194 protein-coding genes, 1 tRNA gene and 2 pseudogenes (1 of these 197 only partly in view) are annotated in these 230,686 nt (G+C 60.7%); 95 read left to right on the top strand and 102 right to left on the bottom strand.

Features of this window, described 5'->3' with window-relative positions; genetic code table 11:
• Positions 1-318: the end of a DUF1800 domain-containing protein gene (locus NFI08_RS21785; protein ID WP_348826869.1), read on the top strand. 1,101 nt of this gene lie to the left of the window's left edge; only the last 318 of its 1,419 coding nucleotides appear in the window; its start codon lies off the left edge, out of view; the stop codon is at positions 316-318.
• 33 nt (positions 319-351) lie between these two features.
• On the top strand, positions 352-1,491 hold the full coding sequence (locus tag NFI08_RS21790) for a DUF1501 domain-containing protein (RefSeq protein ID WP_349591462.1): 1,140 nt from the start codon (positions 352-354) through the stop codon (positions 1,489-1,491).
• 87 nt (positions 1,492-1,578) lie between these two features.
• Here NFI08_RS21790 and zigA read toward each other — a convergent pair whose 3' ends face one another.
• Positions 1,579-2,802 carry a zinc metallochaperone GTPase ZigA gene (gene zigA, locus NFI08_RS21795; RefSeq protein ID WP_213231499.1) on the bottom strand — a complete coding sequence of 408 codons (1,224 nt, stop codon included), beginning with the start codon at positions 2,800-2,802 and terminating at the stop codon, positions 1,579-1,581.
• A gap of 115 nt (positions 2,803-2,917) precedes the next feature.
• Between zigA and NFI08_RS21800 the strand changes: the two genes are divergently transcribed.
• Complete coding sequence (locus NFI08_RS21800; RefSeq protein WP_083970379.1) at positions 2,918-3,607, top strand: DUF1826 domain-containing protein; 690 nt, start codon at positions 2,918-2,920, stop codon at positions 3,605-3,607.
• Positions 3,608-3,668: 61 nt separating this feature from the next.
• On the opposite strand, the gene NFI08_RS21805 is transcribed toward NFI08_RS21800, so the two are convergent.
• Positions 3,669-4,940, bottom strand: a complete 1,272-nt coding sequence (locus NFI08_RS21805; protein ID WP_349591463.1) for an NAD(P)/FAD-dependent oxidoreductase — start codon at positions 4,938-4,940, stop codon at positions 3,669-3,671.
• 153 nt (positions 4,941-5,093) lie between these two features.
• Here NFI08_RS21805 and NFI08_RS21810 point away from each other — a divergent pair, with 153 nt between their 5' ends.
• The 11 genes from NFI08_RS21810 to nhaC all read left to right on the top strand — a co-directional run bounded on the left by NFI08_RS21810 (position 5,094) and on the right by nhaC (position 19,445).
• Positions 5,094-6,545 carry an NAD-dependent succinate-semialdehyde dehydrogenase gene (locus tag NFI08_RS21810; protein ID WP_349591464.1) on the top strand — a complete coding sequence of 484 codons (1,452 nt, stop codon included), beginning with the start codon at positions 5,094-5,096 and terminating at the stop codon, positions 6,543-6,545.
• A gap of 264 nt (positions 6,546-6,809) precedes the next feature.
• Positions 6,810-8,993, top strand: a complete 2,184-nt coding sequence (locus NFI08_RS21815; protein WP_349591465.1) for a putative bifunctional diguanylate cyclase/phosphodiesterase — start codon at positions 6,810-6,812, stop codon at positions 8,991-8,993.
• A 106-nt stretch (positions 8,994-9,099) separates the two neighbouring features.
• On the top strand, positions 9,100-9,696 hold the full coding sequence (locus tag NFI08_RS21820; protein ID WP_045992553.1) for a sigma-70 family RNA polymerase sigma factor: 597 nt from the start codon (positions 9,100-9,102) through the stop codon (positions 9,694-9,696).
• Positions 9,693-10,451, top strand: coding sequence for an anti-sigma factor (locus tag NFI08_RS21825; protein ID WP_045992552.1), 759 nt, complete (start codon positions 9,693-9,695; stop codon positions 10,449-10,451). The genes NFI08_RS21820 and NFI08_RS21825 overlap by 4 nt, the downstream gene beginning before the upstream one ends.
• A gap of 335 nt (positions 10,452-10,786) precedes the next feature.
• Positions 10,787-11,242, top strand: a complete 456-nt coding sequence (locus NFI08_RS21830) for a DUF7282 domain-containing protein (RefSeq protein ID WP_045992551.1) — start codon at positions 10,787-10,789, stop codon at positions 11,240-11,242.
• 272 nt (positions 11,243-11,514) lie between these two features.
• Entirely contained in the window at positions 11,515-12,447 is a 933-nt protein-coding gene (locus NFI08_RS21835) for a 4-hydroxyproline epimerase (RefSeq protein ID WP_348814623.1), read from the top strand.
• Positions 12,448-12,569: 122 nt separating this feature from the next.
• A complete protein-coding gene (locus NFI08_RS21840) occupies positions 12,570-13,517 on the top strand; it encodes a dihydrodipicolinate synthase family protein (protein ID WP_045992549.1) in 948 nt (315 codons plus the stop codon).
• Between the two features lie 143 nt (positions 13,518-13,660).
• A complete protein-coding gene (locus tag NFI08_RS21845) occupies positions 13,661-15,238 on the top strand; it encodes an aldehyde dehydrogenase (NADP(+)) (RefSeq protein ID WP_349591466.1) in 1,578 nt (525 codons plus the stop codon).
• A 108-nt stretch (positions 15,239-15,346) separates the two neighbouring features.
• Positions 15,347-16,018 carry a GntR family transcriptional regulator gene (locus NFI08_RS21850; protein ID WP_045992547.1) on the top strand — a complete coding sequence of 224 codons (672 nt, stop codon included), beginning with the start codon at positions 15,347-15,349 and terminating at the stop codon, positions 16,016-16,018.
• 614 nt (positions 16,019-16,632) lie between these two features.
• Positions 16,633-17,952 (top strand): NAD(P)/FAD-dependent oxidoreductase, encoded by a 1,320-nt coding sequence (locus tag NFI08_RS21855; protein ID WP_306169302.1) that lies wholly within the window; start codon positions 16,633-16,635, stop codon positions 17,950-17,952.
• 56 nt (positions 17,953-18,008) lie between these two features.
• Positions 18,009-19,445 (top strand): Na+/H+ antiporter NhaC, encoded by a 1,437-nt coding sequence (gene nhaC, locus NFI08_RS21860; protein ID WP_349591467.1) that lies wholly within the window; start codon positions 18,009-18,011, stop codon positions 19,443-19,445.
• Positions 19,446-19,684: 239 nt separating this feature from the next.
• Here the strand turns inward: nhaC and NFI08_RS21865 are convergent, their stop codons facing one another.
• Positions 19,685-20,392 (bottom strand): FadR/GntR family transcriptional regulator, encoded by a 708-nt coding sequence (locus NFI08_RS21865; protein ID WP_349591468.1) that lies wholly within the window; start codon positions 20,390-20,392, stop codon positions 19,685-19,687.
• A 245-nt stretch (positions 20,393-20,637) separates the two neighbouring features.
• Between NFI08_RS21865 and NFI08_RS21870 the strand changes: the two genes are divergently transcribed.
• The 5 genes from NFI08_RS21870 (at position 20,638) to NFI08_RS21890 (ending at position 25,845) form a co-directional block, all read left to right on the top strand.
• Positions 20,638-21,630 carry an asparaginase gene (locus tag NFI08_RS21870; protein ID WP_349591469.1) on the top strand — a complete coding sequence of 331 codons (993 nt, stop codon included), beginning with the start codon at positions 20,638-20,640 and terminating at the stop codon, positions 21,628-21,630.
• A 103-nt stretch (positions 21,631-21,733) separates the two neighbouring features.
• Complete coding sequence (locus NFI08_RS21875; protein ID WP_197037161.1) at positions 21,734-22,729, top strand: DctP family TRAP transporter solute-binding subunit; 996 nt, start codon at positions 21,734-21,736, stop codon at positions 22,727-22,729.
• A 12-nt stretch (positions 22,730-22,741) separates the two neighbouring features.
• Positions 22,742-23,263, top strand: coding sequence for a TRAP transporter small permease (locus NFI08_RS21880; protein ID WP_045992541.1), 522 nt, complete (start codon positions 22,742-22,744; stop codon positions 23,261-23,263).
• 13 nt (positions 23,264-23,276) lie between these two features.
• Positions 23,277-24,551: a TRAP transporter large permease gene (locus NFI08_RS21885; protein WP_045992540.1), complete on the top strand. Its 1,275-nt coding sequence runs from the start codon at positions 23,277-23,279 to the stop codon at positions 24,549-24,551.
• A 10-nt stretch (positions 24,552-24,561) separates the two neighbouring features.
• Positions 24,562-25,845 (top strand): M20 family metallo-hydrolase, encoded by a 1,284-nt coding sequence (locus NFI08_RS21890; RefSeq protein ID WP_349591470.1) that lies wholly within the window; start codon positions 24,562-24,564, stop codon positions 25,843-25,845.
• Between the two features lie 6 nt (positions 25,846-25,851).
• Here NFI08_RS21890 and NFI08_RS21895 read toward each other — a convergent pair whose 3' ends face one another.
• The 8 genes from NFI08_RS21895 to hutC form a co-directional block, all read right to left on the bottom strand.
• A complete protein-coding gene (locus NFI08_RS21895) occupies positions 25,852-26,406 on the bottom strand; it encodes a hypothetical protein (RefSeq protein WP_349591471.1) in 555 nt (184 codons plus the stop codon).
• Positions 26,407-26,548: 142 nt separating this feature from the next.
• Positions 26,549-27,355, bottom strand: coding sequence for an SDR family NAD(P)-dependent oxidoreductase (locus NFI08_RS21900; protein ID WP_349591472.1), 807 nt, complete (start codon positions 27,353-27,355; stop codon positions 26,549-26,551).
• A 278-nt stretch (positions 27,356-27,633) separates the two neighbouring features.
• On the bottom strand, positions 27,634-29,001 hold the full coding sequence (locus tag NFI08_RS21905; RefSeq protein WP_349591473.1) for a YjiH family protein: 1,368 nt from the start codon (positions 28,999-29,001) through the stop codon (positions 27,634-27,636).
• A 147-nt stretch (positions 29,002-29,148) separates the two neighbouring features.
• Positions 29,149-30,111 carry an electron transfer flavoprotein subunit alpha/FixB family protein gene (locus NFI08_RS21910; RefSeq protein ID WP_349591474.1) on the bottom strand — a complete coding sequence of 321 codons (963 nt, stop codon included), beginning with the start codon at positions 30,109-30,111 and terminating at the stop codon, positions 29,149-29,151.
• Positions 30,108-30,860, bottom strand: a complete 753-nt coding sequence (locus NFI08_RS21915) for an electron transfer flavoprotein subunit beta/FixA family protein (RefSeq protein ID WP_349591475.1) — start codon at positions 30,858-30,860, stop codon at positions 30,108-30,110. Before NFI08_RS21915 ends, NFI08_RS21910 begins: the two co-directional genes overlap by 4 nt.
• Before the next feature lie 23 nt (positions 30,861-30,883).
• Positions 30,884-32,017 (bottom strand): acyl-CoA dehydrogenase family protein, encoded by a 1,134-nt coding sequence (locus tag NFI08_RS21920; protein WP_349591476.1) that lies wholly within the window; start codon positions 32,015-32,017, stop codon positions 30,884-30,886.
• Positions 32,014-33,156 (bottom strand): CaiB/BaiF CoA transferase family protein, encoded by a 1,143-nt coding sequence (locus NFI08_RS21925; protein WP_349591477.1) that lies wholly within the window; start codon positions 33,154-33,156, stop codon positions 32,014-32,016. The genes NFI08_RS21920 and NFI08_RS21925 overlap by 4 nt, the downstream gene beginning before the upstream one ends.
• Before the next feature lie 575 nt (positions 33,157-33,731).
• On the bottom strand, positions 33,732-34,439 hold the full coding sequence (gene hutC, locus NFI08_RS21930) for a histidine utilization transcriptional repressor HutC (RefSeq protein WP_108133693.1): 708 nt from the start codon (positions 34,437-34,439) through the stop codon (positions 33,732-33,734).
• A gap of 192 nt (positions 34,440-34,631) precedes the next feature.
• Between hutC and NFI08_RS21935 the strand changes: the two genes are divergently transcribed.
• Positions 34,632-35,645, top strand: coding sequence for a zinc-binding alcohol dehydrogenase family protein (locus tag NFI08_RS21935; protein WP_349591478.1), 1,014 nt, complete (start codon positions 34,632-34,634; stop codon positions 35,643-35,645).
• Between the two features lie 158 nt (positions 35,646-35,803).
• On the opposite strand, the gene nspC is transcribed toward NFI08_RS21935, so the two are convergent.
• Entirely contained in the window at positions 35,804-36,979 is a 1,176-nt protein-coding gene (nspC, locus tag NFI08_RS21940) for a carboxynorspermidine decarboxylase (RefSeq protein WP_349591479.1), read from the bottom strand.
• Between the two features lie 3 nt (positions 36,980-36,982).
• Positions 36,983-38,203: a saccharopine dehydrogenase family protein gene (locus NFI08_RS21945; protein WP_045992530.1), complete on the bottom strand. Its 1,221-nt coding sequence runs from the start codon at positions 38,201-38,203 to the stop codon at positions 36,983-36,985.
• A 661-nt stretch (positions 38,204-38,864) separates the two neighbouring features.
• Here NFI08_RS21945 and NFI08_RS21950 point away from each other — a divergent pair.
• From NFI08_RS21950 to NFI08_RS21985, 8 genes are all read left to right on the top strand, one after another.
• Positions 38,865-39,863 (top strand): TRAP transporter substrate-binding protein, encoded by a 999-nt coding sequence (locus tag NFI08_RS21950; protein ID WP_108448358.1) that lies wholly within the window; start codon positions 38,865-38,867, stop codon positions 39,861-39,863.
• Between the two features lie 62 nt (positions 39,864-39,925).
• Positions 39,926-40,438: a TRAP transporter small permease gene (locus tag NFI08_RS21955; protein WP_045992527.1), complete on the top strand. Its 513-nt coding sequence runs from the start codon at positions 39,926-39,928 to the stop codon at positions 40,436-40,438.
• 2 nt (positions 40,439-40,440) lie between these two features.
• Complete coding sequence (locus NFI08_RS21960) at positions 40,441-41,709, top strand: TRAP transporter large permease (RefSeq protein WP_045992526.1); 1,269 nt, start codon at positions 40,441-40,443, stop codon at positions 41,707-41,709.
• A gap of 20 nt (positions 41,710-41,729) precedes the next feature.
• Positions 41,730-42,503 carry an SDR family oxidoreductase gene (locus NFI08_RS21965; RefSeq protein ID WP_108133687.1) on the top strand — a complete coding sequence of 258 codons (774 nt, stop codon included), beginning with the start codon at positions 41,730-41,732 and terminating at the stop codon, positions 42,501-42,503.
• Between the two features lie 16 nt (positions 42,504-42,519).
• Complete coding sequence (locus tag NFI08_RS21970; protein ID WP_286985852.1) at positions 42,520-43,455, top strand: 3-hydroxyacyl-CoA dehydrogenase; 936 nt, start codon at positions 42,520-42,522, stop codon at positions 43,453-43,455.
• Between the two features lie 74 nt (positions 43,456-43,529).
• Entirely contained in the window at positions 43,530-44,462 is a 933-nt protein-coding gene (gene kce, locus NFI08_RS21975) for a 3,5-dioxohexanoate:acetyl-CoA acetone transferase (protein WP_045992523.1), read from the top strand.
• 11 nt (positions 44,463-44,473) lie between these two features.
• On the top strand, positions 44,474-45,001 hold the full coding sequence (locus tag NFI08_RS21980; protein WP_286985851.1) for a gamma carbonic anhydrase family protein: 528 nt from the start codon (positions 44,474-44,476) through the stop codon (positions 44,999-45,001).
• A gap of 38 nt (positions 45,002-45,039) precedes the next feature.
• The gene (locus tag NFI08_RS21985) at positions 45,040-46,065 is read left to right on the top strand and encodes a LacI family DNA-binding transcriptional regulator (protein WP_045992521.1); all 1,026 of its coding nucleotides are present in this window, start codon (positions 45,040-45,042) and stop codon (positions 46,063-46,065) included.
• A gap of 64 nt (positions 46,066-46,129) precedes the next feature.
• Here NFI08_RS21985 and NFI08_RS21990 read toward each other — a convergent pair whose 3' ends face one another.
• The 3 genes from NFI08_RS21990 to NFI08_RS22000 all read right to left on the bottom strand — a co-directional run bounded on the left by NFI08_RS21990 (position 46,130) and on the right by NFI08_RS22000 (position 60,663).
• Entirely contained in the window at positions 46,130-48,469 is a 2,340-nt protein-coding gene (locus NFI08_RS21990; protein ID WP_108448355.1) for a type I secretion C-terminal target domain-containing protein, read from the bottom strand.
• A 624-nt stretch (positions 48,470-49,093) separates the two neighbouring features.
• Positions 49,094-51,889: an Ig-like domain-containing protein gene (locus NFI08_RS21995; RefSeq protein WP_349591480.1), complete on the bottom strand. Its 2,796-nt coding sequence runs from the start codon at positions 51,887-51,889 to the stop codon at positions 49,094-49,096.
• Positions 51,890-52,572: 683 nt separating this feature from the next.
• Positions 52,573-60,663 (bottom strand): Ig-like domain-containing protein, encoded by an 8,091-nt coding sequence (locus NFI08_RS22000; protein WP_349591481.1) that lies wholly within the window; start codon positions 60,661-60,663, stop codon positions 52,573-52,575.
• A gap of 1,293 nt (positions 60,664-61,956) precedes the next feature.
• On the opposite strand from NFI08_RS22000, the gene NFI08_RS22005 reads away from it, so the two are divergent.
• A complete protein-coding gene (locus NFI08_RS22005; RefSeq protein ID WP_349591482.1) occupies positions 61,957-63,552 on the top strand; it encodes an arylsulfatase in 1,596 nt (531 codons plus the stop codon).
• 113 nt (positions 63,553-63,665) lie between these two features.
• Here the strand turns inward: NFI08_RS22005 and NFI08_RS22010 are convergent, their stop codons facing one another.
• From NFI08_RS22010 to NFI08_RS22030, 5 genes are all read right to left on the bottom strand, one after another.
• Complete coding sequence (locus tag NFI08_RS22010; protein ID WP_261392059.1) at positions 63,666-64,559, bottom strand: DMT family transporter; 894 nt, start codon at positions 64,557-64,559, stop codon at positions 63,666-63,668.
• A gap of 172 nt (positions 64,560-64,731) precedes the next feature.
• Positions 64,732-65,769, bottom strand: coding sequence for an Ldh family oxidoreductase (locus NFI08_RS22015; RefSeq protein ID WP_253552834.1), 1,038 nt, complete (start codon positions 65,767-65,769; stop codon positions 64,732-64,734).
• A gap of 29 nt (positions 65,770-65,798) precedes the next feature.
• On the bottom strand, positions 65,799-67,130 hold the full coding sequence (locus NFI08_RS22020; RefSeq protein WP_045992516.1) for a TRAP transporter large permease: 1,332 nt from the start codon (positions 67,128-67,130) through the stop codon (positions 65,799-65,801).
• The gene (locus NFI08_RS22025) at positions 67,127-67,642 is read right to left on the bottom strand and encodes a TRAP transporter small permease subunit (RefSeq protein WP_108133679.1); all 516 of its coding nucleotides are present in this window, start codon (positions 67,640-67,642) and stop codon (positions 67,127-67,129) included. Before NFI08_RS22025 ends, NFI08_RS22020 begins: the two co-directional genes overlap by 4 nt.
• Before the next feature lie 93 nt (positions 67,643-67,735).
• Positions 67,736-68,800 carry a type 2 periplasmic-binding domain-containing protein gene (locus NFI08_RS22030; RefSeq protein ID WP_349591483.1) on the bottom strand — a complete coding sequence of 355 codons (1,065 nt, stop codon included), beginning with the start codon at positions 68,798-68,800 and terminating at the stop codon, positions 67,736-67,738.
• Positions 68,801-69,033: 233 nt separating this feature from the next.
• On the opposite strand from NFI08_RS22030, the gene NFI08_RS22035 reads away from it, so the two are divergent.
• A complete protein-coding gene (locus tag NFI08_RS22035; RefSeq protein ID WP_052704543.1) occupies positions 69,034-69,636 on the top strand; it encodes a helix-turn-helix domain-containing protein in 603 nt (200 codons plus the stop codon).
• 168 nt (positions 69,637-69,804) lie between these two features.
• On the opposite strand, the gene NFI08_RS22040 is transcribed toward NFI08_RS22035, so the two are convergent.
• The 7 genes from NFI08_RS22040 to NFI08_RS22070 form a co-directional block, all read right to left on the bottom strand.
• On the bottom strand, positions 69,805-71,109 hold the full coding sequence (locus NFI08_RS22040; RefSeq protein WP_349591484.1) for an amidase: 1,305 nt from the start codon (positions 71,107-71,109) through the stop codon (positions 69,805-69,807).
• Between the two features lie 41 nt (positions 71,110-71,150).
• On the bottom strand, positions 71,151-71,939 hold the full coding sequence (locus NFI08_RS22045) for a sulfite exporter TauE/SafE family protein (RefSeq protein ID WP_349591485.1): 789 nt from the start codon (positions 71,937-71,939) through the stop codon (positions 71,151-71,153).
• Between the two features lie 113 nt (positions 71,940-72,052).
• Positions 72,053-73,033 carry an ABC transporter substrate-binding protein gene (locus NFI08_RS22050; RefSeq protein ID WP_349591486.1) on the bottom strand — a complete coding sequence of 327 codons (981 nt, stop codon included), beginning with the start codon at positions 73,031-73,033 and terminating at the stop codon, positions 72,053-72,055.
• Between the two features lie 230 nt (positions 73,034-73,263).
• On the bottom strand, positions 73,264-74,094 hold the full coding sequence (locus NFI08_RS22055) for an ABC transporter permease (protein WP_349591487.1): 831 nt from the start codon (positions 74,092-74,094) through the stop codon (positions 73,264-73,266).
• Positions 74,091-74,933 (bottom strand): ABC transporter ATP-binding protein, encoded by an 843-nt coding sequence (locus tag NFI08_RS22060; protein ID WP_349591488.1) that lies wholly within the window; start codon positions 74,931-74,933, stop codon positions 74,091-74,093. The genes NFI08_RS22055 and NFI08_RS22060 overlap by 4 nt, the downstream gene beginning before the upstream one ends.
• Before the next feature lie 331 nt (positions 74,934-75,264).
• Positions 75,265-76,089, bottom strand: a complete 825-nt coding sequence (locus NFI08_RS22065) for a metal ABC transporter permease (protein ID WP_349591489.1) — start codon at positions 76,087-76,089, stop codon at positions 75,265-75,267.
• A 170-nt stretch (positions 76,090-76,259) separates the two neighbouring features.
• Positions 76,260-76,856, bottom strand: a complete 597-nt coding sequence (locus NFI08_RS22070) for a metal ABC transporter ATP-binding protein (protein WP_349591490.1) — start codon at positions 76,854-76,856, stop codon at positions 76,260-76,262.
• Between the two features lie 222 nt (positions 76,857-77,078).
• Between NFI08_RS22070 and NFI08_RS22075 the strand changes: the two genes are divergently transcribed.
• Together NFI08_RS22075 and NFI08_RS22080 are read left to right on the top strand one after the other, a co-directional pair.
• Positions 77,079-78,002, top strand: a complete 924-nt coding sequence (locus tag NFI08_RS22075; protein WP_502881146.1) for a zinc ABC transporter substrate-binding protein — start codon at positions 77,079-77,081, stop codon at positions 78,000-78,002.
• Positions 78,003-78,076: 74 nt separating this feature from the next.
• A complete protein-coding gene (locus tag NFI08_RS22080; protein WP_349591491.1) occupies positions 78,077-78,808 on the top strand; it encodes a ZinT family metal-binding protein in 732 nt (243 codons plus the stop codon).
• 54 nt (positions 78,809-78,862) lie between these two features.
• Here NFI08_RS22080 and NFI08_RS22085 read toward each other — a convergent pair whose 3' ends face one another.
• A complete protein-coding gene (locus NFI08_RS22085; protein WP_349591492.1) occupies positions 78,863-79,354 on the bottom strand; it encodes a GAF domain-containing protein in 492 nt (163 codons plus the stop codon).
• Positions 79,351-81,090: a gamma-glutamyltransferase family protein gene (locus NFI08_RS22090; protein WP_349591493.1), complete on the bottom strand. Its 1,740-nt coding sequence runs from the start codon at positions 81,088-81,090 to the stop codon at positions 79,351-79,353. Before NFI08_RS22090 ends, NFI08_RS22085 begins: the two co-directional genes overlap by 4 nt.
• 94 nt (positions 81,091-81,184) lie before the next feature.
• Here NFI08_RS22090 and NFI08_RS22095 point away from each other — a divergent pair, with 94 nt between their 5' ends.
• The 4 genes from NFI08_RS22095 to NFI08_RS22110 all read left to right on the top strand — a co-directional run bounded on the left by NFI08_RS22095 (position 81,185) and on the right by NFI08_RS22110 (position 85,218).
• Positions 81,185-81,964, top strand: a complete 780-nt coding sequence (locus tag NFI08_RS22095; protein ID WP_349591494.1) for a GntR family transcriptional regulator — start codon at positions 81,185-81,187, stop codon at positions 81,962-81,964.
• A gap of 69 nt (positions 81,965-82,033) precedes the next feature.
• Positions 82,034-82,972, top strand: a complete 939-nt coding sequence (locus NFI08_RS22100; protein ID WP_349591495.1) for a tripartite tricarboxylate transporter substrate binding protein — start codon at positions 82,034-82,036, stop codon at positions 82,970-82,972.
• The gene (locus NFI08_RS22105) at positions 82,969-83,601 is read left to right on the top strand and encodes a hypothetical protein (protein WP_349591496.1); all 633 of its coding nucleotides are present in this window, start codon (positions 82,969-82,971) and stop codon (positions 83,599-83,601) included. The genes NFI08_RS22100 and NFI08_RS22105 overlap by 4 nt, the downstream gene beginning before the upstream one ends.
• 9 nt (positions 83,602-83,610) lie before the next feature.
• Positions 83,611-85,218: a tripartite tricarboxylate transporter permease gene (locus NFI08_RS22110; protein WP_348814658.1), complete on the top strand. Its 1,608-nt coding sequence runs from the start codon at positions 83,611-83,613 to the stop codon at positions 85,216-85,218.
• 228 nt (positions 85,219-85,446) lie between these two features.
• On the opposite strand, the gene NFI08_RS22115 is transcribed toward NFI08_RS22110, so the two are convergent.
• From NFI08_RS22115 to NFI08_RS22130, 4 genes are all read right to left on the bottom strand, one after another.
• Complete coding sequence (locus NFI08_RS22115; protein WP_349591497.1) at positions 85,447-86,676, bottom strand: type II toxin-antitoxin system HipA family toxin; 1,230 nt, start codon at positions 86,674-86,676, stop codon at positions 85,447-85,449.
• On the bottom strand, positions 86,669-87,253 hold the full coding sequence (locus NFI08_RS22120) for a helix-turn-helix domain-containing protein (RefSeq protein WP_349591498.1): 585 nt from the start codon (positions 87,251-87,253) through the stop codon (positions 86,669-86,671). The genes NFI08_RS22115 and NFI08_RS22120 overlap by 8 nt, the downstream gene beginning before the upstream one ends.
• Positions 87,254-87,893: 640 nt before the next feature.
• Positions 87,894-88,097: a cold-shock protein gene (locus tag NFI08_RS22125; RefSeq protein ID WP_045993826.1), complete on the bottom strand. Its 204-nt coding sequence runs from the start codon at positions 88,095-88,097 to the stop codon at positions 87,894-87,896.
• A gap of 358 nt (positions 88,098-88,455) precedes the next feature.
• Positions 88,456-89,253, bottom strand: a complete 798-nt coding sequence (locus NFI08_RS22130) for an OBAP family protein (protein WP_349591499.1) — start codon at positions 89,251-89,253, stop codon at positions 88,456-88,458.
• Between the two features lie 439 nt (positions 89,254-89,692).
• On the opposite strand from NFI08_RS22130, the gene NFI08_RS22135 reads away from it, so the two are divergent.
• Both NFI08_RS22135 and NFI08_RS22140 read left to right on the top strand, forming a co-directional pair.
• Entirely contained in the window at positions 89,693-90,481 is a 789-nt protein-coding gene (locus tag NFI08_RS22135) for a CmcJ/NvfI family oxidoreductase (protein WP_349591500.1), read from the top strand.
• Positions 90,482-90,673: 192 nt separating this feature from the next.
• Positions 90,674-91,423, top strand: coding sequence for a 2OG-Fe(II) oxygenase family protein (locus NFI08_RS22140; RefSeq protein ID WP_349591501.1), 750 nt, complete (start codon positions 90,674-90,676; stop codon positions 91,421-91,423).
• Positions 91,424-91,561: 138 nt separating this feature from the next.
• On the opposite strand, the gene NFI08_RS22145 is transcribed toward NFI08_RS22140, so the two are convergent.
• Positions 91,562-92,476: a LysR family transcriptional regulator gene (locus NFI08_RS22145; RefSeq protein WP_349591502.1), complete on the bottom strand. Its 915-nt coding sequence runs from the start codon at positions 92,474-92,476 to the stop codon at positions 91,562-91,564.
• 183 nt (positions 92,477-92,659) lie between these two features.
• On the opposite strand from NFI08_RS22145, the gene NFI08_RS22150 reads away from it, so the two are divergent.
• Both NFI08_RS22150 and NFI08_RS22155 read left to right on the top strand, forming a co-directional pair.
• Positions 92,660-93,118 (top strand): YeeE/YedE family protein, encoded by a 459-nt coding sequence (locus tag NFI08_RS22150; protein WP_349591503.1) that lies wholly within the window; start codon positions 92,660-92,662, stop codon positions 93,116-93,118.
• Positions 93,115-93,528 (top strand): DUF6691 family protein, encoded by a 414-nt coding sequence (locus NFI08_RS22155; RefSeq protein ID WP_349591504.1) that lies wholly within the window; start codon positions 93,115-93,117, stop codon positions 93,526-93,528. The genes NFI08_RS22150 and NFI08_RS22155 overlap by 4 nt, the downstream gene beginning before the upstream one ends.
• Positions 93,529-93,777: 249 nt before the next feature.
• Here NFI08_RS22155 and NFI08_RS22160 read toward each other — a convergent pair whose 3' ends face one another.
• Positions 93,778-94,134 (bottom strand): nucleotide pyrophosphohydrolase, encoded by a 357-nt coding sequence (locus NFI08_RS22160; RefSeq protein WP_108448333.1) that lies wholly within the window; start codon positions 94,132-94,134, stop codon positions 93,778-93,780.
• A gap of 489 nt (positions 94,135-94,623) precedes the next feature.
• On the opposite strand from NFI08_RS22160, the gene NFI08_RS22165 reads away from it, so the two are divergent.
• Positions 94,624-94,911 (top strand): CopG family ribbon-helix-helix protein, encoded by a 288-nt coding sequence (locus tag NFI08_RS22165; protein ID WP_045993814.1) that lies wholly within the window; start codon positions 94,624-94,626, stop codon positions 94,909-94,911.
• A gap of 195 nt (positions 94,912-95,106) precedes the next feature.
• Here NFI08_RS22165 and NFI08_RS22170 read toward each other — a convergent pair whose 3' ends face one another.
• A complete protein-coding gene (locus NFI08_RS22170) occupies positions 95,107-95,709 on the bottom strand; it encodes a hypothetical protein (RefSeq protein WP_157033090.1) in 603 nt (200 codons plus the stop codon).
• 654 nt (positions 95,710-96,363) lie between these two features.
• On the opposite strand from NFI08_RS22170, the gene NFI08_RS22175 reads away from it, so the two are divergent.
• From NFI08_RS22175 to NFI08_RS22195, 5 genes are all read left to right on the top strand, one after another.
• Positions 96,364-96,621, top strand: a complete 258-nt coding sequence (locus tag NFI08_RS22175) for a type II toxin-antitoxin system Phd/YefM family antitoxin (RefSeq protein ID WP_045993813.1) — start codon at positions 96,364-96,366, stop codon at positions 96,619-96,621.
• 122 nt (positions 96,622-96,743) lie between these two features.
• Entirely contained in the window at positions 96,744-97,040 is a 297-nt protein-coding gene (locus NFI08_RS22180) for a type II toxin-antitoxin system VapC family toxin (protein WP_204248971.1), read from the top strand.
• Between the two features lie 526 nt (positions 97,041-97,566).
• Positions 97,567-98,550: a DUF1852 domain-containing protein gene (locus tag NFI08_RS22185; RefSeq protein WP_045993812.1), complete on the top strand. Its 984-nt coding sequence runs from the start codon at positions 97,567-97,569 to the stop codon at positions 98,548-98,550.
• A 25-nt stretch (positions 98,551-98,575) separates the two neighbouring features.
• Positions 98,576-99,604 (top strand): methionine synthase, encoded by a 1,029-nt coding sequence (locus tag NFI08_RS22190; protein ID WP_349591505.1) that lies wholly within the window; start codon positions 98,576-98,578, stop codon positions 99,602-99,604.
• Between the two features lie 110 nt (positions 99,605-99,714).
• Positions 99,715-100,221, top strand: a complete 507-nt coding sequence (locus NFI08_RS22195) for a flavin reductase family protein (RefSeq protein ID WP_349591506.1) — start codon at positions 99,715-99,717, stop codon at positions 100,219-100,221.
• 132 nt (positions 100,222-100,353) lie between these two features.
• Here NFI08_RS22195 and NFI08_RS22200 read toward each other — a convergent pair whose 3' ends face one another.
• A complete protein-coding gene (locus tag NFI08_RS22200) occupies positions 100,354-100,536 on the bottom strand; it encodes a hypothetical protein (protein WP_349591508.1) in 183 nt (60 codons plus the stop codon).
• 339 nt (positions 100,537-100,875) lie between these two features.
• Here NFI08_RS22200 and NFI08_RS22205 point away from each other — a divergent pair, with 339 nt between their 5' ends.
• Positions 100,876-101,049, top strand: coding sequence for a hypothetical protein (locus tag NFI08_RS22205; protein WP_349591510.1), 174 nt, complete (start codon positions 100,876-100,878; stop codon positions 101,047-101,049).
• A 283-nt stretch (positions 101,050-101,332) separates the two neighbouring features.
• On the opposite strand, the gene NFI08_RS22210 is transcribed toward NFI08_RS22205, so the two are convergent.
• The gene (locus NFI08_RS22210; RefSeq protein WP_349591512.1) at positions 101,333-102,268 is read right to left on the bottom strand and encodes a LysR family transcriptional regulator; all 936 of its coding nucleotides are present in this window, start codon (positions 102,266-102,268) and stop codon (positions 101,333-101,335) included.
• A gap of 181 nt (positions 102,269-102,449) precedes the next feature.
• Between NFI08_RS22210 and NFI08_RS22215 the strand changes: the two genes are divergently transcribed.
• From NFI08_RS22215 to NFI08_RS22225, 3 genes are all read left to right on the top strand, one after another.
• Positions 102,450-103,133, top strand: coding sequence for a type 1 glutamine amidotransferase domain-containing protein (locus NFI08_RS22215; protein WP_349591514.1), 684 nt, complete (start codon positions 102,450-102,452; stop codon positions 103,131-103,133).
• Between the two features lie 75 nt (positions 103,134-103,208).
• A protein-coding gene (locus NFI08_RS22220; RefSeq protein WP_502881147.1) for an IS3 family transposase occupies positions 103,209-104,359 on the top strand; the annotation gives its coding sequence in 2 pieces (ribosomal slippage) (positions 103,209-103,452 and positions 103,452-104,359; 1,152 coding nt in all).
• 69 nt (positions 104,360-104,428) lie between these two features.
• Entirely contained in the window at positions 104,429-104,602 is a 174-nt protein-coding gene (locus NFI08_RS22225) for a hypothetical protein (protein WP_349591517.1), read from the top strand.
• Here the strand turns inward: NFI08_RS22225 and NFI08_RS22230 are convergent.
• Both NFI08_RS22230 and NFI08_RS22235 read right to left on the bottom strand, forming a co-directional pair.
• Positions 104,591-105,442, bottom strand: coding sequence for an IS3 family transposase (locus tag NFI08_RS22230; RefSeq protein WP_349591655.1), 852 nt, complete (start codon positions 105,440-105,442; stop codon positions 104,591-104,593). The two genes, NFI08_RS22225 and NFI08_RS22230, sit on opposite strands and share 12 nt — an antisense overlap.
• Entirely contained in the window at positions 105,406-105,717 is a 312-nt protein-coding gene (locus NFI08_RS22235; protein WP_108133890.1) for a DUF1153 domain-containing protein, read from the bottom strand. The genes NFI08_RS22230 and NFI08_RS22235 overlap by 37 nt, the downstream gene beginning before the upstream one ends.
• 88 nt (positions 105,718-105,805) lie before the next feature.
• Here NFI08_RS22235 and NFI08_RS22930 point away from each other — a divergent pair, with 88 nt between their 5' ends.
• A complete protein-coding gene (locus NFI08_RS22930; protein WP_502881151.1) occupies positions 105,806-106,114 on the top strand; it encodes a tyrosine-type recombinase/integrase in 309 nt (102 codons plus the stop codon).
• A gap of 487 nt (positions 106,115-106,601) precedes the next feature.
• On the opposite strand, the gene NFI08_RS22240 is transcribed toward NFI08_RS22930, so the two are convergent.
• The 33 genes from NFI08_RS22240 to NFI08_RS22395 all read right to left on the bottom strand — a co-directional run bounded on the left by NFI08_RS22240 (position 106,602) and on the right by NFI08_RS22395 (position 148,564).
• The gene (locus NFI08_RS22240) at positions 106,602-108,725 is read right to left on the bottom strand and encodes a CHAT domain-containing protein (protein ID WP_349591519.1); all 2,124 of its coding nucleotides are present in this window, start codon (positions 108,723-108,725) and stop codon (positions 106,602-106,604) included.
• 388 nt (positions 108,726-109,113) lie between these two features.
• The gene (locus NFI08_RS22245) at positions 109,114-112,128 is read right to left on the bottom strand and encodes a TrlF family AAA-like ATPase (RefSeq protein WP_349591521.1); all 3,015 of its coding nucleotides are present in this window, start codon (positions 112,126-112,128) and stop codon (positions 109,114-109,116) included.
• A 117-nt stretch (positions 112,129-112,245) separates the two neighbouring features.
• The gene (locus NFI08_RS22250; protein WP_349591523.1) at positions 112,246-115,455 is read right to left on the bottom strand and encodes a type I restriction endonuclease subunit R; all 3,210 of its coding nucleotides are present in this window, start codon (positions 115,453-115,455) and stop codon (positions 112,246-112,248) included.
• Positions 115,456-115,740: 285 nt separating this feature from the next.
• Complete coding sequence (locus NFI08_RS22255; RefSeq protein WP_295040074.1) at positions 115,741-116,682, bottom strand: GIY-YIG nuclease family protein; 942 nt, start codon at positions 116,680-116,682, stop codon at positions 115,741-115,743.
• On the bottom strand, positions 116,679-118,088 hold the full coding sequence (locus NFI08_RS22260) for a restriction endonuclease subunit S (RefSeq protein ID WP_349591526.1): 1,410 nt from the start codon (positions 118,086-118,088) through the stop codon (positions 116,679-116,681). Before NFI08_RS22260 ends, NFI08_RS22255 begins: the two co-directional genes overlap by 4 nt.
• Complete coding sequence (locus tag NFI08_RS22265; protein ID WP_295040070.1) at positions 118,085-119,065, bottom strand: Abi family protein; 981 nt, start codon at positions 119,063-119,065, stop codon at positions 118,085-118,087. The genes NFI08_RS22260 and NFI08_RS22265 overlap by 4 nt, the downstream gene beginning before the upstream one ends.
• A 136-nt stretch (positions 119,066-119,201) precedes the next feature.
• Entirely contained in the window at positions 119,202-121,178 is a 1,977-nt protein-coding gene (locus NFI08_RS22270; RefSeq protein ID WP_349591528.1) for a type I restriction-modification system subunit M, read from the bottom strand.
• A 439-nt stretch (positions 121,179-121,617) separates the two neighbouring features.
• Positions 121,618-122,214, bottom strand: coding sequence for a plasmid fertility inhibition factor family protein (locus tag NFI08_RS22935; protein ID WP_502881152.1), 597 nt, complete (start codon positions 122,212-122,214; stop codon positions 121,618-121,620).
• Between the two features lie 31 nt (positions 122,215-122,245).
• Positions 122,246-122,476 (bottom strand): hypothetical protein, encoded by a 231-nt coding sequence (locus tag NFI08_RS22275; protein ID WP_349591530.1) that lies wholly within the window; start codon positions 122,474-122,476, stop codon positions 122,246-122,248.
• Positions 122,477-122,547: 71 nt separating this feature from the next.
• The gene (locus tag NFI08_RS22280; RefSeq protein ID WP_349591532.1) at positions 122,548-122,814 is read right to left on the bottom strand and encodes a hypothetical protein; all 267 of its coding nucleotides are present in this window, start codon (positions 122,812-122,814) and stop codon (positions 122,548-122,550) included.
• A 12-nt stretch (positions 122,815-122,826) separates the two neighbouring features.
• A complete protein-coding gene (gene trbL / locus NFI08_RS22285) occupies positions 122,827-124,323 on the bottom strand; it encodes a P-type conjugative transfer protein TrbL (protein ID WP_349591534.1) in 1,497 nt (498 codons plus the stop codon).
• A gap of 13 nt (positions 124,324-124,336) precedes the next feature.
• Positions 124,337-124,567: an entry exclusion lipoprotein TrbK gene (gene trbK / locus NFI08_RS22290; protein ID WP_349591536.1), complete on the bottom strand. Its 231-nt coding sequence runs from the start codon at positions 124,565-124,567 to the stop codon at positions 124,337-124,339.
• A gap of 10 nt (positions 124,568-124,577) precedes the next feature.
• Complete coding sequence (trbJ, locus tag NFI08_RS22295; RefSeq protein ID WP_349591538.1) at positions 124,578-125,345, bottom strand: P-type conjugative transfer protein TrbJ; 768 nt, start codon at positions 125,343-125,345, stop codon at positions 124,578-124,580.
• 286 nt (positions 125,346-125,631) lie between these two features.
• Entirely contained in the window at positions 125,632-126,174 is a 543-nt protein-coding gene (locus tag NFI08_RS22300) for an LPD7 domain-containing protein (RefSeq protein WP_349591656.1), read from the bottom strand.
• Positions 126,175-126,177: 3 nt separating this feature from the next.
• Positions 126,178-127,728 (bottom strand): IS66 family transposase, encoded by a 1,551-nt coding sequence (tnpC, locus tag NFI08_RS22305; protein WP_124805330.1) that lies wholly within the window; start codon positions 127,726-127,728, stop codon positions 126,178-126,180.
• Positions 127,729-127,811: 83 nt separating this feature from the next.
• Entirely contained in the window at positions 127,812-128,147 is a 336-nt protein-coding gene (gene tnpB, locus NFI08_RS22310; RefSeq protein ID WP_185696498.1) for an IS66 family insertion sequence element accessory protein TnpB, read from the bottom strand.
• Positions 128,144-128,512 carry an IS66-like element accessory protein TnpA gene (tnpA, locus tag NFI08_RS22315; RefSeq protein ID WP_124805332.1) on the bottom strand — a complete coding sequence of 123 codons (369 nt, stop codon included), beginning with the start codon at positions 128,510-128,512 and terminating at the stop codon, positions 128,144-128,146. Before tnpA ends, tnpB begins: the two co-directional genes overlap by 4 nt.
• Positions 128,513-128,549: 37 nt before the next feature.
• Positions 128,550-129,872, bottom strand: a complete 1,323-nt coding sequence (gene traI, locus NFI08_RS22320; RefSeq protein WP_502881148.1) for a TraI/MobA(P) family conjugative relaxase — start codon at positions 129,870-129,872, stop codon at positions 128,550-128,552.
• 34 nt (positions 129,873-129,906) lie between these two features.
• Positions 129,907-130,278, bottom strand: a complete 372-nt coding sequence (gene traJ, locus NFI08_RS22325) for a conjugal transfer transcriptional regulator TraJ (protein ID WP_349591539.1) — start codon at positions 130,276-130,278, stop codon at positions 129,907-129,909.
• A gap of 607 nt (positions 130,279-130,885) precedes the next feature.
• The gene (locus tag NFI08_RS22330; RefSeq protein ID WP_349591541.1) at positions 130,886-131,263 is read right to left on the bottom strand and encodes a hypothetical protein; all 378 of its coding nucleotides are present in this window, start codon (positions 131,261-131,263) and stop codon (positions 130,886-130,888) included.
• A gap of 9 nt (positions 131,264-131,272) precedes the next feature.
• Positions 131,273-131,485, bottom strand: coding sequence for a DNA-binding protein (locus NFI08_RS22335; protein ID WP_349591543.1), 213 nt, complete (start codon positions 131,483-131,485; stop codon positions 131,273-131,275).
• 651 nt (positions 131,486-132,136) lie between these two features.
• Positions 132,137-133,036 (bottom strand): hypothetical protein, encoded by a 900-nt coding sequence (locus NFI08_RS22340; RefSeq protein WP_349591545.1) that lies wholly within the window; start codon positions 133,034-133,036, stop codon positions 132,137-132,139.
• 330 nt (positions 133,037-133,366) lie between these two features.
• Complete coding sequence (locus NFI08_RS22345) at positions 133,367-134,047, bottom strand: hypothetical protein (RefSeq protein ID WP_349591547.1); 681 nt, start codon at positions 134,045-134,047, stop codon at positions 133,367-133,369.
• A gap of 263 nt (positions 134,048-134,310) precedes the next feature.
• A complete protein-coding gene (locus NFI08_RS22350; RefSeq protein WP_349591549.1) occupies positions 134,311-135,372 on the bottom strand; it encodes a tyrosine-type recombinase/integrase in 1,062 nt (353 codons plus the stop codon).
• Between the two features lie 724 nt (positions 135,373-136,096).
• Entirely contained in the window at positions 136,097-136,225 is a 129-nt protein-coding gene (locus NFI08_RS22355) for a hypothetical protein (RefSeq protein WP_258183972.1), read from the bottom strand.
• Between the two features lie 3 nt (positions 136,226-136,228).
• Entirely contained in the window at positions 136,229-137,914 is a 1,686-nt protein-coding gene (locus tag NFI08_RS22360) for a DUF262 domain-containing protein (protein WP_108133650.1), read from the bottom strand.
• Between the two features lie 139 nt (positions 137,915-138,053).
• The gene (locus NFI08_RS22365; RefSeq protein WP_108133649.1) at positions 138,054-139,886 is read right to left on the bottom strand and encodes an Hsp70 family protein; all 1,833 of its coding nucleotides are present in this window, start codon (positions 139,884-139,886) and stop codon (positions 138,054-138,056) included.
• 1 nt (position 139,887) lies between these two features.
• On the bottom strand, positions 139,888-141,126 hold the full coding sequence (locus tag NFI08_RS22370; RefSeq protein ID WP_108133648.1) for a fungal specific transcription factor domain-containing protein: 1,239 nt from the start codon (positions 141,124-141,126) through the stop codon (positions 139,888-139,890).
• 25 nt (positions 141,127-141,151) lie between these two features.
• Complete coding sequence (locus NFI08_RS22375; RefSeq protein WP_108133647.1) at positions 141,152-142,258, bottom strand: hypothetical protein; 1,107 nt, start codon at positions 142,256-142,258, stop codon at positions 141,152-141,154.
• Between the two features lie 307 nt (positions 142,259-142,565).
• The gene (locus NFI08_RS22380) at positions 142,566-143,639 is read right to left on the bottom strand and encodes a helix-turn-helix domain-containing protein (protein WP_349591552.1); all 1,074 of its coding nucleotides are present in this window, start codon (positions 143,637-143,639) and stop codon (positions 142,566-142,568) included.
• A 14-nt stretch (positions 143,640-143,653) separates the two neighbouring features.
• Positions 143,654-144,280, bottom strand: a complete 627-nt coding sequence (locus tag NFI08_RS22385; protein WP_349591554.1) for a hypothetical protein — start codon at positions 144,278-144,280, stop codon at positions 143,654-143,656.
• Positions 144,281-144,603: 323 nt separating this feature from the next.
• Complete coding sequence (locus tag NFI08_RS22390; RefSeq protein ID WP_349591556.1) at positions 144,604-147,306, bottom strand: UvrD-helicase domain-containing protein; 2,703 nt, start codon at positions 147,304-147,306, stop codon at positions 144,604-144,606.
• 172 nt (positions 147,307-147,478) lie between these two features.
• Positions 147,479-148,564, bottom strand: a complete 1,086-nt coding sequence (locus NFI08_RS22395; RefSeq protein ID WP_231498711.1) for a helix-hairpin-helix domain-containing protein — start codon at positions 148,562-148,564, stop codon at positions 147,479-147,481.
• 246 nt (positions 148,565-148,810) lie between these two features.
• Between NFI08_RS22395 and NFI08_RS22400 the strand changes: the two genes are divergently transcribed.
• The 7 genes from NFI08_RS22400 to NFI08_RS22430 all read left to right on the top strand — a co-directional run bounded on the left by NFI08_RS22400 (position 148,811) and on the right by NFI08_RS22430 (position 156,051).
• Positions 148,811-148,993 carry a DUF1654 domain-containing protein gene (locus tag NFI08_RS22400; RefSeq protein ID WP_108133644.1) on the top strand — a complete coding sequence of 61 codons (183 nt, stop codon included), beginning with the start codon at positions 148,811-148,813 and terminating at the stop codon, positions 148,991-148,993.
• Entirely contained in the window at positions 148,990-149,439 is a 450-nt protein-coding gene (locus tag NFI08_RS22405) for a LexA family protein (protein ID WP_108133643.1), read from the top strand. Before NFI08_RS22400 ends, NFI08_RS22405 begins: the two co-directional genes overlap by 4 nt.
• A gap of 170 nt (positions 149,440-149,609) precedes the next feature.
• Positions 149,610-150,902 (top strand): tyrosine-type recombinase/integrase, encoded by a 1,293-nt coding sequence (locus NFI08_RS22410; protein WP_349591176.1) that lies wholly within the window; start codon positions 149,610-149,612, stop codon positions 150,900-150,902.
• Positions 150,903-151,011: 109 nt separating this feature from the next.
• Positions 151,012-152,634 carry a hypothetical protein gene (locus NFI08_RS22415; protein ID WP_349591177.1) on the top strand — a complete coding sequence of 541 codons (1,623 nt, stop codon included), beginning with the start codon at positions 151,012-151,014 and terminating at the stop codon, positions 152,632-152,634.
• Positions 152,635-152,636: 2 nt separating this feature from the next.
• Positions 152,637-154,634, top strand: a complete 1,998-nt coding sequence (locus NFI08_RS22420; RefSeq protein WP_349591178.1) for a hypothetical protein — start codon at positions 152,637-152,639, stop codon at positions 154,632-154,634.
• Positions 154,618-155,013: a hypothetical protein gene (locus NFI08_RS22425; RefSeq protein WP_349591179.1), complete on the top strand. Its 396-nt coding sequence runs from the start codon at positions 154,618-154,620 to the stop codon at positions 155,011-155,013. The genes NFI08_RS22420 and NFI08_RS22425 overlap by 17 nt, the downstream gene beginning before the upstream one ends.
• A 144-nt stretch (positions 155,014-155,157) precedes the next feature.
• On the top strand, positions 155,158-156,051 hold the full coding sequence (locus tag NFI08_RS22430; RefSeq protein ID WP_349591180.1) for a hypothetical protein: 894 nt from the start codon (positions 155,158-155,160) through the stop codon (positions 156,049-156,051).
• Between the two features lie 241 nt (positions 156,052-156,292).
• Here the strand turns inward: NFI08_RS22430 and NFI08_RS22435 are convergent, their stop codons facing one another.
• Positions 156,293-156,649: a tetratricopeptide repeat protein gene (locus NFI08_RS22435; RefSeq protein WP_349591181.1), complete on the bottom strand. Its 357-nt coding sequence runs from the start codon at positions 156,647-156,649 to the stop codon at positions 156,293-156,295.
• Between the two features lie 86 nt (positions 156,650-156,735).
• Positions 156,736-157,263, bottom strand: a complete 528-nt coding sequence (locus tag NFI08_RS22440; protein WP_349591182.1) for a hypothetical protein — start codon at positions 157,261-157,263, stop codon at positions 156,736-156,738.
• 711 nt (positions 157,264-157,974) lie between these two features.
• On the opposite strand from NFI08_RS22440, the gene NFI08_RS22445 reads away from it, so the two are divergent.
• Together NFI08_RS22445 and NFI08_RS22450 are read left to right on the top strand one after the other, a co-directional pair.
• Positions 157,975-159,297 carry a Y-family DNA polymerase gene (locus NFI08_RS22445; protein ID WP_349591559.1) on the top strand — a complete coding sequence of 441 codons (1,323 nt, stop codon included), beginning with the start codon at positions 157,975-157,977 and terminating at the stop codon, positions 159,295-159,297.
• A 203-nt stretch (positions 159,298-159,500) separates the two neighbouring features.
• The gene (locus NFI08_RS22450) at positions 159,501-160,574 is read left to right on the top strand and encodes a hypothetical protein (RefSeq protein ID WP_108133641.1); all 1,074 of its coding nucleotides are present in this window, start codon (positions 159,501-159,503) and stop codon (positions 160,572-160,574) included.
• Between the two features lie 150 nt (positions 160,575-160,724).
• On the opposite strand, the gene cadR is transcribed toward NFI08_RS22450, so the two are convergent.
• Positions 160,725-161,132, bottom strand: coding sequence for a Cd(II)/Pb(II)-responsive transcriptional regulator (gene cadR / locus NFI08_RS22455; protein WP_004364961.1), 408 nt, complete (start codon positions 161,130-161,132; stop codon positions 160,725-160,727).
• Positions 161,133-161,227: 95 nt separating this feature from the next.
• Here cadR and NFI08_RS22460 point away from each other — a divergent pair, with 95 nt between their 5' ends.
• The 7 genes from NFI08_RS22460 to NFI08_RS22490 all read left to right on the top strand — a co-directional run bounded on the left by NFI08_RS22460 (position 161,228) and on the right by NFI08_RS22490 (position 168,794).
• The gene (locus NFI08_RS22460) at positions 161,228-162,124 is read left to right on the top strand and encodes a cation efflux transmembrane domain-containing protein (protein ID WP_004574643.1); all 897 of its coding nucleotides are present in this window, start codon (positions 161,228-161,230) and stop codon (positions 162,122-162,124) included.
• A gap of 3 nt (positions 162,125-162,127) precedes the next feature.
• Positions 162,128-162,640, top strand: a complete 513-nt coding sequence (gene lspA / locus NFI08_RS22465) for a signal peptidase II (RefSeq protein WP_004863699.1) — start codon at positions 162,128-162,130, stop codon at positions 162,638-162,640.
• Between the two features lie 21 nt (positions 162,641-162,661).
• Positions 162,662-163,951 (top strand): ISL3-like element ISPpu12 family transposase, encoded by a 1,290-nt coding sequence (locus NFI08_RS22470; protein WP_349591562.1) that lies wholly within the window; start codon positions 162,662-162,664, stop codon positions 163,949-163,951.
• Positions 163,952-164,098: 147 nt separating this feature from the next.
• Positions 164,099-165,541, top strand: coding sequence for a DNA (cytosine-5-)-methyltransferase (gene dcm, locus NFI08_RS22475; protein WP_108132533.1), 1,443 nt, complete (start codon positions 164,099-164,101; stop codon positions 165,539-165,541).
• Positions 165,542-165,631: 90 nt separating this feature from the next.
• Positions 165,632-166,852 (top strand): type II restriction endonuclease, encoded by a 1,221-nt coding sequence (locus tag NFI08_RS22480; RefSeq protein WP_108132532.1) that lies wholly within the window; start codon positions 165,632-165,634, stop codon positions 166,850-166,852.
• A gap of 11 nt (positions 166,853-166,863) precedes the next feature.
• The gene (locus tag NFI08_RS22485) at positions 166,864-167,331 is read left to right on the top strand and encodes a very short patch repair endonuclease (protein WP_108132531.1); all 468 of its coding nucleotides are present in this window, start codon (positions 166,864-166,866) and stop codon (positions 167,329-167,331) included.
• 83 nt (positions 167,332-167,414) lie between these two features.
• Entirely contained in the window at positions 167,415-168,794 is a 1,380-nt protein-coding gene (locus NFI08_RS22490; RefSeq protein ID WP_108132530.1) for a type II restriction endonuclease, read from the top strand.
• 727 nt (positions 168,795-169,521) lie between these two features.
• Here the strand turns inward: NFI08_RS22490 and radC are convergent.
• The 6 genes from radC to NFI08_RS22520 all read right to left on the bottom strand — a co-directional run bounded on the left by radC (position 169,522) and on the right by NFI08_RS22520 (position 173,224).
• Entirely contained in the window at positions 169,522-170,019 is a 498-nt protein-coding gene (radC, locus tag NFI08_RS22495) for a RadC family protein (RefSeq protein ID WP_108132529.1), read from the bottom strand.
• Positions 170,020-170,028: 9 nt separating this feature from the next.
• Complete coding sequence (locus NFI08_RS22500; RefSeq protein WP_349591566.1) at positions 170,029-170,640, bottom strand: lambda exonuclease family protein; 612 nt, start codon at positions 170,638-170,640, stop codon at positions 170,029-170,031.
• Positions 170,641-170,720: 80 nt separating this feature from the next.
• Positions 170,721-171,467, bottom strand: a complete 747-nt coding sequence (locus NFI08_RS22505; RefSeq protein ID WP_231498619.1) for an ERF family protein — start codon at positions 171,465-171,467, stop codon at positions 170,721-170,723.
• A gap of 16 nt (positions 171,468-171,483) precedes the next feature.
• The gene (locus NFI08_RS22510; RefSeq protein WP_108132527.1) at positions 171,484-171,669 is read right to left on the bottom strand and encodes a hypothetical protein; all 186 of its coding nucleotides are present in this window, start codon (positions 171,667-171,669) and stop codon (positions 171,484-171,486) included.
• A 137-nt stretch (positions 171,670-171,806) separates the two neighbouring features.
• Positions 171,807-172,775: a DUF932 domain-containing protein gene (locus NFI08_RS22515; RefSeq protein WP_108132526.1), complete on the bottom strand. Its 969-nt coding sequence runs from the start codon at positions 172,773-172,775 to the stop codon at positions 171,807-171,809.
• A 119-nt stretch (positions 172,776-172,894) separates the two neighbouring features.
• The gene (locus NFI08_RS22520) at positions 172,895-173,224 is read right to left on the bottom strand and encodes a hypothetical protein (RefSeq protein ID WP_108132525.1); all 330 of its coding nucleotides are present in this window, start codon (positions 173,222-173,224) and stop codon (positions 172,895-172,897) included.
• Between the two features lie 747 nt (positions 173,225-173,971).
• On the opposite strand from NFI08_RS22520, the gene NFI08_RS22525 reads away from it, so the two are divergent.
• From NFI08_RS22525 to NFI08_RS22545, 6 genes and pseudogenes are all read left to right on the top strand, one after another.
• Complete coding sequence (locus tag NFI08_RS22525) at positions 173,972-174,958, top strand: YagK/YfjJ domain-containing protein (protein WP_349591568.1); 987 nt, start codon at positions 173,972-173,974, stop codon at positions 174,956-174,958.
• Positions 174,892-175,818 (top strand): annotated as a pseudogene (locus NFI08_RS22530) (IS481 family transposase); the annotation flags it as partial. The gene NFI08_RS22525 and the pseudogene NFI08_RS22530, both read left to right, overlap by 67 nt.
• Before the next feature lie 457 nt (positions 175,819-176,275).
• Positions 176,276-177,634, top strand: a complete 1,359-nt coding sequence (locus NFI08_RS22535) for a YfjI family protein (protein ID WP_231498618.1) — start codon at positions 176,276-176,278, stop codon at positions 177,632-177,634.
• A 271-nt stretch (positions 177,635-177,905) separates the two neighbouring features.
• Entirely contained in the window at positions 177,906-178,670 is a 765-nt protein-coding gene (locus NFI08_RS22540; RefSeq protein WP_349591570.1) for a helix-turn-helix domain-containing protein, read from the top strand.
• A 144-nt stretch (positions 178,671-178,814) separates the two neighbouring features.
• Positions 178,815-178,952: pseudogene (locus NFI08_RS22940) on the top strand (helix-turn-helix domain-containing protein); the annotation flags it as partial.
• 50 nt (positions 178,953-179,002) lie between these two features.
• Positions 179,003-180,001 (top strand): tyrosine-type recombinase/integrase, encoded by a 999-nt coding sequence (locus NFI08_RS22545; RefSeq protein WP_231498617.1) that lies wholly within the window; start codon positions 179,003-179,005, stop codon positions 179,999-180,001.
• A gap of 39 nt (positions 180,002-180,040) precedes the next feature.
• Here the strand turns inward: NFI08_RS22545 and NFI08_RS22550 are convergent.
• Positions 180,041-180,117 (bottom strand) — tRNA-Ile (locus tag NFI08_RS22550).
• A 298-nt stretch (positions 180,118-180,415) separates the two neighbouring features.
• A complete protein-coding gene (locus NFI08_RS22555; protein ID WP_348814690.1) occupies positions 180,416-181,456 on the bottom strand; it encodes a hypothetical protein in 1,041 nt (346 codons plus the stop codon).
• 221 nt (positions 181,457-181,677) lie between these two features.
• Between NFI08_RS22555 and NFI08_RS22560 the strand changes: the two genes are divergently transcribed.
• The 5 genes from NFI08_RS22560 (at position 181,678) to NFI08_RS22580 (ending at position 187,443) form a co-directional block, all read left to right on the top strand.
• Positions 181,678-183,297: an MFS transporter gene (locus NFI08_RS22560; RefSeq protein ID WP_349591573.1), complete on the top strand. Its 1,620-nt coding sequence runs from the start codon at positions 181,678-181,680 to the stop codon at positions 183,295-183,297.
• 74 nt (positions 183,298-183,371) lie between these two features.
• Complete coding sequence (locus NFI08_RS22565; RefSeq protein WP_349591575.1) at positions 183,372-184,487, top strand: ABC transporter substrate-binding protein; 1,116 nt, start codon at positions 183,372-183,374, stop codon at positions 184,485-184,487.
• A complete protein-coding gene (locus NFI08_RS22570) occupies positions 184,487-185,491 on the top strand; it encodes a FecCD family ABC transporter permease (RefSeq protein WP_349591577.1) in 1,005 nt (334 codons plus the stop codon). The genes NFI08_RS22565 and NFI08_RS22570 overlap by 1 nt, the downstream gene beginning before the upstream one ends.
• The gene (locus tag NFI08_RS22575) at positions 185,488-186,570 is read left to right on the top strand and encodes a FecCD family ABC transporter permease (RefSeq protein ID WP_349591579.1); all 1,083 of its coding nucleotides are present in this window, start codon (positions 185,488-185,490) and stop codon (positions 186,568-186,570) included. The genes NFI08_RS22570 and NFI08_RS22575 overlap by 4 nt, the downstream gene beginning before the upstream one ends.
• Positions 186,571-186,819: 249 nt before the next feature.
• A complete protein-coding gene (locus tag NFI08_RS22580; RefSeq protein ID WP_349591581.1) occupies positions 186,820-187,443 on the top strand; it encodes an RraA family protein in 624 nt (207 codons plus the stop codon).
• 78 nt (positions 187,444-187,521) lie between these two features.
• Here the strand turns inward: NFI08_RS22580 and NFI08_RS22585 are convergent, their stop codons facing one another.
• The 6 genes from NFI08_RS22585 to NFI08_RS22610 all read right to left on the bottom strand — a co-directional run bounded on the left by NFI08_RS22585 (position 187,522) and on the right by NFI08_RS22610 (position 198,165).
• A complete protein-coding gene (locus NFI08_RS22585; RefSeq protein WP_349591583.1) occupies positions 187,522-189,600 on the bottom strand; it encodes an IucA/IucC family protein in 2,079 nt (692 codons plus the stop codon).
• A gap of 105 nt (positions 189,601-189,705) precedes the next feature.
• Complete coding sequence (locus tag NFI08_RS22590; RefSeq protein ID WP_349591585.1) at positions 189,706-190,470, bottom strand: HpcH/HpaI aldolase family protein; 765 nt, start codon at positions 190,468-190,470, stop codon at positions 189,706-189,708.
• Positions 190,464-192,590 carry an IucA/IucC family protein gene (locus NFI08_RS22595; RefSeq protein WP_349591587.1) on the bottom strand — a complete coding sequence of 709 codons (2,127 nt, stop codon included), beginning with the start codon at positions 192,588-192,590 and terminating at the stop codon, positions 190,464-190,466. Before NFI08_RS22595 ends, NFI08_RS22590 begins: the two co-directional genes overlap by 7 nt.
• 8 nt (positions 192,591-192,598) lie before the next feature.
• Entirely contained in the window at positions 192,599-193,870 is a 1,272-nt protein-coding gene (locus NFI08_RS22600; RefSeq protein ID WP_349591589.1) for a type III PLP-dependent enzyme, read from the bottom strand.
• Positions 193,863-195,689, bottom strand: a complete 1,827-nt coding sequence (locus tag NFI08_RS22605; protein WP_349591591.1) for an IucA/IucC family protein — start codon at positions 195,687-195,689, stop codon at positions 193,863-193,865. The genes NFI08_RS22600 and NFI08_RS22605 overlap by 8 nt, the downstream gene beginning before the upstream one ends.
• Before the next feature lie 340 nt (positions 195,690-196,029).
• Positions 196,030-198,165, bottom strand: coding sequence for a TonB-dependent receptor (locus NFI08_RS22610; protein WP_349591593.1), 2,136 nt, complete (start codon positions 198,163-198,165; stop codon positions 196,030-196,032).
• A gap of 546 nt (positions 198,166-198,711) precedes the next feature.
• Between NFI08_RS22610 and NFI08_RS22615 the strand changes: the two genes are divergently transcribed.
• The 5 genes from NFI08_RS22615 (at position 198,712) to NFI08_RS22635 (ending at position 205,112) form a co-directional block, all read left to right on the top strand.
• Positions 198,712-199,581, top strand: a complete 870-nt coding sequence (locus tag NFI08_RS22615; protein WP_349591595.1) for an ABC transporter ATP-binding protein — start codon at positions 198,712-198,714, stop codon at positions 199,579-199,581.
• Entirely contained in the window at positions 199,578-200,597 is a 1,020-nt protein-coding gene (locus NFI08_RS22620; protein WP_349591597.1) for a ferredoxin family protein, read from the top strand. Before NFI08_RS22615 ends, NFI08_RS22620 begins: the two co-directional genes overlap by 4 nt.
• Before the next feature lie 74 nt (positions 200,598-200,671).
• Positions 200,672-201,556, top strand: a complete 885-nt coding sequence (gene fhuF, locus NFI08_RS22625; protein ID WP_349591599.1) for a siderophore-iron reductase FhuF — start codon at positions 200,672-200,674, stop codon at positions 201,554-201,556.
• Positions 201,557-201,558: 2 nt separating this feature from the next.
• On the top strand, positions 201,559-202,581 hold the full coding sequence (locus tag NFI08_RS22630; RefSeq protein ID WP_349591601.1) for a helix-turn-helix transcriptional regulator: 1,023 nt from the start codon (positions 201,559-201,561) through the stop codon (positions 202,579-202,581).
• Positions 202,582-202,937: 356 nt separating this feature from the next.
• Positions 202,938-205,112 (top strand): TonB-dependent siderophore receptor, encoded by a 2,175-nt coding sequence (locus NFI08_RS22635; RefSeq protein WP_502881149.1) that lies wholly within the window; start codon positions 202,938-202,940, stop codon positions 205,110-205,112.
• 132 nt (positions 205,113-205,244) lie between these two features.
• On the opposite strand, the gene NFI08_RS22640 is transcribed toward NFI08_RS22635, so the two are convergent.
• Genes NFI08_RS22640 through NFI08_RS22650 form a run of 3 tightly spaced genes read right to left on the bottom strand, consistent with a single transcriptional unit; the run spans position 205,245 to position 207,678 of the window.
• Complete coding sequence (locus tag NFI08_RS22640) at positions 205,245-206,210, bottom strand: 5-oxoprolinase subunit C family protein (RefSeq protein ID WP_349591603.1); 966 nt, start codon at positions 206,208-206,210, stop codon at positions 205,245-205,247.
• Positions 206,207-206,929, bottom strand: coding sequence for a 5-oxoprolinase subunit PxpB (pxpB, locus tag NFI08_RS22645; protein ID WP_349591605.1), 723 nt, complete (start codon positions 206,927-206,929; stop codon positions 206,207-206,209). Before pxpB ends, NFI08_RS22640 begins: the two co-directional genes overlap by 4 nt.
• Complete coding sequence (locus NFI08_RS22650; RefSeq protein WP_045992312.1) at positions 206,926-207,678, bottom strand: 5-oxoprolinase subunit PxpA; 753 nt, start codon at positions 207,676-207,678, stop codon at positions 206,926-206,928. The genes pxpB and NFI08_RS22650 overlap by 4 nt, the downstream gene beginning before the upstream one ends.
• A gap of 314 nt (positions 207,679-207,992) precedes the next feature.
• Between NFI08_RS22650 and NFI08_RS22655 the strand changes: the two genes are divergently transcribed.
• The 6 genes from NFI08_RS22655 (at position 207,993) to NFI08_RS22680 (ending at position 211,995) form a co-directional block, all read left to right on the top strand.
• Positions 207,993-208,430, top strand: coding sequence for a VOC family protein (locus tag NFI08_RS22655; protein ID WP_349591607.1), 438 nt, complete (start codon positions 207,993-207,995; stop codon positions 208,428-208,430).
• Between the two features lie 131 nt (positions 208,431-208,561).
• Positions 208,562-209,554, top strand: a complete 993-nt coding sequence (locus NFI08_RS22660) for a TRAP transporter substrate-binding protein (protein WP_124803188.1) — start codon at positions 208,562-208,564, stop codon at positions 209,552-209,554.
• Positions 209,555-209,710: 156 nt separating this feature from the next.
• Positions 209,711-210,268: a TRAP transporter small permease gene (locus tag NFI08_RS22665; protein ID WP_045992315.1), complete on the top strand. Its 558-nt coding sequence runs from the start codon at positions 209,711-209,713 to the stop codon at positions 210,266-210,268.
• Positions 210,269-210,322: 54 nt separating this feature from the next.
• Complete coding sequence (locus NFI08_RS22670) at positions 210,323-211,627, top strand: TRAP transporter large permease (RefSeq protein ID WP_108448299.1); 1,305 nt, start codon at positions 210,323-210,325, stop codon at positions 211,625-211,627.
• A 42-nt stretch (positions 211,628-211,669) separates the two neighbouring features.
• Positions 211,670-211,840, top strand: a complete 171-nt coding sequence (locus NFI08_RS22675; protein ID WP_108132496.1) for an acetyltransferase — start codon at positions 211,670-211,672, stop codon at positions 211,838-211,840.
• On the top strand, positions 211,840-211,995 hold the full coding sequence (locus NFI08_RS22680; protein ID WP_349591610.1) for a hypothetical protein: 156 nt from the start codon (positions 211,840-211,842) through the stop codon (positions 211,993-211,995). Before NFI08_RS22675 ends, NFI08_RS22680 begins: the two co-directional genes overlap by 1 nt.
• Before the next feature lie 95 nt (positions 211,996-212,090).
• On the opposite strand, the gene NFI08_RS22685 is transcribed toward NFI08_RS22680, so the two are convergent.
• Complete coding sequence (locus tag NFI08_RS22685; RefSeq protein ID WP_349591612.1) at positions 212,091-212,963, bottom strand: LysR family transcriptional regulator; 873 nt, start codon at positions 212,961-212,963, stop codon at positions 212,091-212,093.
• A gap of 137 nt (positions 212,964-213,100) precedes the next feature.
• On the opposite strand from NFI08_RS22685, the gene NFI08_RS22690 reads away from it, so the two are divergent.
• Positions 213,101-214,336 (top strand): NADH:flavin oxidoreductase/NADH oxidase family protein, encoded by a 1,236-nt coding sequence (locus NFI08_RS22690; RefSeq protein WP_349591614.1) that lies wholly within the window; start codon positions 213,101-213,103, stop codon positions 214,334-214,336.
• A 48-nt stretch (positions 214,337-214,384) separates the two neighbouring features.
• Here NFI08_RS22690 and NFI08_RS22695 read toward each other — a convergent pair whose 3' ends face one another.
• The 4 genes from NFI08_RS22695 to NFI08_RS22710 all read right to left on the bottom strand — a co-directional run bounded on the left by NFI08_RS22695 (position 214,385) and on the right by NFI08_RS22710 (position 219,357).
• The gene (locus NFI08_RS22695) at positions 214,385-215,401 is read right to left on the bottom strand and encodes a hypothetical protein (protein ID WP_349591616.1); all 1,017 of its coding nucleotides are present in this window, start codon (positions 215,399-215,401) and stop codon (positions 214,385-214,387) included.
• The gene (locus NFI08_RS22700) at positions 215,398-216,603 is read right to left on the bottom strand and encodes a ComEC/Rec2 family competence protein (RefSeq protein WP_349591618.1); all 1,206 of its coding nucleotides are present in this window, start codon (positions 216,601-216,603) and stop codon (positions 215,398-215,400) included. The genes NFI08_RS22695 and NFI08_RS22700 overlap by 4 nt, the downstream gene beginning before the upstream one ends.
• A 184-nt stretch (positions 216,604-216,787) precedes the next feature.
• Positions 216,788-218,587, bottom strand: coding sequence for an ABC transporter ATP-binding protein (locus tag NFI08_RS22705; protein ID WP_349591620.1), 1,800 nt, complete (start codon positions 218,585-218,587; stop codon positions 216,788-216,790).
• Between the two features lie 158 nt (positions 218,588-218,745).
• On the bottom strand, positions 218,746-219,357 hold the full coding sequence (locus NFI08_RS22710; RefSeq protein WP_045992322.1) for a superoxide dismutase: 612 nt from the start codon (positions 219,355-219,357) through the stop codon (positions 218,746-218,748).
• Between the two features lie 383 nt (positions 219,358-219,740).
• On the opposite strand from NFI08_RS22710, the gene NFI08_RS22715 reads away from it, so the two are divergent.
• From NFI08_RS22715 to NFI08_RS22730, 4 genes are all read left to right on the top strand, one after another.
• A complete protein-coding gene (locus tag NFI08_RS22715) occupies positions 219,741-220,508 on the top strand; it encodes an ATP-binding cassette domain-containing protein (RefSeq protein ID WP_045992323.1) in 768 nt (255 codons plus the stop codon).
• Positions 220,509-220,615: 107 nt separating this feature from the next.
• Complete coding sequence (locus NFI08_RS22720; protein WP_349591622.1) at positions 220,616-221,605, top strand: iron-siderophore ABC transporter substrate-binding protein; 990 nt, start codon at positions 220,616-220,618, stop codon at positions 221,603-221,605.
• Positions 221,592-223,598, top strand: a complete 2,007-nt coding sequence (gene fhuB / locus NFI08_RS22725) for a Fe(3+)-hydroxamate ABC transporter permease FhuB (RefSeq protein WP_124803196.1) — start codon at positions 221,592-221,594, stop codon at positions 223,596-223,598. The genes NFI08_RS22720 and fhuB overlap by 14 nt, the downstream gene beginning before the upstream one ends.
• Positions 223,599-223,648: 50 nt before the next feature.
• Positions 223,649-224,215, top strand: coding sequence for a peptide-methionine (S)-S-oxide reductase (locus tag NFI08_RS22730; protein WP_349591624.1), 567 nt, complete (start codon positions 223,649-223,651; stop codon positions 224,213-224,215).
• Between the two features lie 179 nt (positions 224,216-224,394).
• On the opposite strand, the gene NFI08_RS22735 is transcribed toward NFI08_RS22730, so the two are convergent.
• Both NFI08_RS22735 and NFI08_RS22740 read right to left on the bottom strand, forming a co-directional pair.
• On the bottom strand, positions 224,395-226,533 hold the full coding sequence (locus tag NFI08_RS22735) for a TonB-dependent siderophore receptor (RefSeq protein ID WP_349591626.1): 2,139 nt from the start codon (positions 226,531-226,533) through the stop codon (positions 224,395-224,397).
• Between the two features lie 314 nt (positions 226,534-226,847).
• Positions 226,848-228,551 (bottom strand): multidrug ABC transporter permease/ATP-binding protein, encoded by a 1,704-nt coding sequence (locus NFI08_RS22740; RefSeq protein ID WP_349591627.1) that lies wholly within the window; start codon positions 228,549-228,551, stop codon positions 226,848-226,850.
• A 384-nt stretch (positions 228,552-228,935) separates the two neighbouring features.
• On the opposite strand from NFI08_RS22740, the gene NFI08_RS22745 reads away from it, so the two are divergent.
• On the top strand, positions 228,936-229,538 hold the full coding sequence (locus NFI08_RS22745) for a hypothetical protein (protein ID WP_108132487.1): 603 nt from the start codon (positions 228,936-228,938) through the stop codon (positions 229,536-229,538).
• Between the two features lie 267 nt (positions 229,539-229,805).
• On the opposite strand, the gene NFI08_RS22750 is transcribed toward NFI08_RS22745, so the two are convergent.
• Positions 229,806-230,576 (bottom strand): ABC transporter ATP-binding protein, encoded by a 771-nt coding sequence (locus NFI08_RS22750; protein ID WP_349591660.1) that lies wholly within the window; start codon positions 230,574-230,576, stop codon positions 229,806-229,808.
• Positions 230,577-230,686: the final 110 nt, after the last annotated feature.

The raw sequence follows: 230,686 nt of genomic DNA on the forward strand, positions 1-230,686 counted from the left end.
GCGCTGGGCAAGGCACCCTCGCCCGATGGCAGTGACTGGGGCCAGCAGCTTCGCCTGCTGGGCCAGCCACCTTTTCTCGCCGGCGCCCCGGCCGGATGGAGCGATGATGCCAACGACTGGATCGGTGCCGACGCCTTGAACAAACGACTGCTGGTGGCCCAGCGCCACGCCGGTGACGCCAGCGGCGAGGCCATGGAGCTGGCCCAGCAGAGCCTGGGCCCTCGCCTGCGTGAAACCACCGCCGTGGCACTCAGTCAGGCGCCCCGCAACCAGGCGCTGGCCATGGTGCTGGCAAGCCCCGAGTTTCAGTGGCGCTGAGCGCCGTCGCGACACCACCCAATGGAATCCGCCATGTTCAACCGACGCGAGTTTCTCAAGGCGCTGGGCGTAGGCACCAGCCTGCTGCTGTGGCCCTCGCTGGCTGCGGCAGACTCCCCGCTCGGCAAGCGCCGCCTGGTCGTCGTGCTGCTGCGCGGTGCCCTCGATGGCCTCGCCGCCGTCCCCTGCGACAGCGACCCCGCCTACCAGCGCTTGCGCGGTAGCCTGGCATCGCAGGAAGGAGTCGTTGCACCACGACTGGACGGGACCTTTTCGCTGCATCCGTCACTGGCCTTCTGCCACCGTCTCTACCAGGCCGGCGACTTCGCTGTGGTTCACGCCTGCGGACTGCCCTATCAGGGACGCTCGCACTTCGACGCCCAGGAGTGCCTGGAAAACGGCACCGCCACCCCCACAGGAAGCCGCACCGGCTGGCTGAACCGTGCGGTGGGCAGCCTCGGCGACACCCAGGGACTGGGCCTCACCTCCTCGCGCCCGTTGTTGATCCGTGGGCCGGCCCCCTTCGCCACCTGGTCGCCGTCGGCGCACGGCACCACCCTGCCGTCACTGGCCCAACGGGTCGCTGCGCTCTATCGACAGGATCCCCGGCTGGGCCCGGTGTTCGAGCGCGCCCTGGCGATGCAGCAGATGGCCCCCACCGATATCGACAGCGGTGGCCTCCTGAAGGACACCCTGGCGGCGGCAGCACAGTTCCTGGCCGCCGCGGATGGCCCCCAGATCGCCATGGTGGAAGACGACGGCTGGGACACCCACGCTCGCCAGAATGCGGTGCTGTCACGCAAGCTTGAACAGCTGGATAGCGGGCTTGCGGCGCTGCACGGCAAGCTCGGCGAGCGCTGGCAGCACACCGCCGTAGTGGTCATCACCGAGTTTGGCCGCACGGTGGCCGTCAACGGCACCGGCGGCACCGATCATGGCACCGCCAGCTGCATCCTGCTGGCCGGTGGCGCCATCCGAGGGGGGCGCGTCCACGGCCAGTGGCCGGGGCTCGCCCGGTTGCGTGACGACCGTGATCTGATCGCCGCCCAGGACACCCGCGCCGTCCTCAAGGGTGTGCTGCGCGACCACCTTGGCCTCGATCTCGATCCCCTGGCCGAGCAGGTCTTTCCCGACAGCCGGCAGGTGGGCCCTCTAGCTGGCCTGATTGGCTGAGCGGTTGGCCTGATCGGACAGCCTGGGCTGACTCACTGAGCCGGCTGGCCTGGGCTGACTCACTGAGCCAGCGTCGTTAGCCTGGTTTTACCAGGCTGGGAAAGGGTCATCCGAGTCGACCCAGGCGTCCATACCGAGGGCCAGCTCCGATTCGCTCAGCAGGCACTCATCCAGCGCCTGACGAATGCGCTGCTCCGCCAGGTTCTGGCCGATGAACACCAGTTCCTGGCGCATGTCACCGAAGGGCTCCTGCCATTTGGCCAGAATCGCCTCGCGATACTCCGGGTCCTCGGGCCACTGCTCCTCAGGTACCGCCCGCCAGAAGCGACCCGCCAGGCCGTGGTGAGCGATGCCTCCCGCCTGACTCCACTGACCGGCGAACTGAGGACGGCTGGCAAGCCAGAAGAACCCCTTGGAGCGCAGCAAGGTGCCACCGAACCAGTCGCCATGCAGCAGTTCATGAAACCTGCGCGGGTGGAAGGGGCGGCGCGCCTCATAGGCAAAACTCGAGATACCGTACTCCTCGGTTTCCGGCACATGCTCACCGCGCAGCTCCTTGAGCCAGCCCGGCGCCCGCTGGGCCCGCTCGAAGCTGAAGCGTCCGGTATCCAGCACCCGCGACAGCGCCACCTCGCCCTGGACCATGTGGACGATATCGGCCTCGGGATTGAGGGCGCGCAGCACCGCCTCGACCTCCGCCAGTTGCTGCGCCGAGATCAGGTCGCACTTGCTGATCGCCAGCACATCGCAGAACTCGATCTGGTCCACCAGCAGGTCGGCGACATTGCGCTCATCGTCCTCGCCCAGCGACTCCCCTGCCTCCTTGAGGGAGCGGGCTTCAGCGTACTGGCTCAGAAAATTGGCGCCATCGACCACGGTGACCAGGGTATCGAGTCTGGCGATCTCGGACAGGCACTGACCGTCCTCATCGGCGAAGGTAAAGGTCTCCGCCACCGGCAGGGGTTCAGAGATGCCGGTGGATTCGATCACCAGGCTGTCGAAGCGCCCCTCCTCGGCCAGCCTGCGGACCTCGATCAACAGGTCCTCGCGCAGGGTGCAGCAGATACAGCCGTTGCTCATCTCCACCAGGCGCTCTTCGGCGCGGTTCAGCGTGACCCCGTCCTCCAGCTCGTCTGATGCCCCTGGCCCACCGCGCACCAGGGCGGCGTCGATATTGACCTCGCTCATGTCATTGACGATGACCGCGACCCGACGCCCCTGGCGATTGGCCAGAAGGTGATTCAGCAAGGTGGTCTTGCCGGCTCCCAGAAAGCCTGACAGTACCGTGACCGGCAACCTGGCATCATTCATGAACCTGTTCTCCCGATGTGCGCTCGCAAAGGAAAGCCCCTCGCGGCACGAGGCGCTTTCCTTGTTTCAAATGTTACGTTATAACATTGTAAACACATCTCATGGAGACGCCAAGATGCCGCTGTCCAGCTCACCGTCCACCTGCGTCGACGGAGACGCCCCGACCGCGTCTTGCGAGGCGCAGCCAAGTGTCCACTGGGCCCAGGGTATCGATGCCTCGATCCTGCCGCGCATCTTCGAGCAAGGCATCACCATCGCGGTGATGCAGCGCGCGCTGTCCCCCAGCCTGGAACGCAGCATCCAGGCACAGTGCGATACCAAGCGTCGCTGGAGCTTCCAGTGGCTGGGAGTTCCCGACGCCGCCATGAAGCGCGAACTCCGGCGCAGCATGCCCGCCCCGGAGCAAGCCTGCCCCCTGTTAGACGACGTCGTGCTGTTGACCCAGGCCATGGCGATGCTGTTCGACACCGACACTCTGGGAATACGGCTGCGCCTGCTGGACAGCGCCATGTGTCCACGCTTTCACTGCGACAAGTTGCCGGTGCGACTGGTCACCAGCTATCGGGGGCCGGGCAGCGAATGGCTGCCCGAGTCTGCGGTCAATCGCGCCGGGCTCGGCGCACCCTCGCCGGACAAGCCCGAGACGCTTCGCCAGGCCCATGCCATTCAGCGGCTGGGCACCGGCGACCTGGCACTGTTGAAGGGAGACGGCTGGAGCGGCAACGAGGGCCGCGGACTGGTACACCGCAGCCCGGCGCAGCAGGCAGGGGAGACGCGCCTTTTGTTGACCATCGATCCGAGCTGAGTCGAGCGGCCGCCGACGCTTTGCCAGGGGCGTGGCGGCCGCCTGCGCACGCAACGCGTGGTCAGTGGATCTTGAGGCGTGGCCCGACCGAGCGGCCGAGGACGTCGCTCAGCGCCTCGGCGGTACCCTTGAGTGGCCCCAGCAGGATGAACTGGTGCTGGCGCTGCAGCCCCTGGTAGGCCGCCCGCGCGAGTCGCCCGCGCAACTGGACGTCGTCGGCGAACCAGCCTTTCACTTCGCCGACGCTGCCGGCCTCACCCAGCGACAGCAGGGTACCCTTGTCCTCGTAGACGAAGGGCGCCGGCGTTTCCCCCGCGAGAAAACGCGGCAACTCCTTGGCCAGATGTTCTGCCTGCTCGCTGGCCGCCTGGGCGGTGGGCGGTGCGGGCTCGTCGTCGATAACCGAGCAGTCACCCAGCGCAAAGACGTGATCACTGTCGACACTCTGCAGGGTCGGCTTCACCCGCCACTGGCGCTTCTTGTTGGTCGCCAGCGCGTCGATCGAATCGGCCACCGGCGGCCCCACGCGACCAGCCGCCCAGATGGTCAGGTCCGCCGGAAACTCGTCGCCGCCATTGGTGGTCAGTCGGTCGCGATCGACGCGACTGACCTGTTGTTCGGTATGAATGTCGATGCCGACATTCAAAAGGCGCTTGCGGATGGACTGGCGCACCTCATCCTCCATGCCCGGCATGAAGGTATCGGTCGCCTCCAGCAGGGTCACCTTGACCCTGGGCTGGCACTCTCGTGGGGCCACACTCGAGGCCCGCGCCTCGGTGGCCAGCAGTCCCGCCAGTTCCACCCCGGTGGCCCCTGAACCGACGATGGCGATATGGAAGGGATCACTGCGCTGCCCGGCGCGATGTGCCAGCAGACCCGTCGAGAAGCGCTCGAACAGTCGCTCGGCGTCGGCCTCGCTGTCGAGCATCAGGGCATGCTCGAGCACGCCCTCCACGCCCATGTCCGGGGTCACCCCGCCAATCGCCAGCACCACCGCCTGGTAGCCGATGCAGCGACCGGGCACCCTCACCCGACCGTCGTCTTCGTGCCACTCGGCCAGGGTCAGGGTACGCGCCTCGGGATCGATGTCCGCGAGTTCACCGCGCTCGAAGCCAAACCCCCAGTGCTCGGCGAGCCCTGCGTAGTCCAGCTCATCGACCTCGCCACGCCGAAAACCGGCGGCAAGCTCATGCAACCGCGGTTTCCACACATGGGTGGCGCTACGATCGATCAGCAATACGTCCTTGTGGCCTGCCTTGGCCAGCCGGATGGCAAGCTCGAGGCCGCCGGCACCACCACCTACGATCACCACGCCTTCACTGCGAACGTTCATGGGACCTCCTGTCATCGCCCCTGCGGGGGATCCACAGGGACGTCCGGTGTCGATTCGTCCCCACCCTACCACTCCGAGCCCGGCTTGAGGACATGCTCGTTGCAGCGTAGTTTGGGGAGGTCGGAAACGGAACTTCTTCAGGAGATTGCCCCTATGCACACCCCTGAGAACCAGCTGATGATAGACCATGCCTATCTTGGCGGACGTTGGGTCGAGGCCAGTGACGGCAAGACCCGGGAGGTCGAAGACCCGGCCACCGAAAAGACCATCGGCAAGGTGCCCCAGCTGACCGAGGACCAGTTGGGCGAAGCCATCGACGCCGCCAGCCAGGCCTTCGAGCGCTGGCGTGACACCCCCGCCCTGGAGCGCGCCGACGCGCTGATGGCCTGGTACCAGGCGATGCAGGACAACGCCGAGGCGCTGGCCCGCCTGATGACCCTGGAGCAAGGCAAGCCCCTGGCCGAGGCCCGCGGCGAGGTCGATTACGCCGCCAGCTTCCTGCGCTGGTTTGCCGGCCAGGCGCGACGCATCGCCGGTGATACCCTGGCCTCGGATGACCCCGACATCTCGCTTGGCACGCTGCGCCAGCCGGTCGGCGTGGTGGCCATCATTACCCCCTGGAACTTCCCGCTGGCGATGATTACCCGCAAGGTCGGGGCCGCGCTGGCGGCGGGCTGCACCACCCTGGTCAATCCAGCAAGCCAGACCCCTTTCTGCGCACTTGCCCTGGCCAGACTGGCCGAACAGGCCGGGCTGAACCGGGGCGAATTCAACGTCCTCACCTGCCCCGGCAAGCGCTTTTCCGAAAAGGTCTGTGACGACAATCGCGTTCGCGCGCTGTCGTTCACTGGCTCCACCGAGGTCGGCCGGACGCTGCTGGCTCAGGCCGCCGACACGGTCAAGCGCAGCGCCATGGAGCTGGGTGGCAACGCCCCTTTCATCGTCTGCGAGGACGCCGACCTGGACGCCGCCGTGGAAGGCGCCATCGCCGCCCGCTTCCAGACCAGCGGACAGGACTGCGTGGCGGCCAACCGCCTGTTCGTCCACCGTTCTCTCTACGATACCTTCATCGAGCGCTTCACCCAGCGCATGAATGACATGCCGGTGGGCAACGGCTTCGATGAGGACATCGAGATCGGCCCGCTGATCAACCGCGACGCGGTGGCCAAGGCCCGCGAACTGGTAGAGGACGCCAGATCCCGGGGGGCGCGCGTGCTCGGTCGCGGCCAGGGCCAGGCCCCAGGGCCACGCTTCTTCATGCCGACCCTGGTGGCCGGCTTCACCGATGATATGCGCATCGCCAGTGAAGAATCCTTCGCGCCCCTCGCCCCGGTGCGCGCCTTCGACAGCGATGACGAGGCCATCGCCGCTGCCAACGACACGGTCTACGGTCTGGCCGCCTACGTCTATGCCAAGGACCAGCAGCGCATCCGTCGCTACCAGCAACGTCTGGAAGTCGGCATGGTGGGTACCAACACCATGGATATCACCGGGCCCCAGGTCCCCTTTGGCGGCGTCAAGCAGTCCGGCCTCGGTCGTGAAGGCGGCCTCGAGGGCATGGAGGAATACCTCGAGACCAAGTACCTGTGCACCGCCCATGGCTAGCGTGTACACACCCTGAGTCCCCCGGGAGAAGCGCAGCCTTCTCCCGGGGAGCACGGTTATCTCCTGCGACCCCGTCCCGCCGAGGATACCCGGCAGGGCCTGCGGCGCCCCCACCGACCCACAGATCCCCCCTCCAGACTCCGTCAGAAACTTAAGAAAAGCTGGCTTTTCAGGAGATTGCCTCACCTCCTGCACAAGGCTGAGGGTAAAGTGAATGCGACACCTGGCCGATACTAATACTTTACTCTCAAGGATCTCACCTGCATGGACCACTCGCTTGCGTCCTACAACCCGGCACTGGTCGCCCTGAGCCTTGGCATCGCCGCCATCGCTTCGCTCACTGCCCTCGATCTCGCCGGACGCGTCAGAGCGAGCCAGGGCCTTGCCCGCCACCTGTGGCTTGCCGGCGGTGCCTTCGCCATGGGCACCGGCATCTGGTCGATGCACTTCGTCGGCATGCTGGCCATGGACCCCGACTCGCACTTCGCCTACGGGATCCCCCTTACCCTGGCGTCCCTGCTGGCGAGCCTTCTCGCTTCCGCCTTGGCACTGGCAACAGTGCAGTCAGGCCACCTCACCGGTCCTCGACTGGCCGTCGGCGCGCTGATCATGGGTAGCGGCGTCTGCCTGATGCACTACATCGGTATGGAGGCCATGCTGTCGGTAGACAGCCTGCGCTACCGACCGGACCTGTTTGCCCTATCCGTAGTCATCGCCGTGCTGGCCTCGGCGGTCGCCCTCAGCCTGGCCTTTCGACTCAACCCGGTGGGGGGACGCTCCCCGCTGTGGCAACGTGGCCTGGCCTCGCTGGTCATGGCCGCAGGCATTTCGGGCATGCACTACACCGGCATGGCCGCCACCAGCTACCGCACCCTGAGCTACTCGGCCTCGGCCCCGGGCATAGGCACCGACCAGCTGGCCATCGTGGTGGCGCTGATCGCCACCTGCATCATGCTGGCAGCGTTGATGATGTCGATCTACGACGCCCATCTGTCCTCGCGCAATGCTCAGCTGGCACGTTCGCTACAACAGGCCAATCAGGAGCTCAAGGACCTGGTCCATCATGACGTCCTGACCCAACTGCCCAACCGACTGAAGCTCGAGGAGCACCTCGATGAACTGCTCGAGGACGACATCGATACCTTCGCGGTGTTCTTCGTCGACCTGGACCGCTTCAAGCAGGTCAATGACGGCCTCGGCCACCATGTGGGTGACGAGTTGATCAAGGGCGCGGCCCGACGCCTGCAGATGGCGGTGCGCGACAGCGACCTGGTCGCACGGGTGGGCGGCGACGAATTCATGGTGGTCACCCATCAGGTTGCCAGGCGCGGCGACGCTGAAGCGCTGGCCCAGCGCATCGTCAGTTCGCTGGACAAGCCCTTCCAGATCGGCAACAGCATGGTCAAGGTCTCCACCAGCCTGGGCATCAGCCTTTACCCCGACCACGGGCGCAGCAAGCATGCCCTGATGGTCCACGCCGACGCCGCCATGTATCGCGCCAAGCAGCAGGGACGCAACAACTTCCAGTTCTTCGCCTTGGACATGACCTCCGAGGCGGACCGTCGCAGTACCCTCGAGCGACGCCTGACCCAGGCCATCGAGGAGGATCGCCTGAGCCTGGCCTATCAACCGAAGATCCGCGTCGACAGCGGTGAGGTCTCTGGCGTCGAAGCGCTGCTGCGGTGGCACGATGAGGAACTCGGCCAGGTCACTCCTGACGAGATCATTCCCGTCGCCGAAGACTGTGGCCTGATCCTTCCCCTGGGCGCATGGGTGCTACGCACCGCCTGCCGGTTTTCGAGCGAGTGGCTCAAGGAGTCCGGCGAGCCATTGCCGGTGGCGGTCAACATCTCGGCCATTCAGCTCAATCATCGCGGCTTCGTGGCCACCATCGAGGCTGCGCTTGCCGAATCGGAGCTTCCCCCTCACCTGCTGGAACTCGAACTGACCGAAAGCACCCTGGTACAGAACCCTGATCGCGCCCTGGAAGTACTGAGTACCCTGCGCAACATGGGTGTGCTGCTGTCCATCGATGATTTCGGCACCGGCTATTCCAACTTGACCCAGTTGAAGTATCTGCCCGTGGACCGTCTGAAGATCGACCGCACCTTCATGCAAGGCGTGGTCGATTGCGAACAGGACGCGGCCATCGTCCAGGCGGTGATCTCGCTGGCCAGGTGCCTGGGGCTTCATATCATCGCAGAAGGTGTCGAGAGCGAAGAACAGCTGGCCTTTATCCGCCAGCTGCAGGGCCACGAGTACCAGGGCTACCTGTTCAGCAAACCGGTCCCGGCCGAAGAGCTCAAGGCACTGTTGGCCAAGGGTCACCTCGTGGCAGCGGCCGCAGCGGAACCCCGACACGTCACCCGGGATACGCCGGTGCGCGAGGCCCGCCTATCCGGGCTCGAGCCTGAAGGCAGACCTTCCCACCCCACTGGCATCGTCTAAACGGCAGCCCGATACCGTCGATACAGGCTGCTTGACCTTGCCGGTCAGGCAGCGTCACCCTTCAGCCACCACGACAACAACACTCCGCAGCTCAGAGATCGCCGCCATGTCCAATGCCTTTCGCGCCCCGCCCCCGGCGCACCAGGAATCCCCGCCGCTGTCCTCCCCGGAGCGGCTGGTTCATCTGCTGTCCAGAGTCGCCGACAAGGACCGGGAGGCCTTCGCCGAGTTGTACGAGGCCAGCGTGGCGAAACTCTTCGGCACGGTGTTACGTATCTTGAAGCAGCAGGCCTGGGCCAACGATGTCATCCAGGAGGTCTACGTGACCATCTGGCAGAAGGCCGGACGCTTCGAGAGCGAGCGCGCCTCCGCCATCACCTGGATGGTGACCATCGCCCGCAATGCGGCCATCGACGAGCTACGCAAGGCACCGACACGGCCCACCGAGAGCGACAGTATCCTCGAGAACTGGGTCGCCGAGACGCCCTCCGCCTACGATCAGCGTCACCAGGACGAGACGTCGACACAGCTGACGTTGTGCCTTGATGAACTGGAAGAGAGCCGGCAGCAAATGGTGCGCCTGGCCTATCTGGAGGGCTGGTCGCGGGCCGAACTGGCAAGCCACTTCGACCAGCCGGTCAATACCGTCAAGACCTGGCTGCATCGTGCACTGAAACAACTCAAGGGGTGCCTGGGATCATGAGCGACCGCGACGACAAGGACATGCTGGCCGCCGAGTTCGTGCTGGGCACCCTGGATCGTGACGAGCGCGACAGGGTGCGCCGCCAGCGTCAACACGACAGCGAACTCGAGCAGCGTATCGGTGAATGGGAGAGCCGACTGGCGCCTCTGGCCGACGAGATCCAGGACCTCACCCCGGGCCCGGACCTGTTGCCGCTTATCCAGCAACGCATCAAGGCCATCGAGGACGCCGCGCGTGGCGATACGGCGCCCAACGCCCCCCCGAGCACCGCCAGCGTCACGCCGCTGCACCGCCGCCTGGCCTTCTGGAAGGCCGCCACCGGCCTGTCCAGCGCCGCGGCGGTCATCCTGGCGGCGGTGCTGCTGGCACAGCCGTCGCCGTCCACCAGTGAGTCCAACTTTGTGGCGGTGTTCCAGCAGGACGATCGCCAGCCCGCCTTCATGCTCAGCGTCAACCTGGAGCAGCGCCGCCTGCATGTCCGCCCGGTCAGCGCCGAACCTCTGCCCGACCGCTCCTATCAACTTTGGATCAAGCATGATGATCTGGGCTCCGCTCCCCGGTCCGTCGGTGTACTCGACGATGACCTGAGCCTCGACCAGGCCGCCCTGCGCGACTACGAACCTGAATTGCTGAAGCATGCCACCTTTGGCATCAGCGTCGAGCCTCCGGGTGGCTCGCCCACCGGCCAGCCTACCGGCCCCGCTATCCACGGCTACCTGTACCCCACCGAGCCCAGCGGCGGCCAGCGTCTCTGAGAATTTCAGTCCTCACTGAAACCTTTTCGCCTCCCCTGCGTAGCTAGTCGATGACCCCGCCACCGGCAACGGCCGATGGCGGGGTCATCGTGGCGGGCGTGGGTTTCGACACCCTCGAGGCGTACGCCCCGCACCACGACTTCCCTGCTTGGCCACTCGTTCGAGTGGCCTTTTTTATCTGGACGTCGGCTCTCGCCTTGGCGTCAGGGCACAACATTTTTTTCGATGACCTGAAACCCACCGTGGCATCGGCACGTAGCTGTTATCAACTCGGCAGCCATCCTGTCGTGGAGCACCTTCGGCAAGCCAATCAGCAACACCAGGAGACCATCACCATGTTCAAGCCATTGGCAGCACGTACCCTCATCACCTCAGCCCTCCTCGTCGGCGCGGCCACCCTGGCCACCGGCGCCCAGGCCGCCCACCATGGAGAGATGGACGAAGCCGGCCATCTCGGCGTCTGGGCCGAAGATCAGTCGGTGGAGAGCGGCACCGTCACCGCCGATCGCATCGTCGCCGAGAACAACGGTTGGCTGGTCGTCCACCGTACCGACGAAAGCCACAAACCAGGGCGCGTTGTCGGTCACGCCCCGCTCAAGGCCGGTGAGAACACCGATATCGCGGCCATCCTGACTGAAGAGGTCAGCAGCGGCGAACATCTGATGCTGATGCTCCACGGCGAGGACGGCGGCATGCAGACCGGCATCTTCGAATACACCCTGGGCGCCAGCGAAGACGGCCCGGTCAAGGTCGACGGCAACCTGGTGATGAGCGTGATCACCGCTCAATGACACCAGCCCCCTCCTTTTGACGACTTGGCGAGGGCCCTGCCCCTCGCCTTTTTTGTGCCTGCTGCTCGCCCTTCGTACCCCACCGCTGTCCTTCCGCGCCGGCCTCCCGGTCTTTCCTGTGCCTGCCGCTCTTCCTGCTCGCGCCAGCCCCCGCAAAGAATCCTCTTTGATGACTTCACAACGCTCTTGAAGATTGTATAAAATATAAAACCTGATCAACGACGCCCAGATGATCGTCGATCACCACAACCGACAACAAACCGGGGTACTCCATGCAACGCGTACACGTCATCGATTCCCACAGCGCCGGCGAGCCCACGCGCCTGGTCATGGACGGCTTTCCGACGCTTGCCGGCGCCACCATGACCGAGAAACGCGACTGTCTGCGCGACCGACACGACCACTGGCGCCGCGCGGTGATGCTGGAACCCCGCGGCCACGACGTGCTGGTCGGCGCACTCTACTGTGAGCCGGTATCTCCGGACGCAACCTGCGGGGTGATCTTCTTCAACAACGCCGGCTACCTGGGCATGTGCGGTCACGGCACCATCGGCCTGGTCGCCTCGCTGCATCACCTGGGCCACCTCAGCCCCGGCGACCACCGCATCGACACGCCGGTGGGCCAGGTCGAGGCGACCTTGCATGCCGACGGTGCCGTGACCGTACGCAACGTCCCCTCCTACCGCTACCGCCGGCAGGTCGCGGTGGAAGTGCCCGGCCACGGCATGGTCCATGGCGACATTGCCTGGGGCGGCAACTGGTTCTTTCTGGTCAGCGACCATGGCCAGCGCATCGCCCTGAACAATGTGGAGACCTTGACCGGCTATACCTGGGCCATTCGTCAGGCGCTTGCAGGCCAGGGCTTCACCGGCGATGACGGTGGCGAAATCGACCACATCGAGCTGTTCGCCGATGACGACGAGGCCGACAGCCGCAACTTCGTGCTGTGCCCCGGCAAGGCCTACGACCGATCCCCCTGCGGTACCGGCACCAGCGCCAAGCTGGCGTGCCTGGCCGCCGACGGCAAGCTCGCTCCCGGCGAACGCTGGCGCCAGGCCAGCGTCTGCGGCGGCCTGTTCGAGGCGAGCTATGAATGGCAGGGCGATCAGATTCGCCCCAGCATCACCGGACGCGCCTTCATGAGCGCCGACAGCACCCTGCTGATCGACGAGCAAGACCCCTTCGCCTGGGGCATCGGCGGCTGAAGCCCCAGCGGCTGGCGCCCCAGTACCCGACGACGGCCATTGACGTTTTTACCCACCGGCGGCTGCCCAAGAAGGGCGGCGCCTCCCTGACCCCGTGACACCGTCCCACTCAAGGACCCGACATGAACGACAATATCTTCACCGGCTGCATCCCCGCCCTGATGACCCCGTGCACCAAGGACCGCCAGCCCGACTTCGACGCCCTGGTCGCCAAGGGCCGTGAACTGATCGAGGCCGGCATGAGCGGCGTGGTCTACTGTGGCTCCATGGGCGACTGGCCGCTGCTGACCGAGGCCCAGCGCCAGGAAGGCGTCGCCCGCCTGGTGGAAGCCGGCATCCCCACCATCGTCGGCACCGGCGCGGTCAATTCCCGCGAAGCGGTATCCCACGCTGCCCACGCCGCCAAGGTCGGCGCCCATGGACTCATGGTGATTCCTCGGGTGCTGTCTCGCGGCACCTCGGTGACCGCCCAGAAGGCACACTTCGCCGCGATCCTGGACGCCGCGCCGGACCTCCCCGCGGTCATCTACAACAGCCCCTACTATGGCTTTGCCACCCGCGCCGACCTGTTCTTCGAATTGCGTCGCCAGCATCCCAACCTGATCGGCTTCAAGGAATTCGGTGGCGCCGATGACCTGCGCTACGCCGCCGAGCACATCACCTCCCAGGATGATCAGGTCACCCTGATGGTCGGCGTCGACACCACCGTCTTCCATGGCTTCGTCAACTGCGGCGCCACCGGCGCCATCACCGGCATCGGTAACGCCCTGCCCCACGAGGTGCTGACGCTGGTGGCCCTCAGCAAGAAGGCTGCCAAGGGCGATGTCGAGGCCCGCCGCCGGGCCCAGGAACTCGAGCAGGCCCTGGGGGTGCTGTCCTCCTTCGATGAAGGTGCCGACCTGGTGCTCTACTACAAGCACCTGATGGTGCTCAACGGTGACGAAGAGTATCGCCTGCACTTCAACGAGAGCGACGCCCTCAGTGATGCCCAGCGTCGCTACGTCGAGACCCAGTACGACCTCTTCCGCACCTGGTACGCCGGCTGGTCAGCCTCGCTCGACCTGTCCTGAAGCCCGATATGTCCTGAAACCACCGGGGAGGCTCGCTCGACGCCGGGCCTCCTGTTGTTTTCGGCATGGGCGACAGGGGCGTTGGCACAACCCCCCTTTCGCCCATGCTGCTTCCCGCACTTCCCCCTCGACAGGAGAGTCAAATGACACTGGAAGGCAAGATGCTGATCGGACAGGACGCCGTGACTGGCAGCCAGGCGCCGATCCACGCCATCGACCCCGCCACCGGCAAGCGCCTGGAGCCGGCCTACCCGGGCGGCAGCCAGGCCGAGGTGGAGCGCGCCTGCGCCCTGGCAGAGGCCGCCTTCGATGACTACCGCGAAACCACGCTCGAGACACGCGCCCGTTTTCTCGAGACCATCGCATCGGAAATCGAGGCACTCGGCGATGCGCTGATCGAGCGCGCCATGCAGGAAACCGGCCTGCCCCAGGCCCGCCTTGCCGGAGAGCGCGGACGCACCTGCGGACAACTCAGACTGTTTGCCGACACCGTACGCGCGGGCGAATGGCTCGACGTTCGCATCGACCCTGCCCAGCCACAACGCCAGCCCATGCCCCGTGCCGACCTGCGTCAGCGTCAGATCGCCCTGGGGCCTGTCGCGGTGTTCGGTGCCAGCAACTTTCCGCTGGCCTTCTCGGTGGCCGGCGGCGACACCGCTTCGGCCCTGGCCGCTGGCTGCCCGGTGGTGGTCAAGGCTCACTCGGCCCACCCCGGCACGTCGGAGCTGGTCGGCCGCGCAGTACAACGGGCGGTGGCCCGGTGCGAGCTGCCCGAAGGCGTGTTTTCGCTGATCTTCGGCTCCGGCCGCGTGGTAGGCCAGGCGCTGGTCGAGGACCGCCGAATCAAGGCAGCCGGCTTCACCGGCTCTCGCTCTGGCGGCATGGCCCTGTGGCAAAGCGCCCAGCGCCGACCGGACCCCATCCCCTTCTACGCAGAGATGAGCTCGATCAACCCGGTGTTCCTGCTGCCCGAGGCGCTCAAGGCCCGCGGCAAGGACCTCGGCGAGGCCTTTGTCGGCTCACTGACCATGGGCGCCGGACAGTTCTGCACCAACCCGGGGCTGGTGATCGCGGTCAAGGGCGAGGCCCTGGACGCCTTCATCGAGTCGGCCGCCGAAGCCGTCAAGGCCGCGGGCGCCCAGACCATGCTGACCCCGGGCATCCATGACGCCTACACCCAGGGCGTAGAGACCCTTGGCGACAGCGACAAGGTCCGAGAAATCGCACGTGGGCCGCAAGGCGAAGGTGTCAATCAGTGTCAGGCGGGTCTGTTCGTGGCCACGGCCAGTGACTTTCTCGGCGACGAAGCACTACAGGGCGAGGTATTCGGTTCGACGTCCCTGGTCCTGGAGTGTGCCGACATAAGTGAGGTCAAGGCGCTGGCCGAAGGTCTCGAGGGCCAGCTGACCGCCACCCTGCAGATGGACGACGGCGATACCGAGACGGCCCGCGGCCTGCTTTCGATCCTCGAACGCCGGGCCGGACGTATCTTGGTCAACGGCTGGCCAACCGGGGTCGAGGTATGCCATGCCATGGTGCATGGTGGCCCTTTCCCCGCCACCTCCGACGCCCGTACCACCTCGGTGGGCAGCGCCGCGATCCAGCGCTTCCTGCGCCCGGTGTGCTATCAGGATCTGCCCGAAGCGCTGTTGCCCCAGGCACTGCGCGACGACAACCCCTGGGCCCTTGGCCGCCTCATCGACGGCAAGCGCGAGGCCTGAATCAGGTCCCTTGCCCAGGCGGCGGCCCCTGGGGCCGCCGCCTGCCCATGGACATTCATCGCGGTTTGTATACAGTGTGCAATAACATCCGATGGGCAGAGAGAGGCTATGGCGACTTTCAAGACACGCGCACAGTTCGTCGCGGATGACCTGCGCAGGCGTATCCTGGGCGGAGAGTTCCAGGGGGGAACCCAGCTGCGCCAGGATGCCCTGGCAAAGGACTATGACGTCAGCCGTATTCCCGTGCGCGAAGCCCTGCTGACCCTGGAGTCCGAAGGGCTGGTCGAGTTCCATGCCCACCGCGGTGCCTTTACCACCGAACTGTCGGTCGCCAAGATTCGCGAACTGTTCGACCTGCGAGTATTGCTCGAGACCTACGTCCTGCGCCATGCCATCAGCGAGTTGACGGAAGACGACCTGCTCAAGGCAGAGCGCATCCTCGAGAAGTACGACGATGCCCTGAACAGCGGCGGCGAGATCGACAACTGGAGCGAGTACAATTTCGCCTTCCACCAGGCCCTCTATGCACCGGCCAGGTTGCCCGAAACCCTGGCGTTGATCAGTCAGCTCAACACCAAGTCGGATCGCTACATCCGCATGCAACTGCTCTACACCCAGGAGATCGAAAAGGCCGAGCGCGAACACCATGGGCTGCTCGACTTCGCCCGCCAGGGCAAGGCCGACGAGGCCTGCGAATTGCTCCAGCGCCATATTCAGGAAGCCTGTGAAGGCATCGTGACCCTGCTCGAAGAACGCGCCCAGCGCGGCGACGCCGACTGAAGCGCCATCCCTCCCCTTGTGCTTACCCTGTCGGCGCCTTGCGGGCGCCGACTCGCTAGAACCCTGGCGTCGCCGCAGCCCCCTGAACGTCCGCGGATGAGCTGCCCGCTTTCACTATCGTCGCCCTTGGCCTGCCAGGGGCGTTATCGCCCCCGTCGGCGCCAGCCGCCTGTCATCAAGGTTCCCCCCTGCGCTGGCTTGTTCAAGGCCCTGCCCTGAACGCACCGTCCTGACGCTCCATCCCCTTGGCACGTTTTCAGCGCTCCGAACACGGCGCATTCCTTTGCGCTCCAACCCCAGCGCGGCTTTCTCGGCGCCCCGAACCCGGCGCGGATTTCCAGACGCCCCGAACCCGGCGCGTTCCTTTGCGCTCCGACCCCAGCACAGCTTTCTCGGCGCCCCGAACACGGCGCGGTTTTTCATGCGCCCCGAACACGGCGCATTCCTTTGCGCTCCGGCCCCAGCACGTCGTTCATGCGCTCCCCCTCAGTGTATCGCCCATCCAGACCGTCCAGCGGATAACGCCAACGTTGAATATCGCCGCTATTGATCCGAAAGGGCACCTATCTTATATTTTATACAATCGACAAAGACAAACGCTGCAGAGGCAAACCATGGGTTCACCCGGCTCGCGACAAGACCGCCAACCCGGCGACACGCGCATTACCGTGATCGGTGCTGGCGTCATCGGCCTCGCCTGCGCACTCGAGCTGCGCCGCCAGGGCTTTTCGGTGCAGGTACTGGATCGTCAGGCTCCCGGCATGGGGGCGTCATACGGCAACGCCGGGCACATGGCCACCGAACAGGTCTTTCCCATCGCCGACGCCTCGATCCTGACGCAGCTTCCCGCCATGCTGCGTGATCCGATGGGGCCACTGCGACTGGACTGGCGCTACCTGCCCCGCGCCCTGCCCTGGTTCACTCGTCTGTTGCTGAACCTGCGCTCAGCCCCCTACGCCAACAGCGTGGCCGGGATTCGCGCCCTCAACGAGGCCAGCCTGGACGCCTGGCGCAAGCTGCTCGATTCGATCGATGGCCGCCATCTGATGAAGGAGGACGGCTCGCTGCTGGTCTATGAGCAGGACCAATCAAAGCCCCAGACCGACCAGCTGGCCGCCGCCATGTCGGCCCAGGGGGTAGCCCTCGAATCCTGGTCGGGAGACGCCATACGCGAGCTCGCGCCGTCCCTCTCGGCCAAGCTCCGTGGTGGCCTATTCTTCCCCGCCACCGCTCATGTGGTCGACCCCGCCGCCATCACCGCTGCCCTGGTCGACGCCGCCCGCCAGGAAGGCGTTACCTTCGCCACGGCAGAGGTACGCGCTGCCCGTGTCCATGGCCAGGGCGTCAGCCTCCAGACCGATTCTGGGGCGCTGGACTGTGAACGGGTACTGCTGGCCTGCGGCGCCCACTCGGCCCGCCTGGCCGCAGACCTCAGCGGTCGCCGTGTGCCACTGGATACCGAGCGTGGCTATCACCTGATGCTGCCGGCAGAGCGGCACCGATTGCCGGTGGCGGTCACCTCGCTGGAGCGCCGCTTCATCATGACGCCGATGAGTGACGGCCTGCGCCTGGCCGGCACTGTCGAATTCGCCGGCCTCAAGCGCCCCCCCAACATGGCCCGCGCCTGGCAGCTCCACCGCCTGAGCCAGGGTCTGTTCGAGCACGACCTGGACAGCACCGATGCCAAGCCCTGGATGGGCTTTCGCCCTTCCCTTCCCGATTCGCTGCCGATCATCGACAGCGCCCGGGACGGCCGCGTGCTGCTGGCCTTCGGGCACCACCACCTGGGACTGACCCAGGCCGCTGTTACGGCACAGCTTGTCGCCCGCCTGGCGACGGGGCGGACGGTCCCAGCGACCGGATCCGGCCCGGTGTCACTCCCGCCACTATCGCCACTCCCGCCACTGTCGCCCTATCGGCTCGAGCGCTTCTGAGCATGACCGCTCGGCCCCTGCACCGCAGAACCCACAACAACACCAAAGGAGATCCCATGACGTCGTCTTCCACCCCCATCCGCCTACCCGGCATGGCCGAGGTTCTGGCCGTCATGATCGGCTTCATCGCCATCATGTTCTTGAGCATCAATGTCCTTGGCCTGCCCATCCAGCTTTCCCTATTCGCCTCCTGGTTTCTGGTCATGGCGCTGGGCGTCAGGCTCAAGATCCGCTACGCCAGCATGCAGGAAGGACTGATCAACGGCATTCACAACGGCATGGAAGCCGTGCTGGTGCTGACCACCGTCGGCGCCCTGATCGGCACCTGGATCGCCGGTGGCATCGTGCCGAGCATCATCTACTACGGTCTGACGGTGATGGACCCGCAGATCTTCCTGTTCGCCGCCTTCATCATCTGTGCCCTCACCTCGCTGGCCACTGGTACCTCATTCGGTACCGCAGGCACCGCCGGTGTCGCCATGATGGGCATCGGCCACAGCTTCGGCATCCCGCTGCCGCTGGTCGCCGGCGCGGTGATCTCCGGTGCCTACGTCGGCGACAAGATGTCGCCGCTGTCCGATACCACCGTGATGACCGCCTCGCTGTGCAAGGTCAACCTGATCGACCATATCCGCTCGATGATGCTGGTCAGTGCACCGGCAATCCTGATCGCCGGCGTGCTGTTTCTGGTGGTCGGCTTCTTCTTTATCGACGGCAACGTCGACACCTCCCGTGCCACCGTCGCCATGCAGGCGCTGGAGACCCACTTCACCATCAGTCCCTGGCTGTTGCTGCCGGCGGTGATCGTGATCGGCCTGCTGACGCGCCGATTCCCCGCCATCCCGGTAATCACCTTCGGCGCCGTGCTGGGCAGCATCTGCGCCTGGTGGGCCCAGGACGTGTCTCCGGTCGATGCCATTCGCATCGCCTATGACGGCAACGCCATGGCCTCGGATGTGGAATTCCTCAATACACTGCTCAATCGCGGCGGCATCCAGTCGATGCTCGGCGTGGTGGCACTGATCCTTTTCGCCCTGGGCCTCGGTGGCCTGATGGACCGGGTCGGCATCCTCAAGGCGATCAGCAACGGCTTCCTGCGCTGGGCCAACAACCCGGGCCGGCTGACCCTGTCGACCATGCTCGGTGGCTTCTTCGGCAACTTCTTCGGGGGCGCCGCCTACGTCTCGCTGATCACAGCCAGCACCATCACCGAGAAGAACTACGATGATCAGGGCATCGATCGTCGGGTACTGTCGCGCAACGCCGAAGCCGGTGGCACCGTGACCACCCCGATGGTGCCCTGGACCGATGGCGGCGTCTTCATGGCCACCACCCTCGGCGTATCCACCATGGCCTACCTGCCCTTCCTCTGGTATCACATGCTGGTCATCGCCATCTCGCTGTTCTACGGCTACGCCAATATCGCCATCTGGCGCACGACGTCGTCCGCCGAGAAAGCGACCACCTCCAGCGGCGAATTTCAGACCACCTGAGCCGTCACCAACAGCAGGCAACCAAAAGCCCCCGCTCGCCTTCACGGTGAGCGGGGGCTTTATCTTGTAGCGGGGCTGGGCAGGCGCGCGCCAGGCTCGTCCCCGGTCGAGGCATCCAGGTCTGGTTCGTGCAGGACGCTTCCTGCCTGGCCTTCTGCTCACTGCGGCGTGTCAGCAACGGCCGCGCGGGTGTCGACGCTGGTCCAGGCATCCTGCAAGCCGAGGACGCCGAACGTCGATCAGCGGCCTTCTGTACCTTCCAGATAGGTCAGGGTGGTTTCCCAGCTTTGGCTACTGACCTCAATCGCGGCCCTGACGGCCGTCTCGTCGCCCGCTTGGAAAGCCGTGTAGATCGCCTTGTGGTCCTTCAGCGCCACCTCAGGCAAGGTCTGCATCGACGTCTCGAGGCCGGCCTCGACCAGTTGAATCAGCGTCTCGCCGACACGAATCGTCATGGGGTTGTGGGTGGCGGCCAGGATCGCGCGATGAAAGGCCGTGTCGTGGCAAGCGGTCTGCTCGTCATTGGCAATGGCTGCCTCGAGCGCGTCAATGGCAGCGCCAATCACCTCATGATCCTCGGGCGTGGCATTGTCCATCGCCTGCAGCGTATAGGCGGGTTCAAACATCTTGCGAAACTCCAGAACGTCACGGGTCATGCCTCTGGCCAGGATCATGCCAAATGCCATCGGATCGACCAGCGGCTCTCCGGGCTCCTTGCGAATCAGCGTCCCCTGCCCCCGCTTGACCTCTACGATGCCGATCGCCTGCAGCATCTTGATCGCCTCGCGCACACTGGACTTGCCGATTCCCAGGCTATGGGTCAATTCCGTCTCCGAAGGCAGATAGTCTCCTGGCTTGAGCTCACCGGCGATCAGCGCCGTCTTGATGCGCTCGAGCAGCTGCACCGCGACCGACTGGCGGTCGATTGAACTCCCGAAGAGATCCATTGGCTTTATCCTTGTTGATGCGTTTCGAACTTGGCGTGGCGCGGCTGGGTAACACGTCAAAAGCGGTCAGCGACAGAAAATATCCAACCAATCTGCGCATCGACACAAGACGGCCGCGACGAAAATCTATTTTTATCGGTTTTATCATTACTTTTTGAGCGCCAGGACTTGCCTGGACAGCAAACTTGAGTCTAGCATGATGACAGACATCTGATGTCTTATGACAACAACAACGAGACGCGAACATGTCCTCCCTACCCCGTATTCTGGTGATGACCACCGGAGGCACCATTGCCAGTGCCCTGGATAGCTCCGGGCGCAGTCTGTCCGGTGCGCTCCCAGGCGACGCCTTGCTGGCAAACGTTGCGCTACCCGAAGCGCTCCGCGCTCGCGTCGACGTGGTTTCGGTCCTGCAAAAGCCAAGCAACGCCATCAGCCGCGCCGACCTTGTAGCGTTGCACCAGCGTTGCCTGGACGCCATGGCCGACCCAGGCGTGCAAGGCATCGTGATTACCCACGGCACCGATACCCTGGAAGACACGGCGTTCTTCCTCGATCTGACCCTGCCGTCGCACAAGCCTGTCGTGGTGACTGGCTCCCAGCGACCGCCACACCAGGCCGGGACGGACGCTTTCATCAATCTGGCCGACGCCATCCGGGTGGCCGCCGACGAGCAGGCACGTGGACTGGGCACACTGGTCGTGTTCAACCAGTCGTTGTTCGCGGCTCGGCAGGTACGCAAGGTCTCGACCTATCAGCTGGACGGCTTTGCCGCGCCTGCCGCTGGCCCCGTTGGCCGAGTGGATGGAGAGAACGTCCACCTGGTGCAGCGCCCCGTCGATCACCAGGTCTTCGAGTTGCCCTTGCAGGCACAACTTCCTCGCGTCGACATCGTTCCCGCTTACCTCGACGCCAGCCCCGCACTGCTCGAATGCGCCATCGACAACGGCGCCGCCGGCATCGTCATCGACGCCCTGGGTAGAGGCCATGTCCCTCCCGACTGGATGCCGGCTGTTCGTGATGCCAGCTCGCAAGGACTTCCTGTACTGGTCACGAGCAGTTGCCTGTCAGGCCCGCTCCACCAGAGCTACGAATTCTCGGGAAGCCTTGTCGATCTGTGTCAGGCAGGCGCACTGCCGGTCAGCGGGATTGGCGCACGCAAGGCGCGAATTGCCCTGTCGATATTGCTGGCCAGCGACACTCCACTGGCGGCAACACTCGATGCACTGGCTCGCTGAATCGAAGCACCAGGTCTTACTCAGCCATCCCCGATGGTGCTCCACCATTTTCATCGCGTTGTACCGACCACAACAACAACCACGACAAAAAAAGGAACCATCCATGAAAATGTCCCTGAAGCTGGCCCTGCCCCTGGCCATCGCCGCAGCCTCCATCTCCGGCCAGAGCCTGGCCGCCGACTACACCTTTTCCTTTGCCCATGTGTTGATTGAAGACACGCCCAATGGCAAGGCCGCCCTCGCCTTCAAGAAGGAGGTCGAGGAGAACTCCGACGGCCGTATCAGCATCAACGTGCTGCCCGCCGCCCAGGTCGGTGGCGATGTCGAAATCATCGAACAGATCCAGATGGGGCTGGTGGATATCGGCATCCCCCCCACCGCAACCCTGGGCAACTTCGAACCCCGCCTGCAGATTCTTGACCTGCCTTTCCTGATCTCGACCTACGATGACATGGAAGCGGTGCTTGATGGCGACGTGGGACGGGAAATCCTCGATACCCTCGAAGATGATGGCATGCATGCCTTCAACTTCTGGGGCGCGGGTTTTCGCCATATGACGAATAACGTGCGTGCCATCGAGTCCCCCGAAGACCTCGACGCCATTCGCATGCGCACCATGCAGGCCCCGATCATCATCTCGACCTACGAGAACTATGGCGCAAACGCGACTGCGATGGCGTTCACCGAGGTCTACAACGGCTTGCAGCAAGGCGTGGTAGAAGGACAGGAAAACCCGCTGGCCAATATCTACACCATGCGCTTCCACGAGGTTCAGGACTACCTGTCACTGACCAGCCATGCCTACCACGCCTACGCCGCCGTCATGAACAAGGATGCCTGGGAATCCCTGCCCGAAGACCTCCAACAGGTCATGCTCGAAGCCTTCGACAACGGTCGCGATGCCTCACGCCAGATGACGCTCGAGGACGAGGAAGTGATCATGTCCGAAATCAAGGACGAGATCGCCATCAACGAAATCAGCGATGAGGCTCGCCAAGCCTTTGTTGAGGCCAGCATGCCGGTACACAAGGACTACGAAGACGTGGTGACGCCGGAACTGCTGCACAAGGTCTACGACGTCGTCGGTATCGAATACTAAGAGAGAGCTCCGATGATCAAGACGCTGAATGCAGCGATTGATCGCCTGGAGAGCGTTTCGATGGTCGCGTTCATGTCGATCGCGACCGTCATTACGGCGGTTCAGGTGGTTTATCGTTATGGCTTCAACAGCTCACTGTTCTGGGCCGAGGAAGTTGTCATCTATTCCATCATCTGCATGAGCTTCGTCGGTGCCAGCATGGGGGTGCGACACGGCGCTCATATCTCGGTCGATGTGCTCAATGCCATCGCCTCGCCCAGGGTCAATCGCCTGTTGCATCTGGTCTCGGCGGTACTCGGCATCATCTTCGCCGGATTCATGGTCTTCTACGGGTTCCAGCTATTCGGAAAGACCATGGATCGCGGACAGCTGACGGCAGCCCTGAGACTGCCGATGGCATGGTTCTACCTGCCGATCGGTATCTCGGGAGTGCTGCTGATCATCCGTTACCTTGGACTCTTGCAGACGATGTGGTCGAGCCCCCCCATGAGCCACGCTGAACAACTCGCCGCAGAGGCAGACAAGCTCGTCTAACCAGGAGACTCCCATGATTACGGCGCTTCTGCCAATCTTCTTCGCGGTGTTATTGCTCGGTCTACCGATATTCGCCGCACTCTCACTCGCCGTTTTTGTCGCCATTGAGCTGTTCGGCTCGACCAGTGCGCTGATTGTTCCCATGCGCATGTTCACGGGCATGAACAACTTCTCGCTGATGGCCATCCCCTTCTTTATTCTAGCTGCCGAATTGATGCGTATCGGCGGGCTGTCCGACCGCCTGATCAACCTGGCCAAGGCACTGGTGGGCTGGGTTCCCGGAGGACTCGCAGCGGCCACCGTGCTGTCATGCCTGTTCTTTGGCTCCATCTCAGGTTCCAGCCCAGCCACCGTGGTGGCCATCGGCACCATCATGTTTCCCGCCCTGGTCGCGGCAGGCTACAACCGGCTTTTCGCCATTGGCCTGATCGCCACAGCCGGCACCCTTGGCCCGATCGTGCCCCCCAGTATCGCCTTGATCATCTATGGTTCGGTGACCGGCACCTCGGTGGGTCAGCTATTCGCGGCGGGGTTGCTGCCGGCCATCCTGATCGCCTCTCTGTTGATCGGCTACTGCATGGTCTACGCCAGCCTCAAGGGATATGCGCGTGCGCCGATTCCCTCTTTGGGCGAGATCCTGCGTGCCTTCAAGGCGGCAGCCTGGGGCCTGGGGCTCCCCTTTATTCTGCTGGGCGGCATCTACAGCGGCGTCTTCACCCCCACGGAGTCGGCGGCGGTGGCCTGCGTCTACGGACTCTTCATCGGCATGGTCGTGTATCGCACCATTGGTCCCCGGGAGCTGGTCGCCACCCTGAGAAGCTCTGGCTTGACCTCTGCAACCTTGCTGCTGATCACTGCCGGCGCCTCTGCCTTCTCATGGCTGCTGGCGATCACCGGTACGCCAACCCAGCTGGCCAGTCAGGTGCTATCACTGACCGACGATCCCATTCAGGTCATGGCGCTGTTCAATGTGGTGATGATCGTCGCAGGCTTCTTCCTCGACAGTGCCTCGGCCATCATCGTGCTGTCCCCTCTCCTTCAGCCTATCGCCGAGCAGGTCGGCGTCGACCCCGTGCATTTTGGCGTGATCACCCTGATCAACTTCTCGGTGGGCATGATCACGCCCCCGGTCGGGCTGAATCTTTTCGTGGCCATGTCCATCTCGAAAATGTCACTGCAGGAAGTGTTCAAGGCGTGCCTGCCCTTCATCGCCATGATGCTGCTGGCGTTGATTGTCATCAGCTATGTTCCCTGGTTCAGCACCTGGCTGCCCTCACTCATCTATTGAGACGAGCACAATGCAACAGCACAGCACATTAGGGCGAGAGGTCGATATCGATCGCTTCTGGCAGGACGTTCAGACCCAGGCGCGCATCGGCGCGCTACCCGAAGGCGGCCTCGGCCGCCTGGCACTGGACGAAAGCGACATCGAGGCACGTCTGTGGCTGATCGAACAGGCCGCCTCTCTCGGCGCGAGCGCCTTCCACGACCCCATCGGCAACCTCTACCTGCGCCGAGAGGGGCGCTCCCCGGAGCTCCCGCCGCTGTTGATCGGCAGCCATATGGACAGTCAGCCTCGAGGGGGAATCTACGACGGGGCGCTGGGCGTCATCGCAGGCCTCGCCGTGCTGCGCACACTGCACGAACAGGACATCACGCTCGAGTGCCCTGTCGAAGTGGTGAGCTGGACCAACGAGGAAGGCGCCCGTTTCGCCCCGGGAACACCGGGGTCTGCATGGTTCGCGGGGGTTAGAGACATCGCGGCGATCATGGCGTCACGCGATGATGCCGGAGTGTCATTCGAACAAGCCCTGGCCCCTTGTCTAGAGGCCATGGAAGCCCGGGGGTCGACCAAGCGAGAAACCCCCTTTTCACCATCGGCCTACCTGGAGCTGCATATCGAGCAAGGTCCCGTACTGGATGCAGGCCAACTCCCCGCCTGTGTGGTCGTTGGTATTCAGGGTGTCAACTGGTACCGCTTTCGCCTCCAGGGACGTGCCAACCACGCCGGCACAACGCCCATGGATATGAGACGAGACGCAGTGATGGGGGCACATGCCCTGATCAGGGAGCTGGAGAACTGCGTCAACCGACGGGGCTCGCAGGTACGTTTCACCATCGGCAAGTTCAGTGTGGCACCAGACTCGATCAATACCATCGCCGACGAGGTCAGCTTCACGGTCGATCTGCGCCACCCCGATGGCTCAGTACTGGCAGCCATCGACGACGATTTTGCCGCCCTGGCAGCGACTCACTGGCAGGGTTGTCCGGCCACGCTGGAACGATTGTCCTCGATCGCACCGGTCACCTTCGATTCGGCCATCCTGGCATCACTTGAACAGAAGCTTGAGACGTACGCCACCAAAGCCCCCCGACTGGTGTCTGGCGCCTTTCATGACGCCATCCATCTGGCCAACCTGTGCCCTGCTGCGATGCTGTTCGTCGCCTGTCGGGACGGCATCAGTCATCACCCGGACGAACATGTCGAGAAGGACGATGCCGCAGTGGCCGTTCGAGCCCTCACCGACACCGTACTGGCGCTTGCGGCAACGGACGACAGTGGTCCCGCAACGCCAGGCTAGGACGGTTCAGGCATCGATGATCGCTTCTGCTGCGTCCTGATCAGAGTCCTTCGCTGACGGACAGGTATCAACGATAATGTCGGTTCCGGCGAAGGCCCCTTCCCAGGAATAGGTCAGGGTCCCCTGATATCCCGCCGTGCCCTCGCAGAAACGAATATCGAAGTCGGCAATATGCTGCTCGACGTATAGCCTGATCTCCTCCGAGCTGAAGCCTCCGGGATCTTCTTTGTGGTTCAGGAAATAGGCAGTCCCCGTGCCACCAAATAGCGTGAACCAGCCTCCGTCGGTGTACTCGTAAAAGCGCAGGGAATAGGGCGTCGTTCGGTATGCGTCCTCGTTGCCGATAAACTCCGCCTTCATCCTTTCCAAGGCTTTCTGGCGAACGCTCCGGTGCAGCGCCTGCTGGTCGCTGACCGGGTGCCTTACCAGATAGAGATTGGGGTAGACCCTCGACGGTACAAAGGTCATTTCCGAGAAAACTTCGGTGTATACCCCTCTTGCTGCCAGTAAAAGTCCCGACACCGCCAGACCACCGAAAATCCAGAGTCTCGTCCTTTTCATTCAGCCATCACCTCAAGCGCCAGCAGTCACCTGTTCTTTTACTTCTGTGGGTCCGCTCTGGTCCATACATCGGCGCGCAACGCCTCGACAGGGAGGACTTTCAGTTGCTCGCGGCCGCTGGGCGGATGCGGCGCGCTACGCGCTAGACCAGCCGCTCGAGCAGCTCTTCCATGGCCTCGACCAGGTGACGGCAACGGGCGTCATCCATCGCGTGGGCATGGGGAGACGAAAAGCCCTTGCCGTCGTTGTCGTAATACTGGCCGCCGGCGTTGTCGAACTCCTCGGACAGCGCCGCCCGGACCAGGATGTCGACGCCGATCGACAGGTCGTTGCCAGCCACCCCGAAGCCTTCCTTGACCATCTTGCTGGCAAGAAGCGAGCCTGGGTTGACCGCCACCACCATGGGATCACCGGCACTGGACCTGGCGGCCAGGTAGCGGGTCCACATGATCAGCGCCAGCTTGCTCTGGGCGTAGGCGTCGAAGTCACCATCGGCGTCGGCGGTGCCGGCAAGCGCCGCCAGCGACACCGGCGCCTGGGCGGCAGAAGCCAGATTGACCACCCGCCCCTTGTCTCCGAGCAAAGCCGCCAGGCGACGGGCCAGCACATAGGGCGCCAGGGTATTGACGGCAAATCGCACATCGAGGCCGTCTGCGGTACGGGTGTCCGGGGTGCGGTAGACCCCGGCGTTGTTGATCAGCACGTCGATGCGCTCATCGCTCTGCTCAATCTCCGCCGCCAGCGCCGCCGCTTCGGCCAGGCGTGACAGGTCGGCGACATGCCCTGCGGGCACCTCGCCTTGCGATACAGTTGCAAGCTGCTCACGGGCCGCCGCGAGCTTGTCGGGGTTGCGTCCATGCAGGATGACGCGATGGCCCTGGCGCGCCAGCTCGCTGGCGGTGGCAAGGCCAATCCCATCGGTGGACCCGGTGATCAGTATCGTCTTCATGGCAATCTCCTGGCGGCGCCGGTCACCGGATAACGGTGCGGCGACATGTTTTCCCCCATGCTAGTGCAGCCCTGTGCCGACGATAAGCCGGCAAGCACCGCAATCAGTTTTCGGTTTTCTTGCAAAGCCATCGCCTGCACCACGCCGGCAGCCTCGCCTATCCCGACCCTGTCGCCACGGCTACGCCTTGCGCCCGACACAAAAAAAGGCGCTGCCGACGGAGGACGGAAGCGCCAATGGGCGATGCAAAGAGACGAGGCCTAGGCTTTGGTCAAGCCTTAGAACAGCAGGTGGGTCGCCAGCGCCACCATGGGCATGGCCACCAGGGTGCGCAGCAGGAATACCACGACCAGGTCACGCACCGTCAGCGGGATGTCCGACTCCAGCATGGCGTTGGCACTCTCGGTGAAGAAGATGATCTGCACCGACGACAGGGTGCACACGAAGAACACCGCCATGGGGTCGACGTCGGCGCCGGAGATGATGATCGCCGGCAGCGCGATCTCGGCGATCGACACCAGCACGGTGGGGGCAATGGCACCGGCATCCGGCAACTGAAGCGCAGAGATCAACGGCTCCACCAGCACGCCCAGGTAGTCGAATACCGGGGTGTAGGTCGCCAGCAGCAGCGCCAGGGTGGCGATGGCCAGGATGTAGGCGACGATCTTCTGGGCAAAGGTGATGGCCTCCCAGAAGCCCTTGTAGAACACATCGAGCCGAGTCTGGGAGGCGCGCTCGGCGGCGGCGCCACAGGCCCGGGCCAGGATGTGTCCATCACTGGAAACCTCAAGATCCTGGGCTGTCTGGGTGTTGCCCTGATGGTAGACGTCGAGCTTGCGCGACAACGGCGGAATCCTGACCATCAGCGCCGCCAGGGTGAAGTTGATGATGAAGGAGACGATGATCATGTGCGGCAGGTAGGCCATGATGCCGCCGATGGACGCCAGCAGGGCGAAGAAGCCCAGGCTGCAGATACTGAAGTTGGTGGCAATGCTGGCCGACTCCCGCTGGGTATAGTGGCCTTCCAGATAGAGCTTGTTGGTGATGAAGATGCCCACCGCCGGGGCGGCGACAAAGGAGGCAACCGCGTCCACTGCAGACTTGCCCGGCAGACGATAGAGCGGACGCATCAAGGGCTCCATCAGGGTGCCGACAAATTCCAGGAAGCCGAACTCGGTCAGAAACAGCACAAACAGGCCGGCGATGGCCACGGTCAGAAAGACGCTGCCCCCCAGATACAGCGCCAGCCCACCGACATCCTTGTGCAGCAGCCAGTCGGGCCCGATCTGGAACACCAGCATGAAGGTGAACACCGCCGCCAGCAGGAAGGTCAGCCCGGTCATCGTGCCATCCTTCTCATGGTAGGCGGCGACGGCTCGGCGCCATGGAGAAGACGCCCCGGAGGAAGCCACCAGGCGTGACAGCAGCCAGGTCACACACAACAGGGCGACCAGACCAAGCGTCAGATACTCGAGGGCCCCGCCGAGCGAAGACTTCAGATAGTCGATGATGATCACCAGCGGGATCTTCAGCGAGCCATCTGCCGTCGGGAAGGGGAAAAAGAAGATGCAAAGGCCAATCAGGCTGCCGACCAGCGAGGTCACGCCAGCGCTGCGTGGAGGGGCTGCCACCTTGGGATTGTTCATGTTGTGTCTCCAGTGGGGCTTGCGATGAGCACCGCCCGCAGGGGCGATGCTCGGTGGTGCCGGCGCCGTCATCGGCGCCCGCGGGATGGATGATATTCAGGGGTTGAATGGCCAGCGCCGTTAAGCACGGAGCTGTGGCCAGCCGCGTCAGCGCTCGGCCAGTACCTGGTCCAGCTCGGGCAGTGCCTGGAACAGGTCCGCGACAAGACCGTAGTCGGCGACCTGAAAGATCGGCGCCTCCTCGTCCTTGTTGATGGCGACGATGACCTTCGAGTCCTTCATCCCCGCCAGGTGTTGGATGGCGCCGCTGATACCCACCGCGATATACAGCTCCGGCGCGACCACCTTGCCGGTCTGCCCCACCTGCAGGTCGTTGGCCACGAAGCCGGCGTCCACCGCCGCCCGCGACGCTCCGATGGCGCCGCCAAGGGTATCGGCGATACCTTCGAGCAGGGCAAAGTTGTCACCGCTGCCCATGCCGCGACCGCCGGAGATGACCACCCTGGCAGCGCCCAGCTCCGGGCGCTCGCTCACCGCCCGGGTCTCGCCGACAAAGTGCGAGTGCTGATTGACGATGGCGATGTCGACGGACTCGATGGGTGCTGCGCTTGAGGCCTCGGCCACCGCCTCGAAGGCGGTGAGCCGCACGGTGATGACCTTGACCGGGTCCAGGCTCTGTACTGTGGCGATGGCGTTGCCGGCGTATATCGGCCGCTTGAAGGTATCGGCGGACTCTACCGCGATGACCTCGGAGAGCTGGGCGACATCCGCAAGCGCCGCTACCCGCGGCAGCACGTTCTTGCCGCTGGTCGATGCCGCCGCCAGCACGTGGGTGTAGTCCCCGACCAGCGCCGCCACCAGATCTCCCATGGGCTCGGCCAGTTGATGGGCAAGGCTCGCCTGATCGGCCAACCGCACCCGGCTGACGCCCTCAAGCCTCGCCACCGCCTCGGCGATACCCGCGACGCCCTCACCGGCTACCAGCACGTCGATATCGACGTCACTTGGGTCCGCTGCGGTCTGTGCGATCTGCCGGGCGGCGGCCACCACCCGCGCGGTGGCCTCGCCGAGCTGTCCTTTGTGATGTTCCCCCACGACCAGAATCTTCATGCGATCACCTTGGCGTCGTTCTTGAGCTTGTCCACGAGTTCGGCCACCGAGGCCACCTTGATCCCGCCCTGCCGCTCGGGCGGCGGCTCGACCGCCTTGAGCCTGAGCCGAGGGCTGACGTCGACGCCCAAGGCGTCGGGCGTGGTCACGGCCAGGGGCTTCTTCTTGGCCTTCATGATGTCCGGCAGCTTGGCGTAGCGAGGCTCGTTGAGGCGCAGATCGGTGGTGATGACCGCCGGCAGCGCCAGCGACAGGGTCTCGAGGCCGCCGTCGATCTCGCGGGTGACCTTGATCTGGCCCTGCTCTACCTCCAGGGCGGAAGCGAAGGTGCCCTGGGGCATGCCGCCGAGGGCGGCCAGCATCTGGCCGGTCTGATTGTTGTCACTGTCGATGGCCTGCTTACCGAGCAGCACCAGCTCCGGCTGCTCCTGCTCGACGACCGCCTTGAGCAGGTGCGCCACCGCCAGCGATTCCAGCGCGACCTCGGTGTCGATGTGCAGGGCACGGTCGGCGCCGAGGGCCAGCGCAGTGCGCAACTGCTCCTGCACCGCCTTCGGCCCGGCACTGACCACCAGTACCTCACTGGCAAGGCCGGCCTCCTTGAGGCGAACCGCTTGCTCCACGGCGATTTCACAGAACGGGTTGAGGGCCATCTTGACGTTGGTGAGGTCAACGCCGGAGTGGTCCGGCTTGACCCGGATCTTGACGTTGTGATCAATGACGCGCTTGACCGCGACAAGGATTTTCATGGGCTATCTCCCTTGCTCGGCGGTCAGGCGGTGATGGCACGGCCGATGATGATCTTCTGGATCTCCGAGGTGCCCTCGAAGATGCGTGTGATGCGGGCGTCACGGTAGTAGCGCTCGATCGGCAGGTCGGAGATGTAGCCGTAGCCACCATGCACCTGCACCGCGGCGTCGGTGACCTTGGCCGCCGCCTCGGAGGCCACCAGCTTGGCCACCGCCGACTCCAGGCTGAAACGCTGGCCGGAGTCCCGCGCGTCCGCCGCCTTGTAGGTCACCAGCTTGGCGGCCTCGAGCTGGGCGTGCATCTCGGCCAGCATCCACTGGATGCCCTGGTGCCGGCACAGCGGCTTGCCACCGACGATGCGTTCCTTTGACCAGGCCAGCGACGCATCTCGAGCGGCCCGCGAGATACCGACGCTCATCGCCGCCACCTCGACCCGGCCGCGATCCAGCACCTCCATGGCGGTGGCGAATCCGGCCCCCTCCTCGCCCATCAGCGCATCCAATGGCAGCACGCAGTCGAAGCCGATCTCGTAGATGTGGCTACCGCGCAGGCCCAGGGTCTTCTCGGGACTCGAGAACTCGATGCCGGCGGTGTGGCGGTCGACCAGAAAGGCAGAGATGCCGCGGTGGCCCTGATCGGGGTCGGTCTTGGCGTAGACCACCAGGAAGTCGGCGAAGGCGCCGTTGGTGATGTAGTGCTTGGTGCCGGTCAGGTGCCAGCCGTCGCTGGTGCGTACCGCCCGGGTGCGCATCTCGGCGGGATTGGAGCCGGCCCCGGGTTCGGTCAGGGCGAAGGCGCCCAGCTTCTCGCCGCTGGCACACTGGGGAAGCAGCGCCTGCTTCTGATCCTCGGTGGCACCGATCAGCACCGAGTCGGTGGCCAGAAAGTGAGCGGTCAGCGATGAACAGGTGGCCGCGCAGTGGTAGGCGATCTCTTCCACAGCCAGCGACATGGCGATGCTCGAGATCTCCACACCGCCATACTGCTCGGGCAGGTTCATGCCCCAGAAGCCCAGCTCGCCCAGGGCGTCGAGGCTCTCGCGGCAGAACTCCCGCGTTTCGTCGTAGCGCGCCGCATTGGTCTTGAGCACCTCAGCGCAGACGCGGTGAGCGGCGTCCTGGAAGGCGATGTCATCTTCATTGAAGGTAAAGTTCATGCGTCGATCTCCTTGTCGAGGTGCTGTGATTCGAGACAGGCGTTGTGTTGGCCAAGCGTCGGCGCGGGGCGATCGCAGACGACCCGTCGGCCATTGAAGAACACCGGTTGAGCCGGCGAGCGCCAGTGCCCCATATCGAGCAGCAGCTGGCGGTCTTCGGCATGCCGGGATTCGGCAAGCTGGGCGATGTTCCAGATCGGAGACGCCGGCACTCCCGCCTGATCGAGACGCGCGCAGACCTCCTCCACGGTGAACTGGCCGGTCCAGTCTTCGATCAGCGACTTGAGTTCGGCGTGGTGGAGACAGCGCTGCTCGTCGTCGACGAAGCGCGCATCCTCGGCGAGCTCTAGCGCCTGCATGCACTCGGCCAGGCGAGAAAAAAGCGTGTTGTTGATCACCGCGATGATTACCTGGCCATCGTTGGCCTCGAAGCTGTCGAAGGGTGCCGACAGCGGATGGCGGTTGCCGATAGGAGAAGGCGCCAGGCCGCTGGCGACGAACTGCGCCAGGTTGGTGACCTGCATCGAGAACAGGCAATCGAGCATGGACACATCCAGATGACAGCCCTGGCGCTCGGGGTCACGTTCACGGGCGAACAACGCCGCTGCGATCGACCAGCTGGCGAACATTCCGGCGCACACATCGCCCAGCGACTCGCCGATGCGGGTCGGCATGCCGCCATCGGGACCGGTGGCCGCCATCATGCCCGACAGCGCCTGGGCGATGATGTCGTAGGCCGGCTTGGCGCGCATGGCACCGCTCTGACCGAAGCCGGAGATCGAGCAGTAGATGAGACGGGGGTAGCGCGCACGCAGCGTCGCCTCGTCGATTCCCAGGCGCTCGGTCACCCCGGGCCGGAAGTTCTCCACCACCACGTCGGCGCGCTCGCAAAGCCGATGAAAGCGCTCCAGGTCCTGGGGGTCCTTGAGATTCAGACACAGGCTCTTCTTGCCACGATTGAGCATCGAGAAGTACAGGCTTTCGCCCTCGACGTAAGGCGCAATATGACGGCTGTCATCGCCCTGCCCCGACTCGACCTTGACCACTTCGGCGCCCAGGTCGGCCAGCATGGCGGTGCAGTAGGGCCCGGCGAGCACCCGGGACAGGTCGAGGACGGTGATCCCCTTGAGTGGTTGCATAGCGTCTTGCCTCCGGTCTTGTTGTTGGCAGTGACATCGAGCGCTGACGGCCGCTCAATATGTATATACATATTTATCGCTAAAGTGGCCGGCTTTCCACCCAGACATTCTTGCCAAAAATCTCAGAACGAAATTTATTTATTGTTTTATAAACACTTTCCATCAAAAGAGACTTTAGGATTATCGACCAAGGTCTAATGATAAATGGTGACACCAGACGCTTGCAGCACAAATTGGTATATACATCTAGCGTCATCGACGGCCCGCACCGATGTCGAGGGAGTCCGCGGCACGACACCCTGAAGCCCGCCGGGAACCCGAGAGATGGTCATCGAGGGCAACGTCAGGGAGGGGGGGAGAACGACGGGCGCCAAGCGTTCGTCAGCGCTGCCAGTAGAGAGATAGCAGGGTGATAGGAGGGAGTTCGGCGAGAGAGCTTGCCGGGGGAGATCACTGAGAGAGGGAGGTGAAAACGCGAGCGCTGCATGACACCAAGCCACAGCCGTCGCCACCCTCACAGCAAAGACCTGCGAAGGAAGCCGTCCCAACAGCGGCGGCGATGCGTCAGGGGAGCTTCAGGTATTGCGGGAGGCGTTCAGCTTGTAGCGCTTGCCGGGATGCAGAAGCTGGGTGTAGCTGATCAACAGCTCTCCTGACCAGGTACGCCGCACCACCAGCAGGCAGGCATCGCTGGGAGACATCTCCAGCAGCGCCGCTTCCTCGTCACTTGGCAGCATCGCCTCGACGCTGTTCTCGACATCGGTGACCGGATAACGCGCCACCAGGATGGCGTTGGGCGTCTGGCGCTCGAAGTCCTGCTGCAGGTAGTCCGGCGCCAGCTTCGGGTTGACGTGGCGTCGCTCGAGCTGGATCGCCACGCCATTTTCCCGATGCACGATCTCGGAGTAGAACACCCGGGTCCCGGTCCTCACCCCCAGAAAGACGGCGACCTCTTCGGATGCGGCCACCTCCTTCAACGCGATGATCTGGCTTGAGTGCTCGCCGCCTCGCAGGCGGATCTCGTCGGCGATATTGCGGATGTCGAACAGCGACGATTCAGACTTGCGCTGACTGACGAAGGTACCGGACCCCACCCGGCGCACCAGCAAGCCCTTCTGTACCAGATCGCGTATGGCCTTGTTGGCGGTCATGCGGCTGACCCCAAACTGGGTGGCCAGCGCATTCTCGGCAGGGATTCGATCACCGGCGACGTAGGCCCCGCTCTCGATCTCGGACAGCAGATATTCCTTTATTCTTGCGTAGCTGGGCCGCGAGCTTGCCATGCAACGTCCTGTGGGCAATGGGAAACGCCAAGTGTAGCCATGTCCCTGACGCCAAGGAAAGCGAAAACCTGTCGCCACCTGAGCCAGCCATTGTCCGTAAATTCCGAATAGTGTGTTTGGCGGCCGCCGGTGTTTCACGACTCCATAGCACGCTAAGGTGTTGCCATTGATGAACACCTAACGGGAGATCCCATGAAAGCTATCGGTTACCACGCCCCCGGCCCCATCGACCGCGACGACGCCCTGGTCGATCTGACCCTCGACACTCCGGAGGCCAGCGGCTTTGACCTGCTGGTCAAGGTCGAGGCGATTTCGGTCAACCCGGTGGACGTCAAGATTCGCCAGGCCCGCGCACCCGAAGAAGGTCAGCCTGCGGTGATCGGCTGGGACGCGGTCGGCGAGGTGGTCGCCGTCGGTGACCAGGCCTCACGCTTCGCCGTGGGCGACCAGGTCTGGTACGCCGGCGATATCTCCCGCCCGGGCACCAACAGCGAGTACCACCTGGTCGACGAGCGCATCGTCGGGCATGCGCCTCGCTCCATCCCCACCGCCCAGGCAGCGGCGCTGCCGCTCACCACCCTGACCGCCTTCGAGATGCTGTTCGATCGCCTGCGGGTGCTTGATCCGGTCCCCGGTGCCGCCCGTGCGGTGCTGGTGATCGGCGGTGCCGGCGGCGTGGGTTCCATCACCATCCAGCTGTTACGTGCCTTGACCGACCTGCAGATCATCGCCACCGCCTCGCGCCCGGAGACCCAGGCCTGGGTGAAGGAACTCGGCGCCCACCATGTGATCGACCACAGCCAACCGCTGCCCGAGCAGGTCGAGGCGCTGGGCCTGGGTGCGCCCGCCTTCGTGTTCTCGACCAACTATTCGGAGCACTATGCCCCCCAGGTGGCCGAGTTGATCGCCCCCCAGGGCCGCTTCGGGCTGATCGATGACCCAGAGACGCTGAACATCACCCCGTTCAAGCCCAAGGCGGTGTCGATCCACTGGGAGCTGATGTTTACCCGCGCGCTCTTCACCACCGACGACATCGCCCGCCAGGGCGAGATCCTCGACAAGGTGGCGGGGCTGATCGACACGGGACGGATTCGCTCCACCGCCACTGACAGCTACGGCACCATCAACGCCGACAACCTCAAGCGCGCCCATGCGCTGATCGAGAGCGGCAAGGCCAAGGGCAAGATCGTGCTCGAAGGTTTTTAAGGCGCAGACGAAAAGACGCCCGCCCCGCTCGGCACTGCCGAACGGGGCGGGCGTCTTGCGCATCGCAGACGGTCCGATCGAATCGAAACCACGATCAGCGTCAGTCGAGCTCCAGAACCTCGGACTCGAACCTCGGCCTCGCACCTTCCACCCTGCGGTCAGGACAGGCGTTCGCGGAAGTCCTGATAGCCGAACTCGCGGATCACCCTGAGCTCACCGGTCTCTGAGTTCCACACCGCAATGGCCGGCAGGCGCGTGCCATTGAAGGTGGTGGTCTTGACCATGGTGTAGTGGGACATATCCTTGAAGATCAGCTTCTGGCCGATCTCAAGCGGCTCGGGAAAGCTGTAATCGCCGATCACGTCCCCGGCCAGACAGGTCAGCCCGCCCAGTCGGTAGGTGTGCGGGTACTCGCCTGGCTCCCCCGCCCCCAGCAGACCAGGGCGATAGGGCATCTCCAGCACGTCCGGCATATGGCAGGTGGCCGAGGTGTCGAGGATCGCCTGGTTCAGCGCATTGAAGCTCGTGTCCAGCACCGTGGTCACCAGCACCCCGGAACCGATGGCGATGGCCTCGCCGGGCTCCAGGTAGACCTGCACCTGGTGACGCTCGGCGAAGTCACGCACGCAGCGGATCAGGTCGTCACGCTGGTAGTCGGGACGGGTGATATGGTGGCCACCGCCGAAGTTGACCCACTGCATGCGCCCGAGCAGATGGCCGAAGCGCTCTTCCACCGCCGCCAGGGTACGCTCGAGCGGCGGGAAGTCATGCTCGCACAGGGTATGGAAGTGCAGGCCGCTGATGCCGTCGAGGCTCTGCTCGTCGAGCTCGGACAACGGGATACCGAGCCGCGACCCCGGTGCGCAGGGATCGTAGATCGGCACATCGCCCTCGGAGTGCTCCGGATTGATGCGCAGCCCGAAGCGCAGCCCCGGACGACGCGCCAGCGCCTCGCGCACCAGCGGCTGGGCCCTACACCACTGGGCCGAGCTGTTGAACACCACATGGTCGGCGATCTTGAGGATCTCGGCCAGATCGTCGTCGCTGTAGGCGGCGCCGAAGACGTGGACCTCGCCACCATAGTGCTCACGCCCGAGCTGCGCCTCGTGCAGGCCGCTGGCGCAGGTGCCGCTCAAGTAGCGCGACACCATCGGCGCGAAGTGCCACATGCTGAAGGCCTTGAGCGCCGACAGCACCTTGGCACCGCTGGCCTCGGCGACCTCGGCGAGGATCGCCAGGTTGCGCTCCACCGCCACCTCGTCGACGACGTAGCAGGGTGACGGCAGCGCTTCGGCGTCCAGCCGCGTGATATCCGTGAACTGAAGGATCTCCACGCCTTAGAGGTCCTCGCCCTTCTGCACGTCCAGACGGAACGACGGATCCAGCTCGATGACCTTCCACGGCAGACCGTACTCGTTCATGTCGGCCATGAACGGATCGGGATCGCACTGCTCCATGTTCCACACGCCCGGGCGCTTCCAATGGCCTTCGAGGATCATCTTGGCGCCGATCATCGCCGGCACGCCGGTGGTGTAGGAGATCGCCTGGGACTTCACCTCGGCGTAGCAGTCCTGGTGGTCGCAGATGTTGTACAGGTACATGACCTTTTCCTGGCCATCCTTCTTGCCGCGCACCACGGTGCCGATGCAGGTCTTGCCCTTGGTGCGCGGGCCCAGAGTGGAGGGGTCGGGCAGCAGGCTGGCCAGGAACTGGATCGGCACGATCTGCTGGCCGTTGTACTCCACCGGCTCGATGCCGGTCATGCCGACATTCTTCAGCACCTCCAGATGCTTGAGGTAGCTGTCGCCGAAGCTCATCCAGAACTGGGCGCGCTTGAGGCTCGGGAAGTGCTTGGACAGCGACTCCAGCTCCTCGTGGTAGAGGCGGTAGATGTTGTAGTCACCGACCTCTTCGGGGCAGCTGAAACGCGCCATCTTGGACATCGGCGGCGTGGTGACGAACTCGCCATCTTCATAGTGGCGGCAGTCCGCGCTGACCTCCCGGATGTTGATCTCCGGATTGAAGTTGGTGGCGAAGGGGTAACCATGATCGCCGCCGTTGACGTCGATGATGTCCAGCTCCTCGATCTCGTCGAAGTAGTGCTTGGCGAGATAGGCGGTGAACATGTTGGTGGCGCCCGGATCGAAGCCGCTGCCGAGCAGCGCGGTCAGGCCGGCCTGCTTGAAGCGATCCTGGTAGGCCCACTGCCACTTGTACTCGAACTTGGCGGTATCCAGCGGCTCGTAGTTGGCGGTGTCGAGGTAGTGCACGCCGGCGGCCAGGCAGGCATCCATGATGCTCAGGTCCTGGTAGGGCAGCGCCACGTTGATGACCAGCTCCGGCTTCTCGGCTTCGAGCAGGGCGGTCAGCTCGGCGACGTTGTCGGCGTCGACCTGGGCTGTGCGAATCGGGCGCGGCAACTGCTCGGCGATGGCCTTGCACTTGGACTCGGTGCGACTGGCCAACAGGATATCGGTAAACACCGATTCAAGCTGCGCACACTTGTGAGCGACGACACTGCCCACACCGCCGGCACCGATGATGATCACTTTTGACATAACAATACGCTCCCGCCTGAGTACAACGACCCGTCAAGATGGATAGGCCCGGTCGAGGTGAGCCGAATCGCGACCCACGAGGCTCGTCCACCCGACGAGCCCCCTACCCTACTACCGGACGGCGCATGCTAACCAGATTTGCCGTTTCACGCCACGGCTTTTCGCCCCTTAGCTGTGCGTCGCCGAGGTGGATGTCAAGGCGTGCCACCGACCTGGCGACAGTGTAGTCAATCACCACCAGATGACAGCTTGATGTGACGCTGTCGAGCGCCTGGTGCGAGCCCATGTACGAGCCGCCCTCACCTCGCGCCAGCTCACTCCACCTCACGCCAGCTCATTCCAGCTCACTCCAGCTCGCGCCAGCCCACTCCACTTCAGGCCTCCTGACGTCACTTGCCCCAGCCTCCACCCGACGCTACAAAGCGCGCACGCCACCCATCAATCCACAAAAAAAAGACTACGTAGTCACTAAATTAAACTAAAGTATATTTAATTAATATTCAGCAACTTACTTCACATACATGGATCATGGAATTTTCTATTGTTGAATACGTATGTCGTTTGGATTTACAAGTGTGCACTCCGCAGCGCCACCACCTCGAGCGCCGCCGATTGCCCCTCGCTGCCGGCCAGGGGCTCACAACGACAACAGGAGAGCTCCATGCGCCACTTTCACCCCCTCCCCTTCAGCCTGACCGCCCTGACCGCCGCTGTCGGTCTTGGCCTGTCCGCGACCGCCCTTGCCCAGCAGGAACGCACCATCGACGTCAGCCTGCCGCTGGGACCCGAGTCACAGCAGGGCATCGGTATCCTCAAGTTCGGTGAGGAACTTGAGCGCCTGTCGGATGGCCGTCTGACCATCGAACCTCACTACGACAACGCCCTGGGCGCCGAGCGTGAGGTCATCGAGGGCATGGGGCTCGGCATCATCGACGCCGGCATCGCCTCCACCGGCCCCATGGGCGGTTTTGTCGACGAGTTCCTGCTGTTCGACCTGCCCTACATCTTCGAGGACCACGAGCACGCCTACGGCTTCCTCGACAGCGAACACGGCGAACAGCTCGCTCAACTCGCCGAAGAGCAGATGAACGTCAAGTTCCTGGCCTGGATGGAAAACGGCTTCCGCCACAACACCAACTCGGTACGCCCGCTCGAGCACCCGAGCGATCTCGACGGCATCAATCACCGCACCCAGGAAAGCCGCGTTCAGGTGGACACCTGGGAAGCGCTGGGCGCCAACGCCACGCCGATGGCCTGGACCGAGGTCTACACCGCGCTGCAGCAGGGGGTCATGGACAGCCAGGAAAACCCGCTGGCCACCATCTACGACGTCAACTTCTACGAGGTCCAGGACTACCTGAACATCACCCAGCACGTCTATTCGCCGGCGCCGCTGATGATGAGCCTGAACCTGTTCAACTCGTTCAGCAAAGAAGATCAGCAGATCATCCTCGAAGCCGCGCAGATCGCACTGCCGGTGCAGCGCGAAGCCAGCCAGGAGCTGGAGCAGCGCTACAAGGGCGAACTGGCGGAACTCGGCATGACCGTGACCGAGCCGGACCTGGGCCCCTTCCGTGAGGCCGTCCGTCCGGTGATCGACAAGTGGGCACCGACCGTGGGCGAGGACCTGGTCGACGCCGCGATCAACTTCGACCACTAAGCAACAAGGCGCCCGCCGAGCCCATGGCAAGGCGGGCGCCGTCTCTTCCTGCGAGGCATCCCATGCAATCCTTCCTGCAATTCGTCAACGCCGGGATCGGGCACTTCAACCGCTTGATCGGCTGGGGCCTGGCGCTGCTGCTGCTGGTCATGACCGTACTGATCTTCTGGCAAGTCTTCGCCCGATTCGTGGTCGGCAGTCCCTTGTTCTTCTCCGACGAGATCGCGCGCTTTTCGATGCTCTGGCTGACCTTTATCGGTGCCGGCTACGCCTACCGCAAGGGCACCCTGATTTCGGTCGACATCGTGCTGGAGTATTGCGGTGAACGCGTGGGCCGCCTGATGCGCATCCTGGTTGTGCTGTGCTCGGCGGTGTTCGCCTTCGTCATGATCAAGTACGGCTTCGAGCTGGTCGGCCGGGTCTCCAGCCAGACCGCCCCCAGCACCCGTATTTCGATGATGTGGCCTTACCTCGCCATCCCGGCAGGCGGCATCGTGATCATGGTCAATAGCCTCGGCCTGCTGATCGACGAAGCCCTGGGCCAACCGGTCCACCACCATCAGGAGGTGAACTGACCATGGCACTGTTACTGTTCGTCCTGCTGATTTCACTGTTCATTCTTGGCGTCCCCATCGCCTTCTCGCTGGGCTTGGCCTCGGCCATTACCGTCTGGCATGGCGACCTGATGCCGATGCTGATCGTCGCCCAGCAGATGCTGGCCTCGGTCAATTCCTTTCCGTTGATGGCGATCCCGTTCTTCATCCTGGCGGGCTACCTGATGCAGGGTGGCGGCATCTCCAAGCGCCTGGTCGACTTTTCCAACACCCTGGTGGGCAGCATGACCGGCGGCCTGGCCATGGTGGCCATCGTCACGTCGCTGTTCTTCGCGGCGATCTCCGGCTCCGGCGCCGCCACCACCGCCGCGATCGGTGCCATCCTGATTCCGGCCATGCTGTCCAAGGGCTATCCCGGTGGCTACGCCGCCGCCAACCAGGCCGCCTCCGGCGCCCTCGGCGTGATCATCCCGCCCAGCATCCCGCTGATTCTCTACGGCATCGCCGCCAACGTCTCGGTGGGCGACATGTTCATCGCCGGTATTCTGCCGGGCATCCTGGTGACCCTCACCCTGCTGGTATTCGCCTACTTCTTCGCCCGTGCCAATGGGCTTGGCGGCGGAGAAAAAAGCTCGCTCGGCGACGTCTTTCGCGCCGGTAAAAAGGCGATTCTGGCCATCCTGATGCCGGTGATCATCCTCGGTGGCATCTATGGGGGTGTCTTTACGCCCACCGAAGCCGCCGTCATCGCGGTCGCCTACTCCTTCGTCATCGGCACCCTGATCTACCGAGAGATCAAGTTCGCAAGCCTGGTCGGCATCCTCAAGCAATCCGCCGTGACCACCGCGGTGGTGCTCAGCATCATCGGCGCCGCCGGGCTCTATGGGCGCATCCTGCAAAGCCTGCGGGTCCCCGACATGATCTCGGACTTCGTGATCTCGGCCATCGACAGCCCGCTTCTGTTCATCCTGCTGGCGAACCTGTTGCTGCTTCTGGCCGGCATGTTCATCGAGGCCGCCGCCGCCATCCTGATCTTCGTGCCGATCCTGCTGCCGATCGCGGTGAGCTACGGCTTCGACCCGATCCACTTCGGCATCATCATGGTGGTCAACCTGGCCATGGGCATGTTCACCCCGCCGGTCGGGCTCAACCTCTTCGTCGCCTCCCAGATCACCAACATCGGCATCGCTCGTCTGACCTGGGCGGTCATGCCCTTTGTCGCGATCGTGCTCGCCAACCTTCTGATCATCAGCCTGCTGCCGGTGTTGTCCACCTGGCTGCCGTCGCTGTGACCCCACACAAGGAGAACACCATGAACGTCGTTGAAAGCCTCACCCCGCGCCAGGGACTGCGCGTGCTGGTCACCGCCGGCGCCTCCGGCATCGGCCTGGCCATCGCCAAGGCCTTCGTCCAGGCCGGCGCCAGGGTCCACGTCTGCGACATCGACAGCGAGGCCCTGGCCGCCCTGCCAGACGGCATCACCCATACCCGTTGCGACGTCAGCCGCGAAGACGAGGTCGCCCGCCTGTTCGATGACGCCCGCGCACTCGGCGGTCTCGATGTGGTGGTCAACAACGCCGGGATCGCCGGCCCCACTGCGGGCATCGACGAGATCGATCACGCAAGCTGGACCCAGACCATCGACATCAACCTGAACGGCCAGTACCGCGTCGCCCACCGCGCCGCGCCGCTGCTGCGCGAAAGCCAGGGACTGCTGGTCAACCTGGCCTCGGTGGCCGGACGGCTTGGCTTCGCCTACCGCACGCCCTACGCCGCGAGCAAGTGGGCGGTGGTCGGCCTGACCAAGAGCCTGGCCTGCGAGCTCGGCCCGGACGGCGTGCGGGTCAATGCCATCCTCCCGGGCATCGTGCGCGGGCCTCGCATCGAGAAGGTGATCGAGGACCGTGCCGCCAAACGCGGCATCAGCTACGCCGAGATGGAAACGGAGAACCTGTCGAAGATCTCCATGCGTCGCATGGTAGAGCCCACCGATATCGCCGCCATGGCACTGTTCCTGGCGGCGCCGGGGGGCACCAACATCAGCGGCCAGGCACTCAGCGTCTGCGCCAACGTCGAATCCCTGTGACCACGGAAGCCTCCTTATGACCAGACCCGTAGGTATTCTCGGCGCCGGCCTGATCGGCCGCGCCTGGGCCATCGTGTTCGCCCGAGCCGGCATCGACGTGCGCCTGCATGACGCCGCAGACGAGGCGCTCGAGCGGGCCCGCGACGCCATCGCCACCTCCCTCGACGACCTCCACCAGGCAGGGCTGATCGAGGACCCGGAGCGGGCGATGTCGCGTATCCGCTACGACAGCGACCTGGCATCGGCCATGGCCGGGGTCGGCTACGTGCAGGAGTGCGGGCCGGAAGATGTCGAGACCAAGCGGCGCATCTACAGTGACCTTGAAGCCGTGGTGGCCAAGGACACCGTGCTGGCCAGCTCGACCTCCGGTATCGCCGCTTCGCGCTTCACCGATCACCTCCATCATCCTGACCGTTGCCTGGTGGCCCATCCGGTCAATCCGCCCTACCTGATCCCGCTGGTAGAAGTGGTGCCGGCGCCGGCCACCGGGCAAGCCGCGGTGGCGTCCACCATGGCGCTGATGGAACAGGCCCGGCAGACACCGATCCTGGTCAACAAGGAAGTCCCTGGCTTCGTGCTCAATCGCCTGCAAGGCGCCTTGCTCAACGAGGCGCTGAGACTGTTCGCAGACGGGGTGTGCTCCGCCGAGGATCTGGACAAGACGGTCAAGCACGGGCTGGGCCTGCGCTGGTCGTTCATGGGGCCCTTCGAGACCATCGACCTCAATGCGCCCGATGGCGTGGTCGACTATGGCAACCGCTATGGGCCGCTGTATCGCGACGTCGACCGCGAGCGCGGTGACGACGATCCCTGGCAAACCACGACCCTGGCGGCACTCGACCAGCAGCGCCGTCAACAACTGCCGGCCCAGCGCCTGGGCGAGCGACAGGCCTGGCGCGACCGACGCCTGATGGCGCTGATCGCCCACCAGCAGACGCTGACAAACGATTGACCCGGGCCAACGACGGACCCAGACCAGCCACTGTCCCACCTTACCCGCCTATCCATCATTCAAGGACCCGACCCATGGCAAAGCAACGCAAGGTCATCATCACCTGCGCGGTCACCGGCGCGATCCACACCCCGTCCATGTCGCCGCACCTGCCGGTCACCCCGGAAGAGATCGCCGAGGCAGGCATCGCCGCCGCCGAGGCCGGCGCCTCGATTCTGCACCTGCATGCGCGTGATCCCGACAACGGCAAGCCGACCCAGGACCCGGCCATGTTCGAGCGCTTCCTGCCCCGCATCAAGGACGCCTGCGACGCGGTCATCAACCTCACCACCGGTGGCAGTCCGCACATGACGGTGGAGGAGCGCATGCGCCCGGCCATGGAGTTCAAGCCCGAGCTTGCCTCCATGAACATGGGCTCGATCAACTTCGGGCTGTTCCCGATGCTCGACCGCTACGCGTCGCTTGAGCACCAGTGGGAGCGTGAGCACCTGGAGAACAGTCGCGACCTGGTGTTCAAGAACACCTTCGCCGACATCGAGAAGGCGATGACCCTGGGCGCCGAGAACGGTACCCGTTTCGAGTGCGAGTGCTACGACATCGGACACCTCTATTCCCTGCGCAACCTGCTCGACCGCGGCGTCATCGGCGGCCGCGTGTTCGTCCAGAGCGTGTTCGGCATCCTCGGTGGCATCGGCCCTCACCCGGAGGACGTGATCCACATGCGGCGCACCGCGGACCGGCTGTTCGGCGACGCCTACGAGTGGTCGGTGCTGGGCGCCGGCAGCAGCCAGATGCGCATCGCCGCCCAGGCCGCCGCCATGGGGGGACACGTGCGGGTCGGGCTCGAGGATTCGCTGTGGCTGGGCCCGGGCAAGCTGGCCGAGACCAACGCAAGCCAGGTCGCCAAGGTGCGCGAGATCCTCGAGGGTCTGTCGTTTGAGGTGGCGACACCGGACGAAGCGCGTCAGATGCTGGGACTCAAGGGCGCCGACCAGGTCGGCTTCTAGGGAGACGGACGATGACCCTGTATCGACTCGGGGGCAAGGCCCCCGATATCGCCGCCAGCGCGCTGGTATTCGACGAGGCCACGCTGATCGGCGACGTACGCCTGGGTGAGCGCGTCAGTGTGTGGCCCGGGGCCGTGCTTCGTGGCGACAATGCGCCTATCGTGGTGGGAGACGACAGCAACCTGCAGGACGGCTGTGTGGTTCACTCGGACCCCGGCTATCCGGTTACCATGGGACGCCAGGTCACGGTCGGTCACCTGGCCATGCTGCACGGCTGCCGCATCGGCGATGACGTGCTGGTGGGAATGAATGCCACGGTACTCAACGGTGCCGACATCGGTGATCGATGTATCATCGGCGCCGGCGCGCTCGTCACCTCGGGCAAGCGCTTTCCCCCTGGCTCGTTGATCGTCGGCAGTCCAGCCAAGGTGGTCAGAGAACTGACCAAGGACGAGATACAGTCGGTGCGCGAAAATGCCAGCGTCTACACCGACAAGATCGCCGCCTATGCGTCTCTGGAGCCTGTCGAGCCGGCGTGATCGCCGGCCATTTCTGCCACCCGACACGACATGACTCGATGAAAAAGAAATCCGTCACCTCACACGATGTCGCCCGTCTTGCCGGGGTCTCGCAGTCTGCCGTCAGCCGGACCTTTTCGCCGGATGCCAAGGTGTCGGACAAGACCCGCAAGAAGGTCATGGAAGCGGCGCGGCAACTGGGCTATCGGCCCAACACCATCGCCCGCTCTCTGATCACGCGATCGAGTCGCACCATCGCGGTGGTCGTCTACAGCCTCGAGAATCCCTTCTACAGCTATATGCTGGAAAAGGCGTCCCGCTTCTTCAAGCAGCAGGGTTACCACCTCCTGCTGTTCTCGGCGTCGAGCAGCGACGGCTTCGATGACGTGCTCGACGACATCCTGAGAAGCCAGGTCGAAGGCATCCTGATGCTGGCGATTACCCTCAATGACGACCAGGCGGCTCTGGTCTGCGACTACGGCATTCCGGTGGTAATCATCAACCGTACGGTCGACTACGCGGGCATCAGCCAGGTCGCCTGTGACAACTTCCAGGGCGGCTACTGGGCGGGCCGCCACCTGGTCTCGCTGGGCCATCGCCGCATCGCCTACCTGTCAGGCCTGGTCGACTCCTCCACCGACATCCAGCGTCGAGCAGGCTTTGTCGAGGGCCTGGCCTCCATGGGGGCCGCGCTTCACGACAGCGGCATCGGCCACTACCAATACACCAGCGCCTGCCAGGCCACCCGTCTGCTGTTCGCCAGCACCACCCCACCCGACGCCCTGTTTGCCGCCAACGACCTGATGGCCATCGCCGCCATGGAAGTCATCCAGAGCGAGTTCTGCCTCAAGGTGCCCGAGGACGTCTCGGTCATCGGTTTCGATGACGTGCCCATGGCCGCCTGGCCGAGCCACTCGCTGACGACCCTGCAGCAGCCGGTACAGACCATGATCATGCGTGCCACCGAATTGCTGCTGGCCCAGATCGACCAGCCGGACACCCCACCACAGCAGATCACCCTACCGGTCACGCCGATGCTGCGCGGCAGCGTCAGGCGCCCTTCAGGCGACGTCAACGACACCTAGCGAAGCGACCCTATCGCCATCCGCCGACGCATGCGTGAGCATGCGCCGGCGGATGGGCCAGCGCCTATTCCACCTCGAGCTGGCCATGGTCGATCAATCGATCGAGGAAGGCGTCGCTGGATGCTCCGCCCATGCGCACGCCGGCGAGGACGATAAACTGATCGGCGCCAGCGCCGTGTGCGCCGATACCACCATCGGACTTGACCGCGATGACGGTATCGTCACCCTCCTGACGGGCGTGCAGGAAGTCCGACACCTGGTGGTCACGGGCGTCATCGAGCAGATCGGAAAGATCGAGCCGGTCTGCCTCGGGGTTGCGGGCGGTGTTGCCCAGGGTGAAGTCCTTGATCTCGTCTTCTGCAGGCCTGCGCACACTGCCCGCATCCCCCGCCTCGTAGCCAAAGGTGTCGGCGCCAAAGCCGCCCCACATCACGTCGCCACCGCGACCGCCGATCAGCACGTCGTCACCACCACCGCCGATCAGCACATCGCCCCCCCCTTGCCCAAGCAGGGTGTCGTTGCCGCCATCGACACGGTCTGTATCCATCAGCTCCCGGTAGTGGTCCTGGATATAGGCAATGATCTCTGCGTCGCTCGCCTCGGCGCCATTGCCATGGTGAACCGACCACTTGAGGTACTCGGTCAGCCCTTCGTAGCCGAGGCCGTCGTGGCTGCCGGCGGCAAAGCTCTCGTGGGTATCGCCGTCTCTCCAGCGAAGGTGGTCGGAGTTGACGGTGTCGCCAAACAGAATATCGGCCTTCACCCCGCCGGCAAGCACATCGTCACCGAGCACCTCGAGCGGTGCGTCGGGGCCACCCTGCGCCAGCGCGGCGTTCAGTACCTCCTGGGTGTTGACGATGACCGACTCACCGGCGGGTGACGTCCACTCGGTGCCATCCTGCAGGGTGATGGTGCGAGTCCCCTGGGTCTCGGTATTGTCGAAGATGTCCAGATAGTCCTTGCGCAGCAGACCCGCAGGATCCGGCTCCCCCGCTACCTCTTCACCGATACCGAAGGTATGCACCTCGGACAGCCGACCGAGTTGAAGGAACTGTTGATACGCCTTGTGGACAGGGGTAAAGGCCCCCGCCACATCGCTCTCCACGATGTGTCCACCCTCCCGGTAGGAGGTTGGGAGACCATCGGTCAGGAACATGGTCAGCGACCTGTCACCTTCATCTTCCTTTGCGACATGGTATTTTCTGGCGGCGGAGAGGGCTGCCTGATAGTTGGTGGAGCCCTGGGCGGCCGCACCGTTGACGTAAGCGATAAGGCCAGCCACGTTATGTTCGTTCAGACCATCGACCGCTCTGGGTGAATGCGCCTTGTCGTCAAAACGCACCACTTGTACGTCCACATTTCCGTCGTGACCCGCCAGACGTGTGAGCAACAGATTGACGTTCTGCTGCAATAGCTGGAGCCGAGTCAGACCATCGGTGCCGGACGGCTGGCGCATGCTGCCGGACTCGTCGATCAGGATCGAGATATTGTAGTCGACACCTGACGCAATCAATCCCTGCTTGCCGCCCGGGTCGCCGATCAGGACGTCATCACCCGGGCCGGTCGACCCATGATTGTCCCCATTGTCACCGACATAGAGTTCGCCATCTTCCCGGCCCGCCATCACATCGACCGTCAGTGACGCCGAGGTGATATCACCGTCGCCATCGGTGCCGGTGTAGTCGATCACTGCGTCACCGGCGAAGCCCTGGTGCGGGACGAAGGTCAGGGTGCTGTCGGGGTTGATGGTGACGCTGCCGACGCCAGCACCACCCTGAACGCTGGCCCTGATGACACCGCCCGGGCCATCGGCACCATGTTCATCGTTGGCCAGCACATCCACACGCACCGGCGTGCCGCTGGCGGTGGTGGCACTGTCGTCATGGGCGATTCCGCTGTCGTCATCGATGATGATCTGCACAGCTCCGTCAGCGCTGTCGCCGTCCCCATCCGTGACGGTGTAGCCCACTGTGAACTTGATATCGTCTTCAAACCTGCTGCTGCGGTGGTCCAGCGGACCCTCGACAAACAACTTGTAATAGGGGCCCGTTGCAGGGCCATGCAGTATCCAGATAACGCGGTCACCGTTGTCGTCGAATCCTTCCAGCGAACGACCGTTACCACTGAGCTGCCAATTGATCGGGACGCCGCCGGAGGTCAGTGCCGGCAGCCCGGCGGTGTGCCAGGTGAAGGAACGCACGCCGTCGTTACCGACGTCATAGTTCAAACGAGCGGCGGTAAAGCTCTGGGAAGTCAAGGCGTCCCCTACGCCACCTCGAATGCCGTCGGGTAGGCCCTCTTCGTCAACCACCGACCTGATCAGACCGGCGGTCGGGGTATGGTCGTGTGGACTGTCGATCGAGGTGTAGGTGCTCGCATTGTCTGTTTCGGAATCGGTGTTCATGACAGTCTCCTGTCCTTGGGTGGGTCGAAATTCGCGTATGACTCCTTGAAGCTAGGCGGTCGATACCGACCTCGACACTGGACTGGAGGCCACCACTTTTCGCCCCATTACTCCTCGATATCTGGCGCCAAACGCGACTTTCATAAAAAACCGATACTTGCGAATCAGCAAAAAACTATTTCGCACTTAAAGACACACGAAAGAAAACTCACTAAATGCGTTACTGACTGATAAAAAACACTTTTTTCTTTTCCGCCGATTTGAAAACATGAGATTCCGGCATCGAAAAACTCGAAACAACACAGTTCTGTAGGCCGGATAAGCGCCGGCGCTGACCTGGCTTATAAAAGCCAACATATCACCTTGTAGGTCACCGCCACCTTTTTGGAATATTGATCGATCAACATTGACCACGCGACAGGACAAACACCCATCAATCATCGATAAGTCGAGGTAGCGTTTCAGCCGGTTTATCGACTTAAAAAAGACGCAAAAAAATATTGCGATAGCCGACAAGACATCACCCAGCCAAAGGCCGGGTGATCGAAGGGGATCTTCGCTGGAGTGATCCACCGCTTACTCCACTCTCTACTCCACTCTCTACTCCACTGCCTACTCCACTGCCTACTCCACCAGCAGCGCAGCCTCCTGGCCGATGCGCTCCAGCGTGGTGTCGCCTGCGCCCGGCACACCGGCACCGTTCAGGACCAGCGCTTGTTCGCTGTCTGCGCCGCTGTCCATGCCGCCACCACTGCCGCCACCACTGCCCCCTGCCGACGCGGGGCCTACGCTGTCGGTCTGGTCCGGCGGCAGCCAGGCCGCTACCTCCTCGTCGCTCTCGTCATCGAGCAATTCCGACAGCGCCAGCCGGCCCGCCTCGGCGTTTGCCACAACATTTCCTGGGAGGTTGTCGAGGACATCGTCCTGAGCCTCGGCTTCGAGGACACTAACGGAGCCAAAGTCGTAGGGCAGCGATCCCGACTGGATGCTGGGCTCACCGGGGGCGTCATCACCGCCATCGGTGATACCGTCCGCCAGACCGTCCTCAGCGACGACAACCGGGGTGAGACTCGAGTTGGCCCTGGCGTAGTCACCGGTATCGACATTGCTCTCCACTGTGATGGAAACATCGTCCACATCGATGGAGCCGTCACCGTCGATGACGTTCAGGTAGACGGTGGCGATTCCCGTAAAGTCGGGATGGGCCGTGAAGAAAAATCCTGCGCTGGTGGTGCTGACGCTGCCGACCGCGTCCCCCCCCTGAACCTCGACGCTGAAGTCGAGGCCATAGTCGGCACCGGACCTGGAGAAGCGCAGTACATTGCCGAAAAATACCGTGGAGCCACTCTCGATGGTTGCTTCCATGCTGGCCACGGCGAAGGGGCTATCATCGTTTACCCGTACCTGTATCTTGCTTGCGGCACTGTCACCGTCGCCATCGGTGATCCGGTAACCAATATCGAAGTCGATGTTGCTTTCCACATAGGCATCGTCATGGTCCATCGACTGCTCCAACCACACCTGATAGTCCCCGCTGAGGACATCGGTGAGTTCAAACCGTATTACCGTACGCCCATCGGCAGCGCCCCTGAGCACAAGACCGTCGTCGCTGAGCTGCCAATCGATCGAAGATCCCCGACTCGTCAGCGTCGGCAGGTCCTCGGTCAGCCAGGTAAAACTGCCAGGCCCGTCATCGCCGAAGTCATAGCCCAGTTGACCACTGTGGAAATCGTCAACGGGCTCAGGAAGATCGCCAGGACCACCACCTATACCGTCAACCAGACCGTCCTCGTCGAGGAGAACCCAGGGCGGCGTGGAGGGGGTGGTGGGGATACCATTCCCCTGCGGGTCCCTGACGGTGACGGTAAGCCGCCCCTCACTGGTGTCGCCGTCGCCATCGCTGGCGCTGTAGTCGATCAGGGCGCTACCGGTGAAGCCGTCGCCAGGCACGAAAGTCAGGGTATCGTCGCCATTGACGCTGACGCTGCCGACGCTCGCCCCTCCCTGGACGCTGGCCGCGACCACCCCGCCACTCCCGTCGGCACCGAAGGCGTCATTGGCCAGCACGTCCACCGTCACCGGTGTCTTGCTGCCGGTGGTGGCGCTGTCGTCGCTGACCTGCGGGCTATCGTCGTCCACGGTGATACGCAGCACGCCTGAGGCGCTGTCGCCGTCTCTGTCAGTGACGGTATAGCCCACGCTGAAGTTGAGATCGTCCTCGACACCGGCGTAGGTGTGATCCAGCGGCTGTGCCACCGCCACCTTGTAGCTGCCGCTCGCCACATCCGTAAGCTGCACCGAAATCACCCGATCGCCGTTGCCGTCGAACCCCACCAGCGAGCGACCATTGCCATTGAGTCTCCAGCTCACCGGGTCGCCGCCGCTGGTCAGCGCCGGCAGGCCATCGGTGTGCCAAGTGAAGCCGCCCAGACCGTCATCGCCAGCGTCGTAACCCAAGACGCCGGTCTCCACGGTCTGCTCGGTGAGCGCATCCCTGACACCGCCGTGGATGCCGCCGGCCAGACCATCCTCGTCGACCACGGCCTTGGCCGGAACGGTGGCGGGGTCACCATCGGTCTCGGGGGTGGTCGGGACATCGTTGCGCTGACCCTCGACCGTGACAGTAAGCCGCCCCTCACTGGTGTCGCCGTCGCCGTCGGTGCCTGTGTAATCGATCCGCGCCTCACCCACGAAGTCCACATGGGGCACAAAGGTCAGGGTGCCGTCGGGGTTGGCGGTAACACTGCCGACGCTCGCCCCGCCCTGGACGCTGGCCGCGACCACCCCGCCACTCCCGTCGGCGCCAAAGGCGTCATTGTCCAGCACATCCAGCGTCACCGAAGTGCCAATGGTGGTGGTGGCGATGTCGTCGTTGGCCCGGCCACTGTCGTCATCCACGGTGACACGCAATACACCGTCGGCGCTGTCGCCATCAGCGTCGCTGATGGTATAGCCCACGCTGAAGTTGAGGTTGTCCTCGATGCCGGCGTAGGTGTGATCCAGCGGCTGTGCCACCGCCACCTTATAGCTGCCGCTAGCCACATCCGTAAGCTGCACCGAAATCACCCGATCGCCATTGCCGTCGACCCCCACCAGCGAGCGACCATTGCCATTGAGCCTCCAGCTCACCGAGTCACCACCGCTGGTCAGCGCTGGCAGGCCGGCAGTGTGCCAGCGAAAGCTGCCCGGACCATCGTTGCCCACGTCGTAGCCCAAAACGCCCTCGGCGACGGTATGTTCGGTCAGCGCATCCCTGACACCACCGTGGATGCCGCCGGCCAGACCGTCCTCGTCGACCACGGCCTTGTCGGGACCGGTGGCGGGATCATCGTCGGTCTCGGGAGTGATGGGGGCATCCACGCCGCTGGTATTCATCAGCGCAGTGGCGCTGGCATTGGCTCTTTCGGTGTCGGTATTCATGGGAGTGTCCTCGCCGCCAGTGGGTGGCGGCAAACAACGAAAACAAGGCAACAAGCTCGGTTTTATTCCTGCGACTGCCTTAAACCTAGGCACTGATTTTTGCTCTCGACACTGGACTGACGAACACCAATATCACTCAAAGTCTCCTTGTTTTCCGACATCAAAAATTTCTTTTTTATAAAACAGCTAATTGCGTGTCAGAAAACACCTCAGGCACCAATTCACATTTTGTGATAAAAAATTCACAAATTTTTAAATTACTGATAATACGGCACTTTACCTTATAAATAAAACACCAAGGTCGCTGCCATTAAGCGATTCCACAATCGATTAAGCACAATTTTGCATGCTTATTCCACGCCCCGAGCAACGATGACTGCGAACAATCACACAAAACACTCTAGACTTTACGTCACGATTTTCCTCCCTTGTCAGTTCGACAACTAAAAAAACAAGAACCACGCTTCCATCTTTCCATAAGCGAGTACACGCCGGCCTTTACGCACGCCGATATAACGTCATGCCAAAGAATTATTACCTTTTGATTCAAACCCCGATTGGCTGGATTCACGTGCTGATGTTGTGGGTCGAGATCACCCCCGAAGAACAGCCGATAGTTGCTGCGCTTGCAGGATGCAGTGCACGGCCTATTCGACCGCTTACTCCACTCTCTACTCCACTGCCTACTCCACCAGCAGCGCGACCTCATGGCCGATGCGCTCCAGGGTGGTATCGCCGGCACCGGCGCCGTTCAGGGCCAGCGCTTGTTCACTATCTGCGCCGCTGTCACTGCTGCCACCACTGCCGCCGCCACTGCCCCCTGCCGACGCGGGACCTACGCTGTCTGTCTGGTCCTGTTCCGGCGGCAGCCAGGCCGCTACCTCCTCGTCGCTCTCGTCATCGAGCAATTCCGACAGCGCCAGCCGGCCCGCCTGGGCAGCGACTTCCTCGCCTGTCACAAGCACACCCGTGTCGCCAATGGCAGAGGCACTGACGTCAGCATCCGCTGGCGCTGGCGCCACGTTGGCTCTAGCGAAACTGCGAGCCTCATCGTATTCGCTATCAGCAGCATCTACCCAGAGACTCGTTTCACTGATAAAGCCCCCGTCGTACAAGAACGTCACCGTATGATCGGGATTGATCGTCACCTGGCCACCATCACCGCTGGAGACTCTCACCTTCAGGGAACCGTAGCCATCGCCGCCGAAGTTCACCAAATCGAGGGTCACCGGAATGCCGCTATAAAAGGTAAAGCCTTCCAGATCAGCAGTGATCACAGGCGTGTCGTCATCTACCGTCAGCCGGAGTTGTCCTTCAGCAGTATCGCCGTCACCGTCGGTAATGACGTAGCCGACCGCGACATTGATATCACTCTCCCCAAGGTCATCTTTGTGGTCCAACGGACGATACAGCTCGACGCGGTAGTCGCCGCTGTCGATATCGGTCATCTCGATGCCAATCACAGTATTACCGTCGCTATCGGAGGCCAGGAGGCTGTGGCCGGAGCTACCGAGTGACCAGGCCAGGGGGCGTCCTTGCGACGTTAAAGACGGCATACCTTCTGTCGTCCAGCGGAAGCTGCCACGCCCTCCCTCACCGAAGTCATAGCCCAGCGAACCGGTCACCACGGTCTGCTCACCGGGAACGTCATTGAAACCGCCGGGGTTGCCGCCGAGGCCATCCTCATCGACGACGGCCTCGGCCACCATGGTGGCGGGGTCGCCATCGGTTTCCGGGGTCGTCGGTCTGGTGGGGTCGCCACCCGTCACATCGATAGAGAGCGTCGCCTCGCTGCTGTCACCGTCGTTGTCGCTGCTGCTGTAGTCGATCTCCGCCACGCCGGAGAAGCTCGGGTTGGGTATGAAGGTCACGGTGTCATCGGCATTGACCGTGATGCTGCCGACCCCTGCCCCTCCCTGAAGGCCAAACCCGCCGATGCTCCCCGGCCCATCGGCGCCATATTTATCGTTGGTGGACACATCCACGGTAATCGGGGTGTCACTGTCGGTACTGGCGCTATCATCGCTGGCGCTGCCGGCGTCGTCGTCGACAAAGAGCAGGAAGACACCCTCGGCACGGTCCCCGTCGCGATCGGTGACGGTATAGCCAACCTCTAAGGCGCGGTTATCCTCTACAACATAAGACAACGAGGGGGACGGCTCGTGATCCAACGGCTGGAACAGCGCCACTCGATAGCTACCGCTGGCAACATCGGTCAATTGCACCGAGATCACCCGGTCGCCACTGCTATCTACGCCCAGCAGCGAACGCCCGTTACCGCTTAACTGCCAGGTCACCGGATCTCCGCCGGTCGTCAGCGTCGGCAGATCGTCGCTATGCCAGGTAAAACCACCCTGACCGTTATTTCCGAAGTTGTAGCCCACCAAGCCGGTGGCGACGGTGCGTTCGGTGGCAACATCCCCATCTCCTCCCGGGATACCGCCTGGCAGCCCGTCTTCGTCGACGAAGGTCCTGACAGGGACAGTGTTCGGATCGTCATCGGTTTCCGGGGTAGTCGGGATGTCATCGGTTTCGACGTCCACGACAAGCGTGCCGGTACTGATGTCACCGTCGCCGTCCATTGCGTCATAGTGAACACGCGCAACGCCAGAGAAAGACGAATCGGATTCAAAGGTCAAGGTACTGTTAGGGTGGATCTTGAGGGTGCCGACGCCGTCGGCGCCACCCTGAATGCGGGCGCCGACAAGACGTCCCGGCCCATCGGCGCCGAACTCATCATTGGCCAGCACATCCACCCTGACCCGGTCACCGCTCACGGTGCTGACACTGTCATCATTGGCGCGAACGCTGTCGTCATTCACGCTGACATTGAGCACGCCTTGCGCAGCCTCGCCGTCACGATCGGTGATCACGTAGCCCAGCGCCATGTCGATACTGTCCTCGCTCATGGCATCATCGTGATCAAGCGGTCGGAGCAGTGACACGCGATACTCTGCGTTGAGAATATCGATGATTCTGACGCGCAGGACGTCATTGCCCTCGGTATCGGAGGCCGTCATGGTATGGCCGGTGGCATTGAGCGACCAGCTCAATGGGCGGCCTTGTGACGTCAAGGAGGGCAGACCGTCGGTGCTCCAGCGGAAGGTTCCACGCCCATCAGAGCCAAAGTCATAGCCCAGCGAGCCGGTCACGACGGTCAGCTCGCCTGGCGCATCACCCGGACCACCGGCAACACCACCGGCCAGGCCGTCCTCGTCGACAACCGCCGTGGCGGGTCCGGTGGCTGGATCGTCATCGGTCTCCGGGGTGGTAGGACGATCCGTGCCCTGGTCGACACTGACGCTGAGCTGTCCAGCGGTAATGTCGCCGTCTGCATCGCTGCCGGTGTAATCAATCAGCGCGGTGCCGCTAAAGCTTGCCTGTGGCACAAAGGTCAACACGCCAGCGCTGGTTAGCGTGACGCTGCCGACATCCGCGCCTCCCTGGACACTGGCAGCGATCACCCGTCCCGGGCCATCGGCGCCGTGGTCGTCGTTGGCCAGCACGTCCACATCGACCGCGGTAGCGCGATCGGTGCGCGCACTGTCGTCGTTGGCACGACCACGGTCATCATCCACGGTCACGCGCAGCACACCCTCAGCAGTGTCACCGTCAGCGTCGCTGACGCTGTAGCCCACGACGAAGTTGAGGTCGTCCTCGACCCTGGCGTTGGCGTGGTCCAGCGGCCTTGCCACTGCCACCTTGTAGCTGCCGGTCGCCTGATCGACAAGCTGAACCGAGATGGCCCTATCGCCATTGCTGTCAAACCCCACCAGCGAACGACCGTTACCGTTGAGCCGCCAGGTCACCGGATCACCGCCGCTGGTCAGCGACGGCAGGCCGTCGGTGCTCCAGCGAAAGTCTCCCTGGCCATCGCTGCCGAAGTCATAGCCAAGCACGCCCGTCGCGACCGTGAGTTCGGTGGGCGCATCCCTGACACCGCCGTGGATGCCGCCCGCCAGGCCATCCTCGTCGACCACGGCCTTGGCGGGGTTGGTCAGGGGGTCGCCATCGGTTTCCGGGGTCGTAGGCGTACCGGGGGCATCGTTTTCGACCATGACGCTGAGCTCTGCGCTGCGGATATCACCGTCGGCGTCACTGGCTGTGTAGGCAATCAACGCTTTACCGAAGAAGTCCGGATGGGCGACAAAAGTCAGGGTATCGTCGGGATTGATGGTGACGTTGCCAACCGCTGCCCCACCGCGCACGCTGGCGGAGACGAGACCACCCAGGCCATCAGCGCCGTACTGGTCGTTGGCCAGCACGTCCACGCTGATCGGGCTGGCCTTGTCAGTAGTGGTGCTGTCATCGACCAGCAGCATACTATCGTCATCCACGCTGATCCTTAGCTGGCCCTGGGCAGTGTCGCCGTTGCCGTCGGTGATCATGTAGCGAACGGTCAGATCGATATTGTCCTCGAGGCTGGCATCGTCGTGGTCAAGCGGCCGGTGCAGCTCGACACGATAGAGCCCCTGCTCGAGATCGGTGATGCGGACGCTGATCACCTCGTTGCCAAGCGCATCCACGCCCGTCACCTCATGCCCGGTACCGTTGACCAACCAGCTTAACGGGCTACCCTGTGAGCTCAGCGCCGGCAGGCCATCGGTGACCCAGTGGAAGGGAAACAGCCACGGGCCATCCTTGCCGAAGTCATTGCCCAGCGACCCGGTGACGACCCTGGCCTCTCCGGCCACGTCCCCCGGGCCGCCGGCGATGCCACCGGCGAGGCCTTCCTCGTCGAGCACGGCCCGGGCCGAGACGGTGGCAGGGTCGCCATCGCTCAGCGGCGTGATCGGTACATTGTTGCCAGAGGCGCCGACACTGACCTCGACACGTCCGCCGGTCTCATCGCCATCACCGTCAGTGTATCCGAGCTGCAACAAGGCCTTGCCGTGGAACTCGGGATGCGGCGTGAAGGTGGCATAAAAATCACCCTCTTCGTGGCTGACCTGGCCAACGCTATCGCCGCCGACGACCTCGGCGCGAAAGTTGGCGACCCGCTCGAAGTCGGCGCCGATAAGGATGTCATCCCGCAGATCAAACCTGACCGGGGTATCGGTGCCAGTGAAGTACCATCCCCTGTACCCACCACCACGGGGACTGTCGTCGTCCACCAGGATGTCCAGCGAGCCTTGCGCACTATCGCCGTTGCCATCGGTGATGACGTAGCCGACGCTGAAGGTGATGTCGTCTTCCAGGTAGGGGTCGCTGTGATCCAGTCCCTTTAGCAGTTCAACTTTGAAGATGCCCGGCTCCAGGCCCAGGAGCTTTATGCTGATCACGTCTACCTGGTCATAGTAGCCGAAAATATTGAGACCGCGGGCCTTGCCGATCAGGCTGTTACCAGCGGCGTTGAGCGACCAGGTCACAGGCTCACCATTCGCACTCAATTCGGGCAAGCCATCGGTGGACCAGCGGAAGCTGCCAGGCCCAGCCTCGCCAAAGTCGTAGCCCAGAAAACCGTCGAAATAGGCTTGGTAGTATCCGATATCGCCGGAACCACCTTCCAGGCCAATCAATTCATAGGCAAACAAGTAAAGCCGGTCCTCATCGACGATGGCGGTGGGCGCCACGTTCTCAGGATCACCGTCGCTGTCCGGGGTGGTGGGGCCGCCGGCGTCGCCACCTTCGACGACGACGCTGAGTGTGGCGGCGGCGGTGTCACCGTCGGCGTCACTGACGACGTAATCGATCAGCACCTCTCTGCCGAAAAGCTCCGGGTGAGGCACGAAGGTCAGGCTGTTGTCGGGGTTGATCGTGACGCTGCCGACCGCTGGCCCGCCGCGCACGCTGGCGTCGATGATGCCCCCAGGACCATCGGCGCCCAGCCCGTCGTTGTCCAGCACCGCTACCCTGATCGCCGTGTCGACGGCGATTGTGGCGCTATCGTCTCGGGCCACCAGGCTGTCGTCGTCCACCACGATGTCAAGCCTGCCGGCGGCAACGTCTCCGCCACCGTCGGTGACGGTATAGCCCACCTCGATAGAGAGGTCGTCCTCGATGCCAGAAATGACATGATCCAGCGGCTTGTCCAGCGTCACCTTGTAGCGGCCGGTCACCACGTCGACAAGCTGTACCGCGATGACCCTGCCGCCACCGCTGTCGACGCCCAGCAGCGAACGGCCATTGCCGCTTAGCCGCCAGCTCACCGGATCGCCACCGGAGGTCAGTATCGGCAGGCCATCGGTGTGCCAGCGGAAGCCACCCGGACCATCATTGCCGAAGTCGTAGCCCAGCGATCCGATGGTCACGCGACTCTGGGTAGCCGTGTCGCCGGCCCCCCCGGCGATACCGCCTGCCAGGCCATCCTCGTCGACCACCGCCTTGGGCGACCGGGTGTCGGGGTCGCCATCGGTCAGTGGCGTGATCAGCCCGTCAGGATTGACGGCCGCAACAGACACGGTGAGGGTGCCGACGGGGAAGTCACCGTCGCCATCGGAGCGGGCGTAGTCGATAAGCGCATCGCCGGAGAATCCCACAGCGGGAACAAAGGTCAGGGTGCCATCGGGATTGATCGACACGGTGCCCACAGCGTCGCCGCCCTGAACGCTTGCCTGCATGACCTTGCGTACGCCCTCGGCGCCGATCTCGTCGTTGCTCAGCACGTCCACGATGACCGGGGTGGCACTGAGGGTGGCAGCGCTATCGCTGTTGGCGCGGCCGGCGTCGTCATTGACACGGATCTCGAGTACGCCTTCAGCCGTGTCGCCGTCACCATCGGTAACGACATAGTCGATCACAAAGTCGACATTGTCCTCGATGCTTGGATCCGAGTGATCCAGCGGCTGGAACAGCTCGAAGCGATATTCACCCGTCGTGATATCGACAAGTTCAAGCCTGAATACCGAGCCGAACTGCGCGTCCTTGGCAATCAAGGTCCGTCCATTATTCACCAGTGACAGGCGCGGCACTTCCCCTCTCACCTCCACATCTACCAAATAGGAGCTACGAATCCAGGAGAAACCAGCAACCCCATCGTCGCCAGCGTCATAACCCAGGAAACCGGTGGCGACCGTTGACTCGCCGGCGATATCGCCGATACCGCCAGCAATGCCCCCGGGCAGACCCTCCTCATCGACGACGACCCTGGCCGGTTGGGTATCGGGGTCGTCGTCGGTTTCCGGAGTGGACCGCGTCGTCGAGGCAGCGTCGCGGACATTGACGGTCAGACCTCCTTGGGTGGTGTCACCATCGCCATCGCTGCTGGTGTAATCGATCAGGGCATCGCCCAGAAAGTCCGGGTGAGGCACGAAGGACAAGCGGCCATCGCCCCGGACCGTGACGCTACCGACATCGGCTCCCCCTTGAACGCTGGCCGCGACAACCCCACCCGAACCGTCGGCACCGAGAACGTCGTTAGCCAGCACGTCGACGATGACCTGGGTGTCCTTGGACGTGGAAGCCCTGTCGTCGTTGGCGCGAGGAGCGTCATCATTGACCGTGACCTCGAGCACGCCGAAAGCGCTGTTGCCAGAGACGTCGACGACGACATAGCCCAACTCGAAGTGAATACTGTCATCGTTGCCAGCGCCTGAGTGATCCAGTGCGGCAATCTGGTCGCGGTCAGCAAAGTGTCCAACGTCAGGCAACCGTACCTCATAGCTGCCGGAGGCTAAGTCGGTAAGCACCACCTCGATGACCGCATACTCCTCCTGGGCGTCACTATCGTAGGCAACCCCACGCACCCTGTGGCTACTAGCGTCAATCAACCATGACACCGGATAGCCGTCGGCGGTCAGACGCGGCAAACTGGCGATATCCCAATCGAAGCTGCTCACCCGTTGAATTTCGTAGCCAGTTTCTTCTGAGCAATCGCTGCCGAGGTCATAGCCCAGCGACCCGGCCGCCACGACCGTTTCGCCTGTGCCTGAGCCGCTGGCACTGCCGTAGTAAGAGGCGGCTTCATCGACGATAGCGTGGGCCGGTTCGGTGGTGGGATCGCCATCGGTCTCCGGGGTGGTCGCCACCTCGCTGTTCTCACATTCTCGGATATCGAAGTGGGCCTCGATGTTCACCCGGTCGCCGTCACCATCGATGACAACGATCTGGAACTCGAACGATCCCTCGGCATCGGGGTCGGCCTTGAACACCCAATATTCCAAGTTGACGGCGAGCAGGCCTTTGTCGGTGTCGATCATCGCCCCCAGTGGATATTCGGTGTCGTCACCGGGCAGGCTGACAAAGACGCGGTCGAGGCCTTCTTTGCCAGCATCCATCCTCCAGCGATCGACGACAAAGTTCCCCGGAACGACCGAACTGGGAGTATCGATGCCGTTGAACCCCGAGTAGGTGGGTGGCGCTACATCAACCACATTGATGTCGACCCAGGCCTTCTCTTCCCTGCCCTCGTTGTCGGTGGCGATGAAAGGAAACGATAACGACAGAATGTCGTCGAAATCAGGCCCGGTATGGTCCAGTTTCCGATTCACCGAAACAGTGACCAACTCGTCGTCGTCAGTCAGTTGCAGGATCAGCAGGGCTCTTCCCGGATCCTCGTCCAGCAAACTCTCCTCGAACAGCATCAATCGCTGCCCGTCGGGTGAAATCCGAAACCCCACTGGCTCACCGTCCGCCGTCAGTTCGGGGAGGTCAGGAGCCACCCAGCGATAGGGCTCATTGCTGGCAGGATCTCTGTTGTATCCAAAGTCGTGGTTCAGCCTGAAGCTATAACTCCCACCGCCATCGGTGACAGAGAGAAGGACAGCGGGCTCCACGCCGCGGGTATTCATCAGCGCAGTGGCGCTGGCATTGGCTCTTTCAGTGTCGGTATTCATGGGAGTGTCCTCGCCGCCGGTTGGTGGCGGCAAACAACGAAAACAAGGCAACAAGCACGGTGTGATTCCTGCGTCTGCCTTAAACCTAGGCACTGATTTTCGCTCTCGACACTGGACTGACGAACATCATTATTACTCGAAGCCTCCTTGTTTTCCGACATCAAAAATTTCTTTTTTATAAAACAGATAATTGCGCGTCAGAAAACGCCTCAGCCACCAATTCACACTTTGTGATAAAAACTCACAAATTTTTAAATGATTGATAATTCGACACTTTACTTTATAAATAAATACCAAGGTCGCTGCCTTCAAGCGACTACACAATCGATTAAGCACAATTTTGCATGCTTATTCCACGCCTCGGGAAACGATGACTGCGAACAATCACACAAAACACTCTAGATTTTACGTCACGATTTTCTTCCCTTGTCAGTTCGACAACTAAAAAAAACCACGCTTCCATCTTTCCATAAGCGAGTACACGCCGGCCTTTACGCACGTCGCTATAACGCCATAACAAAAAATTATCACCTTTTGATAAAAACCCCGATTGGCCGAATTCAAGTGCTGATGTTGTGGGTCGAGATCACCGCCCGAAGAACAGCCGATAGTTGCTGCGCTTGCAGGATGCAGTGCACGGCCCTGTCGCTGGGAGGGGGCCGGGAGAGAGGGCTGGGAGCGCTCGTAGCGATGCGAGATAGCCGAGGCGTCTCGTACTCGAGGGAGGCTCGTCGCTATGCAAAAAACATCACCCGGCCAAGGGCCGGGTGATCGAAGGGGACTTTCGCTGGAGTGATCCACCACTTGCTCCACGGCCTATTCGACCGCTTGCTCCACTCTCTACTCCACTGCCTACTCCACCAGCAGCGCGGCCTCCTGGCCGATGCGCTCTAGGGTGGTGTCGCCGGCACCGGCGACGCTCAGGGCCAGCGCTTGTTCGCTGTCTGCGCCGCTGTCACTGCCGCCACAGCGCCATTGGGATGATCAGCCCAGCAGCCTTCGAAGCTCGAATGATCGCATAGACCGGTGTCCACTTTTGTTGGGCAAGATCAGGAAGCACCCGCCTGGCGATGGAGCCCAGGCCGTTATGCCTTTCGGGGGATGGCGCCCTCCCACCTCACTCGCCACACTGCGACCACGCCCGAGCAACACGCCAATGCTGCACATCCTGGCACCACCCGACGGATACCGGGAAGACATCAGGCGCCAGACAGCGTCCTGCTTCAGTGATCACATGTCTCCCCTGGCACCGCGGCCCTCTTCTTTCCCTGGGCCCGACACATGGAGTGGAAAATGAGGACTTCCATCGCTGCGACAATGCTGACCGTGGCCCTGTCGGCAGGCCTGTTGGCGGCCAAGGCCCCCATCGCCATGGCCAGCACGCTGTCCCGGGCGGTGGCGGAAAACGACCATCGCCAACCGGCCATTCCCCACCCCCAGCAGCAGGCTGCGGCCGCCCAGGCACTGGCGGACTTCGAGGCCCGCGCAGGCCAGAAGCCTAATATCCTGCTGTTTATCGTCGATGACCTGGGCTACGGTGACCCCGGCGCCTTCGGTGGCGGTGAGGCCATCGGCGCGCCCACCCCGCATATGGACCGGCTGGCCGATGAAGGCCTGATGCTGACGTCGACCTATTCGCAGTACACCTGCACGCCCACACGTGCGGCCATCTTTACCGGCCGTCTGCCGGTGCGCACCGGCCTGATCCGCCCGATCCTTGCCGGCGACAGCGTCAGCGTGAATCCATGGGAAGGCGAGACGTCCATTGCAAGGCTGCTGTCGAACCAGGGCTACTACAGTCTGCTGGTGGGCAAGTGGCATATCGGGGAAGAAGAAGGCATGCGCCCCCACGATGTGGGCTTCGACGAGTTCTACGGCTACTACCGGGCGCAGAAGGAATACACCCAGCGCTTCGATGAGCGTCGCTATCCCGACCTGGTACTGGATGACGACAAGCTTGAGCGCTACGACCGGATCAAGGCCGATGACAACCTGATCCACGGCCTCGCCGACGGCACCACCGAGGTGGTCAGCCAGGTCAGCTCCATCGAGGACATGGCCGAGGGTGACGCCCGACTCAGGGACTACACCGTCGACAGCATCCAGCGGCTGTCGCAGCAGGACGCGCCCTTTTTCATCACCCACGCCTTCATGAAGGTGCACGCCGATAACTGGCCATCGGAGGCGTTTCGCGGCGCCAGTCCATCGAAGTATCCCTACAAGGACGCCGTCGTCGAGGTCGACAGCTATATCGGTGACATCGTTCAGGCGCTGGATGACAGCGGCGAGCTGGAGAACACCTTCATCTTCGTCACCTCGGACAATGGGCCCCAGATGGATAGCTGGCCGGACAGCGGCTACACCCCCTTCCGTGGCGCCAAGGGCACCACCTGGGAAGGCGGCGTGCGGGTCCCGGGCATCGCCTACTGGAAGGGCATGATCCCGCCCGGCCAGCGCTCCGACGGCCTGTTCGATCTGATGGACCTGTTCAATACCTTCGCCACCCTGGGCGGCGCCGAAGACGGCATCCCTCAGGACCGCTACATCGACGGCATCGACCAGACGTCCTTCCTGCTTACCGAGAACGGTCAGTCCCACCGCGAGCAGGTCTACATGTGGCTGGGCAACCAGTTCACCGCCCTGCGCATGCGTGAGTACAAGATGCATACCGCCGTGGTGCGCGCCGACGATGGCCTGCGCTGGATCGACATGGCGACGGTGGAAAGGACCGCCCTGGCCCCTTGGCTGTTCAATCTCTACATCGACCCCAAGGAACAGATGACCGTCGGCCACCGACGCAACGCCTGGCAGGCGTCCATGGTGGCCGAAGCCGGCGCCCATCGCGCTACCTTCGAGAAATTCCCGGCCAAGAACATCGGACTGGAGTAGCCCGGGCGCCGGGCTCAAGGCCCGCAGCGCCCCTCGCAGGACTGGTCTCTGCCAGGTCGGCAGACGGTGAAGACCGTGGCGCCGACAACGTCCGCGCTATCGAGGCGACTTGCCTACTCTGAGGCTGTCGCCGCACGGTGCTTGAGCAGGCTGATACCGGTCACCGCGCCGAGAATCAGCAGCATGCCCCCGACCTGAGGCAGGGTCAGGCTCTCGTCCAGCACGAACAGCCCGAACAAGGTCGCGGTGACCGGTTCGACCATGGCGACGATGGAGGCCATGGTCGGCAGCGTATAGCGCACGCCGACAACGTAGCAGAAGAACGACAGTGCGCCGCCCAGCACACCGACCAGCAGAAACAACGAAACGTCAGCGGACGCCGGCACCGAGGCCAGCGTCGAGAAATCCGCCAGCGGCAGGATCAACAGGGCGGCGGTGGCCAGCGCCATCGGCAGCGCCGCCGTGGCCGAGCCATGCAATGCCGCAAAGCGAAAGCCGAAGATGAAGAAGGCGTAACCGACGCCTGCCAGCAAACCGGCGGCAATCCCGAACGGCGTCACTACCCCGGCGTCGGCACGATAGATGCCGGTCAACAGCACGATACCGCCCATCACCACCGCCATGGCCAGCCACTGCACCAGTGACGGACGCTCGGCCCCGGTGAGGAAGGACACGACGAACACGAAGATCGGCGCGCTGTACATCAGGGTCGCCGCCACCGCCACACTGCTCTCGCTGATGCTGATGAAGTAAAAAGTGAAGTTGGCGGCGATACCGCACCCGGCGAGCATCGCCCACATCACCATCCGGCGGTTGACCGTCGGTCGCCCGCGCCGCCACCAGGACAGCGCCAGCCACACGAGCATCACACCCACCCCCACCAGCGCCCGCCAGAAGGACACCGCCTCAGGCGTCCAGTCGCGCTGCAACAGCAGGCTGCCGAAACCGCCGGCGAGCCCCCACTGCAGCGATGCCAGCATCACCAATAACGTCCCTGTCATTGCCATGACATGCCCTCGCTTCGAACAAATGAGCTCTCGATTGGGCGTCGCTGCCCAACCGTACCCCAGCGTAGGAAATGATCACGGCGCGTCCTAGAGGCGCGGCAATGACTTCGTGTAAGCCTCATGTACCTTCGGTCTGGCGGCGACACCTTCGGCTAAGGCGCCCCGTGTCACCTCACGCCAGCAGCGCCTCGATATCATCGAGCAGCGCCTGGGGCACCCAGGCGCCACGGGATTCACTCAGCGCCCGCTCACGGTAACGACGCTGGGCCGGCAAGCGTGCGCCCTGGCCCAGCAGCTCGTCGAACAACCGCTCGGCCCTGTCCATGTGCGCTTCGCTGGTGGCGCCTGCGGTGCGCGCCGGGTCGATGGCGATGATCAGTTCGCCGTGGTACGGAAGTCCTGCGCGACCGGCGTCGTGCTCGCTTGACTCGACGCTCAGCAGGTCACCGATCATCGGGCCGGCGATCAGCTCGACCATCAGCGCCAGTGCCGACCCCTTGTGCTGACCAAACGGCAGCATGGCGCCGTGATCCAGCACTTCTTCGGGGTCGGTGCAGGGCGCCCCGTCGCGATCGACCCCCCAGCCCTCGGGGATCGGCTTGCCCTCGCGGCGATGCAGCTCGATGTCGCCCCGGGCGATGGCACTGGTGGCAAAATCGAACACCAGCGGCTCGCGCCCGGGCCTGGGCCAGCCAAAGGCCAGCGGGTTGGTGCCCAACAGCGGACGACTGCCGCCGTGGGGCGCCATGTAGGCCTGGGTGGGGTTACAGGCGATCGCCACCAGGCCCTGTTCCGTCAGCCGCTCGAGTTCGACCCACAAGGCGGTGGAATGCACGCAGTGATTGATCGCCATCAGCGCGACCCCGGCGTCGCGGGCCTTGTCCACCAGCAGCGGCAGCCCCAGCTCGAAGGCCAGCGGTGAAAAGCCACCGCCGGCATCGACCCGCACCACCCCGGCGGCCACGTCTTCGACCTCCGGGACGGCGTCGGCGACCGCCGCGCCCTGGCGCAGCGTCTGGACGATCCCCAGCAGACGGTAGAGCCCGTGTGAGTGGCTGGCATCCATCTGCGCCGCCACCAAGGTCTCGCCGAGGGCCCTGGCCTGCTCGGCACTGAAGCCCTGGTGCTCCAGCACGCGGCGACTGAGCGACATCAGCGCCTCGCGGGTCAGGTAGGCCCCGTTGTCGACGGTGGTGTCGGTGTCCTTCATGGGGGCGTCTCCTTTGTCAGTGTCCGGGGTCATTTCCACGAGGGGCCGCTCAACTGCTCGGGTAGCCACAGCGCCAGCGACGGGAAACTCAGTACCAGTGCCAGCACCACCAGCTGTACCACGATAAAGGGCACCACCCCGATGTACATGTGCTTGAGCGTCACCTCCGGCGGTGTGATCGCCCTGAGGTAGAAGATCGACGGTGCCAGCGGCGGCGTCAGATAGCTAGTCTGCATCACCACCAGGAAGGCCACGCAGAACCAGATCTCGTCGAAGCCGAGTGCACGCACGATGGGCATGGCCACCGGGATGACGATCAGCACCACCGAGATCATGTCGAGCACGAAGCCGGCCAGGAAGGCGATCAGCAGGATCATGCCGAGGATCATCCAGGGGCTCATGCCGGTGTCCATCAACAGCGACTGCACCGTGGCCATGCCACCGGCGGCGAAGAACACCCCGGCGAACATGTTGCCCCCCAGCACGATCAACAGAATCATCGCCGAGATATTCAAGGTCCGCTTGGCCGAGTTCCACAGAACGTCCAGCGTCAGGTTGCGATAGGCCAGCGCCAGCACCACCGATCCCAGGGCGCCGCAGGCGGCCGCCTCGGTCGGCGTGGCGATGCCGAGCAAGATCGTGCCGAGCACCGTCATGATCAGCGCCATGGTCGGCAGCAGCGCACCGAAGGTCATCTTGAGCTTCTCGCCGAGGGTCGCCCGCTCGGCGTCATCCTGCGCCATGCGCGGTGCCATCTCCGGCTTCAAGTAGGCGATCAGCACGATGTAGAGCAGGAAGAACAGCGCCATCAGGAAGCCCGGGAACATCAGGCCGCTGAACAGCGACCCCACCGAGACGCTGGCCACCGGGCCCAGCACCACCACCGTTATCGACGGCGGGATCGCCGTCCCCAGCGAGCCGCTGGCACAGATGGTGCCGGACATCAGCGACTTGCTGTACTGATGCTTGAGCATGACCGGGATGGCCAAGAGCCCGATCACCGCCTCGGTGGCACCGACCACGCCACTGGCCGCGGCGAACAAGGTCCCCATGACCACCGCGCCGACGCCCAGTCCCCCCGGCAGCCGACGGGTCCAGAAGTGGATCGCCGTGAACAGCCGCTCGGCGATACCGGAGCGCTCGAGCATGGCGCCCATGAAGATGAACAGCGGCACCGCCGCCAGGATCGAATTGGAGGCGGTGTCCTCGATCTTGGTCAGCAACTGATAGGCGGCAGCGTCACCGAACTGCATGATGCCGAACAGCGTCGCCACCAGAATCATCGAAAATGCGATCGGAAAGCCGGCGATGATGAAACCGATCAAAGCCGGGAACATCACCAGCGCAAGATAGTCGCTCATGCCGCGCCCCCCTGTTCGGGCGTGCGCCCTTGCATGATATGAACCGCCTTGAGGATCTCGGCCACGACCTGCAGCGCCAGCAGCACGAAGCCGGCCCACCAGGTCAGAAATACGGGCCAGATCACAGGGTTCCAGGCCGAGCGGCCGGAGCGTTCATTCGAGGCGAAGGCCTCCAGCGCATACTGCCCCAGCTCCCACACCAGCCAGCCCAGCACCGGCAGAAACAGCAGGTAGCCGACCAGGCGCACCGCTGCGTTGGTGCGATCCGACCAGCGCAACGTCAGCAGATCGACGCTGACGTGCTGGCCCAGGCGCAGGGCGTTGGCCATGCCCAGCATGAAGATGGCACCCATGACCATGTAGCTGACCTCGAAGGCCCACAGGGTCGGGCGGCCCAGCACGTAGCGGCTGAACACCTCATAGACCAGGGCCGCGATCAGCGGAAAGGTCAGCATGGCGCCCAGCCCTCCCGCCAGGCGGGTCAGCCGCTCGATAGCGTGAATAAGCTTCATCTCGTTTGCCCACAGGTGGTGGTAAAGACAGCGGCCCGACCAGGCAGCAAGGGGGTTAGCTCCTGCTGTCTGGCCGGGCCGCAAGGCGTGTGGTCAGTCGCGACCCATGGCACCGATCGGCAGGCGATACTGCTGCCAGTTGGTCATGCTGGCCTTGAACTCACGCTGGGACTCGAGCACCCGGGCAAACCACTCGTTGCTCTCGGCGTTCTCGTCTTCCCACTTGCGCGTTTCTTCATAGATGGCGTCGATGAACGACTGATCCAGCTGGACGATCTCGTTGGGGCCGTCGACCAGCTCCTGGTAGGCCTCGAGGTCGGCGTAGGAGCTCGCGAGCCAGGAGTCGAACACGCTGAGCTTGCCGGCCAGACGCAGTAGCCCCTGCTGTTCGGCGCTCAGCGCATCCCAGGCGTCCTGGTTGACCTGGCACTCGAGGAAGCCACCCGACTGGTGCACGCCGGGCAGGATCACGTACTGCGCCACGTCCTGGAAGCCGGTGGGCTTGTTCATCTCGGGGCTACCCCACTCGGCGGCGTCGATCACGCCACGGTCCAGGGCGTTGTAGATCTCGCTGCCCGCCATGACCACGGTGGACGCACCCAGCTGGGAGGCGATCTCGGCCCAGGCGCCGGAGGTACGCAGGCGCAGACCCTGGAAGTCTTCCAGCGTCTCGACCTTCTTGTTGGAGTGCAGGAAGATCTCGGTGCCCAGAATCGAACAGGGAAAGGCCACCACATCGAAGACGTCACGGCGGAACTCTTCATACAGCTCCACGCCGCCGCCCTCGTACATCCACATCATGAACTCTTCCGGCGTCAGGCCGCTGGAATGCCCGGCCAGCAGCGCCGCGGTGGGATCGGTGCCGTAGTCGTAGTTGACGTAGTTGTGGCTGACCTCGGCCACCCCGGCCTTGACCGTATTGGTGACCCGCAGCGCGCCCCCCAGGGTGCCACCGGGGAACACCTCGATGGCGATGTCGCCGGCCGTCAGCTGGTCGACGTAGTCGGCGAAGGTCTGGGCATCGCGCTCAAGCCAGGGACCGCCGCCCCAGGGAGTCGCCATCTTCCAGTTCATTTCCTCGGCACTTGCACTCAGCGAGGCACCCGCCAGCGCGGCCGCCAGGGCGACACCGCCCGCCAGTCGATTCAGTTTGTACATTATTATCCCCATTGGATTTTCTTGTGGAAATTCGGAGCGCAATGACCGTGCTGGCAAGCGCTTTGGCAACCCCGGGATCACGCCGGAGCACCCGCTCACACGCACACACCTTGCTATTGTCGCGTTCGTGAATGAGGATTGCATATACGCAATATTCAGTCAAAACTATAAAAAAAGACCAATAATCAACGCTTTTTCTTGAAAAATTCGAGACAAAGGCGTCGGAGGCCAGCATGAGCGACACCGTCACCCCGCCCCCACGCGTCAGGGAGCGCCCGCGCAAGGCAGGTTCCATCGGCACCAACCTGAAGGCACTCAGAAGCGATAGGGGCCTGACCATCGCCCAGATGGCCGAGGCCTCGGGCAGTTCCGCCGCCAGCATCTCGCGTATCGAGAACGGCCGGCTATCCCCGACCTACGACGTGATCGTCAAGCTGGCCGCGGCCCTGGAGGTCGATGTCAGCGAACTCTTCTATCACAACGAACGCAGCGCCCTGAGCGGCTGGCGCACCCTGACCCGGGCGGGCCAGGGGCCGGTGGTCGAGACGCCCAACTATCGCTTCGAGCTTCTGTGCAACGACATGGTGGCCAAGGACTTTCTGGTGTTTTCCACGACGGTGCTCAACACCAGTATCGAGGAGTTCGGCGAGTTGCAGCGCCACGCCGGACATGAGCAGATCGTGGTGCAGCAGGGTGAAGTGGAGGTATGGACGGAGCACTACGAACCGACCCGGCTCAAGGTCGCCGACAGCATGTCCTTCGACAGCCAGATGGGCCACGCGGTGATATCGGTCGGTGACGAGCCGGCGCGAATACTGTGGATCTGTACGTCCTGAGGGGCCCGGCAGCCGTAGGCTCGTCCCGATATCGAGCCCCATGCACACTGCGCCGGCCCGGGACAAGCGCCGGCGTGGCCGGCCACACAGGGGCCGACCACGCTCGTCGCCCGTAGCGCTTGCGTGCAGGCAGACGAGCGATGGCTCCAGTGCGAGCGACGCCAGGCATCAAGCCGACAGCGCTGGCTCCCGTTCGGCAACGGCCACGGGCTTGAGCCCGCCAACCAGACCGGATGCCAGCGAAAGCAGGTGCTCATCGGCCCAGCGATCGGCGATCAACTGCACACCGATGGGCATGCCATTGCTGCCCTGCCCGATCGGCAGGTTGAGACAGGGCACCCCCAACAGGGTCCAGGCACGGCAGTAGAGTGGATCGCCTGTGGCCTCCAGCCCCAACGGCGCCTCGCCCGTGGCGCTGGCTGCCAGGATCGCATCGACCTGGGTGTCGAAGATCTGCGTCAGCGTTTGCCGGACACTGGCCACGGCACGCATTGCCTCGCAGTAGCGCATCCAGCTGATGTTGCGCCCTTCTTCGATCAGCTCGACCAGCTTGGGGCCCATCTGATCCGCGAATCGGTCGTACTCACTGGCCAGGGTGCCCGCGGACTCGTAGGCCATAACCACCCGCTGATGTTCGACCAGTTGTTCAAAGTCATCACCGAGCGCCAGCGGCACGATCTCGGCACCGGCCTCTTTCGCCAGCGCTTCGGCGTCGGCAATCACCTTCTGCACGTCGGGCGCCAGTGGCTGGCCTGCCGGCAGGCTGAAGGTGCCGATGCGAACGCCGGCAAGGCTTTGCTGCGGGGCGATCTCGGCCGCACCGGTCAGACTGGTGAATACCGTACAGATGTCGCCGATGCTGCGCGCAAACCAGCCGAGGGTATCCAGCGATGGGGCGAAGCCCCTGACGCCTGCGGTGCTCAGGGTATTGAACGTCGGCTTGAAACCATAGACGCCGCAATAGCTGGCCGGACGAATCATGCTGCCGGCGGTCTGCGTGCCGAAGGCGATGGGCACCATGCCCGCCGCCACCGCGGCGGCGGACCCACTGGATGAGCCGCCCGGCGTACGCGCTTCGTCGTGGGGATTGCGGGTCTTGCCCGGGGTGAAATAGGCGAATTCCGTCGATACCGTCTTGCCCATGATCAGCGCGCCCTGCTGCTTGAGCAGGGTGACCAGGGACGCATCGACCAGCGCGCCGGCAGAACGCAGGTAGCCGCCGGTTCCCCAGGCTGTCGGCAGTTCCACCGTATCGATGATGTCCTTGATGCCCACCGGCACACCGTAGAGGGGGCGATCCGCCAGCGCCGGATCCAGCGCCGGCGGCGACTCGGCGAGCGCCTCCCAGGCCCCTACCGAGGCCTCGCTGTGTTCGATTGTTGCTGTGCACTCGTGCCACCAGTCCAGCGCCTCGGCGTCGGACTGGTCGAGCCTGTTACGAAAGGCGCCAATGGTGTCAGGACCTGATTGCATATGGATCATCCTCGAGGATTGTTGAAAGCGTTGTTGTGACGTCAGAGGATCAACTTGAGCCCCACCACCAGCATCACCGCGGCAAACAACTGGCGCAGCCGGTGGGGGGGAAGAAAGTGGGCGAGCTTCGCGCCCAGCCGGGCCGCCGGCACACTGAACAAGGCGACGCCGAAGAAGGCCGGCCAGTAGAGGTAGCCGGAGCTACCGCTCGGCAGGCCGGAATGCCCAAGCCCGGTGAACAGGAAGGTGATGGCACCGGCGGCGGCGATCGGAAGGCCACACGCTGCTGATGTGCCGACAGCGTGGGTGACTCCGGCGCCGTTTCGGGCAAGCCAGGGCACGCTGAGCACGCCACCGCCTACCCCGAACAGCGCCGAAAAGGTACCGATGGCGGTGCCCGCAGCGAACATGGCCGGACGACCGGCGCCACTGTCGGCTTCACTGACACCCTTGGACAGCAACATGTGAAGCGCCAGCAACAGCATGAACACACCGAAGTAGCGCTCGAGTTGCTGTGCGTCCAGCTGCTCGGCCACCAGCCCCCCGAGCACCGCACCACACATCAACCCGGGCAGCATGCGCGCGAGCAGATCCAGCGACACCGCCCCCTTCCTCCAGTGGCTGAAGGCCGAGGAGGCGCCGGTCACCACAATGATGGCCAGCGAGGTACCGATCGCCAGGTGCATCACCAGGCCCGCTTCCACGCCCTGATGGGCCAGGGCCAGTGACAGTGCCGGCACGATGATGATGCCGCCCCCGATGCCAAACAGCCCCGCGACCAGCCCCGCCAGTCCACCGACCGCGCTGAAGAACAACAGTGCCGCTAGCATTCACTTTTCCTCCAGCATCGAAGATGGGCGGAGGCCCTCCTCCACCCACCTTCTCGCTTATGGCGTACTCGACGCCCTGTTACGGTGGTCGACGAGCGACCCGGGAACGCGCCTTAGTTCACGACCTTGGCGGCGAAGGAGTCATCGACGATATCTTCGTAGTACATCTCGCCCTGGATGTTGCCGACGAACCGCTGCATCTCGATGGCATTGGTAAAGGCGTCTTCGGTAATCGTCACGCTTTCGGGATAGACGTTGTTGTCGATCATGCGCTGCACCGCCGCGTCGACGACCTCGCCGGAAAGATCGCCGAACTCCTCACGCGCCACCGCCTTGGCAGCATCGGCGTCGGAATGGATCAGCGCCAGGGAGTCATTGATGGCATTGACGAAGCGCAGTACCAGGTCCGGATTGTCATCGATCATCTCCTGGGAGGTGTTGATGGTCGAAAACGCGTACTCGGGATAGTCGTCGGTGAAGGCGTGGATTACCTCCAGTCCCTGGGAAATACCCTGCTCGACCTGAGGCTGGTACGCCACGGCGATGTCGCCACGCCCGGACAGCACCGGCCCCAGCTCCGAGCCATTCTGCACCTCGGTGATGGACACCTCGCCGTCGAGCCCGGCGTCTTCGATCAGCCGCTTGATCAAGGTATTGGACGTACCAGGCGCCAGCCCCACGACGACTTCCTTGCCGGCCAGATCAGCAGGTGAACTGTAGTCGAGATCGGGGCTCGCCAGCACCCAGACAGGGGCGCTGTTGGCCACCGCGCTGATGGCCTTGCCGCTGCCCCCCTGCTCCTGGGCAAAGCCGACATGCTCTGGTCCATGCACGGAGAACTGCGATTCGCCGGCCAGCACCGAGGCCAGAGCCGCCGGTCCAGAGCCCGCCGAACGTACCACCGGGACCTCGATGTTGTACTCGTTGAACAGCCCTTCGTGCTTGGCCACGTAGACCGGCAGATAGAGCAGCGAGTGAAACGCCTCGTTGATCAAGATGGTGTCCATGTCTTCGGCCTGGGCCTGGAACGAAGACACGCTGGCCAGGAGGCCGAGACCGACGACAACTTTCTTGGAGCACGCAAATGAATTCATGATGGTTCTGTTCCTTGTCGTTATATTTTCAGCTTCGGGACTGCACTCACTACTTTCACTACACCTTCAATACTCACTACGCTCACTACCTTCACTTCACTCACTACGCCTTCTACGCTTGCCACACTTGACATGCCTTGTGCACTTGCCACGCCTGTCACTCTTGCCTTTCACCACGCCTATTGCTCGTTATACTCGTCATGCTTTACAGCTTTTTCTGACGGTATTTTCTACTTGTTCTCCCACGGCAACAGACGCTTCTCCACCTTCGAGACCACCACGTAAAGTGCGATAGCCACCATCATCAGGACGATCACGCCTACCCAGACCACATTCAGGTTGAACAGGTTGCCCGCCACGAAGATCATTCTTCCCAGCCCGCGATCGGAAGAGATGAATTCACCACCGATTTCGGCGATCAGCGCAAAGCCGATGTTCAGACGGAAGGCCGAGATGATCCAGGGAAGGGTTGCCGGGGCGACCACCTTGGTAAAGATCTCGCGGCGGGAGCCACCCAGCGACCTCATCAGATTGATCATGTTGCGATCGATCTGATGGGTGCCCTGGTAGGCCGACAGCAACGCCACCACGAAGGTCGCGACGAAGGCCAGCATGATCTTGGAAAACATGCCCGAGCCGAACCAGATGATGATCATCGGCGCCAGGGCGATCTTCGGCAGACCGTTCAAGGCCACCATGAAGGGATCGATGATCCTTGCCGTGGTACGCGAGAACCACAACAGCAGGCCACAGACCGAGCCGAGCACGCTGCCGAGAAGAAAGCCCGCGATGGTGGCAGAGACCGTGGCCAGGGTGTCATCCAGAAGCTGACCCGACTGCAACAGGCGCCAGGCCTCTTCCGCGATGCCTGCCGGCGAGCCCATCAAGAACGGATTGATCCAGCCGAGATTGACGCCCAACTGCCACAGCACCACCACCAGCGCGATGCCCGCGCCACGCCAGAGGTTGTCCGTCAGCAGGATCGAGCGACCGGGCGCCTCGCAGTTTTCCCTGTTGCTGCCCGACTGGATCGTATGGGTGTAGACCTGGGCCTCACTCATGCCGCACCTCCGGCTACCTGGATATCCAGGTCATCCCAGATGCAGTCGAACAACTGTTGATAGCGGACGTCACTGCGTGCCTTGAGGCAGGACCCAAGCTCCCTGGACAGGCCCACGTCGTAGACCTTCTTGACCGAGGTCGGTCGCTTGGTCATGACGGCGACACGATCCGACATGGCGATGGCCTCGCCGATGTCGTGGGTGATCAGCACCACCGTCTTGCGGTGCTCCTTGAGGATCGACACGATCTCTTCCTCTAGCACCAGGCGGGTTTGATAGTCGAGCGCGGAGAACGGCTCATCGAGCAGAATCAGATCGGGTTCGGTGATCAGGGTGCGTATCAGCGCCACCCGCTGACGCATACCTCCCGACAGCGTATTGGGGTACTGATCGGCGAAATCGGCCAGGCCATAGCGCGCCAGTTGCTCCCTGGCCATTTCGTAGCGCTTCGCCTTGGATACGCCTTTGACTTCTAGTCCGAGGCAGACATTGTCGATGATGGTACGCCAGGGAAAGAGCAGGTCACGCTGCAGCATGTAGCCGATCCGCGCCCCACAGACTGGATCGCTCCCCCGCAGCGTGATCTTTCCATCCGTGGGTTCCAGCAGGCTGGAGATGATGTTGAACATCGTGCTCTTGCCACACCCGCTGGGCCCGACGATGCTGACAAACTCTTCCTGTTTGATATCGAGTGTGATGTCTCTTATCACCTCGACGCTGTCATTGCCTGGACTGGCAAAGGTCTTCCTTACCCCCTCGAGCGAGATGACACTCTGGCGCGGCGGAGCGATCGCCTGCGGCTGTTCCAAGGGTAGTGCGTGCGACACCGGGGCATTCATTCGTTACCTCCTGAGCAAGGCCAGTATCCAAGATCATGTGACCTTTACTCAGGCATAACCGGTGCCACAAAAGCGGTTTTCCTTACCAATCAACTCCATAACAAATAATTCATGTACATGAGTCAGATGTATGCCGATTCGCTCACCTCTTTGTGGTGCAGCGCACCATCCCCATGCACCAAGGCGCTCTGCTGACGGATTCGTAAGCTTTCCAGCGCCCTCGCCCCGATTCTAGCCACCTCTCATCGCCCTCGGGACGCGCGACGAGGACACGCGGGTGGTCGCCCGCCTTCCTCTCTGCGCCCAAAGCAGCAACGCACGGGTCACCCGTTCAGGACGAGATATCGCTGGAAGACATTCTTGCGAGCCAGCGCCTGCCGAGATCCACCAGGCTACACAGGACAAACACCACAGCGGCGAGGCTGACGATGGTGGGACCGGTGGGCGTGTCGAGCCAGTAGGCCGCCTGAAGACCGCCGCTAGTAGACGCGGCTCCGATCACCGCGGCCACCAGCACCATGGCTTCCGGGGTGCGGCAGAAGGGTCTGGCGGCGGCGGCGGGAATGATCAGCAGTGCCGCGATCAGCAGTACCCCCACCACCTTGAGCGCCACCGCCACGACCACCGCCAGGGACAGTGTCAGCACAAGTTGCTCGCGCCCGGGATGGATGCCATTGGCCCGTGCCAGATCCGCGTCCAGGGTCGCCGTCAACAGTGACGACCAGCGCCACGCCACCAGCGCCATGACCAGCAAGGCGCCGCCAGCGATCAACACCAGATCCCCCTTGCCGACCGCCAGAATGTCACCGAACAGATATGCCATCAGGTCGATACGCACCCCGGACACGAAGGACACCGCCACCAGCCCGAAGGCCAGCGCCGAATGAGCCATGACCCCGAGCAAGGTATCCATGGCATAGCCCCGACCGCTGAGCAGTGAGACCAGGATCGCCATCAGCAACGACACCACCAGCACTCCGGCGAAGATCGAGGTCGACAGCAACAGCGACAGTGCCACACCAAGGATGGCGGCGTGCGCGGTGGCATCGCCGAAGTAGGCCATGCGGCGCCACACCACAAAACAGCCCAGGGGGGCGGCGGCCAATGCCACACCGATTCCGGAGAGCGCCGCACGCAGCATGAAGTCATCGAGCATCAGGCCGAGACCCCCAAGGAGCGGGCAGCGCCCACCTGCGCCAAGGCCGGGCCTGCGGCGCCTTTTTCGCGCAGATGCTCGTGGCGGTAGAAGGCGAGCGCGTCAGCGGTATCGGGGCCAAACAGCGCCTGATAGGCCGGGGACGCCAGCACGCGTTCGGGCGTGCCCTGTTAGCAGACGTGGCGATCGAGGCAGATCACCCGGTCCGAGGTGCGCATCACCACATGCAGCTCATGGCTGACCATCAGGATCGCGCAGCCCGTTTCGCGCCTCACCCGCTCGATCTGGCGGTAGAAATCCGCCGTACCCCGGTGGTCGAGGCCCTGGGTTGCCTCATCGAGCAGCAACAGGTCGGGCTTCTCGAGCAGGGCTCGCGCCAGCAGAACGCGCTGTCGCTGGCCGCCTGACAACGACAGCAACTGTTGCGAGCCCAGCTCAGGCACGCCGGCCTGCGCCAGGGCCTGCTGCACGGCTTCACGGGAACGTCGACGAGGCAGGTTGAGAAAGCGTGTGACTGTCATCGGCAGGGTCGGATCGATGGCCAGTCGCTGCGGTACATAGCCGATGGTGAGCCCGGGCCTTCGCACCAAACGTCCGCCAGCGGGCATCAACGCACCGATGATGGTACGCAAAAGCGTCGATTTGCCCGACCCGTTGGGGCCGACCAAGGTGACGATTTCGCCGCATTCGAGCTTGAGGTCTATGCCCTCGAGGATGGTCTGCCCTCCCAGGACGACCCGCAGATCATCGATCGACAATAGCGGCATGAACATTCTCCAGAGCCTTTCTCGATTCCGAAAACAATGTTATATCATAACAAAACATGCCACAATCACCCGCTCCGAGAACGCTCCAAGAGATCGATGACGATGCACACCTCGCTACGCCCCCTTCTCCTCCCTTGCCTGCTGCTTCCTGCGATGGCTGCCGCAGAGGTCCCCTCGGTGGCCGTGGATATTCCGCCGGTCCACAGCCTAGTGGAGCGCGTGATGGGAGACCTGGGGACGCCGCAACTGGTGATCCAGCCTGGGGCCTCTCCCCACGGCTACGCCATGCGTCCTTCCGAGGCGGAAGCACTGGCACAGGCCGACGTGGTGTTCTGGGTCAGCGATGGATTGACGCCCTGGCTTGCCAAGGCACGCCAGTCACTGGCGGCGGATGCGCAGCAGGTGGAGTTGATGGAAAGCGCCGGCACGCAGCGCCTTACCTATCGACAGGGCGCGACCTTCGAGGCCCACGATCATGATGAGCACCATGAGCACGAGGAGCATGAGGGCCACGGGCACCACGAAGAGCATGACGGCCACGAGCACGAGCACGACGCGCATGACGGCCACGAGCACGAGCAGCATGCCGGCCACGACCATCACGACCATCACGACCATTCAGGCTGGGACCCCCACGGCTGGCTGGACCCGGTCAACGCCCAGGCCTGGCTCGATGCCATCGCCACCTCACTGGCCGAACTCGATCCCGACAACGCCGACATCTATCGACACAACGCAGAGGAAGCCCGCAGCAAGCTCGACGACCTGATCGATGAACTGGAGACCCGCCTCCAGCAGGCCCAGGGTACTCGCTTCATCGTCTTCCACGATGCCTACCAGTACTTCGAGCGCCGCTTCGATGTGCCGGCGGCCGGGGCGATCTCCCTGGGGGATGCCTCGGACCCGAGCCCTGCGCGTATCCGAGAGATCCAGCAGCGTGTCGCCGATCTCGGCGTGCAGTGCGTCTTCCGAGAGCCCCAGTTCAACCCGGCGCTGGTGGACAGCGTCTTCGCAGGCACCGGGGTCGAGACGTCGCTGGTCATCGACCCACTGGGCGTCGACCTGCCGCTTGATACCGAGCTCTATCCCGCATTGCTGCGCCAACTGGCCGACGGCGTCACCCGCTGCGCCGCCGAGGCCGAGTGATGAAAGCCCTGTTCTTTCCAAGGCCTCCCCTGGGAGGCCACAACGCCCCACCGATCATCCCAAGGAGCAAGACGATGGACCCGATTCTGACCCGCCGCATGGCCGTCGCCGCAATCAGCGCCCTGACACTGGCGACCGCCCCCCTGGCCCTCGCACAAAGCGATTCCGCGGCCAGCGAAGCGCACGATCACGACCACGACCACGACCACGACCACGATCACGATCACGATCACGATCACGACCATCATGATCATGAGCATGATCACGCCAAGGACATCTACGCCGGCTATTTCGACGACGACCAGATCAAGGATCGGCCGCTGTCCGACTGGGAAGGCGACTGGCAGTCCGTCTACCCCTACCTGCTGGACGGCACCCTCGACGAAGTGTTCGCCCACAAGGCCGAACAGAGCGATGACAAGACCGCCGAGGAATACAAGGCGTACTACGAGATCGGCTACGAGACCGACGTCGACCGTATCGTCATCGATGGCTCTACCGTCTCCTTCCACGAAGATGGTCAGGTGCTCTCCGGCGAATACGCCTCCGACGGCTACGAAGTCCTGACCTACAAGGCCGGCAACCGTGGCGTTCGTTACATCTTCGAATACCAGGGTGAAGACGACAGCCTGCCGAACTACATCCAGTTCAGCGACCATGCCATCTACCCGACCGAGGCCGATCACTACCACCTGTACTGGGGTGACGACCGTGCGGCCCTGCTTGAAGAAGTCACCAACTGGCCGACCTACTACCCCTCCGAACTGGATGGCCAGGGTATCGTCGATGAAATGCTAGCCCACTAAGGCCCGAGACCCAGGCACAGAGAGACCAAAGCCCCTCAAACGAGGGGCTTTGTCTTATCGGTGAGTCGGTGCAAATGCCTGACTGCCCGCCCACTCCCGAATCGCGATGGCCGCCGCCAGTAGCTGTCCGGTGGCGGCCTCCTGCTCAGTGAAGCCGGGGCCATCACGCAGAAAGTTGAGAGTCCCCAGAACATTTTCTCCACGTACGATGGGTACGTTGAGCACGGCCTTGAGGCCGAGACCAAGGATGGTTCGATGGTCACCGAAGGCCCAGACGATGTCCTCCTCGCCGTAACCAAGGTTCACCCGTCGGTCGAGCAGCACCTTGCCGCCCCATTCGGTGTCGCGCTTGGGCTTGCGACCGCTTACCGGGTAGACGTCAGGTAGGGTGGAGTGGATTCGCTCGACCTCCATGCTGTCCCGGTGAAAGCGCATGGCAGTAAAGAGTCCGTTGGGAATCGCCTCGGCGCAGCGCTCGAGCGCCCTGTCGAACGGTGTGGCCGGATCGATGATGGCGACCAGGATATCGGCAAGACCTGGGTTCATGACGTCTCTCCCGGTTTGGCGGCACGGACCCCGATCGCCGAGTTGCCCGCGCGACGCGGGTCGGCCACGGCGACGCAGCCGTCGTTGTCGCCCCTGGGGTCGCCCCTGTTATCGTCCCTGTTTTCATCATTACGCATCGCCAGGCAAATGCCACCGGCCTTCCAGGTCAGTGCTGGCCAGGCCTCGAGCTTATGCCCGCGGGCGGCAAGTTGCTCGACCTGCTCGGCCGATAGATCCTGCTCGTAGAGCACCTGGTTGGGGTGCACGTCGTGGGGGGCGAAGCTGCCGGGAAAGGCATAGGTGGCCACCCGGGGCGCCCGTACCGCCTGTTCGGCAGACAGGCCCAGGTCGCGCATATTGAGCAGCACCTGGATCATCGCCTGCACCTGAACGTCCCCGCCGGGGGTGCCCATGGCAAGCCAGGGCTTGCCGTCCTTGAGCGCGAGGATCGGATTGGGAGTAAGGCGTGGCCGCTTGCCCGGGGCCAGAGCGTTGAGGTGGCCGGGGATCGAGCGCGACTGGGATCCGCGTGAAGACACCGACAGCCCCGTGCCGGGGATCACCACGGTGTCGTAGCTGGGATCACTGGGTGTTGCCGAGAAGATATTGCCGTCGGCATCGATGACGCTGACATGGGAGGTATCAGCGCAGCCCACGCGATAGACCGCCGGCTCGCCACTGCGACCTCCGGCGACAGCCGGCGCCGGCAAAGGATCCGAGCACTCGCCAATCGTCGCCAACCGCGCCTTGATAAAGTTCGGCTCGAGCAGCGCCTCAGGGGCGATCGCCATATAGTCGGGGTCGGTGACGTAGGCCTCGCGGTCAGCGAAGACACGCTTTAGCACCTCAAGCACGAAGTGCAGGTCCAGGCGTTCCTGCCCGCCCTGCGTTTTCACGCTGGCCGACCTGCCCGCCGCCTCGATCATCGCCAGCGTCTGTGCCATGGAGATCCCCTGGCACCAGGCACCGCAGCAGTGCACGTCAAGACCACGAAAGCGCACCGCGTGGGTGGCCTCGTCACGTACCTGATAGTTCGCCAGATCGTGCGCCGTCAAAAGGCCGCCGTTGGCGGCGTGGAAGGCGACGATGCGCTCGGCGATCGGCCCTTCATAGAAGGCCGCCCGGGCCGCCGCCAGCCCCGCCAGACGTCCACCGGGCGACGCCGCCTCGGCCTCGATCATCTGCTCGAGTGTCCAGGCCAGGTCGCGCTGGACAAACCGCTCGCCCACCTGCGGTGGCTTGCCCCCCGGCAGAAAGACTTCAGCCGTAGAGGCGAAACGCGCGTACTTCTCGACCCGAGAGGTGACAAAGTCGGCAAACAGTGGGTAGACCTCGAAGCCATCCCGGGCGGCGGCCAGGGCATCCTGGGCGACCTCGCCAAAACCCATGGTGCCCTTGTCCGCCAGCGCCTTGATCCAGCTTGCCGGCGCCGCCGGGATCACCGTTCGCAGGATGCCCTCGGGCACATGATCACCATGGTCGCGGTGCATCGCCTCGACATCCGCCGCCGCCGGCCAGCCGCCGACACCGTCCTGGCTGGTGACCTCGCCGGTTTGGGCATCGAACATGATGATCGGGGCGACCCCGGCGATGGAGACCAGGTCAGGCTGGACCACACCGAGCGCCAGGCCAGCGGCGACGCCGGCATCCACCGCATTGCCGCCCTGGCGCAGCACTCGCTCCGCCGCCCTGGTGGCGATCGGATGTCCACTGGCCACCGCCCACGTCTCGGTCATGGTGTTGTCCTTGTACAGTTGATCATCTTTTCACCATCGTCGCCCATTAACTACGTAGTTGACAATAGAAATAGACCATATCTATCTTAGTTGAATGCAAAAGACGACCACCACTCTGTCTCTCGCGCCGCTGGTGACCCAATGGCAGGCCGTCAACACCAAGCGCACCAAGTACCTGCGCCTGGCAGAGGCGTTGAGTGCCTGCATTCACGCCGGAGACTACCGTCCGGGTGATCAGCTGCCGAAGGAAACTGAGATCTGCGACGCTCTGCCGGTGGGTCTTTCCACCGTGCAGAAGGCGCTGGGTCAGCTGGTGGAAAAGGGCCTGATCGTGCGTCGACGCAAGCTCGGCAGCTTTATCACCGATGCCCGTCATCAGGTGCCGGAGGTACACGTCTATCGCTTCCATGACCCGGCCACCGGCGAGCTGATGATGCCCTACACCCGGGTGGTCGGGGTGCAGCGGGTCAGTACCTCGCAATACGGTGCCCTGCTTACCGGCTTCGACTGCGAGGAAGTGATGCGCGTCGATCGTCTGGTGTGGGTGACCGGGTCGCCACCGGCCTTCAGCGCCTTTTTCATGCGTCCCGAGGTCGCCGTCGAACTGCCAGACAGTAGCGAGGTACAGCACGGCGCCTCCTACCACCGACTGCTGTGGGAGCGCTTCGGGATCCGCACCGCCAGCGTCAGACACAGCGTCACGACAGAACTGTTGTCACGCCAGGCCTGCGAGCACCTGGATCTGGCGGCGCCCCACGTCGGTATGCTGTGGGACGCCTTCGAGTATGACAGCGAAGAACGGCTGCAGCTGGTGCAGCGCTTCGAGCTGCCCCGCGGCCATCGACCGATGGAACTGGTCGAGACCAAGCCCTGAAACGCAACGTTCGCCCTATCCCCAGGGCGGCACTCGAGCCACACAACCACAACAACACCGGAGAGTCCCATGAAACGCATTCTTCTTACCGCAGCCTCCACCCTCATGCTGGCAGGCCCGGCCCTGGCCGAGTGGAACCCGGACGGCCCCATCCGCCTGTGGATCGGCTATGGCGCCGGCGGGGGCACCGATGTCCAGGGCCGCACCCTGGCCAAGGAACTGGAAGCCACCCGGGGCTGGCAGGTGATCCCCGAGAACAAGGCCGGCGAGGACGGCACCGTGATGTCGGCGCAACTCAAGGGCGAAGCGCCCGACGGCCAGACGCTGGGCTTCGCGATCACCACCACCTACGACTTTGCGCCGATGAACAGCGACAACCTGTCGCCCGAAGACTTCACCTACATCACCACCACCGCCGGCTCGCAGATGGCGGTGCTGGCACGGGCCGACAGCGGCTGGCAGACCCTTGACGACCTTAGGGCCGCCGCGTCCGCAGGTGAGCCCATCGTCTGGGCCAACTGGGGCACCCAGGTCGAGGCCGGGGCAGAAATCGTGGCTCGCCAACTTGGCATCGAGGTCAACCACCTGCGCATGAAGGGCGGGCGTGGCACCCTGAACGCCCTGGTGTCGATGGATGCCAACGTGGGCTGGGGTGGCGGCGTACAGAAGCCGCTGGTCGAAGCCGGCCAGCTCAACATCCTGGCCTCCGCCGAGCAGGGACCGGTGGCCCTGGCGCCGGAAAAACCGACCCTCCAGGACCTGGGGATCGACCTCAATCTCGGTTATCAGTACATCATTACCGCCCCCGCCGGCATGGATGACGAAGTGCGTGACGAGATCGCCGAGGCCGTTGCAGAGATCCTCGCCGACCCCGAAAGCGAAACCCGCCAGTTCATTGAAAAGCAGTACCCACCGGCGCCGATCGTCACCCAGGGCGAGGCGCTGCGCGAACAGATCCTGACCACCTATGAGTCCAACGTGGCAATGATGCAGGAACTGGCCAAATGAGCGATGCCAGTCGCCAGGCCGCCCCAATCCGGGGCGGCCGCTGGAACCTGTGGCTTGGTATTGGCCTTTTGGGGTTCTGCCTTTTGTGCGTGACGCTGTGGTTCCCCCGGGATATCGGCAGCGGTTTTCTCGAACAGAACCTCACCGGACGTACCGTGCCAGGTGATGCCTTCTTTCCGGTGCTGCTGGTGGGCCTGATAGCCCTGCTGGCGAGCCTGTTGATCTTGAGCGAACTCCGTCATGGCGCCCGGCGCTCGCACCCGCCGTCCGCCGGCGAAGCGGTGGGACGCATCACCCCCGACAACCTCGCCTTCCTGCTGCGTGCCATCATCGTGACGGCCGTAAGCCTGCTGGCGATGAACGCAACCGGACCGCTGCTGGTCACGCTCACCAACGCCGTGGGTCTTACCGACTACAGCGGTTACCGTGCGGCTTCCGGCACCTTTCCCTTCGATATCTCCGGCTTTTTCGTCGGTGCCACCCTTTTGACCTGCGGCTATATCCACACCACCCGCCACCGACTGAGAGGGTGGGATGTGCTGGTGGCACTGGCCGCCGCCGGCGCCCTGGTGCTGCTGTTCGACGGACTGATCGACAACGTCCAGCTTCCTCCCAACGCCGACCTCTGAGGATTCCCCATGGAGCTGCTGCTGCAATACATCGGGCTCGGGGTCAGCTCGGTCTTTCACACCGCCGAGGGCGGACTCTGGCTGATGCCGCTGGCGATGACGCTGATCGGAGTGGTGGTCGGTATCCTGATCGGCGCCACACCGGGCATGTCCGGCCCCTTCGCCATGGCCATCGCCCTGCCGGTGCTGGTGTCGATCTTCGGCTACACCAACGAAGCGCTCTACCCGGTGCTGGGCTGCCTGGTGGGGATCATGAAGGGGGCCACGGTGGGCGGTGCAGTACCCGCGATACTGTTCAATACCCCGGGCACCCCCGACGCCTTTCTCACCACCCTGGACGGCCATCCCATGGCCCAGCGGGGCCAGGGCCGCAAGGCGGTACAGACCGCCCACTTCGCCTCGGTGATGGGCGACAACATCTCCGACCTGGTGCTGTTTATCGCCGCCCCGGTCATCGCCGTGGCGGTGGAGCGTGTCCTCGGGCTGCCCGAGAAGTCGGCCCTGATCATCCTGTCGCTGTGCTTCATGGCCGCGGTGGTAGGCCAGGCACCGCTCAAGGGGCTGATTGGCGGCCTGCTCGGCATGTTTCTGTCGCTGGTCGGCTCGACCCTGTCTGGCAACGGCCCGCGGCTGACCTTCGGCATCCCTGAACTCGGCGGCGGTCTACCACTGACCTCCGCCGTACTCGGCGTGCTGGTACTCTCCGAGGTGCTGATCAGCATCGAGGACATGCGTCGAGCCAGGCAGCACAACGCCGCCCCGCCCAAGCCGCCGCAAATGGGCCCGAAACTGCGCTGGCGAGAGCGCGGCGCCATGCTGCCGGCCATCCTGCGCGGCGCCGGTATCGGCACCATGATCGGCGCCCTGCCCGGTATCGGTACCACCACCGCCGCCACCCTGAGCTACGACACCGCCAAGCGTCGTTCGAAGACCCCGGATGAATTCGGCCACGGCACCCCGGACGGCGTGGTTGCCACCGAATCGGCGAATTCGGCGGTGTCCGGCGCCAACCTGATCCCGGTGATGAGCCTCGGTATCCCTGGCAACTTCGCCGCCGTCTTCATCATCCTGGCGGTCGAGACCATCGGCGACTTCGCCTTCGGCCCCCAGGTGTTTCGCTTCACCCCCATCCAGGAAATCGAAGGCTTCGGCACCCTGCTGAACAAGGACCTGGTGACCGCTTTCGGCATCTTCACCATGATGGTGCTGGCCAATGCCTTCAACTGGACCATCGGCGGCGTGCTGATGGGCCTGCTGGGCTACCTGGTGCGCATCCCCAAGGACGTGATGCTGCCGGTGATCCTGACCATCTCGCTGACCGCCGCCTATGTCCAGGACGGCGGCTATCTCGGCCTCGTCACCGCCTGCGTGTTCGCGCTGATCGGCTACGCCCTGCGAAGGCTCGAGATCTCGATTTTGCCCTTCGTCATCGGCTTCTTGCTCGCCCCCACCCTGGAAGGCCTGGTGCGCGGCGCCTTCACCGCCTCCGGCGGCGATCCCTTCTTCCTGCTGACCTCCCCCATCGCACTGGCAATGCTGGCCCTGTCGGTGTGGTTGCTGGTGCGGATGGTACGCCAATCGAAAAGAGAGCGACCCAGCCAGAGGGCCAGGACCTGATCAGGCTGTCGCAGCCCATGCCTCGAGCTCGCTGATAACGTTACGCACCCTTGCGTAAAGTTGCGTAAAACGTGACGCCCAATGTACGGAAGCGCTTGGATCGACATGGAACAGAGGCCGGAACAGGCGCCAGAGGCAATCTTTAGAGTTGCCCCCATTCGTCGGAGCCAGGGCTGGCCGGCATCCCGGGCACTCGTCAGCGCAAGACCCAAGCTGTGGCAGCCCGCACTATTGTGCAATCGGAAGAGTCTTTAGGTGAGCCTCGATCGCCTCTCGAACTTGCGATGTCATCGGAAGGTCAAGCTTTTCAGCCTGCCAATGCTGCTGAAACAGCGCGACGGTCTCCAAAGCCGTATCCCGAACCAGTTTTCCGGGAAGGGCAGCCTTGGCTGCCATATGCTTCAGTTCGTCAAAGGTCAGCTCGGAAAACGCGCGAGTCCGACTCACCCTGAGCCCCAGGTCATCACTCGGGATATAGGGAATCGTCGAGACCAGATCATAAGCAGGAGCGAGCGCGGCACGACGCCGGTCGGGGTAAATCAGCGACCAGTTTTTCAGATGCATATCGCCGTTTCCGATCAGCGCGCAGAACACCAGACGCCGCACGAACTCTACGATGTCCGCCTCACAGGTCTCGGCAGCCAGCACTTGGGCGATGTTGCGCATGGTCGCTTTCTGGTATTTTTGCTCGGCGTAGACACCGTAGACCTGCGCGAAATCTTCGATATGAACGGCGCTACCATCTGACAGCCTGTCAAAGCGTTCGATCACAAAGGCACGCTGTCCGACCTTGTCGATACCTTCAGGCAAATTGTCGATAGCGTCAGTGTCGACAAGATCGATCAGCGGGACATCTATCCCGACAAGACGCGCAAGCGTCATCATCGAATACTCGTTCTCAGGCACTGCGTTGAACTCTCGCGACGGGAGTTTCACGATCCAGGAACCGCCCACACCAGATGCGGGAATCGTCAGACCACCAGACGGTGCGAGAACCGCCGATAACTTTAGCTGAACGCCCGCGAGCGAAAACCGCAAGGCGCCCATGGAGGGAACTGAGCCGGCGTCAGCGGAACCATTTGCTCCACCGCCCGACGCCGACCACGCCTCGCCGTCGGCGAACCTGATAGTGACTGCGCCGGGCAGGTCGTGGCCGAGTGCCGACAGTAGATGAAATTCTCGCTCGGCGTTCACGCCAGCCTTTTCTGCAAGATAGGTGCGCAAATGCCCTTCCGGCAGAAGGTTGGAAAAAAATGGCATCACGCGCTTTTTATAAACGCGGAAGTCCGAAAGCAGTCCACCGAACTCGTCCTTGAAAGCGAGCCCCAGGGTCGGCCTGTCAGGGTCATCGATATAGCCATCATTGAAAGCGAAGATCGTCCGGTCGCCACCCACGTTGGTGAGCGTACCGATCGGCTCTCCGTAAAGTAGTACATCGAGCACAGAGACATCAGTCATCGCCCTCCTCCTCCAGCTGATAGGCCGGCCTGGGCGCACGCGACGTCGCTTGAGAAGCCGCGTGCCGGGCCAACTGAATGCGCAGGGTGGCGATGGCTTTCGCAGCGCCCTCGATCGCCTCCTGGCTGGCGGCAGGCTCAATCGACTCGACGGCGCATCGCACCTGTTGCACTACATCGGGGTCAAGCTGACTGTGGATCTGGGTGATCTCGCGGATACGGCGCTTGAGAGCATCGTAATTCCCCGTGGGCATCTGGGTAGCGATTACATCGACCTTGTCGCGCAGGCGCTGGAGCTCTCGCAGAGTTTCTCCGTTGGCGGGCGGCGTGTCGGCGACGCTACGAACAATCGATTGAACCGCCGGGATCGCCTTACGAGGAACGAGCATCAAATCCAGTTCCAAAGCGTGGGCGATCGACGAAAGACTCGAGACACGCAAGTCAACGCCATGGTTCTCGATCTTCGAGATATGCGACTGCGGCACGCCTGCAAGCTTGCTCAGCTCCCGCTGACTAAGCCCCTTGGCCTCCCGAGCGGCCTTGAGTCGTGCCGCCAGGTGCTCTACCCCGTAACTCATCGATTCGCCCTACCATCCCGACAGACATCAAATATATATAAAAATAGATCGGAAGGACCAATTGATCAATTTTTATAGATCACCAGTGACGTTCGTCTACGCCATGGTCGACGACAGCGCAGTGTCGGCGCGAGGCCCCGGACTGGACGCCAGAAAGAACGCAGCACGGGCTTCACCCACAAGGGGACGCGCCTCGCAGCGCTCTGCCAATGGTGCCAAGGCATCCAGTATCGGTCATGTACCGACAAGACTAGAAAGGTAAGTCCGGCAAGCCGAGTAGCGCGACAAGGGAGCGAAACAAAGCCGCCATGAGGTTAGAACCGAAACGGATCAAGGCGTTGAAGTGCGACACCAGGGAGATAAGGCAGACAAAAGAGATCCCGAGAATGGCATCAAGGTAAGGAAGAAAGCCTCTACTCTCCCTTGGCGTTCGACCGGGAAAAGTGGGCAAGGTAGCTGGGCTAGATGGCGGGGCTAGATAACCGGGCCAAGCGGCTTCGCAAGACAACCCGAGCATGCGGAGCCCGAAAAGAAGATCAAGGCCGACCACGCACGGCCAACACTTGCATTTTGCCCATACAAAAACGACAAGACCCGCCGAAGCGGGTCTTGTCATTCATCTAAGCTAGCTAACTAGAAGTTAGATAACCTTGATGTTAGAAGCCTGAAGGCCTTTCTTGCCCTGGGTCACGTCAAAAGAGACCTCTTGACCGTCCTGCAGGGACTTGAAACCTTCAGCCTTGATTTCGGAGAAGTGGGCGAACAGGTCGTCACCACCGTCGGCCGGAGAAATAAAGCCGAAACCTTTAGCGTCGTTGAACCACTTAACTGTGCCAGTTGCCATGATCGATTTCCTTAACGCAGAGCGTTGTCATTACAGTTTGCCGGGTGTCATCCCAGAAATATGGATATAACAAGGGGGATATTGCCAGGCTACCGAATGATTCGATCACTACTGAAATATACGACTTGCTAACCAACGAAAATCATCATCTCACGGCTCGCCGCGCTTTGTCAAACCTTTTTAAAGCATGGCAACAGAACTTTCGCACGTTGCGCTGCTGGTCCTCGGGACGGAGGCTGGCGTCGCTGACCTCCCCCGTTCCCACCAGAGACCCGCAGGGACGCTCGCGTTTCACCAAGCGAGCAACCCACCATCCGGAACCCGGCGGTACCGGTCCCAACCGGCAAAAACGACGACATCACTCGCTGGACTTGGCTTCCACACCAGGGATGGGCTGGGTTGACCTGGGAAATTCTCCTTTCAACACATCAACACCCGACTGGGGATTGGCCAGCGGCACCAGATCTTGCCTGGCCTGACGCCGCTCCTCTGTGTCGATCCCCATACGCTGGTCTCGATCTTCGACCAGGCCCGGCTGCGGCTCTCCGGTACGATTAAAGGACCAAGCCAGATTGGGCTTACCCAGTGGCAAGGCCTGGTCTTCTTCATCGCTGTGTGAAGTGCTCCATGTGTGCCACGTCTTGCCATAGCTGTTCATCTTGGATTGCATCAGCTCATGATCGGCACTTTCAGGCAGGTTGGGGGCGACCAATTGGCCAGACAGAATCTCCCCGTTATGGGGATGCCAATATTGCTTCTCTTCTTCAGGCAGGCTCTCAAAAACGCTTTCGGATATGATGTATTCCACCCCGGTGAGGTGGGCATCCGCGGTATTTCCATCGTAAAGAGCACACTGCATGAAGTCCTCATTGACTTGCTGGCAGAAGTGATGCGCTTCGAATTGATGGCTTGGCTCATCCTTCATGGGATGGAAGCCAACAAGATAGATATTGAGCTGATCCGTCGGTGCGTCGGTCTGCAGTGCACTGGCTCCTGCCTCCAGCACATTGGTCTTGGTGCTTTCTGGCTGTCCGGGCACGTCGGCTGCAGGGCCCGTCTCGGCCATACCGGTACAGCCGTTTAGAACGACGACACACAGAGCCGCTGACGCACCGCGATAAAACACTGGAGTTCCAGGCACACGCTTATCTTTCATGACCATTCCCTTGGCACGATGAATATCACGCTCACCCATCGCACAATCTGACAGATGCGCCTGGATGACGTCTTTGCAATAGCATCACGACTATACAAGCCGCCCCTTATCTACATCAACACGCCGAATGCCAACTCTATAAGACGTCAGTCTTGCTCTTGGCGGCTCTCCCAGCCTTTGTTTATCAGTTACTTAGCGATTTCTTGGGATGGAAATAAGGACGGAGACGGAGACAACATGCGGAAGCCACGGACACTTGTCAGCCGCCGATTATTGCCAGTCGTGCAATAAAAAATTGCAGACAGGCGCCTTTTTTGTGTCTGCACCAATGCACTAAGCTCGCCAACCAGCCTCTTGGACTCGCCACAGCACAGGCGGTCGGCCCAAGTGCATGTCAGTGCTCATCCTCTGACGACTCATCGTGAAGGAGGTCTCGATCATGTCAGCGCCCATCCTTACCCGCTTGGCGTTCGTCAATTATCAGCTCGATCGCCCGGAAGGTCTGCAGATCAAGGTGGACCCGGACGGCGAGACCGGTCGGCGCATTGAGCCGAAGCATGATCGCCAAAGCGTCAGCTTGCAGGATCTGCGCGCTACTCCGCCAAGCTTCGCGTCCCAGGGCCTGCTGTTTCTCGATACGCCCGAGCTTGCCGTGGATGTGCGCGACGCCAAGGCGCGCGACCGCCTGCACACGCCAACCATCGAGGCATTGCTCAAGCAACAACTCGGTGTCAGTGAGGTGCATGTGTTCGACCACACCTTGCGTGGCTTCGAAGGTGAACGCGTGCCGGCGCAGCATGTGCATGTCGACTACTCGCCACGCTCTGGCCCGCAGCGCGTGCGCGATCTGCTGCCGCCCGAGCAGGCCGAGCAGTGGCTGAGCGGCCACTACGGCATCGTCAATGTCTGGCAGCCCGTCGAGCAGGCCGTCGCGCGTGACCCGCTGGCATTCGCCGATACCCAAAGCGTGCACCACGAGGACTGGGTCAACATCGACATCCTCTATCCGGATCGCTGCGGCCAGATCCAGGGTCTCGTCCACAATCCAGATCACCGCTGGTACTTCGTCTCGCACATGCGCCCCGACGAAGCCATCGTCTTCAATGCCTTCGACAGCGCCGGCAAGCCACCGGTCGCGCATACCGCGGCCGAGCTGCTCGACACGCCCGAAGATGCGCCGACACGCACCAGCCTGGAGACGCGGGTATTGGTCCGCTATCCCGACTGAGGTGGATCGGCCGTTGGTGGCTGCTGAGTTCCACGGTCAACATGGCGGATACCGGGCCCATCCAGGTAGCTGACTATTTCTCCTCGGTACCGACACTCACCGCCAGTTGACGGTCATCCAGGCCTTCCTCCCGGCAGGTCTGGCTGTCGCCACGTTTTCGCCTCACATTCTTTGTCATTCAGGAGCTTTGCCATGAGCTTGTCATTCCATGTCGTCAGCCACGAACGCGGCTTCTCCCCCATGCCCCTGCCCATCTGGACGGACAACGGCGACGTGTCTGACCTCTTCGAAGCCGACGCGACGCCAGAGGTTGTCCGTCAGGAGGTCGAGGGTGTCCCCGGCGCCTTCCAGCTACTCAATGTGCTGACACCTGCCGAGGCCGACAACTTCGTTGCCGTTCTGGAGGACATGGGCTTCGAGGAAGATGCGCCCGTCTCCCTGCCGCGCTCGGTGCGCCACAATCACAACGTCAACTGGGTCGTCAGTGAAGCGGTCGATCAGGTCATCTGGCAGCGCTCGGCGCCGCGGGTCACCGAGCAGATCCAGGGCGAGGGAGCCAAAGGCATCAATGCGCGCTTTCGTGTCTATCGCTACGAGGCCGGCGACTTCTTCAAGCCGCACACCGATGGCGCCTGGCCGGGCAGTCGCGTCATCAATGGCGAGGTCGTCCAGGACGCCTATCCGGGCCTGATGAGCCAGTACACCTTCCTCATCTTCTTAAGCGATGGCTACATTGGCGGGCGCACCGAGTTTCTGGTCAGCCGCCGTGATCCCGACAAGCCGGCTCAGTCGCGGGACGATATCCAGACGGTCTCGGTCTCCACGCCCAAGGGTGGCGTACTGTGCTTCCCGCATGGCTCGCATCCGCAGCACTGCGTGCACGCCAGCGAGCCGATCCGCGACGGAGCCAAGTACATAATCCGCAGCGATATCCTCTACTGAAGGCTCTCAGATGAGCACCATCTGATAAACACCGCCTGATGAGTATCGTCCAAGCAGTCGCGACGTGCGCACAGGGCCCGATCTCCCTTTAGATCGGGCCCTTCGTATATCTGGACGGCGGACAGCGCTCACGGCTGGCTAGTGACAGGACAGCCGCTCGCGGCGGGCCAGCAAGAAGTCGATCCAGGCGCGCACGCGCGGATTATGCTGATTCTCGCGCGCGTAGACGACATGGATACCGGTGTCGAAATCCGATGAGGTGACCTGATAGTCCTCCAGCACCGGCATCAGGCGGCCGCTTGCCAGCTCTTCCCGTATGGCCCAGAGCGGTTGTACCACGACGCCGGCGGCGCCCAGCGCCGCCTGGGTGAGAATGTCGGCATTGTTGGTGCGCAACGCACGGGCCCGCACCGAGATACGATGCTCACGATCCCCTTGCACCAATCGCCAGTGATGATTGGCGGTGGTATAGCTGAAGGTCAGCAGACGGTGCTGCTCCAGGTCTTCCGGCCGATGGATCGGGGGCTGGGCCGCGAGGTAAGACGGCGCGGCGGCCAGCACGAAGCGCTGGTCACTGATGTGCCGCGCGATCAGGCTCGAATCTTCCAGGTGACCGATGCGCAGGGCCACGTCGAAGTGGTCCTCGATCAGATCCACACGCTGGTCGCTGCTGACGATATCCAGCGCCACCTCGGGATAGCGCTGCATGAACTCGCTCACCAGCGGCGCCAGATAGAGGCGTGAATAGCGCCACGGCACCGAGATACGCAGCGGCCCCGCGACTCGCTCACTCAGCGTCTCGAGCTCATCCTCCAGTTGTTCCACCTCGGCCAGAATGGCGCGAAAGTGGATCAGGGCACGCTCTCCAGCGGGCGACAGCCGCACATGGCGAGTGGTGCGCACCAGCAGCGGCTCGCCCAGCTGGCGCTCCAGATGATTGACATGACGCGTCGCCGTGGAACTGGCGATATCCAGCTCCCGAGCCGCCACATTGAAGCTCTGATGCTCCGCCACCTTGAGAAAGGTGCGCAGGCGTTGAGTCAGTTCGTTCATGGTGCTCCTGCGAATCCTCCGCGTCCTTGTCGCATGCCCCACAGGTCAGCCGGCTGGCCAATCACCTGACCAGTAGACTCGGCAGTCGGTGGGCGAAGTCGCCTGGCGATGACGGTTGGCGATGGTCGGGCACGAGCATATCATCGTCGCAACGCTGGATGGCCGAAAGGGAGAACGAATGACATGGACATCATGAACAGCATGAAAGGACTCGCCGGCGGCGTCCTGATCGGCCTCTCGGCAGTGATGCTGATGGCCTTTCTGGGACGTATCGCGGGTATCAGTGGTATCACGCGGGGAGCGCTTCTGGAATCAGGCCCGGACCACCGCTGGCGCATTGCCTTCGTGCTCGGGTTGATCAGCGGCCCGCTGCTCCTTGTGCTGTTCAATCTTGACTGGGGCAATGTGGCCGAGCGCTCAGATGCGCTGATCGGCGATCCCACCAGCGGGGGCCTGAGCATGATGTTCGCAGGCCTGCTGGTAGGCGTGGGAACCGGCATCGGGGGCGGCTGTACCAGTGGCCACGGCGTCTGCGGTATCGCTCGTCTTTCACCCCGCTCGCTGGTGGCCACTGCGGTGTTCGTGGCCGTCGCCATGCTGACGGTCTTCGTGAGCCAACACCTGCTGGGAGAGTCACCATGAAAGCGATCATCGGCTTCATCACCGGCCTGGTCTTCAGCCTCGGGCTGACACTCAGCGGCATGACCGATCCCGCGCGTGTCGTCGGCTTTCTCGACGTGGCCGGTGACTGGGACCCCACACTGATTTTCGTACTGGGCGGTGCCGTCATCACCACCTTCATCGGTTATCGCCTCGTCTGGCGGCGTGGCGCTCCCCTGCTGGGCGAGCGGTTTCAACTACCCAGGCGTCGCGATATCGATGGCCGCCTGCTGCTCGGCGCGGCCCTGTTCGGTGTTGGCTGGGGCCTGAGTGGTTACTGCCCCGGGCCTGCCATCGTCTCCAGCAGCGCCATGAGTCTGCCATTGGCGGGTTTTCTGCTGACGATGCTACTGGGCTGGTGGCTGGCCACACGCCTGACGCGCGGTCACTGATCCGAGTGCCACGCTTCGCCCAGCAAACGCCGGCCATCCGGCCGGCGTCACAACGGCGTCACACGGGATATTGTGCGGCAGCTGGTTTATTTATCACTCTGAAAACGGAATAAAAGACCGCTTTTAGCAGATAACTTAAACCTAAGCCGAGTCTCTGGCCCTGCTTGAGGCCAAAATCAGCCGAAGGAAGCTTGAGGGACGAGGCCAGGCAGAAGGCCTCTGCAGGAAAAAAGACGGGAAAACATCACGTCAATCCTGATAGTGCGTGTACTTTTTCGCACTTCCCTTCACTTTCTCGGCCGGATATTTCTCCGCATTCTTCTCCATCTTCGTCCGGCACGCCGCTTCGATATCCACGTCCAGCTTGCCTGCCAGCCGGATCAGGTAGAGCTGAACATCGGCAATTTCATCGCGCACGGCGGCCAGTTGCTGCTCATCCAGCTCCCTGGACTGCGCCTCGGTCAGCCACTGGAAGCACTCCTGCAGTTCAGCTGCCTCCACCGTCAGCGCCATGGCCAGGTTCTTGGGTGAGTGGAACTGATCCCAGTCACGCTCGGTGGCGAACTGGTCCATAGCGTCACGAAGCTGCTTGAACGGGTCTGACATCTGGTACTCACCTGATTCTGCGGTATCGGATAGCGCTGAGCATGCCTGCTCTGCCGCTCGCTATCCAGCCAGCACCAACAAAGGCGACCTCTCGGCTGTCGACTCGCTCACAGCACGAAGAGGAATTCGCCGATGCCAGTCAGGTCCCCGACCTTCTCACTCTGATACAGCTTGATCGTGAAGCTGCCGGCGTGGTCCAGGTCCTCAATGACGCTATGCTGCACCACAACGACCTTGCCTTGTCGTGTGTGGCCAGGTTTGGCGCGGAACAGACACCAGGCGCCGTTGGGGATGCGCCCTCACCGCACAAACGATGGTCTATCTACCATTGAGTAAGAACAGCGTGATATCCAGAGCCTGACGTGTGTCTCGAATAGTCGGTGCGATTCAGTACCGGTGGTGTACCTGGGCAGGGAAGATGCGAGTGGATGCATGGCATACTTCCCGTGCTATCCCGTGGTCACCGTGTAACACATGAGGATGTGTGTCATGAGCGATGCTACCTTCACCTTTCGGGTCGATGAGGGCCTGAAAGCAGAATTTGCCAGTGCAGCCAAGGCACACGATCGTACCGGGGCACAGCTTCTACGCGACTTTATGCGCAACTACGTAGCCCAGCAGCAGGAAGCGCAGGACTATGATGCCTGGCTGATGTCCAAGGTGGAGCAATCACGAGCCTCGGCAGAAGCTGGTGATCTAATACCTGCTGCCGATGTGGAAGCCAGGTTTGCTGCCCGTCGTGCGTCTACCCGTGCTCGTCTGGCGAAGCCGAATTGATGGAGCTGGCCTGGACGCCAGAGGCGATGCAGGATCGTGACGACATTTACGATTACATAGCGCCAGAGAATCCGCTGGCAGCCTTAAGTTGTATGAACTGTTTTCAGAGAAGGCGGCACAGCTGGCAGGCCCCCTGGCAGCAGACTGCCTGGCGGTGCTCCGCGAGCTGGTTGTTCACCCCAGCTATATGTTGCTCTATGACGTTGTGGGGATGCAGGTGCGGATACTGGGTGTAGTGCACACAGCTCGCCAGTGGCCGCCTTCACTGGGATAAAAAGATTCTTCGTCACTTCGTGTGGATTTGACCTGATCCAGCATGCGCCACACAGGGCTGCCGATCAGGTAGGTCATGGCGATGAAAGTGGCCCCGTTCCGGTTGGGGTCTCCGGCGGCACTCTGCACGGCATATCCGAAGAGAGCATTGTCGAGAAGTTTGCTGAGTTCATCTGCGATACAGGCCCGAAGGTCACTGCCGGCGGCTCTCACCTCATCAAGTAGCTCGGGGCGGCCATCCACGAGATTGAAGATGTCCTCGATGTCGTGGCCCGATAAAGGATCGTCCTCACCCCGCCCCTTGTAGGCTTCAAGCTTGGCGGCAACGAAAAGCGGTGGTGCGACCACGCGGATGGAAAGACCCCCACCTAGGGAGATGGGCTGTGCCGTTTCCCGTGCCCGGGGATACCAGTGATTGCTGAAGCCGAGCACGTCGTCATGGTCCGGCATCAGATCGACGCGCAACACCTGCGTATTCCGCACCATCCATAGGATCGCCCGGCCGATCATTCTGGCGTAGCTCATTCTAGGTGTCAGGCTCAGAGTATGAACGCTGGCCGAAAGTCCCCGGTGCCCGATACTAGTAAAGCGAATATCGCGATGGTTGCTGGTCAGATCCCATCTCAGGGCCGTAGGGCTTACCAATTCGGCAGCTGTACCGGCTGGCGGTCGCATCTTATGACGCCGACTCGCTTCAGAGTTCGGTCAAATGCGGGGATCTATCTAGATGGAGACTACGCTGGGCAGTGGGCGCTCGCATGGAGCTCGAAGCCCATTCACTAAAGGAAGCGGCGTTGAAACGATGTCCGTGGACAGCCAAGCATCGGGAATTCCCGTGGTGCGAGAACAATGTCAATTCCAGACAGCACAACCAACAAGCAAGTGGGAGGGCGGTGGTGGGCCCAGCAGGACATGACCCCACGACCACGGGATTGTGAATTTGCCGCCCACGCGCTATGCATTGAAAAATCAAGCGTAGCCAAGCGAAATCCAAAAAACCACAAAGCACTTGTCTTTCAGCAGTTTAGTGAAGATTGGCGAAACAGGAGAGATCTGATGAATGCCCCCTACTGTACCGCCCAGTTGCTACTGTCACGATAGCCTGCCATCCGCTCATGAACCGCCCTTCACTCGTGTAGCAACATACCTACATTAGTCGCTCGTATAGGAGGTGCCATCATGACCATCACAACCCTATCCAGTCGAGAACTTAACCAGGACGTTACCCGCGCAAAGAAGGCGGCCAAGAGCGGCCCAGTGTTCATCACAGATCGCGGCAAGCCTGCTCATGTGCTGTTGAGCATCGAGGAATACCAGCGGCTTATAAGGCAACGACGCAACATTGCTGATTCTCTGGCTATGCCAGACGTTTCGGCGGATATCGAGTTTGAACCGCCGCGTGTGACCATTGGCACACAGTCCGCTGATTTCTCATGATGTATGTTCTCGACACTAACGTCGTGTCCGAACTACGAAAAGTTCGGGCTGGCAAAGCTGACCCGAACGTTGCGACATGGACTGAAAGTGTCGATGCCGCCTAGCTTTTTGTGTCCACCATCATGGAACTTGAGCTTGGGGTGTTGTCGATTGAGCGCAAGGACGCTACCCAGGGGGCCGTGCTGCGCTCATGGCTGGAGCAACAGGTACTGCCGGAGTTCTCGGGGCGAACATTGCCAGTCGATGCAGCTGTAGCGCAACGCTGCGCCCGGCTACACGTCCCCGACAAGCGCGGCGAACGTGACGCGCTCATCGCGGCAACGGCCCTTGTTCATGGCATGACGGTAGTCACTTGCAATGTGGCCGACTTCGAGCCTACAGGAGTGACCACCCTCAATCCGTGGGAGGCGATGCAATGAAAGATCAAATACAGACAAGAAGATGCTATTCAAGGTGAGCTACTCGAAGGGGTGTTCGAGGTGATAACTCATATTCGGTCCGCACAAGAGCCGGAATCGCCGGAAAGTGAGACCCTTGAAAGCCGGTGACCTTCCCAGGTTCCGCGCCTTCCTCGATTACGCGAAGGCGGGGCTTTCCCCTTCGCCGATCACCTTGCGTGTCGTCGTCACGGCCTCGGTAGCGACCGAATCACCGACAGGCGGTCGCCGGGCGGTAGCGGCCCGGCATCAAAATGAATAGAATTGATGTTGATGATGAAAATCTTCAGTTTGTCTCATAATAGATTTCCCTCAATAATCTTCTCACTCGCTCAAGGGTGATGCCGGCCAGGCACCGATTCACCGGCATCATCGTCCGCTTCCGTCGTACACCGGCGCGAGTTCAGCTTCCGCCTTGGAAGCGCCAGCGGGACCATATCGATCAAGGGCCGCGAGGTCTCCGCGGTCTACCGGCTTCACCTTCCAGCAGACAGAGTGGCACCTCACGATGACCAACGACTTTGCATTTTCCGTCAAGAGCGTGCGTTTCGACGAACACTATCAGCCGTCGAACAGCACTCGTATCACCACCAACTTCGCCAATCTTGCCCGCGGGGAGAAGCGCAAGGACAACCTGCGCAACACCCTTCGCATGATCGACAATCGCTTCAATGCCCTGGCGGACTGGGACAATCCCACAGGTGACCGCTACAGGGTGGAGTTGGACATCATATCGGTCGAGATGGCCATCGACGCGAGCAATAGCGCTGGTGCGCTACCACTTATCGAGATCCTCAAGACTCAGATCGTCGACCAGAAGACGGGCGAACGTATCGAGGGCATCGCAGGCAACAACTTCTCGTCCTACGTGCGCGACTACGACTTCAGCCTGGTCCTCAAGCAACACAATCAAAACCGCGAGACGTTCAGCGTTCCCGAGAACTTTGGCGACCTGCACGGCAAGCTGTTCAAGGCCTTCTTGAACTCGGAGGCCTACAGGGCGCACTTCCACAAGGCTCCCGTCATCTGCATCAGCGTATCGAGCACTAAGACCTACCACCGCACCGAGAACCAGCACCCGGTGCTGGGCGTGGAGTACCTCCAGGAAGCGCATTCATTGACCGATGAGTACTTCCGCAAGATGGGCATGAAGGTGCGCTACTTCATGCCCCCGGGCAGCGTCGCGCCCCTGGCCTTCTACTTCAGCGGGGACTTGCTGGGCGACTACACCAACCTGGAACTGATCAGCACCATCAGCACCATGGACACCTTCCAGAAGATCTATCGCCCGGAGATCTACAACGCCAACTCCGTCGCCGGCAAGTCGTACCAGCCAAGCCTGCAACAACAGGACTACTCCCTGACCCGGATCGTCTACGACAGGGAAGAGCGCAGCCGGCTGGCGACCGAGCAAGGGAAATTTGTGGAGCAGAGCTTTATCAAACCCTATGGCGCGGTGCTCGAACAATGGTCCGCCAACGCCACACTCTGATTCACCCAAGACAAGGTTTCTCCCGATGACGACACTGCTTCCCACCTCGACCGCCGGCAGCCTGCCAAAGCCCGCCTGGCTCGCTCAACCCGAAGTGCTCTGGTCCCCCTGGAAACTGGAGGGCGACGGCCTGACCGAGGGCAAGCAGGACGCGCTGCGCCTGGCCCTGCACGAACAGCAGCATGCCGGCATCGACATCGTCAGCGACGGCGAGCAGTCACGCCAGCACTTTGTCACCACCTTTATCGAGCATCTCAACGGCGTCGATTTCGAGCAGCGCGAGACCGTGCGCATTCGCGATCGTTATGACGCCAGCGTGCCCTCGGTGGTCGGTGAGGTATCACGTCAGAAGCCGGTATTCGTCGACGACGCCAGGTTCCTGCGGGAGCAGACCGATCGCCCCATCAAGTGGGCCCTGCCCGGCCCCATGACCATGATCGATACCCTCTACGACGGCCACTACAAGAGCCGCGAAAAACTGGCCTGGGAATTCGCCCGCATTCTCAATCAGGAAGCCCGCGAACTCGAGGCCGCAGGCGTCGACATCATCCAGTTCGATGAACCCGCCTTCAACGTCTTCTTCGACGAGGTCAATGACTGGGGCATCGCGACCCTGGAGAAGGCCATCGAGGGACTCAAGTGCGAAACCGCCGTGCACATCTGCTATGGCTACGGCATCAAGGCCAATACCGACTGGAAAAGCACGCTCGGCTCGGAGTGGCGTCAGTACGAGGAAGTCTTCCCCAGGCTCCAGCAGTCCAATATCGATGTGGTCTCGCTGGAATGCCACAACTCACGGGTGCCGATGGAATTGATCGAGCTCATTCGCGGCAAGAAGGTCATGGTCGGCGCCATCGATGTCGCCACCAACACCATCGAGACCCCGGAAGAGGTGGCCAGCACCCTGCGCCAGGCGCTTGAGTACGTCGATGCCGACAAGCTCTACCCCTGCACCAATTGCGGCATGGCCCCGCTGTCGCGCCAGGTCGCCCGGGGCAAGTTGAACGCGCTCAGCCAGGGCGCCGCCATCGTCCGTCGCGAACTGACCCGCTAAGCGACTCGCGCCGGGACTACCCCACCCGACCGGCCAGCGTGTCCCGCACACGCTGGCCCGGTATCCGAACGTCCATGAAGCCTTGCGCAGCCGTCCCACAAGGAGCCACCATGTCGCACCCCTGCGCCGGTATCGAGCCATCGCGTTTTCGTAAAGCGCTCGGCCACTACGCCTCCGGTATCACGATCATCACCACCCAGTTGGACGAGGAACCCATCGGCTTTACCTGCCAGTCCTTCTACAGCGTGTCGATGGATCCCCCGCTGGTGTCGTTCAGCGTCAAGGCTGGCTCGTACAGCTACCCCAGGATTCGCCAGGCGGGTCGCTTTGCGGTCAATATCCTGTCCCGAGACCAGGCGTCGCTATCGAACCAGTTTGCTCGCCAGGGCGATGACAAATGGCGCGGTATCCACTGGCAGCCGTCCCCCTCGGGTAACCCGGTCATCGCCGACTGCCTATACTGGCTGGACTGCCAGATTCACGCCGAGCACGCCGCCGGCGACCATCTGATCGTGATCGGCGAGGTAAAAGCATTGAAACCAGGCGTAACAAAGCCCGCCCCACCGCTGCTCTACTACCAGGGGCAGTACCGCGGCCTGGCCAGACTCGATCAGTGACGCTGCGACAGGCAGACAGCGCTGCCGGCACCAGCATCAACGTCTCTTGCGATACCCGCGCATGGATGGAACGATAGCGAGAATCTGGCCTTCTCGCTTTCGCACCGCGCACAGGCACTTTTCAGACAAGCCCTAGCACTGCTGGTCTGCTGACCTGCGGGCCTTGCGCCGCCTTAACTCCGCGCGCATCCAGGCCGACGACTCGGCCATATCACGACGCAGGTCGTCGAGTTCATCGCGGGTCAGCCAGCGCACGGCTGGCTCCGTGCTGGGTGATGTCGCCTCACAGGCTTTCTCCTCGGGATTGTCTGCCATACCCAGTCCCTCGCATCCGCGTTGGTTCTGTTGATCTTTCCTGTTTTTCTCGTGGCGTTTCGATGGCCCTGGCGCATCAACTGCCGATAATATAGCGTTCCTGAACAGTTCCGCCCAAGCGAGGGGACACGCGGCAGTACACTCCCCCTACCCTTCTCCCGGCATGAACGAGGCTCTGTGCAACTTAAAACGATGTTACTGCCCCTCTTCATCCTAATCAGCACACCGGCCATTGCGGACCTGCCTACGGGCCCAGCCAGCCAGTATCACACCGACGATTGCGCGTCATTGCATCAGATCGCGAGAAGCACCATGGACGCCCGACAATCGGGAGTGGCTATGGCGGACATGATGGACAGCGCCGAAAGACACATGAAAGGCAACTGGCAGCGAATGGCCCAACAACTGATTCAGGACGCCTATAGCCAGCCACGCTACTCCACCAGCGCCAAGCAACAAGCGGCCATCTCCACCTTTGCAGGCTCTATCCATGAAGCCTGCATGGAACGTTGATACCTGGAAAAATACCCGACAGCACCGGCAAACCGCGCCAATTCAGGCCGCCTTACGCCCATGACCCGTGGGGGTGCGCCGGGATACCCTGTCTGTTGATGCGACGCATGGGGCCCAACGGCTTGCCAATCTTGCCGGTGGCCCTGCCTCGAGCGTCGCCGTCTCTGCCTGACGTCACCTGACCTTCTCCGTCGTCTTCTCGGGTTCCATCTATTCGCGCGCCCCTTCGCCATCTCCGAAAACGTCGATCCGAAGGAGCCTCAGTCGTAGCGACATGCCCCGGTCATCCGGCGTCAGTGGCGGGCAGCATGTGGCAACAGGCGATAATCTGTTCACGTAGCCAGCGGTGGGCGGGGTCCTTCTGATAGCGGCGGTGCCAGCTCAGGTGGAAGGGAAAGGGATCAAAGCGCACCGGCGGGGGCACCGGGGTCACGGCAAACTGGCGCGGAAAATGCCGGCACAGCCCCGCGGGTAGACTCGCGATCAACAACGAGCGCTCCAACAGTGCGGGCACCGCCATGAAGTAGGTCACGGCGAGCGCGACGTCTCGCCTCAGCCCTTGATCCTTGAGCTGCTTGAAGATGCCACTCTTCAGCCGCGTGTGGGGCTGCACCAGCACGTGGGCGTAATGCTCGAAGTCTGCCCGCGCCATGCGCCCGTCATCCTCGAGGCGTTCCAGCAATGGGTGGCCCTCACCGACCAGGCATTCGATCCCTTCGCGAATCGCCTCTCGCACCACCAGATTTTCCGGGGGATCCACCTGGCGCCCGAAGGCCAGGTCGGTCGTGCCGCTCATCACACCCGCCTCGCTCATGTCCTGTGACAGGCGGCGCACCTGCAGGGTGATCCCCGGCGCCTGCTGGCGCAGGGCCTCGGCCAGCAGCGGCAGGATCATCACCTCGAAGTAGTCGTTGGCCGCGATCTCGAAATGCCGCTGCTCGGTAGCGGGGGAAAAGTCCCTTTCACTGTTGATCAGTCCGTCCAGGTCGGTCAGTGCCGCTTCGATGGTCGGAAAGAGATGTTCCGCCTTTTCGGTCGGACGCATGCGCTGACGATCGCGTATGAACAACGGATCATTGAACAACTCACGCAGGCGGCCCAGCGCAGCACTGACCGACGGCTGGCTCAGGTGCAAGCGCTCACCGGCACGGGTGACGTTCTGCTCCAGATACAGCGCATGGAAGGTACGCAATAGATTGAGGTCGTAATTGAGCTTCATCGAGGCCATCCCGGACAGCAACCAGCGGAGCGGTGGCTCAGCACTATTTGTCTCGATGATAGCAGCTATCCACACTATCGATTATACGCATGAAGGTACGCACATTAGGCTTTCCTGCATACACCGCGCGAGTGGTCGCGGCACACGCTGCGGAACCTTCCGCACCACAGAGGAGAGCCCCATGAGCAAGGTACTGGTCGTCGTCACCTCCCACGATACCCTCGGCGATACTGGCAAGAAGACCGGCTTCTGGCTGGAAGAGCTGGCAGCCCCCTACTACGTGCTGAAGGACGCCGGTGTCGAGGTCACGCTGGCCTCTCCCAAGGGCGGCCAGCCACCGCTGGATCCGGCCAGCGAGGGCGAAGACTTCCAGACCGACGCCACCCGCCGCTTCGACAAGGACGCGGTCGCCCAGCGGGATCTGGCCAACACCGCCGTTCTGTCCGAGATGAACGTCGAGGACTTCGATGCCATCTTCTACCCGGGTGGCCATGGCCCGCTGTGGGACCTGGCCAACGATACGGATTCCATCCGTTTGATCGAGCAGTTCCACGCTGCCGGCAAGCCTGTCAGCGCGGTCTGTCACGCTCCGGCGGTGCTGCTGAAGGCCCGTAAGCCAGACGGTTCCCCCTTTGTCGATGGCGTACGAGTCACCGGCTTCACCAATGGCGAAGAAGCCGCGGTTGGCCTCACCGAGGTCGTCCCCTTCCTGGTGGAAGACAGTCTGCAACAGCAGGGAGGTCTTTACGAAAAGAAGGTGGACTTCACTGCATTCGCGATTCAGGACGGGCTAATCATCACCGGGCAGAACCCGATGTCCTCCGAAGGCGTCGCCGAGCTACTGCTCGACAGCCTCGAGGCCTGACCCAGGCCCCTGATGAATCGCCCCCGGTTTCATAGACACCTCCAAGCCTTGTACTGAAGGCACCAAGGAGGTCCCATGAGCCGCCAGCGATATACCGAAGAATTCAAGATCGAAGCCGTCAAGCAGGTGACGGAACGAGGCCAACCCGTCACGGAAGTGGCTGCCCGGCTGGGCGTCTCCGGCTACAGCCTCTATCAATGGATGAAGCGCTACGCCAAGCCTGTGGAGCAGCGGCAGCAGGACGCGGATCTCCAGGCGGAGAACCGGCGTTTGAAGGCCGAGCTGAAGTGTGTGTCAGAAGAACGGGACATACTAAAAAAGGCCACCGCGTACTTCGCCAGAGGGTCCGACTGAGGTACGCGTTTATCCATGACCAGGCGGACCAATATCCGGTGCGGCGCCTGTGCCGCATCATGACGGTGCACCCGAGCGGCTACTATGCTTGGCGCCGTCACGCCCTGTCTGAGCGGGGGCGAGACGACCAGCGTTTGCTGGGGCTGATCAAGCATGCCTGGCTCGAGAGCGGCGACGTCTACGGCTACCGCAAGAGTCACCAGGACCTCAGAGAGGCCGGTGAAACCTGCGGCAAGCACCGCGTAGCCAGGCTGATGCGCCGGGAAGGGTTGCGCTCCCAGCCCGGTTACCGGCGGCGCCCTGGCGCCTATGGCCGCAAGCCGGCGGTGGTGTCACCCAATCGTCTGGATCGCCGCTTCGACGTAACGGCACCCAATGTCGCCTGGGTCACCGACATCACCTACATCCGCACCCTCGAAGGCTGGCTCTACCTGTCGGTGGTCATCGACTTGTTCTCACGCCAGGTCGTAGGCTGGTCGATGAAGCCACGCATTACTACCGACCTGGCTCTGGATGCCTTGCTGTCAGCCATCTGGCGCCGCAAGCCCCAAGGGGTTGTCATGGTGCATTCGGACCAGGGCAGCCAGTTCAGCAGTGCGGACTGGCAGAGCTTTCTGAAGGCCAATCACCTGGAGGGCAGCATGAGCCGTCGAGGTAGCTGCCATGACAACACCGTGGCCGAAAGCTTCTTCCAGCTGCTCAAACGAGAACGCATCAAGCGCCGGATCTATTCGACTCGGGAAGTCGCCAAGAGCGATGTGTTCGACTCTATCGAGATGTTCTACAACCCCACACGTCGTCACGGCACGAGCGATCGCTTGTCACCCGTCGAGTACGAACGGCGTTATACCCAGAGCCTGACGGGTGTCTAGATTACCCGGGGCGACTTAAAGGGACTGGCGCAGTCAACCATCAACAACCGCACTCAGGTCGTAAAGCGGGTGCTCTCGCTTTCATACCGGCAGTCGGACTGGATAGAGCTGCCGCTGGACGGCAAGCTCCGCAAGCCATCACCCAAGAACGAACGCCATGCCTACCTGACCGAACTGGAACTCGCCGAACTTCTTGAAGCCGTTGTAATGACCCCCTGGTTTCTGCACACCTCATCCAGTTAATGCGAGGTGTGCTCGGGGTGCCACATAGCCCAGAGACTGATGTGGTCGCTCTTCGTTGTAGTACCAGATCCAGCGCTCGATCACGATTCTGGCTTGGCCCAGCGACTCGAAGCGATGCTGCCAGATGCACTCCTCCTTCAAGGATCGGAAGAAGCGCTCCACGAGTCCGTTCTGTTCCGGTGTATACGGCGTCGTGAACTCCTGGGTGAGACCATAGGCCTTCACCGTGCCCGTGTAGTGCCGGCTGCTGAAGACCAGGCCGTTGTCGGAGCGTAGTGCCAGCGGTTGCTGAACGCGCCCCAGCGCTCCCAGTCGATAGATCAGCGCTTCCTCCAGAGCGGCCTCAGCGGTCTTGCTGCTGCCATTGTCCGATAGTCGCCAGCCGAGGATCTCTCTTGTGCAGCAGTCGATGATCACCGCCAGGCTGGCTCGCCGATCCTTTCCACACCACACGTGCGTGAAATCCGTCGCCCAGCGTTCATCAGGCCGTGACGTGACTGACGGCAAGCTCCTGGCACGCGGTCGGAAGCCTTGTGGCCGCTTGCGTACCTGCCAGCCTTTCATTTGCAGGATGCGCTGGATCGGCTTGCGGTTCTCTCCTAAGGCGCACGCCAGGCGGCGATAGCCATAGGTGGGGAACCTCTCCAGGGCCAGTTTCACCCGCACCGCCAAGTCGGCATTGATGGCACGCTTCCGCGATTTGGGCCGGTAATACAGGCTGCGCCGGGGGAATCCCAGCCAACGGCAGAGCTTGACGAGCGATACCACATGGCCTTCCTCGGCCAGTTGCGCCTGCAGCGACCTTACGAGTTCTCGTCCTCGTCGAGCAGGCGCTTGAATTTTTTTAGCGCATAGATCTGCAGATGGGCCTCACCCAATGCCTCCTTGGTCTCCCGGAGCTCGGACTCATACTGCTCACGGATGTCCTTGGGGCGGGCCTTGAACCCGTTTTCCATGCTGCGCTGGGCCTCATCGACCCAGCCCTCGATCTCAGAGACAGTGAGATCGTACTGGCGAGCCACTTCAGCCGTCGTGGTCTTGCCCTTGAAGATGTCCATGACCACGGCAGCCTTGCGCTTCGCGGTCCATCGTTTGATGGAGTTGTCGTCGCTCATCCTGTCCTCCTGATGACTGCACTATAGCCTGTGCAGCTATGGAGGGGGTCACTTCACCGTGCCGGAGCGCTACAGGATCGAACGAAAGGTGATCCTGCTGGCGATGCTGACAGGCATGCGGAGGGGTGAGCTGATGGCACTGGAATCTGGGAACATCTACAACGGCCGCATCGTACTCAGGCCCAACCAGACGAAGAACGGGAAGCCAAGGGTGATACCACTGACGGAGGAAGCCCTACCGCTGGTGGAAAGCTTGCCGTTCGATACGACGGGTGACCGGGTACGTGGCGCCTTCGAGAAAGCCAGGGAGAAGATTGACCGCCCTGACATCCGCTTTCACGACTTGCGGCACTGCACTGCTATGCCTCGTTGCTGGCGAGCAAGGGGGAGGCACTGACGAGCATCAGGGATCTGCTTGATCATTCGTCACTGACCGTGACCAGCCGCTATGCTCATGCCGACCCGGCACGGTGGGAAAGCGTAGTGGCGACGTTGCCGCGGATCAGCAACCAAACCGCAACCACACATTGATAGAAAGCAACCCTTGGTTACGTAACCACCTGATTTCATTGGTGGGCCCAGTAGGACTTGAACCTACGACCAAGGGATTATGAGTTCGCTTTTAAAACAATAAGTTACTGACACACAAGGAAAAGCAACCGTAATCGAGCGAAAGGTACAGTTCTTTGGAATCAGTAGGTTAGCGAAGGTTGAGGATAGCATACGAAACTGGTGTGTGTACCGCTGCTGTACCATGAAAGCAGTCTTCCAATCGGCCACCGCAAATTTCCCGATGTGATCATAGGAAATTTGAGTATATCTCCCGCTCCCTCGAAGAAATCAAAATCTCAAAACTTCAATAATTAAAAGTAATCCGGACCACCCTAGGAATCAGTAACCATTATATTTATATTATCAGGGCGGCCTATATGACAGTAGTACATAGTTTCCATCAGTGGCATTTCATTTTCCAGCCAGCCCTGTATATCAGAAGACGCAATATTACAAACATTTGACAGCTTACTCAAAAGTTTTTCATACCACTCATTGTCGCCAATATTTATAACTTTATTAGCATAAACCAACACATCACTTCTATGCTTTTTACTCAAAACCCCTTTCCCAACCTGCAAAAAATCTACCACATCTGTAGAATAAGACATCCTCATAAACTCAGAAATAAATTTCTGCCATGAGACCATATCAAAACCGAGACCTTTCAGTGCTGGCAAGTATCCCTCCAGCCGGTAAAGAATACGTGCTACAAACAATGCAGATTTTCTTGCGTCCACAGGAAGGAAAGTACCTAAAACACTTATAGCGCCACTCCTTATCAAACCATTGGCTACAGATGCATGAGACCCTCCTATCGCTGAGGTCAAACAAGCGCTCAATAACACTATGGGCGGTACTCTAGTCTTGTGGGCAAGGCTCCATGTATCTAGCTTTTCATCTCCAATACAGAGCCATCCATTTTCTTTTGGCCCGCCATGATAGCCATGGCAATCGAATACCAAAATATTGCCATAAAAGCTGTCTAACGCTTTAACCACATCATCTTTACTACCAACATCTACAAATGTACATTTGACCTTAGAGGAGCCACCTAAAAAACATTCAACTGCTGTCTCCAAGACACCTGATATTTCATCTTCTTCTGCGAAAGAACGAATCACTAGAACATCATGCAGATCAGAATCTAATATTACCTTTTGACCACCAACCGCGCAATACTGCATTAACATATTTCCAGGAGTCATAGGAATTCTAGAAAGATCATGACTAAACATCAAAGGAACTTTCCCGAATCTAACCCACTCTATTGGAACATCGGCAAAAAGTTGGCATGAATTAAACTCTCCACAAATATAATCTGTTATTTTTTTCCCAATATGCTGCCTAAGATGCTTTTCATATTCTTTGAATTTTTTCTGCAGTTTCCTCTTCCCTTTTTCATCTCCCCGCTTAGAGAGCTCTTCTATTTCTCTTAACATAGAAAAAGACAAATTCACTGCGTTCGGCAAACGAACAGCTGGCCTTATCGTAGATGATGTGAAAAGTGATATAGCTGCGACAACAATAGATAGCTCTCGCTGTCTGAGACGTAAAATATACCCTGCAATAGGATGTTCATATGGATTCTCCATCTCACCTTCCTCCAAGGAAAGAGAGAATCCCGAGTAACCTTCATTCCTTATAACACCATTTTTCAGCATATATTTAATTGCTGTTGATTTTATCTTACGCATAATGTCATTCCAGAACTTCTGATTAAAATTATAAAGTTCTGGGTATATTGAGGGCGCATAAATAACGACTCCCCCGCGAGTTCCATCTTCTCCTCCACAATTATCGACCACACACCGCGCAGACTCTAAAATAGCATCTACATAACTTTCTTTGCGCGCGAAATCTAATTCTTCCCGTCCTCCTAACGAAAATCCAAAACTATATAGGCACCTTTGATTTGGTGTGGCAACACTCTGTGCCACAGCGGGAAGTTCTACAGGAACGTTATACTCACCTCTTAACTCTAGACTTTCTATTTTACTGAAATCAACCGCCTCAGATAAAAAGTTTCTCCTGAAGATTTCATCAATTTTTCCATCCAGGCAATTGAACAAAAAACCATCTTCTCCGAAAGGTCTTATTACCCTCTCATCATCTGAATCAGAAACGATGATGAGCCTTTCAGATATATTCTCTCCAGCACTTACCACATGATCTATGTTTTTCTCGGGCGCCAAAACCACTACAATTCCAGCAAGCATATTAAGTAATGAACCTATGCTAGTCTGCTCTCCTATTGCGTAGACACTTCGTTCCACTCCTCCTTTTCTAAACTCAACAAGCTGCTCATGTCTCATATAAACCTCTGCGGCATGCATAGGAAAAAAGCTAGCAGCATGGACCAATCCAATAAACTCATCATCAGCCACTTTATAATTAAAACCTTGAAATGGTGTGATTTCCTCACCAAAAGGTACTATCAAAACATAATCAATCACAGCACTTCCTTATCAAAAAGTATATAATTTTCATATCGGGGAAAAGCCTCAATTTCCCTGCGCGAGCCTACTGAAGTCCTAGCTGTAGTATGTCACGCTCGACGTGCGTCATCCACGCACCAAGCAGAATGACGTTAGGTGTTTACGGCAATAAATAGCCTAATATAAGGTAGAGTTCTCTGTAGCCCATGGCATACCTGAATTATCTACTATGGATTCATATTAGCTCACGGCTATTATATATTTTTTCAATGCTAATCCCTAACAGGCACAATGGGTAAATACCAAACGGCTGCTCTCCCGATAGAGTACAGTTCATGGAACTCCAGTGCCGGCGGAATTCCTACCACCCCTTACTGCTACCGGCACAATGACCAACCAGTATACCTCACTGAATACCGTACTTTAATCTACGTTTCACGAATGCTGGCTGTGAACCTTCCAGTATGTCTACAATGCGGCGATTAATTTTTGGATTTTCAATTGAACCAGACTCATAGGAAAACTTATAGTTTCTCGATTTCTCTAGGTTTACGTATATGATCTGCTCTGCGTCTGCCCCAACGGCTAGGTTTGGGTTATGAGTCACTAGTACAACCTGCCGATGCTTTTTGGCATCCCTGATACAAGTTGCTAGAACTTTGAAAATACTATCATTGTCAAGATTATCCTCAGGCTGATCTATAATGAGAGGTGTATTTTTCCGATCCAACTGGAGGTAGAAAATCAGCAAAAGAAGCCCCTTCTCTCCAGGGGACAGCTCATTGAGATTTTTACCTCCCAAGCGCAACTCATATCTCGATGACAAATAATCAATTGAGAAGAGAAAATCATATAGCTCTTTTACGTCGTGCGCTTGGTCAGAAACTTTCAACTCCTCAGCACCAGTGCCACCCGAAAATCGCATATAATTGATCAAATCTTCACAAAATGTTATAACGGCATCGCAATCACTCCAGTCTGTTTCCTGAATACGGCGACTGACTTCTTGAAGTGCCTCATGATTATTTCTAAAGGGCCCCCTTTTCCGCTGGTTAATGTGATTAAGGAATTCTCGAACAAAGTCATTGTCAACAACAAAAGAGGCATCTATCTCAATCTCAAAACCTTCTTTCCTTACGGCTACAAGGCGAGCTTCCACACTACTCTTTAGATCAGAATAAAATTGAAGAACCTGATCTTTGCTAGAAAATATCTTCCTGACAACTTCGCGACGCGCGTTTTTCTTTTCCTCTAATTCGCCTTTTACCACTTCATCGACAAACCTCAGCTTATTAGCAAGGTAGCTCAATGTTTCTGGCTTTGGATCTTCACTATCACCGACAATTTCTTGACGCTTGTTCTCCCATTCGTGTACGCGCTCGATGAATGCCTGATAGCGTCGCTGAGGAGTTCCTAGTTGCTCCTTTAGTTTTTCAACTTCTTTATTGACATGGGTGTATGCTGCGCGAAGATCGGGCAACGTTTTTACAACCGTATAGTCCGTTGAATCATCAAACACCGGGTTGTTATATTGCTCTAAATCCTTAACCCTTTGATTAAGATATTTGATTTTTTCGTCTATCGGATTAAAGTCCGATGAAATAGTAACAACACTATCGGAGCTCAACTCAAGCGCCGAGAACTTAGTATGTAACTCAGATAGTTTCTCGTAAAAACCAGAAACGAGCGAAGAAAGACTCTCCCGTAATGAAATTGCATTTTGCAACCTGGTTTTGAGGTCGGATATCTCAGATACAGTTTTATGCCCTGTATTAGAAAGGTCTGATAACAAAGACGTGAGATCGTCTACTTTTTTTGCAAGAGCGGCTTGTTTGGCGTCGTGAGCATCCGGCTTCGGAACCTCTTTCGGTTTAGCTCCATCGAGTGCTTCAAGCTCTTGCTTTTTGGCGGCTATTTCTGACTCTAATTGTCGACGATACTGTGAAGAAGATTGCTCTTCAAGTCGTACTATCTCCTCATTAAGCTCCCGAAGATGCTGTTTGAAACTGCTAGTCTCATGTTTGCTTTGAAGTGTTTTTTCCGCCTCAAGCTCAGGAAAAGTTGACTTTCCGAGTTTCTCAGTCTCATCTACATGGGAGAAAACGACCTCTTCAATCTCATACCTAAACTTTTCAATCTCGATTTCGTTTGTAAGCTGCTCAAAGTAGTTCTGCGGGAGATATCTGACCGTTTCAGGTTTATCTTTATCACCATAGTCACTCAGCAGCTTTCTCTCTATTTTATTAGCAAGCCAAGTAATGGAGGCGTAAAAATTCTCGGCATAGCCTCTCTGCCTGAATTTTTTACTTTTTGCCTGATCAGTCAAAAACGAGAAATATGCTTCTTGTCGGCTATTCCCTAGTAACCCAAGAATATCTACCAAGGCGCTCTTGCCACTTCCCTTATTCCCAATAACTGCGACCAACTCAGGATTAAGAGAGAGTTCAACGTTTTTGAACCATTCTCCGTTTTTCTCGTGATATTCATCAACCTGATTGACAACAAGAGATTTAAGAAACTTTGTTCCGTCTTGCTCCTGTCTAATAAGCACATCAGGTGTGGCACCGATATAAACCCTAGACTCAGGTTCGTAAGTGATCTGTTGCAGTCCTCTGAAAGTGAAGTCGGCTTTAATCCAAGTCGGTGGATAGCCTGAAACATCGCCACTCAAACGCTCAAGGTCATTAAAGGAGTGTGCATCGCTCCCTGAAACCACAGGCTTTGGAAGAGACTCTCCTGATTTATACCGATCTGTGCGCAGTAAAAAATCTTTATTGCCGGCGTTACCAAAAAATATATCACACTCTCTATCAATGCGATCTGCCAGAGTAACTTTTCTTGGTGATGAACTATCAGTGGATCGTAAGCCGTCATTATTTGCCGGAAAGGCCAGAAGGTAAGGCTTTGTGCTACCAAAAGCCTCATTAAGTGCGCCTAGCACACCATCCAAGGTCACGGTTGCTGACTCAAAATCAGATTCAGACTTCAGATCACAGCAGCGCCTTTTTATATTAGCATCGTCTATACTCTGAGTATTAAGACTAGATAGGAAACGATTTATTCTATCTTCGCCACAATGCGCTGTATCATTGCTAAAAATAATATGAATATTCGGGTGACCACCATCCTTACTTATAGATTCTGAAAGGCGAAGCTCCAGATTCGGAAAAAATATTTTATTAGACTCAGGATGTCTACTTTTAAATCGTTTTATTAGCTCAAAGTATGTATCACAACAGAAATAATCTGTTATACCAAAAACATCAACCGGAGATTTCTCCAGCTCATCAAGATAACGGTCCCAGACTGATTCATCCGTTCCACTGCCGTACGCGTTACTGAGCTTTGTGCCCGGAGCATGAATGTGAAGATCCCATCGGCGCCAAAGTGACCCCGTCCGGCTATGGACTAGGTTGGTCATATCTCACACCCCTCTGTTTAATGACTGCTTGATTCCGCGCACATCCCGAAGCCCCCAAAAATTGCAATAATTGAGAATAACCGGGGGACAGCTACTCATTAATAATTATATGAAAAATCACGTACCTGGCTGCACATCTCGTCCGCTTCTTCCCGCCAGCAATTTGAGAATCAGCCGCGCAAACTGCCTGCCTATCTTTTCATCCTCCAGCAGCGGCATGCTGAGCTTCTCGTGGTCGCTCAAGGCGTCGAGAACGGCGTCGGCCACCTTCTTAGGGAACAGGCCGTGCATCACCTGGTCTTCGCTGTGGTTGCGCACCTGGGCCATCACCGCTTCGTCGCGCTCGATACGGTCGGCGATGCCGTTGGCGAAGTGCAGCTTGTCGTCGTCGCTGACCTCGGCGCCATAGAGATCATTGAGACGGTCGATGATCTCGGCTAGGCGCTGTTTCTCCAGATCATGTGGCTTGCCTGAGCCCACTTCGCTGACCGGGGTGAGGCCATAGTCACCCTCAGCTTCCTCGAGGCGCAGGCGCTTCTCCTCCCGCTTGGTGAGGCGGTAGTGGGTCAACTCCAGCTCACTGACGTCGATGCTCTCCTCCTCCAGCAGCCGGTCGGTGCGCAGCAGCGGGTGGAGATGGCGGGCGAAGACGCAGAGCTGCTCCAGCCCGGGATCGTCGAAGGTGACGATCTGGCTGAGGAATTCATAGGTGCGCACGAAGCTCTGCAGGTTCTTGCGGAACAGGTCGAGCTCGTCGCGGGTGGTGCCGGCCTCCTTGAGCTCCTGCTCGGCGCGCTTCAGGCCCTTGTCGTCGCCGTTCTGTTCGGCGGCCTGGCGAGCCTCCTTCCAGACCTGGAGCTGCTCCATGGCCAGCTGGTAGCGCTGCTTGAAGCGGTCCTGAGCGGGGCGGCAATGGTAGCTGAGGCTGGAGGCCGGCGCCTTGGGATCGAAGAAGGCCTTGGCGAAGGCTTCCACCTCGGGCCAGTGGTAGATGCCGCTGGCGTCCAGGGTGCGCTGCAGGTCGTAGACCACGTTGGGATCGGAGACATCGGCCAGCTCGGCCTTGCGGTAGTAGGGCGCGAAAGCGTCGAGGATCTCCTGCTCGGCGTTGTAGAAGTCGAGGATGAAGGTCTGCTTACCGGGGAACAGCCGGTTGAGCCGCGAGAGGGTCTGCACGCAGTCCACATCACGCAGCTTCTTGTCCACGTACATGGCGCACAGCTTTGGCTGGTCGAAGCCGGTCTGGAACTTGTTGGCGGCGATCATCACGTTGTAGTCGTCGGTATCGAACGCCTCGGCCAGGTCGCGGCCTTTCAGCCCGGGATTGAGCAACTGGCTGGTCTCGGTGACCTCCTCTGGAATCTCCTCATCGGGCGGCACGCTGCCAGAGAAGGCCACCATGGGATGGACGTCCGCGTAGCCCTGCTCCTCGATGTACTTCCGCATGGCCAGCTGGTAGCGCACCGCCTCCTGACGACTGGCGGTAACCACCATGGCCTTGGCCTGACCATCGAGCAGGTGGCGGACGTTATCACGATAGTGTTCAACGATGATCTGGACACGTTGGCCAATATTATGGGGATGCAGCCGAACCCACTTGGCCAGGGTGCGTGAGGCCTTCTTGGCATCCACCTCCTGCTCCTCACCAGCGGGATTGGCGATCCTCCAGGCAGTCTTATAGGTGACGTAATTCTTCAACACATCACGAATGAAACCCTCCTCGATGGCCTGGCGCATCGAGTAGAGATGGAACGGCTCGGGCTTGTTGTCGGCGCCGGCCGGCAGATCGGGATCCGGCGGACGGCCGAACAGCTCCAGGGTCTTGGCCTTGGGGGTGGCGGTGAAGGCGTAGTAGCTGATGCGCTCGCTCGGGCGGCGTGAGGCCACGGCGGCATCGAGCATCATCTCGGCGCTGATCTCATCATCATCGCCCTCTGAGGCCTCTCCCGCAGCCGCCAGCAGGGCCTTGAGCTTGCTGGCCGAGCTGCCGGTCTGCGAGGAGTGGGCCTCGTCGGCGATCACCGCGTAGTGGCCCTCGGCGAGCTGCGGGCGCTTGTCCAAGGCATCGAACAGCGCCGGGAAGGTCTGGATGGTGACGATGATGATGCGGGTGTTACTGGCCAGGGCCTCGGCGAGCTGCTCCGATTTGCTCTGGCTGCCGTCGTCGCGGGTGATGGGCCGCACCACGCCGCGGGCATGCTCGAACTGGTAGATGGTCTCCTGGAGCTGGCTGTCGAGCACCGTGCGGTCGGTAACCACGATCACCGAGTTGAACAGCTTCTTCCCACCCTCGGCGTAGAGGTTGGCCAGCTGGTGGGCACACCAGGCGATGGAGTTGGACTTGCCAGAACCGGCACTGTGCTGCACCAGGTAGCGCCGTCCCGGCCCTTCGGCCAGGGAGGCCTGTATCAGACGGTTGACCACTTCCCACTGGTGATAGCGGGGAAAGATCAACGTCTCCTTGGTCTGGCGTCGGCCGTGGAAATCTTCGCTGGTCTTCTTCTCCAGGTGCAGGAAGCGGCCGAGCACCTTCAGCCAGGCGTCCGGGGCAAACACCTCTTCCCACAGGTAGGCGGTGGCGTAGCTGTGCTCGTCCGGTGCGGGCGGGTTGCCGGCGCCGCCCTCCTCCGTCCCACGGTTGAAGGGCAGGAAGAAGGTCTCCTTGCCGGCCAGCTTGGTGGTCATCGCCACCTCGGCCTGGCTCACCGCGAAATGCACCAGGGCGCCGCGCTTGAAGGCCAGCAGCGGCTCAGGCTTGCGCGTGACGGGATCCTTGATCGGGCGATCCTGGCGATACTGCCGCTTGGCGTTCTCCACCGTCTGCTTGAACTGGCTCTTGAGCTCCAGGGTGGCGGTGGGAATGCCGTTGACGAACAGCACCAGGTCGAGGCGGGGGTTGTAGCTGTCGCCACCGCCCTTGCCCTTCTCGCGGGCGTGGGGCGAGTAGGAGACCTCGGGCACCACCCGCAGGCGGTTGGCGCGATAGCGGGACAGGGAATCGGGATTCATACCGTGGTCGGGCTGGAAGCTGCACAGGTCGAACTTCACCCCCGGCACCTTGAAGCCATGGCGCAGTACCTCCAGGGTGCCGGCCCGGTCCAGCTCGCGGACCACCTTCTGCACGAACACCTGCTCCGGCGCCTGGGGATTGGACTTGCAGAACTTCTCCCAGCGCTCGGGCCAGGCCTCCCGCACGTAGCCGAGCAGGTCCTCGGTATAGAGCGCCGAGACGCGATCGTAGCCGCCGGCCGTGCCGGCCTTCCAGCCATGGACCGTCATGGCCTCGATGATGTCCTGCTGGAAGCGGGCTTCCCTGCTGTCCGCCATGTTATCCCCTGCGCTTGGCGTAATTATGCGTAACAGCCTAGCGCTTCAGGGATACAAGGAGAAGGCTACTTAGGACGATGCCTCATCCACTGGAGGCAGTGCCACAAATGAATGTCAGGGAAGCCTGCTTCCGCACTTGAGTGGCATATCGATCGAGGAAGGTGAGTAAGCCTTCGCACTCCCAGGTTTATATCGCGTAACGAAAACGGCCGCTGAGGCCGTTTTCACGTTTATTTCTAAACCGTGCTCTCGCCGCCGCGACAAAATGGAGCTTGCGGCATTACGTCAGCTCGGGGACTGCTCCACCGATGGAGCGGCGGCGCTGACCTGCTGGTCTTGCCACTCGCCATAGGAGAGGCCGCTGCCCGCGACCTTCCAATCGATTCGGCCGTTGGCCGCGCGCCCCACCACGATGGCGGCTGCAGCACTGGGGCTGGAGAAGGCATAGTCCTTGGTGAAACGCCGCAGACCATTGCCATCATCGACGAGCACCCCCTCCTCACAGAGCTGGGCATGCTGCTTCTGATAGCTGTGGTAAGGGCCCGCCCATTCACGCCGGGCCAGAGAGCCTTCCAATACGAAGAACTCACCATCCACTTCCTGCCCCACGGCTTTGATCCCGTGTCTGGAGGCTTCCAGGACGAACCGTGGCGAGGCCTGAGCATCTTGGGGATCGGGTGTTCCAGTAGCGGCAGATGGCTTTGTGGCATCACGCAGAAAGTCCAGCCCCAGAACCGGCAGCACGGTGCGTACCTGCTCCATGAAGAAGGCCATGTCGGCGCGGTCGGACTCGGGCAAGCCGATGTACTCGTGAGCGGTGCCGTTGATCAGCTTGCAGCGGCCGACCTCGCCGGCGTTCTTGATCAGCAGGCTCTCCAGGTACTTCACGTGAGCCTTGGTCAGGTTCTGATCCTTGCTGGTAACCAGGCAGACTCTCTCCCAGAAATCCTTGCCGCCCTTATCCTCCGGACGCTGGTGTTGCTTGAGGCGGGCCCCGACGTCGTCGCTTTCTCCGATATAGACCATCGGTCGTAGACTTCCCTCGGGGTCCGTCCCCACCAGGAAATAGATCCCGGTGCGGCCGCACTCTGGGCGCTGGACCAGCTCTCTGAGCTTGCTGCGCGGCCCGGTGAGCACGTGACCGGTCCAGTTCATGATCTCGGCGGTCAGCAGGCCGTTAGGTGTACCGTCCACCAGGAAGAGTCGGATGCTGCGTCCTTGCGTCATACCATCTCCGTTTGCGTGGCCTCGCTGGATGCCGTTGAGCCCTCAGGCGGCTGCCAGCCGCGCACGTCGATCTTGCCGGTGACGGCGGCGGAGATCAGCGCGGAGCGACGTTCTTGGAGCAACTCACTGCCTTGTAAGGCTTCGCTGATAAGTCGTTGTGTTTTCCTTTCAGTCAACCTGACCTTTTCTACCAAATCACGCTGCTCTTCAATAGGAGGAACAGGGACTCGAATCCGTGACAATATTTCAGGATTGAGATTATCCATGGTCGAACCAACCGATTCGATTTGAAGCAGGCCTCGAACCAGAGGGGTCCGGATAAACATGGAAACAAAGTCAGGATCTGCACGCTCACTCAATAAAATTTTCATCGACCCTGTTCCACACAACCACCCCGACTCTTCTGATGAGACTACTGCACAGCGACCCATTTCGCCTCGGCGACCAACCACTACCTCACCCTCAGACAACCGCTGATGAGTCAACCGCTCAACAACTTCTTGAGTTACGGTGGATGACGGGTCAGGCAAAATTTCCCCATCAACAATGTTGGAGGGGTTGATGACTGGAACGCCACCTTCAACATATTCGTGTGAATGAAGTTGGCTACCAAACGGACCAGTTTGGATTTGGCGTGAAAGCAAGCCAAGAGGGGCTACTTCCCAATGCACCGGCACTTCTCCCAGCCACTCCACACCGGAGTCCTTCATCGGCACATCAGGATCCAGCCCCTTGGTGACGGCATGGGAGATCACCGCCTGGCGCTTTTCCTTGAGCAGCTCGATCAGGCGCTGCTGCTCCTCCACCAAGGCGTCGATGCGGGCGGTTTCGTAATCCAGAAAAGCAGATACTTCCACCTGCTCATGACTTGGTGGTAGAGCTACTATTCTTCCCCCCATCGTGGACAATGGAATTCGAGAACGAGTTGAACCTGTTGAAAGTAAACCTGCATCAGCCTCTGCACCGGCTGAAAGCTGATATGCCAAAAAATCAGGGAACGCCCGCTTAGTATCCAGCCTGAACCTGAAGCAGTCGGCTTTAACCATTGCAGGAGCAATACTGTATGGGGCAACACAAGCACGCCCTACTGCGTTATTATCATCACCTAGCCCAGCAACGAGGAGGTCGCCACCAATCACATCGCTCTTAGCTATTTGCTGGCGGTAATAGTCAGCATCGATATAAGCTGCATCTTCTCCATTGAAGAAATATTTCTTTATATTTTGCAACCGAATGACACGCACACCATTATCACGGTAATGCTCAGACTTTATCGCAGACCCGAATGGACCATCACACTTCTCAATCGAAATCAGGCTGAGCTTTAGTTTTTCCCAATGCGCCGGCACCTCTCCCAACCATTCGACGCCGGAGTCCTTGTATTCGGGGTATTTCGGGAAAGTCATGCCTTTGCCCCCTCTCTTGCGTTCATCACTGCTTCTCGCCAGAAAGGCTCCGTATCCCAATGCCCAGGGAAACCCATATGTGGACGTGAGACCTGGGGATAGTGATCCAGCAGTGTCACCAGTCGCTCAGCCCACTGGCTGGTAGGCGACACGACCTGCATCAGCGACTCGATCACCACGAGCTGGAGGTACAGGCGCCTTCGAGGGTCGAGACGCTGCTCGGGGTGCTCATGAGACCCCGTCTCGATGCTACCGGGGATGCTCGGCCAGCCGACCGGAACCTTTCTCGGCATCTCGGGACGGCTACCAAACTCACGGTTCCACACTCGGCCATGGTGGGCACAGACGTTGCGCAAGTCGGACAGGCTGCGGAACCAAGATCGCAGCACCGGCATCTTCCAACCGAAGTGCCGCTCGATGCGCTGGGTATCCTTGGGAAGCCGCAGCTTGGCCAGCAGGGTCGAGACTTCCTTGAAGGTCAGCAGCTCCACCGCCATCCAGATGGGCGGCTGATTGGGGGCTGATCGGTACTTCGTGCGATAGTGCGCCAGGAAGGTCTCGATCTCTCGTCCCTTGGCCGCGTTCTCCAGCTTCTCCAACAGCCATCCATGGTTGTAGCGGGTATCGAAGATCTCGGGATCCAGGTAGCCGTGAGGGCCATGGTGCTCAGCCAGGGTGTTGGTCAACTGAGCGCGTAGCGCGACTTCCAGCCGTTCGATGGCATCAAGCAGCAGCAGGCGGAGCTCACGATCGAACACATAGAGCCTCAGCACATCCTCGAAGGAGGTGTCCTCCAGAAAACGATGCTCCTGGAGGCCTGGCTGGTAGAAGGGACGCGTGTAGGCTGAAAGGCGGAAGTAGCTGATATTGGCCAGGTAGTGACGCACCCGAGCCTCGTCGGGTATCGCCAGGCCACGGCTGCATAGCGTCGCGATCTGCTCTTCAATGCTGTGTGCAGGCTTGTGGAAGTCGCTCATGCCCGACCTCCAGACGCAAAAAACCCGCCAAAGTGTGCTTCAGTGAGAGGCATGGCGGGTGTGTTACCCGACATGCTAGGGCATGCCCTCTGCACTGTCAATGACTGGGTAAGACAAGGCTGAGCGCCGCCCTTCCTCATGCCGACAGCTCCTCGATCATCTGCTTGATCCGGTCTGTGCAGGCCTTGAGGTCGGCGTCGATCTCTTCCAGCGGGCGCGGCGGCGTGAAATTATAGAAGTGCCGGTTGAAGGGGATTTCGAAGCCGACGATGCCGATTCGGCCGTCCAACGGGTCGCGCTTGTCCTCATCGATCCAGGCGTCGGGGACGTGGGGCTTCACCTCACGCTCGAAGTAGTCGAAGACTGGCTCGTCCAGCGGCACGTTCTCGTTATCGCGCAGGCCGGTGTCGGGCTCGGGGTTGCCCTTCTTGTCCAGGCAGATGTCCGCCTCAGGGTCGCGCTCGGAGAGGGCGTTGAGAATGGCCTTCTGCACCGGGGCGCCGACCTTGAGGCCAGCCGCCTTCAGGGCGGCCTTCAGCGCCTTGATGAAGGCGTCGCGGTTGGTGAACGGCTCAGGGTCGAGGGTGGTGCAGGCGGCCTTGAGGACCTCGCGCTCGCCCTCCTCGAGCCTCTGGATCGGCTTCTCGTCGTCGAGCCGGGCCAGGCGCTCGGCGCTGGCCTGGAAATTGAGGCGTAGCGGGCGCTCCACGGTAATCCGCCGGTAGCCGAAGGCCTCCACCGGGAAGCGCTTGCTCTCCTCGTTCTCCTCGAAGGCGCCGTAGAGGCGCACGATCTCCTCGATGTCGCGGTCGGCGACGAACTGGCGCTTGCTGCCCAGCGACTTGCGCATCTTGCTGGCCCGGCTGGTGGCGTTGATCAACTGCACCTGGCCACGGCGCTCGGCCGGCTTGTGGTTGGAGAGGATCCACACGTAGGTGGCGATGCCGGTGTTGTAGAACATGTCGGTGGGCAAGCCGACGATAGCCTCCACCAAATCGTGCTGCAGCAGGTAGCGGCGGATCTCGGACTCGCCGCTGCCGGCGCCGCCGGTGAACAGCGGCGAGCCGTTGAGGATGATGCCGATACGCGAGCCGCCCTCCTGGCGGGAGCGCATCTTGCTCACCAGGTGCATCAGGAACAGCAGCGAGCCGTCGGAGACCCGCGGCAGGCCGGGGCCGAAGCGGCCATCGTAGCCCTTCTGCTTGTGCTCGGCAGCAACCTCTTTCTGTACCTTCTTCCACTCCACACCGAACGGCGGGTTGGAGAGCATGTAGTCGAAGCGTTCGGCGGGGAGCTGGTCGTCATTGAGTGTATTGCCGAGCTTGATCTGCTCCACCGCCTGGCCCTTGATCAGCATGTCGGCCTTGCAGATGGCGTAGGACTCTGGGTTGAGCTCCTGGCCATGCAGCGAGACAGTGACGTCCCGGCTGACTTGCTGGATGTACTCGTCGCTCTCGGAAAGGAAGCCACCGGTACCAGCCGTGGGGTCATAGACGGTGACGATGCCGTGGGGACGAAGCTTGTCGTCCTGGCCGGTGAGCACCAGGGAGGTGGTCAGGTGGACGATGTCGCGCGGGGTGAAGTGTTCCCCCGCCGTCTCGTTGGAGCTCTCGGCGAACTTGCGGATCAGCTCCTCGAAGACCAGGCCCATGCCGTAGTTGGTCAGCCGCTGCGGGCTCATGTCGATGGCGGCGAAGCGCTGCACCACCTGGTAGAGCAGGTTGTTGGCCCCGAGCTGCTGGACGAAGCCCTCGAACTCGAAGTGTTCGAAGATCTCCCGGGCGTCCTGGCTGAACGACTGCACGTAGCTCATCAGGTCGTCGGCGGTCTGGGTGTCAGAGAGCGTACCCAGGGTGAGCGGTGAGGCGTTGAAGAACGGCTGATCCGCGGCGCGCAGTAGCAGCTTCTCGCGCACCGCCTCGGGCTTGGCCTGGTGGGCGTGGGCGGCGTTGAGCACCTCGGCCTTGGTGGGCTCCAGCACGCACTCCAGGCGCCGCAGCAGGGTGAAGGGCAGAATGATGCGGCCATACTGAGACTGCTTGAAATCGCCGCGCAGCAGATCCGCCACGGACCAGATGAAGGCCGCCAGCTGAGAGTGACTCTCCGTGTTCATGATGCTCCCCGCGCTCAGATACCGATATTGTCTGGAGGGCCATATCATACACAGCCAGGCACGCTCTCGGGCAGTGGCGACGCTGCAAGGCTATAGCACCAAATCACTGGCAAGTGAGTCTACCAAGTCGCGCCTACCGTTCGTCTTGACTATCCAGCTCCTTGCTCTCCTCTCTCCCCAGGTGCACTGGGGCACGCTGCAGCCGCCCCGCGAGCTTCTCCTGGAGCTCGTGCCGTTCTGTCTTCATTGGCGGCTTGGAGTCGACAAAAGTCGCGATGCACTTAGCTCGCCTCTGGTCTTTGGGGACACGTCTGTTCAGGCCATTGGCTATCAACAGGAAGGGGGCTCGATGATAAGCCCCATGCCCTTGAGTGCAGTCCTCCCAAGGACAGTTGGTTCGCATCGCTTTCAACTGATTGTTCGATGGCCAAGCTGTTGTTTATAGAAAATACGGCTGAGCGTTGGAGAACACTTCAGCTAGAGACTGTGGTTCAGGACCAATACCAGCGACATGGTGCAGCAGACTGGCGCTGTCTGCGCCATACACTTCCACGGGGAAGGCAGGACAGCGGTTAGCCAGAAGCCAGAAGGTACGTGTTACTCCGTTGGTAAAGTCCAAGTGTAGCCGCCCACTGGTGTCGACATGGGCTCCTGCCTCAGCCAAGGGCACAGGGTTATTTACGCCATGAGAAAAGCCATCAACTGCCCATTTGGGCTTGTAGTCGGAAGGCATCTGAGAACGGCAAATACAGTCTGAACCATGACGCCTTGTTATCGCTGGGCTGGCCTTAAGCCATGCGTGATAGAAGCGTTCAGCATCCAAATGCACAACAAAGAACTTGTGGTCGATTGCACCAAAGCTAACCGACATAAAGCGTGGCTCGCAATTCGGTATTGAAACCCGCCATACTGCTTCAAATGGGTCAACCTTCACGAGCGCTGGTAACTCTGGGCTTCTATGGGACTGAGCAGCCTTACGGAGTTGGCGCAATTCCAAGTGGCGGGACAGAACGTCATGAATCCTGCGTCTAAGCATGGTCAGAAAGCCGAGGCCGTGATAGGTGCCATCAATTCTCACCAAACCGCCTTGAGTTTGACAACTCGCCCTCCCTACGCCGCTTCAACTCAGCCCGGGCCCAAGCGGATGCATCTTTCATATCTCGCCGCAGTTCGTCCAGCTCTTCGGAAGTCAGCCACCGAACCTCCGGCTCCCCGCCTTCTGGGTGCGTCTCGCCGACCTGCTCGACGGTCTTGGTTTCCAGCTCTTTCCGCCTTTGTCGGCGTGTCTGTTCGTCCATGTCCTCCTCCTCCTGGCTGAAAGGCGGCCATTGGCCGCCTGAGCTATCGCTGGTCAATGGCTCCCATGATGTTAGAAGCCAGTATCGGAAAATCCCGCCGCCTCTGAAAACGGGGTTCTTCCGGTTCCAGCTTCCACATCGTTGCTAGTGTACGTGCTGCGCGGTGTTTCTTCTCGGCCCGCGTGGGCCGGACGGTTCACAAAGGCGGCAATCTCTGACTCAGCGTTCCTCTCCCCCTCGGCCGATAGCTCGACAGCCGGTAAAACAGCGGCTTCAGTGTGGGCTTCATGCGCTTCGTCGAGCATATCCAGGGCTACCATAAAATGGCGTTGTTTCATCGTGGGGTCTCCTTAGGTGTCCTGCTGGCCACGGTTCACAAAGCGAGCGATCTCGTCGCTACGGTCCTGCTGGTGTTCACTACCGCCCAGGCTGTCGCTTTCGAATGAGGGAGCAGAATCATCCGCTTCCACAACCTCACTATCCCCTTCCGGCTCCATGCTCGCGCGGATGGAGGACGCCATGCGGCCCCCAGCGGTTTGATCAACCTTGCCCTGGAACTTCCCAGCCATCTTCGACCCAACCCCTTTAGCTAGCTCGCCAGCCGTTCCTGCTCCCAAGGATACTGCTCGCTTGAATCCGCTATCGCCACCAGATCGGGAGCCAGAACCAGCGAAACCAGCCGCCTGCGCAAATGGGGTGTCACCGGTGCCAGCTTCATCTCCGGTGGAGCTGCTGCCACTCCCACCACCGCTGCTGTCACCTCCAGTGCCAAAGCTCGGCACGTCGGCTCCAGACCCAGACATATTGGACTGGGCCTTCTCGAAGGCAGCCTTGATGGCTGACCCGCCACCTACTGCATTCGCCGCACCGCCCAACATTGCGCTCCCAGCCATCTTGCCCGCCGTGAGGGCCATACCTGCCGCTGTCATGGCTGCGCCTACCGCAGCACCGGCACCGAATGACCCAATGCCCATTGCTCCCACACTGCCACCCGACACCAGGCCGGAAATCATCGGTGGAATCTTGTTAACCAGAAATAGCAGGATCACCGAAACGACCAGCATCACGACCAACTCCTGGGACGCCATGTTCTCGCTCATCTGCGAGTAGTAGTGAGTAATAAACTCCCTACCGATGGCGACCAGGAGCACCATTGCCATCAACTGAGCTGCTATGCCGAGAATGGCCTTGTAATAGTTGATCGCCATGTCTGATGTCCAACGGGAGCCGCCAAACCCCAGGAAAAACACTCCCGCATAAAGCAGTATCCAACTAGCGGCTAGCAGCAGGAGCAGGTTGACGGAGATAATCGCCAACACCAGTAATATGGCCAAGGCCATACCTTCCATCACCAACGCAGTAGCAAACTGTTTCCAGCTCAACTCTGACGTAGCCTTCACCGTCTGGTCGTACAGTTCAAAACCGATATCGAGGATGCTGGACGGCCCCAAGTTGCCGTTGGAGAGGCCACCGGCTTGTGCCCCTAGGGATTGCAATGACTGTACGATGGTTCCCGCGATGTTCATGCCCTGAGTCGCGTTCGTCAGCAACCACCAGAAAAAGCCTGTAAAGATGGTGAAACGAACAAGCTCGGCAAAGAACTCACCAATGTCGGCCTTGCGCAGCGCCATCATTCCGAACGTCCAGACCATCGAGATTACTACCAGGGACCAGAACAACCGACTGGCGGCCGCTTCTATGGCAGGCCCCCACGTTGATGCCGCGAAATGAAAGCGGTCCAACACATCATCCATGATGTTGCTGCTGGATAGCTCCTGAGCCATTGCGGTATCGGACAGCATGACTACGGCTATCACGCTCAAACCACCAAAAGCGAATCGTTTCATGCAACGCCCTCCCTCAATATCTGTCGGGGGAGCTGGGTTCGAACTCCCATTCCCGCATGCGTTGGGCCTTCTCGAACGACCGGCAGGCTTCGGTAAAGGCTTTTCGGTTCGATTCTCGGCTCAGCTCGCTGATGGTCTGCTGAAAGGCAACTGGCGCGCACGTGATCGCACTCGCCTCTGGTACCGTTTCCTGCTCACAACCTACCAAGGCAACAACTGCCACAAGTGGGATATTCTTCTTCATCGCAGCCTCCTTAATAGCGATCTGCTGCGCTAGGTTGGTAATTCCAGGTACGCATCTGCCTTTCCCGCGCTTCCCCTCTGGCGTTAGCATCCAGTTCGGCAGCGAGACGGGCGGCTTCAGCGTTCTGCTGAGCAATCAGCAAGCTGCGGATTTGCAGAAGTTGGTTGGCCTGGTTGCTGGCGAGCTGGTTGGCGTAACCAATGGCGGCAAGCTGGCCATCCGCGCCCTGGGCAGCGGATTGCAGACGTTCAAGCTGTCGAGCATCAGACGCCAGGTTATCCTGTTGCTGATCCAGCCCCCGGAAGAGCGCATCGTTGGCCGCTTTTTGCGATTCAGACGCCAGGCGACGGTTTTCATCCATCGCTGCACGTTCGGCATCCGTGCAACCTCCGCCATTGAAGCAGGGGGAACTCCGGTAATACGCTACATCCTGGAACTTTCCTAGATAGGCATCGAGGCTGCCGAGCTGGTTCTGGTAATGCTGAAGCGTATTGGTGGCTTGGAGCAGGTCATTAATCGTGGATTGTGCCCTGTCCCAGATATAAGCCGCTGGAGCCATGGTGTTTTGCAACTGGTTTTCATACTGCTGCAACTGCGTCTGGTACTGCTCGATCTGCTTGAGGGTCTGAGAGACGGACTCCATCGCCGTCATGACGTTTTGCTGCAGGTTGGTACCGTCGACGACAGGGATGCCCGCTTGGGCAGGCATGGAAGCGGTTAACGCCAAGGACATGACCGCGACAGGAATTTTAGCCGCTAAAATTCTTTCTCTTCTCATGATTGAGTGCTCTTAGCTTCATCGTGACTAAGTTGCACTCACCAACCTGTAGCGGCTCGCTCATGATGATTGCGAACCACTACCCCTGCCGGAGAACCCAGCGGTGAAGTGTGGACCTCTACAGGGATAGCTCGTCACTTACTATCCCGGCGTCCGACCTGCGCGACACCGTTAGAACGCGCGGCCAATGGTTATTGAACATCGGTGTCATTGTCCTGGGGAACGGTTAGGCTTCCCAAAGGTTAATCGCATCTACTGTTTGTTGCCGCCTTCCAAAGGGAAAGCACTATAGTGACCGTCCCTTCTGTTGTCTTTTTGCCCTCTTGGCGTCCATCTCTGCCCGTAACTTGGCTTTGCGGCGCTCTTGCTCGTTCGGCCCCTGTGGGGGCGGTGTCGGAGTCTTACCCGCTTGCCCCTCAAGGTGAAGCACATCGACCTGGGACAGCGATTGCAGCCGGTTCCGGCGCACCGGGGGTGGAGGCTGACCGATGGGCGGCACGCCCGCCTGCTTACTTCGGGTCTTGGCCTGGGCGGTGTTCTCGCCGTTCGCCAGGGCTTGGCGGCGACGTTCCAGCCCGGAGTTCGCAAACCGGATAGGCAACTGTCCATCCGCTGCCGCCTTGATCACCCGCGCTTTGAACTCCGGCGAACCGTTCACGGTGATGCGCTCGCCGTAGCGTTCCATCGCCATCCTTAGCGCGTTCTGGACGCCTGCCTGGTCGGACTCCCTGGACACCTGTAGCCGGTCGCCATCGTCGCGCACGGCGCTGGCTCCGGCCCGGTAAATAATGGTGCCCTTCGTAAGCGCCCGGGCATCACCCTCTTTCAGTGATCAGTCTGCCGGCTTCCAGTGCTGCGGCAAGAGTTCGTGGATCTGGCTGGCCTTCTGGGTCGGCAGCCGAGCCAGCACGTCTTTCAGGTAGGCATGCGGTTCATGGCCATTCAGCTTGGCAGTCTGGATCAGGCTCATGATGGTGGCGGCGCGCTGGCCGCTGCGCAGTGAGCCGGCAAATAGCCAGTTCGAACGGCCCAGCGCCCAGGGGCGGATCAGGTTCTCCACCCGGTTGTTGTCGATCGGCAGTCTGCCGTCATCGAGATAGCGCGTCAGCGCCGTCCAGCGTTTTAGGCTGTAATCCAGTGCCTTGGCCGTCGCCGAGCCGTTCGGCACCTTCTCGCGATGAGCCAGCATCCAGCGATGTAAGGCGTCGGCAATGGGCCTCGCTCGGGTGTCGCGTCGCCGCTGGCGTTCTTCACCACTCAGCGACTGGGCCTCGCGCTCCACCTGGTAGAGCTGGCCGATGAGCTCGATGGCCTGCTCGGCAATCTGGCTCTTGCCGGCCACATGCAGGTCGACGAACTTGCGTCGCGCATGAGCCATGCAGCCGATTTCGGTCACGCCGTTGGCAAAGCTCTGTTTGTAGCCGCCGTAGTCGTCGCAGATCAGCTTGCCTTTCCACTCATCGAGGAAGTCCCGGGCATGCTGGCCGCCGCGCCCGGGCGCGAAGTCGTAGATCACCGCCTTCAGCGCGGCGTAGGGCGTAGTGGCATAGGCCCAAAGGTAGGCCTTATGGGTCTTTTTCTTGCCCGGAGCCAGCATCGGTACCGGCGTTTCATCGGCATGCAGTATCGGTTCGGTGAGCAGGGTCTCGCGCAGGGCATCAACGAGTGGCTGCAGCCGCACCCCGCAGATGCCGATCCATTCCGCCAGAGTGGAGCGGGGTATCTCCACGCCGGCGCGGGCAAATATCTGTGATTGGCGGTAGAGCGGCTGATGGTCGGCGTACTTGGCGATCATCACCTGAGCCAGTAACCCCGAGGTGGGGATGCCCTTGTCGATCACATGGACCGGCATCGGTGCCTGAATCAGTGTCTCGCACGCATCGCAGACCCACTTGCCGCGGATATGCCGCTCGACGGTAAACACGCCCGGCGTGTAGTCGAGCTTCTCGCTGATTTCCTCGCCAATGCGGCGCCGCTGGCAGCCGCACGTGCAGTGCTCGCTGTCGGGCTCGTGTCGGATCTCGACACGCGGCAGGTCGTCGGGCAGGGGCTGGCGTTTGGGCTTTTGCTTGGTGGCGGGCACCGTCGCCGGGGTAGCGAGTGCTTCCAGCTCGGCCTCGATGGCGGCGATGTCGGCATCCACCACCTCGTCCAGGAGGCTGATCTGCAGGACGTTGAGCTGTTCGCTGCGCTTGCCGAAGGCGTGGCGCTTGAGCAGCGCCAGCTCAAAGGTCAGCTTCTGGTTGACCTGCTCGGTGTGGCGTAGCGTTTCCTGGCTTTGTGCCAGCGCCCGATCCTTTTCCTCCACCTGCGACATCAGCGTTGCCGCCAGGTGGCGGAGCTGATCGGGTGAGAGCTGGGACAGGTCGGGTGGCATGTTCATCCGGCGATTATGCCAGTCCACCGGCAGCAAGGGGATGCGCGGATCATCGAATGGCCAGGGTTCGCCTTCTGTGCCGACGAGGCTTACACCACCGAAATGGCCCCCGCCGGGCCGATGCGCTGCCAGGGCAGGCCCTGGACCAGTGCCGCCACTTGCTCCGACGACAGTTCCACCCGGTCGCCGTGCCAGTTACCGGCCCAGTGGAACTTGCCTTGATTGAGACGGCGCGCGCACAGCCAGACCCCCAGGCCATCGTGGATCAGCACCTTCATGCGGTTGCCGCGCCGGTTGGCGAACAGATAGGCACAGTGTGGGCGGGCGGTGCCGAACACCTTCACCACCCGGGCCAGCGCCGTGTCGGGGCCGGCGCGCATGTCCAACGGCTCGGTGGCCAGCCAGATCTCGTCGATACGGATCACGACAGCAGGTCCCGAAGCAGCGCCCGACAGCCCTGAGCATCGGACACTGGCCATTCGATGGTCACCGTGCCTTGGGGACTCGGCAGTGAAAGGCGAATACGCTCGGCTTCCCGATGCTGGCCCGCCGCTGGTGTGGCGGTTCTGGCCATCGGAACCGGGACAAATGCCGGGGTATCCTTCACCGGCGCCGACCGCCGAGCCTCACGGATCCACTTATGGACCAGATTGGCGTTCAGGGCATGCTCCAACGCGATGCCGGCCACTGAGGCACCGGGTTGTTGGCACGCTTCGACGATCCTGGCCTTGAACTCGGCTGTAAAGCGGCGGCGCTTTCGAGGCGCCTCCAGTACGCTTAACTCACTCATCGTAGGTGTCCACTAAGCAATAGGTGGACACCTACCGTCATCGAAGTCGGAGCTCAACGGAAGGTGTGTTCACCGGCCGGATACTGCCCTTCTTGGTGATGTTGTCGATCACCGGTACATGGCCGGGCTTCGCCTGTCCCTCACCCTTCAAGGTGTTGCCCTTGAGGCCCTGGGCGGCCTCTCTAGCACGCAACGCGGCCAGAGCCTCGATATCGCCCTGCAAGGCTTCCCGTTTTAGCCAGTCGGCCCAGGAGCGGCGCCCGTGTGCTTCATGGATCTTCTGGCGTTCTTCACGGTACTGCTTCTGGATCGCGTCAATGTCGGCTTTCAGGGCGCTGCTGGCCTGCGCATACAGCACCTTCTTGGTCAGCCTGCCACTAGTGAGTTTGATGGCCGCCCGCCGGGCCTTGCCCTTCTTCTTGGCGTTCTCAATCCGGCGGTCTTTCTGCCGTCGGGCTTTTTCCAGGGCCGCCGTTTTGTTGACTGCGGCGCTCTGCTGTTCTGATTTGAACCGGGCGTAAAGCTCGGTGGTGTTCACGCGCATCCGTACCGGGTCTTTGCGGTACTGGCGGCGGGGACTGCCTTGTCGCGCCTGGTCAGGCTCGAACGGGCCGAAACGGGCCTCCAGTTTCGGCTTGGAGAAATCCCGCCCCAGGGTGCTCGCTTTGACCACGGCATCATCACTGGCCACAGCAACCAGCCCATTCCCCCGCGCTCGGAGTTCCAGGCCATTGTCACGCATGACCTGGTGTAGCTCAGCCCAGGACTGCGCGGCTTTGATGTCGTCCAGGCACTCACGCTTGATCCAGCCGATCAGACTTTCAATACCGGCATGACGCTCCATGTCGACCGCTCGGGCCTCGGCTCCGCGTCGGCGCGGCATGTGGTTGTCCTGCTGCAACCCGTAATCCCGTTCCATGACCTCGCATAACTCGGCCAGGGTCTGGTGTGGGTAGTAGGGTTCGTGGATGATGTTGCGCGTCGGGTGGATCTTGTTGACGGCGATATGGATGTGCAGGTTGTCGGTATCGTTGTGAACGGCACTAATGCGCTGATGCTCTCCAAAGCCCAGCCCCTTGCAAATACGGTCCTCGATGGCCACCAGGGTATCGGCTTCAACCTGTTCCCCGGCCCGGAAGCTGACAATCAAGTGATAGGTCTTGTCGCTCTTCGCTCGGGTATTGGCGAACTGGGTCGCTAGTACCTCGCTGACGGCATCCTGGACCGAATACGCCTCGCAGTTGGTCAACTTTACCGTGCCAAGACGGTGCTCCTTGCTTTGCTCGTCGGTGATGTAGTTCACCAGACCAGCAAAGTCTGACTTGCCCAGGGAGCGCATGGGGACGTGTTTGGCGATCATCAGTGCCAGCCCCACATTTTAGCGGCTAAAAAAATCACGACCTGGCCCTTGGCTGCACCACGGATTTCAATACCTGCCTCATTTCCTCCTGAGTGGCTTCGATCCTTCCGAGCAGGCTTAGGATGGTAGCCGCCCCGAAGTGAGCCGTTCTCACGTCATCTGTCAGCCAGAGCTTCAGTAATCCTCCCAAACGACCCAAGTCTCCATTTACACGAACCAACTCGCGGACATACTCGTAGTCCATAACGCCATTGACCTGATAGCCCTGCCCCACTTCCCGCAGATAACAAGCAACGCTTAGCCCTGCCTGCCTGGCGTTGGATTCAATCAGTTTTCTCTCTTCCGGAAGGCAGTACACCTTGAGCGGAGTGCTGTTCTTCCGTGTCACCCTTTGCTTCTCACTCATGCCAGCTCCTATCTCAGATGCCATGCCTTGCAGAGCAGGATTTCCGTTGAGCACCGCAGGTGCGAATAAGGACCAGTGAAGAGGAACACCACGCTTGCGGGGTGGGACTACTTCACACATCCTGCCCGCACTTCAGCGTTGATTTTTGTTGGTACGCCATGTGCAAAGCATCGCTATTTCTCTGCATTTCGTTGCACGGGTCTGTTTTTTTCCTGTGCATCCGTGAAAAACAGTCTCGAACCCTGACGAAGTCGACACTTACGGCGGTAATGCTGCGCTCCAGAAGCGGTAAAGCAGCGATCTAACAGCGATTTCCCCATAGCGGCACCCTTGCGCTTTCCACATTCAAATACACAGCTTTCCTTGCGGTTTCCGCACGGCCCCTCAAATGTCAATGAACCAGAAGCGCTGTCCCTCAAGTGTTAACATCGCTGCCACGCAGACCACTTCTTCCACCTCACTGGCTTACTGCGTGTCAATGGACGTGGTTGGCCTTTCTTTCTTGGCGTGCAAAACATGGCGAATGCCGTTCATCTAATTACTACCTAAGTACTTACTAGGATTAGTACTTTCTAGCTTCTTTACTTAGTAGTGTTGGATTTTCCGCCTACGGACTATCCGGAGTTGGATTACCCGTACGCGGAAAATCCGAACGTGGTGGATCAAGCTCAAAGTCGCCTGGCCGGTCAGTGACCAGCCACGTGGTGCGCATGAACTTCCCACATTCACCACGCTCCCGCTGAATGCGCAGATACCCGGCTTGTTGAAGCTCCTTAAGCCCCGCTCTCGTAGCATCTCGACCAGAGCCAACCTCCTTCTCTTTTGAAAGGTGAGATAGCCTGAGCTGCCAGTTATCGGGCAGAGAAAGCACGAACACCAGAATGCCCAAGGCTTTCCAGGAAATTCGCCGATCTCGAATCAAATCATTATTGAGCGTTGTGAAGTTTGAGCGCACCCGACGACGAATGATGGCGGTATCGTCCACGGCTCCCCCTCAGGACTCGTCAATCAGCCCGGCAACGTCAGTTGCACGGAAATAGACACGCCTTCCAACCTTGCTCTTGGCGGCATTCCACTTCAAAGCAAATTCTGATTGGCTCTGCAAAGATATTCGGAGACCATCGGGACTACGTTTCAACAATTCCGATAAATCGGTTAGGGAAAGTAGAGGGCCATAACGTTCAAGCAACTGCTCTTCGGTTGTCATAAACATCTCCAGATAGCTCAAGAAAAGACTTCACTTTCAATATTTACGCCATCTTGAAGAAACTTTCAACACTGTGATTTTGTTGTTAAAAAAGTATAGCCACACGCCCACTTAAAAGTTTATCTATACTTTTCCAGCTGCACCTCAGTTAAAACAAAAGAACCACCAATCCAGAATATAAAAATCAAACAACCCAAAGCGACTCTGACCGTCAGGTGTCAACAAACAGTTTAAGCAGACCACCTGATTCACGAGACTTGGTCAGTGAAAATTATTTCATTGACACTTGAGGGGCACTTTTATAACCACAATCCTTCATGCACATGTGCATATGGAAAAACATATCCAGCATGAGGAATGCTAGGCAGTAAAGGATGGAATTGAGTAGCGAACTACTGAGGTCACGCCAGAAAGGCAGAAAAAAAACTTTAGCCGCTAAATTTTTCCTATGCGTCCTGAGGGATGGCCACCCTCCAATCGATGTAGTATGTCACTACAACATACTACACGCTACATCACACGCATAAATTAAATTTCTGGTATCGACCAGAAGCTGCCTTTTAGTCGTCTCTGATATAGCGCCTTGCTCATCGGTAAATTGCGAGCGCAGCTAGTAACTTATCCGCGCTCAGCAAATTGTTAGGCAGTTACCTACGCACGACTCTGACCTAATTCAAGCAAGTCTCTAATTTTCACGTCAATGTATTTTAGAAATACAAGCATTTCTTCTAGCTCAAGGTTTTTCTGGTTAGTTGTAATACTTGCTGGAGTAGCGTGAAGTAACTTACTGCTAAACGTGTAGATGAAATCGTATTCCTCAGCCAAGCTGACTATTTCTGCCATGTGACGCCAATTCCAACGCCTAGGAATCAAGTTTCGTATATCTTCTGAAATCGTATCATCAAATGTAGCTTTTTCTTCTTCCAAGCTAGCAATGTAACCCTCGACTTCTGGCAAAGCTTTCTTCCCTACCAAATATGCTTGAAATCTGTAACCATTAGTTTTCGCTTGCTCGGCATAGATTGAAAATTGCCGAGACGCTTTCCTGTCGATTGTTTCGGCTACAATTTTAGGGGCTGCTATAGCAGCCTCCTGCTTTTTTTTCTCATCAGAAATCAACCTCAACTCCCCCATCTTATCATTCAGCAGAGATGATTCTTCTTCTGCAAACTGATTAAGTAGAGCAATCTCTCTGTTGAGTTGCGAACGGTAGTCTTTCCAATAACGAAGCTGTGTATTTATAAGCTGTTCGTAGTATACAAGTCCGTAGCGTGAATCAAGATCCAAAAGACGCAACCAAAGACTTAACTCGAATATATAGCGAGCAACAGAAATAACACCAACTGTTTCTACAAAATTGAAGTTATTTTCAGTAAATATCCGCAGTTTTATCAAACCATCCCCAAAGACTGAACTACGCCAACAATCGTAGTTCCATTTGTCGAACGAATCCATTATTTCTGGGGTTCGGAAAATTTTCGCAGTAGCATCCAAATCTTCTTGATGCCCCTTTATTGAATCCACTAGCTTACTAATTTGGTATTCGATCATCGCAACTTCCTCGGAAATTTCTTGACTGTCTAACGCTCGCATTTGCGGCTGGTTTTGAGCGCAGCGAAAAGCCAGTCTGACAATATGCGCTTATTACCTGCCTGTTAGTTTAAACCACAAGAACCTGAAAACCCCCATGGTTTTCAGACCTTCCACTTGCATCCTAAGTTTGGACACTAGCTTATTCTTTTCGATTAACTCTGAATTAATATGGTTGAGCTTTATTTTGCTATCCAAAACGTTCGCCCTTTCTTTTTCAAGGAGCGCTTTCGAATTTTCTAATTGCTCTCTTAACTTATTAACATTTTTAAGCAATTCAATATTTTCACTTTATAAGTAACCTATCGACTTTGGATCAGACAAGACCTTACTCCATAGATATTCTGAAAGGCGAACTTTGAGGAAATCAATATAATCTCGCTCTAGTTTTGGAGTACTGTACTCTTCAGGTGTTTTGTACGCCAACTTTTTATTTGCACTAACCTCAATAACTGGAATTCGAAGCGCTTTTAGATCCTTTAGTTTTTGACCAACAACAGGATTCGTATTATGAACCTCTATTGCAAACTCTCCATTCCACTTGAGCTGGTATTTTGATTGTGAGGTGAATTTTACAAACACATCTAGGTCATAGTACCTATCATCAATATATACGCGCCTCTCAGTTTGAGTATTAACAAGCTGAACGGCCACTTCTTCTTTAAAATTAGTTAGTTTCAGAGTGGTATGACTTAATTCGCTTATAGCAATTTTGTAAAGATAGTGAGCAAGTGATTCTCCGCCACCAAGTCTTTCAATTTCAGTTTCTTGCCCTCGGTTATAAGCAAAGGAAAAAGTCCCTTTAGAGCTTTCACGAATATGCATTCGAAGGCGTGAACTTGCAGGAGAATGAGTGCTGTAATATGTTCTCCTCCTCCATTGGCCGGGTTCTGATTTTTCCTTAGATAAAGCAGCATACAAACCAATTTTTCGCCATTCTTCGCCTTCTTTATAGAACGCCCATTTTTTCATTTAGAGCCTAATTCTCCCTGGCAGGTAACAGTGATTATACGCTCTCTATATAACATAACGTCAATGAACCCGGCGGCGCGTTCATTAAGGTTATACCGCTTATCATTCACGATTTATCCCATTGAAATAAAAATAAATTAAGTATAAACAGTCAGCATAACATATATTATTTCGCCAGCTGTATAAATCGGCTGAACCAGCATGCCGCTTTTGGTCGGAAGCCGCCTGTTCGATCTGCCTAGTTTTCTTAAGCTATTAATGTATTAGACCTCCCTCAGTCTATCCAGCTTCTCCACCAAGTCCTCCGCCCTCAGATGGGTATACCGCCGCAGCATCTGCATGGACTTGTGGCCACTTATCGCGGCAACCTCCTGGTCAGAAAGCCCTACTTCTACTAATCGGCTGACCGCCTCATGTCTTAAGTCGTGGAAGCGAAAATCAATGAGTCCAGCCTTCTTTTTTGCCTGGTTCCAGAGCTTGGTGTAGGCGTAGGGGCCGCGCTTTCCGTCTCGGCCAGGCTCGCCGAAGAACACCAGGTCGCAACCGAGTGGGCGCACCGGGTTATTCAGCGCCGGCTTGAACACCTCGGTGGCGGCCAGGGTCAGCGGCACCAATCGAGCTTCGTTGTTCTTCGTGTCGGTGAGGCGCACCACGCGGCGCTTCACGTCGACCTGGGAGCGAGTGAGGGTCAGGATCTCCGACGAGCGCATGCCCGTCTCCAAGGCAATTCTGGCGATCCAAGCCAGCGTGGGGTTGCTGTGCTGCCGTAGCACGGCAAACAGGCGCTTCTCCTCGTCGGGGCTCAGGCGCCTATCGCGGCCTTCTCCAGGGCTGGGTTTGCGGATGTTCTGGACGGGGTTGTAGGTCAGGCCGAGGCCCCATTCCTGAATGGCCACGGTGTAGAGATGGCCAAGCAAGGCGAGCTCCAGGCGCACGGTATTGGCGCTGATCGGTTGGCCACGATGACCAATGCTGTTCAGGCGGGTGTCACGGAAATTGGCAATCAGCTCCGGCGTCAGGGCCGCGAGAGAGTACTTGCCCAGGTGCTCAATCAGCGTGTTGGCCTTGTGGCGCTCGCTCTTCTGGGTGCTGGGCTTCTTGGTAGGGGTGACGTCGGCAAGGTAGCGCTTAAGCGCAGCTTCGAGTGTCATGCGCTCCGAGGCGCTGCGCTGGATAAAGACGCCACGCACCATTTCGTCTTCGGTGCGGCGTGCCCAATCTTGAGCGTCACGCTTGGTGCGGAAGGTCTTGGCGGTGGCAGGCCAGCCGGTCTTGCGGATGACGGCTTTCCAACTACCGGCTGGGGTCTTGACGATGGTGGCCATGAAAGTCTCCAGGGGACTGAAGGATCGGCACTGTACCGAAACTGTACCCTTGGACTATGGGACTCACCAGAGAGAAATCGTAAGTCGCTGATTTGGATGGTGGGCCCAGTAGGACTTGAACCTACGACCAAGGGATTATGAGTGCAATTTTGCTAATTTAAGGATCGTGCCTGCAGCGCAGTTATCCTTAAAATCAAATAGATAGGAATTTCCACTATTTACACTAGCCACACCGTTTTCTCGTAATCAGCAACCAAACCGCAACCAAAGCACAGTTCGTTCTATGCAACAGGATCTTATTCAGGGAGGCGCCCTAACCCGCCTGCCCTGCAGGCTCGGGCGCCATCAAAGCTCGTGCTCGTCCCGCTGACGTGCCTTGAGCTAGACATGGGTCAACATCAGCTCTCCTCCCTGAGAGCGTGGACATCATGAGAAGTATGGTGCATGAAGCGCGCACTTGACGTAGCAGGCAAGTAGCGGCGTTCATGCCAGATGCTTCATCAGAGCCACCTACTCGTCCTGCGACTTTCTCCCGCGGCGCAGGCGCTCCGCAATCCCCCTGCACCATTCCACGCAGGTCATGCTCCTCGAACAAGTCTCTGGCAGCCTGTCATGTTCCTTCGGAAAATCTCGCTTATTATTTATAGTCTCCTCAAGTCGATGCCAGTCCAACGCAGAGATGCGTCCTGAGCCTGTCGTTAATGGCGTGCAGTTCCGCCTGGACCTAGGTGATCAGCGGCACCCACAGTCGCTCGCGGTCCGGCCACAAAATGCAGGCTGGCGCGGCCTGCACATCGGGGTTGTAGGCGGCGGCCTGGCGGATCCGTTCAACCAGCTTTTCGAGTAGTATCATGCCTCAGAATTCCCACTTGTCGGCCAGCACTGCGATCAAGTCAGCCTGACGCTTCTGCACCACCTCAGGCGTCCATTGGTCTTCACCGAGCACTTGGCTGGTGAGTGCGTAGGATGAGACATTGCTGCGGCCACGGAAATAGGCGTCCTTCTTCCTCTTGAAGTCGTAGTTCTGAGCCTGAGAGTTCCGTCGCTTGTTCAAGGGTACAAGATTGGCCAGGCGATGAACCCACTGCTCCCGCATCTCTGACTCCGGCCACCATTCGGCCCAACGACTGTTGCTCGTGACGGTTTGCGGCAACACATGCTCGATAGTGAGCACCGTTGGGTCATAGGTTGCCGCACCATCCGATACGAATGAATCCAGTCTCAGCATCAGGTAGTTACGACGACGGGCAGTCAGTGTATAGATGTCCCCCTGAAGAATCCGCCGCATGTCAGACCTCTCCTTGTCCGTCAGTTCGACGGCTTGCACCGGATTGTCGTCGTCATGCGGCTGCTGCAGCGCAGCGATCAGCAGGGCATAGCGCTCGATACGCTGGTTCACGTTTTTCGCACAGATGTGCATGTAGGCCGCCAGACGTTCCAGCTTCCTGAAAAACCACGCCACATAAGCTGGTTCATTCTTGTGGTCTGCCAGGAAGACCATGGCGGGCGGAACCCAGTCCGAGTTATCGATGCGATTCAGCCAGCGCAGGGATCGATTGACCTTGTCGGCGTCGGTCTCGGCGACGTAATGCGATTCCCGCAGAATAGAAAGAGTCTCGGCATAGGGTTCCAGCACACCCTCGATCAGCGTGCGCGTATCGCTAACCTGTGTCAGAACGTGATTGCGGAACTCCTCCAGCAAAGCCCGCTTGGCCTTCTCCTTCGCATGGATCATGCGCACGTAGGCGAACAGATCGTTGAAGCCGGCACGACCCAGGTCGACCTCCATGTCCTCCCAGCGTTCGTTGTAGATTTCCTGCTCGCTGGTGGTTGAAAGCTTGCCGATGACATCCGCCTTGATGATGTCCGTCGGCTGGAGGTCGAGACCACGGCTATTCATGACGGAGAACACACGAAAAGCGGATTTCTGGCTGGGCGTGGAAACGGCTACGAGAAAGCAACGTTGCAGCAGGAAGCTGATGAAGTCACCCAGCCGCTCCGAGGAGTCTCCGAAGTGCGTCCTGAGCCGATCAATCAGAAGCTGGCTATTTGCCTGGATATTTTTCTGAGATTCATTTTCAAGCGACGCGGTCCCCAAGGCCAGGAGATCATTGAACGCCAAGCGCTGCACGTAACAGGTGAAGAACTCTCGATCCTTCTCACGTAGCGTCAACCGCGGCTTTGGTTCCAGGCCCGCGAACTTGTTTCCCGGCTCGATGATGTACTGGCTGAGTGTGCCCCTGTCCTCACCCTCAAGCTGGGCTGCAATGGCAGCAAGCAGGATCGTCAACGTGGTCAGGCGCTGCTGCCCATCGATCACTTCGGCTTTGGGGCTCCCCTCTTCCTTAATGAGCACGATGCTGCCAAGGAAATAGCCTTCATCCTCCTCGCTCCGGAAGAAGTCATATAGATCGTCGAAAAGCTCCGAAGCCTGATCGGTCGTCCAGGCATAGGGACGCTGATATGATGGGATCAGGTATTCAAAATCGGAACTGAAAATCTTGGCAAGCGGAAACTCCGCTCCGCTGATTTTTTTGCTCATGTAGTTTTCGCTCCCTGCTTTTTTCTCGCCGATAGCGTGAGTTGATAACCGGTGAATCGCGCACTGTTTGAATCGCCTGGCCCGCCAACGGCTGTTCGTTTTATCATGTCGTAATCTTGTAGTAGCCGACTTCGTGGCGTCAGTGGCCCGACAAGCACCGGCACTTCGGGTCACCAGCGCGTCTCCCGCAATAGCTACAAGGCACATACCAGGCCCGCTCATCCCGCTGTATCGGGCTCAGTTCATCAACACGCAAGAAGTGGCCGCCAGGCTTGCCCATCTCTTTTCTGATCAGGGCCTCACCGGGCACCAGGTTGATATCCTCGCGAATGGCCACGTTGGGCCGCAGCAGGACACTACCCACCAGGTGTTCGCTCTGGCTGCTGCGACCCTCAGGCTTTTTTACGGATTGCTCGGTCCCACCCGCCTGCTGTTGAGGTTCATTCAGTGAACGGTCGGTGATGCCCTGCATGATGTCCAGCCCGAACTCCAGCGAGTGGATGTCCACACTATCGCTGTCCCCCCTGATGGCAGATTTTGCCGAAGCGTGTAGGACCAAGTTATCGTCCACTTCCAAGTGAAGCATGATCCGCTCGAATAGCTGCTGCATCGAAGGGGTAACCTTGACGTTCAGGCAGGCCAGAGACTGGCGAGAATCGTTGGCCTGCACATGGCGTCCGTGGCGGGTAGGAGAGAGCAGGCTGAGCTTGCCGACGCCGTCGCGAGGGTCGGTGCAGTAGAGCATCAGGGTTTCCGCCTCGCTGACCTCACCGGCAGTGGGCATCTCGTAGCCCGCACCAATGACCGGGAAGTGCTGATTGCGTGCTGCGTGGACCTCGATGTTCTTGGCCAGGCGCAAGCGTGCCCGGTCATGAGCAATCCAGGCGGCCCCTTCCGAGATGATAGAGAAGCCACGTTCGGAGACCTCGACCCGGGTGGCACCGAACATCTCATAAAGGCCCGACTTGACCGCCGGCATGTTGGCGATGCCGCCCGTGGCGAGACACAGCGAGATATCGGAAGTAGTCAGGTCGGCAGAGTCGATCAGCGATTTGGCCCGCTTCACCCCCTGCCGAACTTTCTGGCCGATGATCGCTTCCAGTTCGCCGCGGGTCAGCAGGATGTCGATATCGGGGTCCGTGACGTCGTTTCGGAAGTAGCCGGGAATATAGATGGGCACTTGTTCCTGAGACGACAGCTTGATCTTGGCCTCTTCGGCGCGGGTCAGTAGGCGCAGATGGGCCCCCGGATCGACATCGGCGTCGTCGGGTTCGATGCCGGCCGCCTCGACGGCGCGCTTCTCGATCTCGCGGCGGATGGCCTCGTCCATCACATCGCCACCGAGCTCGTGGGTACCATCGTTACGGACCTGTACGAGCATGCCCTTCTGGACCTGGCACAGTGTCAGGTCGAGGGTGCCCCCGCCCCAGTCGAATACCAGGAGGTACTGCCCCTCCAGGCGACGGATCTCGTTCTCCGGGTCCTCCTTGCCGCGCAGGTAGCCGTAGAGTGCCGCCATGGGCTCATGGACGAACTGTTCGATGACCAAGCCGGCCTGGTGAAAGGCCTCCCGCAGTTCACGGCGTTGCCTGCCATCCATGTCCACCGGAATCGTGACGACGGCGCGACCGATACCCGGGTCAAGCTTATAGCGCGGGTCCTCCTCGGTAGCGCTCACCACGTGCTTGACGATATCGGCGACCATATCGCGGGGGCGCCGCGGGATGCCATCGACATGCACATGCTCCCTATCCAGTAGCATCTTGGGGGAGCGGACTACGTTGCCGATGACACCTATCTCGTGAGTCATCAGGCGCTTCTTGGCCTCGCTGCCGCAAATAACGCTATCGCCCTCGTAGCAGACCACGGAAGGATAGGGCTCGCCCCCCTGGTCGAATACCACCGTCTGGCCACCAGCCACCCGACTGATCAGACTGTTGGTGGTACCGAAATCGAAGCCGAAGACCACCATGTCACTCTCCTTCTGTCTCGCGCAGTATCTTCTTCAGGTGCATAAGTGTCTCTTCCACATAGGGCGAGACGATGTGCAGCTTGGGCGGGTCACGGTGCAGGGCGATCAACGCCTCCTCCAGACGGGGCACCTCGCTCTTTAAGGTCTTGGTGACCCGGGAGCGCAACCGGTGCTTGTCATCCTCCAGGTGGATGCTGGTGGTCTGAGCATTTTGCTTCTCCTGATGAAGCCTCTGCTCAAGCTCACCGGTCTTTTCCAGCAGGGTATCGCGCTCCTGGCGCAATGTGCTGATCTCCTCCTGCGCTCGGTCGCGTTCGGCGGTGAGGCGCTCGACATCTTTTCCCAGTCGTTCCAGTTCGCTGGCCTGTATGGCCTTGGTGTTCTCGATCTGACGCGACAACCAACCCAGTGGTGAAAAATCATCGGCGTTCTGGGTGTAGGCTGTCTTGAGCAGCGCCTCCGTGGCCTGGGTGGGGTAGTGGGTGCCGGTGGTAAAGACTCCATCCGCGCGTAAGAAGCGCAAGATGTCGTCTTCCTTGGCCCAGCCTTGATTGGCCTGCCAGATCATGCTCAGGAACAACAGGTTGCGCAGCTTGGTCAGGCTCTCCTTCTTCTCCTTGGCCGACACATCCTTGTTGACCGCCACCTGCTCCACTCGGCTGGCGTAGCGCCTGAAGAGTTCCCTTAAGGGAGGGCGTTCATCGTCGGTAAGTGGGAGCCAGGCATCGACACTCTCCATGGCCAGATCGAACCCCTCGCGGCCCGCGTCGACGGCGAACTTCAGCAGTAGGTCCTTTATGGTGCGATTGCTGTGGATCTCGAAGGCGGCGAAGGCCAGGTTTACGGTGCGGGAGAGCGAGGTATCCTCGCGCTGGGCGAGGTCGAGCAGCTCCGATCGCTGGCCGGCCGAAAGGGTTCGCTCTTCCAGCTTCTTCAGAGCGGGCTCGGTGATCTTCTTCGACGTGCTCGAGGTTGCATAGAAGCGCTGGATGATATCGAAGACCCGCGAGATGCCCTTGCTATTCTTTGTCTGGTTCCGCGTGGCAGCAGTCGCTGGCTCGCTGCCCTTGCCTTGTTCTTTGTCGATTGCAGGCCGCTCATTACTGTGGACTCGCGAGCTTGGTGAGGTGGCACCTGGTGAAGGCGTCTTCGATTCCGGTTGGCCTTGGTGTTTGCTGGCCTGCTTGCCGCGTCGCTCACCTTGCGAAACAGCGCCGGTGGCCTTGCTGGTGATCTTCACGGACCTACTCTCGTCCTTTTTGGAGTCAGTCATTCTCTACGTCCTCGATGATGCGGTTGGCCAGGGTCTCGAACAGTGGACTGTGACGCAGCATCCTGGCCCAGCTGACGGCCGGTTCATGATCGCCGGCCTCCCAGCAGGTGTTCATGGCCAGTGCCTGGATCTTTACCCGATCATGCTCGGTGGTCAGACTCTTGCTGGCCAGATGCGCCAGTTGAGGCAGTTGCTCCTGCTGCTCTGCCAGCGGCAGGCTGCAAAAACGCATGATCTCGGCGGTGAGTGTATCCACCGGCAGGTTGTGGCCGGAAGCGGTCCTAGTCTCAAGGGGCGGGCAGTGTTTGCCGGAGCGCAGGCCGTTCAATATCCGGCAGGTGATCGCGACCTGGCCACCGGGGGCGAGTATTTCAGCTTCGCTGAAGGCGTTGTCGTTGAAGTTGACCAGTGCCTTGATCAGGTTGGCCAGGGGACGGTCCATGAAGTGCAGTGCCTCGCGGGCAGCATGGAACTTGGCCGTATAATCATCCCGGTTCAAGCTCGTGCCGCCACGCTGGTCCTTGGCCAGCACGCCGTACAGGAAGTCGCTGATGCCCTCGATATAGTACCTGCCGCCATCCTCCCGCTTGGCCACTGTGATGAACTGGGCGATACGCTCGCTCTCCAGTGGCTGGTTGACAATCAGCATGTTGAAGGCCTTCTCGACCGCTAACAGCTGTGCCTCGGTGGGGATATCGAATTCGATCTGGTAGGTCACCGAGTAGTCGGCGCTGGTCAGAGTGACCTCGTGAAAGCCCGAGATGATCTTGCTGAGTCGGCGGCATGCCTCTTGGCTGGAGACGTCCTGCTGGTCGATCACGATCCGCTCCGCCTGCTGGATGATCCAGTCCGCTGGCAGGAATTGGCTGGCCATTACCTCGCCCCGCTCCTTGACCATACGGCTACCCACCAGCAGCTGGGGACGCTTAAAGGGGTGGTGGTCGAAGACGTGCTGCCGCCTTGCCTCGCGCTCCGTGAAGACCTCGCCGCACTTGTCACAATGGAAGGTGACGGGTCGGTTGGGCAACGTCGGAATCTCGGGGATCAGCACGCTTCCCCCGGCGTTGCCGGGGTCCACTGCATCGGTGATCTTGGCCATCGTTAGCTTCTCTGCGCGTTAGTGCATGTTTTTATGATTTTCTCGCTGCTTTCTTCGCCGCCAGCGTGAGGTGGTAGCCATTGATCCGGTCGCCCTTGGCGCCGCCCGGCTGGGGGCCGAGGTGCTACCAGGGGGGATTCCACGTCTGCCCCCCTAGTTTCGTAGACACCTCCAGGCCTTATACTGAAGACATCAGGAGGTTCCATGAGCCGTCAACGATACACCGAAGAATTCAAGATCGCAGCCGTCAAACAGTTGACGGAGCAAATGGCCACGCGAGGCAGCCGTTTTGGAAAGGCTGGCCGCTTCACTTCACGAGTTGCAGAGGAGCTCGAACGGCTCCTGTCTCTTCCGTGTGGATAATAGTCAAACCATCAACGAGAGAAGACACTTCATCCGTCGGCAATGAGAGTTCCGCCGCGATCTGATGCTTCGTCACTTTCTCTGCCCATAGCCTGGCAAAGATCTTGGGCCAGACAGCTGACTGCTCGCGTTCGATCCCACCGGGCTCCCCAGTTCTAAAACCCCGTCGCGAAAGCTCGATGCAGATGGATTTGTACTGCCATTCGGAAATCAGTCCCAAGGCATGGAAGCGATAAGCCATTGCAAAAGCCGATACCCGCCACCGCTTCTTGAATTTAATTACCGTATCCGTGGTGATGAATCGGGGGGCATGCGAAATGACGTCCTCTCGGGGCATGAGAAAAGCTGAGGCGAAAGCGTTGGCTTCCCTCTCTGCTTCTTTGGAACTAGTGGCATGTCCGTGACAGTGCAAAACGAGGTGGCCAAGTTCGTGAGCAGTGTCGAAGATGCTTCGCTCTGCGCTCTTGAAGCTGTTCAGATACACAAACGGCTTCCCTCCTTTCCAAAAGGAGTAAGCATCCACTGAAGCCGTGTTTTCAGCCAAAGAAAGGAATCGTACACCCTGAGCTTCCAGTAAGTGCACAACGTTTCCGATCGGCTTCACACCTATATTCCAGTGCTGCCTTAGCAGACGAGCAGCTACCTCTGGGTTCGTTTCGTGGCTCAAGTCGATCAGATTGGCACTCGGTAGGCTGAACCTCTCCTCGACCCAACCAACCAGAGCAAGCCCAAAACGGCCGGCGGTCAGGGCAGCATTCCTTTCCTTGGCAGTCATTTTGGACAAACTTCTGAAACTCACGGCTTCAGTGTCGAGACTTTCCAGATCACCTTGGTAGAAAAATGATTCTGGATACCCAAGCGCTGCAGCTATCTTTCGCACAGTCTGTTCGTCTGGCGCATTCGCGCCTTTCTCAATCCGCGAGATAGTCACCGTAGTAATGTATGCCAGTTCTGACAGCGCTTTCGCCGTTAGCCCCTTCCGCTTTCTCGCCATCAAAAGGCGTTCGGGGTTGAACATGCTGCTCTCCTTGCTCACCGCCGCGCGACCACAGGATCGAATACGTCAAGATCACCGTCATCGAGAAGCGGAGTCGGATCAAGTTCGAAGTCTGAGCCGTCAGAGATGCTGAGCCTTTCAACGTAATCGACAAAGTTTCCGGATTTCACGACAGGCCTTGATAGTTCCGCTCTACCATCACGCTCTACCATTAAGAAGTAGGTAGAATAGTCTTTATCGCCTGTTGGCAAGTTGGGCATCGCGTCCCCAAAGTCCAATGCCAGGTTGTACTGGCATGCCCTTTCAGCACCAGCGCCCTTGGGCGATCTTGCCTTGGGCCCACCAGCTTCCGAAGCTGTAGGACGAACATTGCAAAACCCGACTCGCATTCCAAGCGATTCGTTTTTTATGAACTCCATGTTTTCAACGCGATCAAGCTGCCACCCCTGCCCCACGAACTCGAAACGCAATCCGCGCACACCATAGATGTATGCCAATGTTCCAGCCGCGTTGGTCGGGTCGAAGGGCGTGGTATCCGCTGCCGCGCCCAAAGCCATATCCCTGACGCGAAGAAGCCCTTCTCGGGTCAAACAGAATGCTGTGAGGCGGCGTTCAACATCAAGGGGCTCGGTAACAAGCGTTGCAATGGAATTCTGTTTCATCTGGGACGCTCATGTTAATTTTTACAACCATACTGTAGGGCAGAAAAAATTAACATGCAACAAGCAATCCGTATCAACATGGGATGCAGATCTACGAGAATACTCACGCACCGGGGCTGTTCTCCGATCGCCGCCAGCAGCGCCTCGCGCCTCCTTTTAGAGTTGCGCATCGCCTTGGCGTCTCAAATATCCACTTTTGAGACGGGCGAGCAAAGTTATCAATCTGGCCTACGCGCTCAATGCGGCGGTCAGTCTCTTCAGCCTATCAACCTGAGGAGAGGCGTTGAAACGATTGAGGGTGGGTCGCGGACAGCCAAGGCGGATCAGGATGTCTGCACGGTATGGCGGCAATCAGGATACCTCGAGCACCCTTGGAAAGCCCCGTATTTACCCTTCCTGGGCACCATTACTCCTTCCTGGCACTGCGGGCAGCTCTCGACCGTGGCATCGCCATCGATGGTGGTGAGGGTGCCAGCCCCTAACGACACAAGCTCATGGACAAACGGAGATGGGTCGTATTGGTAGGCCAGAACAATCACCCGCCGCCTGGCCCGGGTCAGGGCGACATACATCAGCCGGCGTTCCTCCGCATCCGGGTATTCCTCGAGCGGCGGCATCACCAGGTCCAGTAACGGGTCATCCTTCATCCGCGCAGGGAAGCCCGGAACTCCTGGAGCCCCGCGATTGATGCGCAATAGGAAGACGTAATCGGCCTCAAGGCCTTTGGATTGATGCATTGTGGCAAAACGCACGTTCAAGCTTGGTCGACTCAACTGCTGTAGCTGGCGCAGGTTCGATGGGGCGTCATGGCGATACCGTCCGAGCAGGTAAACCGTGTAGTTTCTCCCCTTTTTGTTAGCATGATCGCGAAGCTGACCAATTAGGGTTCCGAGCGTCTCTTCCTGGGTCTTGGGATAGGCCACACAGCGAATGCTGGAACCAAGCAGGGGGTTATGGGAACGCACCGTCTTGGCGATCTGTGTCGGGTTCTTCTGCACGAAGGCACCCGCCACATCGTTCAAGTGCTGAGGGCAGCGAAATGTCTGGGTCAGGTAGCGCGTGGTGGCCGGGCCGATCAGCGAAGTGAAGTCGGTCATCAGCCTCACGTCGGAGCCCGCAAATCGGTAGATGCTTTGGCTGTCGTCGCCGATGGCTACCAACCGCACATCCGCCTGACCCAAGGCGCGCACGACGCGGGCGCGAGCAAGGGAAGTGTCTTGCCACTCATCGACAGCCACCACTCGATAGGGTGGTGTCCACTGGCCGGCCTCAATGAGTTCAGCCGCCTGGTTGAGCATGTCATCGAAGTCGACCGCCTGCTCGCGATCAAGCCGTTCTTGCCAAGCCTGGAGCACGTCCTCGAACAGGCCAAGGAACAGGTCGCTACGCACGGCAAAGTCGGTGCCCCGGCCGGCTGCGCGTAGGGCTTTGGGGTTATGGCCCTGAGACTTGTAATGCGACAGAAAGGTACGGAACAGCTTGGCCATGCGCGGCACGTCCAACAGCTTTGCCTCTTTGCCAAGGTTGTCCCGAGACGGGATAGGCTTGAGGCCATGAGCTTCGAGGTCACGCTTGAATACCGACAAGCCCTCCAGACTACGGAGGCCCGCCGAGGTGGTCTCGATATAGCGATTACCATCATTCCGGTGCAACTCTCGCTTCCAAGCCACGCCCTCGGCATAGCCGGTGAAGTGCAAGGGAGGATTGCCTTGTGCATCGAGCGCCAGATGCTCGTGGTACAGGCCGGCATCGGGGTAGTAAAAGTCCGGCGTGTACTGCGAATGGGCACTGTCGGCAGTATCGCGATGACAGGGGCGCTCGTAGCGGTAGCTGATGCCGTGATAGGCCAACCAGTCAGCTATAAGCCGTTCCTCCTGGCTCTTCACTCGTTCGCCACGATGCGTGAGGTAGTCCGGGTCGGCCCGGGTGGTCACCGGCGCGAGATTATCCCGGTCTGCCTGGCTGTCGAAGCTACCGACCGATGAACCGAAGACCGCTGCAAAGAGATCCAGCCTGGCCTTGAAGTCAGTGTCGAATTCACAGAGGCTTCGCAGCAAGTGCACCATCACGCCTTCATCCTGGCCATTGGCCAGCCAGTCTGGGACGGATGGCTTACGACCGGTGGCCTCGCCGATCACCTTGAGCGCAAAGGAATGGAAGGTGCTGGTGTGGATCTGGTCGGCATTGGCCACCCAAGGGCCTAGCTTGCTGCGTGTGCGTTCGCCCAACTCTTTCGCCGCTTCGCTGTTGAATGCCAGCATCAGCACCTCGTGCGGCGCAGCGATCCCGGCTCGCACCGCATACCCCGCCCGGGCAACCATGGTGGACGTCTTTCCCGAGCCGGCCGCGGCGATTAGCAGAACTCGATCATCGAAGCACACAGCGGCCCCGGCCTGCTCCCGGGTCAAGGGCTGGGATTCGACCGCTTCGAAGAAGGCGGCTTCGCGTTTGAGCTCCTCTTCCATGAATGCCTGATTGCGCGCCCCAACCGCCTGCTGCAGGGCTGGCCCGAAGGCGCGGCGAAGGGTCGCGATGGGTTCCGAATCGGACAAGCGGGGAATAGCCGGATGACGTCCGAGCTTGCCCATATCCATGGCGGAATCCGGTAGCGCAATGCTATCCCGCCGGGCACGCATACGGGCTTGCTCACTGTGGCGGATCCATCGGTTGCCAGGGAGCCCCTCTGTCGCGTCCTTCAGCCATGCTCGTAGAGCCGGTGCGCCGGCTCTGGCCAAGGTATGCAATTGTTTGTGCATGCTGGCGCTTAGGGTGACGCCCAGCTTGGCGGCGTCCTGCTTCGGCAACCCTTCTAGCGATACGAACGAAGGCCCCTCGAAGCCGTAGAGTGTGACCTCGCAAGATGCCCATATCCAGCCGCGTTTGATGTCCACTGCAGCGACATTCTCCAACGCGTATTGCTGGCACTGTCTTCCCCGGCGAAGCTCCCAATTGGCGCCGGAGAGTGATAGCTTCCATCCTGGGCGGACGAAGAGCAGACGCGCGAGGAGAGAGGGTGACCACTGCATATTGCGTCCTTGGATAGAGATCAAAAAGCGCGGCACTGCCCCGTATCTGCCGACCGATTACCACCCAGCAACGCGACAGAAGCCGAATTTCCCGCCACCATGTCGCCATGTGTAAGCACGGAAATCTCCACTAGTCCAGGACAATTAACTACTAGCTAATCGCTGAGCCGTATCAGCTACCACACACCAGACCGCTCTGCTCGATCTCCCCGGCGCGCGCCGAGCCGATGCCTTTGATGCGCGTGAGCGCTTCGACATCGGCCCAGGGCCTTCCGTCCATAATGTCCCGAGCACGGGCCGGGCCGATGTTGGGAAGCCGATCCAACTCACTCGCCAGCGCTGTATTGAGATCGATGCAGTGACTGCCGCTGCCTTTAGAGGGGCCGCTTGCGGTCACTGTACTGTTCATCCTGCCAAATCCGGGGCTCGCATCGCCCGTGGTCAAATAGATCGGCGCATGATCCGAGACGAGGCGTCTTGCAGTCTGATGATCGATACCCAGTAACTGAGGAAAATGAACAATACCGGTGCCGGTCACTTGGAGCGCCTTTGTGTCGTACCAAAAATTGTCGTAGAGGCTGGTGTATCGGCCGTCGCTTTTGCTGAGCGTCGTGGCGCCTCTGGTAATCGCGGGCTGGGCGCCAGCATAGCGCAGTGGTTGCCAGGAGCGATCGGTGGGCGCTAGATTGAAGTCGCCGGAAATCACGCGGGCGCTGCCGGGGTAGACCTCGCCCATCCAGTCCCAGATGCTGGCCAACTCACGAATTTCCGGCGTACGGTCGGTGCGGCTGTCGCCGTAGACGATATGCACCGCCGCCATGGCGACCGTCGCTCCATTTTCCGTATCACGGAACTCAGCCAGGTAGGGCTCCCGGGCGAAGAGATCGCCCGGATCCAGGTAGACCACTGCGCCTTGGGTGTACTCGACCGCGCTATCGCGCCACAGGAAGGCGTAACTCTCCCGATAGGAGCTACGACCCACCTCGTGTGACGCCATCGAGCTCCACGCTCCGTCAGTCCGCTGCTCCAGACGCCGCTCTAGCTCTTGTACCGCGTCAGTATCCATCACTTCCTGAAGCGCCCACAGATCGGCCCCCTGCAGGATTTCGGCGACGGTGGTGAGGTTCTTGTCGTTCTTCCAGCCAAGGTGCTTGAGATTCCAGCTACCGATCGTGATAGCCGCCGATGCTTGGGCGCACAGGCCAACGGTGAGCATCAACGCGCATGTGGTGAGTGCGGTTTTTATCAGGCGGGGCATGGCGGTCTCTGGTCAGCGAATTCGGCCGCTGCAACCTACCGAATTAATGCGATCGAGCCAACTCAGGCGCGCTCCGCTTCCCGCCGAGGCCTACGTCCATGGGAGCCATTGCGCCACACCCGACGCGATAACCGGAGCGGCCTACCTCGAAGCGATCGCGTTGAAGGAATATTAGTGATTGGCTGTGGTCTGTTTCGCCGTTAATACTGTATAAAAAAACAAGCTGCAGCAGAATGGAGATACGTCATGCCTATCGTGCCCTTTGCCACCCCCGATTTTCACCTCATCATTCAGCGGCTCCCAGGGGAGAGCGAGCGTGACTGGCAGCGCACGCTCAACAGGGTCGAGGTCTTCGGCCGGGCGGCTGTCACCCGCCTTCCCGACGGCAGCGCCGGGCTGCGCTGGGAGCCCCGGGAGGCGGCGGCATGACCATTGCCATCGACATCATTGGACGCGTCGATGAACTCTCAAGGCCGATGTTGCTCCCCCTGGCTGCCGGTGAGGTTCGTGCCGGGTTTCCGTCTCCGGCCGAGGACTACATCGAACGGGATCTCGACCTGGTTGCGCATCTCGTCCAGCATCCTTCAGCGACGTATTACGCCCGCGCCAAGGGCGACTCGATGGTCCATTTCGGGATTTATGATGATGATTTACTGATCGTGGATCGCGCGCTCGATGTCCGCCCGGGGGACATACTGATTGTCGCGGTCGATGGTGAACTCACCTGCAAGCAATTGGGCATGGCCAATGGCTGCAAGGCGCTGATCTCGGGCAATGCGGCCTATGCGCCCATCCTGCTCAGCGGATGCGATGTAACGGTCTGGGGCGTGGTCACGCATAACGTGCATGCGCTGCGCCGAGGAGTGGGTCGATGATCGCGCTGGCCGACTGCAACGCGTTTACATACGAATAACAAAGCAGTGCGCATAATAAATACACACAATTTCATTGACATGATGCTCCCTTCTACTACTTTTATATTTACAGCGCTAGAAAATTAGAAGTCTTACTTCTCTTTCTCATCCTTTCAAAAACGAGATACAGCATGGCTGTTCTTGAAAGAGTCTGCATAACACCAATGATGCTCGACTATTCAAATCGAGCACAAGGTGTCTCGTGGGTTCCAAGAGAAAATGGACGTGTTATTTTTAAGGTTCCGCACATTTTTTTTAACAATGGCGAGCCTTGGCTTGCGGCTAATGCCTACGCATTAGGAAAGTTGGGGACAGTGTCCGGCAATGATATCAAGACTGTGACCTCCAATATGAGTCATCTCAAAGCTTACGCGTGCTGGCTTGAAGATCACAATATGGATTGGCGACACTTTCCTAAAAAGAAAAAAGATCGATGCCTTTTTCGCTATCGCGGCTTCTTGGTTAAACAGCGTAACGCCGGTTGTATTAGCCCAAGTACAGCAACATCACGAATGGCGGCTATTGTTTATTTTTACCGGTGGGCACAGGTGTACGGTTGGATTGAGCGTCAACCGATGTGGGATGATAGACCCAAAACAGTTCAGTTCTACAATGCCGTTGGCTTTTCTCGAACCATGTCAGTGGTATCCAGTGAGTTGTCCATTCCGAATCGCAAGAGGGATGGCGCGAATTTGGAAAACGGTTTGCTTCCGCTAAGCGATGAGAATCGAAAAGTCCTTCTTCGTTTTCTGCACGAACAGGGTAAGGTTGAGCTTTATCTGATGACCATGATCGGTTTCTTCACCGGGGCGAGGAGTGAGACGATCCGCACTCTTCGCCTATCCAGTCTGGAAAATGCGACGGATGACCCAGTCACGCCAGGCATCAAGCGTGTGTCGGTCGGTCCTGGCACACAAGTTATGACCAAGTTTGATGTCAGGGGCTCACTCTTGTTCCCCTCTCTGTTGGTTCAGGAGCTTGAACGCTATGCCTATTCGGCTCGACGCTTAACTCGCCAGGCACGGGCGTCTGAAGATGATCGCACTTTATTGTTTCTATCTGAGCGGGGGAATGCCTACTCGGAGACATCGTTCACCAAATTGATTAGCTACCTGCGTGAAAAGCTTATGAATGCCGGACTTGCTCAGTTCCAAACATTCAAGTTTCATCAAACTCGAGCGACCTTTGGTACTCAGTTGATGCGATTAGCCATAGATGTCCTTCCGAGTCAAATAGATGCCATCGTGTTCGTCAGAGACGCTATGCTGCACAAAGATGAAGCTACAACTTGGAAGTATGTAAAATTCATCGAGAAAGAGCCCATCAAAGAAGCCTTATCGGATGAATTTTTTAATCTATACACGGGGCAATCGGGCGATGCCCACATGTTGATTGATCAGGTGATTTACAATGACCTTGCCTGATCTCTTAATCCTGTCTCCAGACGGCAGTGCCCACCTACGCGGGGAGTCCCAACTAAATCTAAAGCGCTTCTTGTATAGGGGTTCAGCCAGTCATAGAGCTAACCTCGCCATGCAAATAATCGACCGTGGCGAACTTGGCGATCCGCAGTTGGAACGTCTTGAGCTTCTTCTGGCGGTCAAAGACGAGATCATGACCCGCCTAGTTGCTGGCCAATCACCTAATTCGGTTCCACACTATATTGTGACCCTCACGCAATTCTTTCAGTTTCTGGAGGAACATCAGTGTTCGTTCGGTCTGGAGCAATTGGAAGCGAATTATCTAAAATACGCCGAATATCTATTTATTAAGTCGAAGAGCAAAAAATCGACTATTAACGCAAGAACAGCCTATATTAAAGCGTCAACGTTGTCGTCACTCTTTGGTCAGATTTTAAGCATTCCAGGGACTGTGCGATTAGTTAACAGAACACGTTTGCGCGCTTCCCCTACCGCCAGAAAAGCGGTGAGCAAAACGGCCGAGAAGCAGAGTCTTGAGGCAACTTTCAAGCAGGGGCATTTTTTGGTTGATCTTATAGCGGGACTATCGATTGAGGAAGTTTACGGCTCATTACCTCTAACAATCCCAGTTCGTTCCGGACTGGCCGAACATGCTCAGGTGAAACTATTTGCAGGGTTATCCGAGCCGGATTGGCATTCGACACCAAAAGACAAATGGAGCGTTAAACAAAAAGCGAAATATCGAGCCGCCATGCGGCTCAGGCAGCCCGTGCAGACTATAAATGGTACGGGAGGAGCAGGGAGATGGATCTTGGTAAATCTCCGTGTCCAGGCGGAGTTTCTAATTTTCCTTGCACAAACAGGAATGAATTTGACACAAGCCAAGGAGTTGAATCGAGGCACCCTGAAATACAAACCGCTCGGCGATAGCTGGAACGTACGGTGTTACAAAAATCGGAAGGGTGGTGAGGTGAGCTTTCGGATTTATAAATCATACAAGCCATTCCTTGAAAGCTATCGGTCATTCATTAGCCATTTTTTTCCAGAGTCGGAACTCCTATTTCCTTTGTTTGATAAAAATGGTCAGGGGGAAAGCCAGACCAGGAGCGGCTTGACCTCATTGTTACTGATTCGATCCGTATTAACCCAACATGATATCCCTTGGGTGACGCCAAGTGATTTACGGAATACCAGAGTGAATTGGTTGTTGCGCCGCTCAGGGAACCCAGACCTGACAGCTGAGATGGCGCAGCACACCCGTGAGGTGCTGAGCCAGCAGTACGAGCGACCCAGTCAGCAGCGTGCAATGGTCGAAATCACGCAGTTTTGGGACAAGCATGATCCAATTAAACAAGGCGATCTCACTGGGTCAGTCATTGCCAGTAGCTGTAATGGCCAGCCTGAGGCGACAGATGATAAACCTGACTATGTCGTCGAACCTAACTGCGTTAATCCATCCGGCTGCTTGTGGTGCCGTCATCACCGGGATTCAGATACCGAAGATTACGTCTGGTCGCTGACCTCACTGCGCCACCTTAAGGCCATCGAAGCAAGCATGACACTGACCCGCGAAGCAGTACCCGCTGATCGAGTGCTAGAGCGTATAACAGCGAAACTCACATGGTTCCAAAGGTCCAGTCCTCTACGCGCTCAATGGGTCGCGGAGGCGCAGAAACGAATCGAAGAAGGCGATTATCACCCAAACTGGTCCCCCGTTATTGAGTTTCTGGAGTAAGGATGAACGCCGAAAATTTGCGCTTTATGTCTCCGTCCACACTGGTCACAAACGAGTCCGAGCTGTATCGACCCCCGAGTTTTCCACCGCCTGACGATTGGGTGATATCAGTCGATGAGGAGGGGCGTGACCTGTCACGCTTCGGGGATGATTTCTGGGATTATCGAGCTTTTGAGAGATCCGCTACGTTTAATTTCATTAAAGGGAAGATTTCGTATGCCAATGTTCAGTTCGTCAAGCAGGCGATATTTTTGGTGCTATACCACCCTAGGCTGTTTCCGGGAAGGATCAGAAGTTGTGCCTATTGTTTCCAATGCATGGAGAAAATTGCCAAGGTCTGCGATGAACAAGGAATATTAATCACTGATTTGTCCCAGTTCCCCCGCGTTCATCAACATATTGCAGAAGCGCTGCAAGGTGCCAGCTACAAGATTTATATTAATTTTCTTCACAAGCTGCGACTACATGGTGGCGCTTTTAATTTTGAAATTGCTGATGAAAGGACTCTGACCTATCTTGTTTCCCAGCAGCAGAGCTGGGAGAAAATTCAAACCCCGTATATCCCGCCGAGAATCTGGAGCTACCAAGTCAATCGACTAAACGAGTGTCTCGATGATTTTCTGGAGCATCAAGCGGCGATTGAAGAAGCGTTTACCTGGATATCGAAGGCCTATGAACACAATTTGGCAGCGGTTCCTAAGTTCGATAGATATCAAAGCCCTTTTACTCAACAACGTTCTTACAACAATCGCCGTATTTTATTTAACGGAAGTTTTGATGATTTTCTGGTCGAATACCGTTTATTGGAAATCTTTGAAAAGTGGATGGGGCGTGAGAAAAAAAGGAGCGTGGCGCAGCTTGCTAGCTATTTGAACATGGTTAGAGATGCGTCCCTGCTTTACATACTAAATTTTTCTCTGCAACGAGTCAGTGAAGCAATGTCTCTGCGATCTGACTGTTTTTTTATTGAACACGATGAGCGGTTGGGGGAAATTGCACTCATCGTCGGAGAGACAACCAAAACCGATCCAGATGACGATGCACGCTGGGTTGTGCCGAAAACGGTGAAAAAAGCGGTGGATGTGGCGACTAGTATAGCTAGGCTACGAATGCGTCATTATACGGAAGGCACATCAACGTTAGAGTCCGAGAAGACCTCATTTCCGTTGTCGTTGGCCTCCACGGAGCCATGGGCTGCCTCAAAAATCAATTATCGAAACGCGAAGGGAGAAGCAGTGACGCAGCTTCGTTTCGGGCCGTTTATGGCTCTTTACCCTTGCGTGTTCGATCCCCAAGCAATCACTGTGACCGAATCTGACTGGAAGATTGCGGTATCGATGACCCCAAATCTCAGTAGAAAAACTGGGTTTGGGGTCGGCCTCCCCTGGCCTTTTTCTGCCCACCAACTGCGGCGCACCACGAATGTCAATATGTTTGCCTCTAACATGGTCTCTGACAACAGTTTGCAGTGGGTCATGAAGCATTTAAGTCGCAACATGACGCTATACTATGGTCGCAACCACACCAACCTGAGATTGAATTCCGATGCCAAAACGGCTGTCATACTTGAATCATATAGACTGATTTACCGGCAGTTGGTGGATGTGGTGACCGATAGTGTGGAATACGTAAGACCCCACCAAAGAGAGATGATGCCATCAAAGGTTATCGACCTTGTTGAGACCCACGAGGAACGGCAGCTTAGCAAACTCATCAAACAGGGTGCTGTCGGGTGCCGTCGCACACTGCTGGGCTACTGCATGAAAGCCGGTTCCTGTGAATACGGGGGGATTGAATCCGTTTCAAGATGTGCCGGAGGCGATGGCGGAGGTGTCTGTGCCGATGCGATATTCGAACGTAAGAACGAAACTAAACTCAGGCGTCTGAAGTCAGCACATGAAAAACAACTGGAGTCTTTGTTTCCTACTAGCCCGCGCTACAGTGCGTTAAGACAAGAAATTTACGCGATAGAGGTTTATCTTGATGCCATCAACGAATAAGAAGACCGCTGAACAAGCCTTCCGCGAGGCCTTTGAGCGCCTTAAAAAACACAAACCAGAAGTTTTGCCGGCAGGTTCATTGGTAAGCCAGAACAACATTGCACGAGAAGCGGGGCGCGATCCTTCTGCGTTAAAGAAAGATCGATATCCGCTCCTGATTTTGGAGGTACAGGCATACACCAGCGCTCAAGCAGAACAGAGTCAGGCGAGCAAGAAAACCACAGACAATCGCTCTAGGACGGACAAGCAGAAACTGGCTGACTATCGCCAGCAGATTGATCGATTAAGCTCAATAGTTTCAGCTCAGAACTCATACATCGAGGATTTACTGGATGAAATTGAGCAAATAAAGGCTGGAAAAGTGTTGCTTAATCGATAATCGTTCCTTTTTGTTTTACTTGAGGGGCGCCATGCTGTATCTCCTGAATTTGTTATTTATGCATATGTATCTGGCGTGAATTATTTGTTGCTAGTGATAAGAAAATCGGTTACTTTTTTATATGATTAACAAAGGGGATTTTAGGTGAATAAAATATTTTTGGTAGGTGTAATGGCTGTTTTCGGACTGACAGGATGTGCCCCTATGATCTGGAGCCAACGCCTGCCAATGGAAACTGACACGAGGTGTGATAGCTCAGGCACATGCACGGTCAGGGATACCACTATTCAAAACTCCAGAGACAATCTTACATACACATGCAATAAGATAAATGGACAATTAGAGTTCACCCAAAAAACGGGTGTCTATGATGGTGACTTATTGGTTAATGATAAAATCTATAGGTCATATGAGGTAAATGATACTTTGCTCAAAAAAGCTATATATAGCAATGATCTTTGGTCTTACTCTGGTACAGGCGAGGGCGGTACTAAACGAAGAATATTAGTTGATTCACAGAGCCTAAGGAATGTCGAGTCGAATTGTAGCGTTGACCAGGACTATGTCGATAGAGTAGAAGAAGAACGTCAGCAACGCATGGAAGGATATGCTGAAGCTATAAAGCAAGAGAATGCAGATAGAGAATTTAGAGATAATGCATTTTCTGTTGCGTCTGATACGTTTGGTGCTGAGGTGATTGGCGAAGAACTTGGCTTGCACGATGATATACTAGCTCATCCGGAGATGCTGACCAGATCTCCATTTGTCTTTGAAGGTGTTAACGATTTTGGATATCAAGTGCAGCAGCAGATATCTGGAGACTTGTATCTTGTTATGAGTGATTATGCTCCCGCAAGGAATAACTCTCTGCCTATATTGTTGTCATATGATGGGCAGCTGATAGAAAAAAGTTATATAGAAAACTTTATTGGAGTTTATCTTGGTATAGAGAGGTACAGTACAGCGTTTGGTATGAAGCAAGCAGCGGTAATACGAATAGAAGAATATAACCCTCCTGTTGATCCTGACAGGTGGTGAATACTGTCACATCACATATAGCCCGTGGCTCCTTGAACTATAGGCTCAGGGGGCCTGCTGCCACAGGAACTGGTCGAGTGTATTTAGTGCGGCTACGAGCTAGGATCGGTCTCGTGAGCCACCGTAGCGATCAAGTTTATTCTTAAGTTCCTGCCTGACAAAGCCTTTCGCGATCCATCATTCGATAAACTGTAATGCCCCCTCCATAGCTGCACAATACACTGCGCAGCTCTGGAGGGGGTCACTTTAACTTTGCTTGTAATCGATCTATATTTTTGTTTAAGGATTGAATATCTTTCAACCAGTCCTCTGGACTATTAAGGTCGTTAGACTCACGATACCTAACAAGGCCTTCTACAGCTTGCCGATAGCTTTCAATTGCTTTTTCTGTTTCACTAAGTTTTTCATATGCCATGCCAATCTCTTTATAGAAAAGAGGAGTCATTATACGAATAAACTTCGCCTCTTTATCCAAAGATATTATCATTCTGGCTACTTCAACAACTTGGCCATGCTCTTTAGCGCGCTTGTGTTCATTAAGCGGCTTACGAAGTTCTTGCCAACGGTCAAACTGGTTTTGATTAAATAATTCAGGCATTATTGGTGCCTCCATGTAACGTTGCGCACGTTGGTGCGGGCTTGGCAGCGTCTGTAACCTGAAGTCTGCGTAGCTCTTTTACCTTGCTAGCATTTTCTTTCGACGTACGCTTTAAGTGTGCATTGTTCTTGACAAAAGTCAGTGAGATCAACAATAAGTAAGCCTTGTTGCTTCGCCCATTTCAAGGGGCCTTTAGTGTCTAGTGTGAGCACGATCGAATGCACTGATCTTGCCGCTAAAGATAAATCAGCTTCGTTTCTATAAAGACCGGACTTTCGCTTTGTATCACCTACCCTGCCTTTATAAGATAAAATTAAAGCTTTTTCATCTTGCCCTATGTATCGGCCATCCTCATAACCGCCAACCCGCTGATCCTCAGTGCTGTGATGATTATTAAAAAAGCCAAAAATCCTATCGATTTTTATTTCCCACAACTCAATTCGATTAGCGATGTATTTTTCAAGGGTGGGATCGTGGGAAATAGCACGATTTTCCAAGATTTGTTCGCCAACAATTCTCAATTCATAGTTGTTCTCCGGGAACTCTTTTTTTAGATCAATATCGTTTTCATATAGAAAGTTCCATACATTGCTATCTATGTATATGTATTCCACGCAACCTCCTATTCGCTACGCTGATTTAGTAGTAGGGGAGAAACCGCAACGGGAAAAACGTCGCTATACCTCGCCTTTTTAAGCGAAACGCTACAGGCTGCGTCCAATCGCCAGCTTAACAATTGGTGCTACAGTGTCCGGTGTAATTCCACGCTCACTACAGTATCTGGTTTGCAACCAATCCGAAAGCATCTTCTGTCCCTTGCTAGCATTGCAACCGCAGCAACAGAGAGCAATGTTTTCTCTGGTGATAATTCTCGCATCATTGATGATGTGCTCCCAGCTTGCCGCAGACCTCCTTGAAACTTTCACAGAGGTAAATTCGTTGCCGCAGTAGACACACACTTTATCTCTTCCACGGACTTCTCTTTCCAGCCCACCAGGGATATTCCAATTGTTTGCCATCGTACCTCTTCCTCTTGACAGTGATCAGTCTTTCCCGCATACCATTGAATGAAAGATTCTTCGTGTTCATTGACGTTATACTGGATGATCTTCACATTATAATCTTTTTAAACTCTGATATATTCAATAACTTTCGATTATATAATAGCAATCATCGGGCTATCTACCAAACACAGAAGAGCAGATCCGAGGTATTTACTGGGAAGACCGTTTCGATGTTCAACAAAGGTGGTACTTATAACTTTAGAAGTATGGACATATATTGTCCATGTTGACAGCAAAAAATCGCGCAAACTATGGACATGAATGAGAGCATGGGAACCCTCGTACAGGGCGCGCTCATCGTACGTCAATGGCAATGTCATTCGTAGTTACAACTTCTACGTGTCCTGTGAAAAAGCCTTCAGGCCAGACCTGGATGGCAGGCCAGTTGGAGTGCTGACGAACAATGACGGCTGCGTGATCGCCCGATCCCCCGAGCTCAAGGCCCTGGGCGTTGCCATGGGCGCCCCTGCACACATGCTCGATCCCCACATCACTCGACAGTGCGTGCTGTTCTCCAGCAATTACGCACTTTACGGCGATATGAGCCGCCGGGTGACGGCTGTCTATCACCAGTACACACCGGACGTGAGCGTCTATTCGATTGACGAGTCATTCTTGGGGTTCGATGGGTTCCCGGGCGAGAGGCTCGAAGATCACTGCCAGGCCATGCGACTCCGGGTAAGGCAAGAAACGGGCATTCCGATCAGTATCGGACTCAGTACCAGCAAGACGCTTGCAAAGATCGCCAACCATTTAGCAAAAAAGGAGGCGGCCTGTGAGGGCGTGGCCCTGTTGCCACCGGAGAGCGACACGACGCGGCGTGTGCTTGAGCGGTTGCCCGTAACGGAGGTCTGGGGGGTGGCGCGGCGAACCGGCCTGCGCCTCGCGGATATGGGCATTCATACCGCCTGGCAATTGCGCGTGGCTGATCCCAGGCAGCTACGGCGCCTATTTTCGGTCGTCATGGAGCGCACCGTGTGGGAATTGCGCGGGCAAGACTGCATTGAGCTCGACGACATGTCGGTTCCCAAAAGGCAGATCATGACCAGCCGAAGCTTCGGCCGGCTTACCGGCGATCGCCAAGAGCTGCATGAGGCCATCAGGCATCATGCGAGCTGCGGCGCCGAAAAGCTCCGCAAGCAGCAGAGCCTGGCGTGTGCCCTGGTCGTGTTCGTCAAAACCAACCCCTTCCGGCCCGAGCTGCCCCAGCACCACGAAAGCCTCCTGCTGGCACTACCGCGTCCCACCGATGACAGCCGATTGATCGTCCATACGGCGTCGCGGGGTCTCGATCGGATCCATCGTGCGGGCGTGGCCTACCAGAAGTGTGGCGTGATGCTGACTGACCTCGTCGATCGAAACCATGAGCAGTTCGACATCCTGGCGGATCAACAAAGCAATGCCGAACGAGAACGCTCGGAGCGCCTGATGGCGACACTCGACAAGCTCAATCGTGAGCTGGGTGCGGGCACCGTCAAGCTGGGTGGAGGGCGCGAGAACGCGGCCTGGCACCTCCGCTGCGCGTATCGCTCGCCACGCTATACGACGCGGTGGGAGGAGTTGCCGGTCGTCAAGATGCGCTGATCAGTACAGCACGCTGGATACCTGGTTCATGCATACCCGGGCGACATGGTCCGGGCTGCGCCAAATCAGCCGCCAGCAAATGCCGTCCTGCTCGAGCTGCGGTTACATTGCCCGAATACGGGCGGAAACCATGATTAATCTCTCACAACAGCAAAGAGTTACATCATGGTAGGTTAGGGTCGGTACTGGACTGGAACCCCAACATGGCACTACTCACACCGCTAGGCCCGCTGGATCAACTGGACGTCGAAAACTGGGAAGTCCAGAAAGACCTGCTTTCCATGGACAAGCATCGGCTACTGGAGGGACTCGCCATAGAGGGCACTATGGAGAGTATCTTCAAGGAGATGCCACCCCTTGGAGCCAGACCACTTCCTCTCTCGCTCCTGCGGGCCGCTCAGAGGGGGAAGCCCAACTCATGGTGGATATGGCGTCACGAGCCGGATGACTCGGGAACGGGCAAGCTTTTCGACATGCTCGAAAGAAGAAATCCGAAGAGCGTGATTATGTGTGACTACAACGAGAGCCAACGGGATTTCGTCATGTCACGCTATTTCAAGCGGACCGGGGAGTCGGTACAGCAGAGACTGATGGCCCAGAGGCGGATCACGGTACCCGATTTCGAGAGCCCCGCCCCGCTACTCCAGGAAACGCTGAGGGTTCTCACCGCCTTTTTTCGCATCACGGAAGGTGCCCATAACCGCAACATGTTCAGGGACGTCGTTCTCCACCGTCTCTTCAAGAACTGCGCCATCCAGCCGTTTTACGACTTCCTGTGGGACATCGACACCATCCTTGAAATGCCGGACGGCCGGCTTGTCCAGCTGGAGATCAAACACAAGTTTCCTGGCGGTCGAGCCGACCTGTTCTTTGGCCTGAACGATGGCCAGGTCAGGACCATGCTCGAGCTCGCGAAATGTGGGATCGACACTTTCCACATCAATGTCGTGAAACCCTACTGGGACAGTAACAGCAGCACCGGCTACCTGATGAACGATCCATCCGTCCGGGACAACATACTCGTGGCGGGGCACTACCTCGATCGTGAGAAGCTCGAGCTGATCACGAGGAGCAGGAGCGGGAGTAGCGGGGAAACCGAATCCCTCTATGGCAGGAAGAAGCAGTCTTTCAAATCTATCCCTGTCACTGAATTCGTTCGGGTCGGCACTCTTCACGAGATTATCGCCTCCGGCCCGGCGCCCATTCTGGCAGGTGCCGGCCGGGAGCTACTTCCTCCCCTGACACAGCAGGAACTGCTGGAAAAGAGACTCGGTTAGCGAGTCGCCGGCAAATCCTCGGGGAGACGGATGTCGTGACGCCAATATTACCCATCAAAAAATGGGTAAGCGGATTAAATGGTTGATCTTACCTTTGCATGAGAGTGAGACAGACCGGCATCTCATCGGATTATCTGGTTGATGCTTCACCTACTGCTGGTGCATGTTTCCTTCGCTAATTCCAGCAAGAACCCCACACGCCTCAACTTCCCGGTCATCGTTGCAACTCGCTCTCAGTGAAACGAGTTGTTTCTCAAGCGCTTGCAGAGCGGTTATCTGCGACCGCACATGAGAGATGTGATCATCGAGCAAGGCGTTGACGGCGGTACAAGGCTGATGAGGGTCGTCCTGATAGCTCTGTAGTTCGTGAATCTCAGCCAGTGACAGGCCCAGGATTCTGCAGCGACGGATGAAGGCCAGCCCCTCACCATGCTTCTCGGTATAGACACGGTAACCGTTGTCCTGCCGATCAGGCGGCGGCAACAAGCCCTGCTGTTCATAGAAGCGGATCGTCTGTGTTTCGACCCCTACCAACTGCGCCAACTGACCAATGCGCATCAGCCTCCTCCCCAACGGATTCTTTACTCTATTGACCTTATAGTAGCTTTATAGTTTTAAATGGTACCACAACATTGTTCAAGTGGAGTCGTATCATGAGCAAATCCTGTGGTGGCGCCTGTGGCGGTGATGCAACGTCCGCAGCGGATACCGATATACAGGCCTCCTCCGAGGCGCCAGGGAGATGGGTCAGTGTTTATGCCGTGCCGAAGATGGACTGTCCATCAGAAGAACGAATGATTCGCCTAGCCCTGAACGGCTTTGAGGAGATTCGGGCGCTGTCCTTCGACTTGTCGAACCGCCGGCTGAAGGTCGTGCATGACGGCGAGGTCGAGCCCGTCACCTCGAAACTGAAGACCTTGGGGCTAGGCGCCTCGCTTCAGGAAACCGTCGCTGCAAATCCGGAGACCATCAAGGCCGCCGAGTTTTCGGCAGCTTCTGCTAAGCAAGAATCCGGGACCCTGCGCTGGTTGCTCGGCATCAATGCACTTCTGTTCGTGGTGGAAATGACTGCCGGTCTGATCGCCCAGTCCACCGGCCTGATTGGAGAATCCCTGGACAATTTTGCCGATGCGGCGGTGTACGGGCTTGCCCTTTATGCGGTTGGACATAGCGTGAAAATGCAGGTACGTGCCGCGCATCTTGCTGGTGTACTGCAACTGATCTTGGCTGTGGGCGTGCTCGTAGAGGTGGTGAGACGCTTTGTATTCGGTAGTGAGCCTGAATCGCTGGTGATGATGGCTATCGCATTCGTCGCATTGATTGCCAATACCAGTTGTCTGCTGCTCATATCCAAACATCGGGAAGGCGGGGCGCACATGAAGGCAAGCTGGATATTCTCGGCCAACGACGTGGTGATCAACCTGGGGGTCATCACCGCCGGCGCCCTGGTCGCGTGGACCGGTTCCAATTATCCGGATCTGATTATCGGCACCATCGCGGGGGGCATTGTACTTAACGGTGCCAGACGCATTTTGGCGTTGAAGGGTTAAATAATGCTCATTATTGGCAAAAAGCTCTCGCCGTATGCCCTATTGTCCATATCGGGCCTGCTGGCAGCGTCTGATCAGGCTGTAAAGTGGCTGGTGCAGCAATCAATGGCCTATGGCGAGTATGTTTCGGTGACCCCGTTCTTTAACTGGGTGCACCTATGGAACACCGGTGCCGCATTCAGTCTTTTTGCGAATGGTGGAGGCTGGCAGCGCTACTTTTTTATCGGAATCGCGGTAGTGGTCTCGATTTTTCTGATCAAGCTGATCCTTGAAAATCGTCATAAAGGAGAAGCCATCGCTTACAGTCTTATCCTCGGTGGCGCCATGGGCAACCTGATTGACCGGGTCTTTCGCGGCTATGTTGTGGATTCCTTTGATTTCTATTGGCGAGACTGGCATTGGCCGGCCTTCAACCTGGCTGATATTGCAATTGTCCTCGGTGCCTTACTTTTCGTTTCCAGCAGCTTGTTGGGTAAAAAAGCAAACACCAATGCCGAGCCGGATGGATCTGACTGACACCTACGCCTATACAACACCATGACCGAACTTCCCGACAACATCCTTCACCTGCCGCAATACCAAGTACTGGGCTGCAAATCAACCGACGACGAAATGCACTTCCAGGTGGACGTGCCCGATCCCATCGCCTGCGAGGAATGCGGCGTGCAGGGTGAGTTCGTACGGTTCGGCAAGCGTGACGTTCCCTATCGTGATCTGCCCATCCACGGCAAGCGGGTCACTCTCTGGGTGGTCCGCCGCCGATACACCTGCCGGGCCTGCAAGACAACATTCAGGCCCCAGCTACCGGAGATGGTGGACGGATTCCGTATGACACTGCGGCTGCATGAGTACGTGGAGAAGGAATCCTTCAACCACCCCTACACCTTTGTGGCGGCACAGACCGGCCTGGACGAGAAGACGGTGCGCGACATCTTCAACGCCCGCGCCGAGTTCCTGGGGCGCTGGCACCGCTTCGAGACGCCCCGCATCCTGGGCATTGACGAGCTATACCTGAACAAGCGCTACCGCTGCATTCTGACCAACATTGAGGAGCGAACCCTGCTCGACCTGCTGGCCACCCGCCGCCAGGACGTGGTGACCAACTACCTGATGAAGCTGAAAGACCGGCAGAAGGTCGAGATCGTCAGCATGGACATGTGGAACCCCTACCGGGCAGCGGTCAAGGCTGTGCTGCCCCAGGCCCGTATCGTGGTCGATAAGTTCCATGTGGTGCGCATGGCCAACGATGCCCTAGAGAGAGTGCGCAAGGGCCTCAGAAAGGAGCTGAAACCGTCCCAGAGCCGGACTCTCAAGGGAGACCGGAAAATCCTGCTGAAACGCGCTCACGAAGTCTCAGACCGGGAGCGCCTCATCATGGAGACCTGGACAGGCGCGTTCCCGCAACTGCTGGCCGCCTACGAGCACAAGGAGCGCTTCTACGGCATCTGGGACGCCACCACACGGCTCCAGGCAGAAGCCGCCCTGGACGAGTGGATAGCCACCATCCCGAAGGGCCAAAAGGAAGTCTGGAGCGATCTGGTCAGGGCAGTGGGAAACTGGCGCGAAGAGACCATGACCTACTTCGAGACGGACATGCCCGTCACCAACGCTTACACGGAGTCCATCAACCGACTGGCCAAGGACAAGAACCGTGAAGGGCGCGGTTACTCCTTCGAGGTGATGCGGGCACGAATGCTCTACACCACGAAGCACAAGAAGAAGGCACCGACTGCGAAGGTCTCTCCTTTCTACAAGAAAACCATCGGTTACGGACTGCCGGACTTCGCAGAGGAACTCAACTACGGAGTCGATCTATCAACCACCTGAGGGTGGTATCAGATTGATGGGGTGAAGGTGCCCCATCAACCATTAAATCCGTATACCCCAAAAAATCTCGTCAGGTCCTAGCGCAGAGCCATCCAAAGGGAATACAATTTAGACATTCCGTCACAGATATGACCCAGAGGAAGCCACATGTCCCTGTTCCCGGACCTCGATAAGCAGGACGCAGCCGACCCAACGGCCCACACGTCCCACTACGACCTGCTGGATGACCGTCAGCTGCTGGAGCGGGTGCTCGAGATCTACGACCAGGGCACTGTCGCTGCTGCCCTGCGGGAGGTAGACGACCGCTGGTGTCGCGAAACCCTGAACCGCACGATCAAGGGCCGGGCGAAGCAGAGGATCACCCGTAACGAGGCACGCCGCCTGATCGCCATGCTGCCGAAGGCCCCCCGCCATCAGGGCCGTGCCGCTTTCACCTTCATTGACCTTTTCGCCGGCATCGGCGGGATTCGTCAGGGGTTCGAGTCGATCGGCGGCGAGTGCGTCTTCACCTCGGAGTGGGACAAGTACGCAGTTCGCACCTACAAGGCCAACCACTACTGCGACCCGGCAACACACCGATTCAACCGCGACATTCGCGATATCACCCTGTCGGCACGCACCGACGTGGATGAGGAAACGGCCTACAAACATATTCACAGGGAGATCCCGAACCACGACGTTCTGCTCGCCGGCTTCCCCTGCCAGCCTTTCTCACTCGCCGGTGTTTCCAAGAAGAACTCGCTGGGCCGCAAGCACGGGTTTGAATGCGATGCCCAGGGCACCCTGTTCTTCGACGTTGCGCGGATCATCGCTGCCAAGCGGCCACCGGCGTTCATGCTCGAGAACGTCAAGAACCTCAAGAGCCACGACAGGGGCAAAACCTTCCGCGTGATTTGCGAGGCACTGGACGAGCTCGGCTATGATGTGGCCGACGTGGAAGCCCCGAAGGGACAGGATCCCAAGGTCATCGATGCTCGGCACTTCGTGCCCCAGCACCGTGAGCGCATCGTGCTGGTCGGCTTCCGCCGGGACCTGAACGTGCACCAGGGCTTCACCCTGCGGGATCTCGGGAAGGTCTACCCGAAGCATCGCCCCTCCTTCAGCGATCTGCTGGATGACGACGTCGACGACAAGTACATCCTAACGCCCAAGCTGTGGGAATACCTGTACCGCTACGCCCAGAAGCATCGCGAAAAGGGCAACGGCTTCGGATTCGGCCTCACCGGCCCGAACGACGTTGCGCGCACCCTTTCGGCCCGCTACCACAAGGACGGCTCGGAGATCCTGGTCGACCGCGGTTTTGATGATCTAAAGCCCTTCGACTCACCGGAAAACCTGCGCAACCGCCCCCGCCGCCTGACCCCTCAGGAGTGCGCACGCCTGATGGGCTTCGACGCACCCGGCGAAAGCCGCTTCGTCATACCGGTCTCGGACACCCAGGCCTACCGCCAGTTCGGAAACTCGGTCGTCGTCCCCGTGTTCGAGGCTGTCGCCGAACTGATGAAGCCCCGCATCATCGAGGCGCGTCGCAAGCTCAGGGAAATGGAGCAGTCAGAGCAGCAGCAACCCGAACTGCAGCTTGCCATTTAGGGCCACGTTACCGCAGCATGGCGTTACTCTATCCGAGATGAGGGCGGCCACTGGCCGTCTTCTTCGTTTTCGTTGTGTTATGGAACGGCCATGTCATCTCTCAGTCACCATTTTGCCGGGATCTCCATCAAGCGTCTGAGCGCCGTCGAAACAGAGCGGCACACCTCAAATCAGCACGAATTCAACGGCACCAACGCCATGAAGAGCTATCTGGGAGTGGACCGGAGAATCTTTCCCGCTGCATTCATCTATCTTGGCGAGGCCGAGGAAGACCGCCTTGCACTGGATGATCAGGTAACCTGGTACGACGCACGGGAGCGTCATCCTTCACGAAGCGAACATAGGCTCTACTTTCGCGATAACGAGGTAATGCAGAAGGCTGCCGAGGGCGACACGCTGATCAGCGCGCTTCGCCACGACGGCACAATGCTGCTTTTGATCCTCAGTGAGGAAAGCCCTGACCGAGGCGACATCCTTTGGTTGTTCGGGATGTCGAAGGTGCCGGGCAAGAGCTTCACCACGATCGACACTGATAAGGTCACTCCGCAGTCCAATGCCCTTTTCAACTACGTGGCAGAGAGTGCCGGGCTTGAAGTCGAGGAGGAGGCCTCCGACACCTGGCTGGAGCTCATGCTCGACCGCTTCGGCCCCAGATTTCCGAAAACGCGCGAACTCTCGGGACTGGCACTGGAAACGCTTGGGCAGGATATCAACGCAATCGAGATTCCGGATGAAACACTGGTCAGGCTGATCGACCGTGAAGAGACGCTGTTCCGGCAACTGGAAAGCCACATAGTCAGCGCTCAACTCAGGGGCAAGGCCGAGACCTGGGCGAACAATGTCGATGAATTCATGCAGTTCTCGCTTGGCGTCCACAACCGTCGAAAGTCCCGGGCAGGTCACGCGCTGGAGAATCATCTCGAATGGATCTTTCTCGAAAACGGTGTGGATCACCAGCGAGGGGCCCAAACCGAAAACCGATCAAGGCCGGACTTTCTTTTTCCCGGCGCCGAGAAATACCAGGATCCGGACTGGCCTGATGCTAGGTTGACGATGCTTGGCGTCAAGACCACTTGCAAGGATCGCTGGCGACAGGTGCTGAATGAAGCACGGAGGATCCCCGAGAAGCATCTTCTTACCCTGCAACCTGGGATATCGGAGCATCAAACCACGGAAATGAAGCAGGCAAGCCTGACCCTTGTCCTGCCTCGGAGACTGCATGAAACCTATTCCACGACGCAAACGGGCAACCTGATGGACGTTTCCGAACTCATTACCCTATTGCGAGAGCGTCAGACACTCCAGCTATAGCAGGGGGTTAGTTGAACGACATCGTCGACCCACAGACTCGGTCGCGGATGATGTCCGCGATCAAGGGCAAGAATACCAACCCCGAGCTTGCCGTACGTCGCTACCTGCACGCCCGGGGCTTCCGCTATCGTCTGCACCGCGCGGGCCTGCCGGGAAAGCCGGACCTCGTCCTGCCAAAATATCGACTCGCGATCTTCGTTCACGGCTGCTTTTGGCATCGTCACGCGGGCTGCTTCTACGCAACCTCCCCTGCCACTCGAAAAAATTTCTGGCGTGAAAAACTAGATGGCAATGTCGCTCGTGACAAGCGCCAACAGACGGCCTTGACTGACGCAGGCTGGCGTGTGCTGGTGATATGGGAATGTGGTTTAAAACATAACTCCAGTGAAGCATCCCAAATCGATGATTTGATTATGGGCGAAGACTCCTGGACAGAGTGGCCAAAAAAACCTCCCAAAACTCGGCCGAAAAAAACATGAATACGCAAAGCACATCAAGAAACTGCTGAAGCGAACAACTGTAGCTTAACCAGAAAAGAAGATTCAACAATCAAAGAGAGAAAATGAAAAATAACCCAGAGCTCGATATTGAAAAACCATCTGAAGATGCCGATGTTTTATTGCAATTCCTCGACAGGGCCAGCCAAGTATTTGTCAAAAAGCTTGAGAATAATGATAGAGACTGGTCTTATGACCAAACCAAACATCAGAATGGCGTATACATCCCGCACGCACAGCGTGACAGTGGCTTCTTTCCGACATTGACATTAAAAGAGCGAGAGGATGGGAAAACCAATGAGATATGGGAGGCCTATTTTTTAACATACTGGCCGCAATTCGAAAAAGGATATAGAAAAAGTCGTCTCGTAAATTATCGAAGCAAGAGTGAAGAGACTCATCTGACGAGGATTCCCAAGTCAGCTTTTTCAGAACTGTTACCCGCTTCATTCCTGCTTATAGGCTGTATCCAGCTCGCCGACGAGACGGTTTTTGAGTGCCTTACTCTGGATTCGGCTAGCGAAGAAACTGCCCTTCTCTCTGATATTTTTAACCTCGACCCTGATTTCAAAGTCGGCATCTTCAGGCCTGAAGAAAAAAAGTCAGAAGAAACTGCGCGAATCATGGATTTCGCCGAAGAGGTTATTTCAGCCTGGGAAGACGGCGCCATTGCAAGGTTCGCAGCAGAAAATTCTGTCATGCCAACAAGTTATGAGATAGCTTTTCGTGCAAGACAGGTTTTCATGAAAAGACATGGATTGGTAAACATTAGTCCATTTTCCATGGATTCTCCCGGAGACGCTCTTCGAGAAATTAGCCGAAAGATTGAGTGGGGTATTTTTCGCGAATTTCAACGTCGCGAACGCTCTGTGGAGCTTATCCGAATAGTCATGGGCGACGAGCCAATCAAAATAAGGACTTCAGACATTATACGCAAACTGATTGACGAACTGCCCGCTATTGATGCGTTAATGCTCTCGGCTAGTCAGCAGCGTAAATCTCGTGCCGGTTATTCATACGAGCACCATATCGAGGCAATGCTAGGCGATGGAAAAGTTCCATTCGAAAAGCAGGTTATTCTCGCCTCAAAAAAACGTCCTGACTTTATTTTGCCCTCACTCGAATTCATCGACAGCAAAAAAGAAGGATCGGAAACAGGCTTGATCCTTAGTGCAAAAACGACTCTGCGCGAGCGCTGGAAGCAGGTCGAACGCGAAATGGAGGGCCGCCGCCTGTTTCTTACCACAGTCGACGAGAACATTGCCAGCAATACTATCGAAGATATGGCTTCATTCGGCGTGCATTTAGTGATTCCAGAAAGCCTAAGAAAATCAAAAGAAACCGAGTACGAGGGGCACGAAAACGTCCTCAGTTTCCGGGAATTCTGTGATGAAACCCTTACTCCGAACCTAAAAACTTGGATTAAAACTGGTTCATCGCATTGACAATAAAGCCGGTACGAAGATTGGCATTATGCAGCAGGAATTCTGGCAGTTTGCGTTCAGCATAAAAAATGTATGATAACCGGTGCCGCCCAAAAGGCAGCACCGGTTTTATGCCGTGGCTAGTAATCACGGGTGTGGGTGAGTCTAGGTCAGAAGGCATGTGATTTTAAAATTCGTATTCATGCGAAGCTATCAAAAAAGGCGTTAATCCACGGGTTGTATCAGTAACCGGAATGCAACATTGACCTATCAGGTATCGTGCTGCCATGATCCGTTGCCACATGTAGGGTCCCGGATGATGGAGCTTCTTCAGAGAATCATCCGGGAAAAGATGTGCGGGCTTATAAATGTCACTATTAGAGTGACGTTAATTCATCTACATGCTGGAGGAAGATTCAAAACTGGGAGGGTAGGTTAGTCGTCTGAGCCTACGTATGCGTATCTATCGTAGTTCGACCGTATAAAATTCTCGATAAGCCTGATCTGCTCCTCAGTCAGCTCATCATCAGGAACATACTCAAACCCTAATGCTCTCTTCGCTTCTTGCCATACATCCGGGTGAACCTCGACCACGCTGCTTCTCCTTGAGTTGATTGGTGAGAAAAACAACGAATTTGAAGGAACTCATCGAGAAATTCAACGAAGCTGCTTGATAATGGCAAAAAAATTTAGATGATATGCCGGCGCTGCCCAAAAGGGCAGCGCCGGTGAATGTCGTGATACGCTTTCAGAGAAACCCCAGCTCCGCGAATGAAGCACACCCGTCACTCCCGACCACGATGTGATCGATGACCCGGATTTCCATCATTCCTAGCGCTTCCTTCAGGCGCTGGGTAATCCGTCGATCAGCATCGCTGGGCTCGGGGTCGCCCGATGGATGGTTGTGGACCAGAATCATCGCAGCGGCGTTGCAGGCCAAAGCCTGCTTGACCACTTCGCGCGGGTAGACGCTGGCCGAGTCGATGGTACCGCGAAACAGTTCCTCGAAGCAGATCACCCGATGCTGACTGTCTAGGAACACGGCGCTGAAAACCTCGTGCTCGACGTCCTGCAGCAGGATCTGCAGGTACTCGAAGGCCAGCGCCGGCTGGGTGATCTTGCGCCCCCTGGCCAGCCGGCGACGGGCAAAGGCTTTGGCGATGCTCAAGAGCTCCGCTTCGGTCACCGTGTCGGTGATGCGATAGGTGCCGGCGTTCTCGCCGGCGCTAAGCTTGCGGTGGTACATGTTCTCTCCTCATGCCGCCATGACCATGGTCAGGCGACGCTCCAGTTCCTCGTGGAACGCCTCGACACGCTCGGCGATGGTGCGGATCAATGCCTCGTCGCGGTAGGCCCGCTTCACGAACAACGGCATGCCCGGCCAGTAGCTGACGAAGTCGATCCACTCCCGCTCGCTGACCCACAACCCGCCCTGACACTGGGCGACGTGCTCCGAGGGGATCTCACCGGCGAGCAGCACCTCGATCTGGTATCGGGGCAGCTTGGTCTTGATCTCGGCCAGGCCGCGGCTGTCCACCAGACAGTCCGGCGAATAGCCGACGCCGTGGTTGAGAATCAGGCCCACCTGCTTTAGGTGTGGCAGCCCCGTGGCTTCCTGATAAAGCTCGCGGGCCATGGGTTCCAGTTCATGACCCCGCTGGGTATGGGCGTTGCCCTGAAAGGCATCGGCCGGCTCGCCGGTGATGCGTTCGCCAATCAGTTGATGCATGTAGCTCAGGGCCCCGGTGCCGAAACCGCCGGGTCCCTTACCCTTGACCAGCAATGTCTTGAGCTCGGACATGGTGATGATGCCGAGGCGCGCGGCCTGCCACTCGGGCGTGCCCTGTTCCATGGTCAGGATCTGCATGACATTCTCCTTCTTGGATTATTCGTCGGGATTTCGCCGAGACGGCATAGATGGCGAGGGGCGGTCCCCTCGTTGGCCGGTCAGTGCTGTCGAGGATTGGGCTGGGCCCGCTTGTGCAGGGAAGCCCGCAGCTTGTCGAAGTCGCTGCGTGGCACTCGCTCGGCCTGGCCGTACTTGCCGATGAACCATTCCTGGGTGGCCGGCGGGCAGGCGGTAATCAGCTGTTGGAGCTGGCCGGCCTGGAAGGGTGTGACCAGCTTGACCGGGGCGGCGGTCTGGCCATTGTCGTCCTGGCCCCGGGTGGTGATGTTGAGCAAGGCACAGAGCACGTAGCGCTTGCCGTAGCTGGTCGAGGAACCGAAGGCCTGCACGGCGTTCTTGTTGCCGCTGCCATCGGCCGGCAGCAGCATGCTGGTCTCCTCGCGATGACCGTCCTGGTGCATCAGTACCCCAGTCACCTGAATGCCGCGTTCCTGGGTCTGAATGCGGAAGCTCACCGCAAAGCCGTGCTTTTTCATTATCGGGCGCACGGTATCGACGATATCCTCCAGGGTGGCGTAGTGACCGTTGTTGGTCTTGCCACGCTCGACGATGCTGGGTAGTTCGGTCTGCATGGCCGCCATGGCGGCGCTGTAGGCCATCAGCGCCTGGCGATCCAGCACACGCTCCTGCATTTGCAGGAGCCTCTCAAGTTTGTCGATATCGACATCCGGATTGAGCGCAGCGCGCTCGATCACTTGGATGATCGCGGTGCTGTCGGGTTGAGACTGGGTAACGACCGGGATCGGCTCGATCGCTGTCTGTCGGGTCTTAGGGGTGGTAGCCATGGTGATATCTCCCGATTCATTCATAGGCGTTGATGACGTCGCGCACCTGCTCCAGCGGTACCGGGGTCAGTTCGACGGTGACGCGATAGATCCGGCCGCGAGCCAGTACGTGGGTCCGGGCCTCCTGGCGCTCGCTCTCGAGCAGTTGTCGGGCCAGCTGGGTTAGCGACTGGCACAGTACAAAGGGCAATGACGAAGACATGAGTGACACTCCAAACAGAAACGCCCGGCCCTGAGGAGGCCGGGCGCTATGCCGTGATGGGTCAGGGGTGAAAGGGCTGACGGGGATAGAGGAAACAGGGACGACTTGAAGGACCGTTGCGCCGGGGACGCCTGGCGTTAGGCGACCAGCGCAAGCGCCGACGCAAGGGCCTTGTCTTTGAGGTTGGCGCCCTGGCCGAACCACGCAGAATCCATGCGGTAGTCGTTGCTGCGGGCGCGTTTCTCGTGGTCGACATACTCGGTGACGGCGTTGAGCAGGCCCCAGGCGGTGTCCCTGGCGGTACACAGATCGGCGCCCCGGCCCTCGCCGTGATAGAGCTTCTGGACGCGATTAAGCGCACGGTAGTTGGGCAGCCTGGACGGATCGTCCAGCGGTTCCTCGGCATTGCAGATCACCGCCTGGAAATACGCCCTGGCCTCATCCCGGCTGATCTTGCGCTCGGCGAGGGCCTTCATGCGGACCATGAAATCGTCCCACTGGGAGACCGAGATACCCAACTGCTGCTTGACGCGCCGGGCATCGAACTCAGTGCTGTGCGGCACCCTCACCCCCTGGGTCATGCCATCCACGGCGATGGTCAGGGTGTTGTTGCACACCACGCGGACCGTGGTCGGTGTGGCCACGGTGGCCAGCGAGCCATCGCAGGACGTGGCCAGCAGCAGGTAGCCGTTGACCGCATCCTGGCCCTTGAGTGAGGTGCTCAGGCCGCTACGCGCCAGTGCCCAGAACTTGCGTCCACCCTTGAGGACCCCGGCGGTCTCGAGCTCGTAGCCGGCGGATTCGGTGAGGTCGCGATAGAACTCCATCACCTCCGCCGGCTGGACCACCTTGTAGCGTTGGGAAACCACCGACAGCGGTGCCTGGGTGTCGGAACGATAGAGTACCTTCTGCTCGGGGAAGGCATGGATGCTGCCCAGGTGAGACGTCGAATTGGCGACGAAGCGTACCGGGGCTTCTTCGATCCGCCAGTCCATGCCGGCCTGCTGCTGCCAGATCTCGAGGGGCTGGTGGCGCGACAACTGCTGCCCCAGCCCGTGCCAGGGGGTATCGCCGACGTAGGCCATGCGTTCGATCTGATGGGCCATGGGAATGACTCCTGTGTGAGGGTGATGAATACGGCATAACGACCCGCCGCCGGCGAGGCCGCGGGCCATGGGAAGAGAAAGCGAGGGAACAGCGGGCTAGCGCGAGGAGCGCTTGGAAGTTACGGGGTGGATCGGAAGGTGTGGCGGCAGGCCAGGCACTCGTGGTTGTCGAGCACCCGGGCATCGAGTTCATTACCCAAGCGGGCACCGGTTATCCCGCCGGCAGTGCCGCCGACCAGTCCCCCAAAGACGGCCCCGGTGAGGCTGCCGAGGGCCAGACCGACCGGCCCGGCCCAGGCACTGACCAGGGCGCCAGTCTCGGCCCCGCTCAGGGCCCCGGCAACGCCACCGGCAGACCCCGCTGCCATGCCGATGCCGGCCCCGGTCTTTCGCCCCCGATGCAAGGGACGCGTGCGCAGCGAGCCGCAGCTCGGACACGTGATCGTCATGCTGACCTCCTGATTACGGAAAAGACGCGTCGAGATAGTCATTGCTTCCCGACTTCAGGGAGGTAATACGTGGCTGAAAATTTTTTAAATTTAATCGGGAACGAATTCTTGAGATGACGCAGGGATAGCGATGAATGCCCTTCCCACTAGGGCAACACTGCGTAAAACAGGCACTATCCGAATCGCTGACAGCCAAATTCCTGCGCTGCCGTATTTTTTCACCACCAGGGTTAATGACATGAGACGGCGTCAGAGGCGAGTCACGAACATAATTGCGAGCCTGGTTGGCTCGCGTTATTTAGAGCAATCCGAGTGGGATAACTTTTTACAGCAGCAGGCGCGCCAATCGCTTGGCCACACTAACGTTTATTAATTGAAAGATGAGGTGAATCATAGCCAGGGAAATAATCCAACTCCGGTAAACGGTAGTATGGTGTCCTAGACACCTAGATGTTGCTTGTCTTATATAGCACCCAAAGCAAACCCAACCAACTTATAAAATAATAGTACTTATTGAAACATAGGCAACCCTACCCAAGGGTTGCCTGAGTGTTATTAGATCATACAACCTGCTATTAAAACCTCGCCCAGGACTACCATCTATACCTGGTATTCGATTCATTAAACTGCCGACTCGTCTACACGTTATCTAGCCCTGCTTAACAAGGCTTAGGGACCATATTGCTGTTTAGATGTGAGCTTATATCCCAACGACCCTTCTCTCAATCCCTTAGCGGAGACAAACCCATGTCCATGAACCCGAATTCCATCTTTTATCTTTACCCCAAGCGACATCCCCTGCGCAAGCACCTAACTTGCCACTGGGCCAACACTTACCGTGGCTACCATGTTAAGCAAGATCGTAAAAAAGGACCTTTGGTATTGAATTATTTAAATGAGGCGTTTGCGCTTATTAAATATCTACAGTCAAAGTACTATCATACTTTTGGCTTTCGGGTAGATCTGCATACTCCTGAGAAAATGACTGACCCGCTGAAATACGATCATAACGGCTTAATACGAAAATTCCAAGATCGATTACAAGCGGAGTTAAATCGAGCGAGCGGTAAGCGTTCAGCCAAACTGCATGCGATCTGGGCGAGAGAGAAACTGGACCGAGTATGGATGAAGCGCAAGCGTCGACGGGGCGATAAGATCCTTGACCCTGACAAGGCCAAGCCCCATTACCATGTCCTCATTCTAGTCAACGGTGATGCCTTCAGACACTTGGGGAGCTACAAACCGACGCCTGAAAGCGATGGTCAGTACCTGAGCAACACAATGGCGCACCGCGTGATACGGGCTTGGGCTTTCGCCCTGGGCAATCGTGCTCATTCCGAAATGCCTGGATTGGTCGAGTTCTGTAAGCAACGCCGATTTAAGGACATCCCGGCCAAGGATGGAAAACCGGCCAAGAAGATTATTATCAAAAAAGTCGTACCCTTCCATATCTACCGCAAGGATGGTCCAGAAGGCTTGGTCGAGATCATGTACGCGGTCAGTTACCTGTGCAAAGCCTACTTGTGGTGTCTCGGATGTTCAATTGACCAAAAGGAGCTATCCTTTGATAGCCGCCCGAGGGCTTCTCCGTCAGTTCATCCAGGAGCATTGCCATGGAGATCAAGCTTCATAAGCAAGCCACTACAACCCCGAAGATTCGCGCTGAGATCCAGGCGGCTCCTGCTCACATTACCGATACGGCGCTGGCGGAGCGTTTTGGTGTCAGTGACATGACGATACGTCGGTGGCGGCACCGCGATGACGTCTATGATCGCCCCCACACCCGTCACAACCTCAAGGCAACGCTCAACCACGAGCAGGAAGAGGTGCTGATTGCGGCACGCGAATTCCTTCGTCTCGGGCTCGACGACCTGCTCGTCGTCGCCCGGGAGTTCTTGCATCCCACGCTATCCAGAGCGGCGCTCCACCGGATGTTGAAACGCCGCCAGGTGCCCACCTTGGCCCAATTGGCTAAGAGGGATCAGGAGGGCAAGAAGGAAACGCCCAAGCCCTTTCGAGACTACGAACCGGGCTACCTCCATATCGATATCAAATATCTGCCGCAGATGCCTGATGAGACGCAGCGCCGCTATCTGTACGTTGCCATCGACCGAGCTACGCGCTGGGTCTATCTGGAGCTGCGCTCCAGCCAGGCGGCAAGCGATGCTGAAGCGTTTTTCCATCGGGTCGTTGAGAAGGCCCCGTTCAAGGTCCAAAAGGTGCTGACGGACAATGGCAAGAGCTTCACGGATCGCTTCACCTCTGGTGGAGAGCGCAAGCCCACCGGACAGCATCCGTTTGACCAGGCATGTGCAGAGCACCACGTGGAGCACCGCCTGATTCGACCGGGCCACCCTCAAACCAACGGAATGGTCGAACGCTTCAATGGCCGTATCAGTGACGTCTTGGCGACGCGTCGCTATGTCTCCGGAGAAGACCTGGAGCAAACGCTAAAACGATACTGCTGGCTGTACAATCATCACATCCCGCAGAAGGCATTGAAGCACCAAGCCCCCATTTCAGCGATGAAAGACTGGCAGAACAGGCGTCCTGAGCTATTCACCAAGCGTGTAATTAATCATCCGGGACCTGACACCTACTCGAAGGATCTGAGCCCGGGCACTCGTTGTTTTCAAACCACCCAGTTTTCCCCAGATGCCGCACATGCGGTTTGGATGTTTGAAAATGAAAAGGACTACTACGGCAAGCCTTACGCCTTGCGCCAAGGGCTCGATTGGGAAGCAGGCGCCGATTGAACCACCCAGCATGCGGTTTCGCCATGCATGCTGCTCAGTCATCTTCTGAGGCAACAGCAGCCCTGCTGGTCCTTGGTTCACGACCGCATATCTAAAATTATGATGAATGTACTTGATGTTAAACGCGAAATCCGCGAATATTCGCACTTTTCGCAACACACAAAAACTTTAAGATATGCAAAAATACGATGCAGCCGTCCCATTTGAATTTCCCTTACTTAGTGACAAGTGGCCCCGGCTCAGCGCGTCATCCAGGTTACAAAGCGCCGTTGACGAAGTGGCCAATGAGCTGCAGGTGAGCCCTGAAATGGCCCTAACGACAGCGCTTGGGGCGCTTTCTGTCGCCTGCCAAGCCGGTTATATGGTCAAGATGCCGAACCGGAATGTGATCCACCCTGTCTCGCTGATGCTGCTGACGGTGGCTGAGTCCGGCGTCCGCAAGACCGCCTTGGAATCAAAATTTTTCAAGAGCATTCGCGATTTTCAAAAAAAGCAAGAAAACGAAAATAAAAAGCGTCTGCGTAAGCATGAATTCGAGCATGAAGTATGGAGCACCAAACGCCAGACATTGCTTTCTGTATTACGCAAGGCCGTAAGAAGAGGGGAGGACTGCGAACAAATTGAAATGCGACTTAGGAACATGGAAGACGAAAAACCCGAGCTTGCTAAAACTATTAATTTGCTTCATGAAGACACCTCGATACAGGCGCTTCTGAACTCGATGCACGATCATTATCCCGTTGCTTGCTTAGTTTCCAGCGAGGCGGATGAGATCCTTAATGGCCTGGCCATGCAAAGCACCAGTGCGATCAATGCACTGTGGAGCGGTAGTGATGTTACGGTGGGGCGTAGTAGCCGGACAAGTTTTACCATTACGGAGGGACGCCTGACCGCAGCCCTGATGACACAGAAAAGCTCCGTTGAGCATTACCTGGAAAGACGCGGGAAACGAGCTCGCGGATCAGGACTATTAGCCCGTTTTTTAACGGTCTACCCTCGCTCTTTTATAGGTTATCGGGATTCTAGCGAGGGAAAATCCGAAAAAACCCCATACTGTGACGCGTTTAACCTCCGCGTTCATGATCTGCTACTTAAAACGCTTCGTGAGGATGGCTTAAAACTATCCAAGACACAAGTTATCGAGTTTTTACCAGAAGTGACTGAAGAGTGGAACTTGACCGAAAAGTTCATTGAACATCAATGTCGTGTGAATGGCATTTATGAGCTAGCCACGGACCATGCCGGCAAGCTAATGGAAAACATGGACCGCGTCGCGGCTCTTATTCATCTTTGTGAAAACGACAGCGACCGCATTACAAAAGAAACTTTTATCAGCGCCCGAGATATATGCATGCATTACTCCATGCATTTTCTTGAATATCTAGTGCCCGAGACACAGGCGCAGAAAGATGCTAAGAAATTATACGATAAGATGTATGCTTACCAAGATCAATATAATAGCATTTTTGGAACCAGCTGGATGCTCCGCTACAGCCACCTCACTCGCGACCGCCTGGACGAAGCGTTGGCGATACTTGAAAAAAATAAATATGTAGAACGCTTCCAAAACAACCATTATCGATTTTATCCCGACAAAGTCGGAGAAAAGCCAAGACTCAATCCCGGATTCTATAGAAGCATGCGACCTCAATGACTAAATGCAACACTTGGCCATAGTTTAGAAACGTTCATCGACACAGTTGGCCGCCGGTGTCGCATTGACATTCATATAGACACCGACGCCCTCACCACCTGTGTGGTGTTCATCCGGGCCTCCTGGAAAGCTTGGTTGATTCGCATCTTCAGTCTCCCGGTAGGCTCCGGAAGAATCACTTTCCGAGAGATCACCTCTAGACTTACACCATCTTACCCTATACATTTACGTATAAGCAAATTTGAAGGCTAACGTGCATAGGCTGTCCCATATGAATGATGACGCTTCCATCGGCTCACGGCTACGAAGGCTTATGGAAGAGCAAGAGCTCGGTGAAAACGAGCTTGCTCGTCGAACAGGGGTCCCCCAGCCAACCATTCATCGCATTCTCAAGGGGGCTAGCAAGTCTCCTAGGATTTCTAATTTAGAAAAGCTGGCCAATGCCTTAGGCACCACTGCCAGCTATCTCGCTCATGGTGATGTGCTACCTCAGCGCGCTGGTCTGAACGAGGTTTCGAACCATGATTCAACGGCCTCCATGTCTGGCCCATCAGGCTTACCGTTTCCAAATGTTCTAGCCACTGTGGCCACAGCGGGCGTGCACAGATTGGCAAAAGCAAAGCCAGCTCCCCCCACCTACCACTATCCCCTACTTAGCTGGACACAGGCAGCAGCTATTCTCCAGTCCTACAGCGCTGCGGAATCAGTTGATCTGCGAGTTGAACCCAGTGGCTTCCAGACTAAAGGCACAGGCTTCTGGCTTGAGGTAAAGGGCGATGCCATGGCTGCCCCAACCGGGGTGGCACCCAGCCTGCCAGAGGGAACCATGGTGCTTTTCGACTCTGACGAGCCCGCCATACCTGGAAAACTAGTCCTTGCCACGATTCCGGACAGCCAAGGTGCCACGTTCCGTAAGCTCATCGAGGAAAGCGGGCAGCGGTATCTGAAACCTCTCAATCCATCTTATCCTTTGATTTTATTGGATAAAACCTCAGAAATTATTGCAGTTGCCCTCGAAGCCAGAACCCGCCTTTAAGAGCAGCCTAACTTCCCACCGCCTACTCGGCGAGCTTATACGACCATATTAATACGAAAACGCATTGACGAAATAATACGTTTGCGTATTATTGGCTCAACACCAAGTTTTTCTTTCGGGGTAGTGCTAAGGGGAGGGGCAACTATGGGGGAGAGTCTACTCCGTCCGGAGCAGGTCGCACGCCAGCTGGGTATGAGCCTGAGCTGGGTATATGGGCACAAGCACGAAATTGGCTTTATCCAATTCGGGAGCGCGGTGCGCTTTGATAGGGAGGCGGTTGAAGGGTACGCTCAGAAATGCAGGCGCGATCCTCAACCCAAAGAGGATCGACTATGGGATACACAGTCTCGCAAAGGAAAGATCGCGGCACGTGGGTCGTACGCTGCACCGTCAACGGCCAGCGTACTCAGCGAACTTTTCGCACAGAGGGAGAAGCAAAGCAGTATGCCCTGAAGGCGGAGGCTCAGCGGCAAGAAGATGAGTTCAACGGCGTCATGGGGCGTAAGCAAAAGTACACCTTTTCCGAGGGGCTGCAGCGGATGGTCAGCGAATACGATGTACGCTCGCAGAAGCAACACATCTTGCTGGTGGCGAGGTGGATGGACGAGCATGCTCCCGGCGTAATCATCGGACAGGAACTGCTGGACGCGGCGCGCAGAATGCAGAAGGCTCTCAAGGAGAAGGGACTGGCGCAGTCGACTATCAACAACCGCATACAGGTCGTCAAGCGGGTACTCTCGCTGTCGTACCGCGAATGGGACTGGATCGACCTACCGCTGGACGGCAAGCTCCGCAAGCCATCGCCGAAGAACGAGCGCCATGTCTACCTAACCGAGATGGAGCTTGCCGAATTGCTTGAAGCAGTACCGAAGCGCTACAAGGTCGAGCGGAAGGTGATCTTGCTGGCGATGCTGACGGGCATGAGGCGTGGGGAACTGATGGGGCTGGAGCCGGGCAACGTCTACAACGGCCGCATCGTGCTCAGGCCCAACCAGACGAAAAGTGGGAAGCCTAGAATTATACCCTTGACAGAGGAAGCCCTACCGCTCGTGCTTGGTTTGCCGTTCGATACGACCGGAGACAGAGTGCGTGGCGCTTTCGAGAAAGCCAGGGAGAGGATTGGCCGCCCTGATATCCGCTTTCACGACTTGCGGCACTGTTATGCCTCGTTGCTGGCCAGCAAGGGGGAGGCGCTGACGAGCATAAGGGATCTGCTCGGTCATTCGTCACTGACGGTGACTAGCCGCTATGCGCATGCCGATCCGGCAAGGTGGGAAAGCGTGGTGGCCAAGTTGCCGCGTATCGGCAACCAAACCGCAACCACACATTGATGGAAAGTGACTCTTGGTCACGCAACCACTTGATTTCATTGGTGGGCCCAGCTGGACTCGAACCAGCGACCAAGGGATTATGAGTCCCCTGCTCTAACCAACTGAGCTATAGGCCCTTATCAGCGCGGGCGTATGATAGCGAAAGCTGCGGCCGTAGGCTAGCGGGTTTCGGGTGGACGCTTGCCACTGGTCAGTATGGCGGCTGGGTGTACCGCTGACGTACCCGCCGCGACACCCATGCGTCGCTCCGCTCCTAATCACTCACCCTCTTCCCTCTTCCCACTACCCTTCTCCCGCGCTATCGCTCTCCTTCTCCCGCTATCGCTCATTGGCGCTCTCCAGGACTCTCTATCAGTCTCCGTCTCCTCATCCTGGTTCGATGTGGCGTTGTGCCATGCCTCAACCGCTTCGTGTCTACTGCACCAGTCCGAGGATGGTGTAGGGGGCTTCGCAGCAGCGGCGTTCGTCGCGTTCGCTGACGCTGTGCAGGTCGTAGTTGCGGTCGTTGTCGTAGGCGACGAACAGCCGCTCGCGGTCGAGCACGGCGAGGCCTTCTGCCTTGTGTTCGAACTCGAGCACCTTGTCGTTCTCGTCGCGTACCAGGGTGGGAGCCCTGCCCTGGCGGAAGTCGTGCAGCGACATCACCCACAGATAGCCGCCGATGATCTCGTCGTCGCCTTCTTCGGTCTCGAAGCTGGTCAGCAGGTAGAGCTGGCCGTGGTAGGGATCGTACTCGAGGCTCGACAGGCCACAGATGTGCTCCACGCCGTCGTACTCGCCGGGGTCGAAGCTGAAGACGTCGTGCAGGGCGTCGACGAACTCCAGGTTGTCGTCGTCGTTGATGATGTAGTGGGCACCGATGACCCGGCGCACGTAGTCGAAGTCATCGTGGGCCTTGCCCTGCTCGCGGATGCCGAACAGCAAAAGGCCATCACCACGCTCCCCGGGGATCGCGGCCAGACCCTCGATCTTGTAGTAGGGCTCGCCTACGGCTGCGTCCATCTTGCGCCGAAATTCGAGCGAGCCTTCCACGCCGTCACGGGGGTCGGGGTCCACCACCTGGACCCGGTCAGGCTCGTGAAGTGGCCAGATCAGCAGGTGGTTGTAGGCGTTGAGTTCGTGGGTCTCGTCGTCGATGCGATCGAAACCGGTGGTGGCGATCATGTGGCGCCCATCGGTGGTCAGGGCGAAGTCTTCATACTTCACCGCTTCCTTGATGGTCTGCTGGGTCAGGTAGTCGATGCGGCTGTCATCGGGACCATCGGCGGTCAACGGCAGGCTAAAGGCGGCAGAACGCTCGTGGCCGGGAATCGGCTTGTCGCTGGCCATCAACAGTCGCTCGCCGTCGTAGGCCACCGCGGAAATCTCGGCGTTGACCAGCTCGCCCTGGTCGTCACGCAGGCCGGGAGGAAAGCAGTGGATCGTGCCCTGCTTGAGGATTTTGACTCGTGCCATCAGGCCTCCTGATTGTCGCGCGGTAGATGCATCCAGCCTACGCCTTGTGACTCTTGTCGACGAGGGGGAGGCGATTCAGTGGCATCAATACTGCACATAACTGCGTCCTGGCACGCAAACCATCTCCCCTCTCTCATTTGATAATGAATTGCATTTGCTTTTGCATCATGGCATGCTCTTGGCCCTCCGCATTTCCGCTTTCCAGGACTGTGAGACGGTTCATGTTCCAGGCCCGGCCCACCAACACACTCGCCAAGGCCCCTACTTCCCGGGGTGCTGAGCTGTCTTGTGATGATTCATCGAAGGCCCGCGCCGGAGGTGCCTGGGTGCTGGTCAGCGTGTTGCTGGGCACCTTTACCGTCAGCCTCAATAACAGTGCGCTGAATCTGGCGGTGGCGGAGCTGATGGCGACCTTCGATGCCAGCGCCAGCCAGGTGAACTGGGTCATCACCCTGTTCATGATCAGCATGGCCATGACCATGCCGCTGACCGGCTATCTGGCCGACCGCTTCGGCCGACGAGTGATCTATCTGCTGGGGCTGATCGGTTTTATCGCCGGTTCTGGTCTCGGCGCCATGGCCGACAGTCTACACAGCATCATCATCGCCCGGGGCGTCCAGGGCATGGCGGCGGGGCTGATGATGCCGCTGTCGCTGGCGCTGATCTTCGCCGCCTATCCGCCCGAGCAACGGGGCCGCGTCAGCGGCATCTGGGGGTTTGCGGTGATGATCGCGCCGGCCATCGGCCCAAGCATTGGCGGCCTGCTGCTGGAAGTCAGCCACTGGCGGGCGCTGTTCGTCATGAATCTGCCCTTTGCGCTGCTGGGGCTGGTAGTCGGCTGGCGCTGCCTCCATCGGGAGGCGCCCAACCGTGCCAGGCGCTTCGACCTGCCGGGCTTTGTGCTGATTACCCTCGGCATGGGCGCGGTGCTGTTTTCGCTGAGCCGAATCGACAGTCTGGCCGAACTGCTCACGCCCTCGGCGCTCGTCCCCCTGGGGCTCGGGCTTGCCGCCCTGGCAGGGTTCGTGGTGGTGGAACGGGGCATGGAGTTCAAGGCGGGGCGTATGCAGGAACGGAATGCCGACCCAACAGCAGCCCAGGGCGCCCCGGCGCCTCTACTGTCGCTGTCCCTGTTTGGGCACCGCGCCTTTCGCCTGAGCGTCATCCTGGCCTGCCTGCAGTCCATCATCCTGTTCGGCTGCGTGCTGCTGGTGCCGCTGTGGATGCACCAGGTGCTCGGGGCGAGTCCGCTGACCACCGGGCTTGTGTTTCTGGCCACGGCCTTGATGGCGTCGCTGTCTTCGCCCATCGCCGGGCGGATGATCGACCGCTACCCGCCCCAGTGGTGTCTTCTCGCCGGCCTGGTGCTGACCGCTGTCAGTCTGGCGGGGCTCGCGCTGATGTCGTCGGCGACGCCAGCCTGGGTAGTAGGGCTGTGGATGGGGACGCGTGGCATTGGCCTGGCTTGCGGCTATCTGCCCTCCACCACCGTGGGCATGCGCGCCCTGCCCGACCGGGACATGGCCCAGGCTTCGGCTATGAACAATATGGCGAGGCGATTGATCGCCTCGCTGGGTCTGGTGGCGCTCTCGCTTTACTACGACACCCGCGTAAGTGGCGTCACCGCCGCTGGCGTGAGTGCCGCCGAGGCCAGCGCCAAGGCCCTGCACGAGACCTTTATCGCCCTGGCCGCCATTGCCCTGCTGTGCCTGCCGCTGGCCTGGGCGCTGGGGCGAGAAATCGGCCACTCGTCGGGGCACCAGACACGCCAGTCTCCGGGGCGCCAAGAAAACCAGGCCTCCGCCCAGCCCGCAAGCTCACGTGACGGAACCTCCTCATGACCCCCACGCCATCTCTGCGACCGCCGCCGCGCTCACGCTTGAGGCCGCCTACTTCCCGGCAAGCACCCTCAGTGATGCGCAGTCTGCTGCTGGTGCTGGGGCTGTTCGCCGGCGTGCTGGCCTTTGTGGCACTCGCCCTGCTCGCCGGGATGCTGTTGTTTACAGGCACTGCCGAGGCCGACATCAGGACTGACGCAAGGGCTGATACAAGGGCTGATGTAAGGTCTGAAGTAAGCGCGGTCTCGGCGGCCGCTGCTCTGGCAGTCTCCTCGGCTTCGACGCCACGCCTGGTCACGCTCTATCAGGGGGCCACGGACAGCGCGGTGGCGCTGGGCGTAACGCCCATCGGGGTGGTCGATGCCTGGATGGAGAAGCCCACCTATCGCTACCTGCGCGAGGCGCTCGATGGCGTCGAGCACGTGGGCCTGGAGACCCAGCCCAACCTGGAAAAGGTGGCCTGGCTCGATCCCGGGGTGATCGTCGCCACCCGCTTTCGACACGAACGGGTGCGCCCGCTGCTCGAGCAGATCGCACCGACGCGGTTCTCGTCCACGGTGTCTGACTTCAAGACCTCGCTCACGCTGGTGGCGGCGGCGACCGGGCGCGAGGCCAGGGCCGAACAACTGCTGGCCTGCTGGGACGACCGGGTAGCGGATCTGCGCGCGAAAATCGCCACGACACTGGGTGACGCCTGGCCGCAGAAGGCCGCGGTGGTGCGATTCAAGAGCGACCACGTGCGTCTGTATTCCTCCGGCTTCGCCGGCAGCATCCTGGAGGAGCTGGGCTTCCGCCAGCCTGACGCCGCCAACGACAGCGGCTGGGGCATGAAGTTGACCAGCGAAGAGAACATCCCCGCGCTGGACGCCGACGTCATCTTCGTGCTGCTGGAAGACGACCCCGCGATCCATGACACCTACCGCCACTGGACCGCCCACCCGCTATGGCAGCGACTCACCGCGACACAAGCCGGCCGGGTGTACGAGGTGGACACGGTCAACTGGATCATGGGCGGTGGCATCCTCGCCGCCAACGCCATGCTCGATGACCTCTATCGCCACTACGGCCTGGCGCCCCAGGCGCTCTCCCCTTCCTGCGCGCTGGGTGACGCGCTGGGTGAGGAGCCTTCAGCTATTAAAGAGCCTTCAGCTGTGAAAGAGCCGTCGCCAACAACAGACGAGGGTGCGGCCTGATGCTGGAACGCACCTCGACCCGGGCCGCCGGACTGATCCTCGGTACCCTGCTGCTGCTGGCGGCGTTCGGCGCCAGTGTGGTCCTCGGCACCACCGAGATCGCGCCGCTTACCGCCCTTGAGGCCATCACCGACTACGACGGCGGCAGGGTCAGCCATATCATCATCCTCAGCGAACGCCTGCCCCGGGCGGTGATCGCCACCCTGACCGGTGCCAGCCTGGCGGTGGCCGGTGCGCTGATGCAGACCATGACGCGCAACCCGCTGGCCTCGCCAAGCATCCTCGGCATCAACGCCGGCGCCATGTTCTTTGTGGTGGTGGCGGTATCGCTGCTGCCGCTGCACACCCCCGGTCAGTACGTGTGGGCGGCCTTGCTCGGCGCGCTGGTGGCCGCACTCGCCGTGGTGGCGCTCAGCCGTGGCCGGCGCGGCGAGCTGTCACCGCTTCGGGTCGTGCTCGCCGGGGTGGCGGTGACGGCGATGTTCGTGTCCTTCAGTCAGGGCCTGTTGATCATCGACCAGCAGAGCTTCGAGAGCGTGTTGTACTGGCTGGCAGGGTCGGTCTCCGGGCGCGAGCTAGAACTGGTGGTGCCGCTGTTGCCGCTGTTTGCCCTGGCCCTTGCGATCACCGCGGCCCTCGCCCGTCAGGCCAACGCCCTGCTGCTGGGCGATGACATGGTCACCGGCCTTGGCATGCGCGCCGGCACCCTGAAGCTTGCCCTGGGTCTGTGCGTGATCCTGCTGGCCGGCAGCTCGGTGGCGCTTGCCGGGATGATCGGCTTCGTCGGCTTGATCGTGCCACACATGGCCCGCGGACTGGTCGGCATCGACCATCGCTGGCTGCTGCCGGCCTGTGCGCTGCTCGGGGCCACGCTGCTGCTGGTAGCCGATATCGCCTCGCGCTTCCTGATGGCACCCCAGGAGATCCCGGTCGGCGTCATGACCGCTCTGATCGGCACGCCCTTCTTTATCTATCTGGCCCGCAAGAAGCAGGTATCCGCATGAGCAGCTTGTCTGGCGCCAACGCCGAATCCGCCACACAGGATCAGACACAGGGCCATTCACAAGGCCATACGCAAGGCCATACACAAGATCGGGCCAACCGACGCTATCGCCGCCTGGTAGCGCTGCTGGCGCTTGCGCTGGTGGCAAGCGCAGGCCTGTCGCTGTCGCTGGGCAGCTTCCCCACTCCCCCCATCGAGGTGCTGAAAGCCCTGGCCGCGCCCCAGGCCAGCGACATTGGCTTTATCGTCTGGGAATTGAGGCTGCCGCGCATTCTGCTGGCGGTGCTGGTGGGGGCGGCGCTGGCGGTGGCCGGCGCGGTGCTGCAGGGCATCGTCAGAAATCCCCTGGCCTCGCCGGATGTGATCGGTATCACCAGCGGCGCGGCGCTGGCGGCGGTGGTGTTTCTGGCCGGCTTCGCCAGTCAGCTGAGCATCCACCTGCTGCCGCTGGCAGCGCTGGGCGGCGCTGTACTGGCCACCGTGCTGGTGGTGGCGCTGGCCTGGCGTAAAGGGCTCAACCCCAGCCGGGTGGTGCTGGTGGGTATCGGGCTATCCGCCGCCATGGGCGCGGCGACGACCCTGCTGATCGTGATCAGCGACGACGCCTCGGCGCTGCACGCCTACGTATGGCTCACCGGCAGCCTGTATGCGGCCCAGTGGCGCCATGTGCTGTCGCTGCTGCCCTGGCTGCTGGTGGCGATTCCGCTGTGCCTGAGCCTGGCTCGGCATATGGACGCCCTGGCACTGGGCGACGCCGTGGCCGTCGGGCTCGGTGTCGATGTGCTGAGAAGCCGGCTGATCCTGCTGGCCCTCAGCGTGGCGCTGGCCGGAGCGGCGGTGGCGTTTGCCGGAGGACTCAGCTTCGTTGGCCTGGTGGCACCCCATCTGGCGGCCCGCCTGGTCGGCCGCAGTCTTGCACGGCTGGTGCCGGTGGCGGCGCTGTGTGGCGCGCTGATCGTGCTCTACGCCGACTTGATCGGCCGAGTGGCCTTTCTGCCCAAGGACCTGCCCGCCGGGGTCTTCGTCTCCGCGGTGGGTGCGCCCTTCTTCGTCTATCTGCTCTATCGCACCCGGCAGTAAGGGCGCTGAGTGCCTCGCCGTGATCTGGTCAGCACTTGCTCTGCTTTCAGCAGTCTCGCAGCAGCCTCTCCGCAATCCCTTGGCGCTGTCCGAAAAGTCGACGAGCGAAGGTTAGACAAGGCAAAAATCGGTGAGACAGCGCAGTTTACGGGGTGTAAATGAGCATGTTGATCCGATTTTTAACGCCGTATTACCGAGCGCAGGCACTTTTCAGACAAGCCCTAAGCAACACATCCGACAGGAGGTCCGATGTTCCACATTGCCCCACGCAGGGACAGCTTCAGCCAGGCGCAGATCGATCGCTTCGCCGGGCTTGCCACCTCGACCCTGGGCCACTTCAGCGACTTTGGCGCCATCGCCTCGCTGGAGCCTTTGCATCGTCCGGTGCGCCTGGTCGGCACCGCCCTGACGGTCCGAATTCCCCATGTCGACGGCGCCATCATCCGCGAGGCTCTGACGCTCGCACGCCCCGGTGACGTGCTGGTGATCGACGTGTCCGGTGATCATCGTCGCGCCTGCTGGGGCGAGTTTCGCGCCTACGCGGCGCTGACCAAGGGACTGGCCGGCGTTGTCACCAATGGCGCTGTCACCGACCGGGAGACGCTGTCTCGGCTGGCCCTGCCGATATTTGCTGCAGGTACCAGTCCGCTGACCACCCGCTCGCTGTCGTTGGAGGGCGAAATCAACGCCCCGGTAGCCATCGACGGGGTCACCATCGAACCCGGCGATCTGGTGCTGGGCGACGACGACGGTCTATTCGTGGTGCCCCCGCACCGAGCCGACGAGCTGGCCGAAAAAGCGCTGACGAAGCAGCAGGACGAAACTCGTCGGCGCGAGGCGATGCTCGCCAAGCATCCCGAATGGCTGCGCTGAATATCCCGTCTCTTGCGCACGAAAAAACGGCGGTATCGGTGTTCACCGATGCCGCCGCTCGTTTACCTGACGGTGAGATCAGGCTTGCTGCAGTGTCCCCAGACGGTCGGCTTCGTCAGCGCTACTGACACCCTGTTCAACACCGCCATTTGCCTCGGCGTTCTGATGCGTCAGCGCCCCCTGGCAGGCCCTCAGCGGATTGACGGTCTCACTGACGCCAAAAGGCATGCTACCGGGGCCGCCGGCGCGCTCGATGATCGGGGCGATCAGGCGCTTGTAGGGCCAGCGCTCCCGCTCGAACAGCGCGGACTTCAAGGCGTTGCGCTCGGCGTCTTCAAAGGGCACGGCGTCGAGCTGGGCCTCGAGCTGAACCGCCAGATCCCGCCATAGCGCGCGCTGGCAAAGGCCATAGTGCCCCGCCAGGGTGTCGATGATGGCGCGCAGGTTGACCTGGATCGCCAGGGTCTGCAGCCAGAACAACAGCGCCTCCTGACTGTCGTGGTAGAGGGTGTTAGCGTGACCCGGCTTGATCCGGTAGCAGGGATCCTGCATGGCGTGACGCTCGAGCTGGCCGACGTTGATACGCAGCGAATCGTGGTCACGCAGCAACAGTCCCTCGACCCTACCCTGGCGCACCACCAGCACTGCGTTCTGGCCGTGCACCTCCGCCAGCATGCCGAGCCTCAGCATGCGCAGGTTGATCTCGAAAAAGCGCGCACACAGCTCACCGAACAGCGCCTGTGCGCTCGCGGCGCCGGCTTCCATGCCACGCTGCACCATCCAGTCATCGAAGACGTGATGGGCGCTGGTGCTCGCAGGACCGGACGCCCCGACCATCGGAAGTGGCGTGCCCAGGGTCGCCATGGGTACCAGTTGGGTGCCGGCCTGCTCGAGCAGCGCCTGCGGGTAGCTTCGCACCATGGCGCTCAGGTGGCGCGGGGCCTCATCGAACAGACTGGCGTCCTCGGGCAGGTAGGCCCACCACTTGCCTTCGTCACACAGGTGCAGGGCGCTTTCCAGCAGTGGATCACGCTGCTGGGCTTCTTCCAGCAGCCGTGCGCTCAGATCGCCATTGATCATCTTCACCGCCGGCAGGTAGCGCGAGGCCCCCAGCGAGTGGATGGCCATGGGCAGCTTGAGGCTATGCGCGGCGCCGTCTGACGAGGGCGCAGCCGGCAGCAGCGAGCGCAGCGACGAGGTCGGCCACCAGCGCCCGGCGCGAGCCTCCAGGGTGATGCAGTGACCAGCGGCAAAGTCCTCGGCGAGCCACTTCGGCAGGGCATGATCGTGCTGCCAGGGGTGCACCGGCAGCGCCAGGTGGCTATCGGCGATGCCCTTGGCGCGCATCTCATCGGCGAGTGCCTGACGCTCCTCGGCCGCGAGCAGCCAGTCGGCAGGGGCTTTAATGTCGCCCGAAGCCGCTCTAATGTCGCCCGACTCCGCGCCGGCTGCGAGAGCCCCCACCCCTACGCCATGGGTCAGCCGGTGACGCGCTACCGCCACCCAGTAAAGCTCGACGGGGTTGGCAAACTCGGCCATATAGGCGCGGTACTCGGCAGCGCTTAAACCCTGTTTGGCCTTGGCAGTGGGATGGTAGGGCCGGTCGAGCAGCGACGCCCACTGCTCCAGAATGGTGAAGTGCTCAAGGGTGCCCAGGGAGGCGAGATGGCGGGTATCCACGCCGTGCGCCATGGAGGCCGTGGCTTGCCACAGGCTGTCCTCCAGGGCGTCGAGAAAGACGCGCTGGCCAGGCGTCAGGGCCTGTTCATCGCCACCGAACACCCGGCGCATCAATGCCACGGGATCCAGGGGCGACGGAGTCCCCCCATCGTGAGCCAACACCGGCGTGCCGGGCACCTTCTGCCAGTCCTGGGCAGTACCGGGCTCCAGCAGCATCACCAGGCTGGTCTTTTGGCTAGCGCCCTGGGCCCGCTCTTGGCGCCACAATCGCGCCGCTGGATGGGCCACCAGCACCTCATCACCAAACAGCTCAGCGGCAAACGAGCGGGCATCGCCGTCATCACCGGCCAGCGAGTCGATCTCGAGGATCCCCTCGACCAGCAGGCCATCGACCAGCGATTGAAGGATCTGCTCGCTGGCCAGGCGCCTCGCCTGGGGTGAAGGAACGGGTGAAGAAACGGAATCAAACGAGGCCATATTGGGCTCTCCTTGCAACTGCAACAATCGGGGGCACCGACGAAGGCGCGACAGCAGGGTTCGGGGTTCGGGCAACAGGGGCACCGGAAGCAAGCGACAGGCACCTCATGCGCGAGCCTCCTTCAAGGCGCTCGTCAGGGCGCGAAAGGCGATGCCCCGCTCGTCGCCGAGCAGGAAGGTACGCACGCCGCGCTCGCGCCACTCGGCCTTGGCGCCCGCATGGCGCAGGAAGGCGGCATAAGGAAGGCCGTGGTCCACCGCGCGCTGCTGCACCCGGCAGAGCGCCTTTAGCACCTCGGGGTGGGCGGTCTGCCAGCTCACACCCAGGGACTGGGACAGATCGGCGGCGCCCTCCAGCACCAGGTCGAGACCATCGACGGCGCACAGCTCGTCGATGCGCTCGACCCCGGCCCGGCTCTCGATCATGGCAACGACCAGAATCTCGTCGTTGGCCTTGTGAACGTATTCGGCCAGGGAGTGCTTGCCGAAGGCGCCGGGGCGCCCGGCGTTTAGGCTGCGCGTGCCCTGGGGCGCGTACTTGCAGGCACGCACCGCGGCGGCCAGTCGCTCGGGGTCTTCGACGCTCGGCAACACGATGCCCTGGGCGCCGCCGTCGAGCAGGCGCAGCAGGGTCTTGGGGTTATCGTCGGCGACCCGCACCAGCGGCGTCAGCTCATAGCTCTCGGCGGTGCGGATCATGTGCTCGACGGTTTCCGGGTTGATCAGCACGTGCTCGGTGTCGATCACCACGAAGTCGAAGCCGGCCTCGGCGATCAGCTCGATCGACGCCGCCGTGGGCAACGAGGCCAGCACGCCGTAGACCTCGCGCTGCTCGCTCAGCGCACGTTTCAGGCGATTGGTTCTCAGCATGGGCTGCGCTCCTGTGTCGATGCTGGCGTCCCCGTGGTCGCAGATGCTGGGCGCGACGCCGGCGTATGCACGGCCAGGGGATTGGGCACCCGCTTGACCTGAGGCTCGTCGTCACCGAACAGCCGCCGGCGGGTCAGTGCTTCCACTTCCCACTCGGGGACGAAGACGTCGAACTGGCGATAGCGCTCGGCGTGCTCTGGATGGGCGTCCTGGTAGGCGGTGATGACGTCGGCGACCATGGCCCAGAAGGAGCCCTCGGTGAGTCCGAAGTGACGCTCGAGGAAGATCGCCATCTCGGCCAGGGCAATAAAGAAGAAGGCGTCGCAGGAGTAGTCGCGCACCGCCGCCAGGTCGTCGGTGACGATAAAGGAGTTGCGGTTGCGCGCGGCGTGGGCCGCCGGCAACGGCTCCAGGCTGGGGGCCAGCTCGGGACGGGCCAGCGCCGACGGGCAGTAGCGCACCCCGTCGTGGAAGTCCTTGAGCGCGACTCGCACTGGCCAGCCATTACGATGGATCACCACGATATTCTGGCCGTGGGACTCAAGCCCCACCCCTTCGGCGAACAGCAGGTGGATGATCGGCAGTGTCGCCACGCTCACCAGTTGGCGGGTCCAGGCGTCACGCCCGTGACGGGCGATCCAGTCAGCGATGAAGGGCTCTGCGGGCGCCCCGTCTGGGTCGCGCAGACACTGGCTCAAGCCGTTGAAGGGAACCGCCTGCTCGCCAGGGGCGAGAAAGCCGTCGATATGCTCACGCCACAGCGCGCCGGCCTGGCCGTACACCTCGTCCTGGCGCAGGCCGCCAAAGGCGCGTTCGTCCAGGGCAACACCGGCCACCTCGCCGAGGATCACAACGTTGGCCGCCCCGGCGTCGGCGTCGTTCTCCAGAAGCTGCTTGAGCCAGGCGGTGATGATGGGGCCGTTGGTGATGGTATGGCGCGCCAGGATGCGGGTACTGGAGGTGTTGGTGATCCCCAGCGCCAGCTTGAGATAGGGCGTCGGGGACGCGCGCCGATCGTGATCCAGCGGCGCCAGGGTACGAATCGACTGCTGCGGGCGATAGCGGGTCTCGCCCTCGCCGAGCAGGACGATCTCGCCACTGGCAAGCTCCGGGTAGAGCGCGCCGACCAGCACGTTTTCCCACTGCCAGGGGTGCACCGGCAGCAGCACCGCCTGCTCGCGCGAGAGGCCACACTCGCCTAGCCACTCGGCCAGGCGCTGCCTGGCCGGCGATCCCTCTTCACCCAGCTCGGCATCGGCCATGGCCGCGAACGTCGCCAGGGCGCCGAGACCAGAAACAGCCCCCTGATGTGCCAGCCGCGCCGGCAGCGCCAGCCACAGTACCCGCAGCGGCTGGCCGAACTCGGGACCGAAGCGACGGTTGTCGCCAAGAGTGAAGCCGAGGCGAGACTTGTAGCAGGGATGGTAGCTGTGGGCGTCGGTGAAGTACTGCTCCAGGGCGTCGGCGTCGAGCGTGTGGGGCGCGCTCTGGCCGTCGACGGGCGCTGCTGTCGAAGACTGCAGGTCCTTGATCAGGGTCTGCTTGAGCTCGTTGATGAACCCAGGCTGCAGCCGCCCTTGCGAGCTTTCGTCGGCCCTGGCGCTCAGTGTGGACGCCAGGTCGTCCAGAAACTCCGAGAGCGACGGCGCCTCCCTGTGGCGGTTGGCCTGGGCCGAGGCCAGAGCCGGCGCCTTTGTCGACGCCCGAGCCGACGCCTGTGTCGGCGCCTGTGTCGATGCAACAGCCAGACTCTGATGATCGAGGCGAATCAGCGAGAAGCTGTGGCACAGCCAGCCTCGCACGCGATAGTCGCGCTCTCCCAGGGAGACAACGAAGGTGGTTTCACGCCCCTGCCCTTCACCCTCAGTCGGGGCCAGGTGCTCGCAGCGATACTCGAGCACGTCTTCGTACAGCAGGGTCTGCAGCAGTTGGCCGATGACCCGCCGCTCGATGCGCGGCCGATGACGCCAGTCGTCGGAACGGGCAAAGGGTACGGCAGCGGGAACAGCACTGGGAGAAACACAGGGGGCAACTCGAGGCGCGGCGACGTCAGCGGCGGCGTCTGCGACGGCGTCAGCGGACCCTGTCGCGGGCTCGGCAACGTAGGAAGGTGATGACATGAATAACCTCAGCGTGCGGTGTCGGATGACGCCCTGTCGGCGCCAATGAAGATCTGCGACGGCCTTGGGTGGCACAGAAAGTCAGCGTGGGAGATGTTGTAGCCGTAGGCCCCGGCCAGCGGCAGCACCAGAAGATCCCCCGGGGCGACGTCGCCAAGCAGTCGATCACGCCCCAGCACGTCCTTGGGCGTACACAGCTGCCCCACCACCGTCCAGGGTCGCTTCTCGCCGGACGACGCTTCGCCGCGCTCCCCGCTCGGCAGGTGGATGACCGGGTGGTCGTGGCCCTGGGCCGCGGGCAGCCGGAACTGGTGGGTACCGCCACGACAGACGACGAAGCCCTGACCATGGCTGTGCTTGGTGTCCAGCACCTCGATGGCGTAGTAGCCACAGAAGGCACTGAGGAAGCGGCCGATCTCGAAGCGCACCCGCGGGGCCTGAGCCATCGCCTTGAGTCGCGTGTCCAGGTGAGTGCACAGCGTCTGCCAGTCGAATTGCCGCTCGGGTTCGAACGGCGCCATGTAGTCGACTCCGATGCCCCCCCCGACATTGAGCTGGGTGACGCTGGCGGGCGAGGCGGCAAGCGCTCGCCACTCGGGCCAGCGTGCCAGGTAGCCGTCAAGCAACGCCTGGTGGCGCGCCACGCTCGTCTGGTGGGACATGGCGTGGATATGAAAGCCGACCAGGGTGAGATGGGCAGCGGCGTCCACCGCCGCCACCGCCTCGCCAAGCCTGGCTTCGTCGATGCCGAAGGGGGTGGCGGTACCGGCCATGCGCAGACGACTCGACAGCGCCTCGGGCAGGGTCGGATTGATGCGGATCAGCACCGCCTGGTGACGCCCCCTGGCCTTGGCGAGTCGCTCAAGGCGCGCGATCTCGCCAAGGCTCTCCACGTGAAAGGCCTCGATGCCCTCGTCCATGGCCAACGCCATCTCCGAGTCGAGCTTGCCCGGCCCCGACAGCACCCAGGGCAGCGTGCTCGTCGCCTCGCGCATGCGCCCGATCTCGCCACCGGAGGACAGCTCGAAGCCGTCCACGATGGGGGCCAAGGTCCCGAGGACCGGCGCCTCGCTATTGGCCTTGATGGCGTAGTAAAGCTCGACACCGTCGGGCAGTGCAGACTTGATCGAACGCGCCCGGGCGGCCAGCGCCTCCAGGTCGTAGAAGAAGGCGGCGATAGGATCTTGCGCTTCGGCCTGGTGGCAACGTATCGCCTCCCGCACCGCTGGCGGCAGCCGCTGGGCCTCGCTGCGCCCCGAGACAGCAACACTGTCAGCCATGGGCCACCTCCAGACGCTCACCTGCGAGCTGATGCCAGGGGTTGGGCAGCCACACATAGTCGGCGTGACGATCGGCGCGGGCCATCAGCCTGAGCTTGAGGTTGGTCTTGCACGGCAAGTCGCCGCCTGCGAGCAGGCCATCGAGCTCGGGCGTGGCGACTCCGAGCCGTTGCCTGACCCGCGAAAGCTCCTCCCCGGTGGCCTCCCACAGACGCTCGGCCAGGGCCGGGCGGCGCCAGCTCAACGCCAGGATCGCCTCGGCCAGGTGATTGACCAGCAGGCAGTAGGCGATGCGCTTCCAGCCCTTGTCGCGACTGTAGGTCATCGACGCGCGCACGCGCTCATCCAGCGTCTCGCCGGCGAGCCAGTCAAGGCCCTGATCCTCGGTCAGCTTGACGCCTTCGAAGTCGCGCAGCAGTACGCGACGGGGCCAGCCCTGGTCATGGATCAGCACACAGTTCTGCAGATGCGGCTCGACCACGATGCCATGACGGAAATACAGCGCCAGCACCGGCTCGACCAGGGCGCCAAGATAGGCCTTGTACCAGTCGACGATCCTGTGTTCGGGCACATCGTCGGCGGGGGCGCCGCTCACAGCAGCGGACGCAGGCGAACTCGCGCGCGCCACCAACGATGGCGCCATCGGCTCCAGTTCGGTGTCACGGGCGAATACCGTCGCCGCCAGCAGGCAGCGCTCGGCGCCGAAACGCCGACAGAAGTTCTCGCGCAGGATGACCCCGGTCTGCTCACGGAACCAGCGGCGCTGGTCGTCGTCAGCGTCCTGCGGGGCCCAGTGCAGGGTGGCGGGCTCCCGAGCCAGCTCGAGGGTCTCGAGCGCCGGGTCTTCACTGTCGATCAAGCGACTCATGATGCGATCGATCACCAGGGTGCTCTCGAGCTCGTACCAGGCGTTCTTGCGCACGCAGTTGGTGATGCGCACGTTGAGCGAGCCCTTGATGAACCAGGGATGCTCAGGCGCATGCCAGGTACGCATCGAGGCGGTGGGCAGCGCCAGCGGGCCGCTTCTGCCCAGGTCGCGGATGCTGCCGTCGTTGATCCGCGCGGCGACATCCGGCGCCTGGCGAAACAGCTCGGCCTGGACCGGGTGCATGGCCAGCACCACCCGCCCGGCCTCGGGCTCCGCGCTCTGGTCGGCGGCCTGGCTGAGCACCTCACCGGGCTCCAGGCCATTGCAGGCGATCCGTAGCCCTTGCGCCGGAAACGAGAACTGATGCAACCGGGTACTCAGGCCCGATTCGGGGGAGCAGTCCCGGCCCTGCCCCTTCATGCCTTGCGGCCACTGTCTGGCCTTGGGCGTGGGGTGATTGGGATGGCCGAACCACAGCCCCTGTTCGCTGGCGGCGTAGTCCTTGAGCGGGTCATGGGGGCGTCGCCGAGCGTCCTCGATGATGGAGGCCATCACCTCCTGGCTCTGCAGCACCTGGTCGCCGAACTCGGGGTTGGGGCTGGCCTCGCGCCAGGGGCCATCTTCCAGCAGGGCCGATACCAGCTCGTCGGTATCGGCCTCCCGCCAGGGCTGATCGAGGCTGCGGCGCAGATACAGCGGCGACACAACCTGATGGCAGCCCATCGCCGAGTGGCGATCGACCAGCACGAACAAGGTTAAAGAAGACGACCAGGCGACCTGCAATGGCAGGCCCTGGAGGCTCGTTGGCAGGCCACGCCTGTTGGCGGGCCAGTGGTGGCTCAACAGGTCGTGGGGGATAGCCACTTCCTTGATGATGCCGTTGAGCAGGGCATGCTGTGAGGCATGCCGAGCGATCTCGCCAGGGGTGCGAGTACATGGGGGGAATTGCATGTGCAACCTCCGCAAGGATTCCTTCCTTGTTTTGCTTCCCCGGACGTCGAATCATCGACGCCTTTTGTCAGGGGAAACCGCGCTTTCCTGGCTAGTCACTTGGCGAAGGGTTGTTGTTATGGCGTAGTTGTTATTGCGTACGTTGTTATGAAGTCGTTGATCTGGAAACTGATTCTGCAGATGGCCTGAAAACAGCCTCAGGCGTTGCCTGGTGTCATCGAAGCGGCACCACGGCCCGTCCGCGTGGACCGCCGCCGTCCTGGCGGCGGTCCGGGTCAGCCGACTAGCGGCGCTTACGAAAAGTAGCGCTTTCCAGCCGTAGTGCTTACAAACGCAGCCTTTAGAAGTCGACGCTATACCCTACCGTCAGGGTACGACCACGACCGGCGAAGTAACGGTCGTCGTTGACCAGCGCGCTCTGGGAGTAGTAGGTGATGTAGTCCTCGTCGAGCAGGTTGGACACGCCCACATTCAGCTTGCCGGTAGGCAGTTGGTAGCCCACCGCTGCGTCCACCAGCAGATAGCCGTCGAACTCGCGATCGTCCTCGTCATAGGTCTCATCGAACGAGTAGTTGGCCTGGAGGAAGGTGGACACCTTGTCGGTCCAGTTGGCGGACCAGCTACCGATCAGACGATCCGGCGAGACATCCAGGCCGGACAGTTCGGCATCGAGGTCGCCATCGTCGTCGCTGTCATACAGACCCGTCATGTGGGAATAGGCCAGGCGACCGGAGTGGCGCTCGGTAAAGGCGTAGTCCACCGAGGCCTCGATACCGGTGATCTGGGTCTCCTGGCGGTTCATGACGAAGACGTCGTCTTCTTCGGTCAGGCGGCTACCGAAGTCGGAGGTGGACTCGTAGTAGCTCAGCTCTGCCGACAGGCGATCCCCTTCGAAGCGCACGCCGGTCTCGACGTTTTCGGTCACGATGGGACGCAGATTGTCGATGCTGTCGACGGACTGTCCCGGGGTATCGATGCCGCGCAGCGCACGACCGACATCAGGGATCGAGAAGCCTTCGGAGTAGTTGGCAAACAGGCTGACGCGATCGACCGGCTTCCACACCGCGCCGACGTTGTAGAGCGTCTCGTCGAAGTCAGGATTGCCGCCCTCGACGTCGACGCCATTGTTGGCCCACACCGTCTGATAGTCATCGATATCCAGCTCGGCGTACTCATAACGCACCCCGGCGGACAGCAGCAACGAGTCGATGGGCTGCAGTTCGGCCTGGAAGAACGGCGACAGGTCGGTGTACTCGGTGGGCGGCACGTAGGTGCGGTTGCTCTGATACAGGTACTGCTCGGTCTCGTCGAACAGCGTATCGAAGCCACCGGTCAGCTTGAGCCGGTCATCCCACAGGTCGTCCTTGGTCAGCGAGACCTTGGTGCCGAACTTCTCGGTCTTGGCCGAGCTCTGGTCGTAGTAGGTGCCCACCGGCGCCAGTGACGGATCCTGGAAGCTGCTGGAGTCGGTGGCGCCGAACAGCGCCTCGTAGTCCTGATAGTAGGCCTGGGCGCTAAGGTGCATGCCGGCCAGGTCGTAGTTCTCGTAGCTCAGACCAGTGGTCCAGACCTCGTTGAAGGGGGCGTCGCCCTCGGGGGTGCCACGCACGGAGGTGGTCGGAATGCCGGCGTCGCGATCACCGGTCACGCTGACGTAGTCGTTGTGACCTTCGATGTCGTAGTGATTGAGGGTGAACTGGATGCGCTGGTCATCGTCGATCCAGTAGGCGATCTTGCCGAGCAGGTCATAGCTGCGCGAGTCCATCAGGTCGCCCTGGGTGTTGTCGACACCGACCGGGTCGTCCTTGGCGTCGAGATACAGCCCCTGGTCCTCGTAGCTCAGACCAAACAGGTAGTCGACGTTGCCCTTGTTGCCGCTGAAGCCGTAGTCGGTCTTGTAGCTCAGGGTGTCCTCGTCCAGCTCGCTGGTCGGGGTGGTCATCTGTACGCCGAAATGCTGATTGAAGGAACCCGGCTCCGGACGCTTGGTGATGATGTTGATCACCCCGCCGGCGGCGCCGACGCCGTTGGTGGCGTTGGCGCCCTGGATCACCTCGATCTGCTCCACCTGGGAGAAATCGATGGTGTGGGCCTCACGACCGGTCGGACGCAGCGGATTCGACTGGGGAATGCCGTCGATCAGAAACAGCGGTGTGCGGCCCCTCAGGGTCTCGCCGCTGCCAGTCATCTTCTGGCGGTTGGGCGAATAGGACGGCAGCAGGTTGCTCAGGATCTGGGAGGAGTCGGTGGTCACGTCCAACTGCTGGGCGATCTCCTCCTCGCTGATGATGCGCACCGTCTGCGGCGAATCTTCCGCGGTGGTGTTGGTCCGCGAGGCGGTCACCACCATGGTCGGGGCCTCGTCGGCACGGGCGCCGTTCGAGGAAGAGGTATCGACGGAGGTCTGCGCCGCGACCTGCTGTGCGGCCACCAGGCCAAGCAGTGAAACGGTGGGCCAGAGAGCATGACGTTTCATGTCGTGCATCGTTCCTTTTGCTAAATCGAATGATCGCGCAAACGCTGACTCGAGGTCTGGCGAGTCCCTCACGCCAGGACGTTGCTCTCGGACGTCGTCCCTGCCCCGTGCTGCCGCTCTCGGCGAGCGGTGGCGATGCGATTCGCCACCTTCCCGAACGGCCGCACCTTACCGAAGCCTCGATGCCGCATTGCGTCGTTTATTGCCATCTCACATACAAATGAGAACGATTATCCTAATTAATCGCTTTACTGCTGTCTACGAAATGCGAACCATTCGTTCGGCATAAGCTAACAACACACTGTGCTAAAACGCCTCGCGCCATGCCGACAAACCGCGCCGATACGGGCCTGGCCGGATTGAAAATGAGAATTTTTTGTCATACCGTGCTGCTGCCACACACCCCCAGGCGGGCCTTGCATGACCTCATCTCAGCCTTCTTTGCCGACCACACCCTCGTCCAGCGCGGCACCCCAACACCGGTGCGATGCATCGTCAGGCGTGTCGTCAGACGGATCGACCGCGGCGTCCGCGCTCGGCCACCCATTGGAGGGGCAATCTCTCAAGGTCGGTTACGAGGAACGGCTGGTACTGGACGGGGTGGATATCGCGGTGGCGCCAGGCAAGCTGACGGTGCTGCTCGGTCCCAACGGCAGCGGCAAGTCGACCCTGCTGAAGACCCTGGCTCGCACCTTGAAGCCCCAGAGTGGCCAGGTGCTGCTCGACGGTCAGGATATCCACCGTCGCTCCACCCGCGAGGTCGCCCAGCATCTGGGGCTGCTGCCCCAGGGGCCGACGGCACCGGAGGGGCTGAGCGTGCGCCAGCTGGTGGCGATGGGACGCTTTCCCCACCAGCGCCTGTGGCAACGCGATGCCCGTCGCGACGCTGAGGTGGTCAAGCAGGCGATGGCCTACACCCGGGTCACCGAGTTCGCCGAGCGCCACGTCGACACCCTGTCCGGTGGACAGCGTCAGCGCTGCTGGATCGCCATGGTGCTGGCCCAGCAGACCGACCTGATCCTGCTCGATGAGCCCACCACCTTTCTTGACCTCAAGGTCCAGGTGGACCTGCTGGAGTTGCTGTCGGGTCTGGCCCACGACCAGGGACGCACCCTGCTGCTGGTGCTGCACGACCTCAACCTGGCCGCCGCCTACGCCGATGAGCTGGTGATGCTGCGTGACGGCCGCATCCTTACCAGCGGCGCGCCGCGAGAGGTGTTCACCGCCGACAATCTGAAGCGCGTCTTCGACCTGGACGCCCACGTCATGGTCGACCCTGAAAGCGGCAAGCCGCTGTGCGTGCCCTTGCTGGGGCGCCGTGAATCGCAGACGCCCCAGCAGGGACCAACCGCCGAGTCGTCTTCGACGCACACTCAGGCAAGACATCCTTCGACAACGTCAGGGCCGAGGCCATGAGCCACGTCTTCTGCACCGACCTGTCTCGCGAAGCCGGGGATCCGCTGCCCGGCAGCGGCGCCCACGCCGAGCGCAACCTCTTGATCAGCTGGCCCCGGGCCAGGTGGCAGCGCAATCTGCGCCACGCCAGCGACATGCCCCCCGAGCTGGTGACACAACTCGACGCCCTGGCCGCCAGCGGTCGCCGGGTCAATCTGATCCATCGTCGTGATCAACCTGCCGAGGTCCACGAGGTGATCCTGATGCCGGAGCGTCGGCGTCTTCAGCTCGACCGCAGCGCTCTGGTGGCCTTTGTCGAGGCGCTGGCGGCGGGCGAGGATCTCGAGCGCTGGCCGTCCACACCGCAGCACCACGACCTGGTGCTGTGCTGCACCCACGGCAAGAAGGACAAGTGCTGCGCGCGCTACGGCTATCGCAGCTACAAGGCGCTGGCCCGTGCCGTGGAGGAACATCGCCTGCCCTTCGACGTCTGGGAGAGCAGCCACCTGGGCGGTTGCCGCTTCGCCGCGAGCATCATCCTGCTGTCACCGGTGCGCAAGTACGGGCGCATCGAGCCCGACCAGGCGCTGCCCATGCTGCAAGCCGAGGCGCAGGGGCAGCGCTTCCTGCCCGGCTATCGTGGAGCCTCCCACCTGACCCCGGCCCAGCAGTGCGCCGAGGTCGCCGCGCTCCAGTGGCTGGCCACGGACGCGGCCCTGCCCTGCGCTGAACTGGCGCTGGTGGAGGACAACGCCCTGGACCCGCAAGAGATGCCCGGCCAGCACACATACAGCGACAACGACAACGACGACGCCCAGCAATACCGGCGCCAGATCTGGCGCTGGCGCCAGCCCGGCGAGGACGATGGCGATGGCGAGGGCGAGAGAGCGAGCGGTGAGCTGGTCGTCCATTGCCATACCCTCACGCTTGCACGGATCGACATGTGCTCGGATATCGACCAGGGGCCCAGCCCCAGCCAGGTCTGGCGGGCCGCCAGCATTCAATCGATCGACGCCGGCTATCGGCAATATTCTTGATAACAATTCGCATTTAATTTATGGTGTGCACCGTTGGTCTTATGACCTCAAGCCTCCGGCCTGCAGGACACCCCATGACATCAGCGCTGCCTCGTCTGTATTGCGGTCCCCTGGAACACCTTGCCGCACCCACCGTCGCGGCCGAGCTACCCGACGACGCCATGCCTGCCGAGCGTCTGCTCGAACCTGGCGTGCTGGACGAATTGCTCGAGCGCTTCGCCGCCCAGTACCAGGGCGATGACCTCAAGGCGGTGGCCTCGCTCTGGTCCAAGTGGCATTTCAGCGCCATGGCCGCCCATACCCTGGCCTCCAACCTGCTGCTGGAGCGCGACCTGCCGGTAGCGCTGGATCAGATGGGCCTGTATCTCAGCGACAGCGGCCAGACGATTGGCATCTCCCTGCCCAACGAAGGCACCCCGCTGGGGTCGCTCGACGCCTTCGAGCGCTTCGAACGCCTGCTGCAGGGGCATGTGGCACCGCTGGTCGACATGCTGGGCTGCGTCTCCGGGGCCTCTCCCAAGGTGTTCTGGAGCAACTTCGGCAACTACTTCGAGTACTTTGCCAAGGCTGCCGTGCACCACCCCATGGCCTCACCTGGGCTCGGCGACGAGGCGCTGCGCCTGATCGACCACCGGGTCTACCCGGATGGCCGGCGCAATCCCCTGTTCATGCCGGTGCGCTACCTGCCCGACGAACACGGAGAGACCCAGCGCACCCGGCGGCTGTGCTGCCTACGCTATCGACTCGAGGACTTCGGCTGCTGCGGCAACTGCCCGCTGGACGATGCCGCCGTTGCCAGGGCGAGCAGCACGACCAGCAACAAGACCAGCAGCACGACCGGCAACAAGACCAGCAACAAGACCAGGCAGCCCAGGACCACAGCGATGCCCCAGAGCACGGGGGCAGTGGTGCAGACCTTCCCCTCCCGCGGTGACGCCCGCCGCCTGGTCGCAAGCTGAAGATGAGCACTGCAAGCCACGCGCAGGCCTGCGAGTCGAGTGGTGATCAGCCTCGCTCGCGCCCGCTGGCCGGGGCCGCCGCGGGACTTGGTGATACCCGGGTCATCCGCGCGCGGGACTTTCTACGCTTTGGCCAGCGCCATGGCATCGACTACCGCTTCGACGGCGCCCGCTTCCCGGCGGTGGCCCACCACATGGAAATTCTCAGAGGCCGCGTCATCGAGGAAGAGGTGCGCAGCGGCTGGCATCTGACCTTTTCCGATGTCGAGGTGCTCAAGCCCTACGACTCCTGCTCCACCATGGCCTCGCCGCTGTTCGTGTGCGTGGTGATGGAAGGCGCCATCGTGGTCGACACCGGAGGACGGCGGCAGCGCCTCACCGCCGGCAGCGCACTGAGTGCCCGGCTCGCCGATCAGGTTTCCCTGCGCGTGCATCAGGATGAGGGGCAGCGGTTGCGCACCCTGAACCTGTCGCTGGACCAGGCCGCGATCGCCTCGTTGAGCCAGCGCCCGGACATCACCGAACTGCTCGACGCCCCGCGTCCTCATCTGCACGTCTGGCCGCTGCCGGGCTACCTGGCGCCGATGCTCGAACAGGCGGTCATGCCGCAGCCTTCCCCCGGCCAGCGCCAGCTATTGATGGAGGCCATCGGCCTGCAACTGCTGGCCCACGGCCTGCGACATCCCGGCCCGCGCCAGCGTGGCGACCTGCCCCTGCCGGAGCGCCAGCGGCTGGAGCGGATCCGCCAGCGGCTACACGACTTTCCCGCCGAGTCCTACTGCCTCGACCAGCTGGCGGCGATGGCGTCCATGAGCGCCTCGGGCCTGCGCGCCAAGTTCCAGCGCCTGTTTGGCGTTTCGGTCTTCGACTACCTGCGAGAACGCAGACTGACCCTGGCCCACGAGCTGCTGGCCCAGGGCGCCAGCGTACAGCAGGCCGCTTTCGAGAGCGGCTACAGCCACGCCTCCAACTTTTCCACCGCCTTTCGGCGGCGCTTCGGGGTCTCACCCCGCGACGTTGGCTAGACGCTTCCAGGACCTTCGCCCTTCGCCCAGCCCCCCTGGGCAGCTCTCCCCCAGAGACCTCAACTGGACACAGTACACCGCAACGGCACCCAGCCGTCGGGCGGTGCTTCGTCGGTGACTGGATCCACTACATCAGCTAGCACTCGCTACGCCGATAGCACTCGCTACGCCGATAGCACTTGGCTACTGAGGTTTCATTATCGGCGCAGGTCCTGTCACCCCGCATAAGGTTCTTGGCGCCGCGCATAAACAGGCCCACTCGCAAAATGTAATAATTCGCATTACCGAAACATGACCGCTTTGTTCAGGTGCCTACCCCGCGGCGCCTTTCCCTGCTCCCAATGGTAAGCGACAACATGCGTATCACCTCGACCCTGCCCTTCGCGCTGACGCCTTTCGCCCTGAAACCTTTCGCCTTGAAGGCTGGCCCGGCGCTGCTGGCGGCCAGCGTGTCGTCCGCCGCACTGGCCCAGACCACCCTCAGTGATGATGCCGTCAATGCTGGCACCTCCACCAATACCGAACTGGGCACCATGACGGTCACCGGCCAGGCCGCCACCAAGACCGATACGCCCTTCCTCGAGACACCCCAGGCCACCTCGACGGTCAGCACCGAGCAGATCGAGCGACGTGGTGCCCAGACGGTGCAGCGGGCGCTGGACTACACCCCCGGGGTCTATACCAACCAGCTCGGGTCGTCCAACCGCTACGACTATCTGGTACTGCGAGGCTTCTCCGACGGCAGCCTGAGCAATACCTTCCTCGACGGCCTCAAGCTGATGGGCGACACCAACAGCTTCAGCTCGCTGAAGGTCGACCCCTGGATGCTCGAAAGCATCGAGGTGGTAAAGGGGCCGGCCTCGGTGCTCTATGGTCGCGCCTCCCCCGGCGGCCTGGTGGCGCTGACCAGCAAGCGCCCTGAGTTCAGCGACACCCCCACCGGCGAGGTGCAGGTCGGCTTCGGTAACAATGACCAGCAGCGCGCCGCCTTCGACGTCACCGGCAGCGTCGACGAAGGCCAGCGTGCCGCCTTCCACCTGACCGGCATCGCCCGTTCCTCGGATACCCAGTTCGATCAAGCCGAAGAAGAAAGCTACGCCATCGCGCCGTCGCTGACCTGGGACATCACCGACGCTACCACCCTCAACCTCAACGCCTACGTGTCGCGTGAACCCGAGGGCGGCTATCACGCCGGTCTACCCTACGACGGCACGGTGACCAGCCATGCCGGCGGGCATATCGACAACACCTTCTTCGAGGGCGAGGACGACTACGACAACTTCGAGCGCGACCAGACCCTGCTGGGCTATGAGCTGGAGCACCGTTTCGGCAACGGCATCACCGCTCGCCAGAAGCTCAAGTATCTGGAATCCGACGTCGAGATGGACCAGGTCTACGCCTACGGCTGGGCCAACGACACCGAGCTCAACCGCTACTACTCCGGCGCCGACGAGGATCTCGAGGCCTGGACCGTGGACAACCAGCTCGAAGCCAACTTTTCCACCGGCGGCTTCGAGCACCGGGTGCTGACCGGGTTCGATTACCAGACCCGCGAGAACGACGTGGTCTGGTCCGGGGGCACCTTCCCCAACATCGACGCCTTCAACCCGAGCTACGGTGCTGGCCCCATCGGCGATATCGTCGTGACCACCCGTGAGAAGCACGAACTCGACCAGACCGGTGTCTATCTGCAGGACCAGATCAGCTGGGATCGCTGGCACCTGACCCTGGGTGGCCGCTACGACTGGGTCGACATCGAGAACACCAACCTCGATAGCGGCGACAGCTCGGATCTCGACGAAACCCAGTTCAGCGGCCGCGCTGGCCTGCTCTACGCCTTCGACAATGGCGTCTCGCCCTACGCCAGCTACTCGACCGCCTTCACCCCGACCAGCTTCGTCGATGCCTCCGGCGATCTGCTCGAGCCGATGGAGGGCGAGCAGGTGGAAACCGGGCTCAAGTACCAGCCGTTGGGTACCCAGGACCAGTACTCCATCGCCCTGTTCCATATCACCCAGGAAAACGTGGCCACCAAGGAGCAGCCCACCGATCCGTATCGCGCCGTGGGCGAGATCGAATCCCAGGGAATCGAGCTCGAGGCGCGCACTCAGCTCACCGAGGCACTGAGCCTCCAGGCCGGCTACGCCTACACCGACATCACCTACGCCGAAAGCGATGACCCCAGCGAGGAAGGCAACGACGCCATCTACTCGCCCAAGCACATCGCCTCGGTGTGGGGCTACTACGACTTCCTCAAGGGACCGCTGGCCGGTCTCAACACCGGCCTCGGGGTGCGCTACCACGCCGATATCCAGGCCGACCGCGACAACACCAAGTCGGTCCCGGACTACACCCTGGTCGACGCCACCCTGGGCTATGACTTCAGCCAGGTCGGACTGACCAACGTCAGCGGCCGCCTCAACGTCAGCAACCTGCTGGACGAGGACTACGTGGCCTCCTGCAACTCGCTCGAATTCTGCTACTTCGGCGCCGAGCGCAGCGTCAGCGCCACCCTGAGCTATCGTTTCTAGCCACTGACCCAAATGAAGGAAAAGCGCCCCGTCCATGAACGGGGCGCTTTGCGTTTCGGCCCGACCACTATCCTCGCCTGCTGCTGCACCGGAATCCGCAGCAAGGCCTTGTTGGTGGGCAGCCCACCGCCCCTACTCCCAACGGGCAAGCTGCCTCAGATGGTCATCGCGGGCACGCTCCGGCGACTCCGGCACCAGGCGCACCTCGGTGCCGGGCAGGCACTGGGCCAGACGGGCGCAGGCCAGCGGGGTCAGGGCGCCGAGGCGCGGGTAGCCGCCGATGGTCTGGCGGTCGTTCATCAGAATGATCGGCTGGCCGTCCGGCGGTACCTGCACCGCCCCCAGCGGAATGCCTTCCGACACCATACCGCTCATGCTGCCCTCAAGCTGCGGCCCGGTCAGGCGAATCCCCATGCGATCGGCGCGCTGATCCAGCGTCCAGACGTCATTGAAGGCGCGATACAGGCTGGTGCCCGAGAAGCTCGCGATCTGGGCCCCGGGCACCAGCGACAGCGCCAGTGGCCCGTCGCTTGCCGTGACCAGAGCCCCCGGCTCTCGATCAACGTCCCGCTGCCCCTTGTCGGCGTCCCGCTGTGGCAGGCGACGATCGCCGCCCGAGGGTCGATCCTGCTTGGGCGTCAGCACGTCGCCCTGGGCCAGCGGCTTGCCGAAACCGTCGAGGCCACCGAGCCCTTCTCGCACGGTGCTCGTGACGCTGCCCATGATGGCGCTCGCCTCGATCCCGCCCGGCAGTGCCAGATAGGCGCGCAGACCACTTTTCGGCCGCTCGAACACCAGCCGCTGACCACGCTTGAGCGTTACCGGTTCCGCCAGAGCCAGGGGTTCGCCGTCCAGAGTCGCGCCCAGGTCGGCGCCGGCCAGCGCCACGCTCACGTCGGCCTCGGCCTCCAGCGCAAGGCCGCCCACCATGATCTCGATGCCGGGGGCGTCCGGGGCGTTACCCAGCAGCCAGTTGGCCCAGCCCAGCGCCACCCAGTCCATGGCACCGCCCTGGGTCACGCCCAGATGGCGCACACCCTGACGACCACCATCGACCACCAGCGCCAGGGGACCTGCGCGTTCCACCTTGAGACTCATGCGCCGCTCTCCTCGGCCGGGGGTTGGGGAGTGGTGTCGCCACCCTGCGCCTCGAAGGTGGCGCGGTCGATGGCCACAAAGCGCACGCGATCACCGGGCTTGAACAGGGTGTAACCCTCGCGCTCGCGATCGAACAGCCGGGTGGCGGTGCGCCCGATCAGGTTCCAGCCGCCAGGCGACGGTGCGGGATAGACGGCGGTCTGGCGATCGGCGATGCCGACGCTGCCCGCGGCCACCTTCTGGCGCGGTGTCTTGAGTCGAGGCGTGGCCAGGGCCTCCTCGACCAGTCCCATGAAGCCGTAGCCGGGGGCGAAACCCAGCGCGAACACGCTGTAGTCGTGGGCACAGTGGCGTTCGATGACCTGGTCGGCGGTGATGCCTGCGCGCTGAGCGATCAGCTCAAGCTCAGGGCCGACGCTTGCGTCATACCACACCGGGATCTCGTGCAGGCTGCCGTCCTCCGTCGCCCGGGGCGCAAGGTTCGCCAAGACCTCACCGAGGCGCGCTCGGGCCTCGCCAAGCGACAGCCTGCGGATATCGAGCTGCACCAGCACCGTGGTATAGGACGGCACCACCTCCAGGGCATCCTCGCCAAGCCGCTCGCGGATGGCGTCCACCGCCGCCAGCACCCAGGGCATATGCGACTCGTCGATGGCGTCGAACAGCCGCACGATCAGGCTGTCGAAGGCGACTGTCTCAAGACGTGGGCTCGGCGTCATGCCCCCTCCAGCTGGTCGAAGGCCTCACGGATGGCGCGCACCGCCGCCACTGAACTCTCGTTGTCGCCGTGCACGCACAGAGTATCGGCGGGAAGGACCAGTTTGGTGCCGTCGCGGGCGGTCAGCGCCTCGCCCCGGGCCAGGGTCACCGCCTGGCCGACGATGGTGTCCTCATCGTGATGCACCGCGTCTGGCTCACGCCGGGACACCAGCCGACCTTCGCCGTCATAGGCACGGTCGGCGAACACCTCGAACCACAGGCTGACACCCTCCTCCTCGGCCAGCGCCCTCACTGCGGCGGTGTCGGCGGTAGACATCACCAACAGCGGCAGGCTTTCGTCATAGGCCTTGACCGCGCGCATGGTGGCGCGCAGCAATTCCATGTTGGTGGCCATGTCGTTGTAGAGCGCGCCGTGGGGCTTGACGTAGCCGACCCTGGTGCCCTCGGCACGACAGACGCCGTCGAGGGCACCGATCTGGTAGAGCAGCAGGTTCTCGGCTTCGCTCGGGGACACCGCCAGGCTGCGCCGGCCAAAACCCACCAGGTCGGGATAGCCGGGGTGGGCGCCGACCAGCACCTCGTTGGCCACCGCGTAGCCTACGGTGCGTCGCATCACGTCAGGGTCGCCGGCGTGGAAGCCGCAGGCGATGTTGGCGCAGTCGATATAGGGCATCACGTCGGCGTCACGGCCCATCTTCCAGGCACCAAAGCTCTCGCCAACGTCGCAGTTGAGTCGGGGTATCGGCATGGGGGCAGCCTCTGTTGTCGACGTCATTTGGTGAACCTTTGCCAATAGACGTCAGGTGGTTAACGAACCTGTTATTGTCGTCTTCCGCTGTCTTCTGTCGCCATCGTGGCGTCCAGCGCGCGCTCCGAGCACTTGCCTTCGAGCCCTTTCGTGGATGCTTCGATCGCGTTGCCGGGGCGCCACACAATATTCTCTTGTCAGTTGAATCTAACGCCCGAGTCGATTCCCGACAAATTCGGCAAGAAGATTGACGCCACGATCCTCCCCGGCCAAGAATCAGTGATATACCCCTTCACCCACTCCGGAGTTTCCCCATGGCCGTCAGCGACCCCTTCCATCTTGCCATTCAGGTCCGTGATATCGACGAGGCCCGCGAGTTCTATGGCAACTTTCTCGGCTGCCCCGAAGGCCGCAGCTCCGAGTCCTGGGTCGACTTCGACCTCTACGGCCATCAGTTCGTCTGCCACCTGAACCCCGGTCTCAAGGACGCCGCCGACGCCGCCCACAAGAACCCGGTGGACGGCCACGGTGTGCCGGTGCCGCACTTCGGCGTGGTACTGGAAATGGACGCCTGGGAGGCCCTGGCCGACAAGCTCAAGTCCCATGGCGTCAAGTTCGAGATCGAACCCTACATCCGCTTCAAGGGCGAGCCCGGCGAGCAGGCCACCATGTTCTTCAAGGACCCGTCCGGCAACGCTCTGGAGTTCAAGGCGTTCAAGGATCGCGAAAGCCAGCTGTTCAAGAAGGCCTGAGGGCCCAGCGGCATCGGCGAGGCGGCTTGATCTTCAACGCCATCCTGCCCGATGCTGCATAGTCAGACTGATACCTCCATCACGACACGTCGTTTTCACCGCCACGTTTCTACAACAACAAGGTAGGCATCATGACTCGATACTCCTCCCTGGGGCTGGCCGTTGCCGTGGCCACACTCTCCACCGCCACTGCGGTCAGCAGCGCCCAGGCCGCCGAATGGAACCTGGCGACGCCCTACGGGGATGCCAGCTTCCACACCGAGAACACCAAGCAGTTCGCCGAGGACGTGCGCGAGGCCACCGATGGCGAGCTCGACATCACCGTGCACTCCGGCGGTTCGCTGATCAGCCACGGCGAGATCAAGCCATCGGTGCGCCGCGGTACCGTCCAGGCCGGCGAGATCTTCATGTCGATCCTGTCCAACGAGTCGCCGGTGTTCGAGCTGGACACCCTGCCGGGGCTCGCCGGCAGCTACGACGAGGCCTGGGAGCTGTGGCAGGCGAGCAAGCCGGTGATCGAGGAGCTGTTCGCCGAGCAGGGCATGAAGCCGCTGTACGCGGTGCCCTGGCCGTCACAGGGTATCTACACCGACTTCGAGTTGAATGACCCCGCCCAGTTCGAGGGGCTCAGAGTACGTGCGCCCAACATCAATACCCAGCGCCTGACCGAGAACCTCGGCGGCCTGCCCACCGAGACCGAGGAATCGGACATCCCCACCGCCTTCTCCACCGGCCGGGTCGACGCCATGATCACCTCGGTGTCCACCGGCGAGTCGATGGCTGCCTGGGACTATGTCTCCCACTTCTCCGACGCCAACCTGTGGATTCCGAAGAACATCATCTTCGTCAATCAGAAGGCCTTCGATCGCCTGGATGAGGCGACCCAGCAAGCGCTGATGGAAGCGGCGGCCGAGGCCGAAGAGCGCGGCTGGGAGGCCAGCAAGGCCGATATGGAAGGCAGCGCCCAGGCCCTGGAGGAAAACGGCATTACCATTGGCGAGCCCAACGAGGCGGTGGCCGGAGCCCTTTCCGAGGCCGGCGACAAGCTCTTCCAGGACTGGGAGAGCCGCGCCGATGACCGGGCCAAGGCGCTGATCGAGGACTACCGCGCCAATACCGAATAGCGCTCGGGACGAGCGGTGAGGGGTGTCCTCGCCGCTCGTTCGTTGTCCCGTTCACGGCCTGTCTTTCGCAACATGGCACGTCACGACGCCGTGCAAGAAAGGTGCGGTCAACGACTCACGGACAACGTATCGCTCCACTGACGCCAAGGATCGCCCATGAAGTTTCGCCTGATGCCACTTTACCGCCTTGGTGGGCTGGGTGCGGCCGCCTCCATGGTCGCCATCTGCGGCCTGATCACCATCCAGGTGCTGTTTCGCCTGCTGGATGCCCTGCTGGTGCTGTTCGGCGGCGCGCGTCTTGGCCTCGAGATCACCGGGGTGTCGGAACTGGCGTCCTTCCTGCTGGTGGGCGCGACCTTTCTCGGCATGGCCTACACCTTCAGCCACCACGCCCACATCCGCATGTCGCTGGTGATCCAGCGCCTGCCGGCGGCGGTGCGCGCCTTCACCGAACTGTTCTGCCTGGCGGTGGCTTCGGCGCTCAATGCGCTGTTGTGCGTATCGCTGTGGCAACTGATGCACGAGAGCCTCGAGTTCGACGACGTCTCCTCGGGACTGCTCGCCGTTCCGCTGTGGATTCCCCAGCTGGCGTTGCTGGTCGGCATGGCGCTGATGAGCCTGGCCCTGGCCGAAGCGCTGATCGACACCGCCAGACAGGCGCTGACGGCACCACGCCGCTTCGAGGCCCCGGACGAGGAACCCAGCCATGACTGACCCGAGGATTCCTGTTCGCCTGCAGCGCCTGTCTCGCCAGGAGGGCTTGCCGAGATGCTGACGATCAGTCTGGTCACCCTACTGGCGCTGGCGGTGCTGCTCGGCAGCGGCGTGTGGATCGCCTACGCCCTGCTCGGCACCGGCTTTATCGTGCTGACGCTGTTCTTCCCGCTCGAGCCCGGCCCGATCCTGGCCTCGGACTTCTGGGGCGCCAGCTACGGCTGGGACCTGACCGCGCTGCCGATGTTCGTGTGGATGGGCGAGATCCTGTTTCGCTCGGGGCTCGCCAACAACATGTTCCAGGCGCTGTCGCCCTGGCTCGGTCGTATTCCCGGACGCCTGTTGCATTCCAACATCATCGGCAGCGGGCTGTTTGCCGCGGTCTGCGGCTCCTCGGCGGCGACCTGCGCCACCGTCGGCAAGATGACCCTGCCGGAGCTTGAAAAGCGCGGCTACGACAACGACCTGGCCATCGGTACCCTGGCCAGCGCCTCGACCCTGGGGCTGTTGATTCCCCCATCGATCATGATGATCGTCTACGGCGTGGTCACCGAACAGTCGATCTCGCGACTGTTCATCGCCGGCGTCGGGCCGGGACTGATGCTGCTGGGTCTGTTCATGACCTACGTGATCGGCTGGTCGCTGCTGGTGGGCAATCGTCGTGGCGCGGTGGGCAAGCGCGACAGCGACATGCCGCTGCGCCAGAAGCTGTCGGGAAGCCTGCAACTGCTGCCGCTGCTGGCGCTGATCGGCGGCATCCTCGGCAGCATCTACGGCGGGCTTGCCTCGCCCACCGAGGCCGCCGCCTCGGGTGTCGTGCTGTCGATGCTGATCGCTCGAGCCAACGGCCACTTCAACGCCACGATCTTCAAAGACGCCCTGTTCGCCGCGGTGCGCACCTCCTGCATGATCGCCTTCATCATCGCCGGGGCCTCGTTTCTGTCCTCGGCCATGAGCTTCACCCAGCTGCCCATGGACCTGGCCGAGAAGATCGGCGCCATGGGTCTGTCACCGGCCTGGCTGCTGGTGGTGCTGACCCTATTCTTGCTGGTGCTGGGCTGCTTTCTCGACGGTATCTCGCTGATCCTGCTGGTGACTTCGATCATCATGCCGGTGATCGAGACCGCCGGCTTCGATCTGATCTGGTTCGGCATCTACCTGGTCATCGTGGTCGAGATGTCGCAGATCACCCCGCCGGTGGGCTTCAACCTGTTCGTGATCCAGGGCCTGACCGGGCGTGACATCATGTCGATCACCCGCGCCACGCTACCCTTCTTCCTGCTGATGATCGTGGCCATCGTGCTGATGAGCCTGTTCCCGGGCATCGCCACCTACCTGCCCCAGGCGATGAGTGGCTGATAGACTAGTTGACGAGGCGCTAGGCAGACAGGGGTACGCTACATGAACAGCAAAGTTGAAAAGTACGGCCTCCAGGCCGTGGAACGCCCGCGAATCAAGGCGACCAGAAAATTGGACCTCTCGGGTCCCGAGGGGCAGCAAATCGTCAAGTCGGAGACCAAACTGGCGTTACGCACGCACAGAAATACCTTCCGGAAACTGGCCGACATGTAATGGAGATTATCCAGTTTCCATTTGAAAGAGTCATTGAGATCAACACCTTGATTCTGGCCACCGAGCCAGGGATGCAAGGTTCTGTGGATGTTGGAAAACTTCAGGGAGCACTGGGTCGTATTGACAATGCCATCGTCTACAGCGGGCTTTCCTGAGCACTGAACCACTTCTCCTTTAGCGGTTTTGAAACCCATCAACTTCGGCCGATAGCGCCTGGGATCGGCCATCAGCCCCCTATCGAGAAGTCCCCTTACGCAAAGCGCTCCACCAGAAAGTCGATCAGCACGCGAACGCGTCTGGGCAGCAGGGTCGTGGCCGGCCGCACGATGGACACTGTCGTCGCCTGCTCGCTGGCGACGACGTCATCGAGCAGGCGTTCGAGCCGACCCGCCTGAAGATCCTCGTCGACCATGTACGCGGGCAGGCAGGCGATGCCTCTCCCCTGCAGACAGGCGGCGTGCAGTGTCTCCAGCGAATTGGAAAGAAACCCGGGTTGCGGGAGCCTGCTGTCCTTGATTCCCCACATGACGGCGCCCCGGCCCTGATGCAGGAACAGCCCCACATGCCGGGGCAACTCATCTTCCGCCAGCGGCCTGCCGTGGCGAGCCAGGTAGGCAGTTGAGGCGCAGATCAGCCGGGGATGCGCCACCAAGGGCCGAGCGATCAGGCTCGAATCGTCAAGCGTGGCGCTGCGAATCGCCAGGTCCATACGCTCGTGCACCAGATCGACCATCGCGTCGGTCAACGTCAGGTCGATCTCCACCGCCGGATAGCGCTCCATGAACGCCAGCAGCAGCGGCATCAACCGCTGCTTGCCCAGCGCTGTGGGCGACGTGAGGCGAATACGCCCGCGCAGCTCGCTGCGGCCTTCGGCGATACCCTGTTCCACCTGGGAAAGCCGCTCCAGCAGCCCCCAGGTCTCGCTGGCGAAGGTCTCTCCCGCTTCGGTCAGGCTCATCTGTCGCGTGGAGCGCAGAATTAGGGGGACACCCAGCCGCTGTTCCAGCCGGCTGATGCGCTTGCTTACGGCCGAGTGGGTGACGCCCAACTGGCGGGCGGCCCCTGAAAAAGTGCCGGCGTCGATGACGGCATGGAAGACGGAAAGTTCGCTGACAGTATCCATCTGTTCCTTATAGTCACAAGTCCTGTGCCTCGACAAGGGATTATCGCTGCCCCGGCGGCGTGCCAGGATGGCGGCTCCTGCTCAGGTGCCGTTCTACCGTTCCCTTTTCCCTTCCCATCGACGCCCGGAGTTTGCCCATGATCCCTTCCTGCGACACCGCGCACGACGACAACGACATCGGTCCGCTGTTCTCGCCGCTGACGCTGCCCTGCGGCCTGGTGCTGAAAAACCGTATCGCCAAGGCGGCCATGTCGGACTCACTCGGCGATGGCACCGGTCACCCTACCGAAGCCCAGGGCCGGCTCTACGAGCGCTGGGCCCAGGGCGGAGTCGCCCTGTCGCTGATCGGCGAGGTACAGGGCAGGCCCGATGTGGCCGAGAAGCCCGGTAATCTGGTCTTGAACGACCACTCGGATCTGACGGCCTTCGAGCGACTGGCACAACGTGGCAATCAGCATGGCAGCGGCCTGTGGCTGCAGCTCGGTCACGCCGGAGCGCTGGCCTATCCGCCGACCAGTGTCGCTAGGGGCCCCAGCGCCCTCGACCTGCCGGGTCTACGCTGCGCGGCCTTGAGCCCAGACGAGATCCACGCCCTGCCCGATCAGTTTGCACGCACCGCCGCACTGGCCAGGACGGCAGGCTTCGCCGGCGTGCAGGTCCACGCCGCCCACGGTTTCCTGCTCAGCCAGTTTCTTTCCCCGCTGTTCAACCGACGCGACGATGCCTACGGTGGCTCGATCACGGGACGCCGACGCCTGCTGCTCGAGGTGATCCAGGCGGTACGCGACGCCGTGGGGCCGGCGTTTCCGGTGGCGGTCAAGCTCAACGCCAGCGACCAGCTCGAAGGCGGGCTCGACCAGGAGGATGCGCTCGAGGTGGTGAAGTCGCTGGACAGCCAGCCCATCGACCTGATTGATATCAGCGGTGGCACCTACTTTCCCGGCGCCCGTTCTGCCTCAGACACGGACACGGCGGCTGGCAGCCCCTACTTTCTGGCGTTTGCACGTCGGGCTCGCCGACACACGACGCTGCCGCTGATGCTGACCGGAGGCTTCAAGACACTGTCCCAGGCACGCAGCGCGGTGGATGAAGGGAGCGTGGATATCGTCGGACTGGCCCGGGCCCTGGCCATCGAGCCCGAGCTGCCCCGCCACTGGCAGCAAGGTCAGAGCGCGGGCCCGACCTTCCCACGCTTCGACACCCCGCCCGAGGGCGGCAACACCGCCTGGTACACCATGCGCCTGACGCAATTGGCCGAGGATCGCGACGACGAGTCGCCGGGATCCCTCGAGCAGGCGCTGACTGACTACGAGGCCCGCGACCAGACCCGCACGCTAGCCTGGTGTCGCCACTTCTATTCGACCCCGGGTTGATGCTGCGTCGTGCCCCAAAACCCCTGAACGCTTCCTCGGCCCTCGCGCTCAGGCCTGGTGGCGCTGCCTGAGCGTCTCGATCACCTCTCCCAGACGACGCCTGGCCTCGCCGTCTGGCTGCTCGGCGACCAGATCATCCAGCACCTGGACCACGTCGGCATCACGGCGAGCCCGCGCCGCCTTGCCAGTCTTGTCGCCCGCGTCATTTGCCAGCAAGGCGCAGATCACCCGGTCCAGGGTGCCGAACAGAAAATCGATGCTGTAGCCGGCGAGAAAGCCCAGGGCGGCGCCGCTCAGCGCCACCTGTGCGCCCCGATCGGTGGGAATCTGGGAGACGAACAACACGATGGCGCCACCGGAGAGCGTGCCCAGCACGATGCGATTGACATGCTCGCCGATCCGCGCGGGATCGAAGGTGCGACTGTACAGCCGGGTCGCGGTCACCCGCAGCACAAAGGCGAAGGCCCCGAGGGCACCATAAAGAAAGGGCTCTGTGTGGCGAAGTCCCTCGTAGATAAAGTCGAGCGCGGTATTCCAGTGGGTCCAGTCGAGCCCAGAGGACGGCCGGCCAGTATCGATGGCGTACATCAGCACGTTGGAGCCGATCACCGCCATCACCACCGCCCCGGTCCACCACCAAAGGCGAATCAAGTACTTGCCGGTGCGGCTGTCGCGCATTCGACCATCGCTGTCCGGGCGCGTCGCCGCCAGGGTACGAGGCGAGATACCTGGGTAGAGCCGGGACAGGCGCCGGTAGCAATCCACCACGCCGGCCAGTTCTTCGGTGGTCAACAGCTCCTTGCGATCGGTCTTTTCCTTGGCCACGAAGTAGGCGGTCAGGTCGATCTCCGGCGGGTAACCTTCGAACTCCTGGGCGTAGTCCAGCAGCGCCGTGGTGTCGTCGAGCAGCTTGCGGATACGCTCTCCGCAGCCATCTTCACTGCCGTTGCCGTTGCCGTTGCCGTTGCCGTTGCTGTTGCCGTTAACATTGTCACTATCGCTGCCGCCGTCGGCATCATCGTCCCTGCGATCGCGACGAGGCCCCTCCTGCTCTGAACTGCTCATCGACAGTGTCCTCCCTCGCTTGCCTGGGTGCGCTCGTCCACCACACAGATCAGGCCGTTGATGGTGTAGCTCTCGCCATCGGTATGAACGACGATGTGGCGATTCTCGACGTAGGCCCCCAGGTAGCTTCCACCTTCGCCCTGGCGCGTCTGGAACAGCAGCGGTGCCGGACTGAGCTTGGCCAGGCGATCCAGCGGAGCCTGACGCGGCAGGCGATAGCGCAGGTTCACTCCGCCATCGCCGACGCTGAGCACGGCTACCTCGGGTCTCAGCGTCTGCACAAAGGTGTCGCTGGTGCTGGTGTCGGAACCGTGGTGATTCAGCTTGAGCACGTCGACGTTGCCCACCTGGGCGGCGACGAAGGCCTCCATGGGTACGCTGCGAGCACCACCTCCGGTGAGGTCGCCGCCGGTGAAGTAGCGAAAGCGCCCGTGCTCGATGATCAGTGCCACGCTGCGGGCGTTTTCCCGCCGTGGATGAAGTGACTGCTCACCGACCTCGCAGAAACCGATATCCCCGGCCAGGTGCCGGCCGCCGGCTGCGGCCACCTGGATACGGGTGTCGGCGCCCAGGCGCAGCTGGGGATGATCGGGACGACAGTCGGGGATAAGCTCGATCAGCCGTGCCCCCACGGCCCGGGCCGCCGCCAGGTACTCGCCGTACTGGGTGTCGCGGCCGGTGGGAGACAGCACCTCGGGCTTGATGCCGGGTCGCTCCAGCACCGTCTCGACGGTGACGCCCGCCTCGATGAGTTCATCGAAGCCACCAATATGGTCGGCGTCATAGTGGCTGGCGAGAAAATAGTCGAGTCGATCGACCCCCAGTGCGATCAGGGCCGGCGCCACCACCCTGCGGCCATCACCGCGATTTCCCGCATCGATCAACAGACTCTGACCGCTGCCGGTATCCACTACCAGGGTGGCGTCACCCATGCCCACGTCGAGGTGCAGGATGCGCAGGTCGGCGAGGGCCGGTGTCGTTGCCAGGCAACCCAGCAGCAGAGCCGCCCGGACCAGAGCACTTGGACGCCAAGCCGTCAGTAAACAAGCCGCCTGCAAACAAGACGCCGACACTCGCAAGGCCCGCATCGCCAAGGCAGGTGCAGCTAAGCCTGGTATAACAAAGCCCGGTACAACAAAGCCCGACAGCAGACGATGGAACGCCCGGCGACGGACCCCGCCCCCGAGCAGTACGCGGCTCATCCTTCACGCCTCATGCAGCATAGGAAGTTACTACTTACTTACCCTAGACTGCGCGGGCGGCGCTGGCGAGCCGTATCCTGCACACCGGGGTCGGTTCCGGAACCGGTTCCGGGGCCGATCCCGGGGCCTATTGCACCGGGCCCGCGGCCAAGTCCCGCGCATCGCGACAGGTCAGCGCGACAGGTCAGCGCGACGTGGCTGCCACCGTCGCCGCCTCACCGGTCTGCACCTGCCACTGGGCGGCGTAACGCCCGCCCCGGGCGATCAACTCGGCGTGGTCTCCACGCTCGACCACCTGCCCCCGCTCCATCACTACGATCTGGTCGGCGTGGACGATGGTCGAGAGCCGGTGGGCGATCATGATCACGGTACGCTCACCGCCGATGCGCGACAGCGAGCGCTGAATCGCCGCCTCGGTCTCGTTGTCCACCGCACTGGTGGCCTCATCCAGCACCAGCACCGGGGGGTCCTTGAGCAGCGCCCGGGCCAGCGACAGACGCTGGCGCTGCCCGCCGGACAGGCGCACGCCGCGCTCGCCGACACGGGTATCGAGGCCGTCCGGCAGACGCTCGATAAACTCCCAGGCTTCGGCGGTGCGTGCCGCGGCGATGACCTCCTCATCACTGGCCTCGGGACGAGCATAGGCGATGTTGTCACGCACGCTGCCCTCGAACAGGTAGACGTCCTGGCTGACCAGGCCGATGGCGTCGCGCAGCGCCCCTTGGCGAAGCTCCGCCACCGGGACGGCGTCGAGCTCGACCTGCCCCTGGTCGGGGTCGTGAAAGCGCAACAGCAGCTTGATCAGGGTCGACTTGCCGGAGCCGGTGGGCCCGACCAGCGCCAGGGTAGTGCCGGAGGGTACCGCCAGGTCCACGGCGTCGATGCCGGCGCCGCTGCCCGGGTAGTGAAAGCTCACTTCTGAAAAGCGCACCTCGCCACGCACCGGCGTCTCGAGCTCACGGCGTCCATCGTCGCGCACCCGGATCGGGGTAGCGATCAGATCGAGGATGCGCCGGGTGCTGGCCATGGCCCGCTCGAACAGGTCGATGACCTGGGCCAGTCCGGTCAGCGGCCATAGCAGCCGCTGGGTCAAGAACACCAGCACGCCGTAGGCGCCGACGTTGAGCTCACCGGACAGCGCCTGCATGCCGCCGACGATGAAGGTGGCCAGAAACCCGGTGAGGATCGCCATGCGGATCACCGGAATAAAGGCCGAGCTGATACGAATGGCACGGCTGTTGGCGTCCACATAGGCCTCGCTGTCGGCCTTCAGCCGAGCCGCCTCGCGGGCCTCTGCGGTAAAGCTTTTGATGGTGGCCATGCCCTGAATATTGTTGGACAGCCGGCTGGACAGCACCCCGACCTTCTCACGCACGTCGGCATAGAGGGGACCGGCCTTGCGCTGAAACACGAAGGCACCCCACAGGATCAGCGGCACCGGGGTAAAGGCCAAAAGCGCGATCAGCGGCGACAGCACGAAGAACACCGCCCCTACCGCCACCACGGTGACTGCGACCTGGATCAGCGAGTTGGCACCGCCGTCGAGGAAGCGCTCGAGCTGGTTGACGTCGTCGTTCATGGTGGCGACCAGCTCACCGGACGAGCGCGACTCGAAGAACCCCATGTCAAGGCGCTGCACGTGCTCGTAGGCGTCCTGGCGCAGGTCGGCCTGCAGGCGCTGGGCAAGATTGCGCCACAGGATCTGATAGAGGTACTCGAACAGCGACTCGCCGGCCCAGATAAAGAAGGTCAGCACCCCCAGCACAATGATCTGGGAGCTGGCCGAGACGAAGCCGAGCCCCGCCACGAAGCTCTGCTCCTGGTTGACCACCACGTCGATGGCCACCCCGATCAGGATCTCGGGGGCGATATCAAACAGCTTGTTGATCATCGAACACAGGGTGGCGGCGACGATCCGTCGACGATAACCGCGGGCGTAGCGCAACAGGCGCCCTAGTGCCTGCAGGCTGGATGAGCGGGACACGGCGTGAACTCCTTGTTGTCGCACCACAAGGGCGACGACCAATCCAGACGGCGCCCCGACCGGGGCACCAACGAAAAGCGCCGCGGCCCTGGGGGCCGCGGCGCGGGTCTTGCGCTAGCACGGATGACGTCGAGACATCGACGTCAGGCCGGCTTCGCTCAGGCAGTGGCGGCCTGGTAGCGACGCTCGACTTCGTCCCAGTCCACCACGTTGAAGAAGGCGGCGATGTAGTCGGGACGCTTGTTCTGGTACTTCAGGTAGTAGGCGTGCTCCCACACGTCCAGACCCAGCACCGGCGTGTTGCCGTGCATCAGCGGGCTGTCCTGGTTCAGGGTGTTTTCCACCACCAGGGCACCGTCCGGAGTGACGGAGAGCCAGGCCCAGCCAGAGCCGAAGCGGCCCAGCGCGGCCTTGGTGAAGGCATCCTTGAAGGCGTCAAAGCCGCCCAGTTCCTTCTCGATGGCCTCACCGACCTTGCCCTTGGGGTCGCCACCACCGTTCGGGGACATCACGGTCCAGAACAGCGAGTGGTTGGAGTGGCCGCCGCCGTTGTTGATGACCGGCTGGCGCTTGTCTTCCGGCAGACGCTCCAGGTTGGAGATCAGCTCGTCGACCGGCAGGTCCTCGAGACCGGTGCCTTCCAGGGCGCCGTTGAGGTTGGTGACGTAGGTGTTGTGGTGACGAGAATGGTGGATCTCCATGGTCAGCGCATCAATGGAGGGTTCCAGTGCGTCGTAGGCGTAGGGCAGTTCCGGCAGAGTATGTGCCATGGTGATACCTCCTTCCTTGTCGAAATAGGGCTGGGTTCAGGGGGGATAATCGTATCCCACTCACCAGCTTACGTCATCGTGGGCCTCATACTATAGGCAAGACGCGTTCTTCTCGCTAGCGTGCTCCACGCCAAACGCATTGCCCGCCTGGCGGTGTCGGCGTCCCTGCCGCCGTTGAAGAGGCCCGATGTCGTGGACCACAGGGTGTCATCCTTTACGCCCCTTCTACAAGGGTTGATCAATAGTCTTTCAGCGCAACGCCTCCCTGACGTGCATCATTGACAATAACAAACAAATTGATAACCATTCCTATCCATTATCTTTCCTGCCCGGACCAGCCAGCCCAAGCCACCCTGCCCCAGTCACCCAGCGGAGCCGTCTTCATGTTCGATCTTCAGTCCGCTTCCTTCGCGATCCCGGGCAAGACCCTGCTGTCGCCGACCAGCCTGAGCTTCGATGCCGGCCGGGTCCACGGACTGATCGGCCACAACGGCTCCGGCAAGTCGACCCTGCTCAAGCTGATGGCTCAGCAACAGCCGGCCAGCGAGGGGCGCATCCTGTTCAACGGCCAGCCGCTCGAAGCCTGGGGTCGCCGCGCCTTCGCCCGCGAAGTGGCCTATCTGCCGCAACACCTGCCCAGTGCCGAAAGCCTGACCTGTCGCGAGCTGATCGCCTTTGGTCGTTACCCCTGGAAGGGGCTCCTGGGTCGCTCGCGGCGCGACGATCACGAACACGTGGCCCGAGCCATGGCGCTGACCCACACCGAGGGCTTTGCCGATCGCCTGGTGGACACCCTGTCCGGCGGCGAACGTACCCGGGTGTGGCTGGCCATGCTGCTGGCCCAGGGCAGCCGCCTGCTGCTGCTCGACGAGCCACTGGCGGCGCTGGATATCGCCCATCAGGTGGAAGTGATGACCCTGGTACGCAAGCTGTCGCGGGAGCTCGACCTGGGCGTGGTCATCGTGTTGCACGACATCAACATGGCCTCACGCTTCTGTGATCGCCTGGTCGCCCTGCACAGCGGCCGCGTCATCGCCGAAGGCGACCCGCAGACGCTGATGACCGGCGACCTGCTCGAGGACATCTACGGCGTGCCGATGCAGGTGATGCCCCATCCCTCCGGCGAACACGCGGTGGCGCTGGTGCAATGAGGTTGTCCTTGAATGTCCGCCGTGCTCTGACTGTCCGCCCTTCTCTGGTGTCCCTGGCTTCCCTGCGCTTGCGTTCCGGCCTTTTTCGCTCGGGTGGCTACCATAGCTTGGCGTGGCTGGCGCTGTCGGCCTGGCTGCTGACGTCTCCGGCCAGTGCCACGCCGCGTATCGCCAGCCTGGACTGGACCCTGGCCGAGACGCTGATCGCACTTGACGCACCACCGGTGGCGCTGGCCCAGGTCGACGACTACGAAAGCTGGGTGGGGCTCGAGGCGCCGCCAGGTGCCACCGACATCGGCCTGCGTACCCAGCCGAACCTGGAACTGCTGTCCGAACTCGACCCCGACGCCATCGTGATCTCGCCGATGTTCGCCAACCTGGCGCCGCGGCTTTCATCGATCGCCGAGGTCAAGCAGCTCGCCATGTACAGCGGCGAGGGCACCTTCTGGTCGCAGTCGCTGGCACTGACCCGACATCTCGGCGAACTGGTGGATCGCCAGAACGCCGCCGAGGCGCTGATCGAGGAGACCGAGGCCTACATCGCGGACATCGCCGCTCGGCTGCCCGAGGACACCCGCCCGCTGTTGCTGCTCCAGTTCATGGATGAACGCCACGTGCGCCTGTTCGGTGAGCACAGCCTCTACCAGGCGGTGCTGACGCGCATGGGCCTGACCAACGCCTGGCAGGGCACCACCAACGCCTGGGGCTTCAGCCTGATCGGCATCGAACAGCTGGCCAACTATCCCGAGGCCCGCATCGTGGTGGTCGAACCCTATATCGCCGGGGTCCGCGAGGCGCTGGCCGACAGTGGCCTGTGGCGCCATCTGGGCAGCGTCCAGCGCGACGACGTCGTCACCCTGCCACCGGTGTGGAGCTTCGGTGCCCTGCCCTCGGCCAGGCGCTTTGCCACCCTGCTGGGCGACGCCCTCTCCAGCAACATGCCAGATACCCGCGCTCCCGATACCCACACTCCCGACACCAGCGCTTCCGATACCAGCGCTCTCGACACCAGCGCTCTCGACACCAGCGCCCTCGACATCAACGAACAGGCCACCACACCGGATCAGGCACAAGGAAATACCGATGCTCGCCGCTGAATCCCGCGCCCGCCGTACCACTGCGCTGGGCATCACCGGCCTGGTGCTGGCGGTGGCCTGCATGCTGGCCGCCTTCTACTCCCTGGCCGAGCTGGGCGGCCCCCTGGCGGCGCTTGCTGCCCTGACCGATTCGGGGGCGCTCGGCGCCAATGAACCGCCAGACCCGGAGTCGCTGGTGCTGCACTATAGCTGGTGGCCGCGCCTGGTGATGTCGCTGAGCGCCGGCGGCGCCCTGGGGCTGGCCGGGGTGCTGATGCAGCAGGTGTTGCGCAATCCACTGGCCGCCCCCACCACCCTGGGGGTGGCCAGCGGTGCCAACCTGGCACTGATGGTCGCCACCCTGATGGCGCCTGGCCTGCTGGTGCTGGGCCGCGAGTGGGTGGCGCTGGCCGGCGGAGGCCTGGCCATGGGGCTGGTGTTCGCCCTCGGCTGGCGCCGTGGCCTGTCACCCGGCGTCGTGGTACTCGGCGGCCTGGTGGTCAACCTCTACTTCGGCGCCCTGGCGGTGGTGCTGTTGCTGTTCAACCAGGAGGCGCTCAAGGGCGTGCTGGTGTGGGGCGCCGGCTCACTGGCCCAGAACGGCTGGGACGGCGTGCTTTACCTGTTGCCACGTCTGGTGATCGCCGGCGCTCTTGCCATCTGGCTGCTGCGCCCGCTGGCGCTGCTGGAGCTGGACGATGCCAGCGCACGCAGCCTCGGCGTCTCGCTCAAATGGCTGCGCCTGGGCGGGCTGGGTCTCGCGGTCTTCATCACCGGCTGTGTGGTGGCGGTGGTCGGCATCATCGGCTTTATCGGCCTGGCGGCGCCCAATATCGCGCGCATGGCCGGTGCCCGGCGTCTGCCGGCGCGGCTGGGCTGGTCGATCGCGTTCGGCGCGCTGCTGCTGGCGATCACCGACCTAGTCCTCCAGGGCGGCGTCGACGCCCTGCCTACCCTGCTGCCCACCGGGGCGACCACCGCCGCCCTGGGGGCACCGCTGCTGCTATGGCTGATCCCGCGCCTGCGCCTGACCGCCCGGCGTCCGCCGCCCAGTTCGAACCCGCAGGCCCTGCGTGCCGAGGCACCCGGGCGCCTGCTGCTGGTGCTCGCCGTGCTGCTGGCGCTGGCGACCCTGGTCGGCATTCTGATCGGCCAGTCCAGCAGCGGCTGGGCATTGAGCCTTCACAGCGACGTTCTCGACTGGCGCTGGCCGCGCATCTTCGCCGCCGCCGGCAGCGGCGCCCTGCTGGCCATCGCCGGCACCCTGATCCAGCGGGTCACCGCCAATCCCATGGCGAGCCCGGAACTGCTGGGCATCAGCGGTGGTGCGGCGATTGCGCTGATTCTCACCATCTTCCTGGTGCCAGCGCCGAGCAACCTGACGCTGGTGGGCGCCGGCACCGTCGGTGCGCTGGTCGTGCTCGGCGTGCTGGTGGCGCTCAATCGCGCCAGCGGCTTCCAGCCAGAACGCCTGCTGCTCAGCGGCGTGGCCATCACTGCGCTGTTCGACGCGGTGCGCTCGATCGTGCTGGCCGGCGGCGACCCACGTGGCCAGCAGGTCATCGCCTGGCTGTCAGGGTCGACCTACTACGTCGACCCGGTCTCGGCGCTGGTGGTACTGGGTATCGGGGCGCTGGCCGCCGTCGCCGCTCAGGCGCTGACTCGCTGGCTGGATATCCTGCCGCTGGGCGCTGCCACCGCCAAGGCGCTCGGGATCCACGTCGAGCGCGCCCGCCTGGGCCTGCTGGCGACGGTGGCGATACTGACCGCGGTGGCCACCCTGATCGTCGGTCCGTTGTCCTTTGTCGGCCTGCTGGCGCCTCATATGGCACGTCTGTTGGGGCTGTCCCGGGCACGCGCGCACCTGGCCGGGGCGGCGCTGATCGGGGCGCTGCTGATGGTGCTGGCCGACTGGGTCGGCCGCCAGTTGCTGTTTCCCCAGGAGATCCCGGCAGGCCTGGTCGCCTCGCTGATCGGCGGCAGCTACTTCATGTGGGGGCTGCGAAAGTTGTAAGCTAAAGGCGTCTTCGGTGACAAAGCCGCTCCGCCAACGAGGGAATCCCGATGCACGACAGCCTGCCCCTGCTCCGTCCTTCCCTCGCCCGTCTGGCCCTCGGCGGTAGCTGCTACTGGTGCCTGGAGGCGGTCTATCAGTCGCTGCGCGGGGTCGAATCCGTCCACCAGGGCTGGGTCGCCGCCGACGGCGAGCACTCGGACTTTCATGAAGCCGTGGTGGTGGACTATGACCCCTCTCGCCTGCCCCTCGACGTGCTGATCGAGATCCACCTATACACCCACCGGGCCACCGCAGACCACCAGCGCCGCGACCGCTATCGCTCTGCGGTCTATGTGCTGACCGAGTCTCAGGCAGCTTCTGCTCGAGACACCCTGGCCCAGTTGCAGGATGACTTCGACGCGCCCCTGCTCACCCGAGTACTGCCGCTGGTGGACTTTCGCGCCTCGAAGGAGGACTACCAGGACTACTTCTACAGCGACCCGTCGCGGCCCTTCTGCGAACGCTGGATCACCCCCAAGCTAAAACTGTTGCTCGAGCGCTTCGGCGACGTCGCCGACGGCGAGCGCCTGGCCCGGGCCGGGGTAACGGCGGAGGACGGCCAGGGCCAGAGCTAGAGAGATAGAAAGATAGAGAGATATGGCTATAGAAAGACAGGAATAGCGATAACACTCGGACCGCCTAGGCCCGCTGTTCTTCCACCGGCAGCCTCCATGCCAAGACACCCGACCGGGAAAACCGGTCGGGCGTCTCGATTCAGCGAGTTGATCAGCGGGGCTGGAAGCCCGCCACTGGATCAGAAGCGGTACTTGATGCTGCCGACCACGCTGCGCTCCTCGCCGTAGTAGCACCAGTATTCGCAGCCTGAAACGTACTCTTCGTCGGTCAGGTTGTTGACGTTGACCTGGGCGGTCCACTGGGGCGTGATGTCATAGCTGACCTTGGCGTCCCACAGGGTGTAGGAGTCCACCGTGGCATCAGAGTAGCGCGGGCTGTCCTTGGTCTCGCCCACATAGCGCACACCGCCCCCCAGGTTCAGACCGTGCAGCGCTCCCGGGACCGCGTAGTCCAACCACAACGAGGCCTGGTTACGCGGGATCAGGCCGGCGCGCAGGTCGCGCTCCTCACGGCTGATATCGACGCGTACGTCGGTATAGGTGTAGGCGGCGGTGACCTTGAGGTCGTCGGTGACATAGCCCACCCCCTCGATCTCGAAACCCTGGGACTCGCGCTCACCGCCCTGGCGGTTGGCCGACTCACCGCTGGTATAGAGGGTATCGCTTTCCTCGAGGTCGAACACCGCAGCAGTAATATAGCCATCCAGCCAGTCCGGGGCATACTTGACGCCGACTTCCCACTGCTCGCCCTCGCTGGGACGATAGGCACGACCATCCGGATCGGTGCCGATCTGCGGTGAGAAGGACTCGCTGTAGCTCAAGTAGGGCGAGATGCCGTAGTCGCCCAGGTACATCACGCCGCCGGAGAAGGTGGTCTCGTCCTCGCTGCCGCCACCGTTGTCCTCCCCGTCGATGCGGTTGGTCACGTCCACGCTGTCATGACGCAGGCCGGCCAGGAAGATCCAGCGGTCATCCAGACGAAGCTGGTTCTGGGCGTAGAAGCCGAGTTGTTCCTTGCCTTCCTCGTGATCGGTTCCATTTCGGGAGCTCGGAGTAAAGTTGCCGTACTCCGGATCGAAGATGTCGAAAGGCGAACCGAAGGCGAAATCGTCGTAGTTGTCGTAGTCAATATCCAGATCCTGGTAGTCGACGCCGACCAGCAGGGTGTTCTCGGTGCGATCGCTGTACCAGCGGCCGATGGCGCGGGTATCCACCGTGACCGCGTCGAAGTCGCCGTCGCGATAGGTCAGGCCGCGCTGGGCGTTGCGGTCGTCCAGCAGGTAGGACACATAGACGTCACGCTCGAGCAGATCCAGATGGCTGTAGCGGAAGTTCTGCTCGATGTCCCAGGTATCGTTGAGACGGTGGGACAGTTCGTAGCCCAGCGCCCACTGCTCGTGTTCCTGGCGCTCGTAGTCCGGCTCTCCCAGGTTGTCCTCGGGGTCGAGCTTGCCGAAGGGGGTGTTGTCCACGGTGCCGTAGGGCAGCTTGAAGCCGTTGGTAGGCGTGCCGTGGTCCTTCAGGTAGCTGGCCAGAAAGGTGACGCTGGTATCCTGCGACAGATCGAGCTCCAGGCTCGGCGCCAGATAGACCCGCTGATTGTCGGTGTCCTCGATCTGGCCATCATTCTCGCGGAACAGTCCGACCATGCGATAGCGCACATCATCGCGCCCTGCCACAGGCCCCGAGACGTCGACGCCCACCTGCTCGTGGTCGTCGCTGCCGTATTGCAATTCGATCAGCCCCTGAGGCTCGTCGGTGGGACGCTTGCTGATGGCGTTAATGACACCCCCGGGAGGCGCCTCGCCATAGAGGATCGAGGCCGGCCCCTTGAGCAGTTCGACGCTCTCGAGGCCGAAGGTCTCGGTGCTCCACCAGAAGTAGCCGCCCTCACGAAACTGACGCAGGCCATCCTGGTACAGTGAGTCCTCGCCATTGAAGCCGCGAATATAGAACCACTCGGCCTTGTTGTCCTGGCCGAACGGCTGGGATACCACACCGCTGCGGTAGCGCAGCACCTCGTCGTACTTGTTGACCTGGCGGTTATCGAGTTCCTCGCGGGAGACCTGGGAGGTAGCACGAGGCGTCTCGAGCACCGGGGTCTCGACCTTCAGCGCCGAGGTGCTCACCACCATGGTGTCGCTCGTCACCTCGGTGACCGCCTCCTCCTGGGCAAACGCCATCCCCGCCCCGGCAAGTGGGGCCAGCCCCAGCGCGAGGCGCACGGCGATGGCAAGCGGGCGACGGGAGACAGGGCTGCCGGGCAGGAAGTCGGTGAACAGTGAGCTGGCGGATGGACGGGGACTGGCGGGTTGCATGCGGTAGGCCTCGGAGCGCATCGAAGACGACAACGAACGACGTTGAACGTTCGTGAAACATCTGCGGCATGCTAATTGTTTTCATTTTTACACGCAATCAAGACCAGCTTTCATTTACAGAAATCCCGCCAAAGGCCGATGTCGATCAAGGGCTGCGAAACCACCTCGCGCCATCAGCGACACCAGAGCGACCCATTAACCACAGGCACACGAAAGCCCGAACAAGCCGTGCTCGGGTGCGAGGGAGCCAGGCAGGGGGGATGGATGAACCGCTGGATGGTGGCGAGAGCGCTCTACCGGCTGAGCGAATCGCCCTACAGCGGATCGAGCCGGGCCACGGCATCACGACTGGCGGCCTCGCGGCTGGACCCGGTGAGTTCGACAAGCTGCCCTGCGCGCATCTCGAACAACCGGTCGGCGTGCTGAAAGTAGTGGTCGTCGTGGCTGATGGCGAACACCGTCTTGCCCATGTCCTTGAGTCGCGGCAGCAGCTCACGATAGAACACCCGTCGGAACTGCGGGTCCTGGTCGGCGGCCCATTCGTCGAGCAGCAGGATATCTCTCTCCTCGGCCACCGCCATCAACAGCGCCAGCCGCTTGCGCTGCCCCTGGGACAGCTCCGGGTTGGTGACCCGCTGGCCGTCGAAGTGAAGCTTCTCGCGCATCGCCAGGTACTCGAGCCAGTCCTCGACCATCGCGGGGTCGGCCTTGTCACCGCCGGGGCCTATCAGGGTGTCGAACTGGTGGAAGTCGGTATACACCGCGGAAAAGCGCTGGCGATAGGCGCCCATCTCAGCGGCCCCCACCTCCTGGTCGTCGATCAAGAGACGCCCCTGGTGGGGCCGGTAGAGACCGGTCAGCAGCTTCGCCAGGGTCGACTTGCCGCTGCCGTTGCCGCCGATCAGAAATACCAGTTCACCACGCCGCAGGGTCAGGTCCAGCGGCCCCACGGCGAAACCCGGGCCTTTCGACGCTCGTCCTGCCCCGTCGTCTTCGTCGGACGCTTTAGCGGGCTCGGGGTAGCGAAAGGCCACGCCTTCAAGGTGCAGTCGCTGCCAACGCTCGCCATCTGCCTCCTGCACCCCGAAGTCGCCCTTGGCCTCGGCCAGATCGAGTCCACGCAGCTTGTCGAAGGCCACTTGGGCGCTTAGCAGCGTCGGCAGTGCGCCCACCGCCGAGATCAGCGGGGTACGCAGGAACAACAAGGTCAACGAGAAGGTCGCCGCCACCTCGGTGGTGGCCCAGCCAAGCCCATTGGCCAGATAGAACACCACCCCGATGGCGCCGAGCATCATGATATTGGAGACATTGACCGCGCTCAGGTGATAGGTGTCGGCGCGGATGACATGGTGACGATAGCGGCGGGCATCATGGTCGTAGGTGTCCTCGAACAGGGCTCGCGCCCGGGCACGATTGAGCGCCAGTTCCTTGCGTCCATCGATGACCGCCTGATAGTCGCGATAGAGCGAATCTTCGGTCGCACGAACCTGGGCCAGATGGCGGTAGACCCGCCCTACCAGCCAGGCCCCTCCTGCCATGGTCAGCGTGACCCACAGCGCGGTGACCAACAGCAGCCCGGGGGACAGCCAGCCGAGATACAACGCCGAGCCCAGCGTCAGCACGATGCCCTGAACCAGCTCGGGCAGACGTACGAAAGCGATGGTGATATTGCGGATATCGCTGGACAGACTGGCCAGTAATTCGGCGCTGCCCAGGCGTTCGAGGCGCTCGATATCGGTATCGAGGATCTGCTTGACCAGGCGGCCTCTCAGGCCATAGACAAAATGATGCCCCAGGGTGGTCAAGGCCAGCTGAGAGGCCAGAGTCACGGCCAGCAATGCCACGATCACCCCGAGAAACTGCGGCAGCACGCCGAGCGCATCTCCGGACACCTCGATCAAGCGGCGGTTGATAAAGGCGATGGCGCCGATACCCAGTCCGGCACTGGCAAGGCTCAGCAGCATGACGCCGATAAAGGGCCAGCGATAATGACGAAAGACGACGCTCAACAATTCCACGAAACAGGACCTCGAGGGGCGGGCCGGACGGCGCTTTCGCACCGCTTAAACGGTGTCGATCGTCGCCCTGGCCATGATAATGCGGGCAAGGGGCCGGTATTGTCCCAGAGGCAACACACCATGGAAAGCCGCATGCGCACCTGACTTTTCAAACAGGGATCATCCCTGAAATAGCGCCAGGTCGGCTCTTTCGTGCACGTTTGAAACAAGCTCTATGGCGGCGTCATCGATAGGCAACAGAGCCTTGCATGTTTCTTTCACAAGACTGGCTTGAAATCTTGTACATAACCTCCACAATGATTCGTGCAACATCGCAAGTCGCAGCACAGGAACCCGCTGCGACCGATGACATCGCTGGAACCATCCGCGAGAAGGAGAAATGGAATGATCCGCAAGAATCTGCTGACTACCGCTATCGCAAGCACCGTCTTCGCCGGCACCATGGCCGTGGGCACCAACGCCTTCGCCGAGCAGAACACCGCTCAGAATAATGGCGCCGGTAACCAGCAGCAGGCTCAGGGCCTCTACTCCGCCGATGAGCTGATGGACGCCGACGTTTTCGCCAAGGGTTCGAGCGAGGATGAAGTGGGCGAAGTCGAGGACATCCTTCTCGACAATGACATGAAGGTCCGCGCCATCGTCGTCGAAGCGGGCGACCTGCTTGACCTCGGCGGCAACGAGTATGTGGTCGAAACCGGCAACTTCACCGTGCAGACTGCCAACGGCGACAGCCTCGACAACATCGAGTACAGCGTTCATCTGGACATGACTCAGGACGAGGTGTCCCAGCTGCCCGAATACACCGATACCTGGTGGAACCAGACCAAGTCCAGCGTTCAGCAGGCCTGGATGGACACCAAGGAAGGCGCCCAGAGCGCCTGGCAGACCACCAAGTCTGCTACCGCCAACGCCCTGACCAGCGCCGGCAACGCCATCGAAGGCGCGGGCGACAATGCCCAGGACGCCGCTCAGGACGCTACCAACTAAGAGCGATCCGAAGCTGACGGGCAGCGCCCGTCAGCCAGAGAACACACCTGGCCTTCGCGCCGGGTGTGTTGCGTTTGGCTCCCCGAATTCACTTCCCTAAAGGCCTGCATACCCGTTCGGCCCCGCCAACCATGACCCGCCGCCGACTATTCCTCGCGCCGACTATGCCTCGCGCCAACCAGGCCCTGCCGACCAAGACCTGGCGACTAGGCCTCGCGCCAACTAGGCCCTTCTGACCAAGACCTGCCGACCAAGACCTGCCGACGATTAAGCTCTCCGACTAAGCCCGGCCAGCAATGGCTTGCCGGTCAGCGGGTCTTCCACCAGCGAGCAGTCCACGTCATAGAGTTGCCTGACCAGTGCCGGCGTCACCACCTTTTCCGGCTCGCCCTCTGCCACCAGGCGCCCATCGCGCATGGCGACCAGGTGATCGGCGTAGCGGCAGGCGCTGGAAAGATCGTGGACCACCATGATCACCGTACGCCCTCGCTCCACCAGCCGATGCAGCAGTTCGAAGACCTCCAGCTGGTGACCCAGATCCAGCGCCGAGGTGGGCTCGTCGAGCAGAATGATCGGTGTCTGCTGGGCGATGGTCATGGCGATCCAGGCGCGCTGGCGCTGACCGCCGGACAGGGTATCGAGGGCGCGTTCGGCCAGGTCCTCAAGCCCCGCCGCGGCGATGGCGCGTGCCACCACCGCCTGGTCCTCCTCGCTCCACTGGCGATACCAGGCCTGGTGGGGCTGGCGCCCGAAGCGAATCAGATCGCTGACGCTCAGCCCCTCCGGTGCCGACGCTTCCTGGGGCAACAGGGCGATGCAGCGGGCCAGCTTGCGCGCCGCAAACCGCTTGAGGTCCTGGCCTTCGAGCCAGACGCGCCCGCCACTTGGTGCATGCAGGCGGGACAGCCCGGCCAGCAGCGTCGACTTGCCGCAGCCGTTGGGGCCGACGATGGCGGTGAGCTTGCCCCGCGGGATCGTCAGGTCGAGACCATCGATGACCTTGTGACGGCCGTGGCAGAGCACCAGATCCTCGACCATATAGGGATGCGGCACTGCGGTGTCCCGCTGCTGGCCCGAATCCGGGTGCGAAGCCACCTCGGCCCGGGGAACCCCATCGGATCGTGTAGACAGCGTCAGTGACATCAAGG

This window comes from Halomonas sp. EF61 (assembly GCF_040147045.1).
GTDB lineage: Bacteria > Pseudomonadota > Gammaproteobacteria > Pseudomonadales > Halomonadaceae > Halomonas > Halomonas litopenaei.

What these genes read in the sequence shown, in the direction of transcription:
- NFI08_RS22195 (WP_349591506.1), top strand. Translation starts at nt 99,715, where the DNA reads ATGTCGCACCCCTGCGCCGGTATCGAGCCATCGCGTTTTCGTAAAGCG.
- NFI08_RS22655 (WP_349591607.1), top strand. Translation starts at nt 207,993, where the DNA reads ATGGCCGTCAGCGACCCCTTCCATCTTGCCATTCAGGTCCGTGATATC.
- NFI08_RS22420 (WP_349591178.1), top strand. Translation starts at nt 152,637, where the DNA reads ATGAACGCCGAAAATTTGCGCTTTATGTCTCCGTCCACACTGGTCACA.
- NFI08_RS22245 (WP_349591521.1), bottom strand. Translation starts at nt 112,128, where the DNA reads ATGACCAACCTAGTCCATAGCCGGACGGGGTCACTTTGGCGCCGATGG.
- NFI08_RS22640 (WP_349591603.1), bottom strand. Translation starts at nt 206,210, where the DNA reads ATGAGTCTCAAGGTGGAACGCGCAGGTCCCCTGGCGCTGGTGGTCGAT.
- nhaC (WP_349591467.1), top strand. Translation starts at nt 18,009, where the DNA reads ATGACGTCGTCTTCCACCCCCATCCGCCTACCCGGCATGGCCGAGGTT.
- NFI08_RS21890 (WP_349591470.1), top strand. Translation starts at nt 24,562, where the DNA reads ATGCAACAGCACAGCACATTAGGGCGAGAGGTCGATATCGATCGCTTC.
- pxpB (WP_349591605.1), bottom strand. Translation starts at nt 206,929, where the DNA reads ATGACGCCGAGCCCACGTCTTGAGACAGTCGCCTTCGACAGCCTGATC.
- NFI08_RS21895 (WP_349591471.1), bottom strand. Translation starts at nt 26,406, where the DNA reads ATGAAAAGGACGAGACTCTGGATTTTCGGTGGTCTGGCGGTGTCGGGA.
- traJ (WP_349591539.1), bottom strand. Translation starts at nt 130,278, where the DNA reads ATGAGTGAGAAGCAAAGGGTGACACGGAAGAACAGCACTCCGCTCAAG.
- NFI08_RS22280 (WP_349591532.1), bottom strand. Translation starts at nt 122,814, where the DNA reads ATGAAACAACGCCATTTTATGGTAGCCCTGGATATGCTCGACGAAGCG.
- NFI08_RS22250 (WP_349591523.1), bottom strand. Translation starts at nt 115,455, where the DNA reads ATGGCGGACAGCAGGGAAGCCCGCTTCCAGCAGGACATCATCGAGGCC.
- NFI08_RS22470 (WP_349591562.1), top strand. Translation starts at nt 162,662, where the DNA reads ATGACCGAACTTCCCGACAACATCCTTCACCTGCCGCAATACCAAGTA.
- traI (WP_502881148.1), bottom strand. Translation starts at nt 129,872, where the DNA reads ATGATCGCCAAACACGTCCCCATGCGCTCCCTGGGCAAGTCAGACTTT.
- NFI08_RS22505 (WP_231498619.1), bottom strand. Translation starts at nt 171,467, where the DNA reads ATGGCTACCACCCCTAAGACCCGACAGACAGCGATCGAGCCGATCCCG.
- NFI08_RS22650 (WP_045992312.1), bottom strand. Translation starts at nt 207,678, where the DNA reads ATGCCGATACCCCGACTCAACTGCGACGTTGGCGAGAGCTTTGGTGCC.
- NFI08_RS22605 (WP_349591591.1), bottom strand. Translation starts at nt 195,689, where the DNA reads ATGCAATTCCCCCCATGTACTCGCACCCCTGGCGAGATCGCTCGGCAT.
- NFI08_RS22070 (WP_349591490.1), bottom strand. Translation starts at nt 76,856, where the DNA reads ATGCCGCTATTGTCGATCGATGATCTGCGGGTCGTCCTGGGAGGGCAG.
- NFI08_RS22095 (WP_349591494.1), top strand. Translation starts at nt 81,185, where the DNA reads ATGCAAAAGACGACCACCACTCTGTCTCTCGCGCCGCTGGTGACCCAA.
- NFI08_RS22190 (WP_349591505.1), top strand. Translation starts at nt 98,576, where the DNA reads ATGACGACACTGCTTCCCACCTCGACCGCCGGCAGCCTGCCAAAGCCC.
- NFI08_RS22170 (WP_157033090.1), bottom strand. Translation starts at nt 95,709, where the DNA reads ATGAGCTACGCCAGAATGATCGGCCGGGCGATCCTATGGATGGTGCGG.
- NFI08_RS22355 (WP_258183972.1), bottom strand. Translation starts at nt 136,225, where the DNA reads ATGATACTACTCGAAAAGCTGGTTGAACGGATCCGCCAGGCCGCCGCC.
- NFI08_RS21935 (WP_349591478.1), top strand. Translation starts at nt 34,632, where the DNA reads ATGAAAGCTATCGGTTACCACGCCCCCGGCCCCATCGACCGCGACGAC.
- NFI08_RS22335 (WP_349591543.1), bottom strand. Translation starts at nt 131,485, where the DNA reads ATGACAACCGAAGAGCAGTTGCTTGAACGTTATGGCCCTCTACTTTCC.
- NFI08_RS21845 (WP_349591466.1), top strand. Translation starts at nt 13,661, where the DNA reads ATGACACTGGAAGGCAAGATGCTGATCGGACAGGACGCCGTGACTGGC.
- NFI08_RS21980 (WP_286985851.1), top strand. Translation starts at nt 44,474, where the DNA reads ATGACCCTGTATCGACTCGGGGGCAAGGCCCCCGATATCGCCGCCAGC.
- NFI08_RS22050 (WP_349591486.1), bottom strand. Translation starts at nt 73,033, where the DNA reads ATGAATTCATTTGCGTGCTCCAAGAAAGTTGTCGTCGGTCTCGGCCTC.
- NFI08_RS21800 (WP_083970379.1), top strand. Translation starts at nt 2,918, where the DNA reads ATGCCGCTGTCCAGCTCACCGTCCACCTGCGTCGACGGAGACGCCCCG.
- NFI08_RS21865 (WP_349591468.1), bottom strand. Translation starts at nt 20,392, where the DNA reads ATGGATCTCTTCGGGAGTTCAATCGACCGCCAGTCGGTCGCGGTGCAG.
- NFI08_RS22055 (WP_349591487.1), bottom strand. Translation starts at nt 74,094, where the DNA reads ATGAGTGAGGCCCAGGTCTACACCCATACGATCCAGTCGGGCAGCAAC.
- NFI08_RS21990 (WP_108448355.1), bottom strand. Translation starts at nt 48,469, where the DNA reads ATGAACACCGATTCCGAAACAGACAATGCGAGCACCTACACCTCGATC.
- NFI08_RS22265 (WP_295040070.1), bottom strand. Translation starts at nt 119,065, where the DNA reads ATGAGCGACTTCCACAAGCCTGCACACAGCATTGAAGAGCAGATCGCG.
- NFI08_RS21805 (WP_349591463.1), bottom strand. Translation starts at nt 4,940, where the DNA reads ATGAACGTTCGCAGTGAAGGCGTGGTGATCGTAGGTGGTGGTGCCGGC.
- NFI08_RS22400 (WP_108133644.1), top strand. Translation starts at nt 148,811, where the DNA reads ATGCCTATCGTGCCCTTTGCCACCCCCGATTTTCACCTCATCATTCAG.
- NFI08_RS21900 (WP_349591472.1), bottom strand. Translation starts at nt 27,355, where the DNA reads ATGAAGACGATACTGATCACCGGGTCCACCGATGGGATTGGCCTTGCC.
- NFI08_RS22000 (WP_349591481.1), bottom strand. Translation starts at nt 60,663, where the DNA reads ATGAATACCGACACTGAAAGAGCCAATGCCAGCGCCACTGCGCTGATG.
- NFI08_RS21955 (WP_045992527.1), top strand. Translation starts at nt 39,926, where the DNA reads ATGCAATCCTTCCTGCAATTCGTCAACGCCGGGATCGGGCACTTCAAC.
- NFI08_RS22695 (WP_349591616.1), bottom strand. Translation starts at nt 215,401, where the DNA reads ATGAGCAGTTCAGAGCAGGAGGGGCCTCGTCGCGATCGCAGGGACGAT.
- NFI08_RS22700 (WP_349591618.1), bottom strand. Translation starts at nt 216,603, where the DNA reads ATGAGCCGCGTACTGCTCGGGGGCGGGGTCCGTCGCCGGGCGTTCCAT.
- NFI08_RS22525 (WP_349591568.1), top strand. Translation starts at nt 173,972, where the DNA reads ATGTCCATGAACCCGAATTCCATCTTTTATCTTTACCCCAAGCGACAT.
- NFI08_RS22575 (WP_349591579.1), top strand. Translation starts at nt 185,488, where the DNA reads ATGAGCAGCTTGTCTGGCGCCAACGCCGAATCCGCCACACAGGATCAG.
- NFI08_RS21915 (WP_349591475.1), bottom strand. Translation starts at nt 30,860, where the DNA reads ATGAAAATCCTTGTCGCGGTCAAGCGCGTCATTGATCACAACGTCAAG.
- NFI08_RS22480 (WP_108132532.1), top strand. Translation starts at nt 165,632, where the DNA reads ATGTCATCTCTCAGTCACCATTTTGCCGGGATCTCCATCAAGCGTCTG.
- NFI08_RS22045 (WP_349591485.1), bottom strand. Translation starts at nt 71,939, where the DNA reads ATGCTAGCGGCACTGTTGTTCTTCAGCGCGGTCGGTGGACTGGCGGGG.
- zigA (WP_213231499.1), bottom strand. Translation starts at nt 2,802, where the DNA reads ATGAATGATGCCAGGTTGCCGGTCACGGTACTGTCAGGCTTTCTGGGA.
- NFI08_RS22175 (WP_045993813.1), top strand. Translation starts at nt 96,364, where the DNA reads ATGACCATCACAACCCTATCCAGTCGAGAACTTAACCAGGACGTTACC.
- NFI08_RS22630 (WP_349591601.1), top strand. Translation starts at nt 201,559, where the DNA reads ATGAGCACTGCAAGCCACGCGCAGGCCTGCGAGTCGAGTGGTGATCAG.
- NFI08_RS22210 (WP_349591512.1), bottom strand. Translation starts at nt 102,268, where the DNA reads ATGAAGCTCAATTACGACCTCAATCTATTGCGTACCTTCCATGCGCTG.
- NFI08_RS22560 (WP_349591573.1), top strand. Translation starts at nt 181,678, where the DNA reads ATGTTCCAGGCCCGGCCCACCAACACACTCGCCAAGGCCCCTACTTCC.
- NFI08_RS22685 (WP_349591612.1), bottom strand. Translation starts at nt 212,963, where the DNA reads ATGGATACTGTCAGCGAACTTTCCGTCTTCCATGCCGTCATCGACGCC.
- NFI08_RS22415 (WP_349591177.1), top strand. Translation starts at nt 151,012, where the DNA reads ATGCAAATAATCGACCGTGGCGAACTTGGCGATCCGCAGTTGGAACGT.
- NFI08_RS22715 (WP_045992323.1), top strand. Translation starts at nt 219,741, where the DNA reads ATGTTCGATCTTCAGTCCGCTTCCTTCGCGATCCCGGGCAAGACCCTG.
- NFI08_RS22100 (WP_349591495.1), top strand. Translation starts at nt 82,034, where the DNA reads ATGAAACGCATTCTTCTTACCGCAGCCTCCACCCTCATGCTGGCAGGC.
- NFI08_RS22130 (WP_349591499.1), bottom strand. Translation starts at nt 89,253, where the DNA reads ATGAAAGATAAGCGTGTGCCTGGAACTCCAGTGTTTTATCGCGGTGCG.
- NFI08_RS22005 (WP_349591482.1), top strand. Translation starts at nt 61,957, where the DNA reads ATGAGGACTTCCATCGCTGCGACAATGCTGACCGTGGCCCTGTCGGCA.
- NFI08_RS21870 (WP_349591469.1), top strand. Translation starts at nt 20,638, where the DNA reads ATGTCCTCCCTACCCCGTATTCTGGTGATGACCACCGGAGGCACCATT.
- NFI08_RS22120 (WP_349591498.1), bottom strand. Translation starts at nt 87,253, where the DNA reads ATGAGTTACGGGGTAGAGCACCTGGCGGCACGACTCAAGGCCGCTCGG.
- NFI08_RS22580 (WP_349591581.1), top strand. Translation starts at nt 186,820, where the DNA reads ATGTTCCACATTGCCCCACGCAGGGACAGCTTCAGCCAGGCGCAGATC.
- NFI08_RS22675 (WP_108132496.1), top strand. Translation starts at nt 211,670, where the DNA reads ATGAACAGCAAAGTTGAAAAGTACGGCCTCCAGGCCGTGGAACGCCCG.
- NFI08_RS22385 (WP_349591554.1), bottom strand. Translation starts at nt 144,280, where the DNA reads ATGAAACAGAATTCCATTGCAACGCTTGTTACCGAGCCCCTTGATGTT.
- NFI08_RS22035 (WP_052704543.1), top strand. Translation starts at nt 69,034, where the DNA reads ATGAGCGACACCGTCACCCCGCCCCCACGCGTCAGGGAGCGCCCGCGC.
- NFI08_RS22660 (WP_124803188.1), top strand. Translation starts at nt 208,562, where the DNA reads ATGACTCGATACTCCTCCCTGGGGCTGGCCGTTGCCGTGGCCACACTC.
- NFI08_RS22555 (WP_348814690.1), bottom strand. Translation starts at nt 181,456, where the DNA reads ATGGCACGAGTCAAAATCCTCAAGCAGGGCACGATCCACTGCTTTCCT.
- NFI08_RS22745 (WP_108132487.1), top strand. Translation starts at nt 228,936, where the DNA reads ATGATCCGCAAGAATCTGCTGACTACCGCTATCGCAAGCACCGTCTTC.
- NFI08_RS22145 (WP_349591502.1), bottom strand. Translation starts at nt 92,476, where the DNA reads ATGAACGAACTGACTCAACGCCTGCGCACCTTTCTCAAGGTGGCGGAG.
- NFI08_RS21820 (WP_045992553.1), top strand. Translation starts at nt 9,100, where the DNA reads ATGTCCAATGCCTTTCGCGCCCCGCCCCCGGCGCACCAGGAATCCCCG.
- NFI08_RS22185 (WP_045993812.1), top strand. Translation starts at nt 97,567, where the DNA reads ATGACCAACGACTTTGCATTTTCCGTCAAGAGCGTGCGTTTCGACGAA.
- NFI08_RS22405 (WP_108133643.1), top strand. Translation starts at nt 148,990, where the DNA reads ATGACCATTGCCATCGACATCATTGGACGCGTCGATGAACTCTCAAGG.
- NFI08_RS22200 (WP_349591508.1), bottom strand. Translation starts at nt 100,536, where the DNA reads ATGGCAGACAATCCCGAGGAGAAAGCCTGTGAGGCGACATCACCCAGC.
- NFI08_RS21855 (WP_306169302.1), top strand. Translation starts at nt 16,633, where the DNA reads ATGGGTTCACCCGGCTCGCGACAAGACCGCCAACCCGGCGACACGCGC.
- kce (WP_045992523.1), top strand. Translation starts at nt 43,530, where the DNA reads ATGGCAAAGCAACGCAAGGTCATCATCACCTGCGCGGTCACCGGCGCG.
- NFI08_RS22180 (WP_204248971.1), top strand. Translation starts at nt 96,744, where the DNA reads ATGGAACTTGAGCTTGGGGTGTTGTCGATTGAGCGCAAGGACGCTACC.
- NFI08_RS22510 (WP_108132527.1), bottom strand. Translation starts at nt 171,669, where the DNA reads ATGTCTTCGTCATTGCCCTTTGTACTGTGCCAGTCGCTAACCCAGCTG.
- NFI08_RS22345 (WP_349591547.1), bottom strand. Translation starts at nt 134,047, where the DNA reads ATGAAAAAATGGGCGTTCTATAAAGAAGGCGAAGAATGGCGAAAAATT.
- NFI08_RS22425 (WP_349591179.1), top strand. Translation starts at nt 154,618, where the DNA reads ATGCCATCAACGAATAAGAAGACCGCTGAACAAGCCTTCCGCGAGGCC.
- NFI08_RS22935 (WP_502881152.1), bottom strand. Translation starts at nt 122,214, where the DNA reads ATGCTTAGACGCAGGATTCATGACGTTCTGTCCCGCCACTTGGAATTG.
- NFI08_RS22135 (WP_349591500.1), top strand. Translation starts at nt 89,693, where the DNA reads ATGTCAGCGCCCATCCTTACCCGCTTGGCGTTCGTCAATTATCAGCTC.
- NFI08_RS22410 (WP_349591176.1), top strand. Translation starts at nt 149,610, where the DNA reads ATGGCTGTTCTTGAAAGAGTCTGCATAACACCAATGATGCTCGACTAT.
- NFI08_RS21965 (WP_108133687.1), top strand. Translation starts at nt 41,730, where the DNA reads ATGAACGTCGTTGAAAGCCTCACCCCGCGCCAGGGACTGCGCGTGCTG.
- NFI08_RS21880 (WP_045992541.1), top strand. Translation starts at nt 22,742, where the DNA reads ATGATCAAGACGCTGAATGCAGCGATTGATCGCCTGGAGAGCGTTTCG.
- NFI08_RS22750 (WP_349591660.1), bottom strand. Translation starts at nt 230,576, where the DNA reads ATGGTCGAGGATCTGGTGCTCTGCCACGGCCGTCACAAGGTCATCGAT.
- NFI08_RS22545 (WP_231498617.1), top strand. Translation starts at nt 179,003, where the DNA reads ATGGGATACACAGTCTCGCAAAGGAAAGATCGCGGCACGTGGGTCGTA.
- NFI08_RS21835 (WP_348814623.1), top strand. Translation starts at nt 11,515, where the DNA reads ATGCAACGCGTACACGTCATCGATTCCCACAGCGCCGGCGAGCCCACG.
- NFI08_RS22710 (WP_045992322.1), bottom strand. Translation starts at nt 219,357, where the DNA reads ATGGCACATACTCTGCCGGAACTGCCCTACGCCTACGACGCACTGGAA.
- NFI08_RS22690 (WP_349591614.1), top strand. Translation starts at nt 213,101, where the DNA reads ATGATCCCTTCCTGCGACACCGCGCACGACGACAACGACATCGGTCCG.
- NFI08_RS22215 (WP_349591514.1), top strand. Translation starts at nt 102,450, where the DNA reads ATGAGCAAGGTACTGGTCGTCGTCACCTCCCACGATACCCTCGGCGAT.
- NFI08_RS21875 (WP_197037161.1), top strand. Translation starts at nt 21,734, where the DNA reads ATGAAAATGTCCCTGAAGCTGGCCCTGCCCCTGGCCATCGCCGCAGCC.
- NFI08_RS22155 (WP_349591504.1), top strand. Translation starts at nt 93,115, where the DNA reads ATGAAAGCGATCATCGGCTTCATCACCGGCCTGGTCTTCAGCCTCGGG.
- NFI08_RS22590 (WP_349591585.1), bottom strand. Translation starts at nt 190,470, where the DNA reads ATGCTGAGAACCAATCGCCTGAAACGTGCGCTGAGCGAGCAGCGCGAG.
- NFI08_RS22610 (WP_349591593.1), bottom strand. Translation starts at nt 198,165, where the DNA reads ATGAAACGTCATGCTCTCTGGCCCACCGTTTCACTGCTTGGCCTGGTG.
- NFI08_RS22110 (WP_348814658.1), top strand. Translation starts at nt 83,611, where the DNA reads ATGGAGCTGCTGCTGCAATACATCGGGCTCGGGGTCAGCTCGGTCTTT.
- NFI08_RS22030 (WP_349591483.1), bottom strand. Translation starts at nt 68,800, where the DNA reads ATGTACAAACTGAATCGACTGGCGGGCGGTGTCGCCCTGGCGGCCGCG.
- NFI08_RS22635 (WP_502881149.1), top strand. Translation starts at nt 202,938, where the DNA reads ATGCGTATCACCTCGACCCTGCCCTTCGCGCTGACGCCTTTCGCCCTG.
- fhuB (WP_124803196.1), top strand. Translation starts at nt 221,592, where the DNA reads ATGCTCGCCGCTGAATCCCGCGCCCGCCGTACCACTGCGCTGGGCATC.
- NFI08_RS22040 (WP_349591484.1), bottom strand. Translation starts at nt 71,109, where the DNA reads ATGCAATCAGGTCCTGACACCATTGGCGCCTTTCGTAACAGGCTCGAC.
- NFI08_RS22165 (WP_045993814.1), top strand. Translation starts at nt 94,624, where the DNA reads ATGAGCGATGCTACCTTCACCTTTCGGGTCGATGAGGGCCTGAAAGCA.
- NFI08_RS22140 (WP_349591501.1), top strand. Translation starts at nt 90,674, where the DNA reads ATGAGCTTGTCATTCCATGTCGTCAGCCACGAACGCGGCTTCTCCCCC.
- NFI08_RS22520 (WP_108132525.1), bottom strand. Translation starts at nt 173,224, where the DNA reads ATGACGATCACGTGTCCGAGCTGCGGCTCGCTGCGCACGCGTCCCTTG.
- NFI08_RS22390 (WP_349591556.1), bottom strand. Translation starts at nt 147,306, where the DNA reads ATGCAGTGGTCACCCTCTCTCCTCGCGCGTCTGCTCTTCGTCCGCCCA.
- NFI08_RS22585 (WP_349591583.1), bottom strand. Translation starts at nt 189,600, where the DNA reads ATGGCCTCGTTTGATTCCGTTTCTTCACCCGTTCCTTCACCCCAGGCG.
- NFI08_RS22365 (WP_108133649.1), bottom strand. Translation starts at nt 139,886, where the DNA reads ATGGTGGTCTTCGGCTTCGATTTCGGTACCACCAACAGTCTGATCAGT.
- NFI08_RS22160 (WP_108448333.1), bottom strand. Translation starts at nt 94,134, where the DNA reads ATGTCAGACCCGTTCAAGCAGCTTCGTGACGCTATGGACCAGTTCGCC.
- NFI08_RS22205 (WP_349591510.1), top strand. Translation starts at nt 100,876, where the DNA reads ATGGCGGACATGATGGACAGCGCCGAAAGACACATGAAAGGCAACTGG.
- NFI08_RS21810 (WP_349591464.1), top strand. Translation starts at nt 5,094, where the DNA reads ATGCACACCCCTGAGAACCAGCTGATGATAGACCATGCCTATCTTGGC.
- NFI08_RS21850 (WP_045992547.1), top strand. Translation starts at nt 15,347, where the DNA reads ATGGCGACTTTCAAGACACGCGCACAGTTCGTCGCGGATGACCTGCGC.
- NFI08_RS22730 (WP_349591624.1), top strand. Translation starts at nt 223,649, where the DNA reads ATGCACGACAGCCTGCCCCTGCTCCGTCCTTCCCTCGCCCGTCTGGCC.
- NFI08_RS22235 (WP_108133890.1), bottom strand. Translation starts at nt 105,717, where the DNA reads ATGAGCGACGACAACTCCATCAAACGATGGACCGCGAAGCGCAAGGCT.
- NFI08_RS21815 (WP_349591465.1), top strand. Translation starts at nt 6,810, where the DNA reads ATGGACCACTCGCTTGCGTCCTACAACCCGGCACTGGTCGCCCTGAGC.
- NFI08_RS22080 (WP_349591491.1), top strand. Translation starts at nt 78,077, where the DNA reads ATGGACCCGATTCTGACCCGCCGCATGGCCGTCGCCGCAATCAGCGCC.
- NFI08_RS22090 (WP_349591493.1), bottom strand. Translation starts at nt 81,090, where the DNA reads ATGACCGAGACGTGGGCGGTGGCCAGTGGACATCCGATCGCCACCAGG.
- trbK (WP_349591536.1), bottom strand. Translation starts at nt 124,567, where the DNA reads ATGAAGAAGAATATCCCACTTGTGGCAGTTGTTGCCTTGGTAGGTTGT.
- NFI08_RS22360 (WP_108133650.1), bottom strand. Translation starts at nt 137,914, where the DNA reads ATGAGCAAAAAAATCAGCGGAGCGGAGTTTCCGCTTGCCAAGATTTTC.
- NFI08_RS22490 (WP_108132530.1), top strand. Translation starts at nt 167,415, where the DNA reads ATGAAAAATAACCCAGAGCTCGATATTGAAAAACCATCTGAAGATGCC.
- NFI08_RS22380 (WP_349591552.1), bottom strand. Translation starts at nt 143,639, where the DNA reads ATGTTCAACCCCGAACGCCTTTTGATGGCGAGAAAGCGGAAGGGGCTA.
- NFI08_RS22275 (WP_349591530.1), bottom strand. Translation starts at nt 122,476, where the DNA reads ATGGACGAACAGACACGCCGACAAAGGCGGAAAGAGCTGGAAACCAAG.
- NFI08_RS22665 (WP_045992315.1), top strand. Translation starts at nt 209,711, where the DNA reads ATGAAGTTTCGCCTGATGCCACTTTACCGCCTTGGTGGGCTGGGTGCG.
- lspA (WP_004863699.1), top strand. Translation starts at nt 162,128, where the DNA reads ATGCTCATTATTGGCAAAAAGCTCTCGCCGTATGCCCTATTGTCCATA.
- NFI08_RS22350 (WP_349591549.1), bottom strand. Translation starts at nt 135,372, where the DNA reads ATGGCCACCATCGTCAAGACCCCAGCCGGTAGTTGGAAAGCCGTCATC.
- NFI08_RS22595 (WP_349591587.1), bottom strand. Translation starts at nt 192,590, where the DNA reads ATGTCATCACCTTCCTACGTTGCCGAGCCCGCGACAGGGTCCGCTGAC.
- NFI08_RS21790 (WP_349591462.1), top strand. Translation starts at nt 352, where the DNA reads ATGTTCAACCGACGCGAGTTTCTCAAGGCGCTGGGCGTAGGCACCAGC.
- NFI08_RS22450 (WP_108133641.1), top strand. Translation starts at nt 159,501, where the DNA reads ATGGCACTACTCACACCGCTAGGCCCGCTGGATCAACTGGACGTCGAA.
- NFI08_RS22435 (WP_349591181.1), bottom strand. Translation starts at nt 156,649, where the DNA reads ATGCCTGAATTATTTAATCAAAACCAGTTTGACCGTTGGCAAGAACTT.
- NFI08_RS21830 (WP_045992551.1), top strand. Translation starts at nt 10,787, where the DNA reads ATGTTCAAGCCATTGGCAGCACGTACCCTCATCACCTCAGCCCTCCTC.
- NFI08_RS21920 (WP_349591476.1), bottom strand. Translation starts at nt 32,017, where the DNA reads ATGAACTTTACCTTCAATGAAGATGACATCGCCTTCCAGGACGCCGCT.
- NFI08_RS22570 (WP_349591577.1), top strand. Translation starts at nt 184,487, where the DNA reads ATGCTGGAACGCACCTCGACCCGGGCCGCCGGACTGATCCTCGGTACC.
- NFI08_RS22540 (WP_349591570.1), top strand. Translation starts at nt 177,906, where the DNA reads ATGAATGATGACGCTTCCATCGGCTCACGGCTACGAAGGCTTATGGAA.
- fhuF (WP_349591599.1), top strand. Translation starts at nt 200,672, where the DNA reads ATGACATCAGCGCTGCCTCGTCTGTATTGCGGTCCCCTGGAACACCTT.
- NFI08_RS22270 (WP_349591528.1), bottom strand. Translation starts at nt 121,178, where the DNA reads ATGAACACGGAGAGTCACTCTCAGCTGGCGGCCTTCATCTGGTCCGTG.
- NFI08_RS21950 (WP_108448358.1), top strand. Translation starts at nt 38,865, where the DNA reads ATGCGCCACTTTCACCCCCTCCCCTTCAGCCTGACCGCCCTGACCGCC.
- NFI08_RS22255 (WP_295040074.1), bottom strand. Translation starts at nt 116,682, where the DNA reads ATGACGCAAGGACGCAGCATCCGACTCTTCCTGGTGGACGGTACACCT.
- tnpC (WP_124805330.1), bottom strand. Translation starts at nt 127,728, where the DNA reads ATGAACATGCCACCCGACCTGTCCCAGCTCTCACCCGATCAGCTCCGC.
- NFI08_RS22670 (WP_108448299.1), top strand. Translation starts at nt 210,323, where the DNA reads ATGCTGACGATCAGTCTGGTCACCCTACTGGCGCTGGCGGTGCTGCTC.
- NFI08_RS22620 (WP_349591597.1), top strand. Translation starts at nt 199,578, where the DNA reads ATGAGCCACGTCTTCTGCACCGACCTGTCTCGCGAAGCCGGGGATCCG.
- NFI08_RS22020 (WP_045992516.1), bottom strand. Translation starts at nt 67,130, where the DNA reads ATGAGCGACTATCTTGCGCTGGTGATGTTCCCGGCTTTGATCGGTTTC.
- NFI08_RS21910 (WP_349591474.1), bottom strand. Translation starts at nt 30,111, where the DNA reads ATGAAGATTCTGGTCGTGGGGGAACATCACAAAGGACAGCTCGGCGAG.
- NFI08_RS21925 (WP_349591477.1), bottom strand. Translation starts at nt 33,156, where the DNA reads ATGCAACCACTCAAGGGGATCACCGTCCTCGACCTGTCCCGGGTGCTC.
- NFI08_RS22515 (WP_108132526.1), bottom strand. Translation starts at nt 172,775, where the DNA reads ATGGCCCATCAGATCGAACGCATGGCCTACGTCGGCGATACCCCCTGG.
- NFI08_RS21995 (WP_349591480.1), bottom strand. Translation starts at nt 51,889, where the DNA reads ATGAATACCGACACCGAAAGAGCCAATGCCAGCGCCACTGCGCTGATG.
- NFI08_RS21905 (WP_349591473.1), bottom strand. Translation starts at nt 29,001, where the DNA reads ATGAACAATCCCAAGGTGGCAGCCCCTCCACGCAGCGCTGGCGTGACC.
- NFI08_RS22500 (WP_349591566.1), bottom strand. Translation starts at nt 170,640, where the DNA reads ATGCAGATCCTGACCATGGAACAGGGCACGCCCGAGTGGCAGGCCGCG.
- NFI08_RS22105 (WP_349591496.1), top strand. Translation starts at nt 82,969, where the DNA reads ATGAGCGATGCCAGTCGCCAGGCCGCCCCAATCCGGGGCGGCCGCTGG.
- dcm (WP_108132533.1), top strand. Translation starts at nt 164,099, where the DNA reads ATGTCCCTGTTCCCGGACCTCGATAAGCAGGACGCAGCCGACCCAACG.
- radC (WP_108132529.1), bottom strand. Translation starts at nt 170,019, where the DNA reads ATGTACCACCGCAAGCTTAGCGCCGGCGAGAACGCCGGCACCTATCGC.
- NFI08_RS22115 (WP_349591497.1), bottom strand. Translation starts at nt 86,676, where the DNA reads ATGACTGATGTCTCTGTGCTCGATGTACTACTTTACGGAGAGCCGATC.
- NFI08_RS22025 (WP_108133679.1), bottom strand. Translation starts at nt 67,642, where the DNA reads ATGAAGCTTATTCACGCTATCGAGCGGCTGACCCGCCTGGCGGGAGGG.
- NFI08_RS21825 (WP_045992552.1), top strand. Translation starts at nt 9,693, where the DNA reads ATGAGCGACCGCGACGACAAGGACATGCTGGCCGCCGAGTTCGTGCTG.
- NFI08_RS22010 (WP_261392059.1), bottom strand. Translation starts at nt 64,559, where the DNA reads ATGGCAATGACAGGGACGTTATTGGTGATGCTGGCATCGCTGCAGTGG.
- NFI08_RS22150 (WP_349591503.1), top strand. Translation starts at nt 92,660, where the DNA reads ATGGACATCATGAACAGCATGAAAGGACTCGCCGGCGGCGTCCTGATC.
- NFI08_RS22340 (WP_349591545.1), bottom strand. Translation starts at nt 133,036, where the DNA reads ATGATCGAATACCAAATTAGTAAGCTAGTGGATTCAATAAAGGGGCAT.
- cadR (WP_004364961.1), bottom strand. Translation starts at nt 161,132, where the DNA reads ATGCGCATTGGTCAGTTGGCGCAGTTGGTAGGGGTCGAAACACAGACG.
- NFI08_RS22735 (WP_349591626.1), bottom strand. Translation starts at nt 226,533, where the DNA reads ATGCAACCCGCCAGTCCCCGTCCATCCGCCAGCTCACTGTTCACCGAC.
- hutC (WP_108133693.1), bottom strand. Translation starts at nt 34,439, where the DNA reads ATGGCAAGCTCGCGGCCCAGCTACGCAAGAATAAAGGAATATCTGCTG.
- NFI08_RS22600 (WP_349591589.1), bottom strand. Translation starts at nt 193,870, where the DNA reads ATGGCTGACAGTGTTGCTGTCTCGGGGCGCAGCGAGGCCCAGCGGCTG.
- NFI08_RS22085 (WP_349591492.1), bottom strand. Translation starts at nt 79,354, where the DNA reads ATGAACCCAGGTCTTGCCGATATCCTGGTCGCCATCATCGATCCGGCC.
- trbL (WP_349591534.1), bottom strand. Translation starts at nt 124,323, where the DNA reads ATGAAACGATTCGCTTTTGGTGGTTTGAGCGTGATAGCCGTAGTCATG.
- NFI08_RS21840 (WP_045992549.1), top strand. Translation starts at nt 12,570, where the DNA reads ATGAACGACAATATCTTCACCGGCTGCATCCCCGCCCTGATGACCCCG.
- NFI08_RS22015 (WP_253552834.1), bottom strand. Translation starts at nt 65,769, where the DNA reads ATGAAGGACACCGACACCACCGTCGACAACGGGGCCTACCTGACCCGC.
- NFI08_RS21960 (WP_045992526.1), top strand. Translation starts at nt 40,441, where the DNA reads ATGGCACTGTTACTGTTCGTCCTGCTGATTTCACTGTTCATTCTTGGC.
- NFI08_RS21985 (WP_045992521.1), top strand. Translation starts at nt 45,040, where the DNA reads ATGAAAAAGAAATCCGTCACCTCACACGATGTCGCCCGTCTTGCCGGG.
- tnpA (WP_124805332.1), bottom strand. Translation starts at nt 128,512, where the DNA reads ATGAGTGAGTTAAGCGTACTGGAGGCGCCTCGAAAGCGCCGCCGCTTT.
- NFI08_RS22445 (WP_349591559.1), top strand. Translation starts at nt 157,975, where the DNA reads ATGAGAGCATGGGAACCCTCGTACAGGGCGCGCTCATCGTACGTCAAT.
- NFI08_RS22395 (WP_231498711.1), bottom strand. Translation starts at nt 148,564, where the DNA reads ATGCCCCGCCTGATAAAAACCGCACTCACCACATGCGCGTTGATGCTC.
- NFI08_RS22125 (WP_045993826.1), bottom strand. Translation starts at nt 88,097, where the DNA reads ATGGCAACTGGCACAGTTAAGTGGTTCAACGACGCTAAAGGTTTCGGC.
- NFI08_RS22075 (WP_502881146.1), top strand. Translation starts at nt 77,079, where the DNA reads ATGGGAGACCTGGGGACGCCGCAACTGGTGATCCAGCCTGGGGCCTCT.
- NFI08_RS22065 (WP_349591489.1), bottom strand. Translation starts at nt 76,089, where the DNA reads ATGCTCGATGACTTCATGCTGCGTGCGGCGCTCTCCGGAATCGGTGTG.
- NFI08_RS21885 (WP_045992540.1), top strand. Translation starts at nt 23,277, where the DNA reads ATGATTACGGCGCTTCTGCCAATCTTCTTCGCGGTGTTATTGCTCGGT.
- NFI08_RS21970 (WP_286985852.1), top strand. Translation starts at nt 42,520, where the DNA reads ATGACCAGACCCGTAGGTATTCTCGGCGCCGGCCTGATCGGCCGCGCC.
- NFI08_RS22565 (WP_349591575.1), top strand. Translation starts at nt 183,372, where the DNA reads ATGCGCAGTCTGCTGCTGGTGCTGGGGCTGTTCGCCGGCGTGCTGGCC.
- NFI08_RS22260 (WP_349591526.1), bottom strand. Translation starts at nt 118,088, where the DNA reads ATGACTTTCCCGAAATACCCCGAATACAAGGACTCCGGCGTCGAATGG.
- NFI08_RS22060 (WP_349591488.1), bottom strand. Translation starts at nt 74,933, where the DNA reads ATGAATGCCCCGGTGTCGCACGCACTACCCTTGGAACAGCCGCAGGCG.
- NFI08_RS22680 (WP_349591610.1), top strand. Translation starts at nt 211,840, where the DNA reads ATGGAGATTATCCAGTTTCCATTTGAAAGAGTCATTGAGATCAACACC.
- NFI08_RS22460 (WP_004574643.1), top strand. Translation starts at nt 161,228, where the DNA reads ATGAGCAAATCCTGTGGTGGCGCCTGTGGCGGTGATGCAACGTCCGCA.
- NFI08_RS21945 (WP_045992530.1), bottom strand. Translation starts at nt 38,203, where the DNA reads ATGTCAAAAGTGATCATCATCGGTGCCGGCGGTGTGGGCAGTGTCGTC.
- trbJ (WP_349591538.1), bottom strand. Translation starts at nt 125,345, where the DNA reads ATGAGAAGAGAAAGAATTTTAGCGGCTAAAATTCCTGTCGCGGTCATG.
- NFI08_RS22375 (WP_108133647.1), bottom strand. Translation starts at nt 142,258, where the DNA reads ATGGCCAAGATCACCGATGCAGTGGACCCCGGCAACGCCGGGGGAAGC.